The sequence below is a fragment of the Pseudomonas sp. PL-6 genome (genome assembly GCF_054110165.1).
Map to the genome: position 1 here is coordinate 2,970,366 of NZ_CM134189.1, position 223,290 is coordinate 3,193,655.

203 protein-coding genes, 6 tRNA genes and 2 pseudogenes (1 of these 211 cut by a window edge) are annotated in these 223,290 nt (G+C 65.9%); 120 read left to right on the forward strand and 91 right to left on the reverse strand.

The window, feature by feature from the left end:
- Nucleotides 1-43: 43 nt before the first annotated feature.
- The 19 genes from ACW9UL_RS12455 (at nucleotide 44) to ACW9UL_RS12545 (ending at nucleotide 12,992) form a co-directional block, all read left to right on the forward strand.
- Nucleotides 44-119: transfer RNA gene (locus ACW9UL_RS12455), tRNA-Gly, on the forward strand.
- Nucleotides 120-157: 38 nt separating this feature from the next.
- Nucleotides 158-231, forward strand: a tRNA-Cys gene (locus ACW9UL_RS12460).
- 122 nt (nucleotides 232-353) lie between these two features.
- Nucleotides 354-440: transfer RNA gene (locus tag ACW9UL_RS12465), tRNA-Leu, on the forward strand.
- 161 nt (nucleotides 441-601) lie between these two features.
- Nucleotides 602-1,915: a tyrosine-type recombinase/integrase gene (locus ACW9UL_RS12470; protein ID WP_457787182.1), complete on the forward strand. Its 1,314-nt coding sequence runs from the start codon at nucleotides 602-604 to the stop codon at nucleotides 1,913-1,915.
- Between the two features lie 13 nt (nucleotides 1,916-1,928).
- The gene (locus ACW9UL_RS12475; RefSeq protein WP_457787183.1) at nucleotides 1,929-2,552 is read left to right on the forward strand and encodes a hypothetical protein; all 624 of its coding nucleotides are present in this window, start codon (nucleotides 1,929-1,931) and stop codon (nucleotides 2,550-2,552) included.
- 86 nt (nucleotides 2,553-2,638) lie between these two features.
- The gene (locus tag ACW9UL_RS12480; RefSeq protein WP_457787184.1) at nucleotides 2,639-2,860 is read left to right on the forward strand and encodes a transcriptional regulator; all 222 of its coding nucleotides are present in this window, start codon (nucleotides 2,639-2,641) and stop codon (nucleotides 2,858-2,860) included.
- Nucleotides 2,861-3,296: 436 nt separating this feature from the next.
- Complete coding sequence (locus tag ACW9UL_RS12485) at nucleotides 3,297-4,256, forward strand: hypothetical protein (protein ID WP_457787185.1); 960 nt, start codon at nucleotides 3,297-3,299, stop codon at nucleotides 4,254-4,256.
- 2 nt (nucleotides 4,257-4,258) lie between these two features.
- Nucleotides 4,259-4,540: a hypothetical protein gene (locus ACW9UL_RS12490; protein WP_457787186.1), complete on the forward strand. Its 282-nt coding sequence runs from the start codon at nucleotides 4,259-4,261 to the stop codon at nucleotides 4,538-4,540.
- Entirely contained in the window at nucleotides 4,524-4,904 is a 381-nt protein-coding gene (locus tag ACW9UL_RS12495) for a virulence-associated protein E (RefSeq protein WP_457787188.1), read from the forward strand. The genes ACW9UL_RS12490 and ACW9UL_RS12495 overlap by 17 nt, the downstream gene beginning before the upstream one ends.
- Nucleotides 4,901-6,094, forward strand: coding sequence for an AAA family ATPase (locus ACW9UL_RS12500; RefSeq protein ID WP_457787189.1), 1,194 nt, complete (start codon nucleotides 4,901-4,903; stop codon nucleotides 6,092-6,094). The genes ACW9UL_RS12495 and ACW9UL_RS12500 overlap by 4 nt, the downstream gene beginning before the upstream one ends.
- A complete protein-coding gene (locus tag ACW9UL_RS12505; RefSeq protein WP_457787190.1) occupies nucleotides 6,094-6,384 on the forward strand; it encodes a hypothetical protein in 291 nt (96 codons plus the stop codon). The genes ACW9UL_RS12500 and ACW9UL_RS12505 overlap by 1 nt, the downstream gene beginning before the upstream one ends.
- A 97-nt stretch (nucleotides 6,385-6,481) precedes the next feature.
- Nucleotides 6,482-6,652, forward strand: coding sequence for a hypothetical protein (locus ACW9UL_RS12510; RefSeq protein WP_457787191.1), 171 nt, complete (start codon nucleotides 6,482-6,484; stop codon nucleotides 6,650-6,652).
- Entirely contained in the window at nucleotides 6,649-7,443 is a 795-nt protein-coding gene (locus tag ACW9UL_RS12515) for a hypothetical protein (protein ID WP_457787192.1), read from the forward strand. Before ACW9UL_RS12510 ends, ACW9UL_RS12515 begins: the two co-directional genes overlap by 4 nt.
- Nucleotides 7,444-7,456: 13 nt before the next feature.
- Nucleotides 7,457-10,405, forward strand: a complete 2,949-nt coding sequence (locus ACW9UL_RS12520; protein ID WP_457787193.1) for a phage tail tape measure protein — start codon at nucleotides 7,457-7,459, stop codon at nucleotides 10,403-10,405.
- Nucleotides 10,405-10,749, forward strand: coding sequence for a hypothetical protein (locus ACW9UL_RS12525; RefSeq protein ID WP_457787194.1), 345 nt, complete (start codon nucleotides 10,405-10,407; stop codon nucleotides 10,747-10,749). Before ACW9UL_RS12520 ends, ACW9UL_RS12525 begins: the two co-directional genes overlap by 1 nt.
- A 3-nt stretch (nucleotides 10,750-10,752) precedes the next feature.
- Nucleotides 10,753-10,944, forward strand: coding sequence for a hypothetical protein (locus tag ACW9UL_RS12530; RefSeq protein ID WP_457787195.1), 192 nt, complete (start codon nucleotides 10,753-10,755; stop codon nucleotides 10,942-10,944).
- Nucleotides 10,945-10,962: 18 nt separating this feature from the next.
- A complete protein-coding gene (locus tag ACW9UL_RS12535) occupies nucleotides 10,963-11,226 on the forward strand; it encodes a hypothetical protein (protein WP_457787196.1) in 264 nt (87 codons plus the stop codon).
- A 4-nt stretch (nucleotides 11,227-11,230) separates the two neighbouring features.
- The gene (locus tag ACW9UL_RS12540; protein ID WP_457787197.1) at nucleotides 11,231-11,644 is read left to right on the forward strand and encodes a hypothetical protein; all 414 of its coding nucleotides are present in this window, start codon (nucleotides 11,231-11,233) and stop codon (nucleotides 11,642-11,644) included.
- Nucleotides 11,631-12,992, forward strand: a complete 1,362-nt coding sequence (locus ACW9UL_RS12545) for a phage terminase large subunit (RefSeq protein ID WP_457787198.1) — start codon at nucleotides 11,631-11,633, stop codon at nucleotides 12,990-12,992. Before ACW9UL_RS12540 ends, ACW9UL_RS12545 begins: the two co-directional genes overlap by 14 nt.
- 9 nt (nucleotides 12,993-13,001) lie before the next feature.
- Here ACW9UL_RS12545 and yecR read toward each other — a convergent pair whose 3' ends face one another.
- Nucleotides 13,002-13,511: a YecR family lipoprotein gene (gene yecR / locus ACW9UL_RS12550; protein WP_457787199.1), complete on the reverse strand. Its 510-nt coding sequence runs from the start codon at nucleotides 13,509-13,511 to the stop codon at nucleotides 13,002-13,004.
- Nucleotides 13,512-14,030: 519 nt separating this feature from the next.
- Between yecR and ACW9UL_RS12555 the strand changes: the two genes are divergently transcribed.
- The gene (locus ACW9UL_RS12555) at nucleotides 14,031-15,350 is read left to right on the forward strand and encodes a hypothetical protein (protein ID WP_457787200.1); all 1,320 of its coding nucleotides are present in this window, start codon (nucleotides 14,031-14,033) and stop codon (nucleotides 15,348-15,350) included.
- A 113-nt stretch (nucleotides 15,351-15,463) separates the two neighbouring features.
- Here ACW9UL_RS12555 and ACW9UL_RS12560 read toward each other — a convergent pair.
- Nucleotides 15,464-15,648: pseudogene (locus ACW9UL_RS12560) on the reverse strand (organoarsenical effux MFS transporter ArsJ); the annotation flags it as partial.
- Between the two features lie 344 nt (nucleotides 15,649-15,992).
- Here ACW9UL_RS12560 and ACW9UL_RS12565 point away from each other — a divergent pair.
- Genes ACW9UL_RS12565 through ACW9UL_RS12595 form a run of 7 tightly spaced genes read left to right on the forward strand, consistent with a single transcriptional unit; the run spans nucleotide 15,993 to nucleotide 22,274 of the window.
- Entirely contained in the window at nucleotides 15,993-16,670 is a 678-nt protein-coding gene (locus ACW9UL_RS12565) for a thermostable hemolysin (RefSeq protein WP_457787201.1), read from the forward strand.
- A complete protein-coding gene (locus tag ACW9UL_RS12570) occupies nucleotides 16,660-18,123 on the forward strand; it encodes an AMP-binding protein (RefSeq protein ID WP_457787202.1) in 1,464 nt (487 codons plus the stop codon). Before ACW9UL_RS12565 ends, ACW9UL_RS12570 begins: the two co-directional genes overlap by 11 nt.
- 9 nt (nucleotides 18,124-18,132) lie before the next feature.
- Entirely contained in the window at nucleotides 18,133-18,813 is a 681-nt protein-coding gene (locus ACW9UL_RS12575) for an iron-containing redox enzyme family protein (protein ID WP_457787203.1), read from the forward strand.
- Nucleotides 18,800-19,597: an SDR family oxidoreductase gene (locus tag ACW9UL_RS12580; RefSeq protein WP_457787204.1), complete on the forward strand. Its 798-nt coding sequence runs from the start codon at nucleotides 18,800-18,802 to the stop codon at nucleotides 19,595-19,597. Before ACW9UL_RS12575 ends, ACW9UL_RS12580 begins: the two co-directional genes overlap by 14 nt.
- Entirely contained in the window at nucleotides 19,594-20,238 is a 645-nt protein-coding gene (locus ACW9UL_RS12585; RefSeq protein WP_457787205.1) for a tetratricopeptide repeat protein, read from the forward strand. Before ACW9UL_RS12580 ends, ACW9UL_RS12585 begins: the two co-directional genes overlap by 4 nt.
- A 9-nt stretch (nucleotides 20,239-20,247) precedes the next feature.
- Complete coding sequence (locus tag ACW9UL_RS12590) at nucleotides 20,248-20,910, forward strand: response regulator (protein WP_457787206.1); 663 nt, start codon at nucleotides 20,248-20,250, stop codon at nucleotides 20,908-20,910.
- Nucleotides 20,907-22,274, forward strand: a complete 1,368-nt coding sequence (locus ACW9UL_RS12595; protein ID WP_457787207.1) for an ATP-binding protein — start codon at nucleotides 20,907-20,909, stop codon at nucleotides 22,272-22,274. The genes ACW9UL_RS12590 and ACW9UL_RS12595 overlap by 4 nt, the downstream gene beginning before the upstream one ends.
- Nucleotides 22,275-22,542: 268 nt before the next feature.
- Here the strand turns inward: ACW9UL_RS12595 and ACW9UL_RS12600 are convergent, their stop codons facing one another.
- Together ACW9UL_RS12600 and ACW9UL_RS12605 are read right to left on the reverse strand one after the other, a co-directional pair.
- Entirely contained in the window at nucleotides 22,543-23,484 is a 942-nt protein-coding gene (locus ACW9UL_RS12600; protein ID WP_457787208.1) for a 1-phosphofructokinase family hexose kinase, read from the reverse strand.
- 288 nt (nucleotides 23,485-23,772) lie between these two features.
- Nucleotides 23,773-24,696 (reverse strand): LysR family transcriptional regulator, encoded by a 924-nt coding sequence (locus ACW9UL_RS12605; RefSeq protein ID WP_021442547.1) that lies wholly within the window; start codon nucleotides 24,694-24,696, stop codon nucleotides 23,773-23,775.
- A gap of 212 nt (nucleotides 24,697-24,908) precedes the next feature.
- Here ACW9UL_RS12605 and ACW9UL_RS12610 point away from each other — a divergent pair, with 212 nt between their 5' ends.
- Genes ACW9UL_RS12610 through ACW9UL_RS12635 form a run of 6 tightly spaced genes read left to right on the forward strand, consistent with a single transcriptional unit; the run spans nucleotide 24,909 to nucleotide 31,289 of the window.
- Nucleotides 24,909-25,985, forward strand: coding sequence for a 4-oxalomesaconate tautomerase (locus tag ACW9UL_RS12610; protein WP_457787209.1), 1,077 nt, complete (start codon nucleotides 24,909-24,911; stop codon nucleotides 25,983-25,985).
- A gap of 39 nt (nucleotides 25,986-26,024) precedes the next feature.
- Nucleotides 26,025-27,275: an OprD family porin gene (locus tag ACW9UL_RS12615; RefSeq protein ID WP_457787210.1), complete on the forward strand. Its 1,251-nt coding sequence runs from the start codon at nucleotides 26,025-26,027 to the stop codon at nucleotides 27,273-27,275.
- A gap of 42 nt (nucleotides 27,276-27,317) precedes the next feature.
- Nucleotides 27,318-28,298, forward strand: coding sequence for a Bug family tripartite tricarboxylate transporter substrate binding protein (locus ACW9UL_RS12620; protein WP_122107861.1), 981 nt, complete (start codon nucleotides 27,318-27,320; stop codon nucleotides 28,296-28,298).
- Between the two features lie 52 nt (nucleotides 28,299-28,350).
- A complete protein-coding gene (locus ACW9UL_RS12625) occupies nucleotides 28,351-28,803 on the forward strand; it encodes a tripartite tricarboxylate transporter TctB family protein (protein ID WP_457787211.1) in 453 nt (150 codons plus the stop codon).
- A 4-nt stretch (nucleotides 28,804-28,807) separates the two neighbouring features.
- Nucleotides 28,808-30,319, forward strand: a complete 1,512-nt coding sequence (locus tag ACW9UL_RS12630; protein WP_457787212.1) for a tripartite tricarboxylate transporter permease — start codon at nucleotides 28,808-28,810, stop codon at nucleotides 30,317-30,319.
- A gap of 22 nt (nucleotides 30,320-30,341) precedes the next feature.
- Nucleotides 30,342-31,289 carry a D-2-hydroxyacid dehydrogenase family protein gene (locus ACW9UL_RS12635; RefSeq protein ID WP_457787213.1) on the forward strand — a complete coding sequence of 316 codons (948 nt, stop codon included), beginning with the start codon at nucleotides 30,342-30,344 and terminating at the stop codon, nucleotides 31,287-31,289.
- Nucleotides 31,290-31,397: 108 nt separating this feature from the next.
- On the opposite strand, the gene ACW9UL_RS12640 is transcribed toward ACW9UL_RS12635, so the two are convergent.
- From ACW9UL_RS12640 to ACW9UL_RS12655, 4 genes are all read right to left on the reverse strand, one after another.
- Entirely contained in the window at nucleotides 31,398-31,886 is a 489-nt protein-coding gene (locus ACW9UL_RS12640; protein WP_457787214.1) for a GlcG/HbpS family heme-binding protein, read from the reverse strand.
- A gap of 98 nt (nucleotides 31,887-31,984) precedes the next feature.
- Entirely contained in the window at nucleotides 31,985-32,611 is a 627-nt protein-coding gene (locus ACW9UL_RS12645) for a response regulator transcription factor (protein WP_457787215.1), read from the reverse strand.
- A complete protein-coding gene (locus tag ACW9UL_RS12650) occupies nucleotides 32,608-34,047 on the reverse strand; it encodes a sensor histidine kinase (protein WP_457787216.1) in 1,440 nt (479 codons plus the stop codon). The genes ACW9UL_RS12645 and ACW9UL_RS12650 overlap by 4 nt, the downstream gene beginning before the upstream one ends.
- A 128-nt stretch (nucleotides 34,048-34,175) precedes the next feature.
- Complete coding sequence (locus tag ACW9UL_RS12655; RefSeq protein WP_457787217.1) at nucleotides 34,176-35,036, reverse strand: helix-turn-helix transcriptional regulator; 861 nt, start codon at nucleotides 35,034-35,036, stop codon at nucleotides 34,176-34,178.
- Between the two features lie 424 nt (nucleotides 35,037-35,460).
- Here ACW9UL_RS12655 and ACW9UL_RS12660 point away from each other — a divergent pair, with 424 nt between their 5' ends.
- The 16 genes from ACW9UL_RS12660 (at nucleotide 35,461) to ACW9UL_RS12735 (ending at nucleotide 52,021) form a co-directional block, all read left to right on the forward strand.
- Nucleotides 35,461-35,640 (forward strand): Flp family type IVb pilin, encoded by a 180-nt coding sequence (locus ACW9UL_RS12660; protein WP_457787218.1) that lies wholly within the window; start codon nucleotides 35,461-35,463, stop codon nucleotides 35,638-35,640.
- A 23-nt stretch (nucleotides 35,641-35,663) separates the two neighbouring features.
- Nucleotides 35,664-36,182, forward strand: coding sequence for an A24 family peptidase (locus tag ACW9UL_RS12665; RefSeq protein WP_457787219.1), 519 nt, complete (start codon nucleotides 35,664-35,666; stop codon nucleotides 36,180-36,182).
- A 15-nt stretch (nucleotides 36,183-36,197) separates the two neighbouring features.
- A complete protein-coding gene (locus tag ACW9UL_RS12670; RefSeq protein ID WP_457787220.1) occupies nucleotides 36,198-37,532 on the forward strand; it encodes a DUF8689 domain-containing protein in 1,335 nt (444 codons plus the stop codon).
- 12 nt (nucleotides 37,533-37,544) lie between these two features.
- On the forward strand, nucleotides 37,545-38,354 hold the full coding sequence (gene cpaB, locus ACW9UL_RS12675) for a Flp pilus assembly protein CpaB (RefSeq protein WP_457787221.1): 810 nt from the start codon (nucleotides 37,545-37,547) through the stop codon (nucleotides 38,352-38,354).
- A gap of 80 nt (nucleotides 38,355-38,434) precedes the next feature.
- On the forward strand, nucleotides 38,435-39,979 hold the full coding sequence (locus tag ACW9UL_RS12680) for a type II and III secretion system protein family protein (protein WP_457787222.1): 1,545 nt from the start codon (nucleotides 38,435-38,437) through the stop codon (nucleotides 39,977-39,979).
- A gap of 87 nt (nucleotides 39,980-40,066) precedes the next feature.
- A complete protein-coding gene (locus ACW9UL_RS12685) occupies nucleotides 40,067-40,339 on the forward strand; it encodes a hypothetical protein (RefSeq protein WP_457787223.1) in 273 nt (90 codons plus the stop codon).
- 22 nt (nucleotides 40,340-40,361) lie between these two features.
- Entirely contained in the window at nucleotides 40,362-41,675 is a 1,314-nt protein-coding gene (locus ACW9UL_RS12690) for a pilus assembly protein TadG-related protein (protein ID WP_457787224.1), read from the forward strand.
- A 127-nt stretch (nucleotides 41,676-41,802) separates the two neighbouring features.
- A complete protein-coding gene (locus ACW9UL_RS12695) occupies nucleotides 41,803-42,273 on the forward strand; it encodes a TadE/TadG family type IV pilus assembly protein (protein ID WP_457787225.1) in 471 nt (156 codons plus the stop codon).
- The gene (locus tag ACW9UL_RS12700; protein WP_457787226.1) at nucleotides 42,273-42,755 is read left to right on the forward strand and encodes a TadE/TadG family type IV pilus assembly protein; all 483 of its coding nucleotides are present in this window, start codon (nucleotides 42,273-42,275) and stop codon (nucleotides 42,753-42,755) included. Before ACW9UL_RS12695 ends, ACW9UL_RS12700 begins: the two co-directional genes overlap by 1 nt.
- On the forward strand, nucleotides 42,749-43,969 hold the full coding sequence (locus ACW9UL_RS12705; RefSeq protein ID WP_457787227.1) for an AAA family ATPase: 1,221 nt from the start codon (nucleotides 42,749-42,751) through the stop codon (nucleotides 43,967-43,969). Before ACW9UL_RS12700 ends, ACW9UL_RS12705 begins: the two co-directional genes overlap by 7 nt.
- 3 nt (nucleotides 43,970-43,972) lie before the next feature.
- Nucleotides 43,973-45,412, forward strand: a complete 1,440-nt coding sequence (locus ACW9UL_RS12710; protein ID WP_457787228.1) for a TadA family conjugal transfer-associated ATPase — start codon at nucleotides 43,973-43,975, stop codon at nucleotides 45,410-45,412.
- Nucleotides 45,409-46,395, forward strand: a complete 987-nt coding sequence (locus ACW9UL_RS12715; RefSeq protein ID WP_457787229.1) for a type II secretion system F family protein — start codon at nucleotides 45,409-45,411, stop codon at nucleotides 46,393-46,395. Before ACW9UL_RS12710 ends, ACW9UL_RS12715 begins: the two co-directional genes overlap by 4 nt.
- A 26-nt stretch (nucleotides 46,396-46,421) precedes the next feature.
- Nucleotides 46,422-47,390 carry a type II secretion system F family protein gene (locus ACW9UL_RS12720; protein ID WP_457787230.1) on the forward strand — a complete coding sequence of 323 codons (969 nt, stop codon included), beginning with the start codon at nucleotides 46,422-46,424 and terminating at the stop codon, nucleotides 47,388-47,390.
- A gap of 1 nt (nucleotide 47,391) precedes the next feature.
- Nucleotides 47,392-48,402 (forward strand): tetratricopeptide repeat protein, encoded by a 1,011-nt coding sequence (locus tag ACW9UL_RS12725; RefSeq protein WP_457787231.1) that lies wholly within the window; start codon nucleotides 47,392-47,394, stop codon nucleotides 48,400-48,402.
- A gap of 174 nt (nucleotides 48,403-48,576) precedes the next feature.
- Nucleotides 48,577-49,926 (forward strand): D-serine ammonia-lyase, encoded by a 1,350-nt coding sequence (gene dsdA, locus ACW9UL_RS12730; RefSeq protein WP_457787232.1) that lies wholly within the window; start codon nucleotides 48,577-48,579, stop codon nucleotides 49,924-49,926.
- A gap of 130 nt (nucleotides 49,927-50,056) precedes the next feature.
- Nucleotides 50,057-52,021, forward strand: a complete 1,965-nt coding sequence (locus ACW9UL_RS12735) for an alkyl/aryl-sulfatase (RefSeq protein ID WP_457787233.1) — start codon at nucleotides 50,057-50,059, stop codon at nucleotides 52,019-52,021.
- 40 nt (nucleotides 52,022-52,061) lie between these two features.
- Here the strand turns inward: ACW9UL_RS12735 and ACW9UL_RS12740 are convergent, their stop codons facing one another.
- From ACW9UL_RS12740 to ACW9UL_RS12755, 4 genes are all read right to left on the reverse strand, one after another.
- Entirely contained in the window at nucleotides 52,062-52,355 is a 294-nt protein-coding gene (locus ACW9UL_RS12740; protein ID WP_457787234.1) for a DUF202 domain-containing protein, read from the reverse strand.
- Nucleotides 52,348-52,731, reverse strand: a complete 384-nt coding sequence (locus ACW9UL_RS12745; protein ID WP_122107870.1) for a YidH family protein — start codon at nucleotides 52,729-52,731, stop codon at nucleotides 52,348-52,350. Before ACW9UL_RS12745 ends, ACW9UL_RS12740 begins: the two co-directional genes overlap by 8 nt.
- A gap of 269 nt (nucleotides 52,732-53,000) precedes the next feature.
- Complete coding sequence (locus tag ACW9UL_RS12750) at nucleotides 53,001-54,371, reverse strand: DUF1329 domain-containing protein (protein ID WP_457787235.1); 1,371 nt, start codon at nucleotides 54,369-54,371, stop codon at nucleotides 53,001-53,003.
- A gap of 12 nt (nucleotides 54,372-54,383) precedes the next feature.
- Nucleotides 54,384-56,165: a DUF1302 domain-containing protein gene (locus tag ACW9UL_RS12755; RefSeq protein WP_457787236.1), complete on the reverse strand. Its 1,782-nt coding sequence runs from the start codon at nucleotides 56,163-56,165 to the stop codon at nucleotides 54,384-54,386.
- 287 nt (nucleotides 56,166-56,452) lie between these two features.
- On the opposite strand from ACW9UL_RS12755, the gene ACW9UL_RS12760 reads away from it, so the two are divergent.
- Nucleotides 56,453-57,424, forward strand: coding sequence for a LysR family transcriptional regulator (locus ACW9UL_RS12760; RefSeq protein ID WP_457787237.1), 972 nt, complete (start codon nucleotides 56,453-56,455; stop codon nucleotides 57,422-57,424).
- Here the strand turns inward: ACW9UL_RS12760 and ACW9UL_RS12765 are convergent.
- The 4 genes from ACW9UL_RS12765 to ACW9UL_RS12780 all read right to left on the reverse strand — a co-directional run bounded on the left by ACW9UL_RS12765 (nucleotide 57,388) and on the right by ACW9UL_RS12780 (nucleotide 63,069).
- Nucleotides 57,388-58,689 (reverse strand): MFS transporter, encoded by a 1,302-nt coding sequence (locus ACW9UL_RS12765; protein WP_021442726.1) that lies wholly within the window; start codon nucleotides 58,687-58,689, stop codon nucleotides 57,388-57,390. The two genes, ACW9UL_RS12760 and ACW9UL_RS12765, sit on opposite strands and share 37 nt — an antisense overlap.
- Nucleotides 58,690-58,762: 73 nt before the next feature.
- Nucleotides 58,763-59,926 (reverse strand): acyl-CoA dehydrogenase family protein, encoded by a 1,164-nt coding sequence (locus ACW9UL_RS12770; RefSeq protein ID WP_457787238.1) that lies wholly within the window; start codon nucleotides 59,924-59,926, stop codon nucleotides 58,763-58,765.
- 14 nt (nucleotides 59,927-59,940) lie between these two features.
- The gene (locus tag ACW9UL_RS12775) at nucleotides 59,941-61,488 is read right to left on the reverse strand and encodes an AMP-binding protein (RefSeq protein WP_457787239.1); all 1,548 of its coding nucleotides are present in this window, start codon (nucleotides 61,486-61,488) and stop codon (nucleotides 59,941-59,943) included.
- A 396-nt stretch (nucleotides 61,489-61,884) separates the two neighbouring features.
- On the reverse strand, nucleotides 61,885-63,069 hold the full coding sequence (locus ACW9UL_RS12780; protein ID WP_457787240.1) for an acetyl-CoA C-acyltransferase: 1,185 nt from the start codon (nucleotides 63,067-63,069) through the stop codon (nucleotides 61,885-61,887).
- A gap of 341 nt (nucleotides 63,070-63,410) precedes the next feature.
- On the opposite strand from ACW9UL_RS12780, the gene ACW9UL_RS12785 reads away from it, so the two are divergent.
- From ACW9UL_RS12785 to galU, 3 genes are all read left to right on the forward strand, one after another.
- A complete protein-coding gene (locus ACW9UL_RS12785; protein WP_457787241.1) occupies nucleotides 63,411-63,743 on the forward strand; it encodes a hypothetical protein in 333 nt (110 codons plus the stop codon).
- A 102-nt stretch (nucleotides 63,744-63,845) separates the two neighbouring features.
- Nucleotides 63,846-65,207, forward strand: a complete 1,362-nt coding sequence (locus tag ACW9UL_RS12790) for a UDP-glucose dehydrogenase family protein (RefSeq protein ID WP_457787242.1) — start codon at nucleotides 63,846-63,848, stop codon at nucleotides 65,205-65,207.
- Nucleotides 65,208-65,246: 39 nt separating this feature from the next.
- Nucleotides 65,247-66,086 (forward strand): UTP--glucose-1-phosphate uridylyltransferase GalU, encoded by an 840-nt coding sequence (gene galU, locus ACW9UL_RS12795; RefSeq protein WP_021442131.1) that lies wholly within the window; start codon nucleotides 65,247-65,249, stop codon nucleotides 66,084-66,086.
- An 88-nt stretch (nucleotides 66,087-66,174) separates the two neighbouring features.
- On the opposite strand, the gene ACW9UL_RS12800 is transcribed toward galU, so the two are convergent.
- A complete protein-coding gene (locus ACW9UL_RS12800) occupies nucleotides 66,175-66,597 on the reverse strand; it encodes a VOC family protein (protein WP_021442132.1) in 423 nt (140 codons plus the stop codon).
- Nucleotides 66,598-66,673: 76 nt separating this feature from the next.
- On the opposite strand from ACW9UL_RS12800, the gene gorA reads away from it, so the two are divergent.
- Genes gorA through ACW9UL_RS12815 form a run of 3 tightly spaced genes read left to right on the forward strand, consistent with a single transcriptional unit; the run spans nucleotide 66,674 to nucleotide 69,049 of the window.
- Nucleotides 66,674-68,032 (forward strand): glutathione-disulfide reductase, encoded by a 1,359-nt coding sequence (gorA, locus tag ACW9UL_RS12805; RefSeq protein WP_457787243.1) that lies wholly within the window; start codon nucleotides 66,674-66,676, stop codon nucleotides 68,030-68,032.
- 7 nt (nucleotides 68,033-68,039) lie between these two features.
- A complete protein-coding gene (locus ACW9UL_RS12810; RefSeq protein ID WP_397498633.1) occupies nucleotides 68,040-68,663 on the forward strand; it encodes a trimeric intracellular cation channel family protein in 624 nt (207 codons plus the stop codon).
- A gap of 2 nt (nucleotides 68,664-68,665) precedes the next feature.
- The gene (locus ACW9UL_RS12815) at nucleotides 68,666-69,049 is read left to right on the forward strand and encodes a VOC family protein (protein ID WP_457787244.1); all 384 of its coding nucleotides are present in this window, start codon (nucleotides 68,666-68,668) and stop codon (nucleotides 69,047-69,049) included.
- A 30-nt stretch (nucleotides 69,050-69,079) separates the two neighbouring features.
- On the opposite strand, the gene ACW9UL_RS12820 is transcribed toward ACW9UL_RS12815, so the two are convergent.
- The 16 genes from ACW9UL_RS12820 to tssA all read right to left on the reverse strand — a co-directional run bounded on the left by ACW9UL_RS12820 (nucleotide 69,080) and on the right by tssA (nucleotide 87,946).
- A complete protein-coding gene (locus ACW9UL_RS12820; RefSeq protein WP_457787245.1) occupies nucleotides 69,080-70,321 on the reverse strand; it encodes a TIGR02270 family protein in 1,242 nt (413 codons plus the stop codon).
- Nucleotides 70,322-70,364: 43 nt separating this feature from the next.
- Nucleotides 70,365-71,261, reverse strand: a complete 897-nt coding sequence (locus ACW9UL_RS12825; RefSeq protein WP_457787246.1) for a WD40/YVTN/BNR-like repeat-containing protein — start codon at nucleotides 71,259-71,261, stop codon at nucleotides 70,365-70,367.
- 24 nt (nucleotides 71,262-71,285) lie between these two features.
- The gene (locus ACW9UL_RS12830) at nucleotides 71,286-72,371 is read right to left on the reverse strand and encodes an HNH/endonuclease VII fold toxin-2 domain-containing protein (protein WP_457787247.1); all 1,086 of its coding nucleotides are present in this window, start codon (nucleotides 72,369-72,371) and stop codon (nucleotides 71,286-71,288) included.
- Nucleotides 72,371-73,411: a hypothetical protein gene (locus ACW9UL_RS12835; RefSeq protein ID WP_457790950.1), complete on the reverse strand. Its 1,041-nt coding sequence runs from the start codon at nucleotides 73,409-73,411 to the stop codon at nucleotides 72,371-72,373. Before ACW9UL_RS12835 ends, ACW9UL_RS12830 begins: the two co-directional genes overlap by 1 nt.
- A complete protein-coding gene (locus tag ACW9UL_RS12840; RefSeq protein WP_457787248.1) occupies nucleotides 73,408-74,520 on the reverse strand; it encodes a DUF2169 family type VI secretion system accessory protein in 1,113 nt (370 codons plus the stop codon). The genes ACW9UL_RS12835 and ACW9UL_RS12840 overlap by 4 nt, the downstream gene beginning before the upstream one ends.
- Before the next feature lie 13 nt (nucleotides 74,521-74,533).
- The gene (locus ACW9UL_RS12845; protein ID WP_457787249.1) at nucleotides 74,534-74,968 is read right to left on the reverse strand and encodes a DUF6484 domain-containing protein; all 435 of its coding nucleotides are present in this window, start codon (nucleotides 74,966-74,968) and stop codon (nucleotides 74,534-74,536) included.
- 34 nt (nucleotides 74,969-75,002) lie between these two features.
- The gene (locus ACW9UL_RS12850; RefSeq protein ID WP_457787250.1) at nucleotides 75,003-77,228 is read right to left on the reverse strand and encodes a type VI secretion system Vgr family protein; all 2,226 of its coding nucleotides are present in this window, start codon (nucleotides 77,226-77,228) and stop codon (nucleotides 75,003-75,005) included.
- A gap of 29 nt (nucleotides 77,229-77,257) precedes the next feature.
- Nucleotides 77,258-79,960 carry a type VI secretion system ATPase TssH gene (gene tssH / locus ACW9UL_RS12855; protein ID WP_457787251.1) on the reverse strand — a complete coding sequence of 901 codons (2,703 nt, stop codon included), beginning with the start codon at nucleotides 79,958-79,960 and terminating at the stop codon, nucleotides 77,258-77,260.
- Nucleotides 79,953-80,990, reverse strand: coding sequence for a type VI secretion system baseplate subunit TssG (tssG, locus tag ACW9UL_RS12860; RefSeq protein ID WP_457787252.1), 1,038 nt, complete (start codon nucleotides 80,988-80,990; stop codon nucleotides 79,953-79,955). The genes tssH and tssG overlap by 8 nt, the downstream gene beginning before the upstream one ends.
- Nucleotides 80,954-82,813, reverse strand: coding sequence for a type VI secretion system baseplate subunit TssF (gene tssF / locus ACW9UL_RS12865; RefSeq protein ID WP_397487543.1), 1,860 nt, complete (start codon nucleotides 82,811-82,813; stop codon nucleotides 80,954-80,956). The genes tssG and tssF overlap by 37 nt, the downstream gene beginning before the upstream one ends.
- Nucleotides 82,810-83,322 carry a type VI secretion system baseplate subunit TssE gene (tssE, locus tag ACW9UL_RS12870; protein ID WP_021443729.1) on the reverse strand — a complete coding sequence of 171 codons (513 nt, stop codon included), beginning with the start codon at nucleotides 83,320-83,322 and terminating at the stop codon, nucleotides 82,810-82,812. Before tssE ends, tssF begins: the two co-directional genes overlap by 4 nt.
- A gap of 2 nt (nucleotides 83,323-83,324) precedes the next feature.
- A complete protein-coding gene (locus ACW9UL_RS12875) occupies nucleotides 83,325-84,110 on the reverse strand; it encodes a type VI secretion system accessory protein TagJ (protein WP_021443730.1) in 786 nt (261 codons plus the stop codon).
- Between the two features lie 162 nt (nucleotides 84,111-84,272).
- Nucleotides 84,273-84,761 carry an Hcp family type VI secretion system effector gene (locus tag ACW9UL_RS12880; protein WP_031303038.1) on the reverse strand — a complete coding sequence of 163 codons (489 nt, stop codon included), beginning with the start codon at nucleotides 84,759-84,761 and terminating at the stop codon, nucleotides 84,273-84,275.
- A gap of 77 nt (nucleotides 84,762-84,838) precedes the next feature.
- Complete coding sequence (gene tssC, locus ACW9UL_RS12885) at nucleotides 84,839-86,335, reverse strand: type VI secretion system contractile sheath large subunit (RefSeq protein WP_021443732.1); 1,497 nt, start codon at nucleotides 86,333-86,335, stop codon at nucleotides 84,839-84,841.
- 16 nt (nucleotides 86,336-86,351) lie between these two features.
- Nucleotides 86,352-86,867, reverse strand: a complete 516-nt coding sequence (gene tssB, locus ACW9UL_RS12890) for a type VI secretion system contractile sheath small subunit (protein ID WP_003245007.1) — start codon at nucleotides 86,865-86,867, stop codon at nucleotides 86,352-86,354.
- Nucleotides 86,868-86,923: 56 nt separating this feature from the next.
- Nucleotides 86,924-87,946: a type VI secretion system protein TssA gene (gene tssA / locus ACW9UL_RS12895; protein WP_457787253.1), complete on the reverse strand. Its 1,023-nt coding sequence runs from the start codon at nucleotides 87,944-87,946 to the stop codon at nucleotides 86,924-86,926.
- A gap of 375 nt (nucleotides 87,947-88,321) precedes the next feature.
- On the opposite strand from tssA, the gene tagH reads away from it, so the two are divergent.
- The 12 genes from tagH to tagQ all read left to right on the forward strand — a co-directional run bounded on the left by tagH (nucleotide 88,322) and on the right by tagQ (nucleotide 105,710).
- Nucleotides 88,322-89,746 carry a type VI secretion system-associated FHA domain protein TagH gene (gene tagH / locus ACW9UL_RS12900; RefSeq protein ID WP_457787254.1) on the forward strand — a complete coding sequence of 475 codons (1,425 nt, stop codon included), beginning with the start codon at nucleotides 88,322-88,324 and terminating at the stop codon, nucleotides 89,744-89,746.
- Nucleotides 89,747-89,814: 68 nt separating this feature from the next.
- Nucleotides 89,815-90,282, forward strand: coding sequence for a type VI secretion system lipoprotein TssJ (tssJ, locus tag ACW9UL_RS12905; protein ID WP_122107895.1), 468 nt, complete (start codon nucleotides 89,815-89,817; stop codon nucleotides 90,280-90,282).
- A 20-nt stretch (nucleotides 90,283-90,302) separates the two neighbouring features.
- Complete coding sequence (tssK, locus tag ACW9UL_RS12910; protein WP_457787255.1) at nucleotides 90,303-91,637, forward strand: type VI secretion system baseplate subunit TssK; 1,335 nt, start codon at nucleotides 90,303-90,305, stop codon at nucleotides 91,635-91,637.
- Between the two features lie 6 nt (nucleotides 91,638-91,643).
- Nucleotides 91,644-93,005, forward strand: a complete 1,362-nt coding sequence (locus tag ACW9UL_RS12915; RefSeq protein ID WP_457787256.1) for a DotU family type VI secretion system protein — start codon at nucleotides 91,644-91,646, stop codon at nucleotides 93,003-93,005.
- Nucleotides 93,002-96,517: a type VI secretion system membrane subunit TssM gene (tssM, locus tag ACW9UL_RS12920; protein ID WP_457787257.1), complete on the forward strand. Its 3,516-nt coding sequence runs from the start codon at nucleotides 93,002-93,004 to the stop codon at nucleotides 96,515-96,517. The genes ACW9UL_RS12915 and tssM overlap by 4 nt, the downstream gene beginning before the upstream one ends.
- Nucleotides 96,514-97,203 (forward strand): type VI secretion system-associated protein TagF, encoded by a 690-nt coding sequence (gene tagF / locus ACW9UL_RS12925; RefSeq protein ID WP_457787258.1) that lies wholly within the window; start codon nucleotides 96,514-96,516, stop codon nucleotides 97,201-97,203. The genes tssM and tagF overlap by 4 nt, the downstream gene beginning before the upstream one ends.
- Nucleotides 97,203-97,931, forward strand: coding sequence for a PP2C family protein-serine/threonine phosphatase (locus tag ACW9UL_RS12930; RefSeq protein WP_457787259.1), 729 nt, complete (start codon nucleotides 97,203-97,205; stop codon nucleotides 97,929-97,931). The genes tagF and ACW9UL_RS12930 overlap by 1 nt, the downstream gene beginning before the upstream one ends.
- A 15-nt stretch (nucleotides 97,932-97,946) precedes the next feature.
- Nucleotides 97,947-101,006, forward strand: coding sequence for a serine/threonine-protein kinase (locus tag ACW9UL_RS12935; protein WP_457787260.1), 3,060 nt, complete (start codon nucleotides 97,947-97,949; stop codon nucleotides 101,004-101,006).
- Complete coding sequence (locus ACW9UL_RS12940) at nucleotides 101,006-101,710, forward strand: ABC transporter ATP-binding protein (RefSeq protein WP_397498651.1); 705 nt, start codon at nucleotides 101,006-101,008, stop codon at nucleotides 101,708-101,710. The genes ACW9UL_RS12935 and ACW9UL_RS12940 overlap by 1 nt, the downstream gene beginning before the upstream one ends.
- Entirely contained in the window at nucleotides 101,710-102,903 is a 1,194-nt protein-coding gene (locus tag ACW9UL_RS12945) for an ABC transporter permease (RefSeq protein ID WP_457787261.1), read from the forward strand. Before ACW9UL_RS12940 ends, ACW9UL_RS12945 begins: the two co-directional genes overlap by 1 nt.
- Nucleotides 102,896-104,722 carry a formylglycine-generating enzyme family protein gene (locus ACW9UL_RS12950; RefSeq protein ID WP_457787262.1) on the forward strand — a complete coding sequence of 609 codons (1,827 nt, stop codon included), beginning with the start codon at nucleotides 102,896-102,898 and terminating at the stop codon, nucleotides 104,720-104,722. Before ACW9UL_RS12945 ends, ACW9UL_RS12950 begins: the two co-directional genes overlap by 8 nt.
- An 88-nt stretch (nucleotides 104,723-104,810) precedes the next feature.
- Entirely contained in the window at nucleotides 104,811-105,710 is a 900-nt protein-coding gene (gene tagQ / locus ACW9UL_RS12955) for a type VI secretion system-associated lipoprotein TagQ (protein WP_397498654.1), read from the forward strand.
- A gap of 248 nt (nucleotides 105,711-105,958) precedes the next feature.
- Here tagQ and ACW9UL_RS12960 read toward each other — a convergent pair whose 3' ends face one another.
- Genes ACW9UL_RS12960 through ACW9UL_RS12970 form a run of 3 tightly spaced genes read right to left on the reverse strand, consistent with a single transcriptional unit; the run spans nucleotide 105,959 to nucleotide 108,130 of the window.
- Nucleotides 105,959-106,663: a glutamine amidotransferase gene (locus ACW9UL_RS12960; protein WP_457787263.1), complete on the reverse strand. Its 705-nt coding sequence runs from the start codon at nucleotides 106,661-106,663 to the stop codon at nucleotides 105,959-105,961.
- Entirely contained in the window at nucleotides 106,660-107,688 is a 1,029-nt protein-coding gene (locus ACW9UL_RS12965; protein ID WP_457787264.1) for a homoserine dehydrogenase family protein, read from the reverse strand. The genes ACW9UL_RS12960 and ACW9UL_RS12965 overlap by 4 nt, the downstream gene beginning before the upstream one ends.
- A gap of 19 nt (nucleotides 107,689-107,707) precedes the next feature.
- Nucleotides 107,708-108,130, reverse strand: coding sequence for a VOC family protein (locus ACW9UL_RS12970; RefSeq protein ID WP_397498657.1), 423 nt, complete (start codon nucleotides 108,128-108,130; stop codon nucleotides 107,708-107,710).
- A gap of 105 nt (nucleotides 108,131-108,235) precedes the next feature.
- Here ACW9UL_RS12970 and ACW9UL_RS12975 point away from each other — a divergent pair, with 105 nt between their 5' ends.
- Nucleotides 108,236-109,105, forward strand: coding sequence for a LysR family transcriptional regulator (locus ACW9UL_RS12975; RefSeq protein ID WP_457787265.1), 870 nt, complete (start codon nucleotides 108,236-108,238; stop codon nucleotides 109,103-109,105).
- Between the two features lie 221 nt (nucleotides 109,106-109,326).
- Here the strand turns inward: ACW9UL_RS12975 and ACW9UL_RS12980 are convergent, their stop codons facing one another.
- The gene (locus ACW9UL_RS12980; RefSeq protein ID WP_457790952.1) at nucleotides 109,327-109,476 is read right to left on the reverse strand and encodes a gamma-butyrobetaine hydroxylase-like domain-containing protein; all 150 of its coding nucleotides are present in this window, start codon (nucleotides 109,474-109,476) and stop codon (nucleotides 109,327-109,329) included.
- Between the two features lie 245 nt (nucleotides 109,477-109,721).
- On the opposite strand from ACW9UL_RS12980, the gene ACW9UL_RS12985 reads away from it, so the two are divergent.
- The 6 genes from ACW9UL_RS12985 to ACW9UL_RS13010 all read left to right on the forward strand — a co-directional run bounded on the left by ACW9UL_RS12985 (nucleotide 109,722) and on the right by ACW9UL_RS13010 (nucleotide 114,085).
- Nucleotides 109,722-110,714 (forward strand): D-cysteine desulfhydrase, encoded by a 993-nt coding sequence (locus ACW9UL_RS12985; RefSeq protein WP_457787266.1) that lies wholly within the window; start codon nucleotides 109,722-109,724, stop codon nucleotides 110,712-110,714.
- An 83-nt stretch (nucleotides 110,715-110,797) separates the two neighbouring features.
- On the forward strand, nucleotides 110,798-111,595 hold the full coding sequence (gene tcyJ, locus ACW9UL_RS12990) for a cystine ABC transporter substrate-binding protein (RefSeq protein WP_122108012.1): 798 nt from the start codon (nucleotides 110,798-110,800) through the stop codon (nucleotides 111,593-111,595).
- Nucleotides 111,592-112,260, forward strand: a complete 669-nt coding sequence (gene tcyL / locus ACW9UL_RS12995; RefSeq protein WP_021446268.1) for a cystine ABC transporter permease — start codon at nucleotides 111,592-111,594, stop codon at nucleotides 112,258-112,260. The genes tcyJ and tcyL overlap by 4 nt, the downstream gene beginning before the upstream one ends.
- A complete protein-coding gene (tcyN, locus tag ACW9UL_RS13000) occupies nucleotides 112,260-113,015 on the forward strand; it encodes an L-cystine ABC transporter ATP-binding protein TcyN (protein WP_021446269.1) in 756 nt (251 codons plus the stop codon). Before tcyL ends, tcyN begins: the two co-directional genes overlap by 1 nt.
- Nucleotides 113,016-113,151: 136 nt before the next feature.
- Nucleotides 113,152-113,847: a taurine dioxygenase gene (gene tauD, locus ACW9UL_RS13005; protein WP_457787267.1), complete on the forward strand. Its 696-nt coding sequence runs from the start codon at nucleotides 113,152-113,154 to the stop codon at nucleotides 113,845-113,847.
- A gap of 10 nt (nucleotides 113,848-113,857) precedes the next feature.
- The gene (locus tag ACW9UL_RS13010) at nucleotides 113,858-114,085 is read left to right on the forward strand and encodes a rhodanese-like domain-containing protein (RefSeq protein WP_457787268.1); all 228 of its coding nucleotides are present in this window, start codon (nucleotides 113,858-113,860) and stop codon (nucleotides 114,083-114,085) included.
- 20 nt (nucleotides 114,086-114,105) lie between these two features.
- Here the strand turns inward: ACW9UL_RS13010 and ACW9UL_RS13015 are convergent, their stop codons facing one another.
- Both ACW9UL_RS13015 and ACW9UL_RS13020 read right to left on the reverse strand, forming a co-directional pair.
- Nucleotides 114,106-114,366 carry a DUF2790 domain-containing protein gene (locus ACW9UL_RS13015; protein ID WP_021446271.1) on the reverse strand — a complete coding sequence of 87 codons (261 nt, stop codon included), beginning with the start codon at nucleotides 114,364-114,366 and terminating at the stop codon, nucleotides 114,106-114,108.
- 32 nt (nucleotides 114,367-114,398) lie between these two features.
- Nucleotides 114,399-115,229: an oxidoreductase gene (locus tag ACW9UL_RS13020; RefSeq protein WP_457787269.1), complete on the reverse strand. Its 831-nt coding sequence runs from the start codon at nucleotides 115,227-115,229 to the stop codon at nucleotides 114,399-114,401.
- Between the two features lie 129 nt (nucleotides 115,230-115,358).
- On the opposite strand from ACW9UL_RS13020, the gene ACW9UL_RS13025 reads away from it, so the two are divergent.
- A complete protein-coding gene (locus ACW9UL_RS13025) occupies nucleotides 115,359-116,258 on the forward strand; it encodes a LysR family transcriptional regulator (RefSeq protein WP_122107923.1) in 900 nt (299 codons plus the stop codon).
- A 156-nt stretch (nucleotides 116,259-116,414) separates the two neighbouring features.
- A complete protein-coding gene (locus ACW9UL_RS13030; protein WP_457787270.1) occupies nucleotides 116,415-117,347 on the forward strand; it encodes a LysR family transcriptional regulator in 933 nt (310 codons plus the stop codon).
- An 11-nt stretch (nucleotides 117,348-117,358) separates the two neighbouring features.
- On the opposite strand, the gene ACW9UL_RS13035 is transcribed toward ACW9UL_RS13030, so the two are convergent.
- A complete protein-coding gene (locus tag ACW9UL_RS13035; RefSeq protein ID WP_457787271.1) occupies nucleotides 117,359-119,053 on the reverse strand; it encodes an ABC transporter ATP-binding protein in 1,695 nt (564 codons plus the stop codon).
- A gap of 259 nt (nucleotides 119,054-119,312) precedes the next feature.
- Nucleotides 119,313-120,659, reverse strand: a complete 1,347-nt coding sequence (locus ACW9UL_RS13040) for an MFS transporter (protein WP_457787272.1) — start codon at nucleotides 120,657-120,659, stop codon at nucleotides 119,313-119,315.
- Nucleotides 120,660-120,977: 318 nt separating this feature from the next.
- On the opposite strand from ACW9UL_RS13040, the gene ACW9UL_RS13045 reads away from it, so the two are divergent.
- Both ACW9UL_RS13045 and ACW9UL_RS13050 read left to right on the forward strand, forming a co-directional pair.
- Nucleotides 120,978-122,411, forward strand: coding sequence for an aldehyde dehydrogenase family protein (locus ACW9UL_RS13045; protein ID WP_457787273.1), 1,434 nt, complete (start codon nucleotides 120,978-120,980; stop codon nucleotides 122,409-122,411).
- A 178-nt stretch (nucleotides 122,412-122,589) separates the two neighbouring features.
- On the forward strand, nucleotides 122,590-123,111 hold the full coding sequence (locus ACW9UL_RS13050; RefSeq protein ID WP_021446278.1) for a DinB family protein: 522 nt from the start codon (nucleotides 122,590-122,592) through the stop codon (nucleotides 123,109-123,111).
- Here the strand turns inward: ACW9UL_RS13050 and ACW9UL_RS13055 are convergent.
- Complete coding sequence (locus ACW9UL_RS13055) at nucleotides 123,108-124,019, reverse strand: LysR family transcriptional regulator (RefSeq protein WP_021446279.1); 912 nt, start codon at nucleotides 124,017-124,019, stop codon at nucleotides 123,108-123,110. The two genes, ACW9UL_RS13050 and ACW9UL_RS13055, sit on opposite strands and share 4 nt — an antisense overlap.
- Nucleotides 124,020-124,341: 322 nt before the next feature.
- Between ACW9UL_RS13055 and gcvA the strand changes: the two genes are divergently transcribed.
- On the forward strand, nucleotides 124,342-125,250 hold the full coding sequence (gene gcvA, locus ACW9UL_RS13060; protein ID WP_457787274.1) for a transcriptional regulator GcvA: 909 nt from the start codon (nucleotides 124,342-124,344) through the stop codon (nucleotides 125,248-125,250).
- Nucleotides 125,251-125,310: 60 nt separating this feature from the next.
- Here gcvA and ACW9UL_RS13065 read toward each other — a convergent pair whose 3' ends face one another.
- The 6 genes from ACW9UL_RS13065 to ACW9UL_RS13090 are packed head-to-tail and all read right to left on the reverse strand — an operon-like array spanning nucleotide 125,311 to nucleotide 130,001.
- Nucleotides 125,311-126,525, reverse strand: coding sequence for a CaiB/BaiF CoA transferase family protein (locus tag ACW9UL_RS13065; RefSeq protein WP_457787275.1), 1,215 nt, complete (start codon nucleotides 126,523-126,525; stop codon nucleotides 125,311-125,313).
- Nucleotides 126,515-126,910, reverse strand: a complete 396-nt coding sequence (locus tag ACW9UL_RS13070; RefSeq protein ID WP_457787276.1) for a PaaI family thioesterase — start codon at nucleotides 126,908-126,910, stop codon at nucleotides 126,515-126,517. The genes ACW9UL_RS13065 and ACW9UL_RS13070 overlap by 11 nt, the downstream gene beginning before the upstream one ends.
- A gap of 15 nt (nucleotides 126,911-126,925) precedes the next feature.
- Nucleotides 126,926-127,732 (reverse strand): enoyl-CoA hydratase/isomerase family protein, encoded by an 807-nt coding sequence (locus ACW9UL_RS13075; RefSeq protein WP_457787277.1) that lies wholly within the window; start codon nucleotides 127,730-127,732, stop codon nucleotides 126,926-126,928.
- 10 nt (nucleotides 127,733-127,742) lie between these two features.
- Nucleotides 127,743-128,507: an SDR family NAD(P)-dependent oxidoreductase gene (locus ACW9UL_RS13080; RefSeq protein WP_457787278.1), complete on the reverse strand. Its 765-nt coding sequence runs from the start codon at nucleotides 128,505-128,507 to the stop codon at nucleotides 127,743-127,745.
- A 1-nt stretch (nucleotide 128,508) separates the two neighbouring features.
- The gene (locus ACW9UL_RS13085; RefSeq protein ID WP_457787279.1) at nucleotides 128,509-129,654 is read right to left on the reverse strand and encodes a thiolase family protein; all 1,146 of its coding nucleotides are present in this window, start codon (nucleotides 129,652-129,654) and stop codon (nucleotides 128,509-128,511) included.
- A complete protein-coding gene (locus ACW9UL_RS13090) occupies nucleotides 129,651-130,001 on the reverse strand; it encodes a Zn-ribbon domain-containing OB-fold protein (RefSeq protein ID WP_457787280.1) in 351 nt (116 codons plus the stop codon). The genes ACW9UL_RS13085 and ACW9UL_RS13090 overlap by 4 nt, the downstream gene beginning before the upstream one ends.
- 241 nt (nucleotides 130,002-130,242) lie before the next feature.
- Here ACW9UL_RS13090 and ACW9UL_RS13095 point away from each other — a divergent pair, with 241 nt between their 5' ends.
- On the forward strand, nucleotides 130,243-131,391 hold the full coding sequence (locus ACW9UL_RS13095; protein ID WP_457787281.1) for an XdhC family protein: 1,149 nt from the start codon (nucleotides 130,243-130,245) through the stop codon (nucleotides 131,389-131,391).
- A gap of 51 nt (nucleotides 131,392-131,442) precedes the next feature.
- Here the strand turns inward: ACW9UL_RS13095 and ACW9UL_RS13100 are convergent, their stop codons facing one another.
- The 4 genes from ACW9UL_RS13100 to ACW9UL_RS13115 all read right to left on the reverse strand — a co-directional run bounded on the left by ACW9UL_RS13100 (nucleotide 131,443) and on the right by ACW9UL_RS13115 (nucleotide 135,569).
- On the reverse strand, nucleotides 131,443-133,635 hold the full coding sequence (locus ACW9UL_RS13100; protein ID WP_457787282.1) for a xanthine dehydrogenase family protein molybdopterin-binding subunit: 2,193 nt from the start codon (nucleotides 133,633-133,635) through the stop codon (nucleotides 131,443-131,445).
- A gap of 2 nt (nucleotides 133,636-133,637) precedes the next feature.
- Nucleotides 133,638-134,114: a (2Fe-2S)-binding protein gene (locus tag ACW9UL_RS13105; RefSeq protein ID WP_457787283.1), complete on the reverse strand. Its 477-nt coding sequence runs from the start codon at nucleotides 134,112-134,114 to the stop codon at nucleotides 133,638-133,640.
- Between the two features lie 96 nt (nucleotides 134,115-134,210).
- Nucleotides 134,211-134,528 carry a c-type cytochrome gene (locus ACW9UL_RS13110; protein ID WP_457787284.1) on the reverse strand — a complete coding sequence of 106 codons (318 nt, stop codon included), beginning with the start codon at nucleotides 134,526-134,528 and terminating at the stop codon, nucleotides 134,211-134,213.
- 96 nt (nucleotides 134,529-134,624) lie between these two features.
- The gene (locus ACW9UL_RS13115; protein WP_457787285.1) at nucleotides 134,625-135,569 is read right to left on the reverse strand and encodes a LysR family transcriptional regulator; all 945 of its coding nucleotides are present in this window, start codon (nucleotides 135,567-135,569) and stop codon (nucleotides 134,625-134,627) included.
- Between the two features lie 652 nt (nucleotides 135,570-136,221).
- Here ACW9UL_RS13115 and ACW9UL_RS13120 point away from each other — a divergent pair.
- The gene (locus ACW9UL_RS13120; RefSeq protein WP_122107941.1) at nucleotides 136,222-137,475 is read left to right on the forward strand and encodes an OprD family porin; all 1,254 of its coding nucleotides are present in this window, start codon (nucleotides 136,222-136,224) and stop codon (nucleotides 137,473-137,475) included.
- A gap of 72 nt (nucleotides 137,476-137,547) precedes the next feature.
- On the opposite strand, the gene ACW9UL_RS13125 is transcribed toward ACW9UL_RS13120, so the two are convergent.
- Together ACW9UL_RS13125 and ACW9UL_RS13130 are read right to left on the reverse strand one after the other, a co-directional pair.
- Nucleotides 137,548-138,441 carry a chemotaxis protein CheV gene (locus ACW9UL_RS13125; protein ID WP_397498409.1) on the reverse strand — a complete coding sequence of 298 codons (894 nt, stop codon included), beginning with the start codon at nucleotides 138,439-138,441 and terminating at the stop codon, nucleotides 137,548-137,550.
- A 56-nt stretch (nucleotides 138,442-138,497) separates the two neighbouring features.
- A complete protein-coding gene (locus tag ACW9UL_RS13130) occupies nucleotides 138,498-139,520 on the reverse strand; it encodes a zinc-dependent alcohol dehydrogenase family protein (protein WP_122107943.1) in 1,023 nt (340 codons plus the stop codon).
- Nucleotides 139,521-139,749: 229 nt separating this feature from the next.
- On the opposite strand from ACW9UL_RS13130, the gene ACW9UL_RS13135 reads away from it, so the two are divergent.
- The 4 genes from ACW9UL_RS13135 to ACW9UL_RS13150 all read left to right on the forward strand — a co-directional run bounded on the left by ACW9UL_RS13135 (nucleotide 139,750) and on the right by ACW9UL_RS13150 (nucleotide 146,740).
- Entirely contained in the window at nucleotides 139,750-140,664 is a 915-nt protein-coding gene (locus tag ACW9UL_RS13135) for a LysR substrate-binding domain-containing protein (RefSeq protein WP_021446223.1), read from the forward strand.
- A 186-nt stretch (nucleotides 140,665-140,850) separates the two neighbouring features.
- Complete coding sequence (gene mexE, locus ACW9UL_RS13140) at nucleotides 140,851-142,089, forward strand: multidrug efflux RND transporter periplasmic adaptor subunit MexE (RefSeq protein WP_122107944.1); 1,239 nt, start codon at nucleotides 140,851-140,853, stop codon at nucleotides 142,087-142,089.
- A gap of 71 nt (nucleotides 142,090-142,160) precedes the next feature.
- Nucleotides 142,161-145,343, forward strand: coding sequence for an efflux RND transporter permease subunit (locus ACW9UL_RS13145; protein WP_021446225.1), 3,183 nt, complete (start codon nucleotides 142,161-142,163; stop codon nucleotides 145,341-145,343).
- Nucleotides 145,340-146,740, forward strand: coding sequence for an efflux transporter outer membrane subunit (locus ACW9UL_RS13150; RefSeq protein WP_457787286.1), 1,401 nt, complete (start codon nucleotides 145,340-145,342; stop codon nucleotides 146,738-146,740). The genes ACW9UL_RS13145 and ACW9UL_RS13150 overlap by 4 nt, the downstream gene beginning before the upstream one ends.
- 130 nt (nucleotides 146,741-146,870) lie before the next feature.
- Here ACW9UL_RS13150 and ACW9UL_RS13155 read toward each other — a convergent pair whose 3' ends face one another.
- Complete coding sequence (locus ACW9UL_RS13155) at nucleotides 146,871-147,377, reverse strand: DUF1993 domain-containing protein (protein ID WP_457787287.1); 507 nt, start codon at nucleotides 147,375-147,377, stop codon at nucleotides 146,871-146,873.
- 67 nt (nucleotides 147,378-147,444) lie between these two features.
- Here ACW9UL_RS13155 and ACW9UL_RS13160 point away from each other — a divergent pair, with 67 nt between their 5' ends.
- Nucleotides 147,445-147,804 (forward strand): MmcQ/YjbR family DNA-binding protein, encoded by a 360-nt coding sequence (locus ACW9UL_RS13160; protein ID WP_457787288.1) that lies wholly within the window; start codon nucleotides 147,445-147,447, stop codon nucleotides 147,802-147,804.
- Here the strand turns inward: ACW9UL_RS13160 and ACW9UL_RS13165 are convergent.
- Together ACW9UL_RS13165 and ACW9UL_RS13170 are read right to left on the reverse strand one after the other, a co-directional pair.
- Entirely contained in the window at nucleotides 147,784-148,482 is a 699-nt protein-coding gene (locus tag ACW9UL_RS13165; RefSeq protein WP_457787289.1) for a DUF1294 domain-containing protein, read from the reverse strand. The two genes, ACW9UL_RS13160 and ACW9UL_RS13165, sit on opposite strands and share 21 nt — an antisense overlap.
- Entirely contained in the window at nucleotides 148,479-149,309 is an 831-nt protein-coding gene (locus tag ACW9UL_RS13170; RefSeq protein WP_397498416.1) for an undecaprenyl-diphosphate phosphatase, read from the reverse strand. The genes ACW9UL_RS13165 and ACW9UL_RS13170 overlap by 4 nt, the downstream gene beginning before the upstream one ends.
- A 350-nt stretch (nucleotides 149,310-149,659) precedes the next feature.
- Here ACW9UL_RS13170 and ACW9UL_RS13175 point away from each other — a divergent pair.
- The 5 genes and pseudogenes from ACW9UL_RS13175 to ACW9UL_RS13195 all read left to right on the forward strand — a co-directional run.
- A pseudogene (locus ACW9UL_RS13175) lies at nucleotides 149,660-150,346 on the forward strand (cache domain-containing protein); the annotation flags it as partial.
- A gap of 123 nt (nucleotides 150,347-150,469) precedes the next feature.
- Nucleotides 150,470-151,204, forward strand: a complete 735-nt coding sequence (locus tag ACW9UL_RS13180; RefSeq protein ID WP_457790953.1) for a methyl-accepting chemotaxis protein — start codon at nucleotides 150,470-150,472, stop codon at nucleotides 151,202-151,204.
- A 7-nt stretch (nucleotides 151,205-151,211) separates the two neighbouring features.
- On the forward strand, nucleotides 151,212-151,826 hold the full coding sequence (locus ACW9UL_RS13185) for a hypothetical protein (protein ID WP_457787290.1): 615 nt from the start codon (nucleotides 151,212-151,214) through the stop codon (nucleotides 151,824-151,826).
- A gap of 52 nt (nucleotides 151,827-151,878) precedes the next feature.
- A complete protein-coding gene (gene pnuC, locus ACW9UL_RS13190; RefSeq protein WP_457787291.1) occupies nucleotides 151,879-152,448 on the forward strand; it encodes a nicotinamide riboside transporter PnuC in 570 nt (189 codons plus the stop codon).
- Nucleotides 152,445-152,996: an ATP/GTP-binding protein gene (locus ACW9UL_RS13195; protein WP_457787292.1), complete on the forward strand. Its 552-nt coding sequence runs from the start codon at nucleotides 152,445-152,447 to the stop codon at nucleotides 152,994-152,996. The genes pnuC and ACW9UL_RS13195 overlap by 4 nt, the downstream gene beginning before the upstream one ends.
- On the opposite strand, the gene ACW9UL_RS13200 is transcribed toward ACW9UL_RS13195, so the two are convergent.
- Nucleotides 152,964-153,431, reverse strand: a complete 468-nt coding sequence (locus tag ACW9UL_RS13200; protein ID WP_457787293.1) for a DUF3429 domain-containing protein — start codon at nucleotides 153,429-153,431, stop codon at nucleotides 152,964-152,966. The two genes, ACW9UL_RS13195 and ACW9UL_RS13200, sit on opposite strands and share 33 nt — an antisense overlap.
- A gap of 71 nt (nucleotides 153,432-153,502) precedes the next feature.
- Nucleotides 153,503-154,753, reverse strand: a complete 1,251-nt coding sequence (locus ACW9UL_RS13205) for a sigma-54-dependent transcriptional regulator (RefSeq protein ID WP_457787294.1) — start codon at nucleotides 154,751-154,753, stop codon at nucleotides 153,503-153,505.
- A gap of 227 nt (nucleotides 154,754-154,980) precedes the next feature.
- Between ACW9UL_RS13205 and ACW9UL_RS13210 the strand changes: the two genes are divergently transcribed.
- The 6 genes from ACW9UL_RS13210 to ACW9UL_RS13235 all read left to right on the forward strand — a co-directional run bounded on the left by ACW9UL_RS13210 (nucleotide 154,981) and on the right by ACW9UL_RS13235 (nucleotide 161,139).
- The gene (locus tag ACW9UL_RS13210; RefSeq protein ID WP_457787295.1) at nucleotides 154,981-156,861 is read left to right on the forward strand and encodes a di-heme-cytochrome C peroxidase; all 1,881 of its coding nucleotides are present in this window, start codon (nucleotides 154,981-154,983) and stop codon (nucleotides 156,859-156,861) included.
- Between the two features lie 23 nt (nucleotides 156,862-156,884).
- Entirely contained in the window at nucleotides 156,885-158,021 is a 1,137-nt protein-coding gene (locus ACW9UL_RS13215) for a catalase family protein (protein WP_457787296.1), read from the forward strand.
- Nucleotides 158,022-158,271: 250 nt separating this feature from the next.
- Complete coding sequence (locus ACW9UL_RS13220; protein ID WP_021443626.1) at nucleotides 158,272-158,541, forward strand: hypothetical protein; 270 nt, start codon at nucleotides 158,272-158,274, stop codon at nucleotides 158,539-158,541.
- Between the two features lie 126 nt (nucleotides 158,542-158,667).
- The gene (locus ACW9UL_RS13225) at nucleotides 158,668-159,687 is read left to right on the forward strand and encodes a GlxA family transcriptional regulator (RefSeq protein WP_457787297.1); all 1,020 of its coding nucleotides are present in this window, start codon (nucleotides 158,668-158,670) and stop codon (nucleotides 159,685-159,687) included.
- Nucleotides 159,680-159,913, forward strand: a complete 234-nt coding sequence (locus ACW9UL_RS13230) for a DUF1272 domain-containing protein (protein WP_457787298.1) — start codon at nucleotides 159,680-159,682, stop codon at nucleotides 159,911-159,913. Before ACW9UL_RS13225 ends, ACW9UL_RS13230 begins: the two co-directional genes overlap by 8 nt.
- A 53-nt stretch (nucleotides 159,914-159,966) precedes the next feature.
- Nucleotides 159,967-161,139, forward strand: coding sequence for an MFS transporter (locus tag ACW9UL_RS13235; RefSeq protein WP_457790955.1), 1,173 nt, complete (start codon nucleotides 159,967-159,969; stop codon nucleotides 161,137-161,139).
- A gap of 74 nt (nucleotides 161,140-161,213) precedes the next feature.
- On the opposite strand, the gene nfuA is transcribed toward ACW9UL_RS13235, so the two are convergent.
- Complete coding sequence (nfuA, locus tag ACW9UL_RS13240; RefSeq protein WP_021443630.1) at nucleotides 161,214-161,798, reverse strand: Fe-S biogenesis protein NfuA; 585 nt, start codon at nucleotides 161,796-161,798, stop codon at nucleotides 161,214-161,216.
- 147 nt (nucleotides 161,799-161,945) lie between these two features.
- Nucleotides 161,946-164,222 carry a fatty acid cis/trans isomerase gene (locus ACW9UL_RS13245; RefSeq protein WP_457787299.1) on the reverse strand — a complete coding sequence of 759 codons (2,277 nt, stop codon included), beginning with the start codon at nucleotides 164,220-164,222 and terminating at the stop codon, nucleotides 161,946-161,948.
- Nucleotides 164,223-164,374: 152 nt separating this feature from the next.
- Between ACW9UL_RS13245 and metH the strand changes: the two genes are divergently transcribed.
- On the forward strand, nucleotides 164,375-168,085 hold the full coding sequence (gene metH, locus ACW9UL_RS13250) for a methionine synthase (protein WP_457787300.1): 3,711 nt from the start codon (nucleotides 164,375-164,377) through the stop codon (nucleotides 168,083-168,085).
- 102 nt (nucleotides 168,086-168,187) lie between these two features.
- On the opposite strand, the gene ACW9UL_RS13255 is transcribed toward metH, so the two are convergent.
- Nucleotides 168,188-168,478: a DUF1883 domain-containing protein gene (locus tag ACW9UL_RS13255; protein ID WP_122107959.1), complete on the reverse strand. Its 291-nt coding sequence runs from the start codon at nucleotides 168,476-168,478 to the stop codon at nucleotides 168,188-168,190.
- 177 nt (nucleotides 168,479-168,655) lie between these two features.
- Between ACW9UL_RS13255 and ACW9UL_RS13260 the strand changes: the two genes are divergently transcribed.
- The 3 genes from ACW9UL_RS13260 (at nucleotide 168,656) to ACW9UL_RS13270 (ending at nucleotide 171,472) form a co-directional block, all read left to right on the forward strand.
- Nucleotides 168,656-169,258, forward strand: a complete 603-nt coding sequence (locus ACW9UL_RS13260; protein WP_457787301.1) for a hypothetical protein — start codon at nucleotides 168,656-168,658, stop codon at nucleotides 169,256-169,258.
- Between the two features lie 144 nt (nucleotides 169,259-169,402).
- Nucleotides 169,403-170,428, forward strand: coding sequence for a DUF5924 family protein (locus tag ACW9UL_RS13265; RefSeq protein WP_457787302.1), 1,026 nt, complete (start codon nucleotides 169,403-169,405; stop codon nucleotides 170,426-170,428).
- Between the two features lie 15 nt (nucleotides 170,429-170,443).
- Complete coding sequence (locus tag ACW9UL_RS13270; protein WP_457787303.1) at nucleotides 170,444-171,472, forward strand: RNA methyltransferase; 1,029 nt, start codon at nucleotides 170,444-170,446, stop codon at nucleotides 171,470-171,472.
- Between the two features lie 61 nt (nucleotides 171,473-171,533).
- On the opposite strand, the gene ACW9UL_RS13275 is transcribed toward ACW9UL_RS13270, so the two are convergent.
- The 3 genes from ACW9UL_RS13275 to ACW9UL_RS13285 form a co-directional block, all read right to left on the reverse strand.
- Entirely contained in the window at nucleotides 171,534-172,940 is a 1,407-nt protein-coding gene (locus ACW9UL_RS13275; protein WP_457787304.1) for an NAD(P)/FAD-dependent oxidoreductase, read from the reverse strand.
- Between the two features lie 84 nt (nucleotides 172,941-173,024).
- Nucleotides 173,025-173,873 (reverse strand): AraC family transcriptional regulator, encoded by an 849-nt coding sequence (locus ACW9UL_RS13280; protein WP_457787305.1) that lies wholly within the window; start codon nucleotides 173,871-173,873, stop codon nucleotides 173,025-173,027.
- 53 nt (nucleotides 173,874-173,926) lie between these two features.
- A complete protein-coding gene (locus ACW9UL_RS13285; RefSeq protein ID WP_457787306.1) occupies nucleotides 173,927-177,142 on the reverse strand; it encodes a DUF1631 family protein in 3,216 nt (1,071 codons plus the stop codon).
- Nucleotides 177,143-177,305: 163 nt separating this feature from the next.
- Between ACW9UL_RS13285 and ACW9UL_RS13290 the strand changes: the two genes are divergently transcribed.
- Nucleotides 177,306-177,533, forward strand: a complete 228-nt coding sequence (locus ACW9UL_RS13290; protein WP_457787307.1) for a DUF2970 domain-containing protein — start codon at nucleotides 177,306-177,308, stop codon at nucleotides 177,531-177,533.
- On the opposite strand, the gene ACW9UL_RS13295 is transcribed toward ACW9UL_RS13290, so the two are convergent.
- Entirely contained in the window at nucleotides 177,534-178,568 is a 1,035-nt protein-coding gene (locus ACW9UL_RS13295) for an ABC transporter substrate-binding protein (protein ID WP_457790957.1), read from the reverse strand. It lies immediately after the preceding gene.
- Nucleotides 178,569-179,039: 471 nt separating this feature from the next.
- Between ACW9UL_RS13295 and ACW9UL_RS13300 the strand changes: the two genes are divergently transcribed.
- Both ACW9UL_RS13300 and ACW9UL_RS13305 read left to right on the forward strand, forming a co-directional pair.
- Complete coding sequence (locus ACW9UL_RS13300) at nucleotides 179,040-180,698, forward strand: nitrite/sulfite reductase (RefSeq protein WP_021443928.1); 1,659 nt, start codon at nucleotides 179,040-179,042, stop codon at nucleotides 180,696-180,698.
- A complete protein-coding gene (locus ACW9UL_RS13305) occupies nucleotides 180,682-181,179 on the forward strand; it encodes a DUF934 domain-containing protein (protein WP_021443929.1) in 498 nt (165 codons plus the stop codon). Before ACW9UL_RS13300 ends, ACW9UL_RS13305 begins: the two co-directional genes overlap by 17 nt.
- A 136-nt stretch (nucleotides 181,180-181,315) precedes the next feature.
- Here ACW9UL_RS13305 and ACW9UL_RS13310 read toward each other — a convergent pair whose 3' ends face one another.
- Complete coding sequence (locus tag ACW9UL_RS13310) at nucleotides 181,316-181,900, reverse strand: TetR/AcrR family transcriptional regulator (RefSeq protein ID WP_021443930.1); 585 nt, start codon at nucleotides 181,898-181,900, stop codon at nucleotides 181,316-181,318.
- A 104-nt stretch (nucleotides 181,901-182,004) separates the two neighbouring features.
- Between ACW9UL_RS13310 and ACW9UL_RS13315 the strand changes: the two genes are divergently transcribed.
- Nucleotides 182,005-182,442: a hotdog fold domain-containing protein gene (locus ACW9UL_RS13315; protein WP_021443931.1), complete on the forward strand. Its 438-nt coding sequence runs from the start codon at nucleotides 182,005-182,007 to the stop codon at nucleotides 182,440-182,442.
- 33 nt (nucleotides 182,443-182,475) lie between these two features.
- On the opposite strand, the gene ACW9UL_RS13320 is transcribed toward ACW9UL_RS13315, so the two are convergent.
- Both ACW9UL_RS13320 and sohB read right to left on the reverse strand, forming a co-directional pair.
- Entirely contained in the window at nucleotides 182,476-183,465 is a 990-nt protein-coding gene (locus ACW9UL_RS13320) for a YhdH/YhfP family quinone oxidoreductase (protein WP_457787308.1), read from the reverse strand.
- 36 nt (nucleotides 183,466-183,501) lie between these two features.
- Nucleotides 183,502-184,521 (reverse strand): protease SohB, encoded by a 1,020-nt coding sequence (gene sohB / locus ACW9UL_RS13325; protein WP_457787309.1) that lies wholly within the window; start codon nucleotides 184,519-184,521, stop codon nucleotides 183,502-183,504.
- A gap of 199 nt (nucleotides 184,522-184,720) precedes the next feature.
- Here sohB and ACW9UL_RS13330 point away from each other — a divergent pair, with 199 nt between their 5' ends.
- The 4 genes from ACW9UL_RS13330 to ACW9UL_RS13345 all read left to right on the forward strand — a co-directional run bounded on the left by ACW9UL_RS13330 (nucleotide 184,721) and on the right by ACW9UL_RS13345 (nucleotide 187,847).
- A complete protein-coding gene (locus ACW9UL_RS13330) occupies nucleotides 184,721-185,419 on the forward strand; it encodes a histidine phosphatase family protein (RefSeq protein WP_021443934.1) in 699 nt (232 codons plus the stop codon).
- Between the two features lie 57 nt (nucleotides 185,420-185,476).
- Entirely contained in the window at nucleotides 185,477-185,788 is a 312-nt protein-coding gene (locus ACW9UL_RS13335; RefSeq protein ID WP_003239871.1) for an SCP2 sterol-binding domain-containing protein, read from the forward strand.
- A gap of 207 nt (nucleotides 185,789-185,995) precedes the next feature.
- Nucleotides 185,996-187,063, forward strand: a complete 1,068-nt coding sequence (locus tag ACW9UL_RS13340; RefSeq protein ID WP_457787310.1) for a phosphotransferase family protein — start codon at nucleotides 185,996-185,998, stop codon at nucleotides 187,061-187,063.
- Nucleotides 187,064-187,079: 16 nt separating this feature from the next.
- Complete coding sequence (locus ACW9UL_RS13345; protein ID WP_122107971.1) at nucleotides 187,080-187,847, forward strand: SDR family oxidoreductase; 768 nt, start codon at nucleotides 187,080-187,082, stop codon at nucleotides 187,845-187,847.
- A gap of 120 nt (nucleotides 187,848-187,967) precedes the next feature.
- On the opposite strand, the gene ACW9UL_RS13350 is transcribed toward ACW9UL_RS13345, so the two are convergent.
- On the reverse strand, nucleotides 187,968-188,615 hold the full coding sequence (locus ACW9UL_RS13350; RefSeq protein WP_021443937.1) for a hypothetical protein: 648 nt from the start codon (nucleotides 188,613-188,615) through the stop codon (nucleotides 187,968-187,970).
- 101 nt (nucleotides 188,616-188,716) lie between these two features.
- Here ACW9UL_RS13350 and ACW9UL_RS13355 point away from each other — a divergent pair, with 101 nt between their 5' ends.
- Nucleotides 188,717-189,496 (forward strand): TSUP family transporter, encoded by a 780-nt coding sequence (locus tag ACW9UL_RS13355; protein WP_021443938.1) that lies wholly within the window; start codon nucleotides 188,717-188,719, stop codon nucleotides 189,494-189,496.
- 91 nt (nucleotides 189,497-189,587) lie between these two features.
- Here the strand turns inward: ACW9UL_RS13355 and nudC are convergent, their stop codons facing one another.
- The 7 genes from nudC to ACW9UL_RS13390 form a co-directional block, all read right to left on the reverse strand.
- Nucleotides 189,588-190,412 carry an NAD(+) diphosphatase gene (gene nudC, locus ACW9UL_RS13360; protein ID WP_122107973.1) on the reverse strand — a complete coding sequence of 275 codons (825 nt, stop codon included), beginning with the start codon at nucleotides 190,410-190,412 and terminating at the stop codon, nucleotides 189,588-189,590.
- Nucleotides 190,412-192,091, reverse strand: a complete 1,680-nt coding sequence (locus tag ACW9UL_RS13365; RefSeq protein ID WP_457787311.1) for a FimL-related protein — start codon at nucleotides 192,089-192,091, stop codon at nucleotides 190,412-190,414. Before ACW9UL_RS13365 ends, nudC begins: the two co-directional genes overlap by 1 nt.
- A gap of 46 nt (nucleotides 192,092-192,137) precedes the next feature.
- Entirely contained in the window at nucleotides 192,138-192,950 is an 813-nt protein-coding gene (locus ACW9UL_RS13370; RefSeq protein ID WP_457787312.1) for a crotonase/enoyl-CoA hydratase family protein, read from the reverse strand.
- Between the two features lie 200 nt (nucleotides 192,951-193,150).
- Nucleotides 193,151-195,394, reverse strand: coding sequence for a lysine-specific pyridoxal 5'-phosphate-dependent carboxylase LdcA (gene ldcA / locus ACW9UL_RS13375; RefSeq protein WP_397484834.1), 2,244 nt, complete (start codon nucleotides 195,392-195,394; stop codon nucleotides 193,151-193,153).
- Between the two features lie 121 nt (nucleotides 195,395-195,515).
- Nucleotides 195,516-196,253, reverse strand: coding sequence for a DNA polymerase III subunit epsilon (dnaQ, locus tag ACW9UL_RS13380; RefSeq protein ID WP_397486226.1), 738 nt, complete (start codon nucleotides 196,251-196,253; stop codon nucleotides 195,516-195,518).
- A gap of 83 nt (nucleotides 196,254-196,336) precedes the next feature.
- Nucleotides 196,337-196,789, reverse strand: coding sequence for a ribonuclease HI (rnhA, locus tag ACW9UL_RS13385; protein ID WP_021443944.1), 453 nt, complete (start codon nucleotides 196,787-196,789; stop codon nucleotides 196,337-196,339).
- A gap of 51 nt (nucleotides 196,790-196,840) precedes the next feature.
- The gene (locus ACW9UL_RS13390) at nucleotides 196,841-197,599 is read right to left on the reverse strand and encodes a methyltransferase domain-containing protein (protein ID WP_457787313.1); all 759 of its coding nucleotides are present in this window, start codon (nucleotides 197,597-197,599) and stop codon (nucleotides 196,841-196,843) included.
- 72 nt (nucleotides 197,600-197,671) lie between these two features.
- Between ACW9UL_RS13390 and gloB the strand changes: the two genes are divergently transcribed.
- Complete coding sequence (gene gloB, locus ACW9UL_RS13395) at nucleotides 197,672-198,445, forward strand: hydroxyacylglutathione hydrolase (RefSeq protein WP_457787314.1); 774 nt, start codon at nucleotides 197,672-197,674, stop codon at nucleotides 198,443-198,445.
- A 248-nt stretch (nucleotides 198,446-198,693) separates the two neighbouring features.
- The gene (locus ACW9UL_RS13400) at nucleotides 198,694-200,259 is read left to right on the forward strand and encodes a lytic transglycosylase domain-containing protein (RefSeq protein WP_457787315.1); all 1,566 of its coding nucleotides are present in this window, start codon (nucleotides 198,694-198,696) and stop codon (nucleotides 200,257-200,259) included.
- Here ACW9UL_RS13400 and ACW9UL_RS13405 read toward each other — a convergent pair whose 3' ends face one another.
- Entirely contained in the window at nucleotides 200,260-201,681 is a 1,422-nt protein-coding gene (locus ACW9UL_RS13405; RefSeq protein ID WP_457787316.1) for an HDOD domain-containing protein, read from the reverse strand. It abuts the gene before it with no gap.
- 168 nt (nucleotides 201,682-201,849) lie between these two features.
- On the opposite strand from ACW9UL_RS13405, the gene ACW9UL_RS13410 reads away from it, so the two are divergent.
- From ACW9UL_RS13410 to fabI, 6 genes are read left to right on the forward strand one after another with little or no spacing between them, the layout of a single operon-like run.
- A complete protein-coding gene (locus tag ACW9UL_RS13410; RefSeq protein ID WP_457787317.1) occupies nucleotides 201,850-203,679 on the forward strand; it encodes an extracellular solute-binding protein in 1,830 nt (609 codons plus the stop codon).
- Entirely contained in the window at nucleotides 203,676-205,523 is a 1,848-nt protein-coding gene (locus tag ACW9UL_RS13415) for an extracellular solute-binding protein (RefSeq protein ID WP_457787318.1), read from the forward strand. The genes ACW9UL_RS13410 and ACW9UL_RS13415 overlap by 4 nt, the downstream gene beginning before the upstream one ends.
- A complete protein-coding gene (locus ACW9UL_RS13420; protein WP_457787319.1) occupies nucleotides 205,523-206,608 on the forward strand; it encodes a microcin C ABC transporter permease YejB in 1,086 nt (361 codons plus the stop codon). The genes ACW9UL_RS13415 and ACW9UL_RS13420 overlap by 1 nt, the downstream gene beginning before the upstream one ends.
- Nucleotides 206,609-206,610: 2 nt before the next feature.
- On the forward strand, nucleotides 206,611-207,630 hold the full coding sequence (locus tag ACW9UL_RS13425) for an ABC transporter permease (protein WP_021443952.1): 1,020 nt from the start codon (nucleotides 206,611-206,613) through the stop codon (nucleotides 207,628-207,630).
- Nucleotide 207,631: 1 nt separating this feature from the next.
- Nucleotides 207,632-209,245 carry an ABC transporter ATP-binding protein gene (locus ACW9UL_RS13430; protein ID WP_021443953.1) on the forward strand — a complete coding sequence of 538 codons (1,614 nt, stop codon included), beginning with the start codon at nucleotides 207,632-207,634 and terminating at the stop codon, nucleotides 209,243-209,245.
- A 28-nt stretch (nucleotides 209,246-209,273) separates the two neighbouring features.
- Entirely contained in the window at nucleotides 209,274-210,068 is a 795-nt protein-coding gene (gene fabI / locus ACW9UL_RS13435; protein WP_021443954.1) for an enoyl-ACP reductase FabI, read from the forward strand.
- A 130-nt stretch (nucleotides 210,069-210,198) separates the two neighbouring features.
- On the opposite strand, the gene ACW9UL_RS13440 is transcribed toward fabI, so the two are convergent.
- The 9 genes from ACW9UL_RS13440 to ACW9UL_RS13480 form a co-directional block, all read right to left on the reverse strand.
- Nucleotides 210,199-212,046: a SurA N-terminal domain-containing protein gene (locus ACW9UL_RS13440; RefSeq protein ID WP_457787320.1), complete on the reverse strand. Its 1,848-nt coding sequence runs from the start codon at nucleotides 212,044-212,046 to the stop codon at nucleotides 210,199-210,201.
- Nucleotides 212,047-212,236: 190 nt separating this feature from the next.
- Entirely contained in the window at nucleotides 212,237-212,509 is a 273-nt protein-coding gene (gene hupB / locus ACW9UL_RS13445) for a nucleoid-associated protein HU-beta (RefSeq protein WP_003239952.1), read from the reverse strand.
- Nucleotides 212,510-212,644: 135 nt separating this feature from the next.
- Nucleotides 212,645-215,041, reverse strand: coding sequence for an endopeptidase La (lon, locus tag ACW9UL_RS13450; RefSeq protein WP_397498450.1), 2,397 nt, complete (start codon nucleotides 215,039-215,041; stop codon nucleotides 212,645-212,647).
- Between the two features lie 151 nt (nucleotides 215,042-215,192).
- Entirely contained in the window at nucleotides 215,193-216,473 is a 1,281-nt protein-coding gene (gene clpX / locus ACW9UL_RS13455) for an ATP-dependent Clp protease ATP-binding subunit ClpX (RefSeq protein ID WP_457787321.1), read from the reverse strand.
- Nucleotides 216,474-216,582: 109 nt separating this feature from the next.
- Nucleotides 216,583-217,224 carry an ATP-dependent Clp endopeptidase proteolytic subunit ClpP gene (gene clpP, locus ACW9UL_RS13460; RefSeq protein WP_031303098.1) on the reverse strand — a complete coding sequence of 214 codons (642 nt, stop codon included), beginning with the start codon at nucleotides 217,222-217,224 and terminating at the stop codon, nucleotides 216,583-216,585.
- Between the two features lie 92 nt (nucleotides 217,225-217,316).
- Nucleotides 217,317-218,627: a trigger factor gene (gene tig / locus ACW9UL_RS13465; protein ID WP_457787322.1), complete on the reverse strand. Its 1,311-nt coding sequence runs from the start codon at nucleotides 218,625-218,627 to the stop codon at nucleotides 217,317-217,319.
- A gap of 127 nt (nucleotides 218,628-218,754) precedes the next feature.
- Nucleotides 218,755-218,839, reverse strand: a tRNA-Leu gene (locus tag ACW9UL_RS13470).
- Between the two features lie 56 nt (nucleotides 218,840-218,895).
- A tRNA-His gene (locus ACW9UL_RS13475) sits at nucleotides 218,896-218,971 on the reverse strand.
- A 35-nt stretch (nucleotides 218,972-219,006) separates the two neighbouring features.
- Nucleotides 219,007-219,083 (reverse strand) — tRNA-Arg (locus tag ACW9UL_RS13480).
- A gap of 268 nt (nucleotides 219,084-219,351) precedes the next feature.
- On the opposite strand from ACW9UL_RS13480, the gene folD reads away from it, so the two are divergent.
- Nucleotides 219,352-220,206, forward strand: a complete 855-nt coding sequence (gene folD / locus ACW9UL_RS13485; protein WP_021445157.1) for a bifunctional methylenetetrahydrofolate dehydrogenase/methenyltetrahydrofolate cyclohydrolase FolD — start codon at nucleotides 219,352-219,354, stop codon at nucleotides 220,204-220,206.
- 59 nt (nucleotides 220,207-220,265) lie between these two features.
- Here the strand turns inward: folD and ACW9UL_RS13490 are convergent, their stop codons facing one another.
- The 4 genes in view from ACW9UL_RS13490 to ACW9UL_RS13505 are tightly spaced (at most 51 nt apart) and all read right to left on the reverse strand, a layout consistent with a single transcriptional unit that may run on beyond the window.
- Nucleotides 220,266-222,008, reverse strand: coding sequence for an ABC transporter substrate-binding protein (locus ACW9UL_RS13490; RefSeq protein ID WP_457787323.1), 1,743 nt, complete (start codon nucleotides 222,006-222,008; stop codon nucleotides 220,266-220,268).
- Nucleotides 222,009-222,059: 51 nt separating this feature from the next.
- A complete protein-coding gene (locus ACW9UL_RS13495) occupies nucleotides 222,060-222,332 on the reverse strand; it encodes a DUF2160 domain-containing protein (RefSeq protein ID WP_037053054.1) in 273 nt (90 codons plus the stop codon).
- A 12-nt stretch (nucleotides 222,333-222,344) separates the two neighbouring features.
- On the reverse strand, nucleotides 222,345-223,145 hold the full coding sequence (locus tag ACW9UL_RS13500) for a carbohydrate ABC transporter permease (RefSeq protein ID WP_021445160.1): 801 nt from the start codon (nucleotides 223,143-223,145) through the stop codon (nucleotides 222,345-222,347).
- 8 nt (nucleotides 223,146-223,153) lie between these two features.
- Nucleotides 223,154-223,290, reverse strand: the final stretch of a protein-coding gene (locus ACW9UL_RS13505) for a carbohydrate ABC transporter permease (protein ID WP_457787324.1). It continues 727 nt past the right edge of the window; the window shows 137 of its 864 coding nt (coding positions 728-864); its start codon lies off the right edge, out of view; it ends in the stop codon at nucleotides 223,154-223,156.

The following is a 223,290-nucleotide window of genomic DNA, read 5'->3' on the forward strand; positions in this document are numbered from 1 at the left end:
GCGGCGATTCGATTCTATAGAATGGCGCCCGTCACCAAGACAAGCGGGAATAGCTCAGTTGGTAGAGCACGACCTTGCCAAGGTCGGGGTCGCGAGTTCGAGTCTCGTTTCCCGCTCCAGTTTTACACGAGTCGCCACGGCGGCTCGTTTGATTTAAGGCTGAGTTGCAGAGTGGTTATGCACCGGATTGCAAATCCGTGAACGCCGGTTCGATTCCGACCTCAGCCTCCAATTCAAAAAAAGCCTCGTAGATCCATGATTTACGAGGCTTTTTTATTATCCCAAGGCAATCCCCATGCCTTGCGGCTGCTGTAGGCGCTGTATATAGTCCAGCCCTTCAGCGCAGCGCTACCGCCCGAATGGCGAAATCGGTAGACGCAGGGGACTTAAAATCCCTCGCCAGCAATGGCATGCCGGTTCGAGTCCGGCTTCGGGCACCATTGACATGATTTCAGATGTTCCCATATGACGCTGAAACCCAGGAAAACCGGCCTCTAGAGCCGGTTTTTTTGTGCCTGTATGTTCCCGCATGCGTCTGTACATATACCTATTTTAGGTATACGTTTGGGTATACGCCGGTTCGATTGAGGATCGTATACCTATGGCACGCACCGTTACTCCGCTCTCTGACGCCAAGTGCGAGGCCGCCAAGCCGCGCGAGAAGGATTACACCTTATTCGATGGCCAGGGCTTGTTCCTGCTGGTCAAGGCCAACGGCAGCAAGGTCTGGCGCTTCAAGTTCACCAGGCCGAGCGGGAAGGGCGGGCTGGCCACCTTCGGCAGCTATCCAGCTCTGAGCCTGAAAGCTGCCCGGGTGCGCCGTGCTGAGGCGTTGGAGCTGCTGGCCAATGGGATAGACCCCATCGAGAACGCCAGGCAGGTTAGGGCGGCAGCAGTCGCTGCAACTACCAACACATTCAAGGCGGTGGGCCTGGAGTGGCACGCGGCAGGCGCCCGCAAGTGGTCGAAGGATCACGCCGCCAAGGTGCTGACCCGCCTGGAACAACACCTGTTCCCGGTGCTGGGTGATCGGTCGGTCGCTGACCTGAAGGTGCGTGATCTGATCCAGCCCCTCAAGTCCGCCGAGAAGAATGACCACCTCGAGCTGGCCGGCCGGCTACGTCAGTACATCGACGGAATCATGCGTTATGCCGTCCAACACGGGCACATCGAGAGCAACCCCGCCCGCGACCTGCAGGGCGTCACAGCCACACGCAAGGCAGTTCACCGGCCCGCGTTGCCACTGGAGCGCTTGCCGGAGCTGCTGCAGCGTATCGACGAATACAAGGGGCGCCCACTGACCCGGCTCGCCGTGGGGCTCACCCTGCTGGTGTTCATCCGCTCCAGTGAGCTGCGCTTTGCTCGCCGCCAAGAGGTCGACTCTCGCAACAGCCTATGGACGATTCCGGCCGAGCGCGAGGCTATCGATGGCGTGAAGCACTCCAGCCGCGGCGCCAAGATGCGCACCCCGCACCTTGTCCCCCTGAGTCGCCAGGCGCTGGATCTGCTGGCCCAGGTCGATCAGCTATCCGGCCGCTATGACCTGCTGTTCCCGGGCGACCACTACCACCACAAGCCGATGAGCGAGAACACCGTAAATGCCGCGCTGCGCCGCATGGGCTATGACACCAAGACCGAAGTGTGCGGCCATGGCTTCCGCGCTATGGCGTGTTCTGCGTTGGTTGAATCGGGCCTATGGAGCCGGGAGGCCGTCGAGCGGCAGATGAGCCACCAGGAACGCAATAACGTGCGCGCCGCCTACATCCACAAAGCGGAGCATCTGGAAGAGCGCCGGCTCATGGTGCAGTGGTGGGCCGACTACCTCGATGCCAACCGGGAGCGGCACATCACGCCGTATGACTTCGCTCACCCGGAAGAGCAGGGCGGCAATGTCGTGGGGATGAAGCGGGCTTAGGGAGGGGCGTCATATGGCCGCGAGTGATTTGACTCAGCGCTGCTGGACAATTGCGGAAGAGCTTGGCAGGCCTGTGTCCGATAGCCAGAAGGTGTACCAAGCAATATGCGACGAAATGATCAGCGTCCCTATCGAGCGGCATCACGCCTTGGCTATCGCTTCTTACATCGGGGGCTGGAAAGAAACAAAGAACCCCTATTACGTCGACCTGGCTTTCATGATGCTCTCCAGCCTTGGTGGTCAGCCTACTGAGACCATGCTCCAAGAGGATCTCGCGGCGCGTACGGCCAGATTCTATGGCGTCCCAAGCGGTACTGCCGAAAACATACAGAACGAGGGGGCTGAGTGGGCTGCGCTTCTGTTTATGGCCAACTTGGTTATCCGCGGCGCTACATGCGCTGAGGCTTCCCGAAAGGCCGCTTCCTTCTACCGCCTCAGATACCCGCATCTCAAGCGCAAAAAGGCCTCAACCCTTGAAGGCTACTACTCAAAAAGAGTCAGAAAGTCTGGGCTTGAGCGAGACCTAATCAGATCAATGGAAAGGGATCGCCAGCCCGATTGGGATCGCCAGTGGCAGGAGATTTCGGACTCAATACCCGAGTGTCCTTCCGACCTCATTGGGAATGCCAGATTCTAGGCGAAAAAAAGGATTTGATTTTTTCTCCTCCTAGTTTGGCTGCTGAACAATAGCTTAAGAGGCGTCACCAATACGGAGGCGCCCAAATGCGTACAGACACCACCACCGGCAAAGACCTCATTCGCCAGACCACGCTCTGTGAACGGCTCGACCTGACCCGTTCAGGTCTCGCGAAACTCCGCAAGAAAGATCCCACCTTCCCCAAGCCGATCAAGGACGGCGAGAGCCGCCAGGCAGCCGCCTATTACGTCGCGGCCGAGGTCGAGGCGTGGCTGCGGTCGAAAATCAAGGCGAGGGACGCAGCATGATCTCGCTTGCACTTCCTTGCTCCCGGGGCTATGGTTCGCCCCAAGAGTGTCGTAACTCTATGTACCCCGGAACCCCGCGCCCGATAGTCGTGGATTTTTTACGCCCGCAGTCCGCCTGGATGATGGGCGCCCCCAGCCTGTTTATGGCCGGGAGGGTGACGGATAAAACACCCCGAAAGGGGGAAGAAGTCCACCGTGGGTACACGGTTACGAACCTCCCGGCCGCCAAATTCCCTTGGCGGTCAACCCGTGTCGTAACGGAGTACCGCCCCATGAAAAACGCCCTCAATCCGTCTCGCGTTCAAGCAGCATTTCACCGTGCCTGCGCTCTGGCCGCTTTGCGCGCTGACTCCAGCCTTGCTACTCGCCTCGCTCGCTACAACGCTCATATGCGGCGCGCTCGTGCCGTCGAAACCATGAATGTTGGAGGTGTGAAATGAACGCTGCAGCCAAACTGACCCGCCAGAATTCCACCACTCTTCAGACCCGCCTTCGTAAGCGCGTCAAGCCGGCAGAATTACGGGAACTGCATGGCTTTACGATCCTTGGTGGCAAGGTGCAAGGGTATTTTGTGCTGGGGACGATCTCAGAGGGTGAGGAGCTAGCGCCCGTTGGGCCATTCCCGAATGAAGATCAGGCAGCGAAGGTAATTGCGAGCCTCAAGGAATACTTCCCTAATGAGCGGTACCGAGTCGAGATCCGCGATATTGATTTCATCGGGCAGTTCGAACTGGGTCAGCAGCACCAGTCAGCAATGCTTCATGTAAGAGAACGTCTCAACACCGCATATGCCGAGCGTAAAGGGCTCTTTCGTGTCATCGGCGGCTGGACGTATGCCTATTACGTCAAGTTGAAATCGGCAGGATTGGTATTTGAGCGTATCGATGGTGCTGACGATCTTCCCATTCATGCCGAGCATGGCATTGATCCTACGAAATCCGAAAAGGCTACCCCTATTGGGGTGCTCGGCCCGTTCGAGCATGAGGAGGAGGCACAGGCCGCTCTCCTGGCCATAGCGAGGGTCTTTCCCGACGAGTCATTCGATATTCACTGCTCGAAGTTCGCTAGCGGTTTGTACCTGCCTACGCAACTGCCGAAGCAGCAAGAGCTGGCGCGCCAGAAGGCCGCCGCGCTCTCTTCGCGCTGGCGCCATCTCGGCGGGTTCGTGAACTACTACACCTTGGATAACGGTGTTCAGTACATGCCGTTCGGCAAGCTCGGGCCGTTTCCATCGTTAAAGGCCATGCGCATCGCGGAGAAAGCCATCAAAGCCCATTTCCCCGGCGCAACCGTGGTACGTCGCCGGTGCGGGCTGGACGAAGGTATGACTAGTCGAGCCGAGCTTTGCATTGAGTACGCCAAAGCTCTCGAAAAACTCGCTTCCTTAGGAGCCTGATTATGGGTGTTCAAAAACGCCGCAATCGCGGCGACGGGATCGGCTTACCTAAAAAAAGTCTCTCTCCAAACCAGATCTTCAGTCGTAGCCTGAAGCAGATCGGCGCCGCAAAGACGCTCGATGACCTGGTTCTTGCCGCCTACGTCGGCGCCGGCTGCGCGGATGCACTGCTGTTGAGTGGCCTGATCGATATCGAGGAGTACCACGAGCAGAACAAGGAGATCGTTCACGTCACGACGACCCTGCGCGAGCAGTTGGAGGCTGAAGATGGCCAATCCAATTGATCAGCTATTGCCTCGACTCGACAAGGTGCGGCCTGCTGGTGCCAACAAGTGGAAGGCATGCTGCCCAGCGCATGAGGACAAAGAGCCCAGTCTGAGCATCCGCGAAGCCGACGACGGTAAGGTGCTGCTGTATTGCTGGGCCGGCTGCACCTCGGCCGACATCACTGCGGCCGTTGGCATGGAGCTGCGCGACCTGTTCCCAGGCGATAAACCCGCCCGCCAAGGTCCAAGCAGGGCCGCTGTCGAGCACGAGCGCACCGTCTACCAGATCGGCCTGGCGATGCAGCAGAACGGATGCCGGCTGACCGCCGAAGACCAGGCCCGCTTCGAGTTGGCCAAGCAGCGCTTGGGGGTGATGGCATGAGCGCCGGTGATCGCTTTGCCAAGGAGTGGGAGGGCGTTGCAGCTCTCCCGACACCGGAGCCTATGAAGCGCCTCTGGCGTGCCGAGCTGACGCCAGCCTCGTCCATCAAGCCGGTTCCCATTCGCTGGCTCTGGCCTGGGTGGATCGCTCGAGGAAAGCTGACGGTACTGGCTGGTGCTGGTGGCAGTGGCAAGACCACGTTGGCGATCGGCCTGATCGGCACCCTGACCAGCCGCGGCCGCTGGCCGGACGGTGAGCTTTGCGCAGATCCAGGAAACGCCCTGATCTGGTCCTCGGAGGATGACCCGGCCGACACCCTGGTACCGCGGTTGATGGCTGCTGGCGCCGACCTGAGCCGCGTCCACATCATCCAGGGGCGGGTGAACTCTGCCGGTGAGAGCGAACCCTTTGACCCGGCTGCTGACTTCGACCTGCTGCGCGATGCGGTTGAGCTGATCGGCGGTGCTTCCCTGCTGCTGCTTGATCCCGTCGTTAGCGCGGTCCGGGGGGATATGCACCGCGCTAACGAGGTTCGCCGCTCCCTGCAGTCGGTGATCGACTTTGCCGAGGCGCACCAGTGCGCTGTGCTGGGCATCAGCCACTTCAGCAAGGGCAGTGGCGCATCTTCTCCGGCTGACCGAGTGATCGGCAGCCAGGCTTTCGGGGCGCTGGCGCGGGCGGTGCTGGTGGCCGCCAAGCAGGAAGACACCGAAACCAGGGTGCTGGCGCGGGCGAAGTCCAACATCAGCAACGACCAAGGTGGTGTGGGCTACGTGGTCGAGCCCTGCACCGTCGGCGACGGCATCGAGACAACTCGCGTGCTCTGGGGCGAAAGGATTGAGGGCAGTGCGCGGGAGATCCTGGCCGACGTCGAGAGCACTGGAGATGACGACCAGCGCAGCGAGCAGGAGGATGCCGAGCAGTTCCTGCAGGATCTTCTGTCCGCCGGCCCTGTTCCGGTGAAGCAGATCAAGGCTGATGCCAGCGGTGCCGGTTTTGCTTGGCGCACCATCGAGCGAGCAAAGAAATCCATCGGTGTGGACGCTGTGAAGGTCGGTATGAAGGAGGGCTGGGTCTGGCAGCTCGGCGTCGAAGACCGCCAAGAATCCTCGAAGACCGCCACTGTTTTGAATGGCGGTCTTCGGGAAAAAGTGGCGGCCTTCGACGAATCGGACGCGGAGGAAGTGTGATGGCCGCCATCGACTACCTGACCCAACACGGCCTTTCCGCTCGAGTCGCCGGGAAACGGCTGATCGTTTCACCGGCCAGCAAGCTGACCGACGAGGATCGTCAGTACATCAAATTGCACCGTCTCGAGTTGCTCGCCGAGCTGGCTGCGAACGACGGCCAGATGCGTTCGAGCAACTGGCGAGTGCTGCGGGGCGGAAAGGTCGTGTGCGTGATGATCGGCGAGCCCATGACGCGCCAGGAGGCCTTGGAATCGGCCCGATGGCGCTGGGCTGATTCCGACGTACGGTAGCCCCATCAACTGTACAAATATACATACAAGGTCAAATTAGGCTTAATCTGCCCTTATATGACCGATTTGCCATCTTCAGCGAGTGAGGATATCGACCATGAACAAACCGCAACGCGGACGCCAGAACCGCCCAACTCGTGGCGAAGTGGCCGCAGCCTGGGAGCGTCTCCGTGCTGCAGCTGATCAAGGCGATATCCAGGCTGCCGCCTTGCTGGTGGCGCTCGCCGAAAACAAACCGCTATTTGGCACTGCAGGAGTCCACGCATGAGCTTTGAGATTGTTCGAAACGACAGCGGAACAGAGGTCACCCTGCTCGGCGGCCACCGCTTCGAGCTGCCCGTCATCACCGACGGGGATATGACCAGCTACCCCATCCAGATCTTCCATAACACTCTCCCTCTCGCCGCCGAGGCCTTCGCCAAGCTGAAGGCTATCGGCGATGACCGCACCTTGTCCGTGCTCGGTATTGAGCAGAAGTCCGACCCGGTGAAGGCTGAAATGGTCGGGCGCGTTGCCGCGGCCGCCGGCCAGGTTCGCCTGTTCGAGAACGACATCACCAATGCGGAGAACCAGCTGTACGCGCTGCCGAGCATCGAAATGGGTAACGCCGTGGCTGCCATCGAGGATCGCGAGATTCGCGATTGGTGGCGCTCCCTGAGCAGCAAGGAGCACATCAAGATGCTCGACCAGGTGAAGGGCGACCCGACGCAGCATGAGCGCCTGATGATTGCTCTGCTGCGGGCGCCGGCGCCGCTGAGTCTGCTGGATCACCAGACCAAGTACGTCCGCGAAGTGTGGAAGGACGCCAAGCGGGCGGGCGATCCGGAAACCGCAGCGCGCATCGAGCTTGATCGACAGCACGTCGAGATCGCCCGCCGCGGCCTGGCTCATGTCGCTGGGATCGCCGGCCGAGTGTCCGGCTGGAAGGGCGAGACCATTCTCCGCTCGCTGATCAAGTCGCCATTTGAGCCGGTCGCGCATGGCTTCGACATCTTCGGCTTCACGCCTGAGCAGGTGTCGAAAATGTGTCTGCGCATGGCGACCGAGCCGCAGCGCTAAGGAGGCCGCAGCGATGGTAGATATCGCCTCTTTGGGCTTCTCGATCGATACCAGCGATGTCGCGAAGGCCGAGACAGCTCTTGATGGCCTGAACGCCACTGGCGCGCGCACGGAAGCGGCAGCCAAGGGCGTCGGGGAGGCCTGGAGCGGTGCTTCGAAGCAGGCAGCAAGCTCGGCCGGCGAATTCCGCAAGGGCTCCGACGCCCTGCGTGAGCAGCAGCAGGAACTGGCGCAGCTGATCGGCAAGATCGACCCCGTTGTCGGCGCCCTCGGCCGCCTGGATGAGCAGGAAGCTAAGCTGCGCCAGTTCCGCGGCCAGGGCCTACTCGATACCGAGAGCTTCGGCGAGTACCAGGCGAAGATCGACCAGGCTCGGCGCAGCCTGTCGGATGTCGATGGCGCAATCAGCCGCACGGGCAACACCTCCAAGCAGACCGCGCAGGCCCTGCGCCAGCTCCCCGCCCAGTTCTCCGACATCTTCATTTCCCTGCAGGCCGGCCAGAGCCCGCTCACCGTGTTCCTGCAGCAGGGCGCGCAGATCAAGGACTCGTTCGGAGGCGTAGGCCCGGCCCTGGCCGAGACGGCGCGTTACGCCTTGGGCCTGGTCAACCCCTTCACCGTCGCCGCGGTCGCGGTGGGAGCCTTGGCGCTGGCCTACAAGCAGGGCAGCGACGAAGGGACAGCCTTCAACAATGCCCTGATCCTCTCCGGCAACATCGCCGGCACCAGCGCGGAGCGCCTGGCGAACGCTGCTGCAGCGATTGACCAGGTGACTGGCACCCAGCGCCAGGCCGCCCGCGCGCTCGCCGAGGTGGCAGGTACCGGAAAGTTCACCGCCGACCAGATCGAGACCATCGGCCTGGCCGCCGTTGCGATGGAAGAGGCGACCGGCCGCGCGATCTCCGAGACGGTCAACGAGTTCAAGCGCCTGGCCGACGAGCCCGCTGCTGCCGCGGCGAAGCTGAACGAGCAGTACAACTTCCTCACCGCGGCCGTGTTCGATCAGATCTCTGCCCTCGAGCAGCAGGGTGACGCCGCCGGCGCCGCGCAGCTGGCCATCGACACCTTCGCGCAGACCATGAACGACCGCGCGAACGAGATCAACAACGGCCTGGGCTACATCGAGCGCGCCTGGAAGGGCATCAAGAGCGCCGCCGCCGAAGCCTGGGACGAAATGCTTGGGGTTGGCCGGCCGGACACTCCGGAGGATCGCCTAGACCGCCTGACCTCTGGCGGCATCGACTTCGGCGCCGTCGGCGGTTCCGCTCTGCTGGCTGGGCCTTTCGGCGCCGCGGCCAACTTCGGCAAGCAGCTCTACGACAGCGTCACCCAGTCCAGCGCCGAGCGTAACGAGCAGATCTCTGAGGTCTGGCAGGAGATCCAGGATCGCGACGAAAAGGCCTGGGTGGAGGGCATGCAGGCCCAGCAGGAGCAGTCGGCCATCGAAGCGCAGCAGCGCATCGACCAACTGCGCAAGTCGACCCTGACCAACGCCGAGAAGCGCGTCAAGGCGCTCAACGATCTACGCGCCGACCTGGCCAAGATCGAGTTGGTGAACCCGGACGACCCGCGCCTAGCCGCGGACAATGTGGCCTGGCTCGAGCGCAACATCGCCGAGCAGTTTAGGGATCGACAGAGCACCACCCGCACCCCGGCCGTCCGCGACGATGCGGCTACAAAGTTGCTGTTGTCGCTGCGACAACAGAGTGCCGAACTCGAAACCCAGCTGCTCAGCGAAGCCAAGCTCACCGCCGAGCAGAAGAAGCGCGCCGAGTTCGAATCGCTGATCGCCGACCTCAAGACCAAGGACATCCTCACCGCCGACCAGAAGTCGCTGCTGGCCAGTCAGGACGCCATCAAGGCGCAGCTCGACAAGAACGTCGCCCTGGGCGAAGAAGTCCGCCTGCACAACGACAGCATCAAGCTGCAGGAGCGCTCGGCCCAGCTGCAGGAAACCATTCGCGCGTCGCTGGAAGGGCGCCAGGAACAGCAGCAGCGCCAGCTGGATGCCTTCGGCCTGGGCCGGCGCGAGTTGGAGCGCGTGCAAGCCGAGGCCTCGATCTTCCGCGAGTTTCGCCGCTACCAGGCGCAGCTGGACAAGGCCACTCCGTCCGATCTGCTGGGCAGCGAGCAGTACAACGAGGCTGTTCGAGAGATCGAGCGAGGACTGCAGAAGTCCCTGGAAAATCACGAGAAGTATTACGACCGGCTTCGGGAGGAGGAGGCCGACTGGAGCAACGGTGCCAGGTCATCCCTCATCGACTACCTGGACGAAGCGGCGAATGTGTCCGGCCAGACCTACGACCTGTTCAGCAATGCCCTGTTCGGCCTCGAAGATGCTTTCGTTGAGTTTGCTCTCACTGGCAAGGCATCTGTAAGAGATCTGGTCGACTCGTTTCTGGCAGATGTCGCACGAATGGGTGCGCGCCAACTCACGGCCAATCTCGCCGAGGGCCTGCTTGGGTTTATTCCCGGCGCGGACGAATCGGCAAACCTCACCGCAGGCGCTGCTGCCGTTTCAGCCTCTGCTGCTGCTCTTACGACAGCAGGCGGCACTCTGGTTACAGGCGCAGCCGCCATACAAGCAGCGGCTGCAAGCCTTGCGGCTGCAAATGCAGGGTCTTCCGTTTCAGGTGGCTCTGGCGGCCTGCTTTCCCTGTTCGGCAGTTCTGGCGGGTATACCGGGGCCTACGGCTTCGACGGCGGAGGCTGGACTGGCGGCGCGCCACGCTCAGGTGGCCTGGATGGGAAGGGTGGCTTTCTGGCGATTCTCCATCCACAGGAGACCGTCATCGACCACACCAAGCCTTCTCGCAGCCAATTCTCCGGCCCGCCCGGTAACAACGTTGTGATCAACGCCGACTTCTCTGGCATGCGCACCGCTGGAGAGGCTCGCGAAGCCACTGCCACGCTTGCGCGGCAGGTCAACAGCGCTGTCTCCCAAGCATCGAGGTACAACTGATGGGCCAGGTTATTGAGCTGCCGACTGATCACCGCCGCAGCTGGCGAATGCTGGAGCCGGAGTATCGAAAGGTGCTCAAGCGCTGCGGCATCGCTGACCAGCAAATCAAATCCATCCTCGAGGAGATGAAGGAGTACTTGATCGAGTGCGCTTCAGATCTGAGCACCTCTTTCAGCATCCCAGACGGATTCACGCAGGAGCAGCATGACGCGATTCTGCAGGAGTTTAATCGAGTCGTTGAGGATGTCCGGTCTCAGGCGACGGTGCCTTTCATGAGCGCCTTTGGTGTGATTCTTCGGCTGCTGGTGCAAAAGCATCTCGGCTACTTTGGCGAAGGGGCATAGCTGATGACCGACCAGAAACCGAGCAAGCGTGAGTATTTTGCTGACCTTCGGCGCGACGAGGTGAGGTGGCAGGCCGAGCGCCTCGGGCTCGCCATCACGCGCCTCCCCGGCGGCTATCGCCTGCTCGGGCAGCATATCCATCTGTGGGTCACCGACCTGCAGTACGTCACCGACCAGGATCTGAGCTTTCGCTAGGTCCAAGGAGAACCACCGATGAAGACCCTGCAGCAACTGGACGAGGAGAGAGCTGTCGCCGGCGCCGCGTGGCTCGATGCTGTGGCCGCGCTCCGGGCCGCCTATGTGGAGCTGGCCGCCCTCGATCAAGCCACGGCGAGCGGCCTGGTGTCAGGATCAGCACGTCCGCCGCGGACCTTCAACGCGCCGCTTGAATTGCCCGATCACCAGGATTTTCCGCTCCCAGGGTGGCAACCCCAAGCCGACCTGGTTCGCTCGCGACTCGACGTACTGCTGAGGTGAGCCGATGAGCGAGAAGAAGGACCTGCGGGGTTACACCGGTACCCGCAAGAAGCCCCCGCGCGATGCTGCTGAAAAGCTGCTCGAGCTGGCCGCATCTGGATACAACAAGAAGGGCCTGGCCTATCGCCTGGGCACGACAGTTGAAACCCTGAACAAGTGGCTCGAGCTGTACCCCGAGCTGCAGCAGGCCCTGGACGAGGGGCGGGAGCGTGAGCATAACGCGCTCTTCACCGCTCTCTACGACAGCGCCACCAAGGGCGGCAACGTCACTGCAGCGATCTTCCTGTTGAAGGCCCGTCACGGCTACCGCGAGGGCGACCAAGCCGAGATCGCCAACCGGGTCAGCATCAACTTCCAACTTCCCGGGGCTCTGCGCCTGGAGGACTTCACGCGCGGGGAAACGCATGAGCACGATTGAGTTCAACGGCTTCCAAGAACGCCTGATGCTGCTGCCCGAGGAGCTCGACGTGTTCTGCGGTGGCGGCCGAGGCGGTGGCAAGTCGTATGGGCTGGCGCTGATCTGCCTGCGCCACGTCGAGCAGTACCGCGACAAGGCGCGGATCCTGTACCTGCGACGCACCTACAAGGGCCTGGCTGACTTCGAGCTGGTTTGCCGTGAGCTGTTCGGCACGGTCTACAGCACCGCTGCCCGCTATAACGCCGCCGAACACATCTGGCGCTTCCCGAATGGCGGCTACCTGGAGCTTGGCCAGCTCGAAAGCCACGCCGACTACACCAAGTACCAGGGCCGGTCCTTCACACTGCTGCTGGTGGACGAGGCCGGCCAGTATCCGAGCCCGGACTTGCTGGATCTGATGCGCTCGAACCTGCGCGGCCCGAAGGACATGCCGATACGCATGATCATCGCCGCCAACCCTGGCGGCCCAGGGCACTACTGGTTGGCCAAGCGCTACGTCTTCACCACCTCGCCCTGGAAAGCCTTCCTCGAGCCCAAGAGCAAGCGCCAGTGGGTCTACGCGCCGTCCACGTTCGACACCAACCGTTTCATCGACACCGCGCAGTACAAGGATCAGCTGGAATCGGCGTGCCCCGATGATCCGGAACTGCTGCGCGCCTGGTCCACCGGCGACTGGGCCGTGAACCGCGGCGCCTACTTCGCGAGCGTGCTCGATGAAAGCCGCAACGCTGTCGCCCCCTGGGAGCACATCCCGCGAGGCTGGAGCACCTACCTGGCGCATGACTTCGGCAGCAGCGCCCCAAGCGCTACCTATGTGATCGCCAAGTCCCCGGGCGGCGAAGGTCCGGATGGAAAGTTCTATCCTCGCGACAGCCTGGTGCTGGTCGACGAACTCGCCACCTGCAAGCGAGACAACCCGAATGCCGGCTTGAACTGGACGGTGCCGATCCTGGCCGAGGAAATCATCGTGATGTGCAAGCGCTGGGGGATCAGAGCCTCTGGCGTGGCGGATGACGCCATCTTCGCGAAGGGAGGGCACGCAGCCGGCTCGATCGCGGACGAGTTCTCTCGCTGTGGGGTACGCTTCGACCCGGCCAAGAAGGCCGACCGCATCACCGGCTGGAACATCATGCGCCGGCTGCTCGCTGACGCCGGCAAGGTCGATAAACCAGGCCTCTACATCAGCCGATCCTGCAGCTACCTCTGGGAGACACTGCCAACCCTCGCTCGCGATCAGAAGCGCGTCGAGGATGTCGACAGTTCCGGCCCTGACCATGGCGCCGATGCCGTTCGATATGGATGCCTGAGGCAGGCCAGGGTATTCAGCTGCGAGCCACTGCGGATTTGAGGCCCGGCATCATTCGACCATGATTGCTCGATACCGGCGGGTGTATTCCTCGTAGCTCAAGCCTTTTTCCGACTTCAGCTGCTGCAGTTGATGCTCGCGCCATTGATCCTTGCTCATGGCCCCGGAAAGAGAGGCAGGCGCGACTCCCGACGACTGCACCTTTGGCGCCTCGTTGAGGTTCCCGATGCACTGGTATTTGTGAATGACCTGCCCGGCAATGCAGGTGCCCCACCCATCGCGTTGATAGCAGTTCTGCGTCATGCCGCCGAACGCCTCGGCATCGCTGTAACCCCAAACACGGCACTTCGATCTGGCGATTGTTCTGGCTTGCCCCGGATTGACCACCGGCGATTCGAACTGGCGGAAGTCATAGGCCATATCGACCGTGCCATCAGCACGGCTACCACCCATGGCATAGAAGTCTTTCTTGGTTGCACAGCCGGTGATCGTGAGGGCTGCGACAATTGCCAGCAGGGCCTTTGCAGCGAATGGTTTGGTGCTCTGATGGAAGATATTCATCCCGACCTCCTTGCCTGAAAGAGTTGCATATTGCCACCATGGCTTAGCGCTGACTATACGACCTGGGAAGATCTGGACAGGGCGCAGGGGCGCGCTTTCACGATGACCACGAACGGCAAAAAGGGCTGATCAAAAAGTGATCGATTGGGCAGGGCGAGCAGGGGGTACTTTCGGTTTTAGGTATACACTTAGGTATATGGCCTGGGTCTTGTAAGTTGCTAACCCAGTAACTGCGGAGATTGTGGCAAATAGTTCGAGTCCGGCTTCGGCACCACTTCAAATCAAGTGCTTACGGACTTTCTGGGTCGCGCCAGTTTGTCCGCAATTCTATTTTTTCCGCAATTATCTTGTTGGCGATACCTCTTTGCCTCGGCGCTCTCTGATCTAGTGTTTTGTCATGACCATCGTCGCGCGCATTGCTTGCAGCACGGCGGAGGAGATCCGCGCCTACCTGGCGTCCGGCGCGATCCGTTGATCCCGATAGGCCTGGCCATGGGCCGGCATGGGTGGAGTCGAACGATGGACGAGAACCTTTCCAAGGAGTCGCTGGCGCACCTGGTTTCTCTGGCCGGGCTGAGTGTCGAGACGCTGAACAGCCGCTGTTTCTGCATCAGTCTCGATGACGAGGCGCTGCGCGTCGCTTTGCAGCGCAGCCTGGGCCGGCCCGAGCTATATCGCCTGGTGCGCGAGCGCTGCCCCTATCTGTTCGCCGCCCAGCCGGTGTTCGTCGCTCCTGCCCAGCTGCAGCGCATGGCCGAAGTGATCGCCGCGGTCGATTCGGTGGTGGCGCTGCCGACCTACCGCGAGCGGGTACTGGCGCGAGCGCCGGTCATCGCCCGGCACGACCCCGGTGCCCTGGGCGTGTTCTTCGGCTACGACTTCCATGTCACCGAGGCAGGCTTCGGCTTGATCGAGATCAACAGCAATGCCGGCGGCGCCATGCTCAACGCGCTGTTGGCGCGGGCACAGAAGGTTTGCTGCCCGGCCCTTGAGCGCCTGTTGCCGCCGGCGCGCCAGGCCGAGGCACTGGAGCAGGCGATAATTGCCATGTTCCACGAGGAATGGGCCCGAACCGGGCAGTTGCGCCCGCTGCTCAGCATTGCCATCGTCGATCAGGCGCCCGAGCAGCAGTATCTCTACCCGGAGTTCCTGCTGTTCCAGCAACTGTTCCAGCGTCACGGGCTGCAGGCGGTGATTGCCGATCCGGGCGAGCTGCAGCTGCGCGACGGGCGGCTGTGGCACGGCGAGTTGGCCATCGACCTGGTCTACAACCGGCTAACCGACTTCTCCCTGCAGGCGCCGGCCCTTGGCGTCTTGCGTCAGGCCTACTTGGACGGTGCTGTGCTGCTTACCCCGCATCCGCGCGCTCATGCCCTATACGCTGACAAGCACAACCTGGCTCTGCTCGGCGACGCCCGTCAGCTGGAACAGCTCGGCGTGCCGCCGGCCACCCGCGACTTGCTGCAGGCGGCGATTCCGACCACCGAAGCGGTGGGGGCGGGCAACGCCGAGCGTCTGTGGCGCGCGCGCAAGCAACTGTTCTTCAAGCCGAGCGCCGGTTACGGTAGTCGCGCTGCTTACCGTGGCGACAAGCTGACGCAGCGGGTCTGGCAGGAGATTCTGGCCGGCGACTATGTGGCCCAGGCTCTGGTTCTGCCGGGGCAGCGCGCTTTGTCGGACGCAGCTCCGGCGCTCAAGTACGACTTGCGCGCCTACGTCTACAAGGGCCAGGTGCAGTGGGTGGCAGCACGTCTGTACCAGGGCCAGACCACCAACTTCCGTACCCCCGGCGGCGGCTTCGCGCCGGTATACCCGGGCGCCGCCGAAGCCTGCGCTTGATCACGCCGGCCGGTGCCGCGATAGCCCCGGGAAAATTAGTGTGGCGGCCCATACGAAGGCACTCGCTACGTTAGGCACAGGGTCTGGAACACCCAGCCGGGACACTGAGCATGGCCTCCAAGGAAGAAACCGACGCCCTTGAGCGCGTTCTTGGAGCCGGTCAGGCGCGTCACCCGGCACAGGGGACGCTGCTGCTCGACGGGCACTGGCAGCTTGATCGAGTTCTTGCCGCGATCTTGTGTGGATCTTTGGCGATGCCTGGCAGCACCTGCGCACCCATCACCCAAGACTCCGTCAGCCTCGGCAGCTCCAGGTTCTGGATTTGGCCAGACAGATTCCTGCTGGCCTAAAGGCCAGAATCAGCGCGCCAGGTGCGCTTGCGATTGGATAGGGCGGAGCTTTCAAAATTTGCAAACCCTTTGCTTGGCATGAAGCTCTCGCGCTGGATGACAGTGGCGTTGTGCGTGCAGGCTACATGCAGCCTGATCAAGGTGGGGCTCATACAGAGTTGACCTTTCACGGCATTTCTAGAAGCAGACGAAGTTCCGTAGGGCTCGGACAACGCAGGTGCTGGCAAGCTTCAGGATTCATTAAGACTTGCTGACGATACTCCCCCCTCAATGCATACCCGAGGGGAGTTCCATGGGGCATTTCGATTGGAATAGCTGTTTTCCACTGCGGCTTGGTAGCGAGCCAGAACCCAGTGCCACCTTGTGGTTGGCGCAGGTCGGAGACCTTCAGCGTCTGGTCCTCGAGCGCTTCGTACACCAACGCTTTGACGAAGTGCATGGCGCCCGGATCAGCAGCTTTATGCCAGATCTGTTCGGTCTCTACGATTCCCGACAGCAGTTGAATGCCGCCTGCGGCGCACGCCTGGCCGTCGAGCAACCGCTGTTCCTCGAACAGTACCTGGATGCGCCGGTCGAGCAGACCATCGCCCGCCTGGCGGAGCGCCCGGTGGTGCGCGACGAGATAGTCGAAGTCGGCAACCTGGCGTCGGTCAGCGCCGGCAGCGCGCGCATGATCATCGTCATCATGACCTGCCTGCTGGCCCGGCGCGGCCTGCAGTGGGTGGTGCTCACCGGCGCCGCCTCGCTGATCAACAGTTTCCATCGCCTGGGGCTGGAGCCGCTGCGCCTGTGCTCGGCCGATCCGAGCGTGCTCGGCGAGCAGCGCCACGACTGGGGCCAGTACTACGCGCAGCGCCCGCAGGTGTTCGCCGGCAGCATCCAGCTCGGCTACCGCCAGCTGTGCGAGCGCGGCATTCCGCAGCGCCTCGGCTTGCGCTCCAGCTGCGTGGAGGCGCCCCATGCAGCCTGATCCCCTGTTCGCCGCGCTGCAGCACCACGCCGCGCAATGCCCCACCGCCCTGGCCCTGAACGACAGCCAGCGGCAGGTCGATTACGCCCAGCTGTGGCAGGAGGTGGAGGCCCGTGCGGAGCAATTGCGCGCCCTGCAGCTGCCGCTGCTGGCGCTGGCTCTGAACAACGGCTGCGAGGCGCTGATCTGGGACCTGGCGGCGCTGCGCGCCGGCGTCGCCTGCCTGATCCTGCCGCCGTTCTTCAGCCCCGCGCAGCGCGCCCACTGCCTGGCGCAGAGCGGCGCCACCCTGGCGCTGGCCGAAGGGCCGTTCGCCGAGGAACTGGCGCAGCTGAGCTTCGTCGCCGCCGGCGAGTTCTGGCGCCGCGACAGCGCCCCGGCCGGCCTGCCGCTGCCCGCCGGCACGGCGAAGATCACCTACACCTCCGGCACCACCGGTGCGCCCAAGGGCGTGTGCCTGAGCGCCGAGGCCATGCTGCGGGTGGCTGCCGAGCTGGAGCTGGTCAGCCGCGAATGCGCGCCGCAGCGCTACATGGCGGTACTGCCGCTGGCCGTGCTGCTGGAAAACCTCGGCCTGTACGCCGCGCTGATCGCCGGCGCCACCCTGCATCTGCCGACCCAGCAGGAGCTGGGCATGAGCGTCGCCGGCTCCGTCGAGTGGCCGAAGCTGTTCGGGCAGATGGTCCAGCGCGGCTGCCAGAGCCTGATCCTGGTGCCGCAGCTGCTGTTCGGCCTGGTGCTGGCGGTGGAGCGCGGCTTCGTCCCGGCGGCCGGCTTCCGTTTCATCGCCGTCGGCGGCGCGCGGGTTTCGCCGGAGCTGCTGGAGCGTGCGCAGCGCGTGGGCCTGCCGGTGTTCGAGGGCTACGGCCTGTCGGAGTGCGCCAGCGTGGTCTGCCTCAATTGTCCCGGTGCCCAGCGCCCCGGCACTGTCGGGCGGCCGCTGCCGCATGTGCAGGTGCGCCTGGCCGAAGATGGCGAAGTGCTGGTCGCCGGTTCGACCCTGCTCGGCTACCTGGGGGACACGCCCTTCGCGGGGCAGTGGTGGCCCACCGGCGATATCGGTGAGTTCGATGCCGACGGCTACCTGAGCCTGCGCGGCCGCAAGAAGCACCAGTTCGTCACCAGCTTCGGGCGCAACGTCAATCCCGAGTGGGTCGAGGCCGAGCTGACCCAGGGCGGTGTGCTGATGCAGGCCTTCGTCTATGGCGAGAGCCTGCCGAGCAACGTCGCGCTGCTCTGGCCGCTGGACCCGAATTGCCCCGATGCGGCCATCGAGGCCGCCGTACAGAAGGCCAATGCCGGCCTGCCGGATTACGCCCGAGTCGGGCGCTGGGTGCGCCTGGACACGCCTTTCAGCCCCGCCAACGGTTTGCTCACGGCCAATGGCCGACCTAAACGAGACGCCATCCTGGCGCGCTACCGCGAACACCTTTCCGAACCCGTCAACGCCTGAGGTATCTCCATGAATTTCTTCGATCAACTGCAGGACGCCACCCGCGAGGACCGCGAAGCCCTTTACGCCGTGCCGGTGATCCGCGAGGCGCTGGCCGGCCAGGTCGGCCTGGAAGGCTATGTCGCCTTCCTGACCCAGGCCTACTACCACGTGCGCCACACCGTGCCGCTGATGATGGCCTGCGGTGCACGCCTGCCGTCCTCGCTGGAGTGGCTGCGCAAGGCAGTCTGCGAATACATCGACGAGGAATACGGCCATGAGCAGTGGATCCTCAACGACATCGCCGCCTGCGGTGGCGACGCCGAGGCCGTGCGCCTGGGCCAACCGAGCCAGGCCATCGAGCTGATGGTCAGCTACCTGTACGACAGCATCGCCCGCGGCAACCCGGTCGGCCTGTTCGGCATGGTCAACGTGCTCGAGGGCACCAGCATCGCCCTGGCCACCCAGGCGGCCGGCACCATCCAGCAGCGCCTGGCCCTGCCGCCACAGGCTTTCAGCTACCTGACCTCGCACGGTGCCCTGGACATCGGCCACATGCAGCATTACTGCGAGCTGATGAACCGCCTGCAGCGCGACGAGGACAAGGCGGCGGTGATCCATGTCAGCAAGGTGGTCTACCGCCTCTACGCCGACATGTTCCGAGGCCTGCCGCGCGTGACCCAGACCGAGGTGCAGCATGCGCTTACCTGAGTGCCGTGCGGTCCTCACCGGGGCCAGCGGCGGTATCGGCCTGGCCCTGGCCGAGCGCCTCTGCGCCGGCGGCGCGCAGCTGATCGCGGTGACCCGCCAGGAGGGTTCGCTGGGCGAGCTGCGCCGGCGCTATCCGAAACAGGTGCGAGTGGTGGCGGCCGATCTCGGCAGCGCCAGCGGGCGCCAGGCGGTGGTGGATGCCGCGCGTGCCCTCGGCGGAGTCAACCTGCTGATCAACGCGGCCGGGGTCAACCGCTTCGCCCTGCTGGAACAGCTGGACGAGCAGGCCGTGGCCGAGCTGCTGGGCATCAACCTGGTCGCCACCGTACAACTGACCCGCGCCATGCTGCCGCTGCTGCGTCAGCAGCGCCAGGCGCTGCTGGTCAACGTCGGCTCCATCTACGGCTCCATCGGCTACCCCGGCTATGCCACCTACTGCGCCAGCAAGTTCGCCCTGCGCGGCTTCTCCGAGGCGCTGCGCCGGGAGATGGCCGACACCGGCGTCGGCGTGCTCTACGTGGCGCCGCGCGCCACCCGCACCGCGATGAACAGTGCGCAGGCCGTGGCCCTGAACAGCGCCCTGAAGGTGGCCATGGACCCGCCGGAGAGCGTCGCCGACGCGGTACTGCGCGCCATCGAGCTGGACCGCAGCGAGCTCTACCTGGGCTGGCCGGAAAAATTCTTCGTCCGCCTCAACGGCCTGCTGCCGGGCCTGGTGGACAAGGCGTTGCGCAAGCAGCTGCCGCTGATTCGTCAATTCACCCACAAGGAGATGCGCCCATGAAACGCCTGCTGCCTCTGCTCCTCGCCGCCGCGCTGAGCCTGCCCGCCTGGGCCCTGGACGAGGCCGGCCAGGCCCGCCTGCACGCGGTACAGACGCGCTGGGCCGAGATCCAGTACCAGCTGCCCGAGCCCCAGCGTGAGGCCGCGCTGGAGAAACTCGCGGCCGACAGCGCCGCCTTCACCCGCGAACAGCCCCAGGCAGCCGAAGCCTGGGTCTGGCACGGCATCGTCACCAGCAGCTGGGCCGGTGCCCAGGGTGGGCTCGGCGCGCTGGGCAAGGCCAAGGACGCCAAGCGCTACCTGGAGAAGGCCATCGCCCTCGACCCCAACGCCCTGCAGGGCTCGGCCTACACCAGCCTGGGCACCCTCTACGACCGCGTGCCGGGCTGGCCCATCGGCTTCGGCGACGAGGACAAGGCCGACCAGCTGCTGCGCCAGGCGCTCAAGGTCAACCCCGCCGGCATCGACAGTCTTTACTTCTGGGGGGATCACCTGCTGCGCCAGGGCCAGTATGCTGAGGCCAAGGCGGCACTGGAGAAGGCCAGGCAGGCCGCGCCGCGGCCGGGACGCGAACTGGCCGACAGTGGCCGCCGGGGCGAGATCGAGCAGTTGCTGCGGGAAGTGAACAAGAAACTCAATTGAGGAGGCGCGATGCGCTTGCTGCTGGTCGAGGACGACGAGGCGCTGGGCGAGGGATTGCGCCTGGGGCTGCGCCAGGAAGGCTACACGGTGGACTGGCTGCAGGACGGCGCCAGCGCCCTGCACGCCCTGCTCAGCGAGGCCTTCGACCTGCTGGTGCTGGACCTCGGCCTGCCGCGCATGAGTGGCCTGCAGGTGCTGCGCGAGCTGCGTCGCAGCGGCTCGGCGCTGCCGGTGCTGATCCTCACCGCGCGCGATGCCACCGAGGACCGCATCGCCGGGCTGGATGCCGGTGCCGATGATTACCTGGTCAAGCCCTTCGACCTCGATGAGCTCAAGGCCCGCCTGCGCGCCCTGCTACGGCGCAGCGCCGGGCGCGCCGAGCTGCGCATCGAGCACGCCGGGGTCAGCCTCGACCCGGCCAGCCAGCAGGTCAGCTACCTGGGCAAGCCGGTGCCGATGACGCCCAAGGAGTACCTGCTGCTGCACGAACTGCTGTCGCAGCCGGGCAAGGTGCTGACCCGCGAGCGCCTGGCCCAGCTGCTCTACGGCTGGGACGAGGAGGCCGAGAGCAACACCCTCGAAGTACACATCCATCACCTGCGCAAGAAGCTGTTCAGCGGCCTGATCCGCACGGTGCGCGGCGTCGGCTACCTGGTCGAGGACGCGCCATGATCTCCATGCGCCGCCGTACCCTGGCGCTGGTACTCGGGCTGATGCTGCTGGGCACCCTGGCCACGACCCTGTTCAACTACTTCGACAGCGCCCACGAAGTCGAGGAAATCTACGATGCGCAGCTGGCACACAGCGCCCGCCTGCTGCAGGGGCTGATGCGCACGCCGGTGCGCCAGGAGGAGCGTGCCGGCCTGTACCGCGCCTTCAACGAGGCCCTGGCCCAGGCGGGGCCGGGCAAGCCCGGCCACCCTTACGAGAGCAAGCTGGCCTTCCAGGCCTGGGACGCCGCCGGCAACCTGCTGGTGCACAGCGCCGGGGCGCCGTCCCTGGCCGGCCCGCCCCTGGCCGAGGGCTTTGCCACCCTCGAACTGGGCGAGCACGAGTGGCGTGGTTTCCTGCTGCGCGACGCCGAGCACGGGCTGCTGATCTGGACCGGCGAACGCGACGATGTGCGCCGCGAGCTGGTGACCAGCATAGTGCGGCATACCCTCTATCCGACCCTGCTCGGCAGCCTGATCCTCGCCGCCCTGCTGTGGTGGGCCATCGGCTGGGGGCTGGCGCCGCTGCGCAACATGGCCGCGGTGATCCGCGCCCGCCATGCCGACTCGCTGGAGCCGCTGCAGCTCGATCCGCTGCCACTCGAGCTGGCGCCCATGCAGGCGGCGCTCAACCGCCTGCTGGGGCAGATCGAACAACTGCTGGAGCGCGAGCGCCGCTTCATCGCCGACGCCGCCCACGAGCTGCGCACGCCGCTGGCGGTGCTGCGCGTGCATGCGCAGAACGCCCTCCAGGCCAGCGCCGAGAGCGAGCGCCGGCAGTCGCTGGGCTACCTGCTCGGCGGCATCGACCGAGCCACCCGGGTGGTCAACCAGCTGCTCACCCTGGCGCGCATGGAGCCGCTGCTGGAGCCAGGCGAGCTGCCCCAGGTCGACGTGCTGGCGCTGGTGCGCGAGACCCTGGCCGAGCTGACTCCCTGGGTCCTCAGGCAGGGGCTGGAACTGTCGCTGGAAGCCGAGCCGGGCGACTATCGCATGGCTGCCGATGCGGGAGGCCTGGGCATCGCCCTGCAGAACCTGGTGAGCAACGCAGTCAACCATTCGCCGCCTGGCGGCAAGCTGCGAGTGCTGTTGCAGGCCAGGGGCGACCGTTTGCTGCTGCAGGTGGAGGATCAGGGCCCGGGCATTGCCGCCGAAGACCTCGAGCGGGTATTCGAGCGCTTCTATGGCCGCAGTAACGGAGAGGGCGCAGGCCTGGGACTGGCCATAGTGCAGAGCATCGCCCGCCGGCATGCGGCCAGCGTGCACCTGAGCAACCTCGAGGGGGGCGGCCTGCGGGCTAGCCTGGAGCTACCACGCCGCGCCTGACTCGCCGATGCGAGCCGCGTCGCTGCCAACGGGGCAGGAGCACCGGGCCGATTACCGCCGGCCCATCGACCATTGGCCTTGCCCGTTCCGTTCCTTCGCTATCGCCCCAGCCTCGGGCGGATGGGGCTTCGGGCAGGAGCGCGCGGCGCTCCCTGGCACGCTCGCGCATTTGTTCAAGGTACCGCCTAACGGGGCTCATTATGAGGGTCTACGAACCTAGAGGCGATTCACCTTGTAGAGCTGCAACGGTATACCATTGGCTTGGTTCCTAACGGGAGGCAGCTAACCAGCTGTATAGGCGCTCCGTGTCTTCGAGTCGGGACAGCTCGCTGCCTTCGGCCATGATCGCCGCTGTGCCGGCCGCCACACCGTAGCGCGCCGCCACTGACCAGCTCGCCCCTGAGGCGCGTTTGAGTACCATCGCCGCCAGCAGACTATCGCCTGCACCAACCGTGCTGCGGCGCGGTACGGTCGGAGCCGGAATGCGCTCGCAGACGTCGGCGGTCACCAGCAGCGCCCCTTGTGCACCAAGGGAAACCAGCACGGCTTCCGTGCGTCCCGCTGCCACCAGATCCCGGGCCACTTGATTCAGATGCTCCGGTCCGGCGATAGGCTCACCAAGCATGGCTGCGAGTTCGTCCAGATTCGGCTTGATCAGCAGCAGGCCACCGATATCCAGCATCTGACGCAGAGCGCTGCCGTTGCTGTCTACCACGCAGCGGCAACCCCGGCGTTGTGCATTGCCCAGCAGACGCGGCAGGAAGTCCGCGGCCAGACCTTCTGGCAGGCTGCCGCTGATGACCAGAAAATCCGCGGCGGGCAATGTCTCCAAAGCCGACAGCACGGCTGTCTGCTCCTGGGGGGAGAGTGGATTTCCCGGGAGGACGAAACGGTACTGTTGGCTGTCGGCCCGGTTGGTGACGTTGATGCACTCGCGTGTCCAGCCGGACACCGAGACCGCATGAAAAGGCACGCCCTCAGCCTTCAATAATTCAAGCAGGTGTTCGCCAGTGGAGCCGCCAACGGGGAACAGGGCCACTGTCTCTCCGCCGAGTCGTCGAATCGTCCGCGACACGTTGATCCCGCCACCCCCAGGCGCGTACACCGGTGCGCTACAGCGCAGCTTGTCGTGAGGGCGCAGGTGCTGCACGCATGTGGCCAGATCCAATGCGGGACTCAGGGTTAGGGTGAGGATGCAGCGGGCGATCACTATTGCTCCCTCCTGCTGCCAGATTGCAGCGCCTGGTTCCAGCTTAGGCGATGTCTGGATGGCGGATGGTCGCGAAGCACCAGGCCAGGTCCATGGGTTCATGGGTTGAACGTTTGGGTTTGCCTCGTTATGCCGGTGAGCGTCTGATTACCCATCCCGGCCGCTCAGGTGTCCGTCGCTTCCCGGCAAGGATTGCAGACGGGTGGCGGGCGAGGCGCTGATTTTGTTCCTGTATTTGGCTGCTCGGCATGCACCGGCGCAATCGCGAGCGATTGCGCGCGCCCGCGTTCAGCTCGATTCGCTGTCGATACCCAGCGAGGTGTAATTGGGCCATTGCCGCAGCAGGGTTTCGACGAACTGCTCGGCTGCCGGCGACAGCGACGAGCCGCGGCGGCGCACCAGACCCAGGGTGCGGCTGATCACCGGGTCGACCAGCGGGCGCCTGACCAGGATCGGATGGTCCTCGGCCGGCATGGCCAGGCTGGGGAGGGCGGCGATGCCCAGGCCGGCCTCGACCATGCCCAGCGATGTCGACAGGTGCTGCACCTCGTAGAACCAGCTCGGGCGCCAGTCGAGATGGGCCAGGCCGTGGTCGAGCAGCACCCGGTTGCCGCTCAGGCGGCCGACGCCGATCAGGCGGTAGTCGCTGAGCTCACGCCAGGCCACTTCCGGCTGCTTGGCCAGGGGATGGTCGCGCCGGCAGGCGAGCACGAAGGGTTCGTTGACCAGTGGGGTGAAGTCGATTTCCGCGCTCTGTCCGCTCTGCATGTTGATTCCGAAATCCGCCTCGCCACGAATCACCGCCTCCAGCCCCTCATGGGCGCTGAGATCGAGGATGCGGATGCGGATCTTCGGGTACTGCTGATTGAAGGCGCGGATCACCGTCGGCAGGAAGTAGAAGGCCGCCGTCGGGATGCAGGCCAGGGTGACCTGGCCGGACTGGCGCTCGGCCAGCTCGCGGATGCCGAGGATCGAGCGCTCGAAGTCGTCCAGCAGACGCTGCGCCTTGGGCAGAAAATCCCGGCCCACGGCGGTCAGGCTGACGCGGCGCGTGGTGCGGTCCAGCAGCTGGATGCCGAGGCTTTCCTCGAGCTTCTGCATGCGCCGGGTCAGCGCCGGCTGGGACAGGTGGATGGCGTTGGCGGCCTCGTGAAAATTGCCGAACTCGGCGATTTTCACGAAGGCGCGGATGTCTTGCAGTTCGTAATTCATGCGCTTTGGTTATTAGTCGGTCGTATTTTTGTCTGCAGATTACCAATGAACCCTAGTCTTTGCGCTGAGGACTGGCAAGCGAGGAAGTATCCCCATGCATTAATGCGCATAATGCAATAAATATCGAAATATATGCATTTTACAGAAGAAAGTGTTGCTCCCCATAATCGACGCAAAGCAACAATCACTAGCTTTATTGCGTTGGAGGCATCATGCGGACGGTACCTTGCGTACTCATGCGAGGCGGTACTTCGAAAGGGCCGGTCTTTCTGGCCAACCACCTGCCCACTGACCCGCTGCAGCGCGACGAGCTGTTGCTCAGCCTGATGGGCTCGGGCCACGAGCTGGAAATCGACGGTATCGGCGGTGGCAGTCCGCAGACCAGCAAGGTGGCGATCGTCAGCCGCTCGCCGCACCCGGATGCCGATGTCGACTACCTGTTCGTGCAGGTCATGGTGACCCAGCGCCGGGTCGACACCGCGCCCAACTGCGGCAACATGCTCTGCGCCATCGGGCCTTTCGCCATCGAGCACGGCCTGGTCAATGCCGGCTCGCCGATGACCCGGGTGCGCATCCGCAACCTCAACACCAATACCTTCGTCGACTCCGACGTGATGACCCCGGGCGGCCGCGTGCGCTACGACGGCGATACCACCATCGATGGCGTGCCCGGCAGCGCTGCGCCGATCAAGCTGACCTTCCTCAATGCCGCCGGCGCCAAGACCGGCCGCCTGCTGCCCACCGGCCGGGTGCGCGACCTGTTCGACGGTGTCGAAGTCACCTGCATCGACATGGCCATGCCCATGGTGCTGCTGCATGCCGAGGCGCTGGGCAAGACCGGTTACGAGTCGCCGGCCGAACTGGATGCCGACACGGCGTTTCTCCAGCGCCTGGAGCGCATCCGCCTGCAGGCCGGGCTGGCCATGGGGCTGGGGGACGTTGCGCAGATGGTCATTCCCAAGCCGGTGCTGCTGGCCCCGGCGCGCCATGGCGGCACGCTGAACGTGCGTTATTTCATGCCGCACAACTGCCACCGTTCGGTCGCCGCCACCGGTGCCGTCGGCCTGGCCACGGCCTGCGCCGTGCCCGGCAGCGTCGCCCAGGATGTCGCGCCCATTGCAGGCGAGGCGCTGGTGCGCCTGGAGCATCCGGGCGGGCAGATCGAGGTTTCCCTGCAGCCTGCCGCCGACGGCAACCCCGAGAACCTGCGCGCCTCCCTTGTGCGCACCGCGCGCCGTCTGTTCTCGGGCGAGGTTTACATCCCCAGCCTGCGCCGCACCGGCAGCTGACTTCGCCTCACCACACCCACACCCCTAGGGCCAACCACAATGACAAGAAGAAAATCCCTAAGCTGCTCCGCCTTCGGCATCACGCTTCTGGCACTGCCTGGCGCCAGCGTTTACGCCGCCGGTTTCATCGAGGACAGCAAGGCCAGCCTGGAGCTGCGTAACTTCTACCTCAACCGTGACTTTCGCGAGGATGCCGGACAGAACAAGCGCGAGGAATGGGCGCAGGGTTTCATCCTCAACCTCGAGTCCGGCTACACCCAGGGCACAGTCGGTTTCGGCCTCGACGCCCTCGGCATGCTCGGCGTCAAGCTCGACTCCTCGCCGGATCGCAGCGGCACCGATCTGCTGCCGCGCGACAGCCGCAACCGCGCCGAGGACGACTACAGCAAGCTCGGTGTGACCGGCAAGGCGCGTTTCGCCGAGAGCCAGCTGCGCGTGGGCACCCTGCTGCCGAAGATGCCCTATCTGCAGTACAGCAACTCGCGTCTGCTGCCGCAGGTATTCGAGGGCTGGCAGCTGCAGAGCAAGGACCTCGAGCGCGCGACTTTCACCTTAGGCGAGATCGACCGCGTGGTGCAGCGCAGCGTCTCAGGCTCCGAGAAGCTGGCGCTGAACAACAAGAACCGCCGCTTCGGCGCCAGCCCTGAAAGCGATGAGCTGCGCTTCGGCGGGGTGGATTACGCGATCAATCCGCAACTTTTGGCCAGCTATCACTATGCCGAGCTGAGCGACGTCTATCGCCAGCACTTCGTCGGGCTGCAGCACGGCCTGGCGCTGGGCGACGGCAAGCTGAAAAGCGACCTGCGCTACTTCAACAACAGCGAAGCCGGGCGGAAACTGGTGGGCGACATCGACAACCAGGTCATCAACGCCATGTTCACCTACAGCATCGCCGGCCATGCGCTGGGGCTGGCCTACCAGAAAATGCTCGGCGACGACGCCTTCACCTATGTCGACGGGGCCACGCCCTATCTGACCAACTTCCTGCAGATCAACGATTTCGCCGGCCCCGACCAGCGTTCCTGGCAACTGCGCTACGACTTCGATTTCGCCCGCGTCGGGGTGCCCGGCCTGACCTTCATGACCCGCTACGTGCGCGGCGATCAGGTCGACCTGGCCGTCGGCGAAGGGCGCGAGTGGGAGCGCAACACCGATATCGCCTACGCCTTCGTCGAGGGCCCGCTGAAGAATCTCAAAGTGACCTGGAGGAACGCCACCTACCGTTCGAGCTTCGTCCGCGACCTGGACGAGAATCGTCTGATCCTGAGTTACATCGTGCCGCTCTGGTAAAGCGCCGGCTGTGCATACAAGTCTAATAAGAGGAACCTCACCATGATCACCTGCTCCATTCGCCGTACTCTGCCGTTTTCCCTCGCCCTGTTGCTCGCCAGTGGTTCGGTGCTCGCCGGCGAGCCTTCGCGTCCGGAGTGCATCGCTCCGAGCAAGCCGGGCGGCGGCTTCGACCTGACCTGCAAGCTGGCCCAGGCCGGATTCAAGGACGAGGGGCTGCTCAAGGCACCGATGCGCGTGACCTACATGCCGGGCGGCATCGGCGCCGTGGCCTACAACTCCATCGCCGCCAACCGCCGTGCCGAGCCCGGCACCCTGGTGGCGTTCTCCGGCGCCTCGCTGCTCAACCTGGCCCTGGGCAAATACGGTCGTTTCGACGAGAACGCGGTGAAATGGCTGGCCACCGTCGGCAACGATTACGGCACCCTGGCGGTGCGTGAGGATTCGCCTTACCAGAACCTCGACGATGTGGTGCAGGCGCTGAAGAAAGACCCGAAAAGCATCGTGGTCGGCGGTGGTGGCAGTGTCGGCGGCCAGGGTTGGGTGAAGATCGCCTTGCTGGCCCGCGCAGCCGGCGTCGACCCGCGCGAGTTGCGTTATGCCGCCTTCGAGGGCGGGGCCGAGCATTACATGGCGCTGATGGGCGGGCACGTGGATCTGGTCACCGGCAGCGCCAGCGAGATTCGTGCGCAGCAGGGCAACAAGATCCGCACCCTGGCGATCTTCAGCGAGGAGCGCCTGGGCGGTGAGCTGGCCTCCATTCCCACTGCCCGCGAGCAGGGCTACGAGATCCAATGGCCGCTGATTCGCGGCTACTTCCTCGGCCCGGATGTGAAAGAGCAGGACGTGGCCTGGTGGAGCGAGCGCTTCGCCAAGCTCAACGCCTCCAGCGACTTCCAGGCCTACCTGGCCGACCGCGACGTGCTGCCTTACTACGTCACCGGTCCGGAGCTCGAAGCCCTGGTGAAAAGCCAGGTTGCGGAGTACCGCAAGCTGGGCCGCGAGTTCGGTCTGGTCGAGTAGTCGAGTCCTCCTGCGCCGTCACCGACGGCGCAGCATTCTGGAGCGCATCCACATGCATGATCGTATCTTCGCGGGGATCACCCTGCTGCTGTGCTGTGTCCTGGCATTCCTCGCCTGGGGTTACAGCGCATCCTTTTCCTACGAGCCGGTGGGGCCCAAGGCCTTCCCGCTGCTGCTGTTGCTGCTGATCGCCTTTGGCTGCGTGCAACTGCTGCTCAAGCCGAGCAGCGATACCCACGGCGAGGAACCGCCGCTGAACCGGGAGGTGATGTTCAAGGCGCTCGCCTTCCTCGGTCTGATGATCGGCTATGCAGTGCTGTTCGAAACGCTCGGCTTCATCCCCGCCAGCGTGCTGTTCGGTCTCGGCATGGCGCGTCTCTACGGTGGTAGCTGGCTGCAAAGCCTGATCAGCGGGGTCGTTCTGGCCCTCGGCCTCTACCTGCTGTTCGACAGAGCCCTCGCGGTACCGCTGCCGCTTGGCATCCTTGCAACCCTGGAGAGCTGAACCCATGGATACTTTCGGTTATCTCAGCCATGGCTTCGGCGTGGCGCTTAGCCCCTACAACCTGGTCACTGCGCTGTGCGGCACCCTGATCGGCACCGTCGTCGGCCTGCTGCCGGGCCTCGGTCCGATCAACGGCGTGGCGCTGCTGATCCCGGTGGCCTTCGCCCTCGGCCTGCCACCGGAAACCGCGCTGATTCTGCTCGCGGCCGTATACCTGGGCTGCGAATACGGCGGCCGCATCTCCTCGATCCTGCTCAACATTCCAGGTGAGGCGTCCGCGGTGATGACCACCCTCGACGGCTATCCGCTGGCACGTCAGGGCCAGGCCGGCGTCGCGCTGTCGCTGTCGGCCTGGAGCTCGTTCATCGGCGGCCTGATCGCCACGGTCGGTGTGGTGCTGTTCGCGCCGCTGCTGGCCAGTTGGGCGGTGGCCTTCGGTCCTGCCGAATACTTCGTGCTGATGGTGTTCGCCATCACCTGTCTGGCCGGGATGGCCGGCAACAAGCCGTTGAAGACCGCCATAGCCGCGCTGATCGGCCTGTTGCTGTCGTGCGTGGGTATCGATGCCAACAGCGGCGTCTATCGCTTTACCTTCGGCAGCCTGGGGCTGGCCGATGGCATCCAGTTCGTGGTGCTGGTGCTGGGGCTGTTCTCGGTCAGCGAGCTGCTGGTGCTGCTCGAGCGCACCCACCATGGCCAGAAAGCCATCAAGGCCAGCGGGCGCATGCTGTTCAGCCTGAAGGAGGGCGGCTTCGTCCTGGCCACCAACCTGCGCAGCGGCGTGGTCGGTTTCGTCCTCGGCGTGCTGCCTGGCGCCGGCGCGACGCTGGCCAGCGCGGTGTCCTACATGAGCGAGAAGCGTCTGGCGGTCAAGGACAACAAGTTCGGCAACGGCGACCTGCGTGGCCTGGCCGCACCGGAAACCGCCAACAGCGCCGCAGCCTGCGGCTCCATGGTGCCGATGCTGACCCTCGGCGTGCCGGGTTCGGGCACCACCGCGGTGATGCTCGGCGCCCTGACGCTGTACAACATCACCCCGGGCCCGCTGCTGTTCCAGAACCAGCCGGACATCGTCTGGGGCCTGATCGCCTCGCTGTTCGTCGCCAACCTCATGCTGATCGTCATGAACGTGCCGATGATCAAGGTCTTCACCAAGGTGCTGGCCGTGCCTTACTGGGCGCTGGTACCGGCGGTGGCGATCATCACCGCCATCGGGGTGTATGCGGTGCATGCCACGACCTTCGACCTGTACCTGATGATCGCCATCGGCATCTTCGGCTACGTCATGCGCAAGCTGGATTTCCCGCTGTCGGCGATCCTGCTCGGCTTCATCCTGGGCGGCATGATGGAGCAGAACCTGCGCCGGGCACTGTCCCTGTCCAGCGGCGACATCGGTATCCTGTTCGCCAGCCCGATCACCTGGGTGGTCTGGGGCCTGGTGGCGGTGATGATCCTGCTGCCGTTCTGGCGCGTCTGGCGCGCACGTCGCCGGCAAGCCGCCGCCAGCCTGGCCTGATTGGCGTCGAAGGAGGATGCGCATGCGTGTGGTGATACCGGAAGACTATCAGCGGGTCGTGCAGTCTCTGGATTGCTTCCGCCTGCTGGAGGGCTTCGACGTCCGCGTGTATCACGATCACGTCTGCGATCCGGACCTGCTGGCCGAGCGCTTCGCCGACGCCGAGGCGCTGGTGCTGACCCGGGAGCGCACCCGTATCGATGCCGCGCTGCTGGCGCGGCTGCCGAACCTGAAGTTGATCAGCCAGACCGGGCGAGCCGGGCCGCATATCGATCTGCAGGCCTGTCGCGAACGCGGCGTTGCCGTGGCCGAGGGCAGCGGTTCGCCCATCGCCGCGGCCGAGCTGACCTGGGCGCTGATCCTCAATGCCCGGCGCCAGTTGCGCGAAGCCATGAACGGCCTGTATGCCGGGCGCTGGCAGGTCAACCTGGGCCAGCGCCTGTATGGCCAGACGCTGGGCATCTGGGGCTACGGCAAGATCGGCCGACGCCTGGCGCGTTACGGTAGTGCTTTCGACATGCGCGTGCTGGTGTGGGGCAGCGCGGCCTCGCGCCAGGCCGCTGTCGCCGATGGCCATGAGGCCGCGCCGACGCGCGAGGCCTTCTTCGAGCAGGCCGACGTGCTCAGCCTGCACCTGCGCCTGCTGCCGGCCACCCGGCATTGCGTGGGCGCCGCCGACCTGGCGCGGATGAAGCCCGACGCCCTGCTGGTCAACACCAGCCGCGCCGAGCTGATCGCACCCGGGGCACTGCTCGAGGCGCTGGATCGCGGCCGGCCGGGGCAGGCCGCGCTGGATGTGTTCGAGCAGGAGCCGATCCTGCAGGTTGACCATCCGCTGCTGAGGCACCCGCGCGTGCTCTGCACCCCGCATCTCGGTTACGTCGAGCGGCACAGCTACGAGGCCTACTTCGGCGAAGCTTTTGCCAATGTTCGGGCGTTATTGCGAGAGCAGCCCGCAGGGCTTTGTTGAGCCCCAGTTAGCACTGGCCATTTTCGCGATCTTCTCGCCAGTGCTGCAGCCTGCCCAACACTGCGGCAGGCTGCAGGCGCGCCTGCGCCGCGTCGGGGCAACCTTCGCTTACTGGAACAGGGCCGCGTTGGCGGCCAGGACTTCGTCGGCGCACTGGGCGTCCAGGTGGCCGCCCGGGGCACCGGCCACGCCGATCGCGCCGATCACGTTGTCGCCGGCTTTCACCGGGACGCCGCCGCCCAGCAGGAGGAAGCCGGGGATGTCGGTGAGGTTGGCGGCGCCCGGGTGCTTCTGCGCGTTTTCCATGATGGCCAGGGTCGGCGTCTTCGCCGACGCGGCGGTGAAGGCCTTGGCACGGCTGGCCTCGATGGTGTGCGGGCCGGCGTTGTCGGCGCGGGTGAAGGCCTTGAGCAGACCGGCGCGGTCCACCACCGCGGCACTGACGTTGTAGCCCTTGGCCTGGCAGGCGGCGACCGTGGCGGCCGCCAGTTGCTGGGCGTCGGCGCTGGAGAGGTTGCGTTCCTGCAGCACCGCGGCATTGGCGGCGCCGGCGCACGTCAGGGCGCAGAACAGGGCGGCGAGCGAAAAACGGGGCATGGCTAACTCCTTGTCGTGGATAGAGGTGAGGAGTCGTCAGTGTGACCAGCGCCAGCCAGCCGGGGTATTCGCTCGACTACGCCCAGGGCTCCGTAGTGCTACGGAGGCGGCGCGTCCAGCAGACCGGCGTACTGGCGGATCAGCTGCGCCAGCGAGTCGGCCGCGAGCTTGTCGAAGACGTGGGCCCGGTGGGTCTCCACGGTGCGTGGTGACAGATCGAGTTCGCGGGCGATTTCCTTGTTGCTCATGCCCTGGACGATACGCACCAGCACCTCATGCTCGCGCCCGGAGAGGCGCGCCAGCCGTTCGACGGCCGCCTGGGTCAGCGCCAGGCGCTCGCGGCTGGCGATATGGCTGCGCACGGCGGCCTGCACGGCGTCGAGGAACACGTCGTCGTCCACCGGTTTCTGCAGGAACTCCATGGCCCCGCTCTTGAAGGCGCGGCGGCACAGGTCGACGTTGGCGTGACCGGTGAGCATCACCACCGGCAAGTCGGACAGCTCTGCCAGCCTGGCCAGCACGTCCAGCCCGCCGATGCCGGGCATACGGATGTCGAGCACCACGCAGCCGATCGCGTGCGGCGACAGCGAGGCGAGGAAGGCCTGAGGGTCGCCATGGCCCTCGCTGCGCAAGCCGACGCTGCGCAGCAACAGCGCCAGGGCCTCGCGCACGGCGTCATCGTCGTCGACCAGATGGACCAGCGGGGAATGGTCGGGCAGGCTCATGCAGCGGCTCCGGCGATAGGCAGGCGCAGGGTGAAACAGGCGCCCGCCGGGTCGAGGTTGCGCGCCGTGATCCGGCCGTCCATGGCGCCGGCGAGGGTTTCGCACAGCGCCAGGCCCAGCCCCATGCCCTGGGCGCGGGTGGTGTAGAAGGGCTCGAACAGCCGCGGCAGGGCTTCGTCGGGGATGCCAGGGCCGTTATCGCTGACCTCGAACCGGTATTCCATGCCGTCGCGGCCGCCGCTCAGGGCGATGACGCGGGAGGCGGGCCAGTCGGCCAGGGCATCGACGGCGTTCTGCACCAGGTTGTGCAGGATCTGTTCGAGTGCCACCCGGTCGCCCAGCGGGCGGGCGCCGGGGCTCGCGTTGTGCCAGCTGAGGCGGATGCCGCGGCGGCTCAGCTCCTCTTCGCGCAGGAACAGCAGCGAAGCCGCCAGGGCATCGGGGTCTACCGCCGCGCGCGGGGAGGGCGCGCAGGGCTGCACCAGCCCGCGCATGCGGCTGATGATGTCCGCCGCCCGGCGCGCCTGGCCGGCGCTGGCGAGCAGGGCCTGGCGCACCGCGGGGCGTTCCTCCTCGTCGTCGAGCAGGCGTTCGGCGGCGCGTACCTGGGCGAGGATGGCGGTCAGCGGCTGGTTCAGTTCATGGGCGATACCGGCGGCCATTTCCCCCAGGGTGTTCAGGCGCGTCATCGCCGCCAGGCGGACCTCTTCCTGCCGGCGTCGCGCCTCGGCGCGCGAGCGCTGCCAGGCCGCACTGGCCGCGGCCAGCAGGTAACTGGCCAGCGCCCAGGCCAGCCATTCGGTCCAGGGCCAGTCGCTGGGTGTGAGCCTGCGCCAACTGTGCAGGGGAAAGGGCTGGCTGGCCGCGCCCAGGGGCTTGTGCAGGCTCATGGTGCCGCCCAGCGAGCTGCCAGCGGGCTGGCGCGCCAGCAGCGTCAGCGGCCCCATGCCCAGGTCCAGCGTCAGGGTGGCCAGCGTCGGGGGAAAGTCGCCGGCGGGAATAAAGCGCCGGGCATCCAGCAACAGGCTCCAGCTCGACGGGGCCACCAGCCAGTAGCGCGCCCGATCCACCGCCAGGGCGACGGGGCGCCCCAGCTGGCGGGCCTGTTCCAGCGCGCCAGGCAGGCCCGCCGAAGCTGCGCCGCTGCCTTCCCAGGCGCCGCCGCGCAGGTAACCCAGGCCCAGCAGCTGCGGCATGGCCGGCTGCAGGCTGGGCAGCAGTTGGGCGGGACTGGGCGGATGGCTCAGCGCGGCCAGTGTGGCCAGTACCGCTTCGTGCTGCACGACCTTCTGGCTGAGCATGCGCTGCGCGATGCTGGTGTCCTGGAAGAAGCGCTCGTAACGGTCGGCCTGCTCCTGCCAGCCGATCCAGACCGCCACGGGAGCGAACAGGGCCAGCCAGAGAACCAGGGTGCGGATGTCGGTCAGGGGCTTCACGGCGGATATCATGCCAGCCGCCTCGGGGGGCTGCCATCCGTAAGGCTACGGAGACGCGCGGGGCGACTAGCGGTGCACGGCGTGCAGCCGTTCGGCCGGAGCGGCAGGCGGGCTGGCGGCAGGGCCGATCAGGTGTGGCTGCCCAGGACCAGGCTGTCGAGCGCCGGCATGTGCGGCTCGTCTGCGATGACCTGGCCGGGGCGGTGTGCCTGGCGGTACTCGCTGGGCGTGCAACCGCAGGACTGCTTGAAGGCGCGGGCGAAGTAGGAGGGGTCCTTGAAGCCGGCCTCGTAACCGATGCTGGTGATGGGCATCTGGCTGTTGTCGAGCAGCTCCTTGGCGAAGTCCATGCGCTTGTTCAGGATGTACTCCATAAAACCGACGCCGACGACGTCCTTGAACAGGCGGCTGAAGCGGAAGGGGGTCATGCCGCAACGCTGCGCCAGATCCTTCTGGTCGACGCTCTCACGGAAATGCTGATCGATATGCTGCAACACCTTGTGCAGTGGCTGCTGCTTCTGGTGCTCGGTGGTCAGACGGATGCTTTCGGGCAGGGTCGGGTGACGCTCCACCAGCGGTTTCCTGGAGTGACCGCTGACACTGCGGCGTAGCTCGCACAGTTGCTGCAGGGAGTGCAGGTAGCGACTTTTCTCCGCCGCCGAGAGCGGCAGCACCATGTATTCCCAGACCCGCGAGCGCATGGCCCATACGGCCAACTCCTCCGAGTGTTGCACGGTGAACATGGTGATCGGGATCGAGGGCGCGGTACGTTTGACCTCCAGCAACAGGTTGAGACCGAGTGCATCCGGGCGGTCGAAATGCATGCAGATCATGTCCGGCTGTTCATGGGTGCGCTCCGGCAGAGCGGAGTTCTTGGCCAGACGACAATCGCAGGTTGAACGGAAATGGCCGATCAGTTCTTCCACCGATCGGTCGTGCGTCAGATCGAGCCATAGCAAGAATGGCTTTGTGGCCGAGTTAGACTTCATACCCTTAGCTCTGCGCCTCTGTTGTTGCGCCTCCCCGCCTTGAGTATTGTCACTGTGCCACTACTGTAAAGATCGAATAAAAATAAGAAACAGGTGGCTTAGGTTCTTACGCTCTAGATTTATCTGCGTGCCTAGTGCCACGCGGACTCCTCGTGTTTTCTGGATATATTGGCCAACTACCGCCGGTCGCTTGAGAATTAGTTGCAGAATCATCCGTAAGTTATTCCTTTAGCTGGACTTTTCCTGGCCGGCCGAGGAGGGCGGCGATGGCCTCCGGGCGAGCCTGCCAGTGCGGCAAAAAAGTCCTAGCGATTCGCAAAAAACTCCTAACTCCCTGCTTGCCCGCCTGACTAGGGTTCAAGCAGGCGGGGCAGGTAGTGCCGCCGATTTCCTGGAAGAACAACTTTCGAGTGAGGTGGGCGAAATGACTTTTCAAGCAATCAAGACTTCGGTGATGAAGTTCGTAAAAGACGAAGATGGTCTGACCGTCGTGGAATATGCCGTGGCCGGTGGGCTTATTTCACTGGTGGTGGTTACAGCGTTTACCAACTTGGGAACAGCTGTAGCTGGCGTGATTCAAGATCTGATTGACGCCATTACCTGAAGTCACAGATCGAGTCTGCAGCTATGTCCATGGAGCAGATGGTCCCCGTCATTGTGCTGCTAGGGCTGCTGGGCATTGCGGTGGCGAGCGATCTGCGCCGCCACCGCATTCCCAACCTTCTGGTGGTGCTGGGCCTGGCCCTGGGGCTGGCCGGCCAGGCTTATGCCGGCGGTCTGGCTGGTCTGGCCACCAGCCTGCTGGGGCTGTCGATCGGCTTCGCGGTGTTTCTGCCCCTGTATGCCCTGGGCGGCATGGCCGCCGGCGACGTCAAGCTGATGGCCATGGTCGGCGCCTTTCTCACCCCGAGCAGTGCGCTGTGGGCGGCGTTGTTCAGCCTGATTGCCGGAGGCCTGTGCGGCTTTCTGCTCGTGCTGCTACGCGGGCAGCTGCTGCAGACCCTGGGACGCTACGGGCTGATGTTCAAGGCCCGCGCCTACCTTGCTCCGGCAGCGGATGAAGTAGCCGGCAAACCCTTTCCTTATTCGGCGGCGATTCTGTTGGGCACCCTGGCCAGTCTGTACTGGCTGCATTTCGCCCAATGACCCGGGAGGCACGTCATGTATGCAGTCAGCGACAGCGATGCCTACCCCAGCGAACGCGAAGCCGTAGAACGTCTGGCCCCGCAGCCGCGGAGCATCAGCGAAACCGGCCTGGCGGATAACTTTCTCGGCGATCTGGTGTGCAAGCACCTGCACGATGCCGGGGTGCTGGCCATGCCGCAGCTGGTCGAGCGCCTGGCGCTGACCGGCGCAGTGCTGGACGAGATCCTGGCCTTTCTGCGCAAGGATGGCCGGGTCGAGGTACTGGGCCAGGCCGGGGCGCAGGCGGCCAGCCAGGGGCTGCGCTACGGCCTGACCGAGCGCGGTCGCAGCGCCGCCCGCGATGCCCTGGCACGCAGCGGCTATATCGGCGCGGCTCCCTATCCGGTGAGCGGCTACCGTTCGCTGCTCAAGGTGCAGACCATCCACCATGGCCGCATCACCTCGCGCGACATGCATGCGGCCTTCGCCAGCGTGGTGCTGTCCGAGGCCATGCTCGATCAACTGGGCGTAGCCCTGAATTCCGGGCGCGCCATCATGATTTACGGCCCGGCCGGCACCGGCAAGACCTACATCAGCAGCCGTCTGATTCGTCTGTTCGCCGAGGCCGTCTGGGTGCCTTACGCCATCGCCATCAACGACGCCGTGATCGAAATCTACGATCCCCAGGTGCATCAGCGTCTGGATGACGACGGGCAGGCAAACAGCCTGATACTCAACGAAGGCATCGACCGTCGTCTGCTGTGCTGCCGGCGCCCGGTGGTGATCACCGGCGGCGAGCTGAGCATGGAACAGTTGGATATCCGCTACGACCCGTTCAGCCGCCAGTACCAGGCGCCGCTGCAGCTCAAGGCCAGCAATGGTCTGTTCATCATCGACGACATGGGGCGCCAGCGCATGGCGCCGGCCGAGCTGCTCAATCGCTGGATCGTGCCGATGGAGGAGAAACGCGACTTCCTCAATCTCGGCGGAGGGCGGCATTGCGAGCTGCCGTTCGACCTGGTGCTGGTGTTCTCCACCAACCTCAACCCGCTGGAACTGGCCGACGAGGCCTTCCTCCGACGCATCGGCTACAAGCTGCATTTCGACTACCTCAAGCCCCACGAGTACGAGCGCATCTGGCGCCAGGAATGCGAGCGCCTGGGCATCGCCTACGACCCGATTCTGCTGCGCTATGTGCTGCAAGGCCTGTACGAGACCGAGGGCATGCCGCTGGTGCCCTGCCACCCGCGCGACCTGCTGGGCATGGCGCTGGATCGCCAGCGTTACCTCGATGGCTCCGGGCCGCTGTCTGCGCGCGAGCTGGAGTGGGCCTGGCGCAACTACTTCGTCCAACTCGACTTTCTTGGATAAGGAGATACAGACATGAGCGCACGTACTCTCACCCTGGTAGCCCTTTCCCTGATTCTCGGCCTGGGCGCCGCCTGGATGGCCAACAACTGGCTCAGCGCCCGGCTCAATGCCAGCCCGGACGACAACCTGCAGAACGTGGTGGTCAGCACCGTGGAGATTCCCTTCGGGCAGATGGTCGAGGCCCAGCACGTGACCGTGGTGCGCATGCCCAGGGGTACCGCGCCGGACGATGCCTTCGATGCCACGGACAAGGTGGTCGGCAAGATCGCCACCTTCACCATGCTGCGCGGCGACATCGTGCGTGGTGCGCGCCTGGCCGAGCACCTTGGCGGCAGCACCCTGGCCTCGCTGATCGAGGCGAACAAGCGGGCGGTGTCGGTGCGGGTCGACGATGTGGTGGGCGTTGGCGGCTTCCTGCTGCCAGGCAACCGCGTCGATGTACTGGCCACCAAGAAGAGTGGCGGCAACAACGAAGCCGAATCGAAAACCATCCTCGAAGACCTCCGGGTGCTCGCCGTCGACCAGACCGCCAGCACCGACAAGACCCAGCCGGTGGTGGTGCGCGCGGTAACCCTGGAGATGACCAGCGAAGAGGCCGAGGTACTGGTCAAGGCGCAAACCGAAGGCAAGCTGCAGCTGGCGCTGCGCAACCCGCTGAACGACCAGAAAAAGCCGGAAGTCATTGCCAAGCCGGTGCCCGCGGTCGCACCTGCGCCCGCCCCGGTCGTCAAGGTGCTCAAGCCGGCGCGCCGCGGCGGTGATGGCGGCGGCGTCACCATCATCCGCGGCACCGCTGTCGAGGTGAGCAAGGTACAGCTGTAGAGAGGCCAGGTGCCGGCATCGGAACCGTTCGACGCCCCCCTGCAATCAGGCAAAGCGGCATACCCAGAAAGGAGCAGGACATGGATAACATCCAGAGACTCGGGACCTTTGCGTTGTACGTGCTAGGCGCCTGGCTGCTGTCGGGTGCCGCGGTGCAGGCAGCCGAGGCGCCATCGGCGGCGGCCGCGATGCCGGCCGCCAATATCAGCAATATCCAGGTGCCGATCTACAAGTCGCGGGTGTTGACCACTCGTGCGCCGGTGAAACGGGTCTCGGTGGGCAATGCGGAGATCGCCGATATCCTGATCACCAGCCCGACCCAGCTCTATCTGCTCGGTCGCTCCCTGGGCAGCACCAACGTGCTGCTGTGGGATGGCGGCAACCGCCTGATCGACAGCCTCGATCTGGAAGTGGTGCACGATCTGGGCGGCCTGAAAGGCAAGCTGCATCAGCTGATGCCCAACGAGCGCATCGAGGTGTTCAGCGCCCAGGGCGCCCTGGTGCTGCGCGGTCAGGTGAGCAGCGCCGCCGTGATGGATACCGCGATCAAGCTGGCCAAGAGCTACACCGCGCAAAGCGCCAGCGTGGTGCAGGGCGAGGGCGAGGCAGCCGCGGCGGCGCCGACGCAGTCGCTGGAGGTGATCAACCTGCTCACCGTCGGCGGCAGCCAGCAGGTGATGCTGGAGGTCAAGGTGGCGGAGATCCAGCGCAACCTGTTCAAGAACCTCAACGTGCGCTTCAACGCCCTGGACTTCGGCTCCTCCGGACGCTGGTCCGGCGGCGGTTTCAACAGTGGCACCGGCGCGGGCGGCATTCCCCTGGGCTTCGTGCCCGACCCGGTGAACGACGGCTTCATCATTCCCGACCCGACCAGCCTGATCGGCAGCGGCAAGGGCATCTTCGCGCAGTTCCTCTCCGACGAGTTCCTGTTCAACGTGGTACTGGAGGCGTCCAAGGACAACGGTTCGGCCAAGGTCCTGGCGGAACCGACCCTGACCACCCTCACCGGGCAGCAGGCGGAGTTCATTTCCGGCGGCGAGTTTCCCGTGCCGATCACCGAGGACGATGGCATCACCATCGAGTTCAAGGAGTTCGGCGTGGGGGTGAAATTCCTCCCGGTGGTGCTCGATTCCGGGCGTATCAACCTCAATCTGAATGTCTCGGTCAGCGAGCTTTCCAACGTCAACTCGCTGGTGCTGGACACCGGCCTGGATAGCGTTCTGGGCGATGGGGTGACCCAGGTGATTCCGTCGCTGACCAAGCGCAGCGCGCAGTCCACTGTCGAGCTGGGAAACGGCCAGACCATCGCCATTGCCGGTTTGATCAGCGAGAACACCCGCGATTTCGTCAGCCGTTTTCCCGGGCTGGGCGATATCCCGGTGCTTGGTCACCTGTTCCGTAGCCAGCAGTTCCTCAATGGCGAAACCGAACTGGTGATCCTGGTGACACCGCACCTGGCCAAACCCATAGATGCCCGCAGCGTGCGTCTGCCCACCGAGAAGTTCGTCGAGCCGAGCGATCTGGATTTCTACCTGCTCGGCAAGACCAAGGGACGCCAAATGGGGCGGCAGGTGCCCGTCAGCCTGGGCGTCAGCGAGGGCAGTTTCGGCCACGATCTCGAGTAGTTACAGCTGGCGCCTACACGGGCTGCAAATGTGCAAGGAGGTTCGCCCTGGCGGGCCTCGCAAGAGCAACGATTGGAGGCAGTGACCATGAAAACCACGATTGCCCTGTGCCTGCTGGCGTCAGCCTTGGCCGGCTGCATGAGCTACGACGAGGGCCGGGTGGGCCCGTTGGGCTCCACCATCTATGACATCCACTACCAGCAGATCGCCGACAAGGCGCAGGCGGCCGCTCCTGGTAGCGAGGTCTCCGCCACGGGTACCGATGGACCCTTGACGGAAAAGGTCATGGACAGCTATCGCGGGGTGACCGGTGACGCGCAACAGGTCGGTCAGCCCATCCAGATCAATATCGGCAACTGAGGGCACGAGCATGAACCCCCGTATGCACCGGTCGTTTCGTCCGCTGCCACGTCGTCAGCGGGGGGCGGTGATAGTGCTGGTCGTGGTGGCACTGGCGGCCATGTTGCTGATGGCCGCTCTGGCCCTGGACGGCGGCCATATGCTGGCGAACAAGACCCGTCTGCAAAGTGCCGTGGACGCCGCGGCGCTGAGCGGCGCCAAGACCCTGAGCCAGGTCATGGGCTCGGGCAATGCATCGAGCCTGGCGCGCGATGCGGCGCTCGATACTCTGGCGCTCAATGCCGGCGCAGCCGGCAATGGCGAACTGGCCAACGCCATCAGCGCCGCCGGCGGCGTCGGCGCCTTTGCCGTGGTGCAGCTGGCCACCAGCGTCGAAGGACCTTTCGCCTATCCGGGGCCGACCGATGCCCGTTTCGTGCGGGTGACGGTGGCCAATTATTCCTTGAGCCGGTTCTTCTGGGATTTCGCCGCGGCATTCGGCGTGGGCAACCTCGGCGACAAGGCAGTGGCGGCAATCGCCACCGCCGGGCCGAGCCAGACCGCACCCTGCAACCTGGCGCCCTTGATGGTCTGTGGCGATGCCGATCAGTACGACCCGGGCAATGGCCTGTTCTGGGGCTATCGCTTCGGCGACCTGGAAGTGTTGAAGAGCGCCGCCGGCAACGCGCCGGCCATCGGCCCCGGCAACTTCCAGCTGATCCGTCTGGGCGACAACACCGGTGCCGACGATATCCGCGACGCCCTGTGCCAGGGCATCGACCAGTGTCTGACCACGGGCGAGCCGGTCGAGACCGAGCCGGGCAACAGCGTGGGCCCGGTGGCCCAGGGCCTGAATACCCGCTTCGGGGTGTACAACGGGCCGGTCAATGCCGCGGCCTGCCCGCCGGATCTGGTGACCAGCTTCACCACGCCGCGCATGACCTACGCCGAGCCCAATGTGGTGCACCAGAACCAGCAGGTCCAATCCAGTGGCGGCGATCTGTACACCAGCAGCGGCGCACTGCTCGACTACAACGACTGGGTTGACAGCGTTGCCGGCTGCCCGAGCGGTTGCGAGGCCAACGGGGTGTTCGAGCGGCGCCTGTTGAAGATAGTGGTGGGCGACTGCGACGGCGCCTCCGGCGGACAGACCTCGGTGCCGGTGCTGGGCTACGGCTGCTTCTTTCTGGTCCAGACGGTCAGCCAGCAAGGCAACCAGGCGCAGATCTTCGGCCAATTCGTCACCGATTGCGAAGGGGACAGCGTGCCCGGGCCGGTACTGGACGATGTGGGGCCGAAGATCATTCAGCTGTACAAGACCTATCTCGACCCGACGACGCCGAGCCCGGATTCCTAGGCGCAGTGTCGACCGGTCAGCGGTCGTTGTAGCCCGGATGCAATCCGGGGGAGGCAGGAGCCCCGTGCAACTCCGTTCCTGGATTGCTTCCGGGCTATGCGGTGGACCCAGTTACTGGGAGGTGCTTATGCACGTTCATTCATTCAAGCCCGACCAGGCTCAGCGCGGCGTGGCCATGGTGGAGTTCGCCATCGCCCTGCCGTTGCTGCTGTTGCTGTTGCTGGCCATCGGCGAGTTCGGCCGCATGCTCTACCACTACAACAGCCTGCTGCAGGCCAGCCGCGACGCCGGTCGCTATGTCGCCGGGCAAGCCTGGAACGCGACCCTGGGGCAGATCGATCTGAACGGCGATCTGCAGAGCAAGACCAAGAGCGTCGCCGTCTATGGCGTGCCGGCCAACCCAGGCGGCTACCCACCGGTGGTGCCGCAGTTGACGACCGCCGACGTGACGGTCGAGCCAGTCGGCGGCGAGCACGTGCGAGTGAGTATCGCCTACCTGTTTCGTCCGGTGATCGGCGCCGCACTGCCGACCTTCTTCGGTGAACCGATTGTCCTGGGCATCACGCTGAATTCCAGCGTGGTCATGAGGGTGCTGTGATGAACGGAAAACGCATGCAGGGGGTGTACGTGGTGGAGTTCGCCATCATCGGCCTGCTGCTGTTCACCCTGTTGTTCGGCGTGCTGGAAATGGGTCGCCTGTACTTCACCGTCGGCACCTTGAACGAAGTGGTACGGCGGGGCGCGCGGCTGGCGGCGGTCTGTCAGATCAGCGACCCGGTGGTGTTGCGGCGGGCGATCTTCAATGCGGCGAACGACGAGGGGGCCAGCGGCCTGATCGGCAACCTGGATACGGCCGATCTGAGCCTGGTTTATCTGGACGAGAATGGCGCCGTGGTGGCCAGCCCCAATGATCCGGCGAATCTGAGTTCGATCCGTTTCGTCCAGCTCAGCATCGAAAACTTTACCTTCACGTTACTCATTCCTGGATTCGCTGGGGGCGTCAGCCTGCCGGTGTTCAGGGCGATCTTGCCCCGCGAAAGCCTCGGCTCCGATGGCGAGGGTGGAGACACATCATGTTGAAGTCCAGTGAAGCGCCGACGGCCGCGCGCGCGGCCGGCAAGCGTGGCTTGCAACTGCTGATCAGCAGTCGCGACGCGTCTGCCCTCAATCATCTGCGCACGGTGAGCCAGCGCCTGGCCAACCTGCATGTGAGCACCAGGCTGGTGAGCAACGGGCATACCGACCCCCTGTATGGCCTGGAACAGATGCCCGATCTCCTGTTGCTGCGCGTCAGTCACCTGTGGCGCGAGGAGCTGGCGGCCTTGCTCCTGCGGCCGGCCCATGAGCGGCCGCCCTTGCTAGTCTGTGGCCCGCTGGAGGAGCGCGAAGGCATCCGCCTGGCGATGCAGGCCGGCGCCCGCGATTTTTTGCCCGAGCCGGTGGCCGCCGACGAACTTCTGGCCGCCCTGGGGCGGATGATCCAGGAAACTCAGGCCGGCCAAATCTCGGGCGGCAAGCTGATCGCGGTGATCAATGCCAAGGGTGGCTCGGGCGCCACCCTGTTGGCCTGCAACCTGGCCCACCAGTTGAGTGCGCGCGGCGGCAATACCCTGTTGCTGGACCTGGATCTGCAGTTCGGCAGCGTGGCTCATTGCCTGGACGTGTTGCCGACGCACAGCCATGTGGAGGTGCTGCAACAGATCGAGGACATGGACGGTGTCGCCTTGCGCGGCTTCTGCAGCCATTTCAGCCCGACCCTGCATGTGCTGGGCGGCCGCTCCGGCGAGCTGTGCCTGCCGCAGGACGTGCGTCTGGAGCAGCTGGAGGCGCTGCTGCGGCTGGCACGCAGCACCTACGACTGGGTGGTGGTGGACCTGCCGCGGCAGATCGACCACCTCACCGGCATTACCCTGGAGCAGGCCGATCAGGTCTATATCCTGGTCCAGCAGAGCCTCAGCCACCTGAAGGACGCCACCCGTCTGGTGCGCATCATGCGCGAGGAACTGGGCGTGCAGGGTGAGCGCTTGCAGGTGGTGGTCAACCGCTACGACAAGGCCGCGCCGGTGAGCCTGCAGGACATCGCCGAAGCGCTGCGCTGCACGGCGTTGAAGAAACTGCCCAACGACTACCTGGTGGTCAGCGAGAGCCAGAACACCGGGGTACCGCTGGAGCTGCATGCGCCGCGCGCCCCGCTGACCCTCGGCATGCGCGAGTTGAGCCAGACCCTGCTCGGCACCAAGGCTGCCGAGCAGGGCTTGCTGAAACGCACCTTTGGCCGACTGTTCAGGGGATAGACCATGCTCAGTGAATTTCGCAATCGCCTACGCCAGCAAGCCGTCAAGAGCCCGCCGACGGCCGCGCCCGAGGAGCTTGTGCTTGGCGAACAGAGCGCCGAGGCGCCCATGGCCTGGGAAAACAGTGCGCCGGATGCGCTCTACGAGACCAAGTCGCGACTCAACCCGATGGAAGCCGAGTGGCGGGAGAGGATCTACCAGCAGTTGCTCAAGGTCATGGACCTGTCGCTGCTCGACTCCCTCGAACCGGACGAAGCCGGCCGGCAGATCCGCGAGCTCAGCCAGCGCCTGCTGGACGAGCATTCGGCGCCGGTGAGCGCCAGCAGCCGCCAACTGATCATCAAGCAGATCACCGACGAAGTGCTGGGGCTCGGCCCGCTGGAGCCTCTGCTGGCCGACCACAGCGTGTCGGACATCCTGGTCAACGGCCATGCCTCGGTGTACGTCGAGCGCCACGGCAAGCTGCAGCGCACCGACGTGCGCTTTCGCGACGACCAGCACCTGCTCAACATCATCGACCGCATCGTTTCCAGCCTGGGACGGCGCATCGACGAGTCCTCGCCGCTGGTGGACGCCCGGCTCAAGGATGGCTCGCGGGTCAACGCGATCATCCCGCCGCTGGCCATCGACGGGCCGAGCATGTCGATTCGGCGTTTCGCCGTGGACCTGCTGAACACCGAGAGCCTGGTGCAGATGGGCACCCTGACCCCGGCCATCGCCCTGGTGCTCAAGGCCATCGTGCGCGGGCGGCTGAACGTGCTGGTGTCCGGCGGTACCGGTACCGGCAAGACCACCATGCTCAACGTGCTGTCCAGCTTCATTCCGCACAACGAGCGGATCGTCACCATCGAGGACTCGGCCGAGCTGCAACTGCAGCAGCCGCACGTGGTGCGCCTGGAAACCCGGCCGCCGAACATCGAGGGCCGCGGTGAGGTCAACCAGCGCGAGCTGGTGCGCAACAGCCTGCGCATGCGCCCAGACCGCATCGTCATCGGCGAGGTGCGCGGCGCCGAGGCGCTGGACATGCTGACGGCGATGAACACCGGCCACGACGGCTCGCTGACCACCATTCACGCCAATACCGCGCGCGACGCCCTGGGGCGCATCGAGAACATGGTGTCGATGACCGGCGCGACCTTTCCGATCAAGGCCTTGCGTCAGCAGATCGCCTCGGCCATCGACGTGGTGATCCAGCTGGAGCGCCAGGAGGATGGCAGGCGGCGGCTGGTCAGCGTGCAAGAGATCAACGGCATGGAGGGCGAGATCATCACCATGACCGAGATATTCGCCTTCGTCCGCCGCGGCATCGGCGAACAGGGCGAAGTGCTCGGCGACTACCGACCGACCGGCATGGTGCCGGCCTTCCGCGACGTGCTGGCCAAGCGTGGCATCGAGCTGCCGCTGAACCTGTTCCGTCCGGAATGGATGGAGGGGCAGTCATGAACCAGATTCCCAGCGAATTCATCCTGGCCTTCCTCGGCATGGTCTTCGCCGCGGTGTTCCTCCTCAGCCAGGGCCTGGTGGTGCCGGTGTTCGGCGAGGCGGGCAAGGTGCGCAAGCGCATCCGCGGGCGTCTGCACGTGCTGGAGCAGGCCAGCAACCTGCCGAACATGCAGACGATCCTGCGGCAGAAGTACCTGCGTCGCCTGTCGCCGCTGGAGGCGCGGCTGGAGCAGCTGCCGGCCATGGATGCGTTGGCGCAGATGATCGAGCAGGCCGGGCATCATTACCGCGCCTACCGGGTGGTGCTGCTCGGTCTGCTGCTGGGGGTGGCCGCCGGCCTGCTGCTGTGGTGGTTCACCCGGTTCTGGTGGCTGGCCTTGCCGGTGGCCTTGGCGGTGTGCTGGTTGCCGGTGCTGAAGATCGCCAGCGACCGCGGCAGGCGCTTCGCCGAGTTCGAGGAGGGCCTGCCGGATGCCCTGGACGCCATGTGCCGCGCCCTGCGCGCCGGCCACCCGTTCAACGAGACCCTGCAACTGGTGGCCGAGGAGCACCGCGGCCCGGTGGCCCATGAGTTCGGCCTGACCTTCGCCGACATCAACTACGGCAACGACGTGCGCCGGGCCATGCTCGGTCTGCTCGAACGCATGCCGAGCATGACGGTGATGATGCTGGTGACTTCGGTGCTGATCCACCGCGACACCGGCGGCAACCTGACCGAGGTGCTGGAGCGGTTGAGCAGCCTGATTCGCGGTCGCTTTCGCTTCCAGCGCAAGGTCAGGACCTTGTCCGCGGAGGGGCGCATGTCGGCCTGGGTGCTGGTGGCCGTGCCGTTCGTGCTGGCTGCGGCGATCGTGCTGTCGAGCCCGACCTATCTGCCCTTGCTGATCAAGGAGCCCATCGGCCAGAAGCTGGTGATGGCGGCTTTCGCCGCCATGCTGATAGGGATTTTCTGGATTCGCCGGATCATCCGGATTCAGGTCTAGCCGCCGCTCGTAGAGGAGGAATGGTCATGGACTATCTGCTGAGTCTGCTCAATCGCGTGGTGGGTAACGAGGAGCTGGCGCGCCTGTTGTTCGTCGGCGCCATAGGTCTGAGTGCCGTGCTGGCGATGGTCACCCTGGCCGTGCTGGTGCTGGGGTTGCGCGATCCGGTGCAGCGGCGCCTGGCCCTGATCAAACGTGGCCATGGCGGCCTGGGCGCCAGCCAGGAGGCGCCGAGCAACCTGCAGTTGATGCTGGAGCAGGTGGGGCAGCGGTTTACCCCCGACGAGCAGGGCCAGGAATCCGCCACCCGTACCCTGCTGACGCATGCCGGCTACCGCTCGCCGGCGGCCGTGCAAATCTACTGGGCGATACGCCTGCTGGCGCCGCTGCTGCTGGTGGGCCTCAGCCTGCTGGTTTTGCCGCTGATTCCCCAACTGTCGCTGGCCATGGGCATTGCCCTGGTGGCGGGCGCGGCGGCCGTCGGCTGGCTGGTGCCGGCCATCTATGTCGACAAGCGCAAGGCGGCGCGGATGACCCGCTTGCTGGTGGCCTTTCCCGATGCCCTGGATCTGATGGTGGTCTGCGTGGAGTCGGGGTTGGCCTTGCCCCAGGCCATCGAACGGGTGGCCGACGAAATGGCGGTGAGCCAGGCGGAGCTGGCGGTGGAACTGGCCCTGGTCAACGCGGAAATCCGTGCCGGCATCCCCAGTACCGAGGCGCTCAAGCACCTGGCCGAGCGCACCGGTCTGGAGGATATCCGCGGGCTGGTCAGCCTGCTGGCGCAGAGCATTCGCTTCGGCACCAGTGTGGCGGCCACCTTGCGTATCTACGCCGAAGAGTTTCGCGACCGGCGCACCCAGAAAGCCGAGGAGGCGGCCGCGAAAATCGGTACCAAGCTGGTATTCCCACTAATCTTTTGCCTGTGGCCGAGCTTTTTCCTGGTGGCCATCGGTCCCGCACTCATTGGAGTGCTCAAAGTCTTCGGGAAGGTGTGAAATGAACAGGATCAGTCTGCTGCTGGCTACGATGGTCGTGCTGTCCGGGTGTCAGAGCATGGGACCGGAACCGTTGAGCAATACGCGCTCGATCTATACCGGCGACAATTCGCTGCTCTACCAGGTGAAGAAGCAAGCCAGCTCGCCCGAACAGGCCATGCAGATCGCCGCCATGGCCTACAGGGCGGGCGACCTGGATCAGGCCCTGTACCAGTACCTGCGCGCCCTCGAACTGGACCCGGAGCGCTACGCGGCGCTGGTCTGGGTCGGACGCATCCACCGCGAGCGGGGCAATAACCAGTTGGCGGAGATGGCCTTTGCCGAAGTGCTCGGCAAGGATGCGGAAAACCTCGCGGCGCTGACCGAAATGGGCCTGCTGCAACTGGCCCTGCGCCGTCAGGAGAAGGCCGCGCAGATACTGACCGCGGCAGTGGCCATCGACCAGAAACGCTTCGCCGGCGAGGCGTTGCAGGTCGACAGCCAGTCGCCGCTCAAACTCTACAACGGCATGGGCGTGCTGGCCGATCTGCGCAACGATTTCGCCGCGGCAGCGCTCTACTACGGCCTGAGCCTGCGCATCGACCCGGGTTCGGCGCTGGCCCACAACAGCCTGGCGTATTCCCAGTATCTGGCCGGCGACTGGTCGGGGGCCGAGCGTCAGTATCGCCGCGGCATCGACCTGGCGCCGAACTATAAGCCGCTATGGCGCAACTACGGCCTGCTGCTGGCCAGGAGCGAGCGCTACGAGGAGGCGTTGTCGGCTTTCGAGCAGGTCGGCAGTCGGGCCGAGGCCAGCAACGACGTGGGCTACGTTTGCCTGATCGAGGGCCGGCTGGATATCGCCGAGCAGTTCTTTCACAGCGCCATCGAGCAATCGCCGGCTCACTATGCCCTGGCCTGGGACAACCTGCGCCGGGTCGAGCAGCTCCGCAAGATCCGCCTGCAAAGTAGCCAGGCGCCCCTGGTCGAAGCGGTCGCCGGCGTTCCCGGCGAGCCGCAGGCGCTGCCCTGAACTCAGGAGGGACGCTCGCGCCGGCCGAGGAGGGCCAGGTGCCCGCACCGCCGGGCGGGCGACGCGGTAACGGCACGCGGCCTCGGCCGCCTTGCTCTGCGCCGCGATTTACCGGATAAGTTCGACACGTGCGCGGCGCCTCGTTGTTGCGCAGAGCTGTCGACAGGAACAACGATGATTCACGGCAAAACCCTCGCTGCCTGGTACGTCAGTCACCCGCTGCTCAAGGAGCTGGTCGCGCTGCGCGAAACCGCCTGGTTCAACCCGGCCAGCGCGCCGGTCGCCGAGGCCCTGGCCGACGTGGGGCTGGGCGCGGAGGATGTCGCCCAGGCCAGCGCGCGTCTGCAGCGCTTCGCTCCCTACCTGGCCAAGGTATTTCCGCAAACCGCCGCCAGCGGCGGGATCATCGAGTCGGCAATCCGGCCGCTGCCCAGGTTGCACCAGTTGCTGCTGGACGAGGCCGGCCTGCCCGGCAGCGGTTCGCTGTGGCTCAAGCTGGACAGCGAGCTGCCCATATCCGGATCGATCAAGGCGCGCGGCGGCATCCACGAGGTGCTCAAGCACGCCGAGGATCTGGCCCTGCAGGCCGGCCTGATCCGCCTCGACGACAACTACGAGGCCCTGGCCAGCGCTGCCGCGCGGCAGTTCTTCGGCCGCTACAAGGTGGCGGTGGGCTCCACCGGCAACCTCGGCCTGTCGATCGGCATCATCAGCGCCAAGCTCGGCTTTCAGGCCTGCGTGCACATGTCCTCGGATGCGCGGCAATGGAAGAAGGACAAGCTGCGGGCCAATGGCGTGACGGTGGTCGAGTACGCAGCGGACTACAGCGTCGCGGTGGAGCAGGGCCGCCGCCAGGCTGCGACCGATCCGAGCTGCTATTTCGTCGACGACGAGAACTCGCCGCAGCTGTTTCTCGGCTATGCCGTCGCCGCGGAGCGCCTGGAGCGGCAGTTCGCCGAGGCCGGGGTGGTGGTCGATGGCGATCATCCGCTGTTCGTCTACCTGCCCTGTGGCGTCGGCGGTGGCCCCGGCGGCGTCGCCTTCGGCCTCAAGCTGGTGTTCGGCGATGCCGTGCACTGCATCTTCGCCGAGCCGACCCATTCGCCCTGCATGCTGCTGGGGGTGTACACCGGGCTGCACGACGCGGTCAGCGTTCAGGACTTCGGCATCGACAACCTCACCGCGGCCGACGGCCTGGCGGTGGGCCGGCCCTCCGGCTTCGTCGGCAGGGCGATGCAGCGGCTGATCGACGGCTACTACACGGTCACGGACGAGGAGCTGTACCGGCTCCTGGCCATCGCCCATCAGGAGGAGCGGGTGCGCCTGGAGCCCTCGGCGCTGGCGGGGGCGCCGGGGATGCTCAGGGTGCTGGGCGCCGACGCCTACCTCGACCGCATCGGCGTCGCCGCGACGCAGCTGGCGAACGCCACGCACCTGATCTGGGGAACCGGCGGCAGCATGGTGCCGGACGCGGAATTCGCCGCCTATGTCGACCGAGGCCGCGGCCTGCAGCGGCGCCGCTGACGCTCGCCGCCCGCGGGCGAGCCATTGCAGGGTGTTATGGCAGGCATGCGCCTCTGATATTGGCGCGGGCGCCGAGGCCGCCCTAGAGTCGGGCGCGACCGACTCCAACAAGAACAGCACGGGACTTCCCATGACTACTTTCCGCCTCAGCGCCCTCGCCCTGGCGCTCGCTCTTTCCGCCGCGGTGCAGGCCGACGCGGCGACGGCCAAGCCGGCCAGCGACAGCACCCGCACGCTCAACCAGGCCTGGCTGCAACGCCTGCCGTTCGAGGACCAGACCAGCTTCGCGGATGCCCGGCGCGGTCTGATCGAGGCCTTCGCCGGCCGCGTCGAGAACGCCAAGGGCCAGGTGGTGTGGGACCGCATGGCCTACAACTTCCTCGACGGCAACGCTGCGCCGGCCAGCGTCAACCCCAGCCTGTGGCGCATGGCGCAGTTGAACAACATCGCCGGCCTGTTCGAGGTGCGCGAACGCATCTACCAGATTCGCGGCATGGACCTTTCCAACATGACCATCATCGAGGGCGACAGCGGGCTGATCCTGATCGACCCGCTGATCAGCGCCGAGACCGCCCGCGCCGGGCTCGAGCTGTATTACCGGCACCGCCCGCGCAAGCCGGTGCGGGCGGTGATCTACAGCCATTCGCACGTCGACCATTTCGGCGGCGTGCGCGGGGTGATCGACGAGGCCGACGTCAAGGCCGGCAAGGTGCGGGTGATCGCGCCGGAGGGCTTCTACGAGCACGCGGTCAGCGAGAACGTACTGGCCGGGCCGGCGATGATGCGCCGCGCGCAGTACATGTACGGCTCGCTGCTGCCGCGCGGCGAGCGCGGCCAGGTGGATGCCGGCCTGGGCAAGAGCACCCCGGTCAATGCCACGGTGACCCTGATCGCGCCCAGCGAGCTGATCGCCCAGCCGCTGGAGACCCGCCGCATCGACGGCGTCGAGATCGAATTCCAGCTCACCCCCGGCACCGAGGCGCCGGCGGAGATGAACCTGTACTTCCCGCAGTTCAAGACCCTGTGCATGGCCGAGAACGCCACCCATACCCAGCACAACGTGCTGACCCTGCGCGGCGCGCTGGTGCGCGATCCGAAGATCTGGTCTCACTACCTGGGCGAGTCGCTGGCGCGCTATGGCGACGAGGCCGAGGTGCTGTTCGCCCAGCACCACTGGCCGACCTGGGGGGGCGAAAGGATTCGCGAGTACCTGGCCGACCAGCGCGACATGTACGCCTTTCTCGACAGCCAGACGCTGCGCCTGATCAACCAGGGGCTGACCTCCACCGAGATCGCCGAGCAGCTGCAGAGCCTGCCGCCGCGCCTGGCCAGCAAATGGTACAGCCGCGACTACTACGGCTCGCTGAGCCACAACGTGCGCGCCGTGTACCAGCGCTACATGGGCTTCTACGACGGCAACCCGGCCAACCTCGACCCGCTGCCGCCGGAAGCCGCGGGCCGGCGCTACGTGGCGGCCATGGGCGGCGCCGCGGCGGTGCTGGACACCGCCCGCCAGGCCTTCGCCGCCGGCGACTACCGCTGGAGCGCGCAACTGCTCAATCACCTGGTGTTCGCCGAGCCGGACAACCGCGCCGCCCTGGAGCTGCAGGCCGACACCCTGGAGCAGCTCGGCTACCAGAGCGAGAACGCCACCTGGCGCAACATCTACCTCAGCGGCGCCCAGGAACTGCGTCAGGGCGTCAATCCCCAGCGAGCGGGCAACGGCGCGCCGGACATGGTGCGGGCGCTGACCCCGAGCATGTTCTTCGACTACCTGGCGGTGCGCATCGATGCGCTCAAGGCAGCCGACGAGGACCTGCGGATCAACTGGCGCTTCACCGACCTGGAGCAGGAGCACGCCCTGACCCTGCGCCACGGCGTGCTCACCCACCGCAGCGGCGCGCGTCATGCCCAGGCGGATATCGAGCTGAGCATGAGCAAGGCGCTGCTCGATCGCATCGCCCTCAAGCAGACCAGCTTCGTCCAGGCGACGAAAGACGGCGCCATCGTCGTCAGCGGCGAGCGGCAGAAGCTGTTCAAGCTGCTGGGCGGGCTGGAACAGCCGAAGTCGAACTTCAATCTGGTCACCCCCTGATCTGCACGCGGCGCCCCGCCAGGGGCGTCGCGCCTGCCTTTCAGCGGCCTGCCAGGGCCGCTTCTATCGCCAGCACGCACAGACTCACCTGCACCAGGCCGATGCCCAGCACCGTGGCGATCCTGGCCCGGCCGCGTTCCGCATCGAGCATCGCCAGGCTGTGGCGATAGCGCCTGCGCTGCCCGGCCCAGAGCACCAGGGCGGTGGCCAGCGCCAGCAGCATCAGCGCCGGCTGTGCGCCGCGCAGCGCCAGGCAGGCGACCACCAGCAGCGACAGTTGGGTACGGCGCCAGGCCAGCTCGGTGCGTTCGGCCTGCAGCCCCGCATCAGCCATGCCCGTGCCACCCGAACAGCACCAGCAGCAACAGCGCCGCCAGGCCGCCGCCGATCGCCAGCGCCGGCACCAGAACGGGCAGGGGCAGGGCGCTGCGATGGCGCAGGGCACGCTCCACCGCCAGCCAGCGCAGGCAGGCGCCGAGGCTGAGCAGCAGACTCAGCGCCAGCAGGCTGAGGGTGATCGACAGCCGCAACCAGGGCGCGAAGGCCTGACCGGCGAAGGTTTCCACGGCGATGCCGCCGCCGAGCAGGGCCAGCGCGGTACGGGCCCAGGCCAGGAAGGTGCGTTCGTTGGCCAGGGTGAAACGCGGGTCGGGCTCTTCGCCGCCGAGCAGGGCTTGCGTCAGGGGTTTGCGCAAAGGAGGAGGGGTCATGGGGCACCGGAAAGATCGGAGGCAGATTGCAGAGCGAGGGGCAGAGCAAGGCGCCTGTGGGCGCGAATTTATCGGCGGTGTCTGCGTCAAGTGTCGGCAAAGTCCCGTAGGGTGGGCTTTAGCCCACCAGTGGTAGTCCGCGTGGGCTAAAGCGGATCGTCGCCCGGCCCAGCCTACAAGGCTACGCGTCGCGCCTTACGCGGATGCACCTCGGGCGGCCGCCACAAAAAAACCGCCGACCCACAACGGGCCGGCAGTCGGGTAAAGCATCAGCGCAGGCCCTTGCTGCGCAGGGCGCCCGGCGAGTAGTCGGAGGCGCTGGCGCGGTAGCTGAAGTCGAACGGCTGGCGCTGTTCGTTGACCAGGCCCGAGGCCAGATAGCGGCCGTTGTTGAGGTCGTAGGTCACTTCCATGGCGTTGACCGCGGCCTGCCCGGTCGGGTGGTAGAAGCTGTGCGCCTCGCCGATGCGCCAGAGCTCGCCGCGGTTGTCGTAGTGGTCGGCGGCGAGGATCGCCCAGGTGTCCTCGTCGATGAAGTAATGGCGCTTGCTGTAGATATGGCGCATGCCCGGCTTGAGGGTGGCGACCACCTCCCAGACCCGATGCAGTTCGTAGCGGGTAGCCTCGGGGGCGACGTGGCCGGGCTGGATCAGCTCCTCGTAGCTGCGCTCGGGCGAGGCCAGGCGGTAGCTGTTGTAGGGCACGTAGAGGGTCTTCTTGCCGACCAGCTGCCAGTCGTAGCGGTCGGGCGCGCCGTTGAACATGTCGCGGCCGTCGGCGGTGCGCAGGCCGGCGGTGGTCGGCCCGGCGCTGTCGTAGGCCACGCTCGGCGCGCGCCGCACGCGGCGCTGGCCGGCGCTGTAGACCCAGGACAGACGCGGCTCGGCGACCTGGTCGAGGGTCTCGTGCACCAGCACCACCTCGCCGACCATGCGCGCCGGCGCGGTGAGCTTGTGGCTGTAGTAGTAGAGGATGTTGCGCGCCTTGTCGGGCGCCTGGCCCTGCACCGCCTCGCCACGGGTGAAGTACTGCTGGGTGGTCATGACGGTGTAGGCGCCGTCCTTCTGCGGCGCGGCACTGTCGGTGATCAGGCTGAAGCTGGGGTTGCGGTTGCGCGTGAGGTGGTTCCACAGCACTTCCAGGCCGTTCTGCGGAATGGGAAAGGCCACCACGCCGGCGAAACCGTCCACGCCGTTGCCGCCATTGCTCAGCTTGGCGTTGACCGCGTTGCGCGCGGCCGCCTGGGCCACGGACTCGGAGATCGCCACGCTGCGGTGGCTGGGGTAGACCGGCAGCCGGTAGCTGTCCGGGAAACGCCGGAGCAGGGCGATCTGGCCGGGGCTGAGGTGCTCCTGGTGCTGGGTGTAGTTGCTCGCATCGATGATCAGCAGCGGCTGCTCATCGGCGAACGGATCGGCCGGTATGCCGTTGGCCAGCAGCCTCAGGTTGGCCTTGGCCAGGCCGCCGTCCCAGGCGGGGATGCGCCCGTCGGCACTGGCGGCGCGCTCGGCGCCGATGGGGGTCAGGGTGGTTTGCAGCTGCGCCGCTTGTTCGGCGGTCACGGCTGCCAGGGCCGAGCCGGCCAGCAGCAGGGTGCAGAGCAGGGCGCCGCCGCGCAGCAGGGTTTTGGTGTGGTTCATCAGGGACTCCGCTTAGAAATTGACGCCCAGGCTGATCGAGACGAAGTCGCGATCGCCGCGGGTGCCGTAGTCGCCGTCGATATAGTCGGTGTACGCCAGGCTGGCGTTGTAGGTGTTGTTCAGCGTGGCATCGAGGCCGAGGCTGATGGCCTTGGAGCCTTCGCTGAAGGCCGAGCCTTCGCCGGGGCCGTTGCCGTCGACGTCGTGCTGCCAGGACAGGCTGGGGCGCAGGTCGATGCCGGCGATGGCGTTGGCATAGCTCCAGGTGGCGCGCAGCCGGTAGCCCCAGGAGAAAGAGGTGAGGAAACCCTGGTCGTTGCAGTGCTCGGGCGTCTTCGAGATGGACGCGCAGGCGCCGCTGGCGAGGATGCCGTTGCCGAAGGTGCCGTTGCGCCCGTAGCGCGGGCCGAACTTGCCTTCCAGGCCGCCGACCCAGGTGCCGCCGACCTCGCCGACCAGCACCAGCTGATCGGCGCCCATCACCTGGCTGAAGGAATGGGTGGCGGTGACCTGGGCCTGGGTCACCTCCTTGCGCAGGTAGCCGTTGAACAGGCTGTCGGCCTGCGCCGGGCGGGTGCCATCGGCGACCAGCGGCGAACGCGCGGCGTCGTTGAGCAGCGACTGGATGACGTCGGTGCCGTTGAACTGGATCGGCATGTTCGGCCGGTAGCTGACCTCGCCCTGCAGCGCCGTGCCGGTACGCAGGTTGGTGGAGAAGGTCAGGCCGTACAGGCGGATGTCCTCGGGGTACTGCACCACGTACTGCGAGGTGCCCAGGCGCAGGGCGTTGTCCAGCGCGTTGCCGAATACCGGGCTGTTGTAGTACGGACTGCTGATGGTACCCAGATAGGGAAGGCGGCTGTGGTAGTTGGCCAGGTAAGCGCCGAACTCGGTATCCAGCTCGGCGGCGAACCAGCGCAGCGACAGGCCCCACTGGCCGCCGTTGCGGGCGTCCTGGTCCTGGCCGCGGGGGATGCGGATGCCCTCGTCGGTGAGGTTGACGCCGAACGGCGTCAGCGCCGCCACCGCCGCCGGAATGCCGGTCAGCACGCTACCGACGTCGAGGCCATCGCAGCCGTCGGCCATGAAGTCGTTGCTGGAGAAGAAGGTGCCGCAGTTGTCGAGCTGGGTCTGCTCCCAGTCCAGCTGGTAGAAGAAGTCGCCGGAGAGCGCGTCGCTGAGGTTCTGCGACAGGTAGAACATGTTCACCGGCACCAGGCCTTCCTTGACCTCGGCGCCGGGCCGGCGCAGCGCCGACAGGTTGTAGGGGTTGACCGTGTTGAGCCCGCCCTGGATGAAGGTGCTCTCGCCCCAGTTCACCACCTGCTTGCCCAGGCGGGCCGAGCCGGGCTGATCGGCGACGGCGTAGTTGTAGTAGACGAAGGCGTCGAGCAGCTCGGCGCCGGCCGATTTCGCCGAGCGTTTGCGGTTGTTGTCGACCACGTCCTTGAACGGCTGCTCGCGGTCGCGCAGCACGTAGTCATACCAGTAGCTGCCGCGCAGGAAGGCGCCGAAGTCGCCATGGCGCAGCTCCAGGTCGTGGGTGCCCTTGAAGATGCCGGAGAAGGCGTCGCCTGCGCCGAAATTGCGCCGACCGTCGTCGCCGCTGGCACTCTGCATCAGCTTCGGGTCGGGATTGGCGGTGGCGATGCTGGTGCCGATCGACAGCGAAGAATCCAGCTGGGCTTCGAGTTCGCCAAACTGGAAGTTAGCCGCGGCGGCCGAGCCGATCAGGCAGCTCAACGGCAACAGCAGATAAGGGGGCTTGATAAAGCCCGATGCTTTGCATCTCATCACTCATTATCCTCTTTGTTGTCGAGTGAATAGTTAAGTTGTGGGTGCGCTGTCGATAAGTTGGTCCGGACAATATTCGGGGCGAACGTTTAATTCGTCTGGCGATATAGGGCAGGCCGCGAATTAATTGTTCCGGTGGAAAAACTTAATGTTTCGCGCGGTAACTCTGGGTAGTGCCGACTCCCTGGATGGCGGTGTTTCGGCGATACTAGGGGCGCCTGAAAAAGCCGACAAATAGTGTCTTCGGATAGTTGCCATAACGCTTCGGCATAGCCAGAGAGAACCGCATGACCCTCAAGCAGCTCCGCTACCTGATCGCCATCGCCGAGGCCGGCAGCTTTTCCGCCGCTGCACGTCGCGCCTATATCGCCCAACCGGCCCTGAGCCGGCAGATCGGCCTGCTGGAGAGCGAGCTGGAGATGCAGTTGCTGGAGCGCCAGCACGACGGCGTGGCGTTGACCGACGCCGGGCGCCGGCTGTACGAGGTGGCCCGCTCGGTGGTGCAGAAACTCGATTCGGTGAAGGACGAACTGGCGTCGACCCGCGGCGACCCCAGGGGCCACGTGTCCATCTCGATTCCGGCCACGGTCTCGGCGCTGCTGCTGCCGGAGATCATCCGCCGGGCCACGGACAAGTTCCCCGGCATCAGCCTGACCATCTGCGACGGCCTAACCCGCGAAGGCGGCCAGTCCATCGAGCTGGGCAAGGTGGATTTCGGCGTGGTGCCCAACGCCGAGGAGCTGGAGCACGTGATCGCCGAGCCGATCTTCACCGAGGACCTGTACTGGGTAGGGCCGGGCTCGAGCGCCGAGAGCAATACGCCGATCAGCCTGGCCGAGGCCGGCGCCACGCGCCTGGTGATGGCGCCGCGGGCCCTGCACCTGCGCCGGCGTATCGAGCAGGCGGCGATGGAGGCGGGGGTAACGCTCAACGTGGTCTACGAGCAGCAATCCGCGCCGGGGATCGCCAGCCTGGTGCGCCATGGGCTGGCGGCGACCATCTGCAACTGGCCGCCACTGGAGGAATTGTTCGAGTCCACCGCGGCGCGGCTGATCGTCGAGCCGCGCATCACCCGCACCGTGTCAATCGCCTACTCGGTGCACAAGCCGCTGTCCTTCGCGGCCTCGTGCATGCGCGATCTGGTGCGCGGGCTGCTGCTCGATGCGGTGAGCGACGGCCGCTGGCGCGGCAGCCTGATCGAGCGCAGCCCGGAGGAGTCAAATCAGGCCCGCGAACAGGCGCCGGACACCGCTTCCTGAGCCAGCAGGCGCTGGCGCGAGCGCTGCGGGTTCATGCTCACCAGGCCGATCAGGCCCGCCACCACCAGCACGCCGCCGCACACCAGAAAGCCCTGGGCATAGCCCAGCGGATGCGCGGCGCCGGCGCCCTGTACCAGCATGCCGGTGATCACCGGCGCCGACAGGCCGGCCAGCGAGGCCACCGCGTTGCCGATGGCGAGGATGCCGCCGCGCTGGCTGCTGGGGGTGAACTCGCCGAGCATGGCCGGGCCCACCGAGTACATCACCAGGGCCAGGCCGCCGCTCAGGGTCAGGCAGGCGACGCGGGTGGCGACCGACAGCTCGGTGAGGATCAGCGAGGCCGACAGCAGGCCGCTGGCGATCAGGCACACCGAGACGAAGGCGCCGCGCGCCACCCGCGAGGAGTAGCCGCTGCGCAGCAGACGTTGCGACAGCCAGGCCATGAACAGGCTGAGCGGGGTGGTCACCACCACGAACATGACGAAGATGTGCCCGGTCTTCAGCGGGTCGATGCCCAGGCCGATCTCCAGGTAGCTGGGCACCCAGGTCAGGGTCAGCGCCAGCGACCAGTTGGCGGCGAAGTGGCAGAGGTAGTTGCCCAGCACGCTGCCGTCGCTGAGCAGGCGGCGGTAGGGCAGGCGCTCGCCATCCGGCGCCAGCTGGCCGGCCCGCAGGCTGTCGAGGCTGCCTTCGCGGCCGAAACGCAGCCACAGCACGCACCAGACCGCGCCGATGGCGGCCAGCACGGCGAAGTTGACCCGCCAGCCGTAGTTCAGGCTGATCCAGGGAATCATCGCGCCGGCCACCAGCAGGCCCATGGCGCTGCCGGAATGGAGCAGGGCCACCGGCAGGCTGCGGCGGTCGTTGGGGAACCACTTGTACAGCGCGTGGGTGGCCACCGGCGAGGCGGGGCCCTCGCCGATGCCGAGCAGCACGCGGCAGGCGACGATCATCCACAGCGAGCTGGCGAACAGCATGGGCAGCTGGATCAGCGACCAGAACAGGCCCATGCCCAGCAGCAGGGTGCGGGTCGGCCGGCGGTTGGCGAGAAAGCCGCCGATCACCGCGGAGATGGCGAAGAACCAGTGCAGGGCGCCGCCGATCAGGCCGAACTCGGTCGGGGTCAGGCCCAGTTCCTGGGTCATGGGCACGGCCACCAGGCCGATCACCACCTTGTCGAGGAAGTTGACCAGCATCATGAAGGCCAGCAGGAAGGCGATGGTCCAGGCGGTGCGAGGGTGGAAGGCAGGGGCGTCGCGAGTCATGGGGGTAATCTCTGATCTTGTTGTTATGGAAAAAGGCCCGCCCCGCGTGGGGGGCGGGCCTGTCCTGCCGCCCTTAGCCGGGCATCAGGATGCCCTTGGCAATGGTATTGCGCTGGATTTCGCTGGTGCCGGTGAGTACCCGCATCATACGCGTGGCGCGGAACAGCCACTCGACCGGATGGCCCTTGATCAACCCTGCGCCGCCGTGGACCTGAACCGCCTTGTCGGCGATGCGGAAGGCGGTTTCCGAGGCGAACAGCTTGCACATCGGCGCCTGCAGCTTGATGTCGCCGCCGGCGTCGTTCAGCGCGGCGGTGGCGTACATCATGCTGCGCGCGGCGTACAGCTCGGTGGCCATGTCGGCGAGCTGGTGGTTGATGGCCTGGAACATGGCGATCGGCTGGCCGAACTGCTTGCGCGTGCGGGCATGTTCGAGCGACAGGTTCAGCGCCAGGCCGGCCATGCCGAGCATGGTCGGGCAATGCAGCAGGCGGTTGAGGGTGATGCGGCCCATGGCCAGCTTGAAGCCTTCGCCTTCCTCGCCGATGCGGTTGTCCACCGGCACCCGCACGTCCTTGAGCAGGATGTTGCCATGGGCGCCGCCGCCGGACATCACCGCGTAGTCGCTTTCCACCCGCACGCCGTCTGCCGCCAGGTCGACGAAGAAGGCCGAGATGCCCTGGGCACCACGGCCGGGCTCGGTCACCGCGAGCAGCACGGCGAGGTCGGCATAGGGCGCGCCGGAGATGTAGCGCTTGGCGCCGTTGAGCACATAGTGCTCGCCGTCGCGGCGCGCGGTGGTGCCGATGGCGCTGGCATCGGAGCCGGCCTCGGCCTCGGTGAGGGCGAAGCACACGGCCTTGTCCGCCGCACACACCGGGCGCAGGAAGGCGTCGACCTGGTGGGCGCTGGCCACCTTGAACAAATGGCCGATGCGCGGTGGCCCGGACAGCTCGCCGAGCACGTGCGCGGCCAGCGGCGAGCCGCTGAGCGCCGCCGCCTCCTTCACCGCGCACAGTTCGGCGACACTGAGCCCGGCGCCGCCGAGGCTTTCCGGCAGCATGGCGTTGTAGAAACCCAGTTCGCAGGAACGCTTCCACAGGTCGCGCAGCAGCGGCCTGGGCACCGGTTCGCCCCAGAGGATGCCCTCGCGTTGCGCCAGCGGGGCGACCTCGTCGCGGATAAAGGCCTTGAGCCCGTCGATCAGTTGGCTGGCCTTGGCGCTTGGTTCGATCATGTTGAACTCTCCCATCAGATGCGGCGGTCGGTGTTTTGCCAGTAGGCTTCGCGGATCAGGCGGCGCACCACCTTGCCGTTGGGGTTCTTCGGCAGCTCCTGGACGAAGTCCACCGCGCGCGGTTTCTTGAAGCTGGCCAGGCTGCGGCCGCAGTGCTCGATGACGGCCTCGGCGCTCAGGCTCGCGCCCGGTTTGAGCACCACCACGGCGCGCACGGCCTCGCCCCATTGCTCGTCGGGCACGCCGACCACCGCCGCCTCGAACACCTGCGGCAGGCTGTAGAGCACCTGCTCCACTTCGGTGGGGTAGATGTTGAAGCCGCCGGAAATGATCATTTCCTTCTTGCGGTCGACGATGAACAGGTAACCGCGCGCGTCCACCGTGGCCAGGTCGCCGGTAAGGTAGTAGCCGTCGCGCATCACCTCGGCGGTGAGCTCCGGTGCCTGCCAGTAGCCCTGCATGATGTCCGGGCCCTTGACCACGATCTCGCCGATCTCGCCGGGCTTCACGTCTTCGAAGTTGTCGTTGACCACCCGCAGGTCGGTCTCGAAATAGCAGCGGCCGCAGGAGGCCAGGCGGCTGAAGTCGCCGTCCTCGATCAGGTGGTCCTGCTCGGTCAGCACGGTGACCAGCGAGCAGGTCTCGCCGGCGCCATAACCCTGGGCGAGGATCGGCCCGAACACCGCGATGGCGCGCTTGACCAGCGCCGGCGCCATGGGCGCGGCGCCGTACATCACCAGGCGCAGACTGGACAGGTCGAAGCGCTCGACCTCGGGGAAGTTGACCAGCCGATTGATCATCGCCGGCACCAGGAACAGCCGGGTCACCCGTTCGCGCTCGATGGTCTCCAGCAGCAGGCGGTCGTCGTAGCGCTCCAGCAGCAGGTTGCAGGCGCCGACCGCCAGCAGCGGCATGATCTGCATGCCGCTGGCGTGGGTGATCGGCCCGACATGGGCCATCACGTCGCCCGGTGCGGCGCGGCGGGTGGGGCTGGCGATGCTCTTGCGGATCAGCGCCTTGCGGTTGCCGAAGGTCAGCATGGCGGCCTTGAGCACCCCGGAGCTGCCGGAGGTGTAATGCAGCACGGCCAGGGCGTCGTCGGCCGGGTCGCTGTGCACCGGCGCCTCGCTGCCGCGTTCCAGCAGCGTGGAATAGGCGATATCGCCGGCCTCGTCGTCGAGCGAGACGATCCAGCGCAGCCTTGGGAGCTCCCCGCGGCGGGCGTGCAAGGCGGCGGCGAAGCGCCCCTCGACTATGGCCGTCTGGCTGTGCGAGTCGTTGAGGATCTGCACGATCTCATCCAGGGACAGGCGGGCGTTGACCGGCACCTTGACCATGGCGGTCTTGTACAGGGCGATTTCCGCCTCGACCAGTTCGACCCGGTTCAGCGCCAATATGGCCAGATGCGCACCGGGCTGCAGGCCGAGCTCGAACAAGCCCGAGGCCAACCTGTTGGTGCGAAGTTCCAGTTGCGCGAAGTTGATGCGCTGTTTGTTATCGACGAGTGCCTCATGGTCTGGCCAATAAAGTGCACTGCGGCTGATGATTTTTCCGAGGTTCAATTTGTTGTTCTCATCGGCTGGACAATGTTCGCCGATGCTAGCCAGGCAAGTTCGCCGATAACTAATACAAGAGTTAGATGCAGCCCATATCGTTATTGAATGGCGACAGATATAACGGCAACCGGCGCTAACTTACCCTGCAGGAAGAGTGTCCGGGGACGTGCTGAGAATGCCCTTTACCGTAACCCCCGCGAAGGCGGGAGCCCAGCTACCAGGCTGGTTGTGGATCAGGTCAGTGCAAGCGCTGTGCGGCGATAGAGCTGCGCTCCTGTCTGCGCGGGAACGACGACTACTTCAGCGGAGGGGCCGGCCGGCATAGCACGCTCGTCGGCTGCGCCGCGCGCACCAACGGCTGGTGCGCACGGCTTCGCCGGGCTGGATGGGGCGTGAACGGCGTTACAGCACTTCGAACAGACCGGCCGCGCCCATGCCGCCGCCCACGCACATGGTCACCACGACGAACTTCACGCCGCGGCGCTTGCCCTCCAGCAGTGCGTGGCCGACCATGCGCGCGCCGCTCATGCCGTAAGGGTGGCCGATGGCGATGGCGCCGCCGTTGACGTTGAGCTTGCTCGGGTCGATGCCGAGCCGTTCGGCGCAGTACAGCACCTGGCAGGCGAAGGCTTCGTTGAGTTCCCACAGGCCGATGTCGTCGACCCTCAGGCCATGCTGCCTGAGCAGCTTGGGCACGGCGAACACCGGGCCGATGCCCATTTCCTCCGGCGCCAGGCCGGCCACGGCGATGCCGCGATAGAGGCCGAGCGGGGCGACGTCGTGGCGGGCGGCCAGGCTGCCGCTCACCAGCACGCAGGCGCTGGCGCCATCGGACAGCTGGCTGGCGTTGCCAGCGGTGACGCAGCCGCCGCCGACCACCGGCTGGAGCCGACTCAGGTCCTCCAGCTGGGTCTGCGGGCGATTGCCTTCGTCCAGGCTCAGGGTCACTTCCTCGTAGCTGACTTCGCCGCTCGCCTTGTCCACCAGCTTCTTGCGCGCCGTCACCGGCACTATCTCCTCGGCGAACAGGCCGGCCGCCTGGGCCGCGGCGGTGCGCCGCTGCGATTCGAGGGCATAGGCATCCTGCGCCTCGCGGCTGATGCCGTAGCGCTTGGCCACTCGTTCGGCGGTGTGCAGCATGGGCATGTAGGCGTGCTCGGCGTGGCGGGTGACATTGGCGTCGGCATCCGCGGCGGCCCATTGCATATGCGGGTTCTGCACCAGGCTGATCTGCTCCTGGCCGGCGCCCAGGGCGATCTGCATGCCGTCGACCATGATCTGCTTGGCGGCGATGGACACGGCCATCAGGCCGGAGGCGCACTGGCGGTCGATGGTCTGCCCGCTGACCGTCAGCGGCAGCCCGGCGGCCAGCAGGGACAGGCGCGCCAGGTTGGTGGAGGCGCTGCCGCCCTGCATCGCCGTGCCCATCACCACATCGTCGATAGCCGCCGGGTCGATCCCCGCGCGCTGCACGGCCGCCTGGATGGCGATGGCGCTCATGCTGGGCGCTTTGAGGTCGTTGAATGCGCCGCGAAAGGCCTTGGCTATCGGCGTGCGCGCGGTGGAAAGGATTACGGCATCTTGCATGGTCAACTCCTGGCTGATCGCTGGCGTCGCGGACGGAAATGGAGGCGAGACCGCCAAGCGGGGCGCCCTGAAGGCCGGGCAGCGAGGCCGGCGCGCTACACCGCCTGGCTGATGTCGCTGAGCCCGGCTCATCGCACCCTAGTGACCCGGCGACTATTTGAGAAATGGCATGTCGTGATGCCAGGTATTCAGTCGATGAATTCATGGGCGAATGGATGCCGTTGCCCGCCGCTTGCCGGCGCACAAACAGCGAACGAGCCGCGAGCAAATAACCTGGCGCCGCTGTCTGAGAGGTATCCGGTGCCTCCGCCGTCGCGGAGGAGGTTGATTGGCGAGGTTGCATGATGCTCTGTCGGTTCATTTCGCGCGGTGTTCTGCCGTTCTGCTGGGCGGCGCTGTTGGCCAGCCAGGCCAGCCAGGCCAGCGCCGAACACCGTCACGATGGTCATGACAAATGGGAAAACCGCTACCGGGACGGGCCGTGCCGCGTCAAAGAGGAGTTCGACCGGGGCGATTACCTGCTGGAAATCAAATGCCCGGACGGCCACGGGCGAAGCTGGCCGCGCGGCGAATGGAAGGAGGAGTTCCGCGACGGTGCCTGCCGGGTGAAGATCGACGCCAAGCGCGACGAGTACAAGAAAGAGGTGAAATGCAAGGAGTGGGATGACGACTGAGGGATGGCCTTGCGCCGACTGTCATGGCCCGGTCACCTGACGGTCATACCGCTGCCACCGCCATCCGCTGCAATCGCTGCAACCCGTCGAGAGGATGCAGCGATGCAGATATGCGTAATTGGGGCTGGCTACGTTGGGCTGGTGACGGCGACCTGCTTTGCCGAGATGGGCAACCGGGTGATCTGCGTCGAGCGCGACCCCCTGCGGGTGGCGCGGCTCGCCCGCGGCGAGGTGCCGATCTACGAACCCGGCCTCGAGGCGATGCTCAAGGCGCAACTGGCCAGCGGCCAACTCAGTTTCACCGCGCAGCTCAAGGCCGGCATTCGCCGCGCCGAGGTGGTCTTCATCGCCGTGGGCACGCCCAGCGGCGAGGACGGTTCGGCCGATCTGTCCCATGTGCTGGCGGTGGCGGATGAGCTGGGCGAACAGCTCGAGCACGGCTGCCTGGTGGTGGACAAGTCCACCGTGCCGGTGGGCACCGCCGAGCGCGTCGCCCAGCGCATCAACGCCGCCCTGGCGCGGCGTGGCCTGCGTGCCCGGGTCATGCTGGCGAGCAACCCGGAGTTTCTCAAGGAGGGTTCGGCGGTCGAGGACTTCATGCGCCCCGACCGGGTCATAGTCGGCTGCGACGACGAGCGCGGCACGGAGCTGCTGCGCCGGCTCTACGCGCCGTTCCTGCGCAACCACGACCGCCTGCTGTGCATGGGCGTGCGCGCCGCGGAGTTCAGCAAGTACGCGGCCAATGCCTTTCTCGCCACCAAGATTTCCTTCATCAACGAGATGGCCGGCATCTGCGCGCGCCTGGGGGTGGACATCGAGGAGGTGCGCCGCGGCATCGGCAGCGACAAGCGCATCGGCACCCACTTCATCTACGCCGGTTGCGGCTACGGCGGCTCCTGCTTTCCCAAGGACGTGCGCGCGCTGATCCGCACCGCCGAGCTGGAGGGTTTCGAGCCGGGCATCCTGCGGGCGGTGGAGGCGCGCAATGCGCTGCAGAAGACCCTGCTGTTCCAGGCCCTGCGCGAGCACTTCAACGGCCATCTGCAGGGCAGGGTGGTGGCGCTGTGGGGGCTGGCGTTCAAACCCGGCACCGACGATCTGCGCGAGGCGCCCAGCCTGGTGCTGCTCGACGCGCTGCTGACGGCGGGTGCGCGGGTGCAGGCCTGCGATCCGGTGGCGACCCCGGCGCTGGCGCCACGCTACGCCGAGTACCTGGCCAAGGGTCAGTTGCTGCTCAGCGATTCGCCCTATGTGGTCAGCGAGGGCGCCGACGCCCTGGCGCTGGTGACCGAGTGGAAGCAGTTCCGCCAGCCGGACTTTCTGCGCATCCGCGCCGCGATGCGCATGCCGGTGCTGTTCGACGGGCGCAATATCTACGATGCGGCGCAGCTCGCCGAGCTGGGTTTCCTCTATCGCGGCATCGGCCGGCCGGCGCTGGGCAGTTGTAAGGCCAGCGCAGCTTGATAGACTGGCGGCGCATTCCACACGCCATCTGGGAGTCCCATGATCAAGAAATGCCTGTTCCCCGCCGCCGGTTACGGCACCCGCTTCTTGCCCGCGACCAAGGCCATGCCCAAGGAAATGTTGCCGGTGGTGAACAAGCCGCTGATCCAGTACGGCGTCGAAGAGGCGCTGTCCGCTGGTCTCACCGAGATCGCCATGGTCACCGGCCGCGGCAAGCGCGCGCTGGAGGACCATTTCGACGTCAGCTACGAGCTGGAGCACCAGATCCGCGACACCGACAAGGAAAAGTACCTGGTCGGCATCCGCCGCCTGATCGACGAGTGCAGCTTCGCCTACACCCGCCAGGTGGAGATGAAGGGCCTGGGGCACGCCATCCTCTGTGGCCAGCCGCTGATCGGTGACGAACCCTTCGCCGTGGTGCTGGCCGACGACCTGTGCCTGAACCTGGAAGGCGACAGCGTGCTGACCCAGATGGTCAAGCTGTACAAGCAGTTCCGCTGCTCCATCGTCGCCATCCAGGAGGTGCCGCGGGACGAGACCCACAAGTACGGGGTGATCGCCGGCGAGATGATCCGCGACGACATCTACCGGGTCAGCAACATGGTGGAGAAGCCCAAGCCCGAGGACGCGCCGTCGAACCTGGCGATCATCGGCCGCTACATCCTCACCCCGGACATCTTCGATCTGATCCGCGACACCCCGCCGGGCAAGGGCGGCGAGATTCAGATCACCGATGCGCTGATGCGCCAGGCCCAGCAGGGCTGCGTGATGGCGTACAAGTTCAAGGGCCAGCGCTTCGACTGCGGCAGCGCCGAAGGCTATATCGAGGCGACCAATTTCTGCTTCGAGAACCTGTACAAGACCGGCAAGGCCTACTGAGCCTCGGCAACCGGGGCCCCCGTAGGATGTGCCGTGCGCACCAGGCCTGCGCAACACAGGACGCCACCTTCGGGTGGCGTCTTGCGTTTCAGGGGATGGGCATCCGCTCCGACCCCGGCCCCAGCGGCTGGCCGTAGCTGAACTCCACGTAGTTGCCGGCCGGGTCGCGCAGGCCGCAGTAGTAGCCGACCGGGTAGGGCTCGTCGCGTGGCGGCCAGATCAGGCAGCCGTCTTCCGCGGCCATGGCCGCGACGCGGTCGACCTCCTCGCGGCTGGCCAGGGCGAAGCCGAAATGGCTGTAGTCGTCGCTGGCCAGCCGGCGATCCTGGCCGCCGGGCATGATGACGAAGATGAACTGATGCTCCTTGCCCGGCTCGGCCATCCAGACGATGCGCGTGCCCTTGCCGGGGCGCTGGTGGATCACCTGCATGGCGCAGTAGCGTTGGTAGAAGGCGATGCAGGCGTCCAGATCGGGCACGTGCAGCGCCAGGTGGGTCAGGGTCGGGCGCATGGCGGCTTTCCTCCTTGGCTGTCAGCTTAGTCTTTGCCTTTCCGGTATGCTGGCGTCCTGTCCAAGGAGGCCGCAGATGAGTTACGACTTCGACCTGTTCGTTATCGGCGCCGGTTCCGGCGGCGTCCGCGCGGCGCGCTTCGCCGCCGGTTTTGGGGCCCGCGTGGCCGTGGCCGAGAGCCGCTACCTGGGCGGCACCTGCGTCAACGTCGGCTGCGTGCCGAAAAAGCTGCTGGTCTACGGTGCGCATTTCGCCGAAGACTTCGAGCAGGCCGGCGGTTTCGGCTGGTCGCTGGGCGAGGCGAACTTCGACTGGGCGACCCTGATCGCCAACAAGAACCGCGAGATCCAGCGCCTCAACGGCATCTACCGCAACCTACTGGAGAGTAGCGGGGTGAGCCTGTTCGAAGGTCACGCGCGGATTCTCGACGCCCATAGCGTCGAGGTGAACGGTCAGCGCCACAGCGCCGAACGCATCCTCATCGCCACCGGCGGCTGGCCGCAGATCCCCGATATCCCGGGGCGCGAGCATGCCATCAGCTCCAACGAGGCGTTCTTCCTGGAAACCCTGCCCAAGCGCGTGCTGGTGGTGGGCGGCGGCTATATCGCCGTGGAATTCGCCTCGATCTTCCATGGCCTGGGCGCCCAGGTCACCCAGCTCTACCGCGGCGATCTATTCCTGCGCGGCTTCGACGGCGCGGTGCGTCGGCACCTGAAGGAGGAACTGAGCAAGAAAGGCATCGACCTGCAGTTCAACGCCGATATCGAGCGTATCGAACGGCAAACCGACGGCAGCCTCAATGCCACCCTCAAGGACGGCCGCGTGCTGCAGGCCGACTGCGTGTTCTACGCCACCGGCCGCCGGCCGATGCTGGACAACCTGGGCCTGGAAAACGTCGAGGTGAAGCTGGACGAGCGCGGCCATATCGAAGTGGACGAGCAGTTCCAGACCAGTACACCGTCGATCCTCGCCATCGGTGACGTGATCGGCCGCGTACAGCTGACCCCGGTGGCGCTGGCCGAAGGCATGGCCGTGGCGCGCCGCCTGTTCAAGCCGGAGCAGTACCGCCCGCTGGACTACCGGATGATTCCCACTGCAGTGTTCAGCCTGCCGAATATCGGCACCGTCGGCCTGAGCGAGGAACAGGCGGTCGAAGCGGGGCACCGCGTGCAGATTTTCGAGAGCCGCTTCCGACCGATGAAGCTGACCCTCACCGAATGCCAGGAGCGCACCCTGATGAAGCTGGTGGTCGATGCCGACAGCGACCGCGTGCTGGGCTGCCACATGGTCGGCCCGGAGGCGGGCGAAATCGTCCAGGGCCTGGCCATCGCGCTCAAGGCCGGCGCCACCAAGCAGATATTCGACGAGACCATCGGCGTGCACCCGAGCGCCGCCGAGGAGTTCGTCACTTTGCGTACGCCAGTCAGTCGCTGAGGCGGTTATGCAGGAGCTGTTCTACTTCGCCGACCTGTTCGGCGTGGCGGTGTTCGCCATCACCGGCGCGCTGATGGCCGGGCGCAAATCCATGGACCTGTTCGGCGTGCTGGTCATGGCCATCGTCACCGCCCTGGGCGGTGGCACCCTGCGTGACCTGATTCTGGACAATCACCCGGTCAGCTGGATACGCGACGACACCTATATCCTGGTGGCGTCGCTGGCGGCGCTGGGCACGGTGGTCTGGGTGCGCATGACCCGACCGATCCATGAGAAGGGCCTGCTGATCGCCGACGCCTTCGGCCTGGCGGTGTTCACCGTGTACGGCACCGAACTGGCCCTGCAGCACGGCACGCCGGTCAGCACCGCGGTGATCATGGGGGTGATGACCGGCGTGGTCGGCGGGGTGATCCGCGACGTGCTGTGCAACGAGATCCCGCTGATCTTTCAGAAGGAAATCTACGCCACCGCCTGCATCGCCGGCGCGCTGACCTTTATCGGCCTGCGCGCGCTGGACACGCCGCACTGGCTGGATACCAGCGCGGCCATGCTGGTGGTGCTGGGCGCGCGCCTGGCGGCGATCCACTGGCACCTGGGGCTGCCGCGTTTTCATCTGCTGGACAGGCATTGAACATGATCGAGCGACTGGATCACCTGGTGCTGACCGTGGTCGATATCGACGCCACCGTCGCCTTTTACGAACGGGTGCTGGGCATGCGCCACGAGCGCTTCGGCGCCGGGCGCAGTGCGCTGGTCTTCGGTCAACAGAAATTCAACCTGCACCAGGCCGGCCGCGAGTTCGAGCCAAAGGCCGCCAGGCCGACGCCGGGTGCCATCGACCTGTGTCTGATCAGCACCTGGCCGCTGGAGCGCATCCTCAGTCATCTGGCAGCGCAGGGCGTCGAGGTGGAGGAGGGGCCGGTGGCGCGCACTGGCGCCATCGGTCCCATCGAGTCGGTGTACTTCCGCGACCCGGACGGCAATCTGATCGAAGTCAGCCGTTATCCGGCCGCCTAGGCTGCACCGCCAGGAGCGGTTCTCCCACTTTCATGTCTTGAGCAAGGCCCGCTGCCGCCAGGCGGGCGCGGCGACCGGGAACAACGCCTCGGTCGGGCGAAAACGCGCCAGGCCATAGGCCGCGACCCTGCGTTGGCGCTGCTGTGCAGTGGATAGGGCCAGGCGATAGCCCTGCTCGCTTATCGGTTGGCCAAGGAAATAGCCCTGGCCATTCTGGTACGTGCCTTTCTCCCCTTGCCACCAGGCCTCGACCAACGCCGGATCGGGCCAGGGCAGGTTCTCGTCCTCGTCCATGGCCACGTTGGCATCCGCCGGATCGTCGTTGGGGCCGGCGTCGTGCTCGGGGGTGTCGCGCAGCTCCAGATCGAGCAACGCCAGGTCTGCTCCAGTGATGAGGCTGAAGGCCTCACCGGCGACCCGGGCCTGCGGCACCTCCTGCATCTGCTGGATCAGCCAGGGCAGGCTTAACGGATCGCCCAGCAGGCCGATCGCCTGGATGACCATGCGGCGCTGCTGCGCTTGCGGCATCAACTGACGAATCCAGGCGACGCTGGTTTCTCTGGGCTGCCAGGCCAGTAGCACCGGCAAGGCGCGCTGCTGCAGCGGGCCCGGTTGTTCGGCGAACTGGCGCAGCGGCAGCAGCGCCTCCTCGTCGCCCATCTGCACCGTGGCCCAGTTGGCCCAGAAGCGCGCGTTTTCGTCGGCATGCAGGCGATGGGCACGGATCGCCGGCAGCAGATCGCGCCGGCGCAACTCGCCGGCGGTGCGCGCGGCCTGGGCGACGACTGCTGCGTCGGCATGCGCCAGCCCGGCGATCAGCGCCGGCCCCGGATCGCGGCGGTGCATGCCGCAGGCGGCCAGGCCGATCTGACGAAACAGTGCCTCGGGCGAGCCAAGCAGCTTGTCCACCCAAGGCTCGACTCGGGCCCAATCCAGCCAGCCCAGGGCCGCGGCCATAAAACGTGCGCTGTCGGGGGCGGCGCGCACATGCTCGGCCAGCCGGGCCATGGCGGCGGTATTGGCGGTCTCGAAGGCCAGCACCGTGGCCGCGAAGACTTCTCCCTGGGCGTTGGGATCGAGCTGCTGCAGCAGGGTTTCTAGAGCGACCGGGCCGGCGATACGTAGGCCGTCCAGATGGGCCTCGATACGGTTGTCCAGGGTGCTCAGATGGTTGAGGTCGTAGTGGGGCTCGTGGACGGCGATGCTGCGCAGCAGGCCGAGGAATGCGGCTTCTTCGCTGTGTTGGTCGAGCATGCTGGTGATCGGTGGCATCAGTGTTGTTCCATGCAGGTGGAGAGCGTGACTGCACTCACGGCTACACGATCCGACTCCACTGCTGGCCATCGAAGGACATCAGGTCGAACTCTCCGTTCGACCACATCACCCCCTCGCCGGCGCTCAACTGGTAGCAGGACTTCGGTTGATCCTCACCGAAGTTCACCGGTTGCAGTTGCACGCCATCCAAACGGTAGACATTCGACATGGTGGAGACGTAGAGGTGATCCATGAACCATTCCAAATCCCAGATATCGTTGCTGGTCTCTGCATGATCGATGACGCTCCATTGATCATGCCGCCCCTGTAGCAATACACCATGATGACCGGCCGCATACACCATGCCGTTGGGAGCGCACTTGACCGAAGTAAGAGTGACCGAGGTGGGTGATTCGCAGGGATGCCATCCATGTCCATCATATGACCAGATTGCGCCCTCGCGACCGACCGCATAAAGCTCCGTTTCGGAAAAGCCATGGATGGCCTGGGCATTGAACGTATCCGGCAGGCCATCATCGATGCGTGTCCAGGTCTTGGGGCCGTCGAAGCGATACACCATACCTCGCAGACCAACGGCAAAAGCCCGGCCGGCAATAGCTGCAACGGCACGTATGCCCCCGGTTCTCGGTTTCTGGGGAGCGGGCTTGCTGTCGTCGAAGATATCGCCCGAGCTGGTTCCGCTGGCCATGATCGCCGAGTAATAACCAGGCCCGGATACATCGATGAGACCAGGTCCCGGTTGCGAGACGATAGCCAGCGAATGAGCGTTGTAGTTGGCCTCGGTACGGATGAACTCACCATCCTTAAATTTCAGGATGATCGCATGGGGAATATCCTGGGCCTCTCTCTGTGGATCAGCCGCGTAGATGTAGCCCGCACCGGGAATGCGAGCGATCGCCGTGCGAATGATCAGGCCATCCAATGGTTTTGCAGGCATCTGGCACTCCTTGGTAGCAGGGAACTATGGGAAGGTTGTCGGGTTTGATGGCTCAGGCACATGGCCGGCTGTGGAAGGGCGTATCTTGTCATTCGGCCCAATACCCATCTGTTGGTGGCCTGCTCTTACTTGGCTTTTGGTGCATTCTTCATCGCACTGGCTACCGCCTTTCTTGGAGGCTTTGGCACCAACAGCCTCAGCGTCGGCGACATCCCAACGTGCGCTGGGATCGATTGTCTTGCCTGTCACATGGGGAGCCACCTTGGCGTGCGTCACCGTCAGCAGGTTGGTCTCCTCATGAATATCACCATGGGTACCGGTTGAGTGGCTGTGCCCATCCTCGCAGATACAAGGCGCCTTGTCGGGGTCGTACTTGTTATCGCCATTTGCATCCAGCAATAGCGCTTTGCCCCCCTTGCCGCGTTCTTTGAACTGAGACTTGGGCACGATATGGTGCGGTGTCTTGCCGTCACAGCAATTTGACGGGCTGTAAGGCGTCAGTACACAGGCCATTGCTTCCTTGCATTTGGGGTCTTTGCAAATCGCCTCGGAAGCTCCCGCTCTATTTACTGCTCCTGTGGAGTATGTATTGGCTTTGACATGGCGTTGGCAGTCGTTATCGGCCAGACCCTTGGTGACTGTGTGACAGGGATCGGAAGGATTGGCGGCTGCGGCAACCGCATCGATATAGGGCCAAAGCGGCGTATTGCCTGGCATCGACGCATGGTTATGGGTGGTCATATCCAGGTTCCTGACCACATTCTCTCCCTCGAACTTCACATCCATCGACCAGGAGGTGAAGTACACCTTGCCCTTGTTCTTGCTGGTGATCACCCCTTTCTTCGGCGCGCAGCCGGCCTCGTCGCCGTAGCTGGTCTTGAAGTAGCTCTTGTTCTTGAGCATCACTTCCTTGCCGGTGATCTTCACCGTGCGGGTGCCGTTGGTGGTGTCCTTGGCCATGCCGGTGTTGGGGTAGGGGATGGGCACCCCGGGCGGGGTGGCCGGGGTCTGCGGCGGGGTGAAGCAGACGTCCGGAAAGCAGGCCACGGCCTTGCCGTCGGCCGACTTGCACGACACTTCCATGTTGTTGGCGTAGACCTGGTTGCCCATCAGGCGGCCCTCACCGGTTGGTAGCTGAGCAGGGCGGCGGCGCGTTGGCCGGCGTCGTTGCCCAGGTGGCATAGGATGTTCGGCCCATCACCGTAAGCCTTGCGGCTGGCGGCCAGGGCCACGGCGAGCATGGCCGGACCGATGGCGGCGCCGACTTCGCCGATGCAGTCGGCCGGGTGCCAGATATGGAAGAACTCCTTGCGCACGCGCAGGCTGCGGCTCAGGGCCAGCGAGGCTTCCTTGAAGTAGTACTGCTCGCCGGACAGGTCGGTGACGCGGTAGTCCATCTGCTCCAGACCGCAGCCTACCTCGGCCAAGGCGGCGCGGATGGCCTGGGTCAGGCCCTCGGCGCGCAGGGGGATGTCTTCGCTTTCCACCGTCGCCGGCTCCATGCCGAAGCCCAGGCCGAGGCAAGCCAGTTGCGGCTCCTCGCTGGCGACCGGAGCGCCGATCACCACGGCGGCGGCACCTTCACCCGGGATAAAGCCGTTGGAGTTCTGGCTGGTCAGCAGACGTTCGCGCTCCTCGAAGGCGGCCAGGGTCGGCGCGCTGAGGAAGGAATCGACACCGGCGATCAGCACGTGGCGATGGCCGCCCTGGTAGATCAGCTTGCGCGCATTGAGCAGGGCCACGGCGCCGCTGACACGGCCACGAGCGATGACATTGGAGCTGGGATGAAAGGCCAGGCCCAGCTCCCGCTCGATATCGTGCAGCAATTCGATGTCCAGGCCCTCCAGCCGCCCTGGGCGTTCCCGTTCGGCGACGCCGAGCAGCAGCGGGGTTTGCGCCGGATCGACGCCGGGGGCACTCTGCAGGGCTTCGGCGATGGCGCGGGCGGCCATCTTGATCAGCTTGGCGCGGCCTCGCCAGGGCTGTTCCAGCGGCACGCTGGCGGCGATCAGCCATTCGCCGCCACGGTCGATAAAGCGGGTTTCCTGGAAGTTGTCGATGGCGCAGCGAATCGCCGCGCAGCTGGCCGGGGCACTGAGGCCGACCGCGCTGACCATGCCGGAGCCGAGAATGCACAGGGCGTTCATCAGTCGGCCTCCGTCGCCTGGTGTCTGGACTTGACCAGGCTGCCGAGGCCGGCGTGGTAATCCTTGCCCAGCTCGCGGGCACGCCACCAGGCGCGCGACATGCTGCCCACCAGCACCTGGGCGATCTCGAACATGTTGCGTTTGAGCGGTCGACTGGTGCGCCAGGTCAGCTGCACCTGGCGCGCCTCGGTGTCGATCAGCAGGGTGTCGATCACGGCATGCACCGTCTCATGGCCGCCCTTGTTGAGAAAGAAGGTTACCGGCACGGACATCTGCGGAATGCGAAAGCCCGCGCGTTCCTGCGCCGTGAGGTTGAGCAGCAGCACCTCCTCGCCGCCCTTGAGGTAATCGGTCTGCTGATCGGCCGGCGCGGCCTGGAAGTAGCGGTTGTCGAAATCGGCCGGCAGGAAGGGAAAGCAGTCCGCCAACCAGGCCTCGTCGTAGGTGCCGGCAAAGGCGGCGCGCTGCGGCCAGTGACGGCCGATGGGCCCCAGCGCCATGGGGCGGAAGTCGCCATGCGGGCTGTCGACCGGCTTGCCCAGCTCCTCGGTGCAGGGCATCGGCATGCCGAGCATGTCGGCACTGTCCGTGCCACGCGGATACCAGCCGATGCCGGCCGGGTTATCCGGGTAGGCCTGTTGTTGCTCGGGGTTGCCCTTGAGCGGATGGGCGCCGCCAAAGGCCTGGGCGTAGGAAATCGTCTGTTCGAGAAAAGGCTGCGGTAGCCCGGGCGCGACGCCGAGCAGCCCTGGCTGCCAGTGCCTGGGGCCGAGTACCGAGAAGGCCTTGCCGACCCGGCCGACGCGGATGCCGGCGGTGATCTGGGTCGCCGGCTTGCCGCCCGGCGCATGGGCCTTGCCCTGTACCAGCACGTCGCAGAAGGGTTTGACCGGGGCGAAGTCCATTTCCTGCAGCGGTGCGCTGAGGCCCGGCTCGCCGTGAAAGGTATCGGCCATCAGCAGCGGCTGCTGGGTGTCGAGCAGGCGCGCCTCGCGGCCGTCCAGCGGCAGGTCGAAGGTGCCCTTGGCGATCACTACCAGCGATTCGCGCCCGTCGGGCGCCAGGCCCTGGGTGAAGGCCGCCATCAGTCGGGTGGCATTGAGCAGTTGCATGGGCCTGCGCCTTCTAGTTGATCTGCACCGAGCCGCCCTTGATGCGGTTGACCCCGCTGGAGCGGCTGGAGAGGTAGGCGCCCTGGATGATCACCTTACCGGCGCGGGTCATGGTGATGCTGGCCTTGCCGCAGCGCAGCACGATTTCCCGTTCGGCGCGCAGCTCCAGGCGTTCGTCGTCCAGCTGCACCTGGGGCGTCGCCGGCGCGCCGAGCAGGCGGCCGATCAGCAGCGGGCGACTCGGGTCGCCGTTCTCGAACATCAGCGCGACCTGGGCGCCGATATCCGCGGCGGCCAGCGGCGCCATGCTGCGAGCGCTTACGCCCTGGGCATCGGCGCAACCGGGAAAGCTCACCCGCGGCACGCCGTCCTCGGACAGGGCGAGCAGGGTGCCGATCATCACGCCGTCGAGGCGCGCCTGGCTGGGCAGGCAGTATTGAACCGTCATAGCTGGGCTCCTGGCCGTGGGTAGAACCGGCCTGCTAGTTCTGCAGAATCTTCTGCCCCTTGACCACCACGTTCTTGCTGGCCTTGACGTTGATCGCGCCGGAGCCGTCGATGGTGATGTCCTTGCCGCGGATGGTGATGGTGCCGTCCTTCTTCATGGTGATGCTGGCCGAGCCGGTGGTCAGGGTGATGGAGTCGCCGGCGGTCAGCGAGAAGTTCTTGCCGACGCTCAGGCTGTCGTCCTTGCCGATGCTGCTGTCGCGGCTCTGGCCGACGCTGCGCGACTCGTTCTTGCCGATGCTGGTGCTCTGGTTGCTGCCGATGCTGATTTCTTCGTTGCTGCCGACGCTCTCGGTGCGGTTGCTGCCGATAGTGATGTTCTCGTTGCTGCCGACGTTTTCGGTGCGGTTGTTGCCGATGGTGATGCTCTCGTCGCTGCCGACGTTCTCGGTGCGGTTGCTGCCGATGGTGATGCTCTCGTTGCTGCCGACGTTCTCGGTGCGGTTGGCGCCGATGGTGATGTCTTCGTTGCTGCCGACGCTTTCGGTGCGGTTGACGCCGATGGTGATGGATTCGTTGTTGCCGACCTTCTCGATACGGTCGACGCCGATGGTGATGGTCTCGATGTTGTCCACCGTCTCGGTGCGGTCGTGTTTGACGTGCACGGTTTCGTCGTTGTCGATGGTCTTGGTGCGATCGTGGCCGACCCAGTGGGTCTCGTCGTTCTCGACCTCGATGTCCTGGTTCTTTTCCGCGTGGATGAACAGCTGTTCCTCGCCCTTCTTGTCCTCCATGCGGATCTCGTTGAAGTTGGCCGGCGTGCCTTCCTTGCTCGAACGGCTCTTGACCCCGCTCTGGGTGGCGTTGGCCGGCAGGTCGTAGGGCACCGTCTGCTCGGCGTTGTAGACGCGGCCGGTGATGATCGGCCGGTCCGGGTCGCCTTCGAGGAAGCTGACGATCACCTCCTGGCCGATGCGCGGCAGCTGGATCGCGCCCCAGTTCTTGCCGGCCCAGGCCTGCGACACGCGCATCCAGCAGGAGCTGTTCTCGTCGGACTGGTCGTGGCGATCCCAGTAGAAGTGCACTTTGACCCGGCCGTACTGGTCGGTCCAGATCTCCTCGCCGCTGGGCCCGACCACCATGGCGGTCTGCGGCCCACGGACGATGGGCAGCGGCGTCAACGGCAGCGGGCGGAAGGCCTGGCTGGCGTCCATGCAGTCCAGCTCGCTGGTGAACTGCTCGCTGCTGTCGCCGAAGCCGGTTTCGTAGGGCTCCTGGTGGATGCGGTAGCGTGCGCCCACCACCAGGTATTCGCGGTTCTGGTCGGCGCGCTCGTAGCCGCTGAGCTTGAACAGGTGCCCCGAGCCCAGGCCGCGGGCGCGGCCACGCAGCTGCACGCGCTCGAAGCGGGTATGGATGGCCTCGATGCGGGTGCGCGCATAATGCTCGCCGTCTTTGCTCTGCACGTACTCGCCGGGGTAGTCGAACAGCGGGTATTCGGCGTTGCTGTGGCTGCGCGACACGCTGGAGCGCACCTCCAGGCTGGCGCTGGGGCGCTGGAAATCGTAGTCGGTCAGCGCCAGGGCGCCGGGCTGCACCTCGCGCGCCAGTTGCCAGTCGTAGAAATGATCGCGCTCGCGCATCTGCTGCTCGGGCGGGAAGAAGGGCACCGAGGCGTAGCCCTCCACCGTCGAATGGGCGCCGTAGGCATCGGCCAGCACCAGCACGTGGCGCGCCTTTTCGTGGCGGAAGTAGTAGTAGATGCCTTCCTGCTCCATCAGCCGGCTGACGAAGTCGAAGCTGGTTTCGCGGTACTGCACGCAGTATTCCCACTCGCGGTAGCTGCCGCTGAGGCTGTCCTCGAAGTCGGAGAACCCCAGGTCGCGGAACACCTGCTTGATGATGTCCGGCACCGTCTTGTTCTGGAAGATGCGGCAGTCCGAGGTGCGGCTGAGCAGCCACAGCCAGGGCCGCAGGGTCACCTGGTAGCCGGCGTACTGGCCGGTGCCGACGGTCTGCCGGCAGGCGCAGACGATGCCGTGGAAGTAGCGCTCGCCGGCGTCGTGCAGCTCCAGCGCCAGGCCCATGGGTTTACCCAGCAGCTGGTCGAACTTGACCGAGGCGTCCTCAGAGGTCAGCTCCAGCTGGTACTGGAAGGGCCGTCCGAGTTCCTCGCTGCCTTCCAGGCTCTGCAGCAGCAGGACATTGGCGCCCAGCGGGCCGTTGACCTGCACCAGGCGCTGGGATTGGGTCAGTGCCATCTACGTTCTCCCTTGGCGATCACGGCCTGCTAGTCGAAGCGGTAGCTGAACTGGCCATTTTCGGCGCCGATATGCACACCGGCCAGCGGCTTGCCCTCCAGCAGGCGGCCGAGAAACTCGCGCGACAGGTCCGGCAGCAGGCTGTTGGTGAGGATGGCGTCGATCTGCCGGCCACCGCTCTCGGCCTCGGTGCAGCGCGACACCACCAGGTCGAGCACGCTCTGCTCGTAGTCGAACGGCACCTTGTGCGTGGCCTCCACACGCTTCTTGATGCGGTCCAGCTGCAGCCGGCTGATGCTCTCGAGCATCTTGTCGCTCAGCGGGTAGTAGGGGATGGTCACCAGGCGGCCGAGCAGGGCCGGGGGGAACACCTTGAGCAGCGGCTCGCGCAGCGACTTGGCGATGGCCTCGGGGTCCGGCATCAGCTCGGGGTCGCTGCACAGGCCGGCGATCATCTCGGTACCGGCGTTGGTGGTGAGCAGGATCAGGCAGTTCTTGAAATCGATCATGCGGCCTTCGCCGTCTTCCATCACGCCCTTGTCGAACACCTGGAAGAAGATTTCGTGCACGTCCGGGTGGGCCTTTTCCACCTCGTCCAGAAGCACCACGCTGTAGGGCTTGCGCCGCACGGCCTCGGTCAGCACGCCGCCTTCGCCGTAGCCGACGTAGCCGGGCGGGGCGCCCTTCAAGGTGGAGACGGTGTGCGCCTCCTGGAACTCGCTCATGTTGATGGTGATGACGTTCTGCTCGCCGCCGTACATGGCCTCGGCCAGGGCCAGGGCGGTTTCGGTCTTGCCCACCCCGGAGGTGCCGGCGAGAAGGAAAACGCCGATCGGCTTGCTCGGGTTGTCCAGCCCGGCGCGCGAGGTCTGGATGCGCTTGGCGATCATGCTCAGGGCGTGGTCCTGGCCGATGATGCGTTTTTTCAGGTGCTCGTCGAGGCGCAGCACGGTGTCGATCTCGTTGCGCGCCATGCGCCCGACCGGGATGCCGGTCCAGTCGGCGACCACCGAGGCCACCGCCTGGTAATCGACGGTGGGCAGGATCAGTGGCGTTTCACCCTGCAGCGCGCTGAGGCGGCCCTGCAGATCCGCCAGTTTGCCGTGCAGCGCCTGGCGTTCGTCGTCGCTCAGCTGCGGGCTCGGCGGCTGCGCCTGGGCAGCGCCGGTGGTGTCGACCGCTTCGGCGGCGGCGCGCAGGCTGGCGCGGGTCGCCAGCAGCTCGTCGACCAGGGCCTTTTCCTCGCTCCAGCGGCTTTCCAGGGCGGCCAGGCGCTCGCGCTCCTCGGCCAGGGCGCCTTGCACGTCGCTCTGGCGGCTGCCGATGGCGATGCCGATGGCCTGTTCGCGGGCGATGATGGCCAGCTCGGTTTCCAACGCCTCGATCCGCCGGCGGCTGTCGTCCACCTCGGCCGGCACCGCGTGCAGGCTGATGGCGACGCGGGCGCAGGCGGTATCCAGCAGGCTCACCGACTTGTCCGGCAGTTGGCGCGCCGGGATATAGCGGTGCGACAGCTTGACCGCGGCCTCCAGCGCTTCGTCGAGAATCTGCACCTTGTGGTGCTGCTCCATGGTCGAGGCCACGCCGCGCATCATCAGGATCGCCTTGTGCTCGGACGGCTCGTCCACCTGCACCACCTGGAAGCGCCGGGTCAGCGCCGGGTCTTTCTCGATGTGCTTCTTGTACTCGGCCCAGGTGGTGGCCGCCACGGTACGCAGGGTACCGCGCGCCAGCGCCGGCTTGAGCAGGTTGGCGGCATCGCCGGTGCCGGCCGCGCCGCCGGCACCGACCAGGGTATGGGCCTCGTCGATGAACAGGATGATCGGCTTGGGCGAGCTCTGCACGTCCTCGATCACCTGGCGCAGGCGCTGCTCGAACTCGCCCTTCATGCTCGCCCCGGCCTGCAGCAGGCCGACGTCGAGGGCGCGCAGCTCGACGTCCTTGAGGCTCGGCGGCACGTCACCGGCGACGATGCGCAGGGCGAAGCCCTCGACCACCGCGGTCTTGCCGACGCCGGCCTCGCCGGTGAGGATCGGGTTGTTCTGCCGGCGGCGCATGAGGATGTCCACCAGCTGGCGGATCTCCTCGTCGCGCCCGACTATGGGGTCGAGCTTGCCGCTGCGCGCCTGCTCGGTGAGGTCGACGGTGAAGCGCTTGAGCGCCTCCTGCTTGCCCATGGCGCTGGGAGCCATGGCGCCGCTGGCTTCGCCCGGCGCGCCGGCGGCGTTGAAGCCGTCGCTGGCGCCGAGGCCGTTCTCCGGCGAGTTGCCGACATACTCGTCGAAGCGCTCGATCAGGCTCTCCACCTTGATCTTGTCGAACTCGCGGGAAATCGCCGTCAGCGCATGGCGCAGGCTCGGCGTCTTGAGGATGCCGACGATCAGGTAGGCGGTGCGCACCTGGCTCTCGCCGAACATCAGGCTGCCGTAGACCCAGCCGCGCTCGACCGCTTCCTCGACGTGGGAGGACAGGTCGGTGATCGAGGTGGAACCGCGCGGCAGGCGATCCAGCGCCTCGGTGATGTCCTTGGCCAGACGCGCCGGGTCGAGGCTGAACTGGCGCACCAGCTGGTGCAGGTCGGAGTCCTGCAGCTGGAGGATCTGGTGCAGCCAGTGCACCAGTTCGACGTAGGGGTTGCCGCGCAGCTTGCAGAACACCGTGGCGGCTTCGATGGCCTTGTAGGCCAGGCTGTTCAACTTGCCGAACAGCGCGGCGCGGCTGATCTCACTCATGTTCGCAGCTCCTCGAATCGGGGATGGATTGGCTGGCGTAGTCGCGTACCAGCGAGAGGTCGTCGGGGTCGTGCAACGGGGTGCCGAGCCAGGTGTTGAAGCCGAGCTGGGTGCCGCCGTCGAGGTCGATGCGCGGCACCTCCTGGCAGCGCAGCACCAGGTTGACCTCCCAGTCCAGCTCGTCGCCCTGGTGCTCGGCGACCCAGGCGGCCAGCTCGGCGAAGTTCTCCTGGCCCGGCAGCAGGCGCTGGTACTGCTCGAGGCTCAGCGGGCCGAGGCGGATGCGGAACTTGTGCTGGCGATCCCATACGTGGGTGCCCAGGCACAGGTCGCTGCCGAGGGTGCAGGCGGCCGCGCCGACCTGGCTGTACTGCGGCAGCTGCAGCCACTGGCCGACGTATTCCTCGATGCGCACCGGCACCTCGAAATAGGCTTCGAGGATGCTGCGCAGGCCGTCCGGGTAGCGGGTCTGCGCGGCCAGGTGGCCGCTGAAGTGCAGGCTCGCCGAATCGGCCAGCGGGCCTTGTCCGAGCAGGCTGGGCATGCCGCGGCCGGACAGGGCGGCCAGGCGCATCGACCAGTAGTCGTCGTCCGGCCGGTCGTGGCTGACGGTGGGCCGCGCCTCGGCCCAGGCGCGGTAGAACAGGGTCAGCAGGCGATGGTGGAAGACGTCGAGAAAGCGCTTGAAGGTGGCGTCGCCATTGTTGCGCTGGCGCTCGCGGGCGTACTCGGTCAGGTGCAGCGGCAGCGGCCCGTTGGGGCCGGTGAGGCCGAAGAAGAACTGTTCGATACGCGGCACTTGGCCTTGGTGCACGCTGGCCAGGGTCGCCGGGGCGAAGCTGCAGTCGGGCTGCTGGCCCAGGCGCAGCGGATCGTCGGCCAGGCGCACGGAACGGCCGATGCGCGGCTGCGCCACGGCCGCGCATTCGATACGGCGCAGCGCCTGGAAGAAGTCGTAGCTCCAGGGCGCGGCGGCCATCTCGGCGGCGCCGCTCAGATGTTCGGGCGGCGACCCGGTTGTGCCTGCCATCGCATGACCTCTCCGCGCTCGGTGGTGCGCAATACTGTTTCGGTAAAACTGTTGATCGACACGTAACGGGCGAGAAAGCGCTCGAACACCGCGCCGAGCAGGTACACGCCGGTGCCGCGAAAGGCGTTCTCGTCGAATTCCAGGCTGATCTCCAGGCCGCGGCCGAACACGATCGGCCCGGGCATCGGCAGGCGCCGCGTGCAGGGGCTGCTGCGCACCTCGCGCAGGCCTTCGATCTGCAACTGCAGCGCCGAATCGGCCGGATCGCCGTACAGGCGCAGCAACTCGCGCAGGGCCGCGGCGCCCTGGCCGCGTTCGCTGAGCGACAGGTAGTTGAGCGACAGCTGGCTGATCAGTCGCCAGGCGCTGGCATCGTGGGCGCGGCTGGCGCGCGGCCGGCTCGGCCCGGCCAGGCAGCGCACCGCCTGCACCGGCGCGCTGTCTTCGAGGGTGAAGTCGCTCTTGCCGGTGCCGATCGGCATCAGCAGCGGCAGGTCGCGGTTGGTGCACAGCGCGCCGATGCCCAGTTGGCGAAGGTCGTGGCGGTAGGGCGCCTGGTTGACGTCGACCAGGGAGACGAAGGTCTCGCTGCCGACGTAGGTGGAGCGCGGCCCGCGCCGGCGCGCCTGGCTGGACAACCGGCGCGGCTCGCGGCGCACCACGTAATAGGCCTGCTCGCGGCCGTAACGGGCCGGATCGCGAATGGCGTAGAAGGGCTGAAACGGCTGCTCGGGGCCGCTGCCGTGGCCGCTGACCTGGGTCAGCGAGTGGATCTCGAAGTCCAGCGGGCGGGTGCGGTCGGCGATCACCTGGTGTTCGTGCACGCGGTCGCTGAGGTGGATGCGGTCGGCGCGGCGCGGGAACAGGTTGACCGCCGGGGTGCAGAAGGGCACGAACTGGGCGGCCGACACCGCGCCTTCCAGGCTGCTGTCCAGGCGAGTGAACAGCACCACCAGTTCCAGCTCCTGGGCGTTGCAGCGCGCCACGCCGCGCGCAAGGCCGGCGAACTCGACGAACAGGAAGCGATTGGGCAGGGCGAAATACTCCTGCAGCAGGCGGTAGCCCTGGAAGGCGCGCGGCACCACCGGCAGCACCGCGTCCGCGTCGTCGAAGCCGCGTGCCTGGATGCAGCTCAGCGGCAGGCGTTCGGCCCATTCGCCATCGACGCTCTTGATAAACAAGGCGCAGGCGTTGCCCAGCAGTTGCTCGTAGAGGCGGAACGGCTGCTCGTCGGCGCCGCCGAGAAACAACGGCAGGCTGTCCAGCGCCAGGGCCTTGAACGGCATGCCGGCGCCGCATTTGAGACGGATGCGCAGGCCGGCCTTGGCTCGCGGTTCGGCCGCGGCAAGGCGGCCGAGGGCGGTGGCCGGGTTGCCGAAATACTCGGCACGGCTGACCTCCAGCGGCCACAGGGTGACGTCGTGGCAGGTGCGATACTCGCAGGCGGTCTGCTCCTCGTGGCCGAGCTGGCCACGCAGCGCTGCGCCGCGTTCGACGCGAAAACCACTGGCCAGCGAGCCCTCGTCGGGATCGGCGCACAGTTGCACCACGGCCACCGAGGGCGTCGGCGCCAGGTAGTGCGGGTAGGCGATTTCCAGCAGGTTATGGGTGAAGGTGGGGTACTCGGCGTCCAGTTTCAGGTGCACGCGCGCGGTGAGGTAGGCGAAGCCCTCCAGCAGGCGCTCGACATAGGGGTCGGCGCAGTCGATGCCGGACAGGGTCAGGCGGCTGGCGATCTTGGGGAACTCGGCGGCGAACTCGGCGGCGCTCTCGCGGATGTGCTGCAGCTCCTGGTTGTAGTAGTCGAGCAGGCGCGGGTTCATGCGCGCCTCCTGCCGTCGACCGGGGCGACCTTGATATGCCCGGTCTCCAGGTCCAGATCGGTGGACAGCAGCAGGCGCAGCGGCACCGGTTCGGCCCACAGGTCGGCCTCGATCTCGAAGCTCAGCGCGTTGTGGTTCATCTCGTCGCTTGCCAGCTGCGCGCGCACCCGTAGCGAGCCCTGGAGCAGGCGTGGCTCGTAGGTTTCGATGATCTCGGCAAGCAGGGTCTCGACCAGTTGTACGTCGATGCTCGAGGCGGTGTGGCCGGACAGCGGCGGCAGGCCGAAATTGATCACCGAGGTGCCGGCCGGCATCTGTGCCGCGGTTTCCGGGCCGAACAACGCGGTGGTGTTGAGCAGCCAGGCCAGGTCGCGCAGCACCGAGGCCTTGAGCTGGTTGAGATTCATCACCCGGCGCTCGGCGCTTTCCTTGGGGTTGCTCGGCTCGTCGTCGGTGAGACGATCGAGCAGCGAAGGCTGCAGTCGCTCCTGCAGGGTCAGCTCGGCCATGCTCAGGCGTCCCCGGCGGCGAAGCGCAGGCTGCGCAGGTCGAACAGCGCGGTTTCGCCCCGGTCGGTGGCGAACAGGCGCTGGCCGATGGGCAAACCGTTGTCCTGCCAGTCGACTTTGCGCGCCAGGCGCGCGGCGTCGTCACCGAGTTCGACGGTGTCCGGGTAGCGGCTGGGAATCAGCGCCACGGTGGTGCCGCCGTTGCGTAGGGTCAGCTCGGCCGGCATCCACACCAGGTCGCGCAGGTCGCTGGGCGCCTCGCAGCTTAGGCTGGCGAGGTTCTCCATCGGCAGCCAGACGTAGCGGCCGTTGACGATCAGCTCCAGCACCGGGCCGAGCCGCGGATCGGCGTCGGCGCACCAGGCGAAGGGTTCGTCGTTGAGTTCGCCGGCGATGGCCGGGGCGGCGTCGAAGGCCTGCTCGCGCAGCTGCGCTGCAGCTTCGGCATGACCTTCGGCATCCAGCTTGAGGGCCTGGATCAGCGGCGCCAGCCAGTCCGCCGGCTGGCCCAGCAGCACCGGCGTCAGCCGCCCGGCGAAGACTTCGCCGCGCAGCGCCTCGCATTCCAGGGCCGAGCGGTAGGTCTGCACCATGGCCAGGGCGCCGGCATCCAGCTCGCCGGCGACCTTGAGCTGGTTCTGCGCGCGGCCCCACTGGCCGAGCACGGCCAGCAGTTGAAAGAGGAAGACGCGCAGGGCGGGGTTGGACGGCTGGCTGCGCACTTGATCCTGCAGGGCGCCCAGGGCCTCGTTCAGCTGACCGGCACGCACAAGTTCATCGGCATTCATCGCTGCGTCCTTCCGTTCATGTGCCGCGCAGCAGTGGCGCTGCGGGCCGCGGGTGTCCTGGCCTTTGGTGGCGATACCAGACGTACGCGCCGAGCGCCTGCGCTGGTGCCATGGCCGACGAAACGAGCGCCCGGCGCCGCAGCGGCGCCGGGCGGTCATGCCTCAGATCTTGACGTTTTCGCGGATGTTCCAGCCGTACTTGATAGGGCCGCCGTCCTTGCTGCCGTCCTGTTTCTGCGGTTGATAGTCGACCTGAACCTGGCCGAAGTTGAGGGTGACGTTCTCGGTCAGGCGATCCTCGCCGCCACTGCCGCCGGTGCTGATGGACGACACCAGCACTTCCTTGAGGGTGATGATCAGGTACTCCACCGGATCCTCGCCGCCGGCTTTGCGGATGGTCAGCTTGGCCTCGGGGTAATGCTTGCCGCTGGAGCAGGCCATCATCAGGTTGGGCGAGGACTTGTCGATCCACTTGGTCAACGAGATGTCCTGGATACTGACCTTGCCGGCGCCGCCGCCACCGCCCACGTGCATGCTGCCGGACTGGGACATGCCCCAGCTCCAGGCCAGTACGTCGATTTCCTTGGCGTGGGTCTTGTCGGCGGATTCTCCGTCCACATCGCCGATCTTGATAAACATATCAACAGCCATCATGCCTCCTTGGTGGCTCGCGCCACGCTACGTGGTGCGGTATCCGCCGCCGTGGCGGATACCAATGTGAGGGTGGATCAGGCGCCTTTGGCCGAGGGCAGCTTGGAGACCAGGCGCAGGGACACCGTCAGGCCTTCCAGCTGGTAGTGCGGGCGCAGGAAGAACTTCGAGTTGTAGTAGCCGGGGTTGCCCTCGACTTCCTCGACCACCACCTCGGCGGCGGCCAGTGGGTGCTGGGCCTTGGTGGTTTCAGTGGAGTGCGCCGGGTCGCCGTCGACGTAGTTGAGAATCCAGTTCTGCAGCCAGCGCTGCATGTCGTCCTTCTCTTTGAACGAGCCGATCTTGTCGCGCACGATGCATTTGAGGTAATGGGCGAAACGGCAGGTGGCGAACAGGTAGGGCAGGCGCGCCGCCAGGTTGGCGTTGGCGGTGGCGTCGGGGTCGTCGTACTCGGCCGGCTTCTGCAGCGACTGGGCGCCGATGAAGGCCGCCAGGTCGGTGTTCTTCTTGTGCAGCAGGGGCATGAAACCGTTCTTCGCCAGCTCGGCCTCGCGGCGGTCGGAAATGGCGATCTCGGTCGGGCACTTCATGTCTACGCCGCCGTCGTCGGTGGGGAAGGTGTGCGCCGGCAGGTTCGGCACCTCGCCGCCGGACTCCACGCCGCGAATGCGCGAGCACCAGCCGTAGAGCTTGAACGAGCGGTTGATGTTGACCGCCATGGCGTAGGCCGAGTTGGCCCAGGTGTACTTGCTACTGTCGGCGCCGGCGGTGTCCTCCTCGAAGGCGAAGGCATCCACCGGGTCGGTCTTGGCGCCATAGGGCAGGCGGGCGAGGAAGCGCGGCATGGTCAGGCCGATGTAGCGCGCATCCTCGGACTCGCGCAGCGAGCGCCAGGCGGCGTACTCGGGGGTGGTGAAGATCTTGGTCAGGTCGCGCGGGTTGGACAGCTCCTGCCAGGAGCCCATGCCCATGACGGTGGGCGATGCCGCGGCAATGAACGGCGAATGCATGGCTGCGCAGACCTTGGACAGCTCGCCGAGCAGCTCGACGTCCGGCGGCGACTGGTCGAAGTAGTAGTCGCCGACCAGGCAGCCGTAGGGCTCGCCGCCGAACTGGCCGTACTCTTCCTCGTACATCTTCTTGAAGATCGGGCTCTGGTCCCAGGCGGTGCCCTTGAACTTCTTCAGGGTCTTGTGCAGCTCCCCCTTGGAGATGCTCATCACGCGGATCTTCAGCTGCTCGTCGGTCTCGGTGTTGTTGACCAGGTAGCTCAGGCCGCGCCAGGCGCTTTCCAGCTGCTGGAAGTCCTGGTGGTGCATGATCAGGTTGATCTGCTCGGTGAGCTTGGCGTCGATGGCGGCGATGATCGACTCGATGGACTTGATCGCATCGTTGGAGATCAGGTCGGTCTTTTCCAGCGCATGTTCGGCCAGGGTGCGCACCGCGGTTTCCACCGCCTCGCGGGCGCGCTCGGTCTTGGGTTTGAATTCCTGCAGCAGCAGCGACGCGAAGTCGCTGGTCTCTTCGGTAGCAGTCCCGCCCTGGGCCTGCTGTTCGGTCATCGGTTCGGCCATGGTCTGCGTCCTCTAATCAGCTTTGCGGCTCGGAGTCGGTCGGTTTCGGCGCGCTGGCCAATGCCTGCAGCAGGGCCGGGTCCTTGATCGCCTTCATGATCATTTCCTCGGCGCCGGTCTTGCCGTCCATGTAGGTCAGCAGGTTGGCCAGCTGGGTGCGGGCTTCGAGCAATTGGTTGAGCGCGTCGACCTTGCGCGCCACGGCGGCGGGGCTGAAGTCGTCCATGCTCTCGAAGGTGATGTCGAGGCTGAGGTTGCCCTCGCCGGTCAGGGTGTTGGGCACGTTGAAGGCCACCCGGGGTTTCATCGCCTTGAGCCGGGAGTCGAAGTTGTCCACGTCGATCTCGAGGAACTTGCGGTCGGCCACCGCCGGCAGCGGTTCGGCGGGTTTGCCGGCGAGGTCGGCCATCACCCCCATGACGAAGGGCAACTGGACTTTCTTTTCCGCGCCGTAGAGCTCCACGTCGTACTCGATCTGCACCCGTGGAGCTCGGTTGCGAGCGATGAATTTCTGGCTGCTGGGGTTGGCCATCTTGTTCCTCCTGCGCTGCGTATGCGGCTATGGGCTGTGAATGAGGTGACCCGACGCTATTCGCCGTCGGGCCCCCTGAGCTTTTCGAACTGGGAGAAGCCGTCGGGGATCAGGTTGCGCACTATGGTGGCGAAGTCGGCACTGACCAGCGTCTTGGCCCGGCTCAGCAGCACCGGCACCGGGCTGGAGGGCTCGTGCCGGGCGTAGTAGGCGAGGATGCGGTCGAGGGTCTTGAGCACGTCGTCGCGATTGCCGATCTCGCCGCTGATGCGCGGTGCGGCGGGCGCGCCCGCTGTTGCCGCGCTGGCGCCCTCTGCGACGGGAGCCGTCTCGGCCACCTCTGCCGCGGTCGCGGCAGGCGCCTGTTCGGCGACTATCTGCACGGCATGCCGCAGCAGCTGCTTGATGGTGCCCAGATCGGCGCCGCGGTCCGAGCCGACGCGCTCGTTGACCTCCCGTTCTATCCCCTGCAGCGCCGCCTGGGCGGCGCCGACCGCGGCGCGGCAGGCCTCGACCTGCTCGGCATCGCTGTCGCGAAAGGCCGCCGCGACCTGTTCCAGGCCCAGGCTTTCGCTGGCGAAGCGCTGCAAGCCGCTGGCATTGAGCGCGGCACGCAAGGTCACGGTACCGAAGGCGCGCGAGCGGATCAGCGGCATTTCCCACAACAGCCGCACCACCGGTTCGGCGCCGATGCCGGCCAGGGCGTTGATACGGAAGGTGGGGTCGTTGTCGTCCTCGACGTCGAGCATCGGGTAGAGACTGTCCCAGTACTGCTGCAGCAGCGCCTGGATCAGCTGCAGCGTCTGGGCCAGGCCGGGCAGGCCATCGAGGGCGATGCTGCTTTGCAGGTAATAGTTGGCGATGCGCAGATCCTTGCTGCGCGCGAACAGCTCGACGCACAGATCGCGCACCTGGCGCCATTCCGGCGGCTCGGCGGGCAATACCGAATCGCCCATCTGGCGCTCGGGTTGGCCCTGGGCGACGCGCTCGAGTTCGAGGAACGCCGAGTCGTATTCGAGATCGGCGCCACTCGGGGAGTCGGGGGATACCGCGGTCAACAGCTGCTGTACGTCCACCACAATGGGTGATCTCCATATCCAACCTGCTGCGGGCAGGCATACCGTCAGAGCGAACGTTGGACTTCAATCCACATCCTGTGGATTACGTTCTATTCGGAGCGGGGCATGGCCACTCCTATCGAGTTGTTAGAGCAAGTCTTGGCGTTGTTTTAGGCTTGTCAAGAAATTGGCCAGGCGCCTGGACGAACTGTCGAGCGGATTAAGATAGGCGAGCCGAAATTCTTTATTTAGTGTCTTTCGCTATATCGCTAATTACAAAAAAGCAGATTCAAAGTGTTACTCCTGAACAACACTGGTCAACTTTGTGATGCCTATACTCAGGGCACCGGTTGGGGACTCATGCGGTCGATGAGCGAAGTTTTGTAAGGAGTTTGAATGCCGCTGCGTTTGACCATCACCAGTTATCACAAGCTGACGCCCGGGCAGCGTGCGGACATGGAGCTCGACCGCGGCGAGCTGCGCATCGGGCGCAACCCGGAGAACGACTGGGTATTGCCCGACCCGGAGCGCCTGGTATCGGGCCAGCACTGCGTGATCCAGTTCCGCGACGGCACCTATTACCTGACCGACACCAGCACCAACGGCGTGCAACTGGTCAACGCCGGGGTGCGCCTGCACCGCGGCAATAGCGAGCCGCTGCGGGACGGCGAGCTGGTGCGCCTGGGCGAGTACGACATCCTGGTACAGATTACCGGCGCCGACATATCGTCGCCGGGGCTGCCCGCCGCCAGCGATCCCTTCACCGGCTTCGATGCGCTGATGAACCGTCAAGGCGCCGGCGCGCCGAGCATGCCCGCGCCGCCGCCCGCCGCCCCGGCGCAGATGCAGGCGGGCGGCTCGCCGCTGGACACCAAGCCCGACCTGTTCGACTTCCTCGCCACACCGGCGGTACCGCCGCCGAGCGCGCCCGATCATATTCCCGCCGAACGCCACGATTTCCGCCCGCCGCAGGCGCAGGTGTCCGCACCGCCGGTCGAGGCCAGCCCGGCAGCGGCGCATGCGATTCCGGCGGACTGGGATCCCTTCGCCGAACTGGGCATCGCCGCGGCGACGCCGCAGGCCCCGCCCGCCGCACCGTCGGCGCCGCCAGCGGTGCCGGCTGCCCAGCCTGTGCCAGTGGCCGCGCCGCTGCCGGCCGCCCCAACGGCGCCCGTCGCCGCGCCCGTTCCGCCCGCTGTCGGCACGCCGCAGCCTGGCGCGGCGGCGCCTACCGACGACGCCCTGGAAGCCTTTCTGCGCGGCGCCGGGGTGGCGCAGCTGCGCATCGAACGGGGCGAGGCGCTGGCGCAGATGGAAGCCATCGGCCGCAGCTACCGGCAGATGGTCGAAGGCCTGGTGGACGTGCTGCGCGCCCGCGCCAGTCTCAAGGGCGAGTTCCGCATGGCGCAGACCATGATTCAGCCGGTGGAAAACAACCCGCTGAAATTCGCGCCGAACGTCGAGGAGGCGTTGCTGCTGTTGCTGCGGTCCGGCAACCAGGCCTTCATGCCGGCCGACCAGGCCATCGCGGAAAGTTTCGATGACCTGCGCGCGCACCAACTGGCGGTCATGGCGGGGGTACAGGCGGCCATCAAACATCTGTTGAAGCGCTTCGAGCCGGCCACTCTGGAGGCGCGTCTGAACAAACCTTCGGGTATTGGCGGATTATTGTCGGGGGGGCGCCAAGCCAAGTACTGGGAACTGTTCACCGAAACCTATGCCGCCATATCCCGGGAAGCGGAGGACGACTTCCAGGACCTGTTCGGCCGCGAGTTCAGTCGCGCCTATGAAGAGCACAGCGCCAAACTGCGTAGAACTTAGTGTTTGTTATGGAGCGGCGGGCTGTTAATTCTGAATTGAAATAATAAAACTTCTAGAGGACGCCAAAGATGCCAAGGATATTGTGGGGAGTGCTGGCCCTGTTGCTGACCGCCTGCGCATCGGAGCCGCCACCGCCTGCGCCCACCGTGGTGCGTCTGCAGATCCAGGCCTCGGCCGACCTCAATCCTGCGCCGGGCGGGCAGCCGGCACCGGTGCGGGTACGCCTGTACGAACTGAAGAGCGGGGCGGTGTTCAGCCGGGCCGACTACTTCTCCCTGGTCGAGTCGGCCAACGCCACCTTGAGCAGCGATCTGGTGGCCCAGGACGAGTTGCTGATCCAGCCCGGCGAACAACTGATCCTCGACCGCACCCTGGACGAACAGAGCCGTCTGCTCGGTCTGGTGGTCGCCTTCCGCGACCTGGACGACTCGGTGTGGCGGCAGCTGGTCAACATCCCGCCGCACCAGACCAGCGTGCTCAACGTCAGCCTCAGCGCGCGCGCGGTCAGCGCCGTGCCCGCGCCGCCGACCAAATAAACCACTCGGGAGATTCGCTCATGTCCTGGAATAACCGAGTGGTGTGGTCCGAGGGGATGTTCCTGCGCCCGCAACACCTGCAACAGCATGACCGTTATCTGGAGACCCTGGTCGACAGCCGCTGCCGGCCGATGTTCGCCGGCGGCTGGGGGTTCTCCGAACTGCAGCTGGACACGGCGCTGCTGACCCAGGGCAAGCTGGCCATTCTCGGCGCCCGCGGCGTGCTGCCCGACGGCACGCCGTTCGACATTCCCGGCGACGACGTGGCGCCGACGCCGCTGATCGTCGACCCGCAGATGCGCGACCAGCTGATCTACCTCGGCCTGCCGCTCAAGCGCGCCGGCACCCGCGACACCGTGGAGGAGGGCGAAGCCCTTGGCGGCGCTCGCTACGTCAGCCAGGTGCGCGAGGTGCGCGACGACAACGCGCCGTTCGAGAGCCGCGCGCCGCTGGCCATCGGCGGCAAGGCACTGCGCCTGCTCACCGAGCGCGACGGCCTCGGCGAGTACGCCTGCATCGGCGTGGTGCGGGTGGTGGAAAAACGCGCCGACAATGCCTTGCTGCTCGACGAGAACTACATCCCGCCATTGCTGGACGTCGCCGCCTCGCCGCCGCTGGCGGCCTTTCGCAGCGAACTGCAGGGCCTGCTGCATCAGCGTGGCGAGGCGCTGGCGGGCAGGGTGGTGGCCTCCGGCGCCGGCGGCGCCTCGGAGATCGCCGACTTTCTGCTGCTGCAGCTGGTCAACCGCGCTGAGCCGCTGATCAGTCACCTGGCCCGGCTCAGCCCGCTGCACCCGGAGGCCTTCTACCGCGAGGGGGTGGCGCTGGCCGGCGAATTCGCCACCTTTTCCAGTAGCGGCCGGCGCCCGGCCGAGTACCCGGCCTACGAGCACGACGACCTGGCGGCCAGTTTCGCCCCGGTGATCCGCGAGCTGCGCCAGGCACTGTCGATGGTCATCGACAGCCGCGCCACGCCGATCCCGATAGTCGAGAAATCCTACGGCGTGCACGTGGCCATGCTGGCCGACAAGAACCTGCTGCAGGGCGCCAGCTTCGTCCTGGTGGTGCGCGCCGACGTGCCGGCGGAAAACCTGCGCAGCCTGTTCCCGCAGCAGGCCAAGGTCGGCTCGGTGGAACACATCCGCGACCTGGTCAACCTGCAGCTGCCGGGCATCGCCTTGCTGCCGATGCCGGTGGCGCCACGGCAGATTCCCTATCACGCCGGCTCCAGCTACTTCGAGCTGGATCGCGGCAGCGACCATTGGAAGCAGTTGGCCAACTCGGGGGGCTTCGCCTTCCATATCGCCGGCCAGTTCCCCGGTTTGAACCTGGCCTTCTGGGCCATCCGAGGATAGTTCGCCATGCATCCGATCGACGATCCCTTCGGCGGCCCACCCGGCAACGGTGGCGGCGGCTCGGGCGGCGGCAGCGACCGCACCATGATCATGCCGCGCCCCGGTGGCCGGGCACCTGAGCCGCCCGGCGGGCAGCCTCGCCCGGCGCCCGCAGCCGGGCCAGCCCCGGCCATGCCTGGCGCGCCCTTGCCCAGCAGCCTGGCCCAGGGCCTCAACCCGCTGGAGCGCGCGGCGGCACCGCTGCTGGCGTTGCTGACGCGGCTGCGCAACACCATTTCCCACCCGATGCCGGCCAGCCTGCGCGCGCAGCTGCTGGCCTATCTGCGCCAGTTCGAGGAACAGGCCAAGGGCGCCGGCGTGCCGCAGGACGAGGTGATGCTCAGCCGCTACGTGCTCTGTACCGCGCTGGACGAAGCGGTGCTCAGCACGCCCTGGGGCAGCGGCAGCGACTGGGGCAAGCAGAGCCTGCTGATCACCCTGCACAACGAGGCCTGGGGCGGCGAGAAGGTGTTCCAGCTGCTCGAGCACTGCCTGCAGAACGCCCGGCAGAAGCTGAACCTTCTCGAGCTGCTGTATCTGTGCCTGTGCCTGGGTTTCGAGGGGCGCTACCGGGTGATGAACGACGGCCGCAGCCAGCTCGAAGCCCTGCGCGAGCGCACCGCGGCGACCATCCGCAGCGTGCGCGGCGAGTTCGAGCGCGAGCTGTCGCCGCGTTGGCGCGGGGGCAGCGCGGTGCGCGATCGGCTGTCGCAGTTCGTCCCACCCTGGGTCGGCGCGGCCATCTGCCTGGCGCTGCTGCTGCTCTTGCTATTCGGCTTGCGCCTGAAGCTGGCCAGCGACGCCGAGCCGGTGTTTCGCAACATCCATGCCCTGGGCGAGATCCCGGTGCAGACCATCGATCGCCCGCCGCTGCAGCCCAAGCTGATCGAGCGGCCGCGCCTGGCGCGTTTTCTCGAAGAGGACATCCGCGCCCAGCGCGTCGCCGTGGAGGACGCGGTGGATCGCTCGGTGGTGACCATCCGCGGCGACGAGCTGTTCGCCTCCGGCAGCGCCAGCATTTCCGACGCCCTGCAGCCGCTGTTGCTGCGCATCGCCGAGGCCATCCGTCAGGTCAAGGGCAACGTGCTGGTCACCGGCCACAGCGACGACCGGCCCATCGCCACCCTGCGTTATCCCTCCAACTGGAAGCTGTCGCAGGACCGCGCGCAGCAGGTCATGGATGTGCTGGCCGCGCGCAGCGGCCAGCCCGAGCGCTTCACCGCCGAAGGGCGCAGCGACACCGAGCCGGTGGCCTCCAACGAGACCGCCGCCGGCCGCGCGCGCAATCGCCGGGTGGAGATCACCGTATTCGCGGAGGGCAACCTGTGAAGGCCTTCTTCAATTTCTGCGTGCGCTGGCTGGTGCCGCTGCTCGGCCTGCTCGCCCTGAGCCTGGTGATCTGGTTCGTCGGCCCGCTGATCGCCATCGGCAGCTACGAGCCGCTGGCCTCGGCGACGGTGCGCTGGATCCTCATCGCGCTACTGTTCCTGACCTGGATCGGCTTTCGCGTCCTGCGCCTGATCCAGGCCCGGCGCAACGCCGCCAAGGTCATGCAGGGGCTGGTGGCGGTGGCGCCGGATGCCGCCAGCGTGGCCACCGCCGAGGAGCTGGCGACCCTCAAACAGCGCATGGACGAAGCCCTGCAGCTGCTGAAGAAGGCCAAGCTCGGCGGCCAGGAGCGGCGCAACCTGTATGAGCTGCCCTGGTACGTGATCATCGGCCCGCCCGGTTCGGGCAAGACCACCGCGCTGGTCAATTCCGGACTCAACTTCCCACTGGCCGAGCATATGGGCGGCGGCGCCATCCGCGGCGTCGGCGGCACGCGCAACTGCGATTGGTGGTTCACCGACGAGGCGGTGCTGCTGGACACCGCCGGCCGCTACACCACCCAGGACAGCCACGCCGAGGTGGACAAGGCTGCCTGGCTGGGCTTTCTCGACCTGCTGAAGAACCAGCGCAAGCGCCGTCCCATCGACGGCGCCTTTATCGCCATCAGCCTGTCCGACCTGCTGCTCGGTAGCGAGAGCGAGCGCGCCGCCCATGCCCGCGCCATCAAGGCGCGCGTGCAGGAGCTGTATGCCCAGCTCGGCGTGCGTTTCCCGATCTACGTGATGCTGACCAAGTTCGACCTGGTGCCGGGCTTCATGGAGTTCTTCGACGGCCTCAGCAAGGAGGAGCGCGGCCAGGTCTGGGGCTGTACCTTCGCCCTGGACGACGGCAAGAGCGGGGAAGGGCCCTTGGCCGGCTTCAGGCAGGAGTTCGCCGCCCTGGAGGAGCGCCTGACCCAGCGCCTGGTCGAGCGCCTGCAGCAGGAGCGCGACCCCAACCGGCGCGACCTGATCTACGGCTTCCCGCAGCAGTTCGCCGCGCTGCGCGACAACCTCGCCAGCTTCCTCGACGGCGTGTTCAAACCCAATCCCTATGAAGAGCGGGTGCTGCTGCGCGGCGTCTATTTCACCAGCGGCACCCAGGAAGGCAGCCCCATCGACCGCCTGATCGGCGCCATGGCGCAGAGCATGAACCTGGATCGTCAGCAGCTGGCGCGGCAGACCGGCACCGGGCGCAGCTACTTCATCGAGCGGCTGTTCCGCGAGGTGGCCTTCGGCGAGCGCGGGCTGGTCGGCGCCAACCCCAAGGTGGAGCGTCGGCGCAAGTGGATCACCCGTGGCGCCCTGGCCGCCTCGGTACTGCTGTTCGTCGCGGTCGCCGGCGTCTGGCTGGCCAGCTACAACGCCAACCAGGCCTATATCGCCGAGGTCGACGCCCGCGTGGCGCCGCTCAAGGGCCAGCTGGAGGCCCTGAGCCCGGCGCAGCGCGAGGTACTGGCGGTGCTGCCGCTGCTCAACGCCATTCGCCACGTGGCAGACAATCCGCCGTCCTGGGCCGAGGGCTTCGGCCTGTACCAGGGCGACATGCTCGGCGCCGAGGCCAGCAGCGTCTACCGCAAGCTGCTGATTGCGGTGATGGCGCCGCGGCTGCTGACCCGCATCGAGGAACAGCTGCGCAGCGGCGGCAATTCCGACTTCCTCTACGAAGGGCTCAAGGCCTACCTGATGCTGGCCAGCGCCGAGCAGTACGACGCGGACTTCATCAAGGCCTGGATCAACCTGGACTGGGACCAGAGCCTGCCGCGCGACCTGGCCCCCGAACAGCGCCTGGCGCTCGCTGAGCACCTCGATGCGCTGTTCGCGCGCAAGCCGCCACCGGCGCGCCTGGACGAGAACCTGATCGAGGACCTGCGCCGTCAGCTGCAGCAGATGTCGGTGGCGCAGCGGGTGTACAACCGGGTCAAGCGGCAACCGCTGCCCGACGGCCTGGCGGATTTTCGTATCAGCGAAGCGGCCGGGCGCGACGCCGCGCTGGTGTTCACCCGCAAGAGCGGCAAGCCGCTGAACGATCCGCTCAGCGGCTTCTACACCTACCGCGGCTATCGCCAGGTGTTCATGGTCGCCAGCCTCAGCCAGTCCGGCGCACTGGCCGAGGAACAGTGGGTATTGGGCCGGCCGCTGAGCGACAACCAGGACGCCGCCAGCCTGGCCCTGGAGGTGCGCAACCTGTACTTCCAGGACTTCCTCGGCCAGTGGGAAAGCCTGCTCGGCGATGTCGATTTCGTCGCCATCACCAGCGTGGCCCAGGCCGCCGACGTGATGCGCGTGCTGTCCGGACCCAATTCGCCGCTCAAGCAACTGCTCGAGGCGGTGGCGCGGGAGACCGACCTGCAGCAGGAAGACCGCCTGCTCGCCGACAAGCTCAAGGCCGCCGACGGCACGGTGGACAAGCTCAAGCAGCAGCTCGGCTCGCTGGTCGGGCAGACGCCGCAGAACCAGGCACAGGCCGCGCCGCAGGTGGACCCGATCACCGCCCGCTTCAACGAGCTGAACAGCCTGGTGCGCAAGCCCGAGGGCAGCAACAGCGCGCCCATTGACGACCTGCTGGCCCAGTTCAACGAGCTCTACGTGCAGCTCAGCGCCATGAGTGGCGCCAGCGGTGATGCCCTGCTGGGCGAGGCGAAGAACCAGGCGGTGGCCTCGGCGCAGCGGGTCAAGCTGGCCGGCGAACGCCAGCCGCCGCTGGTGCAGAACCTGGTCAACTCGGTGGTCAACGCCACCACCAACAGCATGATGGGTGGTATCCGCAGCCAGCTCAACGCCGCCTGGGTGGCTGAGGTGGTCAACGTCTACCGCCAGTCGCTGGCCGGCCGCTACCCGCTGGACAGCGGCAGCACGCGCGACGCCACCCTGGAGGATTTCGGCAACTTCTTCGGCGTCGGCGGGGTGATGGACAGCTACTTCCGCAAATACCTGCAGCCCTACGTCGACACCTCGGCGACCACCTGGCGCTGGCAGCCGGGGGCGGCCGAACGCTTGGGCATAGGCGGCGGCGTGCTGCAAACCTTCCAGCGCGCGGCGGCGATCCGCGATGCCTTCTTCCGCTCCGGCGGCGTGCAGCCCACCGTGCGTTTCGAGCTCAAGCCGGTGGCCATGGACGCGGCGATCAGCCAGTTCATCCTCGATCTGGACGGCCAGCAGATGACCTACGACCACGGCCCCAGCCGGCCGGTGGCCATGCAGTGGCCGAGCCCCAACAGCCTGGGTGTGGTGCGCCTGTCGATCACCCCGCCGACCAGCGCCGGCCGCTCCGGCCTGACCCTGGACGGGCCCTGGGCCTGGTTCCGCCTGCTGGAACAGTCCGACCTGACCCCGGGCGCCTCGCCGGACCGTTTCACCCTGCGCCTGCGCGTGGACAACGCCAGCGTGGCCTGCGAACTGCGCGCCAGCAGCGCCTTCAACCCGTTCAAGAGCCGCGTGCTGACCGGCTTCAGCCTGCCGGAGCGGCTATGACGGCGGGCTTTTACGGCAAGCTGGCCAGTCGCGGCGACTTTCTTCACCGCGGCCTGCCGAGCAGCTTTATCGAGCCCTGGGACGCCTGGCTGGCCAGCGGTATCGCCACCAGCCAGCAGGAGCTGGGCCCGGCCTGGCTGGATGCCTACCTGGTCAGCCCGCTGTGGCGCTTCGCCCTGGCTCCGGGCCTGATCGGCAACGAGGCGGTCACCGGGGTGATGATGCCCAGCGTCGACCGGGTCGGCCGCTACTTCCCCCTGACCGTCGCCTGCCTGCTGGACGCCGACGCCGACCTGGGTTCGCTACTCGGCGGCCCGGACGCCTGGTACGAGCAGGTCGAGAACCTGCTGCTGGTGACGCTGGAGGAGGGCAGCGAGTTCGAGGCCTTCGAGGCGGCGGTGGCCGCCCTCGACACGCCGTCCTACGGCCGGCGCATGCCGCGCACGCCGGGGTTTCGGCAGATGCATTTCTGCGTGGCCAGCCCGGGCGAGCGCCTGGCCGTGCTGGCCCAGCTCACCTGCGAAGGCGCCAGTCTGTGGTGGGGGCGCGGCTCGGAGCATGTCGCCGCCGGCCTGCTGTGCTGCGCCGGGATGCCGGCAGCGCAGGCGTTCAGCGGCCTGCTACTGGGGGCGGACGTCTCGCCTGCGCCCGGCCTGGCCGCGCAGTTGCAGAGCGAGGGCCGATGATGAGCGCAGCCGCAGTGGAGCAGTACCAGTCCGCCAGCCACAGCCATGTCGGCATGGTCCGCCAGGTCAACGAGGACGCCTGCCTGGACGCCCAGGAGGTCGGCCTGTGGGCGGTGGCCGACGGCATGGGCGGCCACGCCGCCGGCGATTTCGTCAGCAGCCTGATCGTCGACAGCCTGCGCCGGGTGGCGCCGGCGCAGCGGCTCGATGACTACGTGCAGGCGCTGCGCGACAGCCTCGACGAGGTCAACCAGGCGGTGCGCGAGGAGGCCCGGCGCCGCGGCGTGAGCATGATGGGCAGCACCCTGGTGCTGCTGGTCGCCCGCGGCAGCCAGGCCGCCTGCCTGTGGGCCGGCGACAGCCGCCTGTACCGCCTGCGCGAGGGCGCGCTGCAGGCCATCAGCCACGACCACAGCTACGTGCAGGAACTGATCGACAGCAGCCTGCTCAGCGAGGCCGAGGCGCGCGAACACCCCATGGGCAATATCGTCACCCGCGCCGTCGGCGCCCAGGAGCGCCTGGAGCTGGCCGAGGTGCAGCTCGAGGTGCTGCCCGGCGACTGCTTCCTGCTGTGCAGCGACGGCCTGACCCGCACCGTGGAGGAACACGAGCTGCAGGAGGTGCTCGGCCACGTCGCCCCCTACGAGATGGTGCGCAGCCTGGTGCACCTGGGCCTGACCCGCGGCGCGCCGGACAACATCACCGCCATAGTCGTCAAAGCCTATTGAAGGACGCAGTAATCCATGGATATCGACATCCCCGGGTACGAGATCGAGCGCGAGCTGGGCGACGGCGCCATGGCCGTGGTCTACCTGGCGACCCAGCGCTCGCTGGAGCGCAAGGTGGCGCTCAAGGTGATGGCCGCCGCGCTGGCCGCCGACCCCAGCTTCTGCGAGCGCTTCCTGCGCGAGGGCAAGACCCTGGCGCGGCTGTCCCACCCCAATACCGTGACCATCCACGACATCGGCAACGTCGGCAGCCATTACTACATGGCCATGGAGTACCTGCCCAACGGCACGCTGAAGGAGCGCATCGCCGCCGGGCTGAGCGCCGAGCAAGGCATCCAGTACCTGCGCCAGATCGCCTCGGCGCTCGGCTACGCCCATGCCCAGGGCCTGGTGCACCGCGACGTCAAGCCGGCCAACATCCTGTTTCGCGCCGACGGCACCGCGGTGCTGTCGGACTTCGGCATCGCCAAGTCGCTGGAAGATCGCACCCAGTTCACCCAGGCCGGCTTCGCCGTCGGCACGCCCAGCTACATGAGCCCGGAGCAGGCGCGCGGTCAGCAGGTCGACGGCCGCGCCGACCTCTATGCGCTGGGCGTGGTGCTCTACGAGATTCTCACCGGCCAGCTGCCCTATGTCGGCGCCGACTCGCTGTCCACCGCGCTGGCCCACCTGACCCAGCCGCTGCCCGAGCTGCCGATTGCCCAGGGCCGCTACCAGCCGATTCTGTCGCGCCTGCTGGCCAAGGACCCGGCCGATCGCTTCCCCGATGCCGCCGCGCTGATCCAGGCGCTGGACGCACTATCCGCCAGCCCGCCCCCCGCAAACGGCGGCGACAGCGAAGCTACCCAGTTCCGCCCGCTGGGCCTGCCGGAAACCCCGGCGCAGCGCTCCGGCGCGGCCGATCTCGGCGGCCTGCAGGCGGTCTCCGTCAACATGCCGCCGGCGCAGACCGAGCCGCCGCCACGGGCGGCCGACGAGCATCCCACCCGCGTGCCGCCGACGAAACCGAGCCCGCCGCCCGAACCCTCGCGCAGCCCCATGCTGGCCATAGTCGCGCTGGCCCTGGTCGGCCTGCTGGTGCTGGCCGGCGGCGGTTACTGGCTGTTCAGTGGTCCGCCCAAGCCACCGCCACAGGAGCAGGCGCAGAGCGATCCGCCGCCTGAGGAGACGAAGCCGCCGGTGGCGAACGGCGGCACGCCGGGCGCGCAGGCCAGCGACGGCGGCGAGCGTCCCTTGCTGATGCCGGGCAAGAAGAGCCTGTTCCAGCGCGTGCTGAGCAAACCCGAGGCGCGTCTGGCCAGCCAGCCCGGCGAGGCGGGGCAGGGCAGCGAGCTGCCGGCCTTCTCGGTGCTCTACGTCTACCGTCGCCAGGAGCACGGCGGACAGACCTGGCTGGAGGTCGGCGCCTCCAGCGACGGCACGCGCGAGGGCTGGCTGGCGGCCGCCGACGTCAGCGACTGGAAGCAGAGCCTGGTGCTGAAGTTCACCGAGCGTTCCGGGCGCTCGCCGGTGATGTTTCTCGACAGCCGCAGCGCGGTGGAACAGTACCTGGCCGATCCGGCGCAGGCGCGCACGGCGCTGCACCAGGCGCAGTTCGAAGAGCGCGTGGCGCCGCAGATCGTCGCCCTGGAGCCGGCGGCCAGCGCCATCCCGCAGGAGCAGTTCTACCTGCTGCCGATCTTCGAGTCGCACGAGACCTTCGACGGCAACGGCGCGCCGGTGCAGCTGCTGAACGTGGCGTCGATCGATCCGGGCGACGCCGAACGGGTGGTCGGCGATGGCAGTCCGCGCATCCAGCACGACAAGTTCCGCACCGGCATCGTCCTGGTGGTCGACACCTCGGTGTCGATGCAGCCCTATATCGACCGGGTGGCGCAGGTGGTCGACGAACTGCACCGGCAGATCGCCAGCCGCGGCGACCTGGACAGCGTCAGCTTCGGCCTGGTGGGTTTTCGCAGCAACGTCGACAAGACCCCTGGGCTGGAATACGTCAGCCGCACCCTGGTGAGCCTGGAGGAGGGCAGCGACCCGCAGCGCTTCGCCGAACTGGCGCGCCAGGTACGCGCCACCAACGTCTCCAGCCATGCCTTCAACGAGGACGCCTTCGCCGGGGTGATGGAGGCGGTCGAGGGCATGGACTGGACGCCCTACAGCGGCCGGCTGATCCTGCTGGTCACCGATGCCGGCGCGCTGCGCAAGAACGACCCGCTGAGCCGCACCCAGATGAACGAGGCCGAGGTGCGCGAGGCGGCGTTGCGCAAGCAGATCAAGGTCTACGCCCTGCACCTGCGCACCCCGGTCGGCCGCGACAACCACGGCTTCGCCGAGCAGCAGTACCGCAGCCTGACCGCCGACGCCAACCCGCAGATCGGCGACCTGTACATCCCGGTGGCCGATGGCGCGGTGGAAAAGTTCGGGCAGACCGTCAAGGAAATCGGGCTGATCTTCGCCGAACTGGTGAACAAGGTGGCGAACAACCAGGTGCAGGCGCCGAATCAGCATCAATCGATCCGCAGCATCGCGGCGAAGACCTCGGCCATCGGCTACGCCATGCAGATGGACTTTCTCGGCCGCCGCGCCGCCGCCCAGGCACCGCAGCTGGTCACCGCCTGGACCGCCGACCACGACCTGACCAACCCCTCGCTGCCGGCCTTCCAGGTCTGCGTGCTGCTGACCAAGCTGCAGCTCAACGACCTGCAGCAGTCGCTCAAGCTGATCGTCGACGCGGCGCGGCGCACCCAGTCCTCGCCCAAGGATTTCTTCCAGGAGATCGCCAGCGCCAGCGCCTACATGAGTCGCGACCCCAGCGGCCTGAGCCAGGGCCGCAACCTGGCCGAGTCCGGCATCCTCGGCGAGTACCTGGAAGGGCTGCCGTACCGCAGCAAGTCGCTGAACATGACCCAGGAGCTGTGGCTGTCGCTCAGCGTCGCCGAACAGCAGGACTACATCGACGAGCTGGAGTCGAAGATCCGCCTGTACGAGACCTTCCACAACGACATCGCCCACTGGGTACGCTTCGGCGATGCGCAACCGGGCGACGCGCTGTACCGCGTGCCGCTGGCGACGCTGCCCTGATGCTGCGCCTGCGCGACATCGGCAAGAGCCGCCCGGGCTACCGCCTGCAGGTGCCGCGCCTGGACCTGCGCCCCGGCCAGCGCCTGGCCCTGGTCGGGCCCAGCGGCAGCGGCAAGAGCACCTTGCTCGACCTGCTGGCCCTGGTGCTCAGCCCGGATCCGGGCGGCACCCTGGAATTCACCCGCGACGGGCGCAGCACCGACATCGCCGGGCTCTGGCGCCACGACCGCCAGGATCAGCTGGCCGAGCTGCGCAGCCGGCTGATGGGCTACGTGCTGCAGACCGGCGGGCTGCTCGGTTTTCTCGACGTGCGCAGCAATATCGGCCTGTCGCGTGCCTTGCTCGGCCTGCCCGACGATGCCACGGTGCAGCGCCTGGCCGAGCGCCTGGAAATCGCCGACCAGCTCGACAAACTGCCGGCGGCGCTGTCGGTGGGCCAGCGCCAGCGCGTCAGCATCGCCCGCGCCCTGGCCCATGGCCCGGCCCTGGTGCTGGCCGACGAACCCACCGCCTCGCTCGACCCGCTCAACGCCGAGCGGGTCATGCAGCTGCTGGTGGAACGGGCGCAGGAGCAGGGCGCCTGCATCCTCATCGCCACCCACGACGAGACTCTGGCGCGCCGCGTCGGCCTCGACCTGCAGCGCCTGGCGGTCGAGCGCGACGGCCAGGGCGGGGTGCTCGCCACCCTGCGGGAGGCCGGCTGATGCGCCTGGGGCTGATGGGCCGACTGGCCTGGCATGACTACCGCCGCGAAGGGCGGCTGTCGGCCTGCGCGGTGCTGGCCCTGGTCGCCGTATTGGCGCCCTTGCTGGTGCTGTTCGGTCTCAAGTTCGGCCTGATCAGCACCCTGACCGAGCGCCTGGAGCGCGACCCCGGCATTCGCGAGGTGATCCCGCTGGGTGGCGGCCGCTTCAGCAATGAGGCCATCGCCGAACTGCGCGCGCGGGCCGACGTGGCCTTCGTCGTGCCGCGTACCCGGCAGATCGCCGCCACCGCCGAGCTGTCCGCCGGCGCCGGCAGCCTCACCGTGGAGATGATTCCCACCGCACCGGGCGACCCGCTGTTGCCGCAGCAGGGTCAGCCCCTGGCGCTGGACACCGTGGTGCTCAGCCAGCGTGCGGCAGAGAAACTCGGCGTCGCTGCCGGCGACGAACTGCAGGCCGCCTTCGGCCGCCAGGTCGGCGGGCGCAGCGAATTCCAGCGCACCCGTCTGCGCGTGCAGGCGGTGCTGCCGCTCAGCGCCTTCGCCCGCGACGCGCTGTTCGCCGACCTGCGCCTGCTGGAGGCGGCCGAGGACTATCGCGACGGCCTCGCTGTGCCGGCGTTCGGCTGGCCGGGTCTGCAGGAGGCCCGCGACGCGCGGGTCTACCCGGGCTTTCGCCTGTACGCCGCCGATTTGGACAGCGTCGAAGTGCTGCGCCGCCACTTCGCCAGCCGCAACCTGGAGGTGGCGACCCAGGCCGACACCATCGCCCAGGTGCGCTCGCTCAGCCGCAACCTGACCCTGGTGTTCTGGATCATCGCCTGCCTGGCCCTGGGCGGCGCCTTCGCCGCGATGACCGCCAGCGCCCTGGCCGCAGTGGAGCGCAAGCGCCGCGCGCTGTCGGTGCTGCGCCTGCTGGGTTTCTCGTCTTCCGCGCTGGTCGCCTTCGTGGTGCTGCAGGCGCTCTATACCGGATTGTTCAGCACCCTGCTGGCGTGGGTGCTGTATGCCGGCGCGGAACTCGGCCTGAACCAGCTGTTCCAGCACAGCCCGGGCGAATACGCCTGCCGCCTGCTGGCCGGGCATTACCTGCTGGCCCTGTTGGTCACCCTGTTGTGCAGCAGCCTGGCGGCCGCTTCCGGCGGCTGGCGGGCGGCGCGAATCGAAGCCTCGGAAGGATTGCGCGATGTCTAGATGTCAGTGGCCTCTGTTGTTGCCCGCGTTGTTGGTGCTCGGCTGCTCCGAGGGTGAACAGGCCAAGCCCGTTGCCGCCCAGGTCGAAGTCGCAGAGGAGGCCGCGCCGAGCGCGGCGAGCGTGGCGGCAGCGCCAGTCGAGGCGCCGCCGCCCAGTGCCGCCGCGGTACCCGCGCCGGCACCAGGCAGCCCGGCCGATTACAACCCCAAGCCGCTGGAAGACGACGTCAGCCTGCCGCTGCCCTGCGGCGGCGAGATGGTCTTCCGCCACGTCTATATCCTCGCCCGCGGCACCCTGGACGACCGCGAGATCAGCCTCGGCTACCCCTTCAGCGAGGACGAGCCGGGCTATCAGCAGTCCTTCATCTCCGGCTACCGGCGCGATTTCATCAACGGCCAATTCGTCGTCGAGGACCTGCCCGAGGACTGGCGATCGCGCATCGCCCCGACCCTGCCGATCCGCCAGGACGACGAGCTGCTCAAGCCCATGCTGTACTTCGTCGGCAAGTACGAGGTCACCGAGCGCCAGTACCAGCAGGTGATGGATCAGGCACCGGCCCTGGTCGAAGGTGGCGAGGAGGTCTGTACGCCGGTCGCCGGCGGGGTGATGGCGCGCCGGCCCAAGGTCAATCTGTCGCGCTTCGAGGCCGAGCGCTTCGCCGCGGTGTACAGCGCCTGGCTGCTCAGGCACCACCGCGAACGCCTGCCGATCAGCGGCCGCGGCGAGAGCCTGGAAGACGGCGGCGTCGGCTTCGTGCGCCTGCCCACCGAGGTGGAATGGGAGTTCGCCGCCCGCGGCGGCCATGCAGTCAGCCGTCAGGAGCTGGAGGCGCGGTTGTTTCCACGGCGCGAGGAGGGCGTCGACGGCGATGGCCCCTTGGCCGACTGGGCGGTGTTCACCCAGGTCGCCGGCGGCACGGGGCAGGGCGCGCGGCTGCTGCCGGTGGGCAGCAAGAAGCCCAACCCGCTGGGGCTGCACGACGTGATCGGCAATGCCGCCGAGATGGTCCACGATCCCTTCCAGATGGTTCACGCTGGGCGCCGCCAGGGCACCTACGGCGGTTTCGTGGTCAAGGGCGGCAACTACCTGGAAGGCGAGCTGACCCTGTTTACCGGCATGCGCCGCGAATATCCCTCGTTCGCCGCCGACGGCAGCGAACAGCGCAACGAGACCACCGGCTTTCGCGTCGCCCTGGGCGCGCTGTCGGCGCCGCGCTCGCGCTATCAGGAGCTGTTCGAGCAATGGCAGAGGGAAGGGCGCCTGGCCGGCCTGACCGACGAGATCGAGGATGCCGACGACCCGACCCTACTGCTCGACAGCATCATCGCCGGCAGCGAAGACCCGGAGCTGCAGGCGCGCCTGGCGCTGATCAACGAGGAGCTCAAGCGCAACGTCTCGCTGATCGCCCAGCAGCGCCAGGAGGCCGCGGCCAACCTGATCCAGTCCGCGGCGCTGGTGGCCGAGACGGTCAACAACTACAACATCCGCCTGACCAACCTGCAGAACAGCCTGAACCAGGCGCGCCAGGCCCAGGATCAGACCGCGGCGAAACTCTACGAGTCGGCCATCGCCAACGGCCGCAGCGCGCTGGACGGCGCGGTGAGCATCTATATCGACAACCTGGCCACCGGCACCCGCTACAGCGATGCGGTGATCCAGGCGCAGTTCCAGCGTACCCGTCAGGAGCTCGAGCGCCAGCCGGTGCTGGGCAGGAGTCTGGTGAAACGGGCTACGCTGTTTGTGAAGCATGTGGGCGAGTACCGCCTGCAACGCAAGGCTGATCCGGCGGCGATTCTCAAGGAGCTGCTGGCACCCTGACGTAGGAGAGCAGGCTGCGGGTGAGGGGCGCTGTACGCTCGAGCCGGCCCGGGATGGAATCAGACAACTCAAGCATGAGGCCAAGACCATGGAATATCCGCAGCAGATTCGCTTTCTACGCTCCTCCCTGATGTTCGCCGGCGCCTTTTCCGTCCTGTTGCTGGGCGGCTGCGCCAGCGTCGGTGGCGGGGTCAGCGCCAAGGTGGCCAAGACCACCCAGGCCAACTACTACCCGGCCTGTTACGAGCCGGTCAATCACCTGCGTGCCTCCGACGCGGCGATGCAGAAATCGGTGACCACCGGCGCGGTCACCGGCGGTCTGCTCGGCGGCCTGGCCGGCGCCCTGAGCGGCGGCGACCACGCCGGGCGCAACGCCCTGATCGGCGCCGCGGCCGGCGCCCTGGTCGGTGGCGCGGCGGGCTACTACACCGAGCGGCAGAAGCAGATCAGCGACGACCGCCAGCGCATCGCCTCCTACGGCAGCGATTTCGAGCGCAGCACCATGGACCTGGATCGCAGCATCGTCCACGCCAAGGCGGCGCAGGACTGCTACCAGCGCGAATTCGACAACCTGCGCGCCGCCCATCGCAACAAGACCATGAGCGACAGCGAAGGGCGCAGTCGCTTCGCCGAGATCCTCAGCGGCCTGAAGGAAACCAACGCCTTGCTGGCCGCCGCCGACGGCCGCACCGGCGAAGACATCGATACCTACACCCAGGCCTACGAGAAGGACCTGCAACAGGTGGGCGTCGAGCGCCAGCAGGTCGCCGTCGCCGCCAAGGTGGAAAGCGCGCCCGCGGCCAAACCGGCACCGGCGGCCAAGCCCGTGCCGCAAGAGGCGGTGGTCACCGAGCAGAAGATCCAGAAAGCCAGCGCCAAGCGCAGCGAGGCGCAACAGGTCAGCAGCCGCGGCACCGGCATGATCAGCAGCGCCTGCAATAACCCCGATCTGGGCGACTGGGCGCCCGATCCCTGCACCAGCGTGTAGTGCTCACAGCCAGCTGGCGTACTGCTGGGCACCTGAGAACGCTGCAATTGCTTGGGCAGTTGCGGCGTTCTTGTGGGAGAGCCGGCACCTGCAGGAGCGAATTCTGCTCGCCTATCTCTGACGCCCGGATAGGGCTCGACGGGAGCTGACTCGAAACTGTCCGCGTTCACGGGTTAGATGTCGATAAAGTAGCCGCATCTCCATGTCTGGCGGCAGTCCTGCCACCAGGTTCGGGCTCTCTGACAGCTTCAGTGTTTCAGCTTCGCCAGCCAATCGTTGAGCATGACGGTGCCGGCTTGCTCCAGCGTGCGGGCGTAACGCTTGGCATCGTGGCGCAGGGTGACGGGGTCCAGGCCCGAGGTGGCCAATTCGCTTGCGTGTCCCAGTAGCCAATGTTCGAAGTGGTCGCCGCGCACCTCTGGGTGGAACTGTAGGCCGAGCAAATTGGGGCCACGGGCAAAGGCCTGATGGCGGCACAGCGGTGTCGAGGCGAGGAGCGTACAGCCCTGCGGCAGATCGAAGGTGTCACCGTGCCAGTGCAGCACGGCAACGTCGCGCAGCGCGGCCAGAGGCTGAGACTTGGCTGAAGGCGCTAGTTCGAGCGTCGACCAGCCGATTTCCTTGGCCGGCCCGGGATAGACGCGCGCACCAAGTGCAGCGGCCATCAATTGCGCGCCGAGGCAGATACCCAGCGTCGGCCGGTCGGCTGCCAGGCGCGCGCGTAGCAATTGCAGCTCGTCGGCGACAAGTGGGTAGCTGTCGTGGTCGTAGACGCCGATGGGGCCGCCGAGTATCACCAGAAGGTCTGCGGCGAGTGGCTCGAGTTGGCCGAGGTCGCGTTCCGCGGCATCGATGTATTCGATCTGGTAGCCGGCAGCGCGCAGAGGCGTCTCGAAGCTGCCAAGGTCTTCGAATCCGACATGACGGATGGCGTGCAGGGTGCGTCGGGTCATGCTGAATGTTCCGTAATGGAGGCGGGGCGAGCGCCCCTGGCCTGGAGAATATGTTCAAAGTCCTTCAGCGCGGCGGCGGCCGTGGCGAGCGGTTCGACGCCGCAGCCGATGGCAATGGTCTCGCCCATGGCGTCGCTGCTGATACGGATCGCCTTGTTCTTCCCGTTCACTTGGGCGAATGGGTCGGACAGCGGGTAGGTCTTGATCCCGACGCTGGCGCGGATCGTGCCGCCTACCTGGCTAAGGCTGCCGACCAGCCGCGGAACCAGGTCCTGCGACTGCCAGGCATCGATACGCTGCGCCGTAACCGAGTGGATGCCTTCGACCTCGACGTCAGACATCGTTAGGTTGGCGCCGAGGCCGAAGTTGGCCAGCAGCAGGAGTTTGCAGGCGGTATCCCATCCTTCGGTGTCGTTGCGCGTGTCCGCTTCGGCGAAGCCGCCGGCCTGCGCCTCGCGCAACGCCGCATCGAAACCGAGCCCCTGGGTGCGCATGGCATCGAGCAGGTAGTTGGTGGTGGCATTGAGAATGCCCTCTACGGCCAGCACCTTGCAGCCGGCCAGACTGTGCTCGAGCAGGTCGAGCGTGGGCAGGGCGGCCGCGGCTGCACCGCTGAGTTTCAGCTGCGCTCCGGAGGCGCGCGCCAGTTCGCGCAGCTGCGGCCCGCTGTGAACCAGCGCGCCTTTGGAAATGACGATGCAATCCTGCCCGGCCGACAACGCCGACCGAAGGTAGGCAAGGCCCGGTCCGCCGCTGCGAAAATCGCTGGGGCCGGCTTCGATGAGCACCGATGCGCCGCTCGCGGTCACGAAATCCGGCCCTGTCAGGCCGGGCTGCAGTGCGTCCAACTGATCCGCTTGCAGACCGTTGGCATCGGCCAAGCCGGTGCGTGAGCCACACACCGCAACCAGGCGCACGTCCACGCCGTAGAACTGGCGATAGCGTTCGCGGCGTTGCAACAGCAGGTTGGCCGTGGCGCGGCCGACACCGCCGAAACCGGCGATTGCCACCTTGAGCGTTTGCATGGCTTCGATCCTTTCGCGGTCAGCGGGCGAACAGGTTGTTGATGTCGGCGAAGGCCTTCATTTCGACGGCATTGCCGCTTGGATCCTTGAAGAACATGGTCGCCTGTTCGCCCGGCTCGCCCTTGAAGCGGATATAGGGCTCGATGATGAAGTCGACGCCAGCTGCGGTAAGGCGTTCGGCGGCGGCCTGCCACTGCGCCATCGACAGCACCACACCGAAATGACGTACCGGCACGCCGTGGCCGTCTACCGCGTTCGCCGGACCGGCGCCGGCCTCACCGGGAGCCAGGTGCGCGACGATCTGGTGGCCATAGAAATTGAAGTCGATCCACTCCGGCGAGCTGCGACCCTCGCTGCAACCGAGCAGGTTGCCGTAGAAGGCGCGGGCGGCGGCCAGGTCGTCAACCGGAAAGGCCAGGTGGAAGGGGCATAGCGCAGTCATTGGAGTTCCCTCGTTGTGGGTGAGTGGAATCATCCTAGTCGGCGACAATGTTCATAAAAAACTATATGTTCTGATCATGAGCAAAACGAAATCTTATCAATCGCCATGATCACCGAATTACGCACCCTGATCGCCGTCGCCCGTTATGGCACCTTCAGTGCGGCGGGCGACCGGGTCGGCCTGACGCAGGCTGCGGTCAGCGGCCATATGCGGCGCCTGGAAGAAACCCTGGGTTTTACCCTGTTCGATCGCACCGGTCGCTCGGCCACGCTGAATGCCGCCGGGCTGCGCACGCTTGCCCGTGCCGAGGCGCTGGTCGCCGGTTTCGATGCATTGGGCGAGCCGAACCAGGACGAGGAGTGGGCCCGGCCGTTGGAGATCGGCGCGATTGCCTCGGTGCAGGCGACCCTCCTGACGCGCGCGTTGGTGCCGTTTCGCCAGCGCTTTGCCAACTGTCGAGTGAATCTGTCGCCAGGCGTTTCCCTGCAACTGATGGATCGAGTAGAAGCAGGGGAACTCGATCTGGCCATCCTCATCCGCCCGGCATTCGAACCGCCACGGGAACTGGAATGGACGCCGCTGGCATGCGAGAACTATGTCCTGCTGGCAGCAGGCAATGTGCCTGGCGAAGACTGGCGCTCAGTGATTCGCGAGCAGCCCTTTATTCGTTACAACCGATCCTCATTCGGTGGACGACAGGTGGAGCGGTACCTGCGCGATCACTCGATAGCACTGCAGGAATGGATAGAGGTCGATGATATCCAAGCCATGCTGTCGATGGTCGAGAACGGCCTCGGTGTGGCGGTGGTGCCGCTTACGGAAACCATCCTGCCGCTACCGGGGAGCGTTCGCGCCATCGAGCTTGGCCCAGCGCCGATCCACCGCGAAATCGGCGCCCTGTATCCCAGGATCAGCCGCTCGGCGGCCATGGCGGGCTTTATCGAATGCCTGCAGAGCGTAGGCGTGGCTCGATAAAGAAGCCGTCGCGCTCGAGGTGAACGCAACATCGACACGTCCTTCGTCAGAGGTCTTGAGAGGGGGCTAACGAATCGGGGGCTGGTACATTCATGCACATATCTGAAATGGCATTCGTTTAACATAATATACATTATGCGAAGCCTAGGGTTAAAACCCCTGAGCAGATCTGCTCACGATTTTAAGCAGATCCTAAGTGCTCTCTCTCGCCATCACCAGCCTCAGGATGTCAGCCCACGCAGGTAGTCCCAGGGATAGATGCCGCGGTCGTGGCCATCGCTGAAGATCAGTTGTACGCCATAGCCCTGGGCATTGATGGCCTGCACGCGGATGTCGCTCGGCGCCAGGTCGGGCTTAATCAGTTCGAGGATTTCGGCGTGCGGCACCGGGATAGTTCCTTGTCCTCGGTCTGTGTCACCAGCTGGATCGGCAGTCCGGCGCGATTGGCATGCGCCCGACGGATGTGACGGGCTGAGCGCGACAGTACGAAGAAATATTTATTCCATAAAATAATTGTTAATTATTTTCTTATACCCAAAACAACCACTCACTTTTGCTTGTGAGCATCGCCATCACCCACCTAGAGTAGACAGCCTTCAATCTGCTGGAGGCTCCCATGCTCACTGCCGCCCTCGCCCGTTTTCCCCGTCTGGAACTCATTCCCCAGGCCACCCCCCTGCAACGCCTGCCACGCCTGTCGCAACACCTGGGTCGAGATATCTGGATCAAGCGCGATGACCTTACCCCGCTGGCGCTCGGCGGCAACAAGGCGCGCAAGCTGGAGTATCTCGCCGCCGATGCGCAGGCCAAGGGTGCCGATGTGCTCGTCACTGCCGGTGCCATCCAGTCCAACCATGTACGGCAAACCGCCGCCGTCTCTGCGCAATTAGGCCTGGGCTGCCTAGCCCTGCTGGAAAACCCCATCGACAGCCAGAGCGATGACTACCTGGGCAACGGCAATCGCCTGCTACTGGATCTGTTCGGCGCCGAGGTGGAGAACGTCGCCAGCCTGGACAACGCCGACCAGCTGCTGGAGGGCGCCTGCCAGCGCCTCAGCGCAGCCGGACGCCTTCCATACCTGGTGCCCATCGGCGGCTCCAATGCCCTGGGCGCGCTCGGTTACGTGCGCGGCGGGTTGGAACTGGCCGAGCAGATCGCCGCCAGTGGCCAGGATTTTGCTGCTGTGGTGCTGGCGTCCGGCAGTGCCGGCACCCATGCCGGGCTGGCCCTGGCGCTGGAAAGTGCGCGCCCGGGCACGCGCGTGATCGGCGTCACCGTCTCGCGCAGCGAAGCAGCCCAACGCCCCAAGGTGGAAAACCTGCTGCAACGTACGGCTGAGCTACTGGCCGTAGATGTGCCAGAAGGGCTGAAACTGGAGCTGTGGGACAACTACTTCGCCCCGCGCTACGGCGAAGCGAATGCCGGCGGCCTGGCGGCGATCCGCTTGCTGGCGGGCCTGGAAGCGATATTGCTCGACCCTGTCTACACTGGCAAAGCCTTCGCTGGTTTGCTCGACGGGCTCAAGCGAGGCGCTTTCCCTGGCGTTGGGCCGTTGCTGTTCCTGCACACAGGCGGCTCGCCAGCCCTTTTCGCATACAAACAAAAATGAATACATAAATAATTTTTAATTATTTATGTGCATAAGGATTTCCCCCTAGAGTGGCGCCACCTTTCCATATGCATGAGGTCACCATGAAACTTTCCACCCTGCGTCGCCATTTTCTCTTCGGCAGCCTGGCCCTCGTGTTGGGCGCCAGCATCAGCGCCCCGAGTTTCGCCGCCGACCTGCTCGATGAAATCAAGGCCCGTGGCGCCATCAAGGTCGGCTTGGAGGGCACCTACCCGCCCTTCAACTACCAGGACGAGAACGGCAAGCTGACTGGCTTCGAAGTGGAGCTGGCCGAAGCGCTGGCCAAGGAGCTGGGCGTCAAGGCCGAGTTCCAGCCGACCAAATGGGACGGCATCCTCGCCGCACTGGAATCCAAGCGCCTGGACGTGGTGATCAACCAGGTGACCATCTCCGACGAGCGCAAGAAGAAGTACGATTTCTCCACGCCCTACACCGTCTCAGGTATCCAGGCGCTGACCCGCAAAGCCGATGGCGACAGCATCAAAAACGCCCAGGATCTGGCCGGCAAGAAAGTCGGCGTAGGCCTCGGCACCAACTATGAACAGTGGCTCAAGGACAACGTGCCGCAGGCCGACATCCGCACCTACGATGACGATCCGACCAAGTTCCAGGATCTCAACGTCGGGCGCATCGACGTAATCCTGGTCGATCGCCTTGCCGCCTTCGAGATGGTGGAGAAAACCGGTGGCCGTCTGGCCGTGGCCGGCGACGCCTTCTCCCGCCAGGAGGCCGGTATCGCCCTGCGCAAGGGCAACCCCGCCCTGCTCGCTGCCATCGACCAGGCGCTGGCCAAGCTGAGTGCCGACGGCACCCTCAAGCAACTTTCCGAGAAATGGTTCAAGGCTGACGTCACCCGATGATCGAGTCCGCCCTGCAGCTGGCTCTGGAGTCCGCGCCCTTTCTGCTCAAGGGCGCCTACTACACCGTCGTACTCAGCCTGGGCGGCATGTTCTTCGGCCTGCTGCTGGGCTTCGTCCTGGCCCTGCTGCGCCTGTATGCCGTAGCCCCCTTACGCTGGTTCTCGCGGCTGTACGTGTCCTTCTTCCGCGGCACGCCCCTGCTGGTGCAACTGTTTTTGATCTACTACGGCCTACCGCAGTTGGGCATCCAGCTCGATCCCCTGCCGGCTGCGCTGATCGGCTTCTCGCTGAACATGGCTGCCTACACCTCGGAAATTCTCCGCGCCGCCATCGCCTCCATTGATCGGGGGCAGTGGGAAGCGGCCGCCAGCATCGGCATGAGCAAGGCGCAGACGCTGTACCGGGCGATTCTGCCGCAGGCGGCGCGCACGGCTTTGCCGCCTTTAGGCAATAGCTTCATTTCGCTGGTCAAGGACACCGCCCTGGCCGCCACCATCCAGGTGCCGGAGCTGTTCCGCCAGGCGCAGCTGATCACCGCACGCACCTTCGAGATTTTCACCATGTACTTGGCAGCCGCGCTCATCTATTGGGTGCTGGCGAGCATCCTCGCGCACTTCCAGGCGCGTCTGGAGGCCAGGGTCAACCGGCACGAGCAGGACAGCTGATGATTTCCGTGCGCAATCTGCGAAAAGCCTTCGGTAGCAACGAAGTACTCAAGGGCATCGACTTGGATGTGGCAGCTGGCGAGGTGGTCGCCATCATCGGCCCCAGCGGCTCGGGCAAGACCACCCTGCTGCGCTGCCTCAACCTCTTGGAGCAGCCCAGCGGCGGCCAGATCACCATTGGCGACATCCATATCGATGCGGATAAGCCGCTAAAGAGCCAACAGAAGCTGATCCGCCAGTTGCGCCAGCAGGCCGGCTTCGTGTTCCAGAACTTCAACCTGTTCCCCCACCGCACCGCGCTGGAAAACGTCATCGAAGGCCCGGTGCAGGTGAAGAAGGAGTCGCGCGAAGAGGCGCTGTCCCATGCCCGGGCTCTGCTCGCCAAGGTGGGTCTGAGCGGCAAGGAAGACGCCTACCCCAAGCGCCTCTCTGGCGGCCAGCAACAGCGCGTGGCCATCGCTCGCGCCCTGGCCATGCGCCCGCAGGTGATTCTATTCGACGAGCCCACCTCGGCCCTCGACCCGGAACTGGTGGGCGAAGTACTGACCACCATCCGCGACCTCGCCGAGGAAAAACGCACCATGGTCATCGTCACCCACGAAATGGCCTTCGCCCGTGACGTGGCGGACCGGGCGATCTTCATCGACCAGGGTCGGATCGTCGAACAGGGCCCGGCCAAGACCCTGTTCACCGCGCCCCAGCACGAACGCACGCGCCAGTTCCTCAGCAAGTTTCTGCTAGATCGTTCGCTGTAGTCACCACCGGTACCTCACCGATCATGGCTTTGCGGTCTGTCGGTACGCACGGCGCGCCTTCCTGCTCGACCGCGCACACCTGTGAGAAGGCGCTTGAGCGGCGAGCTTTTTCAGGCACATTGAGCGAGAACCCGACATGACCCTGCACATCACCCCGCTCAGCCCGGCACTCGGCGCCCAGTTCGGCGACCTGCACATCCACCCGCTCTACCCCAACGTGCCCGAGCAGCCCGAAATCCTCGTGCTCGACACCGCCGTGACCGACGTGCGTGACAACGCCATCTGGCACACCGACGTCAGCTTTCTGCAAACCCCGGCCCTCGGCGCGATACTCGCCGCCAAGCACCTGCCGCACTATGGTGGCGACACCCTGTGGGCGAGCAGCAGCGCGGCCTATGACGCCCTGTCAGAGCCGCTAAAGCGGTTGCTCGACGGCCTCACCGCCACCCACGACATCACCCGCTCCTTCCCCCTGGAGCGCTTCGGCAACACCCCCGAGGCCCTGGCGCATTACCACGAGGTGCAGCGCACCCACCCGCCCGTGGTGCACCCGGTGGTGCGCACCCACCCGGTTACCGGACGCAAGGGCCTGTTCGTCAACGACGGCTTCACCAACCGCATCAACGAACTGGAAGCCGCCGAAAGCGATGCCCTGCTGCGCTTTCTCTTCGCCCACGCCACCCGCCCGGAATTCACTATCCGCTGGCGCTGGCAGGAAAACGACGTGGCCTTCTGGGACAACCGCATCACCCAGCACTACGCCGTCGATGACTACCGCCCACAACGCAGGGTGATGCATCGCGCGACCATCCTGGGCGACAAACCCTATTGAGAGGTCCCCCATGGCCGAACATGACGAAGACTTCCTGCGCCGCGCGGCGCAGGCTACGCCGTCGACGACTGCAGATCAGCCGCGGCAAGCGCGAGCACGGATTGCCGAGGGCGTAACCCTGCTGGACGTTCGTAGCGACTCCGAGTTTCGCGAAGGGCATATCGACGGCGCGCTCAACCTGAGCGCGGATCAATTCCATGAGCGAAAAAACAGAAACCGGGGCAAGCCCGGTTTCTGAGACTGTTGCAGGAGGGAGGCTTAGCCGCCCAGGCAGCCGTTGCCCATTACTTGATAGCGGATCCTGTGCTGCTGACCATTGGAATCCTCGTAGGTCATTTCCACAGGCACCGCATGACACACATTCGGGATTTCGCTATGCGACACCACCCGAGCGATATCCAGGTGCATGCCGTAGTGGTAATCGATGACTGCGTCGGACGACTGCGCGGTCGGCTGATCGGTGGCCATGGCCTGAGTGGTCATCAGCACGCCGAGTACAGAGAACAGGATGGCTTTCATGAGTCTTTCCTCTACAAGGTTGGACGATTGCTTCAGGCCTGGAAGTCGGTGGACAGGGCCAGGTCTCTCCACTCGGCCAGCTCGCTGGCGACGAAGTGGTTCTTTTCCTCAATGCGCGCCACGGTGTCGCTGCCCAAGGGCAGGCGCTGCGGTGGTTTCGGCGCATTGACCAGAGCCAGAATGGCCTCGGCGAACTTCACCGGATTGCCCGGCTGCGCATGATTGGCATCTTTGGCGAAGCGGCGCATGGCGCCCACGGTTTCGTCGTAATCCGGCAGTTCCAGCCCGGTCTTCACCAGCGACTGCTCGTCGAGGAAGTCGGTACGGAAGAAGCCGGGTTCGACCACAGTGGCGTGGATGCCCAGCGGCGCGACTTCCTGATGCAGTGCCTCGGTGATGCCTTCCACCGCGAACTTGGTGGAGCCGTAGACCCCCCACCCCATGTAGGCCTGGTACCCGCCGATGGAGGAAATGTTGATGATGTGGCCGGAGCGCTGGCGACGCATGTGCGGCAGCACCGCGCGGATCACGTTGAGCACACCGAACACGTTGGTGGCGAACAGGCGCTCGGTTTCGTTGGCGCTGGTTTCCTCTACCGCACCAAGTACGCCGAAGCCGGCGTTGTTGACGAGCACATCGATACGACCGAAGTGCTTGACGCCTTCGGCGACGGCCTGATGGGCCTCGGCCTCGCTGGTCACGTCCAGACGCACGGCCAGCAGGTTGGGATGGCTGCCGAGGCGGGCCACGACATCTTCAGGCTTGCGAGCGGTGGCAATCACGGCATCACCGGCACGCAGAGCATGTTCTGCGATCAGCGTGCCAAAACCACGGGAAGCTCCAGTAATGAACCAAGTACGCATATCAACTCCTCCTGTCAGTGACCCTGCACCATTGCCGGGCCTTCTCGATGAGTTGACGCCACTCTAAAATCCAACTACTGATGTGATAATCCCAAGAAATTCACATGACTTTGTGAGTAGGATTCACATATGAAGCCGGTATCCGCCGCAGATCTGTCGATCTTCCTGAGCATCGCCCAGCACCTCAGCTTCAGCCGCGCGGCGGTAGAGCTCGGGCTCTCTGCGTCGGCACTGAGTCATGCGTTGCGGGCCCTGGAAACCCGTCTGGGGGTTCGCCTGTTCAATCGCACCACCCGCAGCGTGGCACTGACCGAAGCTGGCGAGCGCCTCTATAACCGGGTCAAACCAGCTTTTCGCGATATCGACGACGCCCTCGAAGACCTCAACAGCTTTCGCGACAAACCGTCGGGTAACCTCCGCATCACCGCCGGCCGACCCGCCGCACAACTGGTTCTGCTGCCACTGGCCAGCCGCTTTCTCGAAGCCTACCCGGACGTGCGCCTGGACATCGTGACCGACGATGCCCTGGTGGACGTCGTGTCTGCCGGCTTCGACGCGGGCGTGCGCTTTGGCGAACGCCTGGAGGCGGACATGGTGTCCCTGTCCATCGGGCCCTACATGCGCTCGGTGGTGGTGGCGTCGCCGGAGTTCTTCCAGCGTCATCAGGCGCCACAACAGCCGCAGGATCTGCACGGCCTGCCCTGCATCCGCCATCGCTTTCCGAGCGGCGCCTTCTATCGCTGGGAGTTCGCCCGAGGCGGTATCGAACTGGAAATCGATGTAGAAGGCCCTCTCATACTGGGCGACGTCGCCCTGATGGTCGGGCCTGCATTGCAGGGCGTTGGCCTGGCCTACGTGTTCGAGGACATGGTCAGCGAGCACTTGGCCAATGGCAGCTTGGTTCAGGTACTGGAAGACTGGTGCCCCTATTACCCAGGGTTGCACCTGTACTATCCAAGCCGCCGCCACGTCCCCGCGGCGCTCAAGGCCTTCATTGAGTTCGCCCGAAACGCCCGCCCTGAGCGTTGAGCAGTGCCGCCTGGCAAATACCTTTATCCGTTACATCTACTAGTATGGTAGGTGTAATTCAACCGGGGCCCTGCTGCATGCCCCTTGAAGCCCATCTGCATAATCGGCGCGCTGGCAATGTCGTACATTCGGCCCCCACCGATGCCGGAGCGGTCTATGCGTCAAGACCATTTAGACGGACTGCTGACTTTCATTGCCGTTGCCGAGGAGAAGGGCTTCTCCGCCGCCGCGGTGAGGCTGGGGGTGTCGCCTTCGGCGGTTAGCCAGAGCATCCGTAACCTCGAGCAACGCCTAGGCCTGGTGCTGTTCAACCGCACCACCCGCAGTGTCAGCCTCACCGAGATCGGGGAACGCTACCTGGAGCGGGTGCAGCCAGCCCTTGAGCTACTGACCTCGGCGTCCCGCGAACTGGGGCGCGAAGCCGATCATCCTTCAGGCCTGTTGCGAATCAACGTCCCGCGAGCCGCGCATCTGATCGTTCTGCAGCCAGTGCTAAGTCGCTTCATGGCTGCCTATCCGGAGATCAACCTGGAGATACGCGTGGAAAACCTGCTGGTTGATATCGTCAGTCAGGGTTTCGATGCCGGTATCCGCTTTGGCGAGGCAGTCGAGAAGGATATGGTGGCAATTGCGGTCGGGCCGCCGCTGCAGGCTCAGATCATCGCGTCGCCGAGCTATCTGGCACAGCACGGGGTGCCGACTCATCCACAGCAATTGCTGGCGCACAACTGCATCGGCTATCGCCATACCACCAGCGGGCAAATCGAGCGCTGGAGCTTTTCCCGTGGCGATGAAAAGTATGACCTGCCGCCCAGGGGCCGGTTGATCCTCAATGACTCGGAGATTCTGGTGCGAGCGGCGTTGGACGGACTCGGCATCGCCTACATGATCAATGGCTATATCGAACCCTTCATTGAGCAGGGGCAACTGGTGCGCCTGCTGGAGGATTGGAGCCCGACCTGCCCTGCCCTGCACCTTTACTATCCGGACCGACGCCGAGTCCCCGCCAAACTGCGCGCCTTGATCGATTTTCTGCGCAACGAGCGCGAAAGCCTGGCACCGGTCGCCGAAGTCCCTCTGGTTCTCTGAGGTGGCGCCGCTCAGATGGCGGCGCTCTCGCTGACCTTGCCCGCCGCCATCCGCACCACCCGATCCGCCGCCAGTATCACCGCAGGACGATGGGCGATGACGATACGGGTCTGCTGCGGGCGCAGGGTGGCGAGATTCGCCAGCACCTGGGCCTCGGTCTGCGGATCGAGCGCCGAGGTCGCCTCGTCCAGCACCAGCAGCGGCGCATCCACCAGCAGCGCGCGCGCCAGGGCCAGGCGCTGGCGCTGGCCACCAGACAGGCGCGCACCATAGGCACCGACCTGGGTGTCGTAGCCATGCGGCAACTGCATGATGAAATCGTGCGCACAGGCTGCCTTGGCGGCGGCGATCATCTCTTCCTGGCTGGCGCCCGGCCGCGAGTACAGGATGTTTTCGCGGATCGAGCGATTCAGCAGCATCGGCTCCTGAGTCACCACTGCAACATGCTGGCGCAGCGCAGCCAGGGGCAATGTTGCGATATCCCGTCCGTCCAGCAGAATGCGCCCCCTATCCGGGCTGTAGAACCGCTGCAACAGCCGGGATAGGGTGGACTTGCCGGAGCCACTGGGACCTGCGATGGCGAGCGTTTCCCCAGGCCTGACGCGCAGGTCCAGACCATCGAGAACAGGCAAGGTGGTGGACGGGTAGGCGAAGCTCACCCCTTCGAATGCCACCTCGCCACGCCAGGGCCTGTCCTCGACCAGTTGCTCAGCTGTTTCCTCGCGCGGCAACGCCGTCAGCATCAGCGCATCGGCCGCATCCTCCAGGCCCTTCTGCGCCACCCGCAGGTTTTCGCCGAAACCACGCAGATAACCCGCCATGAGGAGGAAGGAGGTCACGGCGAAGGCCACGTCGCCGGCGCCGGTGTTCCCACGCATCCAGGTGTACAGCGCCACGCCGCTCAAACCGGTGAGCAGCAGCAGTAGCAACAGGTTCTGGACCAGTCCGAGGTCGACGAAGCGGCGCCAGGCCATGGCTGAGGAAGCCCCCCAGACATGGGCGACTTGTGCCATATGACCGCGCTCACGCCCTTCGGCGGTAAAACCCTTGATCGTCACCGATGCCGCCAGCACGTCGGCCACGATGCCGCTGAGCTGACTGTCGCTGGCATTGGCCTGCAGGCTGGCCGGGCGAATCCAGTGCATACCCACCAGCAGGTTGCTGGCGATGAAGGCAAGCGCCACCAGCAACGCGAGCACCCCAGCCAACGGCTCGCGCCAGCCGATCATCAGGATCAACCCAAGTAGCACAACCAGTGCCGGGCCTAGGTGGATGGTGGCGGCGTCGGTGACTGCGTCATACCCCTCCATCGCTCGGCGCAGGCGCCGCACGGTTTCGCCGGTGGCCTGGTTCGCGTGCCAGTCGGCAGGCGCGGCGAGCACGTGTTCAAAGCCCTGCAACAGAACCGCCTGCATGTTGCGCGCGGCCAGCGGAATCCACAGGCGATGGGCCAGGTTGCGACTGATGGCGAAACCGGCGAACGCCGCCAGCAGCAACGCCCAGCTCTGCCACACGACCGCCTGATCGGCGCTCTCGGCGACGCTTTCGATCAGTCGTGCCGACGCCCAGGGCAGCAGCAGGTCGAATCCGGTCGCCGCCAGCGTCAGGGTCAAACCGAGGAAGAAGTATCCTCGACGACGCAGCCACAAGCCGGCCACGAAACCGAGCACCTGGCGGTAGGCTATGGGGCTGACGTAGGCATCCATCACGGGTTACCTCCTGAGGCGAGTTTTGGCGCTTGGGGTTACTCGTTGCTTCCTGCGGCTAGCGCCTCGGGGTCGGCGCATGGTCGATGGCCGCCGAGGATTGGACAAGACGTGCAAGGCTGCAGAGGTTTTGAAGCGCTACTTATGAATTGGCTCATTGATCAGCTGGGCTACAAGGTGTGCTCCCTGATGCTGCTCACTGGCCCTGGCGAGGTTTCGCCAGGGCCGCCCCGAGAGGCGGCCTTGGCGCTCCGAATCTTCAACGCAGTGGCTGACCTTTCATCTCCGGCATGCGGACGTATACCAGCAAGCTGACCAGGCTCACGGCCACCAGGTAGATCCAGAACAGGTGGCCGTACCCCCAGCCTGCCATGGCGGTCATGATGTACGGCGAGGTGCCGCCGAACAGGGTCACTGAAAGCGCATAAGGCAGTGCGATGCCGGTAACACGCACCTCGGCCGGAAACTGCTCGGCCATGGTCACCGCCGAGGCTGCACCGAAACCGGTGAGGATAATCATCGACACGGTCTGCAGCAGCGCCACCTCCACCAGGCTGATGCCCTCATGCAGCAGCGCGAAGCTCGGCCAGGCCCACAGCGCGGCGCAGGCGGCGAAGGCGATCAGCACCGGGCGCCGGCCGACGCGGTCGGCCAGCACGCCGGCCAAGGGCATCAACAGCAACGACACGCCCACCGCGATGGCCCCGGCCAGCAGCGTTTCGCGAATCGACATGCCAGTCACCAGATGCACCTGCGACGGATAACTGACCATCCACACATAGTTGAGCAGGTTGCCGGCCATGGCCACGCCGATTACCCGCGCCACATCCTTGCGATGCTTGGTGAAAATTTCACGAATCGGCCGCTTATCCTCGACCTTCTTCGCCACGCGCGAGTTGAACACTTCGGTTTCACGCACCGACAAGCGAATCCACAGGGTCAGCATGCCCATCGCCGCGGCGATGATGAAGGCCACCCGCCAGCCCCAGTCCTCCAGGGCGGTGTCGCTACCCACCGAGGCGAGCACGAAACCGAGCAGAAAGGACACCAGGGTGCCGGCGTTGATCGCGAACCATTGCCAGGAGCCGGCGAAGGCACGGCGATTGGACGGTGCCGATTCGATCAGAAAGGCCGAGGCCGAACCGAACTCACCACCGGCCGAAAATCCCTGAGTCAGGCGAGCCAGCACCAGGATGATCGGTGCGGCAATGCCGATGCTCTCGTAGTTGGGGCAGATGCCAATTACCAGCGAGGCCACCGACATCAGCAGGATCGATAGCGTCAGGCCCTTCTTGCGCCCGTAGCGGTCGGCAAATACGCCGAGCACCGCACCGCCGATTGGGCGCATGAGAAAACCTACGGCGAATACGGCAAGCACCGACAACAGCGCCGTGAGGCTATTGCCCGCGGGGAAAAACTGTTTGGCCAGGATCGAGGAGAAGGTCGCGTAGATCACCCAGTCGGTGTACTCGACGATAGTGCCGAGCGTCGCCGCGACTATCGCCTTGCGCTCGGTCTTGTTGAGCTTGCGCCCCTGGGTGTCGGCGCTTGCAGGCGAACTGGCGTCAGGCATGAGGTTGTATACCGCACTATTGTCATTGTTCATGGCATGGCTCCTGTGAGCATGTCTTTTTGTTGTCGTTGCCACGAACGATGGCACCAGGGCTGGGGCCGGTGAAGCGAGATTTCCGCGTCTTTCGGTTGACTGTAAGTCAACCCAATCGCCCCCGCAGCGCGAATGACGCGGGAGGCGGGCCCGGGCATCGCCGCGCCTTTCCGAGTGATATTTTCTCAACTGACGACAGCCGAAATCTCCGTTGAACGGGCCTGCTGCAGCCACCAACCTGCCGAGCATGCGCAGTGCATCGATCAACAAGAGGCCCACCCGATCAAGGGGCCCGGAAATGAACGAGGAGACTCGAAGATGTTGAAAGTGGACAGTTACATCGGTGGCCGCTCGGTGCAGCCGGGCAGCGGACTCTACGTCGACAAGCTCGACCCGCGCACCGCCGAGAAGATGGGCGAAGTGGCCAACAGTGGCCCGCAGGACATGGACTTCGCCATCGACAACGCCCATCAGGCACTGCCTGCCTGGCGCGACATGCGCCCCTCCGAGCGCGGCCGCGTGCTGCTGGAACTGGCCCGCATCGTCCGCCGCAGTGAAGGCCGCCTCGGTGCTCTGGAAAGTGCCGAAACCGGCAAACCCGGCGGCGAGATGGCTGCCCTGATGGATCTCACCGCGCAGTATTTCGAGTTCTATGCCGGCCTGGTCAACGTGATGGATGGCGAGGTGATCAACCAGGGGCCGAATTATCATGTCTACACCCGCCGCGACCCCTTCGGCGTGATTGGCGTCATCCTGCCCTGGAACGCCCCACTGCATCAGGCGGCACGGGCCATCGCACCGGCCCTGGCGACCGGCAACACGGTGGTGGCCAAACCTTCCGAGCACACCTCTGCCTCGCTGGTGGAGCTGGCCCGTATCGCCGTCGAGGAAGCCGGCCTGCCTGCCGGCGTGTTCAATGTGATCGTCGGCAAGGGCAGCGTGCTCGGTCCGCAGATGGCCCGTCACCCGCTGATGCGCAAGATCTCCTTCACCGGAGGCATCAGCGCCGGCCAGGAACTGGGCCGTATCGCCGCCGAGCGCATCCTGCCGCTGACCCTGGAACTGGGCGGTAAATCGGCCAACATAGTGTTCGACGACGCAGATCTGGACGCTGCCGCCAAGGGGGCCACCCGCGCCTTTACCTGGAACAGTGGGCAATGGTGCTGCGCCGGTACGCGCCTGCTGGTGCAGGAGAATATCCACGAACGTTTTCTCGACAAGCTCGTCGCCGAGGTCGCCGCGCTGCGGGTCGGCCCGCAGTTCGATGCCACCTCCGGCCCCATCACCACCCGCGCCCAGTTCGAAAAGGTGCAGAGCTACTTCGAGGTCGCCGAGCGTGAAGGCCTGAAACCCGTCATCGGCGGCAAGGTGGCCAGTGGCGAGCATCTTGGCGGCGGCTGGTACATCGAACCCACCGTCTACGCCGGGGTGCACAACCACATGACCCTGGCCAAGGAGGAGATCTTCGGCCCCATTCTCTGCGTGATCCCGTTCAAGGACGAAGCCGATGCCCTGCGCATCGCCAACGACAGCGAGTTCGGCCTGGGCGCAGGCATCTGGAGCCGCGACATCGGCCGCGTGCACCGCGTCGCTGCCGGCCTGGAGGTCGGGCGCATCGTGGTCAACGAGTACAGCGGCGGCTTCGTGCAGACGCCCTGCGGCGGCTTCAAGCAGAGCGGCTACGGCCGCGAACAGGGCATCGACGCCCTCTCCCACTACACCCAGCTGAAGTCGGTGATCATCCGCCTCTAGGCGGAGCTAGGCCCCTAACGCCCCGCGACGGACTGCTCCGCGCGGGGCGTTTGCGTTCCCGGGGGAGCAGGCGTCGATCTTGAGCGGCATTTGGTCTATACCCAGTAGTCACTTGCCAAACCTGCCTGGAGCTACCAACCGAAGGACACCTACCGTTGTGCCCCTGGGAGGGCAACCAATGATCAACGTCGCCACAGCCAGCATGCTCAGCCAATACAAGCGCTGGGCCGACCAACTCTTTTTCGACAGCCTGGGCGAACTGCCCGCAGAGGAGCTTTCCCGGGAGCGCGCCGGCCCTATCAAGAGCATGATCGGCGTGCTCAACCATATGTACGTGGTCGACCGCATCTGGCAGGCCCACCTGCAGCATCGCGATCACGGCTTCACTTCACGCCAGGCCATGCCCTACCCAGCCCTTGCCGAGCTGTGCCAGGCGCAGCGAGAGGTCGACGACTGGTACGTCGATTGGAGCGCGCAGTTGAGCGAAAGCTCGTTGGACGAGGTCATCGATTTCGCCTTTGTCTCAGGCAATCGAGGCAGCATGACGGCCGGCGCCATGCTGCTGCATGTGGTGAATCACGCCACCTACCACCGCGGCTGGCTGGTGCAGATGTACTTCGAGATTCCCGCCATGCCACCGCTGACCGATCTGTGCGTGTACCTGACGGAGGGCCAGGCACACCCGGCCGGCAACTGCTAGAGGTCGGGCGTGGCCATGTGCTCGACGATCTTGCTTCGCAACCAGCGCTCGGCGGGGTCGTTGTCGGTCACCCCGCTCCAGACCATGGCGAGATCGGAGGTGACGATCGGGAACGGCGGATCGTCGGCGCGCAGGCTGGTGCCTTCGATCAAGGCCGCCGCCGCATAATCCGGCACCGAGGCGAGCAACTCGGTGCCAGCGAGGATCGAGCGCAATCCGCTGAACTGCGGCACCGCCAGCACCACCCGACGCGTGCGGCCCAGCTTGGCCAGGTCGTTATCCAGATTGCCGCTCAGATCGCCGGAAAACGACACCAGCGCATGCGGGCGCGAGCAGTATTCGTCCAGGGTCAGCGGCCCGGGGCGATCATCGCCGCGCAGGACCTTGACCTTGAGTTCGCGCAGCTTGCGACGCTTGGCGTTGGCCGGTAGGTCAGTGGTGTAGCTGACGCCGACGGAAATTTCACCCGAGGCCAGCATCGGCGACATCAGCAGGAAATTTACTCGCCGCACCACTATCACCACTTCCGGCGCTTCCTCGCGGATCTGGTTGAGCAATGCCGGAAACAAGCCGAACTCGGCGTCGTCCGACAGGCCGATACGAAAGGTGTCGCGGTTGTTCGCCGGGTTGAACTCTCGGGCACGACTGACGGCGCAGGAAATGGTGTCCATCGCCGGCTGCAGCTCCCGGAGGATCGCCAAGGCTCGTGCCGTGGGTTCGAAGGTGCGGCCATTGCGCACCAGCAACGGGTCGTCGAACAGGTCGCGCAGCCGCGCCAGGGCCGCACTGACGGCCGGCTGGCCAAGAAACAGTTTCTCCGCTGCACGGGTCAGGTTCTTCTCGAACATCAGGGTTTCGAAGATCACCAGCAGGTTCAGGTCGACGCGGCGCAGATCGTTGCGGTTCATCCAGGGGGCCTCATGGAGTGCAGCCTAATTAAGCAGTAAAGCAGCAAGCTCCGTGCCTGCCCGAGCAGTGGGCAGGCATCCCGGCGTCCTGGAACACAGGCACAGGGGATGGCGTGAAATGCGGCGAAGATCGCGCCAGGCGATCAGGTGGATATGACTCATGGGGCGGCACTCTCTGGTTGTTGTAATGGCGTCCGGGAGCGGATGCCAGGAACGCCGTGCCATAAGCGGCAAACGATAAAACAGCCCCTCTTGCTTGAGTTTTTGTCAATCAGATATAGAGTAAGATTCGCGCCGTCCGCCGACCGACAAGAAGATTTCAATGAAGGACAGACTGCCCCCTCTCAATGCCATCAGGGCCTTCGAAGCCGTCGCCCGCCACTTGAGCATCACCCTCGCCGCCGACGAGTTGAACGTCACCCCGGGCGCCGTATCGCGACAGATCCGCAGCCTGGAAGAGTTCATGGAGCAGCCGCTGTTCGTCCGTGGCCACCGGCAGATCAGCCTCACCCCCGCCGGCGAGCAGTATTTCAACGCCGTGGCGCGCATCATCGAGGAGCTGCGCAGCGCTACGCGCAAACTCAAGCGCCCGCCCAAGCGCCGGCAGATCAAGGTACGCGCCTACACCACCTTTGCCATGCAGTGGCTGATCCCACGCCTGGCCAGCTTCCACCAGGAGCACCCGAAGATCGAGGTGCTGTTGACGGCCTCGCTCGATCCGGTCGATTTCCACAAGGACGACCTCGACGCCGCCATCCGCCTGGGCGCCGGCGACTGGCCCAACTGCAACTGCTACGTGCTCAGTGACAACGTGCTGGCACCGGTGTGCAGCCCTACCCTGCTCGATACCGGGCCCGGCCTGCACGGCCCGGCGGACGTGGCCGAATACAGCATGCTGCATTCGCTGGCCCGCCCGGACGACTGGGCGCACTGGCTGGAAGCGACCGGCGTGATCGGCCAGGTCGATGCGCGTGCCGGCATGAGCTACCAGAGCTCGTCGATGGCCTATGCCGCCGCCGTCGGCGGCCAAGGTATCGCCATGGCGCAACTGTTTCTGGTGGAGAAGGAGTTGCGCGAGGGCAGCCTGGTGCGGCCCTTCGAGCAGAGCGTCGATATGGGCGCATACACCTACTACCTGCTGACGCCCAAGCACAGACCGGAAAGCGAAGATATGGCTACTTTCCGCCTGTGGCTGCTGGAACAGGCGCGACAGACGCGCAACGCGGCCTGAGGCCTGACCAGCAAGAGGCCGCCTCGGGAAACCGGGGCGGCCTCCTACCCTGCTTCCGGCTCAGGAACTCGCAGCGGTCTGCCTGTCGCGCACGGCGCCGCTATTGGTCAACGCCTCTATCTCGTCCTCGCTAAAGGCATAGCTGCGCAGCACGCCGCGTGAATGCTCACCGAGATCGGGCGCTGGCCGGTACGGCGTAGCCGCCGCTTCGGCGCTGTTCACCGGGAACCCCAGGGTGCGCAGGCTACCGTGCCGTGGATGCATGACACAGGTCAGCAGACCGTTCTCGGCGAGCTGGGGATGCTCCAGCAAGTCCTCGTAACTGGCCACCTTGGCGCAGAGGATGTCGGCGTCACGCAGCACCTGCAGCCAATGCGCGGTTGGCTGGGTGACGAACGCCGCATTGAGCGCCATCTGCATCTCGCGGCGATGCTTGACCCGCTGCGCCGAGCTGGCGAAACGAGGGTCCTCCATCCATTCGGCATGACCGAGAACTCCGCACAATCGCTGCCAGCGGTTGCCGTTGTAGGCGGCCACCATGATCCAGCCATCGGCGGTCTGGAACGCCTCGTTGGGCGCTGCATAGGGCGCGGCACTGCCGATCGGTGTCGGTCGCTGCCCGTCGCGCAGGTAGCTGGTGATCGAGGACTGCTGCAGGGCCAACGCCGAATTCATCAGGCTGACATCCAGGTGCCCCCCCTGCCCGTCGCGCTGACGTGCATGCAGCTTGGCCAGGATGGACATGCAGGCCATATAACCGGTCACCACGTCCACCACGGGTGCCTGTACCTTGCACGGTGGCGAGCCGGGCAGACCGATCAGGCTCATCAACCCGGAGTCGGCCTGGAGGATGCCGTCGACCCCGGCGCGGTCGGCATAGGGCCCCTGCTGGCCATAGGCGGAGATGGAGCAGTAGAGCAGCGCCGGGTTGATCTCGGCCAAGGCCTGGTAGCCCAGGCCAAGACGCCCCATCACCCCGGGGCGCATGCTTTCGATCAGCACGTCGGCCTCGGCCACCATACGCCGCACTATGGCCTGGCTGTCCGGGTGCTTGAGGTCCAGGCAAACGCCCAGCTTGCCGCGGTTGAAACCGTGGTACAGCGCACTGTCGTCGCCGACCCAGGCTGGGCCGAGGGTGCGTCCCAGCTCGCCTTCCGGCGGCTCGATCTTGATCACCCGGGCGCCCATGTCGGCCAGCAGCATGGTGCAGGTGGGGCCGGCGGCGATCTGGGTGAAGTCCAGCACCGTCAGGCCCTGCAGGGCATCACGCAACATGGCGCCGCCCTCCCCGTTTGAAGCTGCCCTGGGCGGTGGCCAGCAACTCGCCGTCCGCCGAACTCAGCGTGGCCTCGGCGAAGTACAGGCTGCGGCCCTGACGATTGACCCGCCCCCTGGCGATCACCCTGCCGCTGCGTGCGGCGTTGAGGTAGGCGATGTTCAGCATCACGGTCACGCCGTGCAGCTCCTCCTCGCCCTCCCCCGTGTGCAGTCCGGCGTAGCCGCAGGCCGCATCCAGCAGGGTGGCGATCAGCCCGCCGTGCAGCATGCCCTGGCGATTGAGGTGGCGCGCCTCGATGGGCATGTGGAACTCGGCTTCGCCGGGCGCCCAGTGAATCAGCTCGACGCCCTGGCTCTGCAGAAAGGGATTGTGCAATTGCATGGCGGCCTCCCGGGGCTAGCGCCCTCGATAGTTCGGCGTACGTTTTTCGGCGAAGGCGGCACGCCCTTCCAGGCGATCCTCGCTGTCGCGCAAGGCGCCCCAGTACAGCTCGGTCAGACGCTGGGCGTCGCGAGCCGACAGGTGTGCGGTTTCCACCGAGAGCGACTGCAGCGCCTGCACGGCCAGCGGTGCGGCGGCGGCGATGCGCTCGGCCAGGGCAAAGGCTCGCTCTTGCAGGCCCAGCTGGCTGTCCGTGATCTCGGAAACCAGGCCGATGACCGCTGCCTGCCGCGCGTCGATACGCTGGCCGGTGAGCGCCATCTGCATGGCATGCGCCGCGGGCACCGCCTTGAGTAGCCGGTGCAGGCCGGACACCGCGGGAATCGAGCCGACCACCGCCTCCGGCAGGCCGAAGCTGGCATTGTCCGAGGCGATGCGCAGGCTGCACTGCAGCGCCAGTTCCAGCCCGCCGCCCAGGCAATGGCCGTTCACCGCCGCGATCAGCGGCTTGCGCAGATCGAGGTCGGTGAGATCCATCAGGCGGATGTAGAGGCCGGCGTCGGCCGCCGGCTGGTTGGCGAGAAACAACGCCTCGGCGTAGGAGGCCGGCGACTGGCGCGTACTCTTGAGGTCCGCGCCGACACAGAACGCCTTGTCGCCGGCCCCGGTGATGATCGCCGTGCGAATCTCGCGGCGATCGCGCACCTCGGCCAGGTGCGCGCGCAACTCGTGCAGCGCTTCGAGGTTCAGTGCGTTGAGCACCTCGGGGCGATGGAGCACGATGCAGGCAACCGCGCCGTGGATTTCCAGTTGGACGGCCATGGCGACCTCCTCACACGCTGGCCGACGACAGGCTGCGCCCGCCGCAGACGTAGAGGGTTTGCCCGGTGACGTAGGAACTGGCCGGCGCGAGGAAGAACTCCACCGCGTTGGCGATATCGTCCGGGTTGCCGATGCGCTTGACCGGTACCGTGTCCTTCAACCGCGCCTGTACTTCAGGCTCGAAGTTCTGGAACAACGGCGTGTCCACGATGCCCGGTGCGACGGCGTTGACCGTGATGCCCTTGGCGGCGAACTCGATGGCCAAACTGCGGGTCAGGCTGACCACCCCGCCCTTGGCGGCGGAATAGTTGGCCTGGCCGAAGCCGCCCAGCCACGCGCGCGAGGACAGGTTGACGATGCGCCCGAAGCCGCGCTCCAGCATCAGCGGCAGCGCCGCCTTGCAGCAGAGAAACTGTGCGCGCAGGTTGCTGTCGACCACCAGGTCCCAGTCTTCCTCGGTCATCTTCAGAAAACGCTTGTCGCGCACCACACCGGCGTTGTTGACCAGGAAATCCAGCGCGCCGTGGCGTTCGCCGATCTGCGCGAAGGCCTTCGCCACCGCCTCGCCGTCGGTGAGGTCGAGGGCCAGGCCATGCACCTCCATGCTCAGGTCACGCAAGCGGGCGACGGCAGACGCCAGCGCCGTCTCGTCGCGGTCCAGCAGGTAGACGGTTACGCCTTGCGCGGCCAGGCGGCTGGCGATGCCCAGGCCGATGCCGCGGGCGGCGCCGGTGACAGCGGCGACCTGGCCACTGTGGAAGGTCTTCTCGCTCATCTCACACCCCCAGCACGTGCACGGACGAGGCCGCGTGATCGACACCGGCGATACCGCCACCGGTGCACTGGGCCACGCCGATGCGCGGCGCATGCACCTGGCGTGCGCCGGCACGACCCTGCAGCTGCCACATCAGCTCGACCATCTGCGCCACGCCGGTGGCGCCCAGCGGGTGTCCCTTGGCCAGCAGGCCGCCGCTGGGATTGACCGGCACCCGTCCACCGATGCGGGTGGCGCCGGAGTGCAGCAGGGCCACCGCCTCGCCCGGTGCGGCCAGGCCGAGGGCCTCGTAATAAAGCAGTTCGGCGATGGTGAAGGCGTCGTGCAGTTCGACCACGCCGACGTCATCGGGCTCGACCCCGGCCTGCTCGTAGGCCAGACGCGCTGCACGGGCAGTGATCTCGGCGTCGAGAATGTCGTCGCGCGGACCTTCGGCCAGGCCGGAGACCACGATGGAGCCGAGTACGCGCACGTCCTTGGCATGCGGCCCGGGGCGCTTGCTCAGCACCAGGGCGGCGGCGCCATCGACCTGCGAGGGACAGCACTGCAGCAGGGTCAGCGGGTCGGCGATCATGCGCGAGGCCAGCACTTCTTCCAGGGTCACCTCGGTGCGCTGCTGGGCGTACGCGTTGAGCGAACCATGGAAGCGGTTCTTCACCGCCACGGCAGCCAGATCGGCCGGTTTGGCGCCGCGCTCATGCAGGAAACGCGTGCCACGCATGGCGTAGACGGCGGGCAGTACCATGCCGGCTTCGGCGTAGAGATCGGTCTTCTCGTCGTTGCGCTGCAACGGGATGGTGCCGCCACCCAGAGCGGTGAGCTGCTCGATGCCGAACACCAGCACGGTGTCGTGCTGCTCGGCCAGCAGCGCATGCCTGGCCAGGTGCACGGCGGTGGCGCCGCTGGCACAGGCGTTCTCCACGTTGTAGACCGGGATGCCGGCCAGACCGAGGTCGCGCAGTATCACCTGGCCGAGGATCATCCCGCCGAGCACATTGGCGCAGTAGATCGCCTGGATATCCTTGAGCGCGATGCCTGCATCGGCCACGGCGGCGAGAATCGCCTGCTGGGCCAGTTCCGGGGCCTTCACGCCCACATGCTTGCCGAAGCGGGTCATGGCCCCGCCCATCACGTGCATCTGAGTCATTGCGCAGCCTCCACCAGTTCGAATGCGTAGCCGTAGGTGTCATCGGGCACGATGCGACAGGTGTCGCCGATCGCCGGGCGTCGCGCGCCATTGATGCGACCGAACAGGCGCGCCGGTCCGGCCAGGTCCAGGTAGCCCAGGGCGAAGGGCTGCAGGCCGCTTTTCGCGCTCGGCTGAATGACGGTGAAGCTGTACAGGGTGCCTTCGCCCTCCAACAGCAGGCCTTGGTATTGATCGGCCAGCGGCGAATGGGCGGGAACCGGCGGGAAGACGATCTCGCCAGTGGATCGGTGGCAGGAAGCAAGCAGCCTCGCGGGAGCATCGCTGCTCCACAGGGACGTTCTCATTGTTCGACCTCCAGTTGCAGGAGCCGCGACCACGGCGCCATGAGGCTATGTTCGGCAGCCTGCCGGGGGTGCGACAAACGATATAAAAACCCCACTTGATTGAGAAAAACTGAAGCGAAACGGCCCTGGCGACCTGCCACTGTTAAGCCATGCTTCAAGAGCCATCCAGGCTCGCCAGGCAATACCGCGCGAGCCCTGGTGAATAATCGGCACCACAGGCAAGCGAGCGGGAAAGGCTGTCATGAGAGAGACGGTGCAATTGTTGCGAGCGCTGGACGAACTGGACGCCACACAGCAGCAAGCAGTGCTGGCGACCGTGGTCAAGGTAGAGGGATCGGCCTATCGACGCCCTGGCGCGCGAATGCTCATTCCGCAAATCGGCGGCGCCGTCGGCACGGTGAGCGGCGGCTGCCTGGAAGGCGATCTGATCAAGAAAGCCTGGTGGCTGACCGAGCTCGGCGAACCGGTGCTCCGTACCTACAGTACCGGCGTGGGGGTCGACGCGGCCGATGAGGAAGAGGAACTCGCTTTCGGCCTGGGCTGTAACGGCACCGTGCATATCCTGCTGGAGCGGGTGCGGGGAGGACAAACGCCACTGCCGCTGGCCCTGCTGCGCCACGTGCAAGCGTCGGGCGCACCCGCCGTGCTGGCCACGGTGATCGCCAGTAGCGACGACAGCGTACGCCTGGCCGAGCGCGCCGCGCTCGACCCTACCGGCAAGTTGCACCTAACCCTGCAGCAGGCTGCTTTGACCCGGGCGCTGGAAGCCGACTTGCAGTCGGTCCGGCAGCGGCAAAGCCCGGCATTGCAGCGTTATCGTCTGGCAGGTGGCGAAGTCGAAATACTCTTCGAGTACCTGACGCCCCCGCGCCGGCTAGTGGTTTTCGGCGCTGGCCACGACGCCCAGCCGCTGGTGAGCCTGGCTCAGCAACAGGCCTGGCAGGTCGCGGTGATCGACGCCCGCCGCCACTTTGCGCGCCGCGAACGCTTCCCCGAGGCCAACCAGGTGTTGCACTTGGGCATCGATCAGGATCACGACCTCGCCGCCCTGCTCGAGTCCGCCGCGGTGGTGGTCATGTCGCATAGCTACAGTCAGGATCGCCACTGGCTGGAACGGGCGCTGCGCCTGCGGCCGAGCTATATCGGCCAGTTGGGGCCGCGCAGTCGTACCGAGCGCCTGCTCGACGAAATCGGGCCGATCAGCCGCCACCTGCCCGCCTATGCGCGCTTGCACTACCCCATGGGCCTGGATATCGGCGGCGACGCGCCGGAGAGCGTGGCACTGTCGGTGCTGGCGGAAATCACCGCGCACTTCAACGGGCGTGCCGGCGGCATGCTCATGGCACGCGAGGCGCCGATCCACGATAGCGTGCCGGCGCTGCACGGCTGAGCCCCGCACCAGGGCGGCGCTGCGAGCCTACGTGCCCGCCGCCGTGCGCGGTCAGGCCGTGCGCAGTGTCTGCGGGTCGATCGGCAGACTGCGCAGGCGCTTGCCAGTGGCGGCGAAGATGGCATTGACCAACGCCGGGGCGATGGTCACCGTCGATACCTCACCCAGACCGCCCGGCGACTCTCTGCTCTCCACCACGTGGGTGATGATCTCGGGGACCTCGTTGATCCGCAGCATGCGATAGGTGTCGAAGTTCCCCTGCTCCACCCGGCCATCCTTGAAGGTGATATTGCCAAATAGCGCGGCAGTGAGGCCGAAGATGGTGCCGCCCTGGATCTGCGCCACCACGCTGTCAGGGTTGATTGGAATGCCGCAGTCGACCACGGAGGTGACCTTGAGTACCCGCACATCGCCATTGGGACTTACGCTGACCTCGGCGACCTGGGCTGCATAAGTGCTGAAGCAGTAAGTCAGTGCCAGACCGCGGCCATGCCCCTGGGGCAATGGGCTGTCCCAGTTGGACTCATCGCGCAACTGCTGCAACACCTTGATCGCTCGTGGGTGCTCCTTCAGCAGGGGATAACGGTACTCGAAGGGATCGGCCTGGGCGATGTGAGCCAGCTCGTCGAGGAAGCCCTCGACCATAAAAGCGTTCTGCGTATGGCCTACACCGCGCCAGAAAGCCGGGGTGATACCCGTCGGTGGCTCATGGCAAACATACTGCACATTGATGTTGGGGAAGGCATACGGCCCGCTGGCATCGCGGATGGCGTCGCGATCGAGGCCATTGACGAAAGCCGCCGGCGCCCAGCGCGCCAGGATCGAACCGCCAGTGACCTTATGGGTCCAGGCCACAGGGCTATTCTTCTCGTCCAGTCCGGCACTCAAGTGGCTGTAGTGATAGGGACGCAAGGTGCTGTGACGCGTGTCTTCCTCGCGCGACCAGATCACCTTCACGGGGTAGTCCACCTGCTTGGCGATCTTCACCGCATGGATCACGAAGTCGACCTCCAGGCGTCGCCCGAAACCGCCGCCGATCAGATGATTGTGTACCGTCACGGCCTCCTCGGGCAGACCGGTCAGCTCTGCGGCTGCCGTCTTGGCGCGGGTCGGAACCTGAATACCCAACCACAGATCGCAGGCGTCCTTGCGCACATGTACCGTGCAGTTCACCGGCTCGAGGCAAGCATGTGCGAGAAACGGCACCTGATAGACCGCGTCGACTTTCTTCGCGGCCTTCTGCAAGGCCTCCTCGACATTACCCTCGTTGCGAGCCTCGACGCCTTTTTGCTCCGAAGCCTTGCGGATATCCTCCAGCATCTGCGCGCTCGACACCTGGCCGTTAGCACCGGGGTTCCACTTGATCTGCAAGGCCGCCAAGCCCTTCCGCGCAGCCCCCATGTGATCGGCAACAACAGCGACCGCATTATCCGTACGGATCACCTCACGCACGCCACGCACCGCCATTGCCGGGGCCGCGTCGACCTCGTCGAGTGTGCCGCCGACTATCGGGCAGATGGTGATTGCGGCCACCTTCATGCCCTCCGGATGTACGTCAATGCCAAACACTGCAGTGCCGTTGACCTTGCTCGGCGAGTCGGTGCGCCTGGCCGGTGTACCGATCAATTTGAAGTCCTTGGGATCCTTCAGCGGTATGGACTCCGGCAAGGCCAACTTGGCAGCGGCATCCACCAACTCGCCGTAACCGAGCTTGCGTCCGCTGGCCGGGTGTAGCACCTCCCCCTTCTCCGCTTTGCAACTGTCGGTCGCCACGCCCCACTTCTGGGCAGCGGCAGCGACCAGTAGCACGCGCGCTGCCGCTCCGGCCTCGCGCAGTGGCAGCCAGTTGGCCGGTACCGAGGTAGAGCCGCCGGTGACCTGAAAACCGAGCATCGGATTGGCGTAGCGGGTGTCGTCGGCCGGGGCGTGCTCGATGGTCACCTGATCGAGTCCCACCTCCAACTCCTCGGCAATCAGCGCCGGCATCGAGGTGTAGGTCCCCTGCCCCATCTCCACCGGCTGGATGGTGAGATAGATACGCCCATCGCGATCGATGCGCACATAGGCATTGGGTTCAAAACTGGCCCCTTCGGCCGCCTGCGCACCACGCATCAGAACCGGTAGGGAGAAGCTGATCAGCAGCCCTCCACCGAGCGCTGCGCTGGCCTTGAGAAAATGACGTCGGCTCAGGCCGATACGCTCGTCCGGAGCAGCCGCCATCGACAGATCCTGCAAGCTGTTCATGCTCAACCCTCCACCTGTGCGATCGGTTGCTCGGCAGCTAACTTGATGGCCTCGCGTATCCGCACGTAGGTGCTACAGCGGCAGATGTTACCGGCCATGGCTGCGTCGATATCGCTGTCGCTTGGACTGGCGTTACGCGCCAGCAACGCACTGGCGGACATGATCTGCCCGGACTGACAGTAGCCGCACTGCACCACTTCATGAGCCAACCAGGCTTCCTGTATGCGTTTGCCAGCCGGTGTTTCCCCTACCGCTTCGATGGTGGTGATTTCGGCACCGACCATGGCACTGACCGGCATGATGCAGGAACGCACCGCATTGCCATTCATATGCACCGTACAAGCACCACACAGCGCCATGCCGCAGCCAAACTTGGTGCCGGTCATTCCGAGTACATCGCGTAGCACCCAGAGCAGGGGGGTGTCGTCATCGACATCCACCTGATGCTCTCTGCCATTGATCTTCAGTGTGTGAGCCATGAAAGTGTCCTCGCCAATCCGGTAAGCGCCCGCCTTGTCCCGGCAGCACAACCAGCGTTGGCGGGACGATTCCAGGCGTGCGGAGCGATGTGTCGGTTACTGGTGACCTGTGGTCAGAATCCACTCGGCGATGCTGGTCGCATCGGCGTCGCTGAGCTGGGTTTGAGGAGGCATAGGCACGGCCCCCCAAGCCCCTGAACCACCACTCTTGATACTGGCGGCAAGCTGCTCGGCACTCTTGCTGCCATCCCCGTAGCGCTGGGCCACCTCCTGCCAGGAGGGGCCGACGACGCGAGCGGCGGGTTGGTGACAGGCGGTACAGGCGTTGCTCTGCAACAATTGAGTGACATCGGCATGGGCCAAGGGTAATGACAACAGGCCACATGCGACCGCAAGAGTGGGGATCTTGTGCATGCTCATCTCCTTTCGTTACCCCCGAAAAGACTAGATAGCCATCACCCCCTGGAAAACCGCACATTCGTGCAAGAGCCTTGAAGGCAAACTTAATACTCAGGCTTTGGCATCGATCCCGGACAGCTCCGACAACCTTCCTTGGCATCCAGGATTCTGGCCTCTCAGATGGTCGATCAGCAGGCGCAGACGACTGGAGATGCTTCGCCGATCCGGGAAGTAGAGCATGTAGGGGGCGATCGTCCTTCCCCAACCGTCCAGCACTGCGCGCAAGCCTCCCTGCGCCTGAAGCGCATCGGTGTATCCGTGAGGCAGATAGGCAATTCCCAAACCGTCAACGGCGGACTGCAACAGCGCCACCGGATCACTGTGGACCAAACGACTCTTGATACCGACCTGCACACGTTCTTGGCCATTTTCGAACACCCAGCGCTCCACGGCCCCGGTAGCCGGATGGCGATAACCGATGCAATCGTGGCTGCTCAATTCATTCGGGTGCCCTGGCAGCCCACGGTCTGCCAGATAATGCGGCGCAGCCAAGGCAAGCATGCGCTGTTCCGATCCCAGGGCAACGGCTACCAGGTCGCGCTCGACCTGCCAGTCCTGGCCAAGGCCGGCGTCGAATCCCTCGGCCACCAGATCCACTCGCGACTCACGCAGCACAATATCGATGTCGATGGCGGGATAGCGCTGCAGAAAGCAACGCAGATGAGGGCGCAGCACCGTCAGATAGGCTGGCGTGGATGCCGCCAGACGCAACTGCCCGGCGGGTGCACAAGCCTGATCGGCGATCTCGTCGGCAGCATGAGCCAGCTCGACCACCAGGGGTTTGACCCGCTTCAGAAAGCGCTCACCCGGCTCGGTCAACTTGACGCTACGGGTCGTACGCTTGAGCAGCACCACCCCCAGCCTCCCCTCGAGGCTGCGCACCACCTGGCTTACCGCCGAGGTGGATACGCCCAGTCGTTGGGCTGCGTGCGTGAAGCTGCGGTGTTCGGCCACCTGCACAAAGGTGACCAGACCATCGAGATGATCCTGGCGCATGTACAGCCTCTGAGCTGGGGGTTCTAGCGGACGCCGAGAGTAGATCCGGTTTTCGACGACCACCCTCTACGACACAGGGCTCCTGCCGGGCCGTAAAACAACCGAAGATGCCAGAGCGTCCCGCACAGCCCGAGCTACCGACAATCGATATAAATGCATTACTGGGTTGATTTTCTATCAAACGAAATGCAGCAAGTCGCGCCAGGTCCAGTGCGAGAAGTCGTCGCGCGAAGGGCGGGCAAGGCAATAATCGGTGGGGAAGCGGAGTGTACCTGCCCGCGTTGCCGTTAAGACGTAGCGCCCATTCTCTCAAGGCTACGCCAGCGCAGAAGGCATAGCGTTTGATCACCCCAAAGTGCCGCCGCATGAGCTAAAAAAGCCGCACTGGAAACCCAGGCGGCTGCTAAGTCTTAACCAAAGGAGATGAAGCGCAGTCAGCGAGCCGCGCCGAACGCGCAGCTCATGGAATCTTCATCGCGTGCAGGCTAGCGCCGTTCGTCCCGTTCGGCTTATCGAAGCAATCGATAGTGATCATCGATAAGCGTCAATGGCCCGCTCGCCAGCCCGGTGATAACTCTTAACGGCCCCTCTGGGCCGGGCCTGACCTCGCTGTCAGGCCTGCTCGCATAAAACACCGACACCGGGAGCACCCATGTACAACAAGCACTGTCTCGCGCTGGCTTGCAGCCTCGCGCTCGGCGCGCCGTTGGCTCATGCCAGCAGCCAGGCACAATCGAACGGCTTCGTCGAAGATGCCAGCCTCGATCTGCTGCTGCGCAACGCCTACTTCAACCGCGACTACAAGGACCGTACCAACGACGCCAAGTCCTGGGGCCAGGGTTTCATCGCCACCTTCGAGTCGGGATTCACCCAGGGCACCGTCGGCGTCGGCGTCGATGCCTTCGGCCTGCTGGGGGTGAAACTCGACAGCGGCCGCGGGCGCAACTACCGCGCCTTCTTCGACACCGACAGCGAGGGCCGCCCGGTCGACGAGCTCTCTCAGGCCGGCGCCGCGGTCAAGCTGCGCCTGTCCGATACCGTGATCAAGTACGGCAACCAGTTCCCGTCCCTGCCCGTGCTGGCCCATGACGACAGCCGCCTGCTGCCGCAGTCCTTCACCGGCACCCTGGTCACCAGCAACGAGATCGAGGGCCTGGAACTCAATGCCGGCCGCTTCACCGCCGACAGCCCGATGGGCGATCCGGCGCGCGATCCCAATCGCCTCAAGAGCATCGACGTGCTCGGCGGCAGCTACGCGGTCAGCGACGATCTGAGCCTGGCGCTGTACCACTCCGACATCGAGGACCTGTACAAGCGCTATTACGCCAACCTCAACTACAACCTGGCACTGACCGCCGAGCAGGCGCTGAATTTCGACTTCAACCTCTACCGCACCAAGTACGACGACGGCTCTACCGCCGCGCTGGATTTCGGCGGCGACGGCCAGGGCGATCGCAACAGCATCTGGAGCCTGGCGGCCAAGTACAGCGTCGGCGCCCACGCCTTCATCCTCGCCCATCAGCGCAACAGCGGCGATGCCGGTTTCGCCTACGACTACGGCGACGGTGGCGCGAGCATCTACCTGGCCAACTCCTACTACTCGGACTTCAACCGCAAGGACGAGCGCTCCTGGCAGGCCAGCTATGAGCTGGATTTCAGCGACTATGGCGTTCCGGGGCTGCGCTACAAGCTCGCCTACGTACGCGGCGACAATATCGACACCGGCGCCGACAACGAGGGCACCGAGCGCGAGCTGTTCAACCAGGTCAGCTACACCGTGCAGAGCGGTGCGGCCAAGGACCTGTCGCTGCGTCTGCGCAATTCCATCTACCGCTCCAGCACCGATGTCGGCCCGGATCTCAACGAGATTCGCGCCTTCGTCGAGTACCCGCTGAACATTCTCTGAGCAGCACCCTGCCCCGGCCTTGGTGGGCCGGGGTGGGCCGGGGTGGGGAATGCGAAGAGCGGAAGACGCGGCCTAGCGCTGGCCGCTGATCTGGCGAAAGGCGTTGAGCAGGGCCTGGCTCAGGTCGACCGAGGAAAACTTGGTGAGCACCGCGTTGGCGCCCACCGACCTGGCTTTCTCGGTGTTCATGGTGCTGTCCAGCGAGGTGTGCAGCAGCACGTAGGTGTCGGCGATGTCGGCACTGCGGCGGATTTCCCGCACCAGGTTGTAGCCGTCCATCTCCGGCATCTCGATGTCCGACACCAGCAGCTCGAACGGCATGCCGGCCTGGCGATACTCCTGCAGCTTTTGCAGCGCGGCCTGGGCGCTGCGCACCGCGGTGCAGTCCAGGCCCAGCTGACGCAGGACATTGACCGTCTGCTGCAGGGCCACCTGGGAATCGTCGACTATCAGTACGCGGCGGCCCTGCAACAGCTGGCCGTCGTCGCCTTCGAGCAATTGCCCCACCGGCGCATCGTCCAGCGCCGGGGCGATGTCGTGCAACACCTTCTCGATATCGAGGATCTGCACGATGGCGCCATCGATCTGGGTCACCCCGGTGATGAAGGCGCGACTGCCGGAGGCGGCAGGTGGCGGCCGCACGTCGCGGGTCGAGCATTGCACGATGCGCTCGACGCTCTTGACGTGCAGGCCCTGGCGCGAGCGACTCAACTCGGTGACGATCAGACAGCCCTCGTCCTCGCTGGAGCCGCCGCGTTCGCCGATGGCGCGAGCCAGGTCGATCACCGTCAACGCCGAGCCGCGCAAGGTGGCGATGCCGCGCACGTTGGGGTGGCGGTTGGGCAGCTTGGTCAGCGGCGGACAGGGGATGATCTCGTTGACCTTGAGCAGGTTGATGCCCAGCAGCCTGCCGCTGTGCAGGCGGAACAACAGCAGCGACAGGGCATCGCCGGTGACGAGGGTCATGAAGGGATCCTTGGACTGAAAACCTGCAGGTTATAGCGGCCGAACGGCCGCGGACTTTAATCCGCGGCCAGTTCCAAGGCCACCCGCCCACGATTCGGACAGGTTTCCATATAGCGGTGTGCGGCGACGAAATCCTCGAAGGCGAACACCTTGTCGATCACCGGCGTGAGCAAACGGTCGGCGGTCATCTGGTTGATGTGCTGCAGCGCGCGCTGCACCGCCTCGGCGTTGGGCTCGATGCCCAGCTCCGGGTGACCGGTGAAATCCAGCACGCAGTGCCGGTAGAACTGCAGGTGCTTCTTGAACGCGGCGCAGGCCGGAAACGCGGTGTCGTTGCCACCGTTGACCCCGTAGAGGATCAGCTTGCCGCGCGGCGCGGCGATGTCGCCGAGCAGCTTCATCTGCGGTCCGGCGCACTGGTCGAGGATGACCTCGACGCCCTTGCCTTCGGTGTAGCGCTCGATTTCCAGCACCAGGTCCTGTTCCTCGGTGACCACCACCTTGTCGGCGCCCAGGCCGCGCAGGAACTCGCGGTCGTCAGCCGAGCCGGTGGCGGCGATGACCTTGGCGCCGAGCGCCTTGGCCAGCTGTACGGTCTGCGGCGCCATGCAGTGACTGGCCTCGGTGATCAGCACGTGCTGGCCGGGTTTGAGCTGGGCCAGGTCGACCAGGGCGAAATAGCCGAACAGCAGTGCGGTGTAATGCACGCTGGCAGCCACCGGGCTGAGCACCTCGGGATAACGGGTCAGTGCGTAGCGCGGCATCAGCACCAGATCGCCCCAGGTCGGGTAGCGATTCGGCGTGCTGGCGGGGAACCCGGCCACGGCGGTGCCGAGCGGAAAGTCGTCGACGCCCTCGCCCACTGCAGCCACCGTACCGGCCAGTTCGAAGCCCATGCCGGCCGGCAACTGCGCCTGCTCGGCAGCCAGATTCTGCCGCCACAGCACGTCCTTCCAGCCCAGGCCCACGGCCTGCACGCGCACCAGCACCTCGCCGGGGCCCGGCACAGGAGTGGGTACTTCCTCGTACTGGAGTACCTCGGCATCGCCGAATTTATGGAAACGGATCATGCGGGACATCGCTATACCTCGAGCTCCGATCACGGATTAACACTTCAATGCCTGTGGACTCTATCCGCAGATCGCCGCTGGCACCACCCGCCGGCATCGATAGTGCAAATGCCTGGCAGTGATTCAGCAGCGTGCCGGGCACCTTTCAATCTCGCCCGTACTGCCCGTACTATTGCGCGGCAAGGCTCTCATTTGCCACGCCGTGCTGACAAGGCCCGGTCTCTCGGATGGTAACCGGATGAACCGCAACGACCTGCGCCGCCTCGACCTCAACCTGCTGATCGTCTTCGAGACGCTGATGCACGAGCGCAGCGTGACCCGCGCCGCGGAAAAGCTGTTTCTCGGCCAGCCGGCGATCAGCGCCGCCCTCGCCCGCCTGCGCAGCCTGTTCGACGACCCCCTGTTCGTGCGTACCGGGCGCAGCATGGAGCCGACCCCGCGCGCCCAGGAAATCTTCGCCCTGCTCGCCCCGGCACTGGACTCGATCTCCACCGCGGTCAGCCGCGCCGCCGACTTCGACCCGGCCACCAGCAAGGCGGTGTTTCGCGTCGGCCTGTCCGACGACGTCGAATTCGCCCTGCTGCCGGCCCTGCTCCGCCGCCTGCGCGCCGAGGCACCGGGCGTGGTGCTGGTGGTGCGGCGCACCAACTACCTGCTGATGCCGGGCCTGCTGGCCTCCGGCGAAATCTCCGTAGGCGTCGCCTACACCGAGGAGCTGCCGGCCAACGCCAAGCGCAAGGTGCTGCGCCGCAGCAAGGCGCGCCTGCTGCGCGCCGACGCCGTGCCCGGTGCGCTGAGCCTGGACGACTACTGCGCCAGGCCGCATGCGCTGGTGTCGTTCGCCGGCGACCTCACCGGCTTCATCGACGAAGAACTGGAGAGGATCGGCCGCAAGCGCCATGTGGTGCTGGCCGTGCCGCAGTTCAACGGCCTGGGCACCCTGCTCGCCGGCACCGACATAGTCGCCAGCGTGCCGGACTACACCGCCGCAGTGCTCACCGCCGCCGGCGGCCTGCGCGCCGAGGAGCTACCGCTGCAGACCCAGTCCTTCGAACTGCACATGGCCTGGCGCGGTGCCCAGGACAACGACCCGGCCGAACGCTGGCTGCGCTCGCGCATCCAGATGTTCTGCGGCGATCCGGACAGCCTGTAGCCGCCAGGCGAAAAGGCACCGATAACGGGCACCGCAACGCCTTCGCGCACCATCATCGAGCCTCGACGATAGAGCGCTGCCAATCATCATTACCGCTGATATTCAACTTCGCGGCATTCGATTCGTCGTCGGCCAGCCCTCGCAGCAGACTCCGCCCATTCACAAATCCGACTGGCGGAGTCACTCATGGAACAGCCCCATAAGAACATCTGGATTTTTCCCCTGGCGCTCGCCGCCACTCTGGTGCTCAGCGCCTGCGGTCAGGCGCCGGACGCCATGCAGCAGCTGCCGGCGCCCAAGGTCAGTGTGGCCGAGGTGATCGAGCAGCCGATCAACGAGTGGGACGAGTTCACCGGCCGCCTCGAGGCGCCGCAGTCGGTCGAGGTGCGCCCGCGGGTGTCCGGCTATATCGACAAGGTGGCCTTCGCCGAAGGCGGCCTGGTGAAGAAAGGCGACCTGCTGTTTCAGATCGACCCGCGTCCCTTCCAGGCCGAGGTCAAGCGCCTCGAAGCCCAGCTGCAGCAAGCCCGCGCCAACCTGACCCGAGCCAACAGCGAAGCCCGTCGCGGCGAACGTCTGCGCCAGAGCAACGCCATCTCCGCCGAACTGGCCGACGCCCGCGCCAGCGCCGCCGCCGAGGCCCAGGCCGCCGTGGCGGCGATCCAGGCGGAGCTGGACAACGCCCGCCTCAACCTCGATTTCACCCGTATCACCGCGCCTATCGACGGCCGCGTCAGCCGCGCCGAGATCACCGAAGGCAACCTGGTCGGTGCCGGCGATAGCCTGCTGACCTCGGTGGTCTCCACCGACAAGGTCTACGCCTACTTCGACGCCGACGAGCGAGTGTTCCTCAAGTACCTCGAGCTGGCCCGCCAGGCCGGCGGCGACGCCCGCGGCGCTAGCCCGGTGTACCTCGGTCTGTCCAGCGAAGACGGTCATCCGCATCTGGGCCAGCTGGACTTTCTCGATAATCAGGTCAACCCGCGCACCGGCACCATCCGCGGTCGTGCGGTGTTCGACAACGCCGATGGCCGCTTCACCCCGGGCCTCTACGCCCGGCTGAAACTGGTCGGCAGTGCGGCCTACCCCGCCGCGCTGATCAAGGACGAGGCGGTCGGCACCGACCTGGGCAAGAAGTTCGTCCTGGTGCTCGGCGAGGACAACGCCGTGGCCTACCGCGCCATCGAGCTGGGGCCGAAGCTGGAGGGCCTGCGCATCGTCCGCAGCGGCCTGGCCAAGGGCGAGAAGATAGTGGTCAACGGCCTGCAGCGGGCCATGCCTGGCGCCACCGTCGATCCGCAGGCGGTGCCCATGGCCGATCCCGCGACCCTGGCCCAGCTGGCGCAGATGCGCCAGGCCGTGGATGGCACTCAGGCCCCGCGCCTGGCCAGCAAGAGCAACGCCGCCGGTACGCCGCGCAGCTGATAACGCCTTGGTGCGCGCAGCGCTCCCTGCATAGGAGGGCGCATGGCGCACCCGTGCCCGAGGACAGTCCCATGAATTTCTCGCAATTCTTTGTGCTGCGGCCGATCTTCGCCGCGGTGCTGTCGCTGATCATCCTGATCGGCGGCGCCATCTCGCTGTTTCAGTTGCCGATCAGCGAATACCCGGAAGTGGTGCCACCCACCGTGGTGGTGCGCGCCAACTTCCCCGGCGCCAACCCCAAGGTGATCGGCGAGACCGTCGCCTCGCCACTGGAGCAGGCGATCACCGGCGTGGAAGGCATGCTCTACATGTCGTCGCAGTCCACCGCCGACGGCAAGCTGACCCTGACCATCACCTTTGCCCTCGGCACCGACCTGGACAATGCCCAGGTGCAGGTGCAGAACCGCGTGACCCGCACCATGCCGACCCTGCCCACCGAGGTGCAGCGCCTCGGCGTGACCGTCGACAAGGCCTCGCCCGACCTGACCATGGTGGTGCACCTGACCTCGCCGGACGACCGCTACGACATGCTCTACCTGTCCAACTACGCCGCGCTCAACGTCAAGGACGAGCTGGCGCGGCTGGACGGCGTCGGCGACGTGCAGCTGTTCGGCCTGGGCAACTATTCGCTGCGCGTGTGGCTCGACCCGAACAAGGTGGCCTCGCGGGGCCTCACCGCCACCGACGTGGTGAGCGCCATTCGCGAGCAGAACCGCCAGGTGGCGGCCGGCTCGCTCGGCGCGCCGCCTTCGGATGCCGGCAACAGCTTCCAGCTGTCGATCAACACCCAGGGCCGCCTGGTCGACGAGGAGGAGTTCGAGAACATCATCATCCGCGCCGGCGAAGACGGCGAAATCACCCGCCTCAAGGACATCGCCCGCATCGAACTGGGTTCCAGCCAGTACGCCCTGCGCTCGCTGCTCAACAACAAGCCGGCGGTAGCCATCCCGGTGTTCCAGCGCCCCGGTTCCAACGCCATCGAGATCTCCGATGCGGTGCGGGCACGCATGGCCGAGCTCAAGCAGAGTTTCCCCCAGGGCGTGGACTACGAGATCGTCTACGACCCGACCATCTTCGTGCGTGGCTCCATCGAGGCGGTGGTGCACACCCTGCTCGAGGCCATCGTGCTGGTGGTGCTGGTGGTGGTCCTGTTCCTGCAGACCTGGCGCGCCTCGATCATCCCGCTGGCCGCCGTGCCGGTGTCCTTGATCGGGACCTTTGCCGTGATGCACATGTTCGGCTTTTCGCTCAACGCCCTGTCGCTGTTCGGCCTGGTGCTGGCCATCGGCATCGTGGTGGACGACGCCATCGTCGTGGTGGAGAACGTCGAGCGCAATATCGGCCTGGGCAAGACGCCGGTAGAGGCGACCAAACAAGCCATGAAGGAAGTTACCGGGCCCATCGTCGCCACCGCCCTGGTGCTGTGCGCGGTGTTCGTGCCGACCGCCTTCATCTCCGGGCTGTCCGGGCAGTTCTACCAGCAGTTCGCGCTGACCATCGCCATCTCCACGGTGATCTCGGCGTTCAACTCGCTGACCCTGTCGCCGGCGCTGGCCGCCGCCCTGCTGAGGAGCCATGACGCGCCCAAGGACGGCTTCTCGCGCCTGCTCGACAAGCTGTTCGGCGCCTGGCTGTTCACCCCCTTCAACCGCTTCTTCGACCGCGCCAGCCACGGCTACGTCGGCACCGTGCAGCGCGTACTGCGCACCAGCGGCGTGGCCATGTTCCTCTACGCCGGCCTGCTGGGGCTGGGCTACCTGGGTTTTTCGACGACGCCCACGGGCTTCGTGCCGCAGCAGGACAAGCAGTACCTGGTGGCCTTCGCCCAGCTGCCGGACGCCGCCACCCTGGACCGTACCGAGGCGGTGATCAAGCGCATGTCGGAGATCGCCGGCAAGCACCCGGGCGTGGAGAACACCGTGGCCTTCCCCGGTCTGTCGATCAACGGCTTCACCAACAGCCCCAACAGCGGCATCGTGTTCACCCCGCTCAAGCCCTTCGACGAGCGCAGTGATCCGTCGATGTCGGCCAACGCCATCGCCGCCGAGCTGAATGCCCAGTTCGCCGAGATCCAGGACGCCTATATCGCCATCTTCCCGCCGCCGCCCGTGCAGGGCCTCGGCACCATCGGTGGCTTCCGCCTGCAGATCCAGGACCGCGGCAGCCTGGGCTACGAGGAGCTGTACGCGCAGACCCAGAACATCCTGGGCAAGGCGCGCCAGTTGCCCGAGCTCAACCCCATGTCGGTGTTCACCAGCTACCAGGTCAATGTGCCGCAGATCGATGCCAACATCGACCGCGAGAAGGCCAAGACCCACGGCGTGGCCATCAGCGACATCTTCGACACCATGCAGGTGTATCTGGGCTCGCTGTACGCCAACGACTTCAACCGCTTCGGCCGCACCTACCAGGTCAACGTCCAGGCTGACCAGCAGTTCCGCCTGGAGCCGGAGCAGATCGGCCAGCTCAAGGTGCGCAACAACCGCGGGGAAATGGTGCCGCTGTCCACCTTCGTCAAGGTGGAGAACAGCGCCGGCCCCGACCGGGTGATGCACTACAACGGCTTCCTCACCGCCGAGATCAACGGCGCGGCGGCGCCCGGCTACAGCTCCGGCCAGGCCGAGGCGGCGATCGCCAAGCTGCTGAAAGAAGAACTGCCCAACGGCATGACCTTCGAGTGGACCGAGCTGACCTATCAGCAGATCCTCGCCGGCAACAGCGCGATCTTCATCTTCCCGCTCTGCGTGCTGCTGGCCTTCCTGGTGCTGGCCGCCCAGTACGAAAGCTGGAGCCTGCCGCTGGCGGTGATCCTGATCGTGCCGACAGTGCTGTTCTCCGCCATCACCGGGGTGATCCTGGCCGGCGGCGACAACAACATCTTCACCCAGATCGGCCTGATCGTACTGGTGGGCCTGGCGTGCAAGAACGCCATCCTCATCGTCGAGTTCGCCAAGGAAAAACAGGAGGAAGGCCTGGATCGCATCAGTGCGGTGCTGGAAGCCTGCCGCCTGCGTCTGCGGCCGATCCTGATGACCTCGATCGCCTTCATCATGGGCGTGGTACCGCTGGTGCTGTCCTCTGGCGCCGGCGCCGAGATGCGCCATGCCATGGGCGTGGCGGTATTTAGCGGGATGATCGGCGTGACCTTCTTCGGTCTGCTGCTGACCCCGGTGTTCTACGTGCTGATCCGCGCCTTCGTCGAGAAACGCCAGGCGCGCAAGGCCCAAGCCGCTGCCCACGAGGTGCACGCATGAAGCGCGTTGCCAATGCCCTAAAGATCAGCCTGCTGGCCCTGGCGGTCAGCGCCTGCGCGGTCGGCCCGGATTACCGCGCGCCGCAGACCGAACCGGCGCGCCTCGACGCGCTGGAGGCCGGCGACTACGACCGCACCCGTTTCGAGGCCGCCTGGTGGCAGCAGTTCGACGACCCGACGCTGAACCGCCTGGTGCAGCGCTCGCTGGCGGACAACCGCGAGCTGCGCGTGGCCTTCAGCCGCCTGCGCGCGGCGCGGGCGATCCGCGACGATGTCGCCAACGACCGCCTGCCCACTGCCACCAGCCGCGCCAGCGGCGAGTTCGGCAAGGCTCAGCAGCCGCCCACCAGCGAGCAGCGCATCCGTCAGGAACGCTACGACCTGGGCCTGGACATGGCCTGGGAACTCGACCTGTTCGGCCGCATCCAGCGCCAGCTGGAGGCCAGCGAAGCGCAGATCGAGGTGGCCGAGGCCGACTACTACCAGTTGCAGGTCAGCCTGATCGCCGAGCTGGTGGATGCCTACGGCACCCTGCGCGGCGCCCAGCTGCGCGAGCACATCGCCCGCGAGAACCTGAAGAACCAGCAGGACTCGCGGGCCATCACCGAGCAGCTGCGCGACGCCGGCGTCGGCAGCGAGCTGGACGTGCTGCGCGCCGACGCCCGCCTGGCCGCCACCGAGGCCAGCCTGCCGCAGCTGCAGGCCGAACAGGTGCGCGCACAGAACCGCATCGCCACCCTGCTCGGCCAGCGTCCGGAGCAGCTGGAGGTGGACCTGTCGGCCCGGCCGCTGCCGGCCATTGCCAAGGCCCTGCCGATCGGCGATCCGGGCGAGCTGCTGCGCCGCCGTCCCGACGTGCAGGCCGCCGAACGCCAGCTGGCCGCGGCCACGGCGCAGATCGGCGTGGCCACCGCGGATCTGTTCCCGCGGGTCAGCCTGTCCGGTTTCCTCGGTTTTACCGCCGGGCGCGGCTCGCAGCTGGGCTCCTCGGCCGCACGCGCCTGGGGCGTGGCGCCGAGCATCAGCTGGGCGGCGTTCGACCTGGGCAGCGTGCGCGCCCGCCTGCGCGGCGCCGAGGCCGAAGCCGACGGCGCCCTGGCGCAGTACGAGCAGCAGGTGTTGCTGGCCCTGGAGGAATCGGAAAACGCCTTCAGCGACTACGCCAAGCGTCAGCAGCGCCTGCTCTCGCTGCTGCGCCAGGCCGAGGCCAGCCGCGCCGCCGCCGAGCAGGCGGCGATCCGCTACCGCGAAGGCACGGTGGATTTCCTCGTGCTGCTGGACGCCGAACGCGAGCGCCTGGCCGCCGAAGACGCCCAGGCGCTGGCCGAGGTCGAGCTGTACAGCGGCATAGTCGCCATCTACAAGGCGCTCGGCGGCGGCTGGCAACCACAGGCCTGACGCTTTCCTCTCTCCCGACCGGCAACCGCCAGTCGCTCCGGCCCCAGGGTGTTGGCTCCTTACCCTGGGGCTTTTTTTGCCGATGAAGGCATGGTCGTGGGGCGCGCCGCCACTGCAGATACAGGATGCCTCAGGGGTGACCGAGATAATCCATCTTGCCCAGCGGCACGCCGTTATGGCGCAGGATGGCGTAGGCGATGCTGAGGTGGAAATAGAAGTTGGGCAGGACGAAATTGAGCAGATAGTCCTGACCGGTGAAGCGCAGTTCCAGGCCGGGAAAACTCAGGCTGACGGCGCGGCTTTCGCTGCCATCGAGCTGCTGCGGGCTGACGCTGCGCAGAAAGTCGCAGGTCTTGCCGATGCGCGCCTGCAGCTCGGCGAAGCTGCTCTCGGTGTCGGCGAAGCTGGGCACCTCGATCCCCGCCAGGCGCGCCGCACAGCCCTTGACCGCGTCGCTGGCGATCTGCACCTGGCGGGTCAGCGGGTACATGTCCGGCGCCAGGCGGGCGCTCAGCAGCACCTCGGCGGCGATCTTGTGGTCGTGGGCATGCTGCTCGGCCTTGTCGAGAATCGCCGCAAGATTGCCGAGCATGCGCAGGAAAACCGGAATCGAAGCGTGGTACATGGACAGCGACATGGTGCACTCCCGGGTGGGTGGATAGACTTGCCAGCTTAGTCCTCCGCCAACCGCCCTGGAGCCGGAAATGACCTCCGATCAGATCGCCGCCTTCTGTCTGGCCCTGCCCGGCGCCCGCGAGGACCTCAAGTGGGGCCGCAACCGGGTATTTTCGGTGGCCAGCAACAAGATGTTCGCCATCCTCGATTTTCTCGGCGAAGACCTGGCGTTCAAGGTGGACGGCGACCTGTTCCTCGGCTTCGTCGACCGCCCCGGCATCCGCCCGGCCCCGTACCTGGCGCGGGCACACTGGATCAGCATGAGCGGGCGGCAGCCGCCGCTGGGCGAAGCCGAACTGCGGCGGTTGCTCACCCGCTCGCACCAGTTGGTGGTGCGCAAGCTGGCCAAGCGCCTGCAGCCGGGGCTGCTACTGGACGAACAGCGGTAAATGGCGGGCGATATAGGCGCCATCGAGCAGCAGCCAATCGAGCCAGAACGCCTGATGAGCGGCGACGATCAGCCAGAACACCGTCTGGTAGGAAGCCTTGCGCGTCTTGTGGCGCAGGAACTGTTGCGCCAGCAGCGCACCGGGCCAGCCGCCGGCCAGCTCCACCAGGTGCAGGGTGTTTTCCGGGATGCGCCGGCCGCCGCCCTGGGCGCTGCGTTTATCCAGCCAGTACAGCAGCAAGCCGAGCAGACTGGCCGCCAGATACAGCGGCAGCACCCAAGGCAGCCCGGCGCCGAGCAGCTGCAAGGCACCCAGTAGCGGCAGCGCGCAGAGCGCGGCGAACAGCACGAGCTTCAGCCCCGGGTTGCGAACGCCGTTAGTCGCGCCGCGCGCCGCCCGCGCCCCTGCAGGCTGGCGCGGCGCCCTGGGTTGGCGGCGGATCGTCGGCCGGTCCAGACTCGGTGAGCCCGCCAGGCGCATATGCTCGGCCCGCGGCCGGCCGCGGGCATCGCGCCCTTCGACATAGAGCAGGCTGTCGCCGACTTGCGGGCGCCGCTCGCCGCGCATCGCCGAAATATGCGCGAACACCTCGGCACCGCCGCCCTGCGGCTGGATAAAGCCGAAGCCCTTGTCGTCGTTCCAGCTGGCGAGGCGCCCCGCGCGCTCCTTGGCCATCATCCCTGCGCGGTGCTCCAGTCGATCAGTTGCAGTTGCCAGGTGGCTAGGATCAGCAGACCGAAGCCGATGCGGTACCAGGCGAACAGGGCATAGCTGTGGTTGGCGATGAACTTGAGCAATGCCCGCACGGTGAACATCGCCACGATAAAGGTGGTGACGAAGCCGATGGCAAAGGTGGGCAGGTCGCTCAGTTGCAGGATGTCGCGGTACTTGAACAGGGAGTAGACGGTCGCGGCGACCATGGTCGGCATGGCAAGGAAGAAGGAAAACTCGGTGGCCGCCTTGCGTGACAGGCCGAACACCAGTCCACCGATGATGGTGGCGCCGGAGCGGGAAGTGCCGGGAATCAGCGCCAGGCATTGGGCGAAGCCGACCTTGAGGGCTAGGCTCCAGGTCATGTCGTCGACCGTTTCGGCCTTGATCTCGTGCTCGCGCTTCTCTGCCCAGATCATCACGATGCCGCCTACTATCAAGGCAGTGGCCACGGTGATGGGGTTGAACAGCCAGTGCTCGATGAGATCGGCGAAGGCCAGACCGAGGATCACCGCCGGAATGAAGGCCAGCAGCAGGTTGAAGGTGAAGCGTTGCGCCTGCGGCTCGCTCGGCAGCCCGCGCACCACGTCGAAGATCCTCTGGCGAAACTCCCACATCACCGCCAGGATGGCGCCCAACTGGATGATGATCTTGAACGCGGTGGCGGTCTCGCCGTTGAAGTCCAGCAGGTCGCCGACCACGATCAGGTGTCCGGTACTGGAAATCGGCAGGAACTCGGTCAGCCCCTCCACTATGCCCAGAATCAAGGCCTGCATGGCCGCCCAGAAGTCCATCGAATTCCCCCAGAAATCGCGGCGAACGCCGCACAAGTAAATAGGCCGGCACAGTCGAACGCTATGCCGTGCGCTGGGACACGGAGGCGCCCCCAGAGGTTCCCCGCCCCCTCTAGCTCGGTGCAAACTCAGGTTTTGCGCCGAGCGGCCGAAATGCTATCAGACAACTAGAGTAAAGAATGCCTCGTCGTGGCCAGCAGTTCGCGCCGCCCGGCCAGGCCGCTTCGAGCCCGACAACAACAAGAATCAGGAACTCGTCCATGAACAGCTTACGTAGTCTTCCCATCAGCCGGCGCCTGTGGCTGATCCTGGCGCTGGCCATCCTGACCCTGATCCTGCTCGGCGCCTATATGCTGCGCCAGATCAATCTCGACCTCTATGCCGGCAAGGCGGAAAAGACCGAGCACGTGGTGCAGAGCGCCGCCGGCATCCTCAAGCACTTCCACGGCCTGGAAAGCGCCGGCAGCCTGAGCCGCGAGGACGCGCAGAAACAGGCGATGGAGCTGATCCGCGGGCTGCGCTACGCCGGCCAGGAGTACTTCTGGATCAACGACCAGACTCCGGTAATGATCATGCACCCGACCAACCCCAAGCTGGAGGGGCAGAACCTCTCCGGTTTCAAGGATCCGGACGGCAAGGCGCTGTTCAACGAGATGGTGGCCGTCACCCGCAGCCAGGGCGCCGGCCAAGTCGACTACCGCTGGCCCAAGCCGGGCGCCAGCGAGCCGGTGCCGAAGATTTCCTATGTCGAACTGTTCCAGCCCTGGGGCTGGATCATCGGCTCCGGCGTCTATGTCGACGACGTCCAGGCGGTGTTTAAGGAACAGGCCCTGCGCGCCCTGGGCATCGGTCTGCTGATCACCCTGCTGCTCGCCACCCTGGTGTTGCTGATCGCCCGCAGCATCGCCCAGCCGCTGCAGGCGGCGGTTGACGCCATGGCCAATATCGCCAGCGGTGAAGGCGACCTGACGCGCAACCTCGATACCCACGGGCGCGACGAGCTGACCGCCCTGGCCAGCCATTTCAACGCCTTCACCGACAAGCTGCGTGGCGTCATCCGCCAGCTGCTCGACTCGGCCGGCTCGCTGGATCAGGCCGCGCGCTCGCTCGGCGACATTTCCAGCGAGGCGCAGCAGCACAGCCGACAGCAGGCGCAGCAGATGGAGCTGGTGGCCACCGCGGTCAACCAGGTGACCTACGGCGTGCAGGACGTGGCGAAGAACGCCGAGCACGCCTCCAGCGAGGTGCACGCCGCCGAGGAACAGGCCACTCAGGGCCAACAGAACATCGAGGCCAGCCTGCGCCAGATCGGCCAGCTGTCGGCCACCATCGACAAGGCGGTGGCGGTGATCCAGTCGCTGGCCAGCGAAAGCACGCAGATCGGCAGCGTGCTCGAGGTGATCCGCTCGATCGCCGAGCAGACCAACCTGCTCGCACTCAACGCCGCCATCGAGGCGGCGCGGGCCGGCGAACAGGGCCGCGGCTTTGCCGTGGTGGCCGACGAGGTGCGCCTGCTGGCGCAGCGCACGCAGCAGTCGACGGCGGAAATCCAGGGCATGATCGAACGCCTGCAGGGCAACTCCGAGGCGGCGGTCAAGGTCATCCACGAAAGCAGCCGCGCCTCGCAACTGACCGTGGAACAGGCCAGCCAGGCTGGTCAAAGCCTGGTGCAGATCGCACAATCGCTGCGCAACCTGACCGGGCTCAACGCCTCGATCGCCAGCGCCACCCTGGAGCAGTCGCATGTGGTGGAAGACATCAACCAGAACGTCACCCAGACCGCCGGCCTGGCGCACAACACCGCCGAGGCCGCCGAGCAGTCCAACGCCGCCAGCCAGCACCTCAAGCAACTGGCCGACCAGTTGGGCCGCCTGCTGGGGCAGTTCCGCGTGTGAGGCCCGCATGAGCAGCATGGAGCATCAGGAGGTCGACTTCAGTCGGCCGCAGAACCAGGACCTTATCTGGGACCTGGACAGCATGGCTCGCCGAGAGCTGGCCGAGCGCTTCATCAAGCTGTTCGAGAACCGCCTGTGCGTCTATTCCGAGTCGGTGGGCCAGCTGTACACCAATTACAGCCTGCATTTCCCCAGCGACCTCGGGCGCAAGATGGTGGTGCTGCCCAACCCCTACGCCTTCCACGACACCCTGCACGGCATCGACAGCCAGGCCATACGCAAGACCGGTCTGTGCGTGCTGCCGGGCAAGGTGCTGGGCAAGCCCGGCCTGCTGCTCGGCACCCAGCTCAGGGATGGCGGCCCGGCGCCCAAGACCATGGCCTTCAAGCCGGCGCTGGCGCAGATCATCAGCAACCAGAAGAAGGTCGGCGATGTGTTCCTGCCGGTGCTGATGAAGGGCGATCTGCGCGAGTTCGACCAGCAAATGCCCTATATCCACCTGCACCGTCTGCAACTGGCGCGCCTGCCGCGGCTGTCCAGCTTCGAACGCGAGGACATCCAGCAGACCATCACCCGCAAGCTGCTGATGCTCTATCGCCTGGCCGACACCCTGGCGTGCTGAACGCCGGGCGGATCGCTACAATCGCCCCCCCTTTCCCTCTCGAGTAGCTTGGATGTCCTGGCTCGAACTCATCGCCGCCGGTCTCGGCATCGTCGCGGTCTGGCTGACGGTACGACAAAACCCCTGGTGCTGGCCTATCGGCCTGGTCATGGTGCTGCTCTATGCCTGGCTGTTCTTCGACTGGCGGCTGTATTCCAATCTGCTGCTGCAGCTGCTGTTCGCCGGCCTGCAGCTGTACGGCTGGTGGCAATGGACCCGCGGCGGCGAGCATCACGACGGACGCCAGGTCAGCAGCCTCAGTGTTTCCGGCCTGGCCGCCGGACTGAGCGCCGGCGCCGGCGGAGCCCTGCTGCTCGGCTACCTGATGGCCACCCACACCGACGCCAGTTCGCCCTGGCTGGACGCCACGCTCACCGCCTTCAGCCTGATCGCCCAGTTGTGGATGGCGCAGAAGCGTCTGCAGTGCTGGGCGCTGTGGATAGTCGTGGACCTGTGCTATGTCGCCTTCTTCCTGCACAGCGCGCTGTACCTGACCGCCGGCCTGTACGCCGCCTTCACCGCGCTGGCTGTCAGCGGCTGGCTGAGCTGGCGTCACGCCCCGGCGCTGCGAGCCAGCGCATGAAGGTACTGGTGTTGACCGGCCCTGAATCCAGCGGCAAGAGCTGGTTGGCGACCGAGATCCAGGCACGCTTCGGCGGCCTGGTGGTGGGCGAGTACGTGCGCCATTTCATCGAGCGGGAGCGGCGCGACACCTGTTACGCCGATATCCCGGCCATCGCCCGCGGCCAACTGGCCTGGGAGGATGCCGCGCGGGCCGAACGCCCGGCGCTGCTGATCCTCGACACCCACCTGCTGAGCAACCTGCTGTGGAGCCGCTGCCTGTTCGGCGACTGCCCGCCGTGGCTGGAACACGAACTGCGCGCGCGCCGCTACGACCTGCACCTGCTGCTCGACCCGCAGGGCGTGCCCTGGGTCGACGACGGCCAACGCTGCCAGCCGCAGCTGGACGAGCGCCTGGCCTTCCAGCGCGCCTGCCGGCAGTGGCTGGTGGACAACCGCCAGCCATTCTGCGAGCTGTCCGGCGATTGGCCGCAACGCCGCCAGGCCGCGTTGGAACGGGTCGAGGCGCTGCTGGACTCAGCGGATCAGCACGCTGGCCCAGGCCAGTAGCAGGCTGGCGCAGACCACCAGGGTCAACGGCGTGCGCAGCGCCGGATACCACTGCGGCGCCAGCCCCACCTTGACCGCGTGCAGGTCGGCCAGATAGAGGCCGATAAAGGCCAAGAGGAAGATCGGCAGCGCCAGGGCCATGGGCAGACCGCTGGCCAGCGCGGCCCAGCCGAGCAAAGGCGGAATCACCGACAGGCCCAGTTGCAGCTGGGCATTCTCGTTGGTCTCCTCCGCGCGCATGGCCAGGCCCCAGTGGATCGCGCCCATAAAGGCGAGGATCACCGCGGCAAAATCCAGCAGCGCCGCCAGCACGAAGGGCCGCCAGCCCAGCGGGATCACCCAGATCCCCAAGGCCCCGCTGACGAAGGGCACCAGCCCGGCATAGCCCAGCAGCATGGCCAGTTGCGGCGGTTTCTCGGCGTCGAACGGGTGCATGGCGATCTCCTTGGCAAGATGGTGCGCCGTGCACCTTAGCAGTGTTTCGCCAGCGATACAGCCGCGGCGGGTCAGCGCAGGCGGTGCTTGTGCAGCAACCGATAGAAAGTCGGGCGGGAAATACCCAGGCTGCGCGCCGCCTGGCTCATATTGTTGGCGTAGCGTGCCAGCACGTCGTTGAGCGCCTGGCGCTCGGCGCGCAGGATGTAGTCGGCCAGGGTGGCGACCGCCGCGCTCTGCTCCTGCCCCGGCTCCAGGCCGAGATCGCGGGCGAGAATCTGCCGCCCCTGCGCCAGCACCAGGGCGCGCACCACCCGATTGCACAGCTCGCGCACGTTGCCCGGCCACAGGTGCTCGGCCATGGCGTCGATCGCCTCGTCGCTGAACCGCCGATGGCGCCGACCGATGACCGCGCCATAGACCTTGGCGAAATACTCGGCCAGCAGCAGCAGGTCGCCGCGGTGCTCGCGCAGCGGCGTGGTCTGCAGCTGCTGGCTGGCCAGCAGGCGGTACAGGTCGTCGCGCAAGCGGCCCTGGCGCACCGCCTCCTCCAGCTCGCCGCGGCTGATGGTCAGCAGGTGCAGGCCCGGATGCGCCTGCAGATGCTGCAGCAAGCGGCGCTGCCCGGTGCCGTCGAGCGCATCGACGCCCTCCAGCACCAGGGTGCCGCCCGCCGCTGCAGCCAGGGCGCCTCCTTCGCCGAACAAACGGGCCTCGAGCTGTGCGGCGGGCGGCGCGGCACAGTCGAAACGCAGATAGAGCTTGCCGGCGCGCGCCGAGCGCTCGTGCAGCAGGCGCGCCAGCAGGGCCTTGCCGCTGCCGCGTTCGCCAGTGAGCAACAGCGGCGCCTCCAGCCCGGCGCAGCGCTCGATTTGTTTGCGCAGTGCGCGGGTCTGGCTGCTGTTGCCGAGAAACTGACGGGGGTGGCGCTCGCCCTGCAGGCTGCGCAGGCGCGTGGTGGCCTGCGCCTGCGCCAGCGACTCGAGCAGCACCTCGGCCTCGCACGGCAGCGCATGGGCGGCGAAGAACCATTCGCCGATCAGCTCGGCGACCTCGCTCCGCGCCAGGCTCGGCCCATCGAGCAAGGCGACGCAACTGGCGGCGCTGCGCCGCAACAGCGCAAGCAGTCCCTGCGGCTGTAGCAGCAGCGCCTCGCCCAGGCGGATCAGCACGACATCGCCGTGCAGGCTGTCGCACTCGTCCAGGCGACAGCCGCGCAGTGCCCAGCCGGCGGCCTGCACACGTGGCAGCAGGCGTTCGCACTCGTCACAGGGGTCGATCACCAGTAACTGGCGGGATGCGACGGATACAGCCTCCAACATATCCCATCCTTGGCGCCATTATTTTGTAATCCCAATAAAAACAATGATTTGGCGCACATAGATGTAACGCTAGCAAGAACTTTGACGCCGCTTGGAACATTTCTCTATATCACTTGTTCTGGCTGGTTATGGCGAACTTCTCTTAGCCATCAAGATGGCAACTTGCCAAGCGCCTGCGGTATTGGCATAACAAGCCCATTAATAAGAACGCCACAAGGAAGTCTCTGATGCGTCTGCTCCGTCGTACCCTGAAACTCATCCTGTTGCTGGCGCTGATCGGCCTGGCGGTGGTGCTTTACTACATCGCCAACCCCAACCTGCCGACCTTCGAACAACCCAGCCAGCTGCATTACCTCGAGCAATGGAGCGACGAGGAACGTCAGACCTACTACTACACACCCCAGGGCACCACGGTAAAAGGCCTGCGCTACGCCTGGTTCAACGCCCTGGAAATGCCCTTCGGCAGCGCCAAGTTCGCCCGCCCCGAATACCTCGCCCGCTTCGGTTTTCTCACCGACCCGAACCAGCGCGCCACGCCCCTCAACCCCGGCAACCTGCCGGTGGGTTTCGCCCGCCACCAGGACGACGAAAGCGGCGAGCACTTCCTCGACATCAGCTGCGCCGCCTGCCACACCGGCGAGCTGCGTTACCAGGGCCAGGCGGTGCGCATCGACGGCGGCGCCGCCCTGCACTCGCTGGCCTCCACCGTGCCGACCCTGCGCGGCGGCGGCTTCGGCCAGGCCCTGGGCATGAGCATGGCCTTCACCTACTACAACCCGCTGAAGTTCCGCCGCTTCGCCCGCGAAGTGCTCGGCGAGCAGTACCCGCAGGGGCGTGACGAACTGCGCAAGGACTTCAAGCAGGTGCTCGATCGCCTGCTGGCCACGGCGAAGAACGACTGGCACCGCGGCCTGTATCCCACCGAGGAAGGCTTCGGCCGCACCGATGCCTTCGGTCGCATTGCCAATACCGTGTTCGGTGACGCTCTCGACGAGGCCAACTACCGCATCGCCAATGCCCCGGTGAGCTACCCGCAGCTGTGGGACATCTGGAAGTTCGACTGGGTGCAGTGGAACGGCTCGGCGATGCAGCCTATGGCGCGCAACGTCGGCGAGGCGCTGGGCGTCGGCGCCAGCCTGCACCTGCTCGACGAGCAAGGACGCGGCGTCGCCGAGGCCGAGCGCTATGCCTCCAGCGTGCGCCTGCACGACCTGCATACCCTGGAAGAAACCCTGAAGAAACTGCAGCCACCGAAGTGGCCGCAGGCCGTCTTCGGCCAGCTCGACCTGCCGCTGGCCAGTCGCGGCAAGGCGCTGTACACGGAAAACTGCGCCTACTGCCACGCCCCCGATCCGAAGCCGCGCGACCAGCGCCTGGCGCCGGCGCGCGACCCGGAATGGAAGATGCGCATCGTGCCGACTGCCATCGTCGGCACCGACCCGACCACCGCCGACAACATCGCCGACCACCGCTTCGACATCAGCCGCCTGGGCTGGACCAAGGCGGAGCTGTCGCGGCTGGACGTCCAGCTGTTCGGCGCCAGCCTCGACGAGGTCGACTTCAAACGCATCTCCAGCGCCAAGGGCCTGGCCTATATCACCGCCTACGTGGAAAACCGCGCCTATCAGGACGCCGGTATCTCCCCGCGCCAGCGCTGGCGCATGGACGGCTATGGGCTGTCCATCGGCGTGCAGGAGAAGCGCGGCTACAAGGCCCGTCCGCTGGACGGCATCTGGGCCACCCCGCCCTTCCTGCACAACGGCTCGGTGGCCAACCTGTTCGAGCTGCTGTCGCCGGTGTACGAACGGCAGACGCAGTTCTGGGTCGGCAACTTCGAGTTCGACCCGGTGCGCGTCGGCTACCGCAGCGAACCTTTCCCCGGCGGTTTCCTGTTCGACACCCGCATCACCGGCAACGGCAACGGCGGCCACGAGTTCCGCGACGGCTGCCGCCAGCAGGGCGTGATCGGTCGCGCCCTGGCGCCGGAGGAACGCCTGGCGCTGATCGAGTACCTCAAGGTGCTCGGCAACGCCGAACTGGAAAGCCAGCTCAGCAACGTGCCGGCCAAGGCCTGGACACCGGGGCCCGAGTGCGCGGGCCTGAACTGAACCCGACTGAAGGAAGACATCCGATGCTCGAAACGCTCTGGCTGTGGTTCTGCCGTCTGTTCGGCCGGCTGCTGGCCCTGCTGCTCATCCTCGCCGGCCTCGCCTGGGCGCTGGGTGAACTCTATTACGCCTGGAAATTCTCCGGCCCGGTCTCCAGCGAAGAACAGATTCCGCCGGGCGAAGCGGCGCTGACCCGACTGATCATCGAAGACGCCGTGCGCATCGTCGAACAGCACCGCGACAACACCCGTGTGCTGCGCGATGCCCACGCCAAGGCACATGGCTGCGTCAAGGCCGAAGTGCAGGTGTTGGAAGATCTGGACGAGAGCTTACGTCATGGCGTATTCAGCGAGCCGGGGCACACTTGGCAAGCCTGGATGCGCCTGTCCAACGGCAACGCCTACCCGCAGTTCGACCGCGCCCGCGATGCCCGCGGCATGGCCATCAAGCTGCTCGAGGTACCAGGCGAGAAGCTGATGAAAAGCCCCGCGCATGCCGGCGAACAGGACTTCGTGATGTTCAACCATCCGGTGTTCTTCGTGCGCGACGTGGCCGAATACCGCAGCAACTTCGCCGCCCAGGCCGACGGCAAGAAGGTGCTGGCCTTCCTGCCCAGCTGGGATCCGCGCAGCTGGGAAATCCGCCACCTGATCATCGCCCTGAAAACCCTGGCGCCGGCGCCGGAAAGCCCGGTGGCGACCACCTACAACTCCATCGCGCCGTTCAAGCTCGGCCCGCACAACATCAAGTACCGGGTGGTGCCGGCGCCACAGCACTGTCCACCCTACCAACTGCCGGAGCAGAACAGCGCCCTGCCCAACTTCCTGCGCAACGCGCTGTACCAACAACTGTCGCTGGATCGCGCGCCGGCCTGCTTCGAACTGCAGGTGCAAAGGCAGAATCCGCAGTACTACATGCCCATCGAAGACACTAGCGTCGAGTGGGACGAAAAGATCGCGCCGTTCGAAAGCGTGGCACGTATCAGCGTGCCGGCCCAGGACTTCGATAGTCGCGAACAGAATCTGTTCTGCGACAATTTGTCCTTCAATCCCTGGCATGCCCTGCCGGAACATCGGCCGATTGGCGGTATCAACCGTTTGCGCCAGGCGGTATATGAGGCGGTGAGCGCTTATCGCCATCAACGCAATGCTGCGCCCTGAGCCACAGGGCGCGCGGTTCCGGGCCTGCAGCCGGTAGAGCGAAACAGGAAAAAGGAACTTTCGCGGCAGAAAGTTGTAAAGGGCGGGACGTTAAAACTTCTTTACCGGACACTTTTGCGAACTGCGTTAAAACTTTTTTCGGTACCGTGTGACTTATAGGTCGACTGCGTTCATCAACAGCTTTGACAGGCCAACTCAATAAACCGCTGGCCGCCATTATTGCTGGGATCAACTCGGAGATACCGACCCCATGAACACCCCGCTGCGTTTTAACGAAGCCCTGCTGATTGCCGATCGCGCCTTCCGCCCGTTCCAGTGCGTGGCCTGGGCTCAGCAGGACGGCACCGGCGTCGTCAGCATCAGCGTCATCGACCGCACCAGCACCCGCCTGCTCGGTCGCACCCAGCTGTCCAGCGCCACCTACAGCGACCCGCAACAACTGGCCGATGCCCTGCAGCGCTCCCGCGAGGAACTGCGTCGCCAAGGCTTCGACCTGGCGCCCTGGAGCATGCCGGAGTAAGCCCGTTCGGGGCGCCGCCCGGCGCCCCCTGAGTTTTGCTACCCCTTGGCAATATCTGTGGGCTTATTGTCCTTGTTGCCATGATCCTGCCGGCGCAGACTGCCTCCAATTCCCAAGGAGGCCCTCATGGATGCGCTCAGAACCATCGCCTGCCTGATCTACCCCGACGTCATGAGCCTGGACGTCAGCGGGCCGTTGCAGGTATTCGCCTCGGCCAACGTCGAACGCCAGCGCCAGGGCCTACCGCCCTGCTACCGCATTCGCCTGCTGGCCGACGAGGCCGGCCCGGTGAGCACCTCCGCCGGTTTCCAGCTGGTGGCCGACGGCAGTTGGCGCCAGCTCGACGGCGCAACCCTGGATACCCTGCTGGTTCCCGGCGGTCTGGGCGAAAGCCGGCAATGCGCCAATGCGCCGCTGCTGGCTTGGCTGCGCGAGAACGAGCCGCGCGTGCGCCGGCTCGGTTCGGTTTGCTCTGGCGCACTGATCCTCGCCGCCGCCGGTCTGCTCGACGGGCGCCGCGCCACCACCCACTGGGCCGACGTGGAGACCCTGCGTCAGGGCTATCCAGAGGTGGAGGTGCTGGGCGACTGCCTGCACACCTATGACCCGCACGACCTGGGCGGTGCCGCGCACCTCTTCACCTCCGCCGGGGTCACCGCCGGTATCGACCTGGCCCTGGCGCTGGTGGAGGCCGATCTGGGGCGGGCCATGGCCCTGGCGGTCGCTCGCCGCCTGGTGATGTTCCTGCGCCGGCCCGGAGGACAAGCACAGTTCAGCGCCCTGCTCAGCCCGGAGCCAAGCCGCGTGCCGCGCCTGGCGACCCTGCTCGAATGGATCCCCGCCCACCTCGGCGACGACCTGTCGCTCGAGGCGCTCGCCACCCAGGCACGCATGACCCCGCGCACCCTGTCGCGGGTGTTCAGTCAGGAACTGGGCATGGGGCCGGGCCGCTACGTCGAGCGCGTCCGCCTGGAGGCCGCACGCAACCTGCTGCAGGACGCTCAGGCCTCGATCGCCACGGTGGCGCGCCTGACCGGCTTCGGTCATGCCGAGAACCTGCGGCGCAGCTTTCACAAACACCTGGCCGTCAGTCCGCAGGACTACCTGCAGCGCTTCGGCCAGCGCCAGGAGAACGCCCATGCTTGAACTGCGCCCCAACTGCGAATGCTGTGACCGCGACCTGCCGGCCGACAGCCTGGACGCACTGATCTGCTCCTTCGAGTGCACCTTCTGCAGTGCCTGCAATGAGCGGGTTCTGCAAGGCAGCTGCCCGAACTGTGGCGGCGAACTGGTCAGGCGACCGATCCGTCCAGCCGAAAAGCTGGAGCGTTTCCCGGCCTCCTGTCAGCGCGTGCTCAAGTCCGCCGACTGAGACTAGAAGCAAGATACCTCGAGACCCTAGCTGTTATCTGGAGCCAGCTGATGCTGCTGATACGTAACCCTTCGATCCGCATACTGTTTGCCGGCCAGGCACTGTATTGGTCCTGCTCGATGATCGGGATCACCCTGACCGCGCTGGTGGGGCTGCAACTGGCCCCCTTGAATGCCCTGGCGACCCTGCCACTGGGCTTGTGGATGCTGGGCAACTTGTTCGCCGTACAACCCTTGTCGCTGTTTATGCAGCGCCATGGTCGTCGCCCCGGCTTGCTGCTCGGCGCCGGTGCCGGCGTGGTGGGCGGTTTGCTCAGTGCACTGGGCGTCTGGCTGGCCGATTTCGCCCTGTTCTGCCTGGGTGCACTGCCCATTGGCGTCTATCAAGCGTCGGCGATGTACTACCGCTTTGCCGCGTTGGAGGCCGCCGAAGAGGCGCACAAGGGCCGCGCCAGTGCCTATGTGATTGGCGGCGGCGTACTGGCGGCCGTGCTGGTACCGAGTATGACGCTGTGGGCGCGCTCCGCCCTGAGCACGCCTTTTGTCGGTGCCTACCTGCTGATCGCGATCCTGGCAGCGCTCGCTGCGTTGCTGATGATGAAGCTACCGGAGGGCACTGCACCGCGCCGGGCCAAGGCTGGCCTCGGTGAGCTGAGACTGCTGCTGCGCCGCCCGGTGGTACGCGCGGCGATCGCCACCACGGCGATTGGCAATGGGCTGATGGTCTTGGTGATGAATGCCACGCCCTTGGCCATGAACCTTTGCGGATTTGGCCTGGCCAGCAGCGCCCAGGTGATTCAGTGGCACATGCTCGGCATGTTCCTCCCGGCATTTCTGGCGGGCCCCTTGGTGGATCGCCTCGGCAGCCGGCGGGTAGCCGTGCTGGGCGGGGTGATACTGCTGGCAAGTGCCGCCATAGCCTTGGCCGGCCTGCAGCAGTTGCACTTTCTGCTCAGCTCGCTGCTGCTCGGGCTGGGCTGGAACCTGATGCTGGTCGCCGGCACTACCCTGCTGGCCGAAGGCCACAGCGACACGGAACGTGGCCAGGCCCAGGGCTTGATGGAATTGCTCAACGGCCTGATGGCGGCCTGTGCCGCGTTCACCGCCGGCGCGCTGATCAGTGGCCTTGGCTGGGACGCGATCAACCTGATTATCCTGCCCCTGGTAGGCCTGGCCATGCTGATGTTGCTGCCGGCCAGGTGTGGCCTGCGGGAGGCCGCCGGCTAAGCCGATGCACCCAGCCAGGAAGCAAAAAGGCGACCCATGGGGTCGCCTTTTCATTTGACTCGCAACTCGGTGCCTCAGTAGTAGGCGTTTTCCCGGTTGCTGTGGTCGGTCACGTCGCGCACGCCCTTGAGTTCGGGAATGCGCTCGAGCAGAGTTTTCTCGATGCCTTCCTTGAGGGTGTAGTCGGCCTGACCGCAGCCCTGGCAGCCGCCGCCGAACTGCAGCACGGCGATGCCTTCGTCGACCACGTCGACCAGGGTCACCTGGCCGCCATGGCTGGCCAGGCCGGGGTTGATCTCGGTCTGCAGGTAATAGTTGATACGCTCGTTGAGCGGACTGTCCTCGTTGACCATCGGCACCTTGGCGTTCGGCGCCTTGATGGTCAGCTGGCCGCCCATGCGGTCGGTGGCGTAGTCGACCACGGCGTCTTCGAGGAAGGGCTCGCTGACCGCGTCGATCCAGGCGGTGAAGCTGGCCAGGCCGACGGCGGTGTCTTCAGGTTTCTGCTCACCCGGCTTGCAGTAGGCGATGCAGGTTTCCGCATAGGACGTGCCCGGCTGGGTGATGAACACGCGGATGCCGATGCCCGGCGTGTCCTGCTTGCTCAGCAACTCGGCCAGGTAGTCTTCGGCGGCTTGGGTAATGGTGATGGCGCTCATGGCAACTCCTCGCAAACATGGGCGCAGTGTACGCCAGTGCGTTGCGCGGTTAAAGCCCAAGCAAATTAGTAGGAATTAATTGCAGCTATGGCGACCGCCGGGATTGGTTGGTCGCCACAGGTGGGTGCCGAGCTGACGAAGCCCAAGCTACAGGTTCTGGTAGCGGTTCATGTCCAGCACGCCGGCCTCCAGCGGCTGGGTCTCGCGGATATGCTCGGCCAGGTCGTGGAAATAGCGCCAGAACTCGGGGTGGCTGCGGCGAATGCCCCAGCGTTCGACGATGCGCTCGAAGGCCTTGGCATCGGCGGCGCGCTCCATCTGCGCAACGAACGCGTCCATCTCCTCGGCCTTGAGGCTGAACAGGAAGTTCGGGTAGCTGCTCAGCACCTCCGGGTAGATGGTCAGACTGTCCAGGCGCGGCTGGTAACGCAGCTCTTCGCCGAGCATGAAGGCCACGTTGCTGTGCGCACGGTTGCGCAGCAGGCTGTAGACCTCGCGCGAGCCGTCGCTCAGCTCGACCCGCAACAGGGTCGCCTCCGGCAGCTGCTCGATCACCCGCAGGCCGCCGGCCGGGCGACTGGCCAGGCGCGCCAGCGCCTGCTCGGCGTGCTGCAGCTCCGCCGCCAGCCCCTCGCGGTAGCAGCGTGCGCCGGTGCAGCGGTTGATCGGGTCGGGCCGGGCATTGAGCTTGGCCAGGCGCTGCAGCAGTTGCTCGGCGAACTGGCGCTTGGGATCGCCGCCGTCCAGCGCCAGCGCGCTGGGCGTGCGATGGTCGACCGCGGTGTAATCCAGCCACATCTTCAGCTTGCCGCTGTTCTGGTACCAGTCGTCCAGGTAGCCCTTGCGCGCCTGGGCCGGCAGCAGGCGGAGGAAGTTGACCTCGGCGCCGTTGCGGATCAGATCGAAGTACAGGCGGGTCTGCGCCTGGTGCGAGACGTTGCCGAACACGTCGAAGTTGACCACCAACTGGTAGTAGGTGCGCTCCAGCAGCGGGTAGTCCATCCACCAGAGGGTCTGCGGGATCTCGCCGAGCAGCCCCTTGCGCACCGAGGCGCTGTCGTGCTGACGGAAGATCGACAGCAGCGCGTTGTCGTTGCCGCGCCAGATATGCGCCCAGTCGGCCGGCGGCGCGTCGGCGTAGGCGTCCTTGCGCAGGTTCTCGTAGTGGTTGCGCTTGTCCCGGTAATTGCGCCACAGCCCGGGCAGGTCGCCGATCTCGTCGAACTGCCCGGGCATCGCCAGCAGCGGCGTGGCCTGGGCACGATAGTCGGCATCGGTGATATAGAGGTCGTGCTGCGGGTCCTGGAACAGTGTCCAGAAGTTGTCGCGGATCACGTCGGTGGCGATCTGTCCGCGGCACACCGGGCCGCGAATAAAGGTGCGCACGAAGTACTCGGCGTTATCCAGCATGAACTGGTAGCGCGCCCGCGGCGGGATCGCGGCGAAGGTCTCGAAGGGGTTGGCGCGGCGCTGCGCGCCGTAGCCGGGCACCGCGTCCAGCGGCCAGTCCTCGGCGAAGAACAGTTCCTTGACCCGCGCCAGCTTGGCGCTGCTCAGCGGATAGGTGATGTGGGTCTTGTGCACGATGACGCCCTGGATCGGCCACAGGCGATAGTGGAACGCGGTGCCCGGGTCGTCGTTGGGGCGGCGCGTGGCAATCGGATCGATGGCCTGGCCGCTGGGCGTGCGCGAACGCACCAGCTGGAAGAAATGCCCCGGCTCGCCGCCGTCGACATGCAGATGGGCGAGAAACAGGTGCTCGTAGAGCCAGCGCGACACCAGGTTCTGCCGCGCGCCGGGGGCGTTGAGGAAGGCCTCCCACTCGGCGATCTGCCGACGCTCGGTAGCGTTGGGGTACAGGGCCTGCTCGGTGACCGGCGCACCCTGCTCCAGCCATTGCTGCAGGGTGGCGTACTCGGCGTCGCTCAGGCCGGCGACGGCGAAGGGCATGCCGCCGTGAGCATTTTTCTTGGCATAGGCGGCGAACTCGCCGGGCAGCGGGCAGCTGTTGCTGCGGTTGATGGAGATGTCCAGGGCCTCCGGCAGCTTGGCGTTCGCCTCCAGCGGTTGGCTGCGCCCCAGTTCCAGCATGCGTTTGAGCAATGCGGCCTGGCCGTTCCCGTCGCCGAGCACCGAGTGGAAATCGCGCTGGCGCCAGGCGGTCTCGCCCTGGGCATCCAGGTACAGGCGCGAAGTGGCTTGCGCCTTGGTCCGCGTGCCATCGTACACCGGCTGCTTGCTGGCGCCGCGCATCAGCCCTTCGCCGCTGCCCAGGTTGAGTTGGCAGGGCGCGTCGTAACAGGCGTGGCAGGCCACGCACTTGTGGGTGAGGATGGGCTGGACGTCGTTCGCGTAGGAAATCGGCTCGGCCCGCGCCAGACCGGCTGCGAAGGAAAGAACAAACAGGGCAGCGGGCTTGAGCATGGCAACTTCCTTGATGACGATAACGGCGATTCTAGCCAGATGTCGCCGCCTACAACATGAGCGCAATTCATGCAAAAGGCGCATGCACTCCAGAACCCTGCAGCTTTGCTATCATCGCGCACCTTTGTTCCCGCTTTGCTCAGGTAGTTCCCATGTCCGATCGCAGCGCCCGCCTCCACGCCCTCCAGCAAGCCCTGAAGGAGCGCATCCTGATCCTCGACGGCGGCATGGGCACCATGATCCAGAGCTACAAGCTGGACGAGGCCGACTATCGCGGCGAGCGCTTCGCCGACTGGCCGAGCGACGTCAAGGGCAACAACGACCTGCTGCTGCTGTCGCGCCCGGACGTGATCCAGGCCATCGAGAAGGCCTACCTGGATGCCGGCGCCGACATCCTGGAAACCAATACCTTCAACGCCACCCAGGTGTCCCAGGCCGACTACGGCATGGAGGCGCTGGTCTACGAGCTGAACGTCGAAGGCGCGCGGCTGGCCCGTGAAGTGGCCGATGCCAAGACCCTGGAAACCCCGGACAGGCCGCGCTTCGTCGCCGGCGTCCTCGGCCCGACCAGCCGCACCTGCTCGATCTCCCCCGACGTCAACGACCCCGGCTACCGCAACGTCAGCTTCGACGAGCTGGTGGAGAACTACACCGAGGCCACCCGCGGCCTGATCGAGGGTGGCGCCGACCTGATCCTGATCGAGACCATCTTCGACACCCTCAACGCCAAGGCGGCCATCTTCGCCGTGCAGGGCGTGTTCGAGGAACTCGGCATCGAGCTGCCGATCATGATTTCCGGCACCATCACCGATGCCTCCGGCCGCACCCTGTCCGGCCAGACCACCGAGGCCTTCTGGAACTCGGTGGCGCACGCCAAGCCGATTTCCGTGGGCCTGAACTGCGCCCTCGGCGCCGCCGACCTGCGCCCCTACCTGGAAGAGCTGTCGAACAAGGCCGGCACCCATGTCTCGGCTCACCCCAACGCCGGCCTGCCCAACGCCTTCGGCGAGTACGACGAGACCCCGGCGGAAATGGCCGCGGTGGTCGAGGAGTTCGCCGCCAGCGGCTTCCTCAACATCATCGGCGGCTGCTGCGGCACCACTCCGGCGCATATCCAGGCCATCGCCGAGGCCGTGGCCAAGTACCCGCCGCGGGCGATCCCAGAGATTCCGCGCGCCTGCCGCCTGTCGGGCCTGGAGCCCTTCACCATCGACCGCAATTCGCTGTTCGTGAACGTCGGTGAGCGCACCAATATCACCGGCTCGGCCAAGTTCGCCCGACTGATCCGCGAGGAAAACTACACCGAAGCGCTGGAAGTGGCGCTGCAGCAGGTGGAAGCCGGCGCCCAGGTGATCGACATCAACATGGACGAGGGCATGCTCGACTCCAAGGCGGCGATGGTGAAGTTCCTCAACCTGATCGCCGGCGAGCCGGACATCTCGCGCGTGCCGATCATGATCGACTCCTCCAAGTGGGAGGTGATCGAGGCCGGCCTGAAATGCATCCAGGGCAAGGGCATCGTCAACTCCATCTCGATGAAGGAAGGCGTCGAGCAGTTCAAGCACCACGCCAAGCTGTGCAAGCGCTACGGCGCCGCCGTGGTGGTGATGGCCTTCGACGAGGTCGGCCAGGCCGACACCGCCGCGCGCAAGAAGGAAATCTGCAAGCGGTCCTACGACATCCTGGTCAACGAAGTGGACTTCCCGCCGGAAGACATCATCTTCGACCCGAACATCTTCGCCGTGGCCACCGGTATCGAGGAGCACAACAACTACGCGGTCGACTTTATCGAGGCCTGCGCCTATATCCGCGACGAGCTGCCGTACGCCCTGAGTTCCGGCGGCGTGTCCAACGTGTCGTTCTCCTTCCGTGGCAACAACCCGGTGCGTGAGGCGATTCACTCGGTGTTCCTCTATTACGCGATCCAGAACGGCCTGACCATGGGCATCGTCAACGCCGGCCAGCTGGAGATCTACGACGAGATCCCCAAGGAGCTGCGCGACGCGGTCGAGGACGTGGTGCTCAACCGCCACGACGGCGCCACCGAGGCGCTGCTGGCCATCGCCGACAAGTACAAGGGCGACGGCGCCGCCAAGGAAGTGGAAAACGAGGAATGGCGCTCGCTGCCGGTGAACAAGCGCCTGGAACACGCGCTGGTCAAGGGCATCACCGCCTTTATCGTCGAGGACACCGAAGAGTGCCGCCAGCAGTGCGCGCGCCCCATCGAGGTGATCGAAGGCCCGCTGATGAGCGGTATGAACCTGGTCGGCGACCTGTTCGGCTCGGGCAAGATGTTCCTGCCCCAGGTGGTCAAGTCCGCGCGGGTGATGAAGCAGGCGGTGGCGCACCTGATCCCCTTTATCGAAGCCGAGAAAGGCGACAAACCCGAGGCCAAGGGCAAGATCCTCATGGCCACGGTCAAGGGCGACGTGCACGACATCGGCAAGAACATCGTCGGCGTCGTTCTGGGCTGTAACGGCTACGACATCGTCGACCTGGGCGTGATGGTGCCGGCGGAGAAAATCCTGCAGACGGCGATTGCCGAGAAATGCGACATCATCGGCCTGTCCGGCCTGATCACCCCCTCGCTGGACGAGATGGTCCACGTGGCCAAGGAAATGCAGCGCCAGGGCTTCAAGCTGCCGCTGATGATCGGCGGCGCCACCACCTCCAAGGCGCACACCGCGGTGAAGATCGACCCGCAGTACAGCAACGACGCGGTGGTCTACGTCACCGACGCCTCGCGCGCCGTCGGCGTGGCCACCCAGCTGCTGTCCAAGGAGCTCAAGGCCGACTTCGTGCAGAAAACCCGCGAGGAATACGTGGTGGTGCGCGAGCGCACCTCGGCGCGCGCCTCGCGCACCGAGCGCCTGAGCTATGCCGACGCCATCGCCAACAAGCCGCAGTTCGACTGGGCCGGCTACAACGCGCCCAAGCCGAGCTTCATCGGCGCGCAGGTGCTGGAGGATATCGACCTGGCCACCCTGGCCGAGTACATCGACTGGACGCCCTTCTTCATCTCCTGGGACCTGGCCGGCAAGTACCCGCGCATCCTCACCGACGAGGTGGTCGGCGAAGCCGCCAGCGCGCTGTTCGCCGACGCCCAGGCCATGCTGAAGAAGCTGATCGACGAGAAGCTGATCAAGGCCCGCGCGGTGTTCGGCTTCTGGCCGGCCAATCAGGTGGCGCACGACGATATCGAACTGCGCGACGCCCAGGGCAAGCCCATCGCCCTGCTCCACCACCTGCGCCAGCAGAGCATCAAGGCGGACGGCAAGCCGAACCTGTCGCTGGCCGACTTCGTCGCGCCGAAGGAGAGCGGCAAGACCGACTATGTCGGCGGCTTTATCACCACCGCCGGCATCGGCGCCGAGGAAGTGGCCAAGGCCTACGAGGCCAAGGGCGACGACTACAACAGCATCATGGTCAAGGCCCTGGCCGACCGCCTGGCCGAGGCCTGCGCCGAGTGGCTGCACGAACGTGTGCGCAAGGAGTACTGGGGCTATGCCGCCGACGAGCAGCTGGCCAACGAAGACCTGATCAAGGAGCAGTACAAGGGCATCCGCCCCGCTCCCGGCTACCCGGCCTGCCCGGACCATAGCGAAAAGGCCACTTTGTTTAGGCTGCTCGACCCCGAGGCCGGCTACAACCAGGCCGGGCGCAGCGGCGTGTTCCTTACCGAGCACTACGCCATGTTCCCGGCGGCCGCGGTGTCCGGCTGGTACTTCGCCCACCCCGAGGCGCAGTACTTCGCCGTCGGCAAGGTGGACCAGGACCAGGTCGAGAGCTACAGCAAGCGCAAGGGCCAGGACATCGCCGTCAGCGAGCGCTGGCTGATGCCGAATCTGGGCTACGACGGCTGACGCGGGCTCGCGTTGCGTAGGGTGGGCAACGCTCTGTTTGCCCACCGCTGCCTGGCCAATCGAAAACGCCTTGCGCGCTTTCCGGACTATGCCCGAACGCCGTCAGACCCTGCTGCGCACGATCTTGATCGAGTACTCCATCTGCGGCTTGCGCGTCACGCTGACGGCACGGCGGCTCACGGTATCCAGGGTGATGTTCCAGAAACCGCTGCTCGGCACGCGGATCTTCGCCGGGAACTTGATAAAGGCGCCGCCGTGGTAGCTGTGCCGGCCACGGTTCTTGAAGGCGCGGAAGTTGGCGTCGTTCATCAGGCGGATATTGCAGGGCTGCGAACACTCGATGACCACCAGGTCGCCCTCGTTCAGCTGTTCGCGTTGATGGATGAATTTCATGCGTGCTTCCGGTTGGATCGGGGGCGCGACGATAGCACGAGCGCGCGCCGCGGGCAGCGCCGAGACGACGGGGCGCGCCTGCTCAAGCGCTGCTAGGCTGATTTCAGCCGCCGCGCCGGAGCGCGCGGCAAGCACCTTCGGCAAACGCAGCACGTCGCCTCTCGCAGGAGCCCGCCCATGAAGATATCCAGCTTCCTTGCCCCCGTTCTCGTCGCCGGCCTGCTGCACGGCGGTTATAGCCAGGCCGAGGAGCAGCTCGGCGGCGAGCATGACCGCAGCGAATCCTTCGAACCGGGCAAGCCCGGCGGCGCGGTGCTCGAAACCGAGGAGGTACACGCCAAGGTCAGCGCCATCGATACCGCCACGCGCAGCTTTACCCTCACCGACGAGCAGGGGCACAGCCGCACCCTGCAGGCACCGCCGGAGATGCGCAACTTCGAGCAGCTCAGGGTCGGCGACCAGGTGCGCGCGATGATCGGCCTGGAACGCATCGTCCAGCTGCGCGAGCCGGGCGATACCAGCGAAGACGGCGCCGCCGGCATCCTGGCCACCACACCGGAAGGCAGCAAGCCGGGCCTGCTGATGGCCGAGACGCTGGAACTCAGCGCGGTGATCAAGGCCATGGACAGCACCCAGCGTACCGCCACGTTGCAGTTCGCCGACGGCAGCCAGCGTACCGTCAAGGTGCGCCCCGACGTCGAGATGAAACCCGAGTACCTGGGCCGCGAGCTGGTGCTGCGCATGACCTCGGCGGTGGCCGTTAGCGTCGAGGCGCAGTGATAGCTGACGGCTGAATGGGCAGGCGAGGCCGTAGCGCTGGCGCCCCGCGGCAACGGCCGTTAGCGCGGCGCAGTCACGGCCCGGGCTGGACACCCCGGGGAGCGGGCCCTAGCATGCGCGGCCACGCCGTCGTACAGCGCCGCCATGAAAATCCTGCTAGACCGCATCCCCACCCTGCTCGCCTGGGTCCGTCGATACCCCGGCCTGGTTGCCGCCTTCGGCTTCTGCTCGGGGTTGGCCAGCTTCCTGCTGGTCGAGCGCCAGGCCAATCTGGCCAAGGTGCTCGGCGTGGTGCTGCTGGCCAGCTGGTTGTGGCTGATGCTGGAAAACCTGCTGCGCGAGCACATCGCCCGGCGTTTCGGCTTCGAGCTGCCGATCCCGCTGCTGCGCTATGCGACGCAGATGATCCACCAGGAAAGCCTGTTCTTCGTCTTGCCGTTCTTCTTCATCACCACCACCTGGAATAGCGGCCAGTTGCTGTTCAGCGGCCTGCTCGCCGTCGCCGCGCTGATATCCATTACCGATCCGCTCTACTACCGCTGGCTGGCGGCCCGGCGCTGGCTGTTGCTGATGTTTCACAGCCTGGCGCTGTTCGCGGTGATGCTGACCGCGCTGCCGATCATCTTCCACCTCAGCACCCCGCAGAGCTACCGCGTCGCCCTGGTCCTGACCACGCTACTGACGCTGCCGAGCCTGCCCGGGCTGATCGGCTTCGTCGGCTGGCGCCGCGCCGTGGCCCTGGCCGCGCTGCCGCTGATCCTCGGCGCAGGCGGCTGGCTGGCACGCACCTGGGTGCCGCCGGCCACGCTCTGGCTGAACGAGGTGGCGGTGACCACCGAGTTCGACGGGGCGCAGCGCTCGCCGGGGCGCTCGATCGAACGCATCAGCCCGGCCCAACTGAGCGCCGGCGGGCTCTACGCCTACACCGCGATCAACGCGCCGCGCGGGCTGAACGAACGCATTTACCATGTCTGGCGCCACGACGGCCGCGAGGTCGACCGCATCGCCCTGGATATCCAGGGCGGGCGCAAGGAGGGCTACCGCGCCTGGAGCCACAAGCAGAACTTCCCCGCCGAGGCCCAGGGCCGCTGGCAGGTGCAGGTGCTTACCGAGGCCGGGCAGCTGATCGGCGTGCTGCGCTTCGACGTGGCCGACGCCCCCGGCACCTGATAGCATCCGCGCCCCATGCAGCTCGCCGATCTCACCCAACGTCTCGCCGCCCTTGGCGCCAAACCCCAGCACATCGGGCGGATCACCCGCGCCTGGCTGCAGGGCAAGGCGCTGGACACCGGCACCAAGCACCAGAAGACCGAGAACTTCCTGCCGCTGTCCGTACGCCAGGGCCTGCCGGCGCTTGCCGCCGACCTCGATAAGCTCGCCCGGCTGCGCTCCGAGCATCCCGGCGCCGACGGCTCGGCGCGCCTGCTGGTGGAGCTGGCCGACCAGCAGATGGTGGAAAGCGTGCTGCTGCCGCGCGATGGCCTGTGCATTTCCAGCCAAGTCGGCTGCGCGGTGGGCTGCGTGTTCTGCATGACCGGCAAGAGCGGCCTGCTGCGCCAGCTCAGCAGCGCCGAGATGGTCGCCCAGGTTGCCCTCGGCCGGCGCTTTCGCCCGGTGAAGAAGGTGGTGTTCATGGGCATGGGCGAGCCGGCGCACAACCTCGACAACGTGCTCGAGGCCATCGACCTGCTCGGCACCGAGGGCGGCATCGGCCACAAGAACCTGGTGTTCTCCACGGTGGGCGATCCGCGGGTGTTCGAGCGTCTGCCGCAGCAACGGGTGCGCCCTGCCCTGGCGCTGTCGCTGCACACCACCGACGCCGAGCTGCGCCAGCGCCTGCTGCCCAAGGCGCCGCGCATCGATCCCGAGCAGTTGATGGAATTGGGCGAGGCCTACGCCCGCTGCATCGACTACCCGATCCAGTACCAGTGGACCCTGCTCAAGGGCATCAACGACAGCCAGGAGGAAATGGACAACATCCTGCGCCTGTTCAAGGGCAAGTTCGCCGTGCTCAACCTGATTCCCTACAACAGCCTGGAAGCCGACGACTACCAGCGCCCGGACGGCGAGCGCATCGTGCAGATGGTGCGTTACCTGCACAGCCGCGGCGTGCTGACCAAGGTGCGCAACTCGGCCGGCCAGGATATCGACGGCGGCTGCGGCCAGCTGCGCGCCCGCGCCAGCGAGCTGATCCCGCTGCGCCGGGTTCGCTGACCCCGCCCGCAGGGTGTCGCCGGGCCGCCTAGGCCGTGCGCACCAGCAATCGAAGCCCTCCTCAACTCATCAGACGTTCCATGCGCTCGGCCACGGCCTGCGCCAGACGCCGGCGCCAGGCCGGGCTGTGCGGATTGGCCAGCACCCGATCCTCGTGGACGAAGCTGCGGATGATGGCGTTATAGCCGAGCCAGCGGCACGGCTCGGGCTCCCAGCGGCGCAGGCGGGAAACCGGGCTGTCGGGTAGCACCCAGGGCTGGCGCAGCAGTTCGCTGTCGCGACCGAGGATGAGGTCGGCCAGGGTGCGCCCGCCCAGGTTGCTGGCGCCGACGCCCTCGCCGCCGTAGCCGCCGACCAGGGCGATGCGCTGCTTCAGGTCGCGCAGCATATGCGGCTGGAAGCGCCGCGCCATGCCCAGATTGCCGCCCCAGGCGTGGCTCAGCCGCACGCCGCGCAACTGCGGAAATAGCTCGCCCATCAAATAGCGGCGTAGGCCCAGTTCGTCGTCGCTGAGGTTGAAGTCGCGGCGCAGGCGGCCGCCGAAGCGATAGCCGCCGCGCGCGCCGAACACCAGGCGGTCGTCGCGACTGCGCTGGCCATAGGTGACCTGGCGACTGAACTCGCTGAAGGCCTGGCCACGCTGCAAGCCAATGTCGGCCCAGACCTCCGCCGGCAGCGGCTCGGTGGCAATGATCAGGCTCTGCACCGGCAACTGATGCCGGCCCAGCGGCGGCAAGCCGGCGGCGTATCCCTCGATGGCCGGCACCACCCAATCGGCACGCACGCTGCCTTGCGCGGTGCGCACCAGACCGGGCTGCCAGTCGATCACCGCACTGCGTTCGTAGAGCTGGACGCCGAGCGCCTCGACGCAGCGTGCCAGGCCGCGCACCAGCTTGGCCGGATCGATGGTGGCGCAGTGCGGGCTGTACAGCGCGCCGTAGGCGTTGGCCAGGCGCAGTTGCTCGGCCAGCTCGCTCGGCGCCAGCCAGCGGTAGTCGTCCTCGCCCAGGCCGAGCGCGCGCAGGCCGCCGAGGTACTCGCGCAGGCGTACTTCCTGCTCGGGATAGCGCGCCGCGCAGTAAAGCACCCCGCCCTGGCGCAGGTCGCAGTCGATACCCTCGCGGGCCACCACCTGCGCCACCTCGTCGGGAATGCCATGCAGCAGATCGAAGGAAGCTTTGCGTTCGGCGGCAGGCAGGCCCGCCAGCAGGCGATCCTCGCCGAGCAGGTTACCCATCAACCAGCCGCCGTTGCGCCCGGAGGCGCCGAAGCCGGCGGTCTCGGCCTCCACTATCGCCACGCGCAGCTGCGGCGCCTGGCGCTTGAGGTAATAGGCGGTCCACAGCCCGGTATAGCCGGCGCCGATGATCGCCACGTCCGCCTGCAGATCGGCCTGCAGGCGGGGTCGCGCCTGCAGCGGATCGTCGATTCGATCCATCCACAGACTGATATTGCGCCAGGGATTCATCCACGCCTCCGTCATCGATCGATGCCCCAAGGCTAGCGGCACGGCTCAGTAGCTGTCTTGCGTGCGGACCCGCGCGGAAATCTGCTAGAGAACCCGCTTAGAATCTGCTGCGTTAAAAACGGGCTCTAGCTCGCTAGATCCTGGACGGGCTCTAAGATAGGCCTTCGGCGACAGCCCGGTATGCCGCTTGAAGCAGCTGTAGAAGGCCGACAGCGAGTTGAAACCGGCGGCGAAGGCCAGCTCGTCGATGCGTTTGAGGTCGCTGCCCGCCTCCAGACCGGCGAGCAGGTGCTGCAGGCGGGCGCGACTGACGTAGCGGTAGAAGCTCTCGCCGAGCACCTGGTTGAGCAGATGGGAGATCTGGTTGCGGCTGTAGCCGGTGGCCGCCGCCACCTGCTGCAGGTTCAGCTCGGGATCGAGAAAGGCTTTGCTGCGCTGGAAATACTCCTGCAGGTCCTGCGCCAGCTGGCCGAGCTGGCGGGGCGACAGCCCCAGCCGGCTGATCGCCGGGCGCGCACCGACCGGCTGGTTAGCAGGGTTCGCCTCGCGCACCAGGGTGGCGTACTCGTTGATGCGCCAGATCAGCCCGTCGCGCACGGTGATCGCCTCGCCGGTGCGGAACGACACCAATCCCGCACCGCCCTGCAGGCTGGTGCGGTACTGGATGAAGGCGGTGTGGCCATCGACGCGGATGCGGTCGAGATGCTCCAGCACCTCGCCGGGGTGGCGCGGCAGGTTGCTTTCGACATAGCCGCGCAGCTCGGCCAGGCGCATGCAGCGCTGCTGGTAGAAGTCGTTGTACTCCACGTCCGGGTGGTACAGCGCCAGCACCGCCTCCAGGTCGCGCTGCTTCCAGCTCAGGTGATAGCGCAGGATGGTCTCGCGGGTGCGCGCGGTCTGCGCGGCGTCGTCGGGGAAATTGTCGTCGAACATGGCGGGCATCGTTTCAGGGGCGCCGTGCAGCTTGCCGATTCGCCGCGAACGGGTCAAAGCGCCGCCACCCCTAGCCAGTCTTCCAGGTGCACCGGCTTCTGCACGCCGAAGCCCTGCACGTAGTCGACCCCCATCTCCAGCAGGCGCGCGCGGATGGCCGGGGTCTCGACGTACTCGGCGATGGTCTGGCGCCCCAGGGCATGGGCGATCTCGTTGATCGAGCGGACCATGGCCAGATCGCTGGGCGAGCGTTCGATCTCCTTGACGAAGCTGCCGTCGATCTTCACGTAGTCCACCGGCAGACGCTTGAGGTAGTCGTAGCTGGAGAAGCCGACGCCGAAGTCGTCGATCGAGAAGCTGCAGCCGGCACGCTGCAGATGGCGCACCAGGTCGGCGGTCTTGGCCAGGTTGGATACCGCGGCGGTCTCGGTCAGTTCGAAGCAGATGCGCCGGGGGTCGACCCGGTAACGCTCGAACAGGCTCTCGATGAAACCGAGCAGCTTGTCGTCGTTCAGGCTGCTGCCGGACAGGTTGATCGACAGCGCGCTGCAGCGCCGCCACAGGTTGGGGTGGCGGTCGAGCACGGCAAAGATGTGCCGCAGCACCCAGCGATCCACCTTGCTCATGCGGTGGTAGCGTTCGGCGGCGGCGATGAAGTCCTGCAGCAGCAGCTCGTTCTGCATCACCAGCAGCAGCTCGTAGTGCGGCAACTCGCTGGCGTCTTCGGCAGTCGGCGCGATCTGCTGTACGCGCAGCGACAGGTCCTCGCGCTCGACTATATCGTCGACCCGCGCGGCAATCGCCAGCAGGCCGATGCGCCCATCGTCGCTGGCCATGCTGAAACAGTGCACGCGGTTGCGCCCGGCTTCCTTGGCCGCGTTGCAGGCCGCCTGAAGGTCGCAGAACAGGTTGGTGACATCGTGCCGCTCGGCCGCCTCGACCACCCCGACGCTGAGGGTGATGCCGTGCTTGCGCGCCTCCCAGGTGAAGCCCTCGCTCTCCACCTCGCGGCGCAGCTGCTCGGCCAGATCGGCCGCCTGGGCCTCGGTACAACCCGGCAGCACCGCGGCGAAATCCACCCCGCCGACCCGCGCCAGGCAGCTGGCCTGCGGCAGCCAGCGTTGCAGCTGCTCGCAGAGCCGTTTCAGGCAGGCGTCGCCGGCCTGCGGGCCGGCGTGGGTGTTGATCAGGGCGAACTGGTCGACGTGCAGCATGAGGAAGGCGTGGCGGCCGCGGCTGGCCAAGCTTTGCGCCAGGGACGACTCGAAGGCGCGACGGTTGTGCAGGCCGGTCAGCTCGTCGTGGCTGCGCGCATGGGCGATCTCACGGTACAGGCGCCCGACTATGTCCTGCAGGGTGCGCTGTACCAGGCTGTCGGAGTCCTGCGCGCCATCGTCGACCAGCAGCCGCCCGCCCGCCAGTTCGGCGACCAGCTCGCGCTCGCTGTACCTGCCGCTTTCGCGGCCCTGACGGTCGACCAACACATAGTGATCCAGCGCCGGGTTCTTCCACACCAGGCGATGCAGCTGGCCGCTGGCGTCCTGCAAGCGCGCGCCCTCCTTGAGCTGCTCCAGGCGTTCGCCCCAACGCTGCAGCTCTTCGGCCAACGGCGGCCGGGCCAGCGCCAGGCTCGGCGGCGCGACCATGGCCACCGGTTCCTCGCCGAGCAGTTGCCGACGCAGCCCGGCCAGCACCGGGGCGTACTGGAAACTGCCGGCGCCGAAGGCCTCCATGCGCCGCTTGAGAATCTGCAACTGATGCTCGACCTCCTTGGCGTAGGCCTCGCCATCGCCCACCAGCGGGCCCTGCGCACGCTCGTTGAGGCGCTTGTAGAGCATGCCGGTGAGGGACATGTCCAGACGCCAGGTCAGGTCCTGCCGGCCCATACGGATCAGCTCGTGCACCAGCAGGTCGCGCCAACCGACGTCCAGCCATTCCAGCAGCAGCCTGGGCACGCGCTCGCCATGCAGGTCGCGCAGCGCGCCGGCGACTTCCTGCTGCGCCTGCTTGAGGGTGTCCTGGCCGCGGTGCAGCTGTTTGACCCGTTCGGCGTTCTGCTGGTAGCTGCGCTGCTGCTGGGCGAGCAGCTCGTCCAGCTCGGCGTCATGGGCGGCGAAACTCTGGCTGTCGCCGTCGTAGCCGTCGACGATTCGCTCGATCAGGCCCTGCAAGCGGGCCTCCAGCGCCGGATTGGCCGGTTCGCAGTGATCGCCCAGGCGTAGCAGGCGATCCAGGGTGGCGCGCACCGGATGGCTGCTGTCGGCGATGGCCGCCGGTTCCTTCAACGTGGCCTGCAGCACCGGCAGCAGCAGGCGCTCGATGGCCGGTTTCAGCGCCGGCGCCAGGCCGGCGTCCTGCCCCAGGTGCTGGAACACCTCGCCCACCAGCTGGGTGTCTTCCTGTTGGCGCAGGCTGAGCGACCAGTCCTGTTGCTGGAACTGTTCGAGCAGCGCCTGCGCCGTCCAGCCGCCGGACGGCGTCGGTTCGGCGCGCAGCCGTCCCAGCAGTTCGGCCGGCTGGCCGCTCGACGCCTGGTCCGCCACGGCTTGGCGCGGCGCCGCGCTGCTGCGCCGCAGTTGGTGGATGGCCTGATAAGCGGCGGACCTCGCCTCGGCGCGCTGCGGCGATGCGAGCTGGGGGCGCGGCGGTGCCAGCTCGACGCCGAGCGGCTCGATACGCTGGGCGGCAAACTGTTCGGCCAGGGCCTGCATATAGGGTTGCAACAGCGCCGGCAGCAGCCGTCCGGCTTCGCTGAGGTACAGGCCGCGCACGCTGGCCGGTTGATTGCGCAGGCGCAGCTCGCCCTGCCACTGACGCAAGAGAAACTCGAACGACAAGGGGTTGTCCGCATCGGCCAGGGGCTCGCCGGCCAATTGGTTGAAACAGCCGCACACGCGCCACTCCAGCACGCCCAGGTGTTCGCGCAGGGTGCGCACCAGACGCCGGGCGAGCAGCATGTCGTCGACTTCCTCGTCGTCCACCAGGCTCCACTCACTGCGGCTGTCGAGTGCCACCGGCTGCAGCGGGCGCTCCAGCAGACCGCTGCAGATGCACTGCAGGCAGCTGTCGATGGCGCGGCCCTGCTGGTTGCGGCACAGGCGCATGAAATGCTCGCAAGCCTGCGCCTCCTCGTTGGAGAAGGCGCGCAAGCGTTGCTCCGCCAGCGCCTGTTCCAGTGCCAGACACAGTTGCCGCAGCGCATCCGGCAGATGGCGGCGAACCAGCGAACCGAGTGCCTCGCCGAGCGCGCGGGGTAACGGTCTGGGCATCAAGGACAACGCTCCTGCCTATGGTGGCTCCCTGTGCTTGACTATAGCCGTTTGCCACCCGTTGGCGAGTCCGCCCAAGGTCTTCCCCGGCGGCGGCTGCGACGCTCTGTTTCGGCCTCGCCAGGTACAGCGACTATGCTTGAGGAAGATCGGGAGAACGCCCATGAAAGAACCGGACAAACCACCGCCGCCACCGCCACTGACGTTCTGGGAAATGCTGCAGAGCGTGCTGGCCGCCGCCTTCGGGGTGCAGAGCGGGAAGAATCGCAGCCGCGACTTCAGCCGCGGCAAACCCAGCCACTTCATCCTGCTCGGGCTGCTGTTCACCGGGCTGTTCGTGCTGGTGCTGCTGGCCCTGGTGAAACTGGTGTTGCACCTGGCGGTCGGCTGATCAGCGCAGCAGGCTGTCGATGGAGCAGGCGTAACGGCTCATCTGCGGCTGACGAGTGGCACTGAACTGGCGGAAGTCCAGGTCGATGTCACCCTGTTCGAGGCGCCGCATCAGACGCCCGGCAGCTTCGTCATCGACCAGGCGCAGCAGGCTGGCCACCTGATCCTTGCCGCCGCGCGCGGCGAAATCCAGCCCCTTGGCGTGGTCGTGGAGCATCACCAGGGCACAGGCGCCGAGCAGGAAATGTCCGCTGGCCAACACCTCGATGCGCCCGTCGACGCGCGCCTGCAGCACCCGCGCGGAATTGTTCAACGCCGCGTAGCGCAGCTGCCGCCCCTGCTCGGTGGCCGCCTGCATCACGCCGAAGGCCATCTCGTCGTTGGCCGACCACACCAGGCTCAGCTGCGGGTAGCGCGGCAACAGGGCCAGCGACTGCTCGTAAGCGCGCTGCTGGCGCCACTCGCCGTACAGCACCTGCTGCAGGCGGACATGCGGCGCCTCGGCCAGGGCTCGCTGCAGGCCGACGATGCGCAGGGTCGCCGAGGGCGTCTGCTTGATGCCGGTGAACGCCAGCATCTGCGCCGGCTCACCGCCGGCCAGGGCGATCAGCGCCCGCCCCATCAGGTAACCGGCCTCCTCGTCGTTGGGCACCAGACTGCCCAGCCAGTGGCGATAGCGCTCGCGGCTGCCGCCGACCAGCGCCTGCTGCTCTGGCGTCAGGGTGCTGTGCAGGGCGAACAGACGCACCTGGGTGCCGTCGAACAGGCGCAGGATCTCCGGGCCGGTGAACTGCTCGTTGACGAAGATCAGGTAGTCGGGCAACTCGCCCCGCTCCAGGACCTCATGAGCGTTGCGCAGAATGCGTGCGGTATCGCGCTCGCCGTAGATCACCCGCAGGTCGATGCCCAGATCGCCAGCGGCGTCCTGCATATAGTGCGAATAATCGGCCCAGAACGGCTCGGCGGCATGGCCGGGGTTGAGAAACACCACGGAAAGCGGTCGCCCCTGCGCCTCGGCAACGCACCAGCCCAACATGGCCAACAGCCCCAGCACCCACCTGATCACGACGCCCCTCCCAATAACCGGGCGCAGTATAAGGGCATAAGCGCAAAAAGGCCGACCGCGGTGGCGGGTCGGCCTGTATGCCGGCGCGGGTGCTACTGACCGCTGACCCAGAACACCGCCGTGGCCACGGCAATCAGGATCAGGCTGAAGATGGCCCAGGCGTCGACGCGGCTGTCGGTTTTTTCCATTTCGCTATGGTCGTGCATGACTCCCCCTTGTTCTTGTGCTTATGGGTGACACGCCCTGCAGTTAAGACCAGCCTAAGCCAGGGCTCAAGCCCTCAGGTTATGTTCCGTCGCGCTCTTATTGCTCATAGTTCTGTTTATATACTCAAACATCACTTTTACGCATAAAGCTGAGCTGGTATCGTGCCCCGGCTCCGTGGGGAGTGCGCGGCCGTGCGCGCTGATTGGCAGTAGTAGCCTGACAACAGGACCCTTCATGTACGTATATGACCAGTACGATCAGAAGATCGTCGAGGATCGCGTCAAGCAGTTCCGCGATCAAACCCGCCGCTACCTCTCCGGAGAGCTGAGCGGCGAGGAATTCCGCCCGCTGCGCCTGCAGAACGGTCTGTATATCCAGCGTTTCGCGCCCATGCTGCGCATCGCCGTGCCCTACGGCCTGATGTCCTCGGCACAGGTGCGCATGATGGCCAAGATCGCTCGCGACTACGACAAGGGTTACGCGCACATCAGCACCCGGCAGAACGTGCAGTTCAACTGGCCGGACCTGGAAGACGTGCCGGAGATTCTCGCCGAGCTGGCCACCGTGCAGATGCACGCGATCCAGACCAGCGGCAACTGCATCCGCAACACCACCACCGATCAGTTCGCCGGCGTGGCCAAGGACGAGATCGTCGATCCGCGCCCCTGGTGCGAGATCATCCGCCAGTGGTCGACCTTCCACCCCGAGTTCAGCCACCTGCCGCGCAAGTTCAAGATTGCGGTCAACGGCGCCGTCAGCGACCGCGCCGCCATCGAGGTGCATGACATCGGCCTAGAAGCGGTGAAGAACGCAGCCGGCGAGCTGGGCTTCCGCGTTTCCGTCGGCGGCGGCCTGGGCCGCACCCCGATCGTCGGCAGCTTCATCAACGAATTCCTGCCCTGGCAGCACCTGATCAGCTATCTCGACGCCATCCTGCGCGTGTACAACCGCTACGGCCGTCGCGACAACAAGTACAAGGCGCGCATCAAGATCCTGGTCAAGGCGCTGACCCCCGAGGTATTCGCCGAGCGGGTGAACGCCGAATGGGCGCACCTCAAGGATGGCCCGAGCACCCTGACCGACGCCGAAGTGGCGCGCGTTGCCGGCCACTTCGTCGACCCGGCCTATCAGGCCCTGAACGACGAAGACGCCCTGCTCGCCCAGCAGGACGCCGAGCACCCGGGCTTCGCCCGCTGGCGCCAGCGCAACACCTTCGCCCACAAGAAGCCCGGCTACGTCGCCGTGACCCTGTCGCTCAAGCCCACCGGCACCGCGCCAGGCGACGTCACCGACAAGCAGCTCGATGCCATCGCCGACCTCGCCGATCGCTACGCCTTCGGTGAAGTGCGCAACAGCCACAACCAGAACATCATCCTCGCCGACGTCGAGCAGCGTCAGCTGCTGACCCTGTGGGGCGAGCTGCGCGAGCAAGGCTTCGCCACGCCGAACGTGGGCCTGCTGACCGACATCATCTGCTGCCCGGGTGGCGATTTCTGCTCGCTGGCCAACGCCAAGTCGATCCCGGTGGCCGAAGCCATTCAGCGCCGCTTCGACGACCTGGACTACCTGTTCGACATCGGCGACATCGACCTGAACATCTCCGGCTGCATGAATGCCTGCGGTCACCACCACGTCGGCCATATCGGCATCCTCGGCGTGGACAAGAAAGGCCAGGAGTTCTACCAGGTCTCGCTGGGTGGCAGCGCCGGTCGCGAAGCCAGCCTGGCGCAGATTCTCGGCCCCTCCTTCGCTCAGGACGACATGCCGGACGTGATCGACAAGATCATCAAGGTCTACGTCGAGCAACGCACCGAAGAAGAAAGCTTCCTCGATACCTACCGCCGCATCGGTATCGACCCGTTCAAGGAGCGCGTCTATGCAGCGAATCATTAAGAACGGCCAGGTAATCGACGAAACCTGGCACCTGCTGGCCAAGGACGTGACCCTCGACGCCATCCCCAACTGCGACGACATCATCGTCCCACTGGCGCTGTGGCGCGAGCACGCCCATGCGCTGAAGGCCCGCGATGGCGGCCTGGGCGTGTGGCTGGAAGCCGGCGACGAAGTCGAGGAAATCGCCGACGATCTCGCGCATTTCCAGGTGATCGCCCTGGACTTCCCGGCCTTCACCGACGGTCGCCATTCCTCCAGCGCCTACCTGCTGCGTACTCGCTACGGCTACACAGGCGAAGTGCGCGCCATCGGCGACGTGCTGCGCGACCAGCTGTTCGCCCTGCGCCGCGTCGGCTTCGATGCCTTCGCCCTGCGCGCGGACAAGGACCCGTACGACGCGCTCAAGGCCTTCGAGGACTACAGCGAGGTCTACCAGGCCTCGGCCGACCAGCCACAACCGCTGTTCCGCCGCCGCGCCTGATCGCCGCCGCTTGTACGCAAAAGCCCCGCTATTGGCGGGGCTTTTGCGTTGATGTGGCGCAGCTGCACTCCGTGAATGCGCGACGGCGCACCCCGAATTTCGGCCGGCCTACCAGCAAGATCCTGCTTCCCTGCACCTAGGAACTCGCCCGCACCGACTCCCAGGCGATCTGCGCCAGGAGTTCGCGACAGGCCCCCAGCTCGCTCTGGCTACGGCCGGCCAACCAGTTGCGGGCCAGATCCTGGCTCGGGCCGATCACCACCGCGGCGAAGCAGTCGTCGGCCATGGCCCTGAACAGCCCCTGCTGGCGGTACTCGGCCAGTGCCGCGAGAATCCGCGCGAAGTGCAAGCGATTGGCCTCGCGCAGCGCCTCGCCCATTTCCCCTGCCTCGACCCGACCGCGACTGTGCAGGATGAAGCGCGCCCAGTCCGGATTGGCCACCACCCAATCGATATAGCTGGTCACCAGCAGCTTGACGCAGGCCTCGGCGCTGCCTGCCTTGGCGAAGCCGTGCTCGAGCCGTTCGGCGTACTGCGCGGTGCCGGCCAGGTACAAGGCACCGATGATGCGCTCCTTGTTGCCGAAGTGGTGATACAGGCTGCCGATGCTGGCGCCGGAACGGTCGCGGATCATCTCGATGGTGGTGGCATCGACGCCCTGCTCGGTGAAACAGGCCAGCGCGGCCTGGAGAATCTCGTCTTTACGCGATGGACGGGCCATGCCACCCCCTGATGACTAGAATATTTTTCTAGAGTTATTTTCTAACGCTCGTATACTGCCCCGGCGCGCGCTCATCTTCAATCGCAAACCCGCAGGAGACAGTCATGAGTCAGATGTTGCAGATGTTCCAGCAAGCCGGCCCGGCGCAGTTCAGCGCACTGATCGGCCAGGTCGCCCCCTACTTCGCCAGCATCGCCCCGCAGATGGTCGAGCTGCGCCCCGGCTATGCCGAGCTGACCTTCCCCAAGCGTCGCGAGGTGCTCAACCATATCGGCACGGTGCACGCCATCGCCCTGTGCAACGCCGCCGAGCTGGCCGCCGGCAGCATGACCGACGCCTCGATCCCGGCCGGCTGTCGCTGGATTCCCAAGGGCATGACGGTGGAGTACCTGGCCAAGGCCGACGGCGATATCCGCGCCGTGGCCGACGGCAGCGCGCTGGACTGGAGCCAGCTCGGCGACATCAAGGTACCGGTGCTGGCCTATGTCGGCGACAAGCCGGTGTTTCGCGCGGAAATCACCATGTACGTCAGCCGGGCGTGAAACGCAGAGGCCCGTCGTCGACGGGCCTCTCGCTCAATCCAGCCTCACCAGCACGCGGCCGACCATGCCGCCAGCGAGTATCCGCTCGATGGCCGCCGGCAACTCTTGCAGGGCGACTTCCTGGCACAACGCCGAGAGATCGAGCTTCCACTGCAGCGACAGCTTGTCCCACATCGACGCCTTGACCACCAGCGGCAGCTCCACCGAATCCACGCCAAGCAGGTTGACCCCGCGCAGGATGAACGGCAGCACGCTGGCCTGGAAGCCGACGCCGGCGGTCAGCCCGCAGCACGCCACGCTGCCGCTATGACGCAGGGACTTGACCACATTGAACAGGATGTCGCCGCCCACGGTGTCCACCGCCGTCGCCCAGCGCTCCTTGAGCAATGGCCGTTCGACGCCCTGCTGCAGCTCTTCGCGGCTGACGATCTCGTCGGCGCCGAGACCACGCAGGAATTCGCCCTGCTCGGCCTTGCCGGTGGCTGCCGCGACCCGGTAGCCCAGCGCCTTCAACAGCACCACGGCGATACTGCCGACCCCGCCGGTGGCGCCGGTAACCAGCGCAGTGCCGGCCTCGGGGGTGACGCCGGCCTGCTCCAGCTTGTCCACGCACAGCGCGGCGGTGAGGCCGGCGGTGCCGAGGATCATCGCCTCGCGCAGGGACAGGCCCTGCGGACGCTTGATCGCCCAGGCTGCCGGTACGCGAATGTACTGGCCGAAACCGCCGGCGGTGTTCATGCCCAGGTCGTAACCGGTGACTATCACCTCGTCGCCGGGGGCGAACTCGGCGACGGCGGACGCCTCCACCACGCCGGCAGCGTCGATGCCCGGCGTATGCGGATAGGCTTTGGTGACGCCACGGTTGCCGCTGGCCGACAGCGCGTCCTTGTAATTGAGCGAGGAATAGCGCACGCGGATCAGCAGCTCGCCAGCGGGCAGCTCCTCGATCCGCCGCGCCACCACCTGGCGTTGAAAACCGCCATCGGCGCCTTCGCTGACCAGCAAGGCCTTGAATTCAGTCATCACCTTCTCCTCTTGTCGTTGTTCGGTGGCGCGCTCTTACCAGAAGCGCTGCTGATTGAGTCTGCTCAGCCAGGTCAGCACGAAGCGGTCCAGGGCCATGCTGGCAGCCAGCCCCACGCGCTCCTGCAGGCTCTTCTTGTGGGCGAAATGCAGGTGGAACAGCTCGGCCTCGGCAGCGCGCTCGGCCAGGTATTGGTCGCTGGTCTTCAGTTCGTCCACCAGCAGGCGCTCCTGGGCGGACAGGCCCAGCCAGACCTCGCCGGTGGCGATGGCGTCGATATCCAGTTGCGGGCGGTAACGGGCGACGAAGCCCTTGAACAGCTCGTGGGTGGTTTCCAGGTCTTCCTGGAACTTCTCCCGGCCTTTTTCGGTGTTCTCGCCGAACACGGTCAGGGTGCGCTTGTACTCGCCGGCGGTGAGCACCTCGAAATCGATGTCGTGCTTCTTCAGCAGGCGATGCACGTTGGGCAGCTGTGCCACCACGCCGATGGAACCGAGGATGGCGAACGGCGCGGCGAGAATCTTCTGGCCGATGCAGGCCATCATGTAGCCGCCGCTGGCCGCCACCTTGTCGACGCAGACGGTGAGCGGGATGCCAGCCTCGCGAATGCGCACCAGCTGCGAGGAAGCCAGGCCATAGCTGTGCACCATGCCGCCGCCGCTTTCCAGGCGCAGCACCACCTCGTCCGAGGCCTTGGCCAGCGACAGCAGCGCGGTCACCTCATGGCGCAGGTGATCGGTGGCCGAGGCCTTGATATCGCCGTCGAAGTCCAGCACGAACACCCGCGGCTTGCTCGGCGGATGTTTCTTCTCCTGCTTGGCCGCCTTGGCCTCGGCCTTGCGCGCGGCCTTGAGCTGGTCCTTGTGCAGCACGCTGTGCTCCAGGCGCTCGCGCAGATCCTTGTAGAAGTCGTTGAGCTTGTGCACCTGCAACTGGCCGCTGCTGCGCCGGCCCTTGCCGCGCGTAGCGGCGACCGCCGTCAGCACCAGGACGATGGCGACCACCAGGGTCAGGGTTTTCGCCAGAAAGCCGACGTACTCGCTAAGAAACTCCACAGATCCCCCTTGGACAATGCGGCGGCGCCGAGGCGCGCAAAGGCTCAAGCATACCGGCGCCATCGGCCGACGGCCAAGCGCGACGAAGGTCGACGGGCACCGCACAGCGGATTCAAACAAGCGTATGTTTTTTCGTTGACAGCCCCCGAGCTTCCTCATACCCTCGCGGAACTTTCAACGCGCCGGGACCGAAACGGACGTGGGCAGCATTTACCTGATTCGACATGGCCAGGCCTCATTCGGCGCGGACGACTACGATGTCCTGTCTGCCACCGGCGTGCGCCAGGCCGAAGTATTGGGCGAGCACCTGAATCAGCTCGGCATCGTCTTCGATCGTTGCGTCAGCGGCAGCCTGCGCCGCCAGCAGCATACCGCCAATGCCGCGTTGCAGCGCATGAGCGACGCCCCGCCGCTGGACATCGACGCGGCCTTCAACGAGTTCGACGCCGACGCAGTGATCCGCGCCCTGCTCCCCGGCATCCTGCCCGAAGAACCCGAGGCCCTGCATATCCTGCGTAACGGCGCGCAGAACCGTGCCGAGTTCCAGCGCCTGTTCTCCAAGTTGATTGCCCGCTGGGTTTGCGGCGAGTACGAGCAGCCCGGTCTGCAGAGCTGGCAGGCCTACGTCGAGCAGGTCGAAGGCGGCCTGACCCGCATCCTCGAGCAGGCCCGGAGCAAACAGAACATCGCCGTGTTCACCTCCGGCGGCACCATCACCGCCCTGCTCCGGCTGATCACCGGCGTACCGGCGGACAAGGCCTTCGAACTGAATTGGCAAATCGTCAACACCTCGCTCAGCCAGCTGAAGTTCCGCGGCCGCGAGGTGAGTCTGGCTTCCTTCAACAGCCATGTGCATCTGCAGCTGCTGAAGGCGCCGGAGCTCATCACCTACCGATGAGTTTTGGCCCACTGCGGCCGCGAGGCTGCGCGAAAAACCTGAAAAAAGGATAAGACCATGAGCGTTGCTGACATCGTCCAAACCATGCAATCCAAGTTCAACGCCAGCGCCGCTGCCGGCCTGGATCTGGTGTTCCAGTTCAATATCGAAGACGGCGAGAACTACGCGCTGATCGTCAAGGACGGCACCTGCGCCGTCGAGCAAGGCGACAACCCGAACGCCAACGTGACCCTGATCATGGACAGCGAAACCCTCAAGGGCATCACCAGCGGCGAAACCGACGGCATGCAGGCCTTCATGGCCGGCAAGCTGCGCGCCGAAGGCGACATGATGCTGGCGATGAAGCTGGGCGAACTGTTCCCGGTCTAAGCGTCCAGGCTGACCGTGACACAGACGAAACCGGAGTCCTTGGGCTCCGGTTTTTTTATGCGCAGCCGCCGCCTGCGGGCGAATCAGGCAGCTTGATTGTGGTGCAACACGCCCGCCTATAACGGCGCGTATTGCTTGTGACGGTTCGGGTGCAGCATTAGATTAGCCAATTATCTAGGGCACCCATCATAAGTAGAAGGGATAAGCATGGCGCTCACCGACCAATCCACCCGCATCCGCGCAGGCGAAGAACTCGACGCCGCCGTCATCGACGCCTATCTCAAGGCCCATATTCCCGGCCTGAGCGGCGCAGCGAAGATCAGCCAGTTCCCCGGCGGCGCCTCGAACCTGACCTACCTGATCGAGTACCCGCAGCAGGAGTTCGTCCTGCGCCGCCCGCCATTCGGCCACAAGGCCAAGTCGGCGCACGACATGGGCCGCGAGTACCGCATCCTCAACCAGCTCAATGCCGGTTTCCCCTACTGCCCCAAGGCCTACGTGCACTGCACCGACGAGTCGGTGATCGGCGCCGAGTTCTACGTGATGGAACGGGTCAAGGGCATCATCCTGCGCTCGGAGATGCCGGCCGAGCTGAACTTCTCGCCCGAGCAGACCCGCGCCCTGTGCAAGAGCTTTATCGACAAGCTGGTCGAGCTGCACAACGTCGACTACAACGCCTGCGGCCTCGGCGACCTGGGCAAGCCGGAAGGCTATGTGGAGCGCCAGATCGGCGGCTGGATCAGTCGTTACGAGAAGGCCCTGACCCCCGATGCGCCCACCTGGGAGCCGGTCAAGGCCTGGCTGCGCGACAAGATGCCGGCCGACCACCACAAGCCGGGCATCGTGCACAACGACTACCGCTTCGACAACGTCATCCTCGATCCGAACAACCCGATGCAGATCATCGGCGTGCTCGACTGGGAAATGACCACCATCGGCGACCCGCTGATGGACCTGGGCAACACCCTGGCCTACTGGATCGAGGCCGACGACCCGGCGCCGGTGCAACTGATGCGCCGCCAGCCGAGCAACGCCCCCGGCATGCTCACCCGCCAGCAGTTCGTCGACTATTACGCCGAGCAGGCCGGCATCGAGATCAAGAGCTTCGACTTCTATTACACCTACGGCCTGTTCCGCCTGGCCGGCATCGTCCAGCAGATCTACTACCGCTTCTACCATGGCCAGACCCTGGACAAGCGTTTCGCCCAGTTCATTCAGATGAACAAGCTGCTGGAGCAGATGAGCCTGCAGGTCATCGGCAAATCCACTCTCTAACCCCGGGGTAATCACAATGTCCAAGACCCAACTGTTCGACCTCGACGGCAAGATCGCCTTCGTTTCCGGCGCCAGCCGCGGCATCGGCGAGGCCATCGCCAAGCTGCTGGCCCAGCAAGGCGCGCACGTGATCGTCTCCAGCCGCAAGCTCGAGGGCTGCCAGGCCGTGGCCGACGCCATCGTGGCCGATGGCGGCAAGGCCACCGCCATCGCCTGCCACATCGGCGAGATGGAGCAGATCGCCAGCGTCTTCGCGCAGATCAAGGAGCAGTTCGGCCGTCTCGACATCCTGGTCAACAACGCCGCCACCAACCCGCAGTTCTGCAACGTGCTGGATACCGACCTCGGCGCCTTCCAGAAGACCGTGGACGTGAATATCCGCGGCTACTACTTCATGTCCATCGAAGGCGGCAAGCTGATGAAGGCGGGCGGCGGCGGCTCGATCATCAACGTCGCCTCGATCAACGGCGTCTCGCCCGGCGAGTTCCAGGGCATCTACTCGGTGACCAAGGCCGCGGTGATCAGCATGACCAAGGTGTTCGCCAAGGAGTGCGCGCAGTTCGGCATCCGCTGCAACGCCCTGCTGCCTGGCCTGACCGACACCAAGTTCGCCTCGGCACTGACCAAGAACGACGCCATTCTCAACATGGCGCTGCAGCGTATTCCGCTCAAGCGCGTGGCCGACCCCAGCGAGATGGCCGGCGCGGTGCTGTACCTGGCCAGCGCAGCGTCCAGCTACACCACCGGCGTGGCGCTCAACGTGGACGGTGGCTTCCTCTCCTGAGGTCAAGCGGCATAAACGACGAAGGCACCCTAGGGTGCCTTTTTGCTTTGTAGGATATTTCGCTCTCCTCTCCCGCCCTTCGGACACCCTCCGGGTCGCCAAATGGCCGCAAAGCGGCCGCTACCAATCCTTCAGCGCCGCTTCGGCTGCCGGATTCATCGGCTCGGCCAGCAGCCCGGTCGGCGTCAGGCTGACGCTGTACACCGCATCGGCGGCGATCGGCAGGTAGGTCACGCGCAATGCCTGCGGGTCGAACAGCAGCAGGTCGCGCTGGCTCAGGCGCAGCCAGCGCCACAGGTCGACGCCGTAGGGACTCTCGGCCAGCTGCACGCGACCGTGCTGGGCCAGGGCCTGCTGTTCGATGGCAAGAAAGCGTCCGGACAAACGCTCGAAACGGTAGCCGGGCTCCAGGCCGATCAGCTCGGCCAGGCCCTTCCAGCGGATCAGCCGGCCATCGAGCTGCCACAGATCACCCTCCAGGATCAGCGTGCGCTCGCGGCCACCTTCCAGCAGGCTGACGCGGTAACGCTGCGGGCCGTCGGCCTTGAAACTGAGCGTCGCCAGCGGCTTACCCTGCGGCAACGGCGCGTAGCTGTAGAGGTCGTAGGCGACCAGGCCGACCAGGCCGGCCAGGGCGAGGAACGCCAGGCCGCAGGTGCCGCGCAGCCAGCCGAGAAACCAGCCGCTATTGAGCAGAATGCGCAGCGCCACCAGCAGTGCCAGCACCGCCAGCAGCGCCACCGCCCAGGCCAACCCGTCGTATTGCATCTATTGCGTTCCTTCCGCCGGAAAATCCCGGCATTATGCGCAGCTCGCCGGACGCCGAACAGTCGGCAGGCTGCGCACTCGCCCACAAGTCGACACTTTATATGCCCTTCGCTCTCGAACTCGCCATCGATCCCAGCACCCTGGCCATCCTGGCGCTGGTCGCCTTCATCGCCGGTTTCATCGACGCCATCGCCGGCGGCGGCGGCCTGCTGACCATTCCCGCGCTGCTCACCGCCGGGCTGCCGCCGCACCTGGTGCTGGGCACCAACAAGCTGTGCGCCACCTTCGGCTCGGGCACCGCGGCGCTGACCTTCTACCGGCGCAAGCTGTTCGATCCCGGACAATGGCGCGGGGCGCTGCTGGCCACGCTGATCGGCGCCCTGCTCGGCGCGCTGATCGCCCACTGGCTGCCGGCCGAATGGCTCAACCAGATGCTGCCGGCGGTGGTGTTCGCCTGCGGCCTGTACCTGCTGTTCGGTCGCACGCCCGAAGCGCCGAGCGAGCAGAACCTACCCATCGCCCGCGGCCGCCAGTGGCCGCAAGGTCTTGGCCTGGGCTTCTACGACGGCGTCGCCGGCCCCGGCACCGGTGCCTTCTGGACCGTCAGCAGCCTGCTGCTCTACCCGCTCGACCTGGTTCGCGCCAGCGGCGTGGCACGTACCATGAACTTCGTCAGCAACGCCGCGGCGCTGGCGGTGTTCATCGCCTTCGGGCAGGTGGCCTGGGTGCTGGGACTGAGCATGGGCGCGGCGTTGATGGTCGGAGCCTTCCTCGGTGCGCGCACGGCGATCAAGGGCGGCTCGAAGTTCATCCGCCCGGTGTTCATCCTGGTGGTGCTGGCGCTGACCGCGCGCCTGGCCTGGCAGCACTGGTTTGGCTAGCTCCGACGGGCCATCCGGGATCTTGTAGGAGCGGCTTGAGCCGCGAAAAGGTAACCGAGGTTCGCGGCCGAAGCCGCTCCTACAAGGGGTCTTACGCTGGCAGCACAGGCTCGGGCAAACCCAATCGGCGTGCCACGTAGAGATCGATCAGGTGGCGGGCGATGGAGCGCGACGCCGGCAGCGGCGGCAGGTCGTCGACGCGGAACCAGCGGGCATCCTCGATCTCGTCCGCCTGCATGACGATCTCGCCGCCGGCGTACTCGGCGTGAAAGCCGAGCATCAGCGAATGCGGGAAGGGCCAGCCCTGGCTGCCGATGTACTGCAGGTTGCGCACCTCGACGCCAACCTCCTCGCGCACCTCGCGCGCCACGCAATGTTCCACCGACTCGCCCGGCTCGACGAAGCCGGCCAGGGTGCTGTAGACCCCGGCGACGAAACGCGGCGAACGGGCCAGAAGGATTTCGTCGCCGCGACTGACCAGCACGATCATGCTCGGCGAGATGCGCGGATAGTGTTGCGACTCGCAGGCGTCGCAGCGCATCGCCCGCTCGCCGGGTAGCTGGCGGGTCGGCGCGCCGCAACTGCCGCAGAAACGATGCTCGGCATACCAGGTGCCGATCTGCGCGGCGTAGGCGAGCATGCGGAAGGTCTCGGCCTCGCCCTGCAGCATGAACTGGCGCAGGCTCTGCCAGCTGGCGCCGTCCAGCTGGGTGGAGGGCGTAACCTGCAGCAGGTAGACGGCATCCTCGCCGAAATGGCCTATGCCCTGCTCGGCGAGAATGTCCAGCTCCTGGCGCTTGATCCAGTCGCGGGGAAACAGCACGCCGTTGGCGTCGGCGAGAAACTGCTGCCGGCAGTACAGCAGCGCCCAACCGCCGGGCTGGGCGGGGTCGAGAAAGGCGTTGCGCCAGACCATCAGGCCGCCACCGGCATTCCCAGGGCCTTGACGCTCTCCTCGGCCAGGTCGAGTACGCTGGGCTGGGTTTCCGGACGCAGCACGGCGCCGGCTTCCAGGTAGTACTCCAGGCTGCTCAGGGCGTCGGCCAGGGTTTCCAGCATCTGCTCGGAGGGCATCTGCCCGGACTCGAGCATGCGCGTCTGGATATAGTCGGCGCAGGCGCCGACCAGGGTCGCCGCACGGCGCTGCTCGAGGAACCACAGGCCACCACGCACCGCCTGCAGGCTGAACGGCACGTTGGCCAGGTGCATCCTGTCGCCGCCGGCTTCCAGGTAGGCGGTGATCGCCCGCTTGGCCAGGGCCAGGCCGGCCTGAGCCTCATCGACCACGACGATGCGCGCCTCGTTGAGCTGGTGGCTGGCGAAGGAATCAGCCTCGCTGCCCGGCTCGGCCGGGGTCGGTCGCGTGTCGCGGCTTTCGCCGCGTTCCAGACTGGCGACCATGCCTTCGACGTAGAGCACCGCATCGGCCAGCTTGTGCAACTGCGCAGGCGCCGGCGGCGTGGCATCGCTCCAGGCGGCGACCAGTGGCAACTGGGCGCCGAGGGCGTTGCCGGCGGAGGTCAGGCCGACCATGCCCAGGGTCTTGGCCAGCTTGCCGAGCAGGGCGTGCAGCGTGCCCAGGGTCTCGCTCTGCAGGGTGCCGCGCTCCATCAGGTCGAGCATGTCCTTGACGCTGGCCAGCTCCTCGCGAATGGCGGTGGACAGCGAACGCATCACCGCCTTGCCGGGGCCGGCCAGGCGCTGGTACTCGGCTTCCAGCAGGTGGTCGGTGAACGGCAGCGGGGTCAGGCCGAACACCTGGCGCATGGCACTGGCATGCGGGCCGTGACTGTCGGCCAGGGCCACCAGGTACAGCAATTCCTTGAGCAGGCTGCGCGGCGCCTCGTACTGCGGGTTGCCCAGCATCAGCTTGAGTTCGCGATCCAGGCGCGAGAACAGCTGCTTGCGCGACTTGCGCGGCAGCAGCTGGCCGTCGCTCTGCGCCTCAATGGCGGCGGCGCCGATCCAGCACATGCGCCCGCGCGGCTCGTTGGCGAACAGGCTGTCCAGGCGGCCCATGGCGCGCACCATCAGCTTGAGGCTGGCCTGTGGGTTCTGCTCGCGGATAAAGCCGAGCAAGCCCACCTGGTACATATGGCGCAGGCGCTTGCCTTCGGCCAGCTTGGCCGCGCCGTCGAGTGCCAGGCTGGCGCTGTGCGGTCGGGCCTGGTCGAGGCGCACGCTGAAGAAGAAGCTTTCCGGCAGCGGCTGCTGGGCGCCGGCCTGGCGCAGGTCGTTGATCGCCGGCAGCAGCAGCTCGGGCATTTCCTGGCGATGGGCGTCGACGTTTTCCAGGTAGCGGCGCAGCACGTGCAGCGCGTTGCTCAGCGCCGCCAGCTGCACGTCGCGCTCCTCGCCGGCGCCGGCGGGGATGTCGGTGGCCTGGTCCAGCACTTCCTGAGCCAGCAGCTCGGCGCCGGCCAGCTCGATCAATTTGAGCGTGCCGCGCACCTGCTGCAGGCTCTCCACCGCCTGCTGCAACAGGCTGCCGTTGTGCCGTTCGGCGATGAAGTGCTCGAGGCTCTGCTCGGCCTCTTCCATGGTGACGAACAGTTCGTCGCGCACCAGGCTCAGGGATGTGGCTCCACTCACCATGCTCTGGGCACCTCGCGGCTCGCTGCGGACAACAGTGGATACGACATCAGTCGGCGAACTCCGGTTTCTGCTTGCTCATGTGCGCGGTCATGGCCAGGCGCAGGTCTTCGGACTGCAGCATGGCCGCGTTCCAGGTGGCGATGTACTCGAGGCCATCGTCGACCCGGTGGTCGCGCATGTAGCGAATCATTTCCTTGGTGCCGCGCACCGCCACCGGCGACTTAGCCGCGATCTCGCCGGCGATCTGCAGCACCCCGGCGAGCAGCGCCTCCTGGCTCTCGTAGGTGCGGTTGACCAGACCGATGCGCTGGGCCTCGGCGCCGTCGATGCTGCGCCCGGTGAACGCCAGCTCGCGCATCATGCCGTCGCCGATGATCCGCGGCAGGCGCTGCAGGGTGCCGACGTCAGCGGCCATGCCCATGTCGATTTCCTTGATCGAGAATTGCGCGTCGAGCGTCGCATAGCGCATGTCGCAAGCGCTGATCAGGTCGATGGCGCCGCCCAGGCAGTAACCCTGGATGGCCGCCAGCACCGGCTTGCGGCAGTTGTCGACGGCGTTGAAGGAAGCCTGCAGGTCGAGGATCACCCGGCGCAGCGCTTCGGCGTTACGCCCGACGTCCTTACCCAGCCGGGCACCGACCGAGGCCAGCAGCATCAGATCGATACCGGAGGAGAAATGCTTGCCTGCGCCGGACAGCACCACCACGCGCACCGCATCGGTGGCATCGATCCAGCGGAAGATCTCGATGATCTCGCGCCAGAAGTCGGCGTTCATGGCATTGACCTTGTCCGGACGGTTGATCTGCACATGGGCGATCTTGTCCGCCAGTTCGACGCGAAAGGCTTGGTAGTCGGACACGGCAGTCATCCTCAGCCGCTGCTCGGCAGCGCACGCAATTATTTTGTGATTAAAACCGAGCAACTATAACAAGCACGACATAAAAGTCGATGCTTGCCGCTGTGACGCAGGGCACGCCCCGGAGGTTAAGAACTGCATTGACTATCGTGAATAAGGGATTGATCTGCCGAGGGTCTCGTTCCCCCGGCAGAGCGCCAAGCTCACTCCGTCAGGCAGTCGACGCAGTACTGGCCAGCCTCGGTCTGCAGACCGTGTACGTCGATATCGAAGCCCGGGAAGGCCTGATCGAAGGTGCGGGCGAAGGCCAGGTAGTCGAGGATCGAACGGCTCGCCGCGGTGAAGCGCTCGCCGGGCATGATCAGCGGGATACCTGGCGGATAGGGCACCAGCATCACCGCGGCGATGCGCCCCTCCAGCCGCTCGATCGGCACCGCCTCAACCGCGCCGCGCACCAGGCGGTCGTAGGCCTCGGCCGGCTTGATCGCCACTTCCGGCAGCGCCGTGTACATGCTCTTCAGCGCCTTGGCCGTGGCGTTGTCGCGGTAGCAGCCGTGCAACGCGTCGCACAGATCGCGCAGGCCCATGCCCTGGTAGCGCCCCGCGCCGGCCTGGGCGATGGACGGCAGCACCTGGGTCAGCGGCAGGTTGGCGTCGTAGCTGCGCTTGAACTCCAGCAGCTCGGTCAGCAGGGTGCTCCACTTGCCCTTGGTGATACCCATGGAGAACAGCACCAGGAAGGAATACAGACCGGTCTTCTCCACCACCAGGCCGCGCTCCCAGAGGAACTTGCTGACCACCGCCGCGGGGATGCCTTGCTCCTCCAGCTTGCCGGCGGCATTGAGCCCGGGCATCACCAGGGTCACCTTGATCGGATCGAGCAGCACGTAGTCCTCGGCCACTTCCCCGAAACCATGCCAGTCGGCATCCGGCTGCAACACCCAGTCGGCGGTGGCCAGGCTATCGGCACCGTCAGCCGCCGCCGGCTGCCAGATGCTGAACCACCAGTCATCGGCGCCGAGATTGCGCCGCACATTGGCCAGGGCGCGGCGGAAGCTCAGCGCCTCGTCGAAGGTTTCCTGGATCAGCGAGCGCCCGGCCGGGCCCTCCATCATCGCCGAGGCCACGTCCAGCGAGGCGATGATGCCGTACTGCGGCGAGGTGGAGATGTGCATCATGAAGGCTTCGTTGAAGCGGTCGCGGTCCAGCTGGCGCTGCCCGCCGTCCTGCACGTGGATCATCGAAGCCTGGCTGAAGGCTGCCAGCAGCTTGTGCGTGGAGTGGGTGGAAAACACCAGCGGCGAGTGCTCGTCGCAGCGGGTGCCCATGCCATAGCGCCCGGCGTAAAACTCGTGGAAGGCGGCGTAGGCGTACCAGGCCTCGTCGAAGTGCAGCACCTCCACCGAATCGCCCAGGGCCTGCTTGACCATCTCGGCGTTGTAGCACAGACCGTCGTAGGTGGAGTTGGTCACCACCGCCAGCTTGACCTTGGGCGCGCGGCCCTTGGCCAGCGGGCTGGCGTCGATCTTGGCCTGGATCGATTCCCTGCTGAACTCACTCAGGGGGATAGGCCCGATGATGCCCAGCTCGTTGCGCTCCGGGCACAGGTACAGCGGGATGGCGCCGGTCATGATGATCGAATGCAGGATCGACTTGTGGCAGTTGCGGTCGACCAGCACCAGGTCGTCGCGACCGACCATCGAGTGCCAGACGATCTTGTTCGCCGTCGAGGTGCCGTTGATCACGAAGAAGGTGTGGTCGGCGCCGAAGTTGCGCGCGGCGCGGGCCTCGGCCTCGGCCAGCGGCCCTGTGTGGTCGAGCAGCGAGCCCAGCTCCGGCACCGACACGGACAAGTCCGAGCGCAGGGTGTTCTCGCCGAAGAACTGGTGGAAGGCCTGGCCCACCGGGCTCTTGCGGTAGGCCACGCCGCCGCCGTGGCCGGGCGTGTGCCAGGAATAGTTCGATTGCGCGGTGTGCTGCACCAGCGCCTTGAAGAACGGCGGCAGCAGGCCGTCGAGGTAATTGTGCGCGGCGCGCGCCACCTGGCGGGCGAGGAAGGACACGGTGTCCTCATATAGGTAGAGGATGCCGCGCAGGTGGTTGAGATCGGCCATGGCCTCGGCCGGCGCGTTCTCGATGGTCACCTGTTCGCCGAGGGCGAAGATCGGCAGCTGCGGCGCGCGCACGCGGGCGATACGAATCAGCTCGACCATGTCCTGCAGCAGGCGCTGGTTCTCCCCCGCGCCCTCGGCGGCCACCAGGATGCAGGCCAGGCCGTGGTGGGTGGAGGCGACGATGCGCCCCTCGGCGGCGCTGGCCGTGGGCAGGATGCTGAAGCCGTCCTGCGTCAGCTCCTGGGCGATGGCGCGCACGCGATCACCGGCGACGGTATCGGCCTTGATATCGCGGTGGACGATGAGGACGGGGAATTTGAGGTCTTTGTACATTGTGACGTCCTGAAGGCTGGCAGGTCCGACCTGCCCATCGCCTCAGGGTAGAGGCTCGCCCGAACGGGCGGAACCCCCCATGCGTCACGCTATACGAAAAGGTCGCAATTGCGCTGTTGGCTTATTCCGGCGCCTGTTCCAGCTGCGCCCACAGGGCCGGCCCACCGGCGGATTTCTCGATGGCCGCCAGCCGCGCCAGGTGCGCGGCCAGCTCGTCCTGGCTGGCGCGGATCACCCGGGTGCGCGGCCGCGCGGCGTCCAGACGGCGGATCGGACTGGCCTGCTGGCGACCGCTGCCATCGCCGTCACCACCTTCGCCGGCCAGCGACAGGTTGGTCTGCCCGCCGGTCATCGCCAGATAAACGTCGGCGAGGATCTCCGAGTCGAGCAAGGCGCCGTGCAGTTCACGGTTGGAGTTGTCCACGCCGTAGCGCTTGCACAGCGCATCCAGGCTGTTGCGCTGCCCCGGATGACGCTCGCGCGCCATCATCAGGGTGTCGAGCACGGTGCAGTAGTCGCTGACGTCGGCGCGCTCGCTCTGCCCCAGCAGGGCGAACTCGTTGTTGATGAAGCCGACGTCGAACGCCGCGTTGTGGATGATCAGCTGGGCGCCCTTGATGAATTCGTAGAACTCATCGGCCACGTCCTTGAACCGCGGCTTGTCGGCGACGTATTCGTTGGTGATGCCGTGAACCGCGATGGCGCCTTCGTCGATCTCGCGATCCGGATTGAGGTAGACGTGAAAATGCCGCCCGGTCAGGCGCCGGCCGAGCAGCTCGACGCAGCCGATCTCGATGATGCGGTGCCCCTCGGCGACCGGCATACCCGTGGTTTCGGTGTCCAGCACCACGTAGCGGATGACACTGTTATCGCTTGTCACGTCTCGTCTCTCTCATCGATCGCTTGCCGCACGCGGCCAGTGCGGCATCTTAACCCAGCGACTCAGCGCGCCGCGCGCACCTCGTCGACGCCGCGGTTGGCCAACTGGTCGGCACGCTCGTTGCCGGGATGACCGGTGTGGCCGCGCACCCATTGCCAGCTGACCTGGTGGCGGTTGACCTCCTCATCCAGCTTCTGCCAGAGGTCGGCATTCTTCACCGGCTCCTTGGCAGCGGTTTTCCAGCCGCGTTTCTTCCAGTTCGGCAGCCATTCCTGGATGCCCTTCATCACGTACTGCGAGTCGGTCACCAGCTTGACCGAGCAGGGCCGGGTCAGAGCAACCAGCCCGGCAATTGCCGCCATCAGTTCCATGCGATTGTTGGTGGTACTGGGATCACCGCCCCAGAGTTCCTTTTCCGCCCCCCGGTAGACCAGTAGAGCGCCCCAGCCGCCGGGGCCGGGGTTGCCCTTGCAGGCGCCATCGGTATAGATCACGACTTGATCGGTTTCAGACATTGTTCCCAGGCCTACGAAAATCGCCGCGCGCAGGCACTTCTCGTAGAGCGCCTAACGTTCGGCATTGCGCCGGCTGACCTTGGCCACCGGCATCGGCAGCAGCTTGCCCATGGGCTCGCGGCGTGCCGGACGCAGCGGGCGCAAGCCGACCACCAGCTTGCGCGCCACCAATAGATAGAAGCCGGCACCCGGCAACTGCCAGGCCTCGCCCCATTGCTCCAGTCGGCTCAGGCGCGCTTGCCAGGCCGCTGCAGCGAGCGGCGGACGATAGCACCCGAAGCGGCGTTTCTCCAGCGCGAAGCCGAGCAGGGTCAACCAGTCGCCGACCCGATTGGGCGAGATGCAGCGTGCGCGCTTGAGTCCGTCGCCGGCGAACAGGCTGCAGGCGCCCCAGCTGCTCCAGGGGTTGATGCCGAGAATCAGCAGATGGCCGCCCGGCCGCACGCTGCGCGCCGCCTCGCGCAGCAGGCCGTGCGGCGACAGGCTGAAATCCAGGCCGTGCTGCAGCACCACCACGTCGGCGGCGTGCTCGCTGAGCGGCCAGGCCTGCTCCTCGCAGACGATCTGCACCCCCGGCAGCGGCGCCCCGAGGCGCACGTTGCACTGGATCTGCCCGACATCCGGCGGCGGCTCGGCCCCCGGGCCATAGCTGACCAGGTAACCGCCGAAGAATTTCGCCAGCTCCTCCTCCAGCAGGCGCCGCTCCTCGCCCAGCAGCAACTGGCCGAGCGGCCCGGCCAGCCAGTCACGGGCCTCGCCGATCAGCTTGAGCCAGTCGGGGTCGGCCTGGGCGAATGCCTGATCGCTCATCGGATTCCTCTCATGACAGTCGTCGTGCATGGGGACTAAGATGCACCTTTATTAGCAGCTTAGCGACCCGCAATGATCCGCATCGACGCCCTGCCCGCCTTCACCGACAACTACCTCTGGTTGCTGCAGGATGCCGCCAGCCAGCGCTGCGCCGTGGTCGACCCGGGCGATGCGGCGCCGGTGCTGGCCTGGCTGGCGGCCCATCCGGGCTGGCAGCTCAGCGACATCCTGGTCACCCATCATCATTTCGACCATGTCGGCGGCATCGAAGGGCTCAAGGCCGCCACCGGCGCCCGCGTGCTCGGCCCGGCAGACGAAAACATCCCGGGACGGGACCTGGGCCTGAGCGACAACGACAGCATCGAGGTGCTCGGCCTGAAGTTTCGGATCATCGCCGTGCCCGGTCATACCCTCGGTCATATCGCCTATTACCAGGCCGAGCAGCACCTGCTGTTCTGCGGCGACACCCTGTTCGCCGGCGGCTGCGGGCGCCTGTTCGAGGGCACGCCGCAGCAGATGCACGAATCGCTCGGGCGCCTGGCGGCGCTGCCCGGCGCCACCCAGGTGTATTGCACCCATGAGTACACCCTGAGCAACCTGCGCTTCGCCCAGGCGGTGGAGCCGGACAATCCGCAGATCGCCGCCCGTCTGGCCGAGGTCAGCCGCTGGCGCGAGGCCGGGCGCATCAGCCTGCCCTCGAACATCGCCCTGGAGCTGGCCAGCAACCCCTTCCTGCGCACTGCCGAGGCTGCGGTGATCGGCGCCGCCGAACGGCGCGACGGCCGGACCCTTGCCGAGCCAAGCGCCGTGTTCGCCAGCCTGCGCGCCTGGAAAGACCGGTTCTAAAAGCACGACGGGCGCGCAAGAAAACGCCTGGAGCGTTTTTTGACGTCGCTCTGCGACGGCCCGAAGAGTGGCCGCCCGGGATGGCGGGCCACCAACCATTGCCGGGAGCAGTTTTTGACGTCGCTGGCGATGGCCCGGCAGGCTGACCGACAGGGATGCCGGTCACAAAAGACTGGTGAAAACTTGACCAGTCCAGGCTCGATTCCTAGAATCGCCCGACCTTTTCGCCGGGAATACCACCTCGACCAATGCCTTTATCACCACGCAAGTCCTTGAATTTAAAGGCATTGGCACAAAGCACTCAGGTGCTCGTGGTGATGTGCTGCATGACCCTGGCCGGCTGTCAGAGCCTGGCCCCGTCCGCTCCGGCCGACGCCGACACCTCGCGCGCCGTCGGCCTGGAGCGGGAGCCGGAGTGGCTCAGCAGCCAGGTCAAGCCTCGCGAATACGCCGACATCTGGGAGCGCATGCGCGACGGTTTCAAGCTGCAGGACGAGATCGGCATCAACCCGCGCATCGAACGCCTGCGCCTGTGGTACGCCAGCAACCCCAAGCACGTCGATACCGTCAGCGAACGCAGCGCCCCCTATATCCACTACATCGTCGAACGCCTGGCCGAGCGCGACATGCCCATGGAGCTGGCACTGCTGCCGGTGATCGAGAGCGCCTACGACCCGCAGGCCTACTCCTCCGCCCACGCCGTCGGCCTGTGGCAGTTCATCCCCTCCACCGGCCGTCACTACAACCTGCGCCAGACCAGTTGGTACGACGGCCGCCGCGACGTCACCGCCTCGACCCAGGCTGCGCTCAACTACCTGAGCCGCCTGCACGAGATGTTCAACGGCGACTGGCTGCTCGCCCTGGCCGCCTACAACGCCGGCGAAGGCCGCATCAGCCGGGCCATCGAGCGCAACGAGAAACTCGGCCTGCCCAGCGACTACTGGAACCTGGCGCTGCCCAAGGAAACCGAAGACTACGTGCCCAAGCTGCTGGCCCTGTCGCAGGTGATCCTCACCCCGGAGGCCTACGGCGTGAGCCTGTCGCCGGTGGCCAACGAGCCCTATTTCGAACAGGTGGCGATCAAGCAGCACATGGACCTGTCGCGTGTCGCCCGCCTGGCCGACCTCGACGAGGAGGAGCTGCTGCAGCTCAACCCCGCCTACAAGCGCGGCGTCACCCTCGACGGCCCGCAGCACCTGCTGGTGCCGACGGACAAGGCGGAGATGCTCAGCGCCAACCTGGCCCTGATGAAACCGCAGGAGCTGGTCGCCTGGCAGAGCTACACCGTGCGCGCCGGCGACAGCCTGCACGGCATCGCCAACCGCCATCACCTGACGGTGAACACGCTCAAGGACGTCAACCGCCTCAGTGGCAACAACCTGCGTATCGGCCAGGTGCTGACCATTCCCGGCAAGCCCGGCGCGCAGCCGAGCGAACCGCTGTACCAGCGCAGCACGGCACAGGCGCCGGCAGCGCGCAGCTATCAGGTGAAAGACGGCGACAACCTGTGGCAGATCGCCCGCGCCCACCAGGTCTCGGTGCACGACCTGCAGCGCTGGAACAAGCTGCGAGGCAACCAGTTGAAGGTCGGCCAGCGCCTCAGCCTGGCGCCTGCCGACACGGGCAGCCAGGTCGCCAGCAACACGCGCAGCAGCACCTCGCGCGACAAGGCCACCTACTACCGGGTGCAGAAAGGCGACTCGCTGTACGTCATCGCCAAGCGCTTCAAGATCGACCTCAAGCGCCTGCAGGCCTGGAACCCGCGCAGCAGCAGCCTGCGCCCGGGACAGATGCTGACCCTCTATCTGCCCTGATCAGCGCCGGCTCAAGGCCTCCAGACAACGCCCGGTCAGCTGGGTGAAACGCTGGAAGGCGACGAACTGCTCGTGGCGCAGCGCACGCCCGGACAGCCGGCTGTCGGCGTAGAGCACGCCGATCTCGCGCGTCCCCGCAATGATCGGCGCGATGAAGAACATCCCCGCTCCCAGGCTGCGGCGGATCGGCTGGGTGACCAGCTCGGCCAGGTTGTAGCTGGCCGGCACGCCCATCCAGATCGCCTCGCGATGACGCAGGGCATAGCTGAAGACATGCGGCTGTTCCACCTGCTCGGCCGGCAGGACGAAATCCTTCAACCACTGCTCGGTCTTGTCGCCGATCACCCGCTTGGCGCGGAAACAGCTCTGCTCGTCGGCCAGCACCGCCAGCATCACCCGCTCCAAGCCGGCGCCGCGATGCAGGCCCTTGAGCAGGGTGTCGAGGATCAGGCCGACGTCGCCGCGCTTGCTCACCATCAGGCCGAGATCCTGCAAGGCCTGCTGCAGCGCCAGCAGATCCGGCTGCAACAGGCGCGCCTTGCGCTCCTCCTGCTGCAGGCGGATCTGTTCGGGGTCGGTATTGGGAATCAGTCGGCACAGCTTGCTGGCGCCGAAGGTGGAGGCCACCTTGACCGCCTCCTCGGCGCTGGCCAGCACCTGCTGCAGGGCATCCTCCGGGCTGAGGTCGACGAAGGCGGCCATCTTCGCCAGCACCGCCTCCATTTCCGGCGAATCCCAGCCGTGCAGCGCCGCCTCGCTGATGCGCACGCCCAGTTGCACCGCGTAGGCCGCCGGGTCGTGCTGGTTGGCGCCGGCATGCGCCAGGCTGACGGTTTCGCCCAGGTTCCAGCTTTTCACCAGGCCCTGGGTCAACTGCCGGAAACTGGTGCCGAGCACCTCGCGCACCGCCTCGTCCACCTCCACCCCGGGCTGGGCCAGGGCGGCGGCCAGCTCGTCGGCTTGTTCGCCGCCGCAGCCCCAGAACGCCAGTTCGCCCAGGTGGTGGAGCAAGGCGGCGATGAACACTTCCTCGGCATGCTTGGAGAGCACGTACCCGGCGATGTTGCGCGCCTGCACCGCGGCGTGGAAGGAGCGCGCCAGCAGCTCCTGCAGCTGCTCGCGCGGAGCGCGGGTGAGCAGACCGTCGATCAGGCTGACCGACAGGCCGATCAGCCGCACGTTGTCGAAACCGATCAGCACGATGGCCCGCGAGATGGTCTTGATGGCCTCCTGCGAGGGGTTGTAATAGACGCTGTTGCCGACCCGCAGCACCTTGGAGGTCAGCGCCGCGTCGCGCAGCAGCACGTCGGCCAATTGCTGCACCGAGGCCGAATCCTGCTGCGCCAGGCGCTGCAAATCCTGCACCACGGCGGCCAGCGCGGGCAGTTCGGCTTGGTTCAAGCGATCGATCCATGACTGCAAACCATGGCTACGTTCTGGCAAATCGGTACCCTCGCTGAGCTTTCCCCAAGTGTATGCCAAAGTGCTGTCATTGCTTGCCTGGCACGGCGGTCTTTTTCCTGCCGATACAAGCTGTTACTGTACCGACCCAGAAGCCCAAAAGCCGCCATGGATCGGATCTCGCCCCCGATGCGTTCCCCCCTCCCGCTGTTCCTCAGCCTGGCCTTGAGCTTTCCCGTCTCTGCGACCATCAGCGAGAGCCACGGCTACGCCCAGTTCGGGACGCTCAAATACCCCGCCAGCTTCAGCCATTTCGACTGGGTCAACCCCGAGGCGCCCAAGGGCGGCACCCTGCGGATCATGGCCTCGGGCACCTTCGACACGCTCAATCCCTACACTTTCAAGGGCAGCAGCCCGATCTCCACTGCGCATTTCCTGCAGTACGGGGTCAACGAGCTCAACGAGCCGCTGATGGTCGGCACCGGCGCCTACGACCCCTCCGGTGACGAGCCGGCCTCCAGCTACGGGCTGATCGCCGCCAGCGTGGAGTACAGCGAGGACCGCAGCTGGGTGGTATTCAACCTGCGTCCCGAGGCGCGCTTTCACGACGGCAAGCCGATCACCGCCTACGACGTGGCCTTCTCCTACCGCCTGCTGCGCAGCGACGGCCATCCGCAGTACCGCACCCACCTGCAGGAGGTGAAGCGCGTCGACATCCTCAATCGCCAGCGCATCCGTTTCGTCTTCAAGCGCGCCGGCAACCCGCTGCTGATCCTGCGCCTGGGCGAGCTGCCGGTGCTGCCGCAGCACTACTGGAAGGACCGCGACTTCAAGGCCACTACCTTCGAGCCGCCGTTGGGCAGCGGCCCCTACCGCATCGCTCAGGTGGTGCCGGGGCGAAGCCTGGTGTTCCAGCGGGCCAAGGACTGGTGGGGCAAGGATCTGCCGGTCAATCGCGGCAAGTACAACTTCGACCGCGTCGAGGTGGAGTTCTACCGCGACAACCACGTCGCCTTCGAGGCCTTCAAGGCCGGCGAATTCGACTTCTACATCGAGAACCAGGCGAAGAACTGGGCCAACGGCTACCGCTTTCCCGCCGTCACCCGCGGCGAGGTGATCCGCGCCGAGATCGCCCACCAGATCCCTACCCAGACCCAGGCACTGTTCATGAACACCCGCCGCGGCCTGTTCGGCCAGCGCAAGGTGCGCGAGGCGCTGGGACTGATGTTCGACTTCGAGTGGACCAACCGCACCCTGTTCAACAACTCCTACGTGCGCGCCAGCAGCTACTACCCCAACAGCGAGTTCTCCGCCACCGGCAAGCCGGAAGGCGCCGAGTGGCTGCTGCTGTCGCCGCACCGCGACAAGCTGCCGGCGCGGCTGTTCAGCCAGCCCATCGTGCAACCGGTGACCGACGGCCGCGGCATCCCGCGGGAAACCTTGCGCCGCGCCCTCGGTCTATTGGCCGACGCCGGCTGGAAGCCTGCCGGCCAGGAACTGCGCAACGCCCGCGGCGAGCGTTTCGAATTCGAGATCATGCTGGTCAACCCCAGCCTCGAGCGCATCCTCCAGCCCTACGTCGCCAACCTGGCCAGCATCGGCATCCGCGCCAACCTGCGCACCGTCGACCGCGCCCAGTACAAACAGCGCCTCGACCAGTTCGACTACGACATGATCCTGCTGACCCTGCCACAAACCTTGAGCCCCGGCCTGGAACAGTCGCTGTATTTCCACTCCAGCCAGGTGAACGTCAAGGGCAGCAAGAACTACGCTGGCGTCGCCCACCCGGTGGTCGACGCGATGATCGACAAGCTGCTCTCGGCGCAGACCCGCGACGAACAGATCGCCGCCACCCGCGCCCTGGACCGGGTCTTGCTTTGGCAGCACTACAGCATCCCCAACTGGTACATCAACTATCACCGCCTGGCGTACCGCAACCGGTTCGCCTTCGTCACCACGCCGCCCTACACCCTGGGCCTGCGCACCTGGTGGCTGAAGCCCACGGAGAACGCTCGATGACCCACCCGCTGCGCAGTTTCCTGCTTCACGGTAGCAGCCTCATCCTGCTCGGCCTGGCCGGCCTCGCCCTCGCCGCCCCCAAACACGCGGTCACCCTCTACGACGAGGCGCCCAAGTATCCGGCCGGCTTCCAGCACTTCGAATACGCCAACCCCGATGCACCGAAAGGCGGCACCTTCCGCCAGGCCGGCTTCGGCGGCTTCGACAGCCTCAACCCCTTCATCAACAAGGGCGTCGCCGCCGACGATATCGGCCTGATCTACGACACCCTCACCGTGCAGAGCCAGGACGAGCCGTTCAGCGCCTACGGCCTGGTGGCGGAGAAGATCGAGAAGGCCCCCGACAATGCCTGGGTACGCTTCCACCTGCGCCAGGAGGCACGCTTTCACGACGGCACGCCGATCACCGCCGAGGACGTCAAGTTCACCTTCGACATCCTGATGGAGAAAGGCGCGCCCATGTACCGCGGCTACTACGCCGACGTCGAGCGGGTCGAGGTGGAATCGCCGCAGCGCGTGCGCTTCGTCTTCAAGCACGCCGGCAATCGCGAACTGCCGCTGATCGTCGGCCAGTTGCCGGTGCTGCCCAAGCACTGGTGGGCCGAGCGCGACTTCAGCAAGAGCAACCTGGAGGTGCCGCTCGGCAGCGGCCCGTACCGGGTCGCCCGGGTGCAGGCCGGGCGCAGCATCCGCTACGAGCGGGTGACGGACTGGTGGGCCAAGGATCTGCCGGTGAGCCGCGGTTTCTACAACTTCGACGCCATCCAGATCGACTACTACCGCGACAACACCGTGGCCCTGGAGGCGCTCAAGGCCGGCCAGTTCGACTACTGGCTGGAGACCAGCGCGAAGAACTGGGCCACCGCCTACAGCGTGCCGGCCGTGGCCAACGGCCAGCTGGTCAAGGAAGAGATCCAGAACCGCAACCCCACCGGCATGCAGGGCTTCGTCTTCAATACCCGCCGCGCGCAGTTCCAGGATCGCCGCGTGCGCGAGGCCCTCGGCCTGCTGTTCGACTTCGAGTGGGCCAACAAGCGCCTGTTCAACGGCGCCTACACCCGCACCCGCAGCTACTTCGACAACTCCGAGCTGGGCTCCAGCGGCCTGCCGGGCGAGGACGAGCTGGCCATTCTCGAACCGCTGCGCGGCCAGATCCCGGCCGAGGTATTCAACGAGGAGTACCGCGTGCCGACCACCGACGGCAGCGGCATCATCCGCGAGCAGCAGCGCCGCGCCTACCAGTTGCTGCAACAGGCCGGCTGGCGCATCGACGGCGACCGCATGCTGGATGCCAGCGGTCAGCCGGTGAGCTTCGAGTTCCTCCTGGCGCAGACCGAATTCGAGCGCATCCTGCTGCCGTTCAAGCGCAACCTGGCCGATCTCGGCATGGAGCTGGTGATCCGCCGGGTCGACGTCTCGCAGTACATCAATCGCCTGCGCTCGCGCGACTTCGACATGATCGTCGGCGGCTTCGGTCAGTCCAACTCGCCGGGCAACGAGCAGCGCGAGTACTGGCACTCCTCCAGCGCCGACAATCCCGGCAGCCGCAATTTCATCGGCCTCAAGGACCCGGCCATCGACCAGATCGTCGAGGGGCTGATCAACGCCGACTCGCGCCAGAGCCTGATCGCCCATACCCGCGCCCTCGACCGCGTGCTGCTGTGGGGCCACTACGTGATCCCCAACTGGCACATCAAGACCTGGCGCGTGGCCTACTGGAACCGCTTCGAACACCCCAAGGTGACGCCGCTCTATGACATCGGCCTGCACACCTGGTGGGTACGCCCTGGCCTCGAAGAGCCAAGCGAGGCCCAGCAACAGGCGACCGAAGAGGCGAAGCAATAATGCTGGCCTATATCCTTCGCCGCCTGCTGCTGATCATCCCGACCCTGTTCGGCATTCTGGTGATCAACTTCGTCATCATCCAGGCCGCGCCCGGCGGCCCGGTCGAGCAGATGATCGCCAAGTTGGAGGGGTTCGATGCGGCCGCCGGCGGCGCCACCGGGCGCATCGGTGGTGGCGGCGCCGAAGTTTCGGTGGCCGGCTCCAACTATCGCGGCGCCCAGGGCCTCGACCCGCAGCTGATCGCCGAGATCGAGAAGATGTACGGCTTCGACAAGTCGGCACCGGAGCGTTTCTGGATCATGCTGAAAAACTACGCGCAGCTGGACTTCGGCGAGAGCTTCTTCCGCGACGCCAAGGTCATCGACCTGATCGTCGAGAAAATGCCGGTGTCGATCTCCCTGGGGCTGTGGAGCACCTTGATCATGTACCTGGTCTCCATCCCCCTGGGGATCGCCAAGGCCACCCGCCACGGCAGCGCCTTCGACGTCTGGACCAGCTCGGCGATCATCGTCGGTTACGCCATCCCGGCCTTCCTCTTCGCCATCCTGCTGATCGTGCTGTTCGCCGGCGGCAGCTACTTCGACTGGTTCCCGCTGCGCGGCCTGACCTCGAACAACTTCGATGAGTTCAGCCTCGGCGGCAAGATTCTCGACTATCTCTGGCACCTGGTGCTGCCGGTTACCGCGCTGGTGATCGGCAACTTCGCCACCCTGACCCTGCTGACCAAGAACAGCTTCCTCGACGAGATCAACAAGCAGTACGTGGTCACCGCCCGCGCCAAGGGCCTGACCAACCACCGCGTGCTCTACGGTCACGTGTTCCGCAACGCCATGCTGCTGATCATCGCCGGCTTCCCCGCCGCCTTCATCGGTATCTTCTTCACCGGCTCCCTGCTGATCGAAGTGATCTTCTCCCTCGACGGCCTCGGCCTGATGAGCTTCGAGGCGGCGATCAACCGCGACTACCCGGTGGTGTTCGGCACCCTGTTCATCTTCACCTTGCTGGGGCTGATCGTGAAACTGATCGGTGACATCACCTACACCCTGGTCGATCCGCGCATCGACTTCGAAAGCCGGGAGGGCTGAACATGAAGCTTTCCCCGCTCAATCAACGGCGTTTCGAGCGTTTCAAGGCGCACAAGCGCGGCTGGTGGTCGCTGTGGCTGTTCCTCGTGCTGTTCGGCCTGAGCCTGGGCGCCGAGCTGATCGCCAACGACAAGCCGCTGGCGGTGCGCTACGACGGCCAGTGGTACTTCCCGGTGCTCAAGCGCTACCCGGAGACGGTGTTCGGCGGCGAGTTCCCGCTGCAGGCCAACTACAAGAGCCCCTATATCCAGGAGCTGATCGCGGCAAAGGACGGCTGGATGCTCTGGCCGCCGATTCCCTTCAGCTACTCGAGCATCAACTACGACCTGGAGGTGCCCGCCCCCGCCCCGCCCTCGGCGCAGAACTGGCTGGGCACCGACGATCAGGGCCGCGACGTGCTGGCGCGGGTGATCTACGGCTTCCGCATCTCGGTGCTGTTCGCCCTGATCCTGACCCTGGCCAGCTCGGTGATCGGCGTGATTGCCGGCGCCCTGCAGGGTTTCTACGGCGGCTGGGTCGACCTGCTTGGCCAGCGCTTCCTGGAAATCTGGTCGGGCCTGCCGGTGCTCTACCTGCTGATCATCCTCGCCAGCTTCGTGCAGCCGAACTTCTGGTGGCTGCTGGGCATCATGCTGCTGTTCTCCTGGATGAGCCTGGTCGACGTGGTGCGCGCCGAATTCCTGCGCGGGCGCAACCTGGAGTACGTGCGCGCCGCGCGGGCGCTGGGTATGGAGAACGGCGCCATCATGTTCCGCCATATCCTGCCCAACGCCATGGTTTCGACCATGACCTTCATGCCCTTCATCCTCACCGGCGCCATCGGCACCCTGACCGCCTTGGACTTCCTTGGCTTCGGCCTGCCACCCGGCGCACCCTCGCTCGGTGAACTGGTCGCCCAGGGCAAGAGCAACCTGCAGGCGCCCTGGCTGGGCATCAGCGCCTTCGCCGTGCTGGCGATCATGCTGAGCCTGCTGGTGTTCATCGGCGAAGCCGCCCGCGATGCCTTCGACCCGAGGAAATGACATGAGCCAGCACGAAACCCTGCTGCAAGTACGCGACCTGGCCGTCGAGTTCGTCATGGGCGAGCAGTGCCAGCGCGTGGTCGAAGGCGTCAGCTTCGACATCCGCAAGGGCGAGACCCTGGCCCTGGTCGGCGAAAGCGGCTCGGGCAAGTCGGTCACCGCCCACTCCATCCTGCGCCTGCTGCCCTACCCGCTGGCGCGCCATCCGGCCGGCAGCATCGAGTACGCCGGCGAGGACCTGCTCAAGCTCGGCGAGGGCCGTCTGCGCGGCATCCGCGGCAACCGCATCGCCATGGTGTTCCAGGAGCCGATGACCTCGCTCAACCCGCTGCACAGCATCGAAAAGCAGATCAACGAGGTGCTCGCCCTGCACAAGGGCCTGCGCGGCAAGGCCGCCAGCGCCCGCACCCTGGAACTGCTGGAGCTGGTCGGCATCCCCGAGCCAGCCAAGCGCCTCAAGGCCTACCCGCACGAGCTGTCCGGCGGCCAGCGCCAGCGGGTGATGATCGCCATGGCCCTGGCCAACGAGCCCGAGCTGCTGATCGCCGACGAACCGACCACCGCACTGGACGTCACCGTGCAGCTGAAAATCCTCGAACTGCTCAAGGATCTGCAGGCGCGCCTGGGCATGTCGCTGCTGCTGATCAGCCACGATCTCAATCTGGTGCGCAGAATTGCCCATCGCGTATGTGTCATGCAGCAAGGTCGCATCGTCGAACAGGCGTCGTGTGAAAACTTGTTCCAGGCGCCACAGCATCCCTATACCAAGGAACTGCTCGGCGCCGAACCCAGCGGCGAGCCCGCGGCCAACCCCGTGGGCCAGCCGCTGCTGGAAGTGGACGACCTGCGCGTATGGTTCCCGATCAAGAAGGGCCTGCTGCGCCGGACGGTAGATCATGTCAAGGCGGTGGACGGCATCAACTTCAGCCTGCCCCAGGGTCAGACCCTGGGCATAGTCGGCGAAAGCGGTTCCGGCAAATCCACCCTGGGCATGGCCATCCTGCGGCTGCTCGCCAGTCGCGGCGACATCCGCTTCCAGGGCCAGCAGTTGCAGGGGCTGAGCCAGCATGAGGTACGGCCGCTGCGGCGGCAGATGCAGGTGGTGTTCCAGGACCCCTTCGGCAGCCTGAGCCCGCGCATGTCGGTGGGCCAGATCGTTGGCGAGGGCCTGCGCATCCATGGCATGGGCAACGAGGCGGAGCAGGAACAGGCGATCATCGACGCGCTTTTGGAGGTAGGGCTGGACCCGCAGACGCGGCACCGCTACCCCCACGAGTTTTCCGGCGGGCAACGGCAGCGGATTGCCATTGCCCGGGCACTGGTGTTGAAACCGGCGCTGATCCTGCTGGACGAGCCCACCTCGGCGCTCGACCGCACGGTACAGCGTCAGGTGGTGGAGTTGTTGCGCGGCTTGCAGGCCAAGTACAACCTGACCTATCTGTTTATCAGCCATGACCTGGCGGTAGTCAGAGCGCTGAGCCACCAACTGATGGTGGTCAAGCAAGGCCAGGTGGTCGAACAGGGGTCTGCCGAGTCGATCTTCGGCGCACCGCAACACCCTTATACACAGCAGTTGCTGGAAGCCGCTTTCATGGCCCCGGCAACCGCTCACTGATCCTTGAAACAGGAAGAGGAATAGCACAATGGGTTTTCTAACCGGTAAGCGCGTACTCATCGTTGGCGTTGCCAGCAAACTGTCCATCGCCTCGGGTATCGCCGCCGCCATGCACCGCGAAGGTGCCGAGCTGGCTTTCACCTACCAGAACGAAAAGCTCAAGGGCCGCGTCGAGGAGTTCGCCGCCGGCTGGGGCTCCAGCGCCGACCTGTGCTTCCCCTGCGACGTGGCCAGCGATGAGGAGATCGACGCGGTATTCGAAGCGCTGAGCAAGAAGTGGGACGGCCTGGACTGCATCGTCCACTCCGTCGGTTTCGCCCCGGGCGACCAGCTCAACGGCGACTTCACCGCGGTGACCACCCGCGAAGGCTTCAAGATCGCCCACGACATCAGCGCCTACAGCTTCGTTGCCCTGGCCAAGGCCGGCCGCGAGATGATGAAGGGCCGCAACGGCAGCCTGCTGACCCTCTCCTACCTGGGTGCCGAGCGCACCATGCCCAACTACAACGTGATGGGCATGGCCAAGGCCAGCCTGGAAGCCGGCGTCCGCTACCTGGCCGGCAGCCTCGGCCCGGAAGGCACCCGCGTCAACGCCATCTCCGCCGGCCCGATCCGCACCCTGGCTGCCAGCGGCATCGCCAGCTTCCGCAAGATGCTGGCCGCCAACGAGAAGCAGACCCCGCTGCGCCGCAACGTCACCATCGAGGAAGTCGGCAATGCCGGCGCCTTCCTCTGCTCCGACCTGGCCTCGGGCATCAGCGGCGAGATCATGTACGTCGACGGCGGCTTCAACACCACCGCCATGGGCGCGATGGAAGACTGAGGGACTCGTTCCCGGCAATAGCAGATTGCCGGGAATGGCTTGAGACGCCCCATCAGGCAATAAAAAACCCGCACGGCGTGCGGGTTTTTTATTGCCTGAAAAGCGCCTCGAACGAGGCGCCCGGAAAGGCTTAGAAACGCTCGATATCGGCCTTGGCTTCGAGCTGCTTGCGGTAGGCGGCGAAGTCCTGCTGACCGGCGCGCGAGGCCAGGAAGTTGCGATACATGCCCAGCTCCTCCGCGCTCAGCGCCTGCTCCGGCACATTCACCCCGTCCAGACGCAGCAGCACGTAGTCGCCGTTGTTCAACGTCACCCCGGCATAGGTCGGCGTGCCGGCGGCAGCCGGCTTGGGCATGCGGAACAGCGCCTGCAGCACCTTGGGCTCGACGCCCTCCTGGCTGCGCGTCGCCGCTTCCTGCACCTGCCAGCTCTCGCTGCTGCCCTCGCCGGCCTGCACCGCCGCCAGCAGCTTCTCGCCTTCGGCCTTGGCCGCGGCCGCGGCGCGCTCCTGCAACAGGTGGCCGCGAATGCTCTCGGCGACCTGCTCCAGCGGCAGCTGTTCGGGCTTCTTGTGCTCCTTCACCCGGACCACCACGACCGTGCTCGGATCCAGTTCGATGGTGGAGCTGTTGTTGCCGTCTTCCAGCACTTCCGGGCTGAACGCCGCCTGCAGCACCTGGCGGTTGGCGGTGACGCCAGTGGCGCCGCCTTCGCGACCGACCGCCTCGCTGACCTTGACCTCCAGACCGAGCTCCTGCGCCGGCTGCGCCAGATCGGACGCCTCGAACGCCGCGTCTTCCAGCTGCTTGGTGGCCTCGACGAAGCGCTGCTCGACCTGCTGCGCCTTGTAGTCGCGAGCCAGCTTGTCCTTCAGGCTGTCGAAACTCGGCACCTCGGGCGCCTGCACGCCGAGCAGTTTGATCAGGTGCCAGCCGAATTCGCTCTTCACCGGTGCGGACACCTGGCCCTGCTGCAGGGCGTAGAGCGCCTCTTCGAAAGACGGGTCGTAGACGCCGGGGCCGGCGTAACCCAGATCGCCGCCATCGGCAGCGGAGCCCGGATCCTGGGAGAACTCCTTGGCCAGCGCGGCGAAGTCCTCGCCGGCGTCGATACGCGCCTTGAGCTCCTCGAGCTGGGTACGCGCCGCCTCGTCGTCGCCCTCGATCAGGATATGCGCAGCCTGGCGCTGCTCGGCCAGGTTGGCGATTTCGCTCTGATACAGCGGCTGCAGCTCTTCGTCGCTGACCTCGACCTGATCGAAGAAGCTGTCCTTGTGCAGCTCGACGTATTCCAGCACCACCTGCTCGGGGCTCATGAACTCGCTGGCGTGTTCGTCGTAATAGGCCTGCACGTCGCCATCGGCCAGCTCGACCGTCGCCGGGTCGGCCTTGATCGCCAGGCTGGCGAAGTCGCGGGTCTGCCGCTCCAGGCTGGCGAACGTACGGGCTTCCTGCTCGGTGACGAAGCTGCTGGCACCGAGGCCGGCACGCAGCTGACCGATCAGCATTTCCTCTTCCAGCATCTGGCGGAACTGCAGGCGGCCGTAGCCCATCTGGCGGATCACCTGATCGAAGCGCGCGGCATCGAATCGGCCATCGACCTGGAATTCGGGGGTTTGCAGAATGACCTGATCCAGCGCCGCCTGGGAGAAGGCGAAATCGGCATCGCCGGCGCCCTGCAGCAGCAGCTTGCGGTCGATCAAGCCCTTGAGTGCGGACTCGCGCAGCAGGCGCTCGTCGAGCAGCGAAGCATCGAAATCACGCCCCAGCTGTTGCAGCAGCTGACGACGCTGCATTTCCACGGCCTGGCCCAGCTCGTTGAGCGTGACCTCGTCACCGTTGACCGCGGCAGCATTCTGGCTGTTGCTGGTGCCGGTGAGAATCGCCTCGAAGCCGGTAAAGGCCATCAGCAGGACGATGAGGCCGATGATGGTTTTGGCAATCCAACCCTTTGAATTGTCCCTGATATTTTGCAGCATGCTTCCCCCAGAACGTCCGTAAAGAATGACCGGCCGCGCAGCGTGGGTAATGTCCGGATAGAAGAAAGGCGCATCCGAGGATGCGCCTTCTCGTAACGTGCGAAGCGGCTGTGCGGGCTGAGCCGACCTTGGCGCTTCGCGACCGCTGCGCAACCTGTGCGCAGCGGCGGGGCAAAGACCCGGAAGACGCTTAGTTGACGGCGTCTTTCAGAGCTTTACCGGCTTTGAAGCCCGGGATCTTGGCAGCAGCGATGCTGATCGGCTTGCCGGTCTGCGGGTTGCGACCAGTGCGAGCAGCGCGCTCTTTGACAGCGAAGGTACCGAAACCAACCAGTACAACGGAATCGCCAGCCTTCAGAGCGCCAGTGACGGATTCAATCACTGCATCCAGCGCGCGGCCAGCAACAGCTTTCGGGATATCAGCAGATGCAGCGATGGCATCGATCAGTTCCGACTTGTTCACTCTAAGTCCCCTTATTTCTGTTGAGTTTGTTTCTTGATTTTTAGTGTAAGCAAAGCGGGTGCTGGATGGCCTGCCGACACAATAAGAGCCGCTTTATAACAAGGGCTCAAAAAATGTGTCAAGGAAGCCCCCCGGCTAATGCGTGCTGATTCGCTCCTTGGAATCAGACTCGCGTTTGTCATCCGTTGCAACCATCTCCGGAGCCGCATCGGGCAAGGGCTCCGGGGCGTATTGCAGCGCAATTTGCAGGACCTCGTCAATCCATTTAACCGGTTTAATCTGCAGGTCTTGCTTAATATTTTCCGGAATTTCCCGCAGGTCGCGCACGTTTTCTTCCGGAATGATCACCGTCTTGATCCCGCCCCGGTGAGCCGCCAGAAGTTTTTCCTTGAGCCCGCCAATGGCCAACACCTGACCACGCAAGGTGATCTCGCCGGTCATGGCCACATCGGCGCGCACCGGAATCTGGGTCAGTGCCGACACCAGCGCGGTACACAGGCCGATACCCGCGCTGGGGCCGTCCTTGGGCGTGGCGCCCTCCGGCATGTGGATGTGAACGTCGCGCTTCTCGTTGAAATCGGCGGCGATCCCCAGGCTCTTGGCGCGACTGCGCACCACGGTCATGGCAGCGGTCATGGACTCGGCCATGACGTCGCCGAGCGAGCCGGTCTTGATCAGCACGCCCTTGCCCGGTACCACGGCGGTTTCGATGGTCAGCAACTCGCCGCCCACCTGGGTCCAGGCCAGACCGGTGACCTGGCCGATCTGATCCTGCTGCTCGGCCAGGCCGTAACGGTACTTGCGCACGCCGAGAAAATGCTCCAGCGACTCGGCCGTGACCTGTACCTGGAAGCGCTTCTCGCGCAGATGCTCCTTCACCGCCTTGCGGCAGACCTTGGCGATCTGCCGCTCCAGGCCGCGCACCCCGGCCTCGCGGGTGTAGTAGCGGATGATGTCGCGAATGGCGCCTTCGTCGAACGCCAGCTCGCCCTTCTTCAGGCCGTTGGCCTGGGTCTGCTTCGGCGCCAGGTACTTGATGGCGATATTGACCTTCTCGTCCTCGGTGTAGCCCGGCAGGCGGATGACTTCCATGCGGTCCAGCAGCGGCCCGGGAATGTTCATCGAGTTGGCGGTGCAGAGGAACATCACGTCGGACAGGTCGTAATCGACTTCCAGATAGTGATCGTTGAAGTTGTGGTTCTGCTCCGGATCGAGCACCTCGAGCAACGCCGAGGCGGGGTCGCCACGCATGTCCTGGCCCATCTTGTCGATCTCGTCGAGCAAGAACAGCGGGTTGCGCACGCCGACCTTGGTCATCTTCTGGATCAGGCGGCCGGGCATCGAGCCGATGTAGGTGCGGCGGTGGCCGCGAATTTCGGCTTCGTCGCGTACACCGCCCAGGGCCATGCGCACGAACTTACGGTTGGTCGCGGTGGCGATGGACTCGGCCAGCGAGGTCTTGCCCACGCCGGGCGGGCCGACCAGGCAGAGCACCGGCCCTTTGAGCTTCTTCACCCGCTTCTGCACGGCGAGGTACTCGAGGATGCGCTCCTTGACCTCCTCCAGGCCGTAGTGGTCGGCATCGAGAATGCTCTCGGCGCGCGCCAGGTCGAGACGCACCTTGCTCTCAGCCTTCCACGGCACGTTGACCAGCCAATCGATGTAGGTACGCACCACTGTGGCTTCGGCAGACATCGGCGACATCTGCTTGAGCTTGTTCAGCTCGGCATTGGCCTTGGTCAGCGCTTCCTTGGACAGACCGGCGTTGTCGATGCGCTTGCGCAGCTCGTCGAGCTCGCTATGCCCTTCATCGATGTCGCCCAGCTCCTTCTGAATGGCCTTCATCTGCTCATTCAGGTAATACTCGCGCTGGCTGCGCTCCATCTGCTTCTTGACCCGGCCGCGAATGCGCTTTTCCACCTGCAGCAGGTCGATCTCGGCATCCAGCAGCGCCAGCACATGCTCGACACGAGCAGACAGCGAGGTGATTTCGAGAATCTCCTGCTTCTGCTCGATCTTCAGCGCCATATGCGCCGCCATGGTGTCGACCAACCGGCTCGGCTCGTCGATGCCGTTGAGCGAGGACAGCACCTCGGCCGGCACCTTCTTGCCCAACTGCACGTACTGCTCGAACTGGCTCAGCAGGCTGCGGGTGAACACCTCGGACTCGCGCTCGGCGGTGTCGCCCTCCTCGATCAGTTGCACCTCGGCACGACAATGACCGTCGACCTCTATGAAGCGCTCGATGGCACCGCGCTGCTCGCCCTCGACCAGCACCTTGACGGTGCCGTCGGGCAGCTTGAGCAGCTGCAGTACGGTGGCGACGGTACCGACCCGATACAGATCCTGATCATCCGGATCATCGACCGCAGGATTCTTCTGGGCGACCAGAAGAATCTGCTTGTCGCCCGTCATCGCTGCCTCCAGGGCTTCGATAGATTTCTCGCGCCCGACAAAAAGCGGGATCACCATGTGCGGATAGACCACAACATCGCGCAATGGCAGGAGAGGCAATTCGATGGTTGTCTTCATGATTTCGGCTCAGCGGCGGCCATAAGGCCGTAAACAGATGGGATTACCCTTGGCTTTTAAGATGGGGGTAGGCCCGGCAAAAAACAAGCACTGCGGCCAGAAAAGCGAAGGGGCCCAGCGGGCCCCTTCATTGCACCATGTAACTTGAGCGTTACACGTCTGGCGCGGCTTTGGCTTGCGGCTCGCTGTTCTCGTAGATCAGCAGCGGCTTGGAGCTGCCTTCGATCACGCTCTCGTCGATCACCACCTTGCTCACTTCCTGCTGGGAAGGGATCTCGTACATGGTGTCGAGCAAGATACCCTCGAGGATCGAACGCAGGCCGCGGGCGCCGGTCTTGCGCTCCAGGGCCTTGTGTGCGACTGATTTCAGCGCATCCGGACGGAACTCCAGATCCACCCCTTCCATCTCGAACAGCTTGGCGTACTGCTTGGTCAGCGCATTCTTCGGCTCGGTGAGAATCTGTACCAGCGCCGCTTCGTCCAGCTCCTCGAGGGTGGCGATCACCGGCAGGCGACCAACGAACTCGGGGATCAGACCGAACTTGACCAGATCGTCCGGCTCCACTTCACGCAGGGACTCGCCGAGCTTCTTGCCGGTGTCCTTGCTGCGCACCTCGGCGTTGAAACCGATGCCACCCTTGGTCGAGCGACCCTGGATGACCTTCTCCAGGCCGGAGAAGGCGCCGCCGCAGATGAACAGGATGTTGCGCGTATCGACCTGCAGGAACTCCTGCTGCGGATGCTTGCGCCCGCCCTGCGGCGGTACCGAGGCCACGGTGCCTTCGATCAGCTTGAGCAGCGCCTGCTGCACGCCCTCGCCCGACACATCGCGGGTGATCGAGGGATTGTCCGACTTGCGCGAGATCTTATCGATTTCATCGATATAGACGATGCCCATCTGGGCCTTCTCGACGTCGTAGTCGCACTTCTGCAGCAGCTTCTGGATGATGTTCTCGACGTCCTCGCCCACGTAACCGGCCTCGGTCAGGGTGGTGGCGTCGGCGATGGTGAACGGCACATTGAGCAGACGCGCCAGGGTTTCCGCCAACAGGGTCTTGCCCGAGCCGGTCGGACCGATCAGCAGAATATTGCTCTTGCCCAGCTCGACAACGTCTTTCTTGTCGCGCTGGTTGAGGCGCTTGTAGTGGTTGTACACCGCTACCGAAAGCACCTTCTTGGCCCGCTCCTGACCGATCACATACTGATCGAGGATGCTGCTGATTTCCTTGGGAGCCGGCAATTTGTGCGCGCTGCTCTCGGCCTGGGCTTCCTGCACCTCCTCGCGGATGATGTCGTTGCACAGGTCGACGCACTCGTCGCAGATGAATACGGAGGGACCGGCAATCAATTTGCGTACTTCATGCTGGCTTTTGCCGCAGAAAGAGCAATAGAGCAGCTTGCCGTTGTCCTCGCCGTTGCGGGTATCAGTCATTCGATCAATCCAATACGGTAGGCTTGAAACACAAGATGAAGGCAAATGCGGGCATTTTCAAGCCCGCGACGCGGCCGACTCGTCGCCGACCGCTCTATGGCGCGGTGCTTCAGACCGCCAGTTGACGCTTGTCCAGAACCTTGTCGATCAGACCGTACTCCACCGCCGCCTCGCCGCTCATGAAGTTGTCGCGGTCGGTATCCTTGGCGATGACCTCGATCGGCTGGTTGCAGTGGTCGGCGAGGATCTTGTTCAGGCGCTCGCGAATGGTGAGGATCTCGCGGGCATGGATCTCGATATCCGAGGCCTGGCCCTGGAAGCCGCCCAGCGGCTGGTGGATCATCATGCGCGAATGCGGCAGGCAGTAACGCTTGCCGGCGGCGCCGCCAGCCAGCAGCAACGCCCCCATGCTGCAGGCCTGGCCGATGCAGATGGTGGAGACGTCCGGCTTGATGAACTGCATGGTGTCGTAGATCGACATGCCGGCAGTCACCGCACCGCCCGGCGAGTTGATGTACAGGTGGATGTCCTTGTCCGGGTTCTCCGCTTCGAGGAACAGCAGCTGCGCCACCACCAGGTTGGCCATGTAGTCTTCGACCGGGCCGACCAGGAAGATCACCCGCTCTTTGAGCAGGCGCGAATAGATGTCGTAGGCACGCTCACCGCGGGCCGACTGTTCGACGACCATAGGCACCAGGCCGCCGGCGGCCTGGATGTCGGGCATGTGTTGCATAAAAGGATTGCGGGACATGTCTTGCGCTCACTCCCTAAATAGTCATGTCTCAAATACGCATAAGCCAGCACTAAGGCTGGCTTATGGTGTGCTCGAACGAGGTTGCGAGATCAGTCGGCTTTCGGGGCTTCTGCCGGCTTGACTGCGTCTTCGTAGGAGACCGTTTTGTCAGTCACGTTGGCCTTCTGCAGAACAGTATCTACAACTTGTTCTTCCAGTACAACCGAGCGAACTTCGTTCATCTGCTGGTCGTTCTTGTAGTACCAGGCCACGACCTGCTCCGGCTCCTGGTAGGCCGACGCCATTTCCTGGATCAGCTCGCGCACGCGGGCGTCATCGGGCTTCAGCTCGAACTGCTTGACCACTTCGGCGACGATCAGACCCAGCACGACGCGGCGCTTGGCCTGCTCTTCGAACAGCTCGGCCGGCAGCTGATCCGGCTTGATGTTGCCGCCGAACTGCTGAACGGCCTGCACGCGCAGACGGTTCACTTCGTTGCTGATCAGCGCCTTCGGCACTTCGACCGGGTTGGCGGCCAGCAGGCCGTCCATCACCTGGCTCTTCACCTTGGACTTGATGGCCTGGCGCAGTTCGCGCTCCATGTTCTTGCGCACTTCGGCGCGGAAGCCTTCCAGACCGCCTTCCTTGATGCCGAACAGGGCGAAGAACTCGTCGTTCAGCTCAGGCAGTTGCGGGGCGGAAACGCTGTTCACGGTGACGGTGAACTCGGCGGTTTTGCCGGCCAGATCGAGGTTCTGGTAATCCTCGGGGAAGGTCGGGTTGATCACGCGCTCTTCACCGGCCTTGACGCCGACCAGGGCATCTTCGAAGCCCGGGATCATGCGACCGGAGCCCAGCACCAGCTGGGTGCCTTTGGCACTGCCGCCGGCGAAGGCTTCGCCATCGATCTTGCCGACGAAGTCGATGTTCAGCTGGTCGCCATTCTCGGCGGCACGCTCGACGGCTTCGAAACGGGTGTTCTGCTTGCGCAGGATGTCCAGCATGTTGTCGACGTCGCTATCGACCACGTCGGCTTGCAGGCGCTCGATGGCGATGGAGTCGAAACCGGCAACCTGGAACTCGGGAAACACTTCAAAGGTGGCGACGTATTCCAGATCCTTGCCCTTCTCGAAGGACTTCGGCTCGACGGACGGCGCACCAGCCGGGTTCAGCTTCTGCTCGACCACGGCTTCGTAGAAGGTGGCCTGGATCAGGTCGCCCAGGGCTTCCTGACGAGCGGCGTCTTCGTAACGCTGACGGATGACGCTCATCGGCACCTTGCCAGGACGGAAGCCAGGAACCTTGGCGCGACGGGCAGTCTGCTGCAGACGCTTGTTGACTTCGGTCTCGATGCGCTCGACGGGGACGCCGACGGTCATGCGGCGCTCAAGAGCAGAAGTGCTTTCAACAGAAACTTGCATGGATATTCCTCGTTGCACAGACATAAGCCGGCTCGAACCGGCCCCGAATCAAGGGCATGCATTCTAGAGGGTCGATGTGCAGAAGTCACCCTAGAAGCAGGCGGCAGTCGGGAGGGCTAGATAAAGATGGTGCGGACGGAGAGACTCGAACTCTCACACCTTGCGGCGCCAGAACCTAAATCTGGTGTGTCTACCAATTTCACCACGTCCGCGTGGTCGGAACCTTAAAACAAAAACGCCAGGCTTTGGGGCCTGGCGTTCTGGAATATGGGGTGGACGATGGGAATCGAACCCACGACACCAGGAGCCACAATCCTGTGCTCTACCAACTGAGCTACGCCCACCATATTGCTTTTTGCTTGCATGCCTAGCTGCCAAATGGCACGCCCGGCAGGACTCGAACCTGCGACCATCCGCTTAGAAGGCGGATGCTCTATCCAGCTGAGCTACGGGCGCCTATCCATCTGCAAGCGCAGACTTAAAGCTTTCGGCTTAGGCTCTACCACAAGGGCTTTACCGCTGCCGTCTTACCCAGCGACTGGCTGTGCTCGACAAGCGGGGCGAATGTTATAGAGGCGGCCACACCCCGTCAACAGAAAAAATCAAAAAAATTCAGCGATATAAAGGAGTTACGCGAAAACGACGGCAGGCGCCTTTGCCCGAGGGAGCGCCCATGCGAGAATGCGCGTCCTTTTTTCATCCTTATTAATGGTTAATCAGCGCAATGACCGCACAACTGATCGACGGCAAGGCGATCGCCGCCAGCCTCCGCCAGCAGATTGCCCAACGTGTCGCCGAGCGCCGCCAGCAAGGCCTGCGCGCGCCGGGCCTGGCCGTGATCCTGGTCGGTACCGATCCCGCCTCCCAGGTCTATGTGTCCCACAAACGCAAGGACTGCGAAGAGGTCGGTTTCCTCTCCCGCGCCTACGACCTGCCAGCCGAGACCAGCCAGGCCGATCTGCTCGCCCTGATCGACGAACTCAACGAAGACCCGGCCATCGACGGCATCCTGGTGCAACTGCCGCTGCCCGAACACCTGGACTCCTCCCTGCTGCTCGAGCGCATTCGCCCGGACAAGGACGTGGACGGTTTCCACCCCTACAACATCGGTCGCCTGGCCCAGCGCATGCCGCTGCTGCGCCCCTGCACGCCGAAGGGCATCATGACCCTGCTGCAAAGCACCGGCGTCGATCTGTACGGCATGCATGCCGTAGTAGTCGGCGCCTCCAATATCGTCGGCCGGCCGATGGCCATGGAGCTGCTGCTGGCCGGTTGCACCGTCACCGTCACCCACCGCTTCACCAAGGATCTGCCGACCCACGTTGGCCAGGCCGACATCGTCGTGGTCGCCGCCGGCAAGCCGGGTCTGGTCAAGGGCGAGTGGATCAAAGAAGGCGCCATCGTCATCGACGTCGGCATCAACCGTCAGGAAGACGGCAAGCTGGTCGGCGACGTGGTCTACGAGACCGCCCTGCCCCGCGCCGGCTGGATCACCCCGGTGCCGGGCGGCGTCGGCCCGATGACCCGCGCAGGCCTGTTGGAAAACACCCTGCACGCAGCCGAACACCTGCATAAATAAGCAGCGCTCACAACGAACAACGGCACCCGCGGGTGCCGTTGTCGTTTCTGCCTTACCGATCAGTTGCGCGCCTGCTCCCAGGATTTGAGCAGCTCGTCATAGGCGATGGTCTCGCCCTTGGGCTTTTCGTTGTCCAGCTTCGGTTTCGGCGCACCCGGCTGATCCAGCCAGTATTGCGGATCACGCGGCTCGTTCAGCTTCGGCCCGCATTCACCCAGCACGCCGGAGCGCTCCAGGCGGCCGAGCATGGTGTCCTGCGCCGCGGCCAGACCATCGAGCGCCTGCTGCGGGGTCTTGTCGCCGCTGGCGGCCTCGGCGATGAACTGCCACCACAGCTGGGCCAGACGCGGATAGTCCGGCACGTTGGTGCCAGTCGGCGTCCATTGCACCCGCGCCGGGCTGCGGTAGAACTCCACCAGCCCACCGAGCTTGGGCGCCGCCTCGGTCATGGCCTGGGAGTTGATGTCCGACTCGCGGATCGGCGTCAGGCCGACCAGGGTCTTCTTCAGCGACACTGTCTTGGAGGTGACGAACTGGGCGTAGAGCCAGGCGGCCAGGCGCTGCTTCTCCGGGGTGGACTTGAGGAAGGTCCAGGAGCCGGCGTCCTGATAGCCGAGCTTCATGCCCTCCTCCCAGTACGGGCCCTTGGGCGACGGCGCCATGCGCCACTTCGGCGTACCGTCCTCGTTGACCACCGGCAGGCCCGGCTTGGTCATGTCGGCGGTAAAGGCGGTGTACCAGAAGATCTGCTGGGCGATGGCGCCCTGCGCCGGCACCGGCCCCGCCTCGGAGAAGGTCATGCCCTGGGCTTCCGGCGGCGCGTATTGACGCATCCAGTCGACGTACTTGCTGGTCGCGTAGACCGCCGCCGGGCCGTTGGTGTCACCGCCACGGGCGACGCTGGAGCCCACCGGCCGGCAGCCGTCGACGCGAATGCCCCATTCGTCCACCGGCAGGCCGTTGGGCAGGCCCTTGTCGCCGCCGCCGGCCATGGAGAACCAGGCATCGGTAAAGCGCCAGCCCAGCGACGGGTCCTTCTTGCCGTAATCCATATGGCCGTAGACACGCTGGCCGTCGATTTCCTTGACGTGCACCGAGAAGAACTCGGCGATGTCCTCGTAGGCCGACCAGTTGACCGGCACGCCCAGCTCGTAGCCGTAGATTTCCTTGAACTTGGCCTTGAGCTCCGGGCGCTCGAACCAGTCGGCGCGGAACCAGTAGAGGTTGGCGAACTGCTGGTCCGGCAGCTGGTAGATCTTCTTGTCCGGCCCGGTGGTGAAGGAGATGCCGATGAAGTCCTCGAGATCCAGGGTCGGCGAAGTGAAGTCCTTGGCCTCGCCGGCGATCATGTCGCTGATCACCACCGCCTTGCCGTAGCGCGCGTGGGTGCCGATCAGGTCGGAGTCGTTGACCCAGCCGTCATAGATGTTCTTGTCCGACTGCATCTGGGTCTGCAGCTTCTCGACCACGTCGCCTTCCTGCAGCAGGTCGTGTTTGAGCTTGATGCCGGTGATCTCGCTGAAGGCCTTGGCCAGCACCTTGGACTCGTACTCGTGGGTGGTGATGGTTTCCGACACCACGCTGATGTTCATGCCGCGGAACGGCTCGGCGGCCTTGATGAACCATTTCAGCTCTTCGAGCTGCTGCTCGGGCGTCAGGGTCGAGGGATTGAACTCCTCGGCGATCCATTTCTTCGCGGCCTCCTCAAAGGCATCGGCCCAGACCGCACCGCTCAAACCGGACAACGCCAGCAGGGCGGCCAACGCCATGCTATGTCGGGTCTTGTTGTTATTGTCGAACATAGAGACCTCCATCTCAGGATATGGGGAGAGGCATACCGGTGGCAGCCCGGCTCAGCCCCAGCGCATGACTGCGCACAACCACAACAGTGATAGCAGCGAGGCTATCCACACGCTCCAGTCGGTCACGCCTATCACCAGCAGGTGCAGGTAGGCGCTGCCGAGCAGACCGATAAACAGCCGATCGCCCCGGGTGGTGGCAATCGGCAGAAAACCCTTGCGCTCGACGCAAGGCCAGCGCAGCTCGACCAGCGTCATGCCGGCCAGCAGCACGGCGATGCCGGCAAAGAACAGCGCGGTCGGTAGAGTCCAGGCCATCCAGCTCATGACGAACCTCCCTTACACGCGACCGAGGGCGAAGCCCTTGGCCACATGGTTGCGAACGAACCAGATCACCAGCATCCCCGGAAGGATGGTCAGCACCCCGGCGGCGGCCAGCACGCCCCAGTCGATGCCCGAGGCGGACACGGTACGGGTCATCACCGCCGCGATGGGCTTGGCGTCCACCGAGGTCAGGGTGCGCGCCAGCAGCAGCTCGACCCAGGAGAACATGAAGCAGAAGAAGGCGGTGACGCCGATGCCGGAGCGAATCAGCGGAATGAAGATCTTCACGAAGAACTTGGGAAAACTGTAGCCGTCGATATAGGCCGTCTCGTCGATTTCCTTGGGCACACTGGACATGAAGCCCTCGAGAATCCACACCGCCAACGGCACGTTGAACAGGCAGTGCGCCAGCGCCACGGCGATATGGGTGTCGAACAGGCCGATGGACGAGTACAGCTGGAAGAACGGCAGCAGGAACACCGCCGGCGGCGCCATGCGGTTGGTCAGCAGCCAGAAGAACAGGTGCTTGTCGCCAAGGAAGCGGTAGCGCGAGAAGGCATAGGCCGCCGGCAGCGCCACGCTGAGCGAGATCAGGGTGTTGAGGCTGACGTAGTACAGCGAGTTGAGGTAACCCTCGTACCAGCTGCGGTCGGTGAAAATCACCCGGTAGTTGTCCAGGGTGAAGTTTTGCGGCCACAGACTCAGGCCGCCGAGGATCTCGGTATTGCCCTTGAACGACATGTTCAGCAGCCAGTAAATCGGCACCAGCAGGAACAGGAAGTAGAGCAGCAGCACCAGGCGTTTGCGCAGCATCATGGTCGGCCTCAGCGGGTTTTGTCGTCGTGGGTCATGGCGGTGTAGAACAGCCAGGACACCAGCAGGATGATCAGGAAGTACACCAGCGAGAACGCCGCCGCCGGGCCCAGGTCGAATTGGCCGATGGCCATTTGCGTCAGGGTCT

Excerpts from the sequence above, each read along its gene's own strand:
- ACW9UL_RS12565 (WP_457787201.1), top strand. The coding sequence starts at position 15,993 with ATGGGGCATTTCGATTGGAATAGCTGTTTTCCACTGCGGCTTGGTAGC.
- ACW9UL_RS12985 (WP_457787266.1), top strand. The coding sequence starts at position 109,722 with ATGCTCACTGCCGCCCTCGCCCGTTTTCCCCGTCTGGAACTCATTCCC.
- ACW9UL_RS12570 (WP_457787202.1), top strand. The coding sequence starts at position 16,660 with ATGCAGCCTGATCCCCTGTTCGCCGCGCTGCAGCACCACGCCGCGCAA.
- ACW9UL_RS13270 (WP_457787303.1), top strand. The coding sequence starts at position 170,444 with ATGCAGCTCGCCGATCTCACCCAACGTCTCGCCGCCCTTGGCGCCAAA.
- tssF (WP_397487543.1), bottom strand. The coding sequence starts at position 82,813 with ATGAACCCGCGCCTGCTCGACTACTACAACCAGGAGCTGCAGCACATC.
- ACW9UL_RS13020 (WP_457787269.1), bottom strand. The coding sequence starts at position 115,229 with ATGCGTACTTGGTTCATTACTGGAGCTTCCCGTGGTTTTGGCACGCTG.
- tcyJ (WP_122108012.1), top strand. The coding sequence starts at position 110,798 with ATGAAACTTTCCACCCTGCGTCGCCATTTTCTCTTCGGCAGCCTGGCC.
- ACW9UL_RS12585 (WP_457787205.1), top strand. The coding sequence starts at position 19,594 with ATGAAACGCCTGCTGCCTCTGCTCCTCGCCGCCGCGCTGAGCCTGCCC.
- ACW9UL_RS12760 (WP_457787237.1), top strand. The coding sequence starts at position 56,453 with ATGACCCTCAAGCAGCTCCGCTACCTGATCGCCATCGCCGAGGCCGGC.
- ACW9UL_RS12470 (WP_457787182.1), top strand. The coding sequence starts at position 602 with ATGGCACGCACCGTTACTCCGCTCTCTGACGCCAAGTGCGAGGCCGCC.
- ACW9UL_RS13185 (WP_457787290.1), top strand. The coding sequence starts at position 151,212 with ATGAGCAGCATGGAGCATCAGGAGGTCGACTTCAGTCGGCCGCAGAAC.
- ACW9UL_RS12475 (WP_457787183.1), top strand. The coding sequence starts at position 1,929 with ATGGCCGCGAGTGATTTGACTCAGCGCTGCTGGACAATTGCGGAAGAG.
- ACW9UL_RS13345 (WP_122107971.1), top strand. The coding sequence starts at position 187,080 with ATGTCCAAGACCCAACTGTTCGACCTCGACGGCAAGATCGCCTTCGTT.
- tcyL (WP_021446268.1), top strand. The coding sequence starts at position 111,592 with ATGATCGAGTCCGCCCTGCAGCTGGCTCTGGAGTCCGCGCCCTTTCTG.
- ACW9UL_RS13115 (WP_457787285.1), bottom strand. The coding sequence starts at position 135,569 with ATGCGCCAGGATCATCTCGATGGTCTGGTCACCTTTGTGCAGGTGGCC.
- ACW9UL_RS13290 (WP_457787307.1), top strand. The coding sequence starts at position 177,306 with ATGAAAGAACCGGACAAACCACCGCCGCCACCGCCACTGACGTTCTGG.
- ACW9UL_RS12700 (WP_457787226.1), top strand. The coding sequence starts at position 42,273 with ATGAACGGAAAACGCATGCAGGGGGTGTACGTGGTGGAGTTCGCCATC.
- ACW9UL_RS13160 (WP_457787288.1), top strand. The coding sequence starts at position 147,445 with ATGACCTCCGATCAGATCGCCGCCTTCTGTCTGGCCCTGCCCGGCGCC.
- tagQ (WP_397498654.1), top strand. The coding sequence starts at position 104,811 with ATGGAATATCCGCAGCAGATTCGCTTTCTACGCTCCTCCCTGATGTTC.
- ACW9UL_RS12530 (WP_457787195.1), top strand. The coding sequence starts at position 10,753 with ATGACCGACCAGAAACCGAGCAAGCGTGAGTATTTTGCTGACCTTCGG.
- ACW9UL_RS13400 (WP_457787315.1), top strand. The coding sequence starts at position 198,694 with ATGCCTTTATCACCACGCAAGTCCTTGAATTTAAAGGCATTGGCACAA.
- dsdA (WP_457787232.1), top strand. The coding sequence starts at position 48,577 with ATGATTCACGGCAAAACCCTCGCTGCCTGGTACGTCAGTCACCCGCTG.
- ACW9UL_RS12725 (WP_457787231.1), top strand. The coding sequence starts at position 47,392 with ATGAACAGGATCAGTCTGCTGCTGGCTACGATGGTCGTGCTGTCCGGG.
- tagF (WP_457787258.1), top strand. The coding sequence starts at position 96,514 with ATGACGGCGGGCTTTTACGGCAAGCTGGCCAGTCGCGGCGACTTTCTT.
- galU (WP_021442131.1), top strand. The coding sequence starts at position 65,247 with ATGATCAAGAAATGCCTGTTCCCCGCCGCCGGTTACGGCACCCGCTTC.
- ACW9UL_RS13130 (WP_122107943.1), bottom strand. The coding sequence starts at position 139,520 with ATGTCCCGCATGATCCGTTTCCATAAATTCGGCGATGCCGAGGTACTC.
- ACW9UL_RS13180 (WP_457790953.1), top strand. The coding sequence starts at position 150,470 with ATGGAGCTGGTGGCCACCGCGGTCAACCAGGTGACCTACGGCGTGCAG.
- ACW9UL_RS12940 (WP_397498651.1), top strand. The coding sequence starts at position 101,006 with ATGCTGCGCCTGCGCGACATCGGCAAGAGCCGCCCGGGCTACCGCCTG.
- nudC (WP_122107973.1), bottom strand. The coding sequence starts at position 190,412 with ATGGTCTGGCGCAACGCCTTTCTCGACCCCGCCCAGCCCGGCGGTTGG.
- ACW9UL_RS12515 (WP_457787192.1), top strand. The coding sequence starts at position 6,649 with ATGAGCTTTGAGATTGTTCGAAACGACAGCGGAACAGAGGTCACCCTG.
- ACW9UL_RS12655 (WP_457787217.1), bottom strand. The coding sequence starts at position 35,036 with ATGAAGTCTAACTCGGCCACAAAGCCATTCTTGCTATGGCTCGATCTG.
- lon (WP_397498450.1), bottom strand. The coding sequence starts at position 215,041 with ATGAAGACAACCATCGAATTGCCTCTCCTGCCATTGCGCGATGTTGTG.
- ACW9UL_RS12965 (WP_457787264.1), bottom strand. The coding sequence starts at position 107,688 with ATGCAAACGCTCAAGGTGGCAATCGCCGGTTTCGGCGGTGTCGGCCGC.
- ACW9UL_RS13145 (WP_021446225.1), top strand. The coding sequence starts at position 142,161 with ATGAATTTCTCGCAATTCTTTGTGCTGCGGCCGATCTTCGCCGCGGTG.
- ACW9UL_RS12830 (WP_457787247.1), bottom strand. The coding sequence starts at position 72,371 with ATGGGCAACCAGGTCTACGCCAACAACATGGAAGTGTCGTGCAAGTCG.
- ACW9UL_RS12635 (WP_457787213.1), top strand. The coding sequence starts at position 30,342 with ATGCGTGTGGTGATACCGGAAGACTATCAGCGGGTCGTGCAGTCTCTG.
- ACW9UL_RS13265 (WP_457787302.1), top strand. The coding sequence starts at position 169,403 with ATGAAAATCCTGCTAGACCGCATCCCCACCCTGCTCGCCTGGGTCCGT.
- tssC (WP_021443732.1), bottom strand. The coding sequence starts at position 86,335 with ATGGCCGAACCGATGACCGAACAGCAGGCCCAGGGCGGGACTGCTACC.
- ACW9UL_RS13205 (WP_457787294.1), bottom strand. The coding sequence starts at position 154,753 with ATGTTGGAGGCTGTATCCGTCGCATCCCGCCAGTTACTGGTGATCGAC.
- ACW9UL_RS12680 (WP_457787222.1), top strand. The coding sequence starts at position 38,435 with ATGGATAACATCCAGAGACTCGGGACCTTTGCGTTGTACGTGCTAGGC.
- ACW9UL_RS13335 (WP_003239871.1), top strand. The coding sequence starts at position 185,477 with ATGAGCGTTGCTGACATCGTCCAAACCATGCAATCCAAGTTCAACGCC.
- tauD (WP_457787267.1), top strand. The coding sequence starts at position 113,152 with ATGACCCTGCACATCACCCCGCTCAGCCCGGCACTCGGCGCCCAGTTC.
- ACW9UL_RS12970 (WP_397498657.1), bottom strand. The coding sequence starts at position 108,130 with ATGACTGCGCTATGCCCCTTCCACCTGGCCTTTCCGGTTGACGACCTG.
- tssB (WP_003245007.1), bottom strand. The coding sequence starts at position 86,867 with ATGGCCAACCCCAGCAGCCAGAAATTCATCGCTCGCAACCGAGCTCCA.
- ACW9UL_RS13305 (WP_021443929.1), top strand. The coding sequence starts at position 180,682 with ATGCAGCGAATCATTAAGAACGGCCAGGTAATCGACGAAACCTGGCAC.
- ACW9UL_RS13080 (WP_457787278.1), bottom strand. The coding sequence starts at position 128,507 with ATGAGCGAGAAGACCTTCCACAGTGGCCAGGTCGCCGCTGTCACCGGC.
- ACW9UL_RS12545 (WP_457787198.1), top strand. The coding sequence starts at position 11,631 with ATGAGCACGATTGAGTTCAACGGCTTCCAAGAACGCCTGATGCTGCTG.
- folD (WP_021445157.1), top strand. The coding sequence starts at position 219,352 with ATGACCGCACAACTGATCGACGGCAAGGCGATCGCCGCCAGCCTCCGC.
- ACW9UL_RS13030 (WP_457787270.1), top strand. The coding sequence starts at position 116,415 with ATGCGTCAAGACCATTTAGACGGACTGCTGACTTTCATTGCCGTTGCC.
- ACW9UL_RS12630 (WP_457787212.1), top strand. The coding sequence starts at position 28,808 with ATGGATACTTTCGGTTATCTCAGCCATGGCTTCGGCGTGGCGCTTAGC.
- ACW9UL_RS12875 (WP_021443730.1), bottom strand. The coding sequence starts at position 84,110 with ATGAATGCCGATGAACTTGTGCGTGCCGGTCAGCTGAACGAGGCCCTG.
- ACW9UL_RS13500 (WP_021445160.1), bottom strand. The coding sequence starts at position 223,145 with ATGATGCTGCGCAAACGCCTGGTGCTGCTGCTCTACTTCCTGTTCCTG.
- tssJ (WP_122107895.1), top strand. The coding sequence starts at position 89,815 with ATGCCAAGGATATTGTGGGGAGTGCTGGCCCTGTTGCTGACCGCCTGC.
- ACW9UL_RS12625 (WP_457787211.1), top strand. The coding sequence starts at position 28,351 with ATGCATGATCGTATCTTCGCGGGGATCACCCTGCTGCTGTGCTGTGTC.
- gcvA (WP_457787274.1), top strand. The coding sequence starts at position 124,342 with ATGAAGGACAGACTGCCCCCTCTCAATGCCATCAGGGCCTTCGAAGCC.
- ACW9UL_RS12490 (WP_457787186.1), top strand. The coding sequence starts at position 4,259 with ATGGGTGTTCAAAAACGCCGCAATCGCGGCGACGGGATCGGCTTACCT.
- ACW9UL_RS13425 (WP_021443952.1), top strand. The coding sequence starts at position 206,611 with ATGAAGCTTTCCCCGCTCAATCAACGGCGTTTCGAGCGTTTCAAGGCG.
- ACW9UL_RS13210 (WP_457787295.1), top strand. The coding sequence starts at position 154,981 with ATGCGTCTGCTCCGTCGTACCCTGAAACTCATCCTGTTGCTGGCGCTG.
- ACW9UL_RS12555 (WP_457787200.1), top strand. The coding sequence starts at position 14,031 with ATGGACGAGAACCTTTCCAAGGAGTCGCTGGCGCACCTGGTTTCTCTG.
- tagH (WP_457787254.1), top strand. The coding sequence starts at position 88,322 with ATGCCGCTGCGTTTGACCATCACCAGTTATCACAAGCTGACGCCCGGG.
- ACW9UL_RS12840 (WP_457787248.1), bottom strand. The coding sequence starts at position 74,520 with ATGCAACTGCTCAATGCCACCCGACTGATGGCGGCCTTCACCCAGGGC.
- ACW9UL_RS13135 (WP_021446223.1), top strand. The coding sequence starts at position 139,750 with ATGAACCGCAACGACCTGCGCCGCCTCGACCTCAACCTGCTGATCGTC.
- ACW9UL_RS13390 (WP_457787313.1), bottom strand. The coding sequence starts at position 197,599 with ATGAGCGATCAGGCATTCGCCCAGGCCGACCCCGACTGGCTCAAGCTG.
- ACW9UL_RS13170 (WP_397498416.1), bottom strand. The coding sequence starts at position 149,309 with ATGGACTTCTGGGCGGCCATGCAGGCCTTGATTCTGGGCATAGTGGAG.
- ACW9UL_RS13040 (WP_457787272.1), bottom strand. The coding sequence starts at position 120,659 with ATGAACAATGACAATAGTGCGGTATACAACCTCATGCCTGACGCCAGT.
- ACW9UL_RS13440 (WP_457787320.1), bottom strand. The coding sequence starts at position 212,046 with ATGCTGCAAAATATCAGGGACAATTCAAAGGGTTGGATTGCCAAAACC.
- ACW9UL_RS12820 (WP_457787245.1), bottom strand. The coding sequence starts at position 70,321 with ATGCCACCGATCACCAGCATGCTCGACCAACACAGCGAAGAAGCCGCA.
- ACW9UL_RS13410 (WP_457787317.1), top strand. The coding sequence starts at position 201,850 with ATGCGTTCCCCCCTCCCGCTGTTCCTCAGCCTGGCCTTGAGCTTTCCC.
- ACW9UL_RS13415 (WP_457787318.1), top strand. The coding sequence starts at position 203,676 with ATGACCCACCCGCTGCGCAGTTTCCTGCTTCACGGTAGCAGCCTCATC.
- ACW9UL_RS12485 (WP_457787185.1), top strand. The coding sequence starts at position 3,297 with ATGAACGCTGCAGCCAAACTGACCCGCCAGAATTCCACCACTCTTCAG.
- ACW9UL_RS13100 (WP_457787282.1), bottom strand. The coding sequence starts at position 133,635 with ATGAACAGCTTGCAGGATCTGTCGATGGCGGCTGCTCCGGACGAGCGT.
- ACW9UL_RS12950 (WP_457787262.1), top strand. The coding sequence starts at position 102,896 with ATGTCTAGATGTCAGTGGCCTCTGTTGTTGCCCGCGTTGTTGGTGCTC.
- ACW9UL_RS13055 (WP_021446279.1), bottom strand. The coding sequence starts at position 124,019 with ATGAACCGCAACGATCTGCGCCGCGTCGACCTGAACCTGCTGGTGATC.
- ACW9UL_RS13155 (WP_457787287.1), bottom strand. The coding sequence starts at position 147,377 with ATGTCGCTGTCCATGTACCACGCTTCGATTCCGGTTTTCCTGCGCATG.
- ACW9UL_RS13065 (WP_457787275.1), bottom strand. The coding sequence starts at position 126,525 with ATGTTGCGTGATGCCCTGCAGGGCCTGACGGTGCTGGACTTCACCCAG.
- ACW9UL_RS13310 (WP_021443930.1), bottom strand. The coding sequence starts at position 181,900 with ATGGCCCGTCCATCGCGTAAAGACGAGATTCTCCAGGCCGCGCTGGCC.
- tig (WP_457787322.1), bottom strand. The coding sequence starts at position 218,627 with ATGCAAGTTTCTGTTGAAAGCACTTCTGCTCTTGAGCGCCGCATGACC.
- ACW9UL_RS12670 (WP_457787220.1), top strand. The coding sequence starts at position 36,198 with ATGTATGCAGTCAGCGACAGCGATGCCTACCCCAGCGAACGCGAAGCC.
- ACW9UL_RS12610 (WP_457787209.1), top strand. The coding sequence starts at position 24,909 with ATGCGGACGGTACCTTGCGTACTCATGCGAGGCGGTACTTCGAAAGGG.
- ACW9UL_RS13075 (WP_457787277.1), bottom strand. The coding sequence starts at position 127,732 with ATGGCCGTCCAACTGGAAATCCACGGCGCGGTTGCCTGCATCGTGCTC.
- ACW9UL_RS13105 (WP_457787283.1), bottom strand. The coding sequence starts at position 134,114 with ATGGCTCACACACTGAAGATCAATGGCAGAGAGCATCAGGTGGATGTC.
- ACW9UL_RS12695 (WP_457787225.1), top strand. The coding sequence starts at position 41,803 with ATGCACGTTCATTCATTCAAGCCCGACCAGGCTCAGCGCGGCGTGGCC.
- ACW9UL_RS13490 (WP_457787323.1), bottom strand. The coding sequence starts at position 222,008 with ATGTTCGACAATAACAACAAGACCCGACATAGCATGGCGTTGGCCGCC.
- ACW9UL_RS12880 (WP_031303038.1), bottom strand. The coding sequence starts at position 84,761 with ATGGCTGTTGATATGTTTATCAAGATCGGCGATGTGGACGGAGAATCC.
- tcyN (WP_021446269.1), top strand. The coding sequence starts at position 112,260 with ATGATTTCCGTGCGCAATCTGCGAAAAGCCTTCGGTAGCAACGAAGTA.
- ACW9UL_RS12480 (WP_457787184.1), top strand. The coding sequence starts at position 2,639 with ATGCGTACAGACACCACCACCGGCAAAGACCTCATTCGCCAGACCACG.
- mexE (WP_122107944.1), top strand. The coding sequence starts at position 140,851 with ATGGAACAGCCCCATAAGAACATCTGGATTTTTCCCCTGGCGCTCGCC.
- ACW9UL_RS12495 (WP_457787188.1), top strand. The coding sequence starts at position 4,524 with ATGGCCAATCCAATTGATCAGCTATTGCCTCGACTCGACAAGGTGCGG.
- ACW9UL_RS12845 (WP_457787249.1), bottom strand. The coding sequence starts at position 74,968 with ATGACGGTTCAATACTGCCTGCCCAGCCAGGCGCGCCTCGACGGCGTG.
- ACW9UL_RS13015 (WP_021446271.1), bottom strand. The coding sequence starts at position 114,366 with ATGAAAGCCATCCTGTTCTCTGTACTCGGCGTGCTGATGACCACTCAG.
- ACW9UL_RS12640 (WP_457787214.1), bottom strand. The coding sequence starts at position 31,886 with ATGCCCCGTTTTTCGCTCGCCGCCCTGTTCTGCGCCCTGACGTGCGCC.
- ACW9UL_RS12510 (WP_457787191.1), top strand. The coding sequence starts at position 6,482 with ATGAACAAACCGCAACGCGGACGCCAGAACCGCCCAACTCGTGGCGAA.
- ACW9UL_RS13355 (WP_021443938.1), top strand. The coding sequence starts at position 188,717 with ATGCCCTTCGCTCTCGAACTCGCCATCGATCCCAGCACCCTGGCCATC.
- metH (WP_457787300.1), top strand. The coding sequence starts at position 164,375 with ATGTCCGATCGCAGCGCCCGCCTCCACGCCCTCCAGCAAGCCCTGAAG.
- ACW9UL_RS13255 (WP_122107959.1), bottom strand. The coding sequence starts at position 168,478 with ATGAAATTCATCCATCAACGCGAACAGCTGAACGAGGGCGACCTGGTG.
- ACW9UL_RS13230 (WP_457787298.1), top strand. The coding sequence starts at position 159,680 with ATGCTTGAACTGCGCCCCAACTGCGAATGCTGTGACCGCGACCTGCCG.
- ACW9UL_RS13150 (WP_457787286.1), top strand. The coding sequence starts at position 145,340 with ATGAAGCGCGTTGCCAATGCCCTAAAGATCAGCCTGCTGGCCCTGGCG.
- ACW9UL_RS13280 (WP_457787305.1), bottom strand. The coding sequence starts at position 173,873 with ATGTTCGACGACAATTTCCCCGACGACGCCGCGCAGACCGCGCGCACC.
- ACW9UL_RS12705 (WP_457787227.1), top strand. The coding sequence starts at position 42,749 with ATGTTGAAGTCCAGTGAAGCGCCGACGGCCGCGCGCGCGGCCGGCAAG.
- ACW9UL_RS12710 (WP_457787228.1), top strand. The coding sequence starts at position 43,973 with ATGCTCAGTGAATTTCGCAATCGCCTACGCCAGCAAGCCGTCAAGAGC.
- gorA (WP_457787243.1), top strand. The coding sequence starts at position 66,674 with ATGAGTTACGACTTCGACCTGTTCGTTATCGGCGCCGGTTCCGGCGGC.
- ACW9UL_RS13095 (WP_457787281.1), top strand. The coding sequence starts at position 130,243 with ATGAGAGAGACGGTGCAATTGTTGCGAGCGCTGGACGAACTGGACGCC.
- ACW9UL_RS12930 (WP_457787259.1), top strand. The coding sequence starts at position 97,203 with ATGAGCGCAGCCGCAGTGGAGCAGTACCAGTCCGCCAGCCACAGCCAT.
- ACW9UL_RS12770 (WP_457787238.1), bottom strand. The coding sequence starts at position 59,926 with ATGATCGAACCAAGCGCCAAGGCCAGCCAACTGATCGACGGGCTCAAG.
- ACW9UL_RS13070 (WP_457787276.1), bottom strand. The coding sequence starts at position 126,910 with ATGCAATTGCACAATCCCTTTCTGCAGAGCCAGGGCGTCGAGCTGATT.
- ACW9UL_RS13120 (WP_122107941.1), top strand. The coding sequence starts at position 136,222 with ATGTACAACAAGCACTGTCTCGCGCTGGCTTGCAGCCTCGCGCTCGGC.
- ACW9UL_RS12735 (WP_457787233.1), top strand. The coding sequence starts at position 50,057 with ATGACTACTTTCCGCCTCAGCGCCCTCGCCCTGGCGCTCGCTCTTTCC.
- ACW9UL_RS12740 (WP_457787234.1), bottom strand. The coding sequence starts at position 52,355 with ATGGCTGATGCGGGGCTGCAGGCCGAACGCACCGAGCTGGCCTGGCGC.
- ACW9UL_RS12590 (WP_457787206.1), top strand. The coding sequence starts at position 20,248 with ATGCGCTTGCTGCTGGTCGAGGACGACGAGGCGCTGGGCGAGGGATTG.
- ACW9UL_RS12945 (WP_457787261.1), top strand. The coding sequence starts at position 101,710 with ATGCGCCTGGGGCTGATGGGCCGACTGGCCTGGCATGACTACCGCCGC.
- tssH (WP_457787251.1), bottom strand. The coding sequence starts at position 79,960 with ATGAGTGAGATCAGCCGCGCCGCGCTGTTCGGCAAGTTGAACAGCCTG.
- fabI (WP_021443954.1), top strand. The coding sequence starts at position 209,274 with ATGGGTTTTCTAACCGGTAAGCGCGTACTCATCGTTGGCGTTGCCAGC.
- ACW9UL_RS13340 (WP_457787310.1), top strand. The coding sequence starts at position 185,996 with ATGGCGCTCACCGACCAATCCACCCGCATCCGCGCAGGCGAAGAACTC.
- nfuA (WP_021443630.1), bottom strand. The coding sequence starts at position 161,798 with ATGAGCGCCATCACCATTACCCAAGCCGCCGAAGACTACCTGGCCGAG.
- pnuC (WP_457787291.1), top strand. The coding sequence starts at position 151,879 with ATGTCCTGGCTCGAACTCATCGCCGCCGGTCTCGGCATCGTCGCGGTC.
- ACW9UL_RS13125 (WP_397498409.1), bottom strand. The coding sequence starts at position 138,441 with ATGACCCTCGTCACCGGCGATGCCCTGTCGCTGCTGTTGTTCCGCCTG.
- ACW9UL_RS13295 (WP_457790957.1), bottom strand. The coding sequence starts at position 178,568 with ATGTTGGGCTGGTGCGTTGCCGAGGCGCAGGGGCGACCGCTTTCCGTG.
- ACW9UL_RS12580 (WP_457787204.1), top strand. The coding sequence starts at position 18,800 with ATGCGCTTACCTGAGTGCCGTGCGGTCCTCACCGGGGCCAGCGGCGGT.
- ACW9UL_RS12790 (WP_457787242.1), top strand. The coding sequence starts at position 63,846 with ATGCAGATATGCGTAATTGGGGCTGGCTACGTTGGGCTGGTGACGGCG.
- ACW9UL_RS13275 (WP_457787304.1), bottom strand. The coding sequence starts at position 172,940 with ATGAATCCCTGGCGCAATATCAGTCTGTGGATGGATCGAATCGACGAT.
- rnhA (WP_021443944.1), bottom strand. The coding sequence starts at position 196,789 with ATGTCTGAAACCGATCAAGTCGTGATCTATACCGATGGCGCCTGCAAG.
- ACW9UL_RS13110 (WP_457787284.1), bottom strand. The coding sequence starts at position 134,528 with ATGCACAAGATCCCCACTCTTGCGGTCGCATGTGGCCTGTTGTCATTA.
- ACW9UL_RS12595 (WP_457787207.1), top strand. The coding sequence starts at position 20,907 with ATGATCTCCATGCGCCGCCGTACCCTGGCGCTGGTACTCGGGCTGATG.
- ACW9UL_RS13200 (WP_457787293.1), bottom strand. The coding sequence starts at position 153,431 with ATGCACCCGTTCGACGCCGAGAAACCGCCGCAACTGGCCATGCTGCTG.
- ACW9UL_RS13420 (WP_457787319.1), top strand. The coding sequence starts at position 205,523 with ATGCTGGCCTATATCCTTCGCCGCCTGCTGCTGATCATCCCGACCCTG.
- ACW9UL_RS12975 (WP_457787265.1), top strand. The coding sequence starts at position 108,236 with ATGATCACCGAATTACGCACCCTGATCGCCGTCGCCCGTTATGGCACC.
- ACW9UL_RS13025 (WP_122107923.1), top strand. The coding sequence starts at position 115,359 with ATGAAGCCGGTATCCGCCGCAGATCTGTCGATCTTCCTGAGCATCGCC.
- ACW9UL_RS12935 (WP_457787260.1), top strand. The coding sequence starts at position 97,947 with ATGGATATCGACATCCCCGGGTACGAGATCGAGCGCGAGCTGGGCGAC.
- ACW9UL_RS13050 (WP_021446278.1), top strand. The coding sequence starts at position 122,590 with ATGATCAACGTCGCCACAGCCAGCATGCTCAGCCAATACAAGCGCTGG.
- ACW9UL_RS13245 (WP_457787299.1), bottom strand. The coding sequence starts at position 164,222 with ATGCTCAAGCCCGCTGCCCTGTTTGTTCTTTCCTTCGCAGCCGGTCTG.
- ACW9UL_RS12750 (WP_457787235.1), bottom strand. The coding sequence starts at position 54,371 with ATGAACCACACCAAAACCCTGCTGCGCGGCGGCGCCCTGCTCTGCACC.
- ACW9UL_RS13035 (WP_457787271.1), bottom strand. The coding sequence starts at position 119,053 with ATGGATGCCTACGTCAGCCCCATAGCCTACCGCCAGGTGCTCGGTTTC.
- ACW9UL_RS12505 (WP_457787190.1), top strand. The coding sequence starts at position 6,094 with ATGGCCGCCATCGACTACCTGACCCAACACGGCCTTTCCGCTCGAGTC.
- tssK (WP_457787255.1), top strand. The coding sequence starts at position 90,303 with ATGTCCTGGAATAACCGAGTGGTGTGGTCCGAGGGGATGTTCCTGCGC.
- ldcA (WP_397484834.1), bottom strand. The coding sequence starts at position 195,394 with ATGTACAAAGACCTCAAATTCCCCGTCCTCATCGTCCACCGCGATATC.
- ACW9UL_RS13165 (WP_457787289.1), bottom strand. The coding sequence starts at position 148,482 with ATGATGGCCAAGGAGCGCGCGGGGCGCCTCGCCAGCTGGAACGACGAC.
- ACW9UL_RS12660 (WP_457787218.1), top strand. The coding sequence starts at position 35,461 with ATGACTTTTCAAGCAATCAAGACTTCGGTGATGAAGTTCGTAAAAGAC.
- ACW9UL_RS12745 (WP_122107870.1), bottom strand. The coding sequence starts at position 52,731 with ATGACCCCTCCTCCTTTGCGCAAACCCCTGACGCAAGCCCTGCTCGGC.
- ACW9UL_RS12755 (WP_457787236.1), bottom strand. The coding sequence starts at position 56,165 with ATGAGATGCAAAGCATCGGGCTTTATCAAGCCCCCTTATCTGCTGTTG.
- ACW9UL_RS13365 (WP_457787311.1), bottom strand. The coding sequence starts at position 192,091 with ATGGTGAGTGGAGCCACATCCCTGAGCCTGGTGCGCGACGAACTGTTC.
- ACW9UL_RS12815 (WP_457787244.1), top strand. The coding sequence starts at position 68,666 with ATGATCGAGCGACTGGATCACCTGGTGCTGACCGTGGTCGATATCGAC.
- ACW9UL_RS13260 (WP_457787301.1), top strand. The coding sequence starts at position 168,656 with ATGAAGATATCCAGCTTCCTTGCCCCCGTTCTCGTCGCCGGCCTGCTG.
- ACW9UL_RS13045 (WP_457787273.1), top strand. The coding sequence starts at position 120,978 with ATGTTGAAAGTGGACAGTTACATCGGTGGCCGCTCGGTGCAGCCGGGC.
- ACW9UL_RS13010 (WP_457787268.1), top strand. The coding sequence starts at position 113,858 with ATGGCCGAACATGACGAAGACTTCCTGCGCCGCGCGGCGCAGGCTACG.
- ACW9UL_RS13090 (WP_457787280.1), bottom strand. The coding sequence starts at position 130,001 with ATGAGAACGTCCCTGTGGAGCAGCGATGCTCCCGCGAGGCTGCTTGCT.
- ACW9UL_RS12690 (WP_457787224.1), top strand. The coding sequence starts at position 40,362 with ATGCACCGGTCGTTTCGTCCGCTGCCACGTCGTCAGCGGGGGGCGGTG.
- ACW9UL_RS12685 (WP_457787223.1), top strand. The coding sequence starts at position 40,067 with ATGAAAACCACGATTGCCCTGTGCCTGCTGGCGTCAGCCTTGGCCGGC.
- ACW9UL_RS12535 (WP_457787196.1), top strand. The coding sequence starts at position 10,963 with ATGAAGACCCTGCAGCAACTGGACGAGGAGAGAGCTGTCGCCGGCGCC.
- ACW9UL_RS13220 (WP_021443626.1), top strand. The coding sequence starts at position 158,272 with ATGAACACCCCGCTGCGTTTTAACGAAGCCCTGCTGATTGCCGATCGC.
- ACW9UL_RS12915 (WP_457787256.1), top strand. The coding sequence starts at position 91,644 with ATGCATCCGATCGACGATCCCTTCGGCGGCCCACCCGGCAACGGTGGC.
- clpX (WP_457787321.1), bottom strand. The coding sequence starts at position 216,473 with ATGACTGATACCCGCAACGGCGAGGACAACGGCAAGCTGCTCTATTGC.
- tssE (WP_021443729.1), bottom strand. The coding sequence starts at position 83,322 with ATGGCCGAGCTGACCCTGCAGGAGCGACTGCAGCCTTCGCTGCTCGAT.
- ACW9UL_RS12960 (WP_457787263.1), bottom strand. The coding sequence starts at position 106,663 with ATGACCCGACGCACCCTGCACGCCATCCGTCATGTCGGATTCGAAGAC.
- ACW9UL_RS13320 (WP_457787308.1), bottom strand. The coding sequence starts at position 183,465 with ATGACTGAATTCAAGGCCTTGCTGGTCAGCGAAGGCGCCGATGGCGGT.
- ACW9UL_RS12780 (WP_457787240.1), bottom strand. The coding sequence starts at position 63,069 with ATGCAAGATGCCGTAATCCTTTCCACCGCGCGCACGCCGATAGCCAAG.
- ACW9UL_RS12605 (WP_021442547.1), bottom strand. The coding sequence starts at position 24,696 with ATGAATTACGAACTGCAAGACATCCGCGCCTTCGTGAAAATCGCCGAG.
- ACW9UL_RS13495 (WP_037053054.1), bottom strand. The coding sequence starts at position 222,332 with ATGAGCTGGATGGCCTGGACTCTACCGACCGCGCTGTTCTTTGCCGGC.
- gloB (WP_457787314.1), top strand. The coding sequence starts at position 197,672 with ATGATCCGCATCGACGCCCTGCCCGCCTTCACCGACAACTACCTCTGG.
- ACW9UL_RS12615 (WP_457787210.1), top strand. The coding sequence starts at position 26,025 with ATGACAAGAAGAAAATCCCTAAGCTGCTCCGCCTTCGGCATCACGCTT.
- ACW9UL_RS12665 (WP_457787219.1), top strand. The coding sequence starts at position 35,664 with ATGTCCATGGAGCAGATGGTCCCCGTCATTGTGCTGCTAGGGCTGCTG.
- ACW9UL_RS12850 (WP_457787250.1), bottom strand. The coding sequence starts at position 77,228 with ATGGCACTGACCCAATCCCAGCGCCTGGTGCAGGTCAACGGCCCGCTG.
- ACW9UL_RS12520 (WP_457787193.1), top strand. The coding sequence starts at position 7,457 with ATGGTAGATATCGCCTCTTTGGGCTTCTCGATCGATACCAGCGATGTC.
- ACW9UL_RS13315 (WP_021443931.1), top strand. The coding sequence starts at position 182,005 with ATGAGTCAGATGTTGCAGATGTTCCAGCAAGCCGGCCCGGCGCAGTTC.
- ACW9UL_RS12720 (WP_457787230.1), top strand. The coding sequence starts at position 46,422 with ATGGACTATCTGCTGAGTCTGCTCAATCGCGTGGTGGGTAACGAGGAG.
- ACW9UL_RS12810 (WP_397498633.1), top strand. The coding sequence starts at position 68,040 with ATGCAGGAGCTGTTCTACTTCGCCGACCTGTTCGGCGTGGCGGTGTTC.
- ACW9UL_RS12800 (WP_021442132.1), bottom strand. The coding sequence starts at position 66,597 with ATGCGCCCGACCCTGACCCACCTGGCGCTGCACGTGCCCGATCTGGAC.
- ACW9UL_RS13085 (WP_457787279.1), bottom strand. The coding sequence starts at position 129,654 with ATGACTCAGATGCACGTGATGGGCGGGGCCATGACCCGCTTCGGCAAG.
- ACW9UL_RS12715 (WP_457787229.1), top strand. The coding sequence starts at position 45,409 with ATGAACCAGATTCCCAGCGAATTCATCCTGGCCTTCCTCGGCATGGTC.
- ACW9UL_RS12825 (WP_457787246.1), bottom strand. The coding sequence starts at position 71,261 with ATGCCTGCAAAACCATTGGATGGCCTGATCATTCGCACGGCGATCGCT.
- ACW9UL_RS13430 (WP_021443953.1), top strand. The coding sequence starts at position 207,632 with ATGAGCCAGCACGAAACCCTGCTGCAAGTACGCGACCTGGCCGTCGAG.
- ACW9UL_RS12500 (WP_457787189.1), top strand. The coding sequence starts at position 4,901 with ATGAGCGCCGGTGATCGCTTTGCCAAGGAGTGGGAGGGCGTTGCAGCT.
- ACW9UL_RS13300 (WP_021443928.1), top strand. The coding sequence starts at position 179,040 with ATGTACGTATATGACCAGTACGATCAGAAGATCGTCGAGGATCGCGTC.
- ACW9UL_RS13225 (WP_457787297.1), top strand. The coding sequence starts at position 158,668 with ATGGATGCGCTCAGAACCATCGCCTGCCTGATCTACCCCGACGTCATG.
- ACW9UL_RS12785 (WP_457787241.1), top strand. The coding sequence starts at position 63,411 with ATGATGCTCTGTCGGTTCATTTCGCGCGGTGTTCTGCCGTTCTGCTGG.
- ACW9UL_RS12525 (WP_457787194.1), top strand. The coding sequence starts at position 10,405 with ATGGGCCAGGTTATTGAGCTGCCGACTGATCACCGCCGCAGCTGGCGA.
- tssG (WP_457787252.1), bottom strand. The coding sequence starts at position 80,990 with ATGGCAGGCACAACCGGGTCGCCGCCCGAACATCTGAGCGGCGCCGCC.
- ACW9UL_RS13215 (WP_457787296.1), top strand. The coding sequence starts at position 156,885 with ATGCTCGAAACGCTCTGGCTGTGGTTCTGCCGTCTGTTCGGCCGGCTG.
- ACW9UL_RS12620 (WP_122107861.1), top strand. The coding sequence starts at position 27,318 with ATGATCACCTGCTCCATTCGCCGTACTCTGCCGTTTTCCCTCGCCCTG.
- ACW9UL_RS13285 (WP_457787306.1), bottom strand. The coding sequence starts at position 177,142 with ATGCCCAGACCGTTACCCCGCGCGCTCGGCGAGGCACTCGGTTCGCTG.
- ACW9UL_RS12540 (WP_457787197.1), top strand. The coding sequence starts at position 11,231 with ATGAGCGAGAAGAAGGACCTGCGGGGTTACACCGGTACCCGCAAGAAG.
- cpaB (WP_457787221.1), top strand. The coding sequence starts at position 37,545 with ATGAGCGCACGTACTCTCACCCTGGTAGCCCTTTCCCTGATTCTCGGC.
- ACW9UL_RS12645 (WP_457787215.1), bottom strand. The coding sequence starts at position 32,611 with ATGAGCCTGCCCGACCATTCCCCGCTGGTCCATCTGGTCGACGACGAT.
- ACW9UL_RS13350 (WP_021443937.1), bottom strand. The coding sequence starts at position 188,615 with ATGCAATACGACGGGTTGGCCTGGGCGGTGGCGCTGCTGGCGGTGCTG.
- ACW9UL_RS12575 (WP_457787203.1), top strand. The coding sequence starts at position 18,133 with ATGAATTTCTTCGATCAACTGCAGGACGCCACCCGCGAGGACCGCGAA.
- yecR (WP_457787199.1), bottom strand. The coding sequence starts at position 13,511 with ATGAATATCTTCCATCAGAGCACCAAACCATTCGCTGCAAAGGCCCTG.
- ACW9UL_RS12765 (WP_021442726.1), bottom strand. The coding sequence starts at position 58,689 with ATGACTCGCGACGCCCCTGCCTTCCACCCTCGCACCGCCTGGACCATC.
- ACW9UL_RS13195 (WP_457787292.1), top strand. The coding sequence starts at position 152,445 with ATGAAGGTACTGGTGTTGACCGGCCCTGAATCCAGCGGCAAGAGCTGG.
- clpP (WP_031303098.1), bottom strand. The coding sequence starts at position 217,224 with ATGTCCCGCAATCCTTTTATGCAACACATGCCCGACATCCAGGCCGCC.